Source organism: Hoeflea sp. AS60, from assembly GCF_038900115.1.
GTDB lineage: Bacteria > Pseudomonadota > Alphaproteobacteria > Rhizobiales > Rhizobiaceae > Hoeflea.
The window spans coordinates 670258-900943 of record NZ_JBBMQP010000001.1; the positions used below are offsets into that span (position 1 = coordinate 670258).

The 230686-nt window shown below is 58.6% G+C and carries 215 protein-coding genes and 1 tRNA gene (2 of these 216 running past the window's edge); 116 read left to right on the forward strand and 100 right to left on the reverse strand.

All coding sequences use genetic code 11. The features are described 5' to 3' along the window. From acnA to WNZ14_RS03170, 3 genes are all read left to right on the forward strand, one after another. Positions 1–293 carry the 3' end of an aconitate hydratase AcnA gene (gene acnA, locus WNZ14_RS03160; RefSeq protein ID WP_342867150.1) on the forward strand. It extends 2398 nt beyond the left edge of the window, so the window shows 293 of its 2691 coding nt (coding positions 2399–2691); the start codon falls outside the window, past its left edge; the stop codon is at positions 291–293. A 251-nt stretch (positions 294–544) separates the two neighbouring features. Beyond that, positions 545–1288 (forward strand): DUF1223 domain-containing protein, encoded by a 744-nt coding sequence (locus WNZ14_RS03165; protein WP_342867151.1) that lies wholly within the window; start codon positions 545–547, stop codon positions 1286–1288. A 502-nt stretch (positions 1289–1790) separates the two neighbouring features. Further along, on the forward strand, positions 1791–2165 hold the full coding sequence (locus WNZ14_RS03170) for a DUF2794 domain-containing protein (RefSeq protein WP_342868493.1): 375 nt from the start codon (positions 1791–1793) through the stop codon (positions 2163–2165). A 5-nt stretch (positions 2166–2170) separates the two neighbouring features. Here the strand turns inward: WNZ14_RS03170 and WNZ14_RS03175 are convergent, their stop codons facing one another. The 4 genes from WNZ14_RS03175 to WNZ14_RS03190 all read right to left on the reverse strand — a co-directional run bounded on the left by WNZ14_RS03175 (position 2171) and on the right by WNZ14_RS03190 (position 7084). Further along, the gene (locus WNZ14_RS03175; protein ID WP_342867152.1) at positions 2171–2722 is read right to left on the reverse strand and encodes an N-acetyltransferase family protein; all 552 of its coding nucleotides are present in this window, start codon (positions 2720–2722) and stop codon (positions 2171–2173) included. 111 nt (positions 2723–2833) lie between these two features. Then, entirely contained in the window at positions 2834–3610 is a 777-nt protein-coding gene (locus WNZ14_RS03180) for a Bax inhibitor-1/YccA family protein (protein WP_342867153.1), read from the reverse strand. A gap of 184 nt (positions 3611–3794) precedes the next feature. Continuing rightward, positions 3795–6365, reverse strand: a complete 2571-nt coding sequence (locus tag WNZ14_RS03185) for an ABC transporter permease (protein WP_342867154.1) — start codon at positions 6363–6365, stop codon at positions 3795–3797. Further along, positions 6365–7084, reverse strand: coding sequence for an ABC transporter ATP-binding protein (locus tag WNZ14_RS03190; protein ID WP_342867155.1), 720 nt, complete (start codon positions 7082–7084; stop codon positions 6365–6367). The genes WNZ14_RS03185 and WNZ14_RS03190 overlap by 1 nt, the downstream gene beginning before the upstream one ends. A gap of 74 nt (positions 7085–7158) precedes the next feature. On the opposite strand from WNZ14_RS03190, the gene WNZ14_RS03195 reads away from it, so the two are divergent. Together WNZ14_RS03195 and thpR are read left to right on the forward strand one after the other, a co-directional pair. Continuing rightward, positions 7159–7821, forward strand: coding sequence for an arylesterase (locus WNZ14_RS03195; RefSeq protein WP_342867156.1), 663 nt, complete (start codon positions 7159–7161; stop codon positions 7819–7821). Between the two features lie 94 nt (positions 7822–7915). Further along, a complete protein-coding gene (gene thpR / locus WNZ14_RS03200) occupies positions 7916–8506 on the forward strand; it encodes an RNA 2',3'-cyclic phosphodiesterase (RefSeq protein ID WP_342867157.1) in 591 nt (196 codons plus the stop codon). Here the strand turns inward: thpR and WNZ14_RS03205 are convergent. Then, the gene (locus WNZ14_RS03205; protein WP_342868494.1) at positions 8434–8892 is read right to left on the reverse strand and encodes a low molecular weight protein-tyrosine-phosphatase; all 459 of its coding nucleotides are present in this window, start codon (positions 8890–8892) and stop codon (positions 8434–8436) included. The two genes, thpR and WNZ14_RS03205, sit on opposite strands and share 73 nt — an antisense overlap. Positions 8893–8997: 105 nt before the next feature. On the opposite strand from WNZ14_RS03205, the gene WNZ14_RS03210 reads away from it, so the two are divergent. Together WNZ14_RS03210 and WNZ14_RS03215 are read left to right on the forward strand one after the other, a co-directional pair. Next, the gene (locus tag WNZ14_RS03210) at positions 8998–9315 is read left to right on the forward strand and encodes a 4a-hydroxytetrahydrobiopterin dehydratase (protein ID WP_342867158.1); all 318 of its coding nucleotides are present in this window, start codon (positions 8998–9000) and stop codon (positions 9313–9315) included. Between the two features lie 73 nt (positions 9316–9388). Next, complete coding sequence (locus WNZ14_RS03215) at positions 9389–9784, forward strand: YkvA family protein (protein ID WP_342867159.1); 396 nt, start codon at positions 9389–9391, stop codon at positions 9782–9784. Between the two features lie 30 nt (positions 9785–9814). Here the strand turns inward: WNZ14_RS03215 and WNZ14_RS03220 are convergent, their stop codons facing one another. Continuing rightward, the gene (locus WNZ14_RS03220) at positions 9815–10390 is read right to left on the reverse strand and encodes a sigma-70 family RNA polymerase sigma factor (protein ID WP_342867160.1); all 576 of its coding nucleotides are present in this window, start codon (positions 10388–10390) and stop codon (positions 9815–9817) included. 292 nt (positions 10391–10682) lie between these two features. Here WNZ14_RS03220 and WNZ14_RS03225 point away from each other — a divergent pair, with 292 nt between their 5' ends. Both WNZ14_RS03225 and WNZ14_RS03230 read left to right on the forward strand, forming a co-directional pair. Then, positions 10683–11186 (forward strand): invasion associated locus B family protein, encoded by a 504-nt coding sequence (locus WNZ14_RS03225; protein WP_342867161.1) that lies wholly within the window; start codon positions 10683–10685, stop codon positions 11184–11186. Positions 11187–11381: 195 nt separating this feature from the next. Then, positions 11382–11993, forward strand: a complete 612-nt coding sequence (locus tag WNZ14_RS03230; RefSeq protein ID WP_342867162.1) for a TetR/AcrR family transcriptional regulator — start codon at positions 11382–11384, stop codon at positions 11991–11993. Between the two features lies 1 nt (position 11994). Here the strand turns inward: WNZ14_RS03230 and WNZ14_RS03235 are convergent, their stop codons facing one another. Next, positions 11995–12699: a YafY family protein gene (locus WNZ14_RS03235; RefSeq protein WP_342867163.1), complete on the reverse strand. Its 705-nt coding sequence runs from the start codon at positions 12697–12699 to the stop codon at positions 11995–11997. 479 nt (positions 12700–13178) lie between these two features. On the opposite strand from WNZ14_RS03235, the gene rlmN reads away from it, so the two are divergent. Next, entirely contained in the window at positions 13179–14426 is a 1248-nt protein-coding gene (rlmN, locus tag WNZ14_RS03240) for a 23S rRNA (adenine(2503)-C(2))-methyltransferase RlmN (protein WP_342867164.1), read from the forward strand. A 9-nt stretch (positions 14427–14435) separates the two neighbouring features. Continuing rightward, the gene (locus WNZ14_RS03245) at positions 14436–14927 is read left to right on the forward strand and encodes a hypothetical protein (RefSeq protein ID WP_342867165.1); all 492 of its coding nucleotides are present in this window, start codon (positions 14436–14438) and stop codon (positions 14925–14927) included. 4 nt (positions 14928–14931) lie between these two features. On the opposite strand, the gene WNZ14_RS03250 is transcribed toward WNZ14_RS03245, so the two are convergent. Both WNZ14_RS03250 and WNZ14_RS03255 read right to left on the reverse strand, forming a co-directional pair. After that, positions 14932–15573 (reverse strand): LysE family translocator, encoded by a 642-nt coding sequence (locus WNZ14_RS03250; protein WP_342868495.1) that lies wholly within the window; start codon positions 15571–15573, stop codon positions 14932–14934. A 125-nt stretch (positions 15574–15698) separates the two neighbouring features. After that, entirely contained in the window at positions 15699–16553 is an 855-nt protein-coding gene (locus WNZ14_RS03255) for an SDR family NAD(P)-dependent oxidoreductase (protein WP_342867166.1), read from the reverse strand. 206 nt (positions 16554–16759) lie between these two features. Between WNZ14_RS03255 and WNZ14_RS03260 the strand changes: the two genes are divergently transcribed. Continuing rightward, on the forward strand, positions 16760–17989 hold the full coding sequence (locus tag WNZ14_RS03260) for an argininosuccinate synthase (RefSeq protein WP_342867167.1): 1230 nt from the start codon (positions 16760–16762) through the stop codon (positions 17987–17989). A gap of 146 nt (positions 17990–18135) precedes the next feature. Further along, positions 18136–20187 carry a M3 family metallopeptidase gene (locus WNZ14_RS03265; RefSeq protein ID WP_342867168.1) on the forward strand — a complete coding sequence of 684 codons (2052 nt, stop codon included), beginning with the start codon at positions 18136–18138 and terminating at the stop codon, positions 20185–20187. A gap of 33 nt (positions 20188–20220) precedes the next feature. On the opposite strand, the gene WNZ14_RS03270 is transcribed toward WNZ14_RS03265, so the two are convergent. After that, positions 20221–20802 (reverse strand): VOC family protein, encoded by a 582-nt coding sequence (locus WNZ14_RS03270; RefSeq protein WP_342867169.1) that lies wholly within the window; start codon positions 20800–20802, stop codon positions 20221–20223. A gap of 548 nt (positions 20803–21350) precedes the next feature. Here WNZ14_RS03270 and typA point away from each other — a divergent pair. From typA to ppa, 4 genes are all read left to right on the forward strand, one after another. Next, complete coding sequence (typA, locus tag WNZ14_RS03275; protein ID WP_342867170.1) at positions 21351–23177, forward strand: translational GTPase TypA; 1827 nt, start codon at positions 21351–21353, stop codon at positions 23175–23177. Between the two features lies 1 nt (position 23178). Beyond that, positions 23179–23826 carry a chloramphenicol acetyltransferase gene (locus tag WNZ14_RS03280; RefSeq protein ID WP_342867171.1) on the forward strand — a complete coding sequence of 216 codons (648 nt, stop codon included), beginning with the start codon at positions 23179–23181 and terminating at the stop codon, positions 23824–23826. Between the two features lie 152 nt (positions 23827–23978). Further along, entirely contained in the window at positions 23979–24485 is a 507-nt protein-coding gene (locus WNZ14_RS03285; protein WP_342867172.1) for a GNAT family N-acetyltransferase, read from the forward strand. 200 nt (positions 24486–24685) lie between these two features. Next, positions 24686–25219 (forward strand): inorganic diphosphatase, encoded by a 534-nt coding sequence (gene ppa, locus WNZ14_RS03290; protein ID WP_342867173.1) that lies wholly within the window; start codon positions 24686–24688, stop codon positions 25217–25219. A 68-nt stretch (positions 25220–25287) separates the two neighbouring features. Here the strand turns inward: ppa and WNZ14_RS03295 are convergent, their stop codons facing one another. Both WNZ14_RS03295 and WNZ14_RS03300 read right to left on the reverse strand, forming a co-directional pair. Beyond that, positions 25288–25599: a DUF167 family protein gene (locus WNZ14_RS03295; RefSeq protein WP_342868496.1), complete on the reverse strand. Its 312-nt coding sequence runs from the start codon at positions 25597–25599 to the stop codon at positions 25288–25290. After that, positions 25596–25886 carry a YggT family protein gene (locus tag WNZ14_RS03300; protein WP_342867174.1) on the reverse strand — a complete coding sequence of 97 codons (291 nt, stop codon included), beginning with the start codon at positions 25884–25886 and terminating at the stop codon, positions 25596–25598. The genes WNZ14_RS03295 and WNZ14_RS03300 overlap by 4 nt, the downstream gene beginning before the upstream one ends. A 174-nt stretch (positions 25887–26060) precedes the next feature. Between WNZ14_RS03300 and WNZ14_RS03305 the strand changes: the two genes are divergently transcribed. Next, positions 26061–27362 (forward strand): MFS transporter, encoded by a 1302-nt coding sequence (locus WNZ14_RS03305; RefSeq protein ID WP_342867175.1) that lies wholly within the window; start codon positions 26061–26063, stop codon positions 27360–27362. On the opposite strand, the gene WNZ14_RS03310 is transcribed toward WNZ14_RS03305, so the two are convergent. From WNZ14_RS03310 to hemC, 6 genes are all read right to left on the reverse strand, one after another. Then, positions 27313–28062: a glutamine amidotransferase gene (locus WNZ14_RS03310; protein ID WP_342867176.1), complete on the reverse strand. Its 750-nt coding sequence runs from the start codon at positions 28060–28062 to the stop codon at positions 27313–27315. The genes WNZ14_RS03305 and WNZ14_RS03310 overlap by 50 nt on opposite strands. After that, entirely contained in the window at positions 28031–28516 is a 486-nt protein-coding gene (locus WNZ14_RS03315; protein WP_342867177.1) for a TerB family tellurite resistance protein, read from the reverse strand. Before WNZ14_RS03315 ends, WNZ14_RS03310 begins: the two co-directional genes overlap by 32 nt. A 23-nt stretch (positions 28517–28539) precedes the next feature. Continuing rightward, positions 28540–30375, reverse strand: a complete 1836-nt coding sequence (locus WNZ14_RS03320; protein ID WP_342867178.1) for a heme biosynthesis HemY N-terminal domain-containing protein — start codon at positions 30373–30375, stop codon at positions 28540–28542. Positions 30376–30382: 7 nt separating this feature from the next. Then, a complete protein-coding gene (locus WNZ14_RS03325; protein ID WP_342867179.1) occupies positions 30383–31873 on the reverse strand; it encodes a mitofilin family membrane protein in 1491 nt (496 codons plus the stop codon). A gap of 87 nt (positions 31874–31960) precedes the next feature. Next, positions 31961–32725: a uroporphyrinogen-III synthase gene (locus WNZ14_RS03330; RefSeq protein ID WP_342867180.1), complete on the reverse strand. Its 765-nt coding sequence runs from the start codon at positions 32723–32725 to the stop codon at positions 31961–31963. A gap of 9 nt (positions 32726–32734) precedes the next feature. Next, positions 32735–33664, reverse strand: coding sequence for a hydroxymethylbilane synthase (hemC, locus tag WNZ14_RS03335; RefSeq protein ID WP_342867181.1), 930 nt, complete (start codon positions 33662–33664; stop codon positions 32735–32737). A gap of 104 nt (positions 33665–33768) precedes the next feature. Between hemC and tsaD the strand changes: the two genes are divergently transcribed. From tsaD to WNZ14_RS03365, 6 genes are all read left to right on the forward strand, one after another. Continuing rightward, positions 33769–34851, forward strand: coding sequence for a tRNA (adenosine(37)-N6)-threonylcarbamoyltransferase complex transferase subunit TsaD (tsaD, locus tag WNZ14_RS03340; RefSeq protein ID WP_342868497.1), 1083 nt, complete (start codon positions 33769–33771; stop codon positions 34849–34851). Between the two features lie 83 nt (positions 34852–34934). Then, positions 34935–35228, forward strand: a complete 294-nt coding sequence (locus WNZ14_RS03345; RefSeq protein ID WP_342867182.1) for a YciI family protein — start codon at positions 34935–34937, stop codon at positions 35226–35228. Between the two features lies 1 nt (position 35229). Further along, positions 35230–35667 carry an EVE domain-containing protein gene (locus WNZ14_RS03350; RefSeq protein WP_342867183.1) on the forward strand — a complete coding sequence of 146 codons (438 nt, stop codon included), beginning with the start codon at positions 35230–35232 and terminating at the stop codon, positions 35665–35667. A gap of 23 nt (positions 35668–35690) precedes the next feature. Next, positions 35691–36338 (forward strand): methyltransferase, encoded by a 648-nt coding sequence (locus tag WNZ14_RS03355; protein ID WP_342867184.1) that lies wholly within the window; start codon positions 35691–35693, stop codon positions 36336–36338. A gap of 160 nt (positions 36339–36498) precedes the next feature. Beyond that, on the forward strand, positions 36499–36771 hold the full coding sequence (locus WNZ14_RS03360; RefSeq protein ID WP_342867185.1) for a BrnT family toxin: 273 nt from the start codon (positions 36499–36501) through the stop codon (positions 36769–36771). Next, on the forward strand, positions 36737–37024 hold the full coding sequence (locus WNZ14_RS03365) for a BrnA antitoxin family protein (protein ID WP_342867186.1): 288 nt from the start codon (positions 36737–36739) through the stop codon (positions 37022–37024). Before WNZ14_RS03360 ends, WNZ14_RS03365 begins: the two co-directional genes overlap by 35 nt. 206 nt (positions 37025–37230) lie before the next feature. On the opposite strand, the gene WNZ14_RS03370 is transcribed toward WNZ14_RS03365, so the two are convergent. Further along, the gene (locus WNZ14_RS03370; RefSeq protein WP_342868498.1) at positions 37231–37779 is read right to left on the reverse strand and encodes a L,D-transpeptidase family protein; all 549 of its coding nucleotides are present in this window, start codon (positions 37777–37779) and stop codon (positions 37231–37233) included. A 158-nt stretch (positions 37780–37937) separates the two neighbouring features. Between WNZ14_RS03370 and WNZ14_RS03375 the strand changes: the two genes are divergently transcribed. Both WNZ14_RS03375 and WNZ14_RS03380 read left to right on the forward strand, forming a co-directional pair. Then, on the forward strand, positions 37938–38621 hold the full coding sequence (locus WNZ14_RS03375; protein ID WP_342868499.1) for a response regulator transcription factor: 684 nt from the start codon (positions 37938–37940) through the stop codon (positions 38619–38621). A 61-nt stretch (positions 38622–38682) separates the two neighbouring features. Further along, positions 38683–39141: a cyclic nucleotide-binding domain-containing protein gene (locus WNZ14_RS03380; RefSeq protein WP_342867187.1), complete on the forward strand. Its 459-nt coding sequence runs from the start codon at positions 38683–38685 to the stop codon at positions 39139–39141. Positions 39142–39154: 13 nt separating this feature from the next. Here the strand turns inward: WNZ14_RS03380 and WNZ14_RS03385 are convergent, their stop codons facing one another. The 8 genes from WNZ14_RS03385 to tesB all read right to left on the reverse strand — a co-directional run bounded on the left by WNZ14_RS03385 (position 39155) and on the right by tesB (position 48551). Beyond that, entirely contained in the window at positions 39155–39967 is an 813-nt protein-coding gene (locus tag WNZ14_RS03385) for an exodeoxyribonuclease III (RefSeq protein ID WP_342867188.1), read from the reverse strand. Positions 39968–40104: 137 nt separating this feature from the next. Then, complete coding sequence (locus WNZ14_RS03390; RefSeq protein WP_342867189.1) at positions 40105–40788, reverse strand: outer membrane lipoprotein carrier protein LolA; 684 nt, start codon at positions 40786–40788, stop codon at positions 40105–40107. An 82-nt stretch (positions 40789–40870) separates the two neighbouring features. Then, on the reverse strand, positions 40871–43501 hold the full coding sequence (locus WNZ14_RS03395) for a DNA translocase FtsK (RefSeq protein ID WP_342867190.1): 2631 nt from the start codon (positions 43499–43501) through the stop codon (positions 40871–40873). Positions 43502–43685: 184 nt separating this feature from the next. Next, positions 43686–45026: an ammonium transporter gene (locus WNZ14_RS03400; protein WP_342867191.1), complete on the reverse strand. Its 1341-nt coding sequence runs from the start codon at positions 45024–45026 to the stop codon at positions 43686–43688. A gap of 19 nt (positions 45027–45045) precedes the next feature. Further along, on the reverse strand, positions 45046–45396 hold the full coding sequence (locus WNZ14_RS03405; protein WP_342867192.1) for a P-II family nitrogen regulator: 351 nt from the start codon (positions 45394–45396) through the stop codon (positions 45046–45048). A gap of 342 nt (positions 45397–45738) precedes the next feature. Further along, entirely contained in the window at positions 45739–47085 is a 1347-nt protein-coding gene (locus WNZ14_RS03410) for an ammonium transporter (protein ID WP_342867193.1), read from the reverse strand. 19 nt (positions 47086–47104) lie between these two features. Beyond that, complete coding sequence (locus WNZ14_RS03415; RefSeq protein ID WP_342867192.1) at positions 47105–47455, reverse strand: P-II family nitrogen regulator; 351 nt, start codon at positions 47453–47455, stop codon at positions 47105–47107. A gap of 217 nt (positions 47456–47672) precedes the next feature. Then, positions 47673–48551, reverse strand: coding sequence for an acyl-CoA thioesterase II (tesB, locus tag WNZ14_RS03420; RefSeq protein WP_342867194.1), 879 nt, complete (start codon positions 48549–48551; stop codon positions 47673–47675). Positions 48552–48708: 157 nt separating this feature from the next. On the opposite strand from tesB, the gene WNZ14_RS03425 reads away from it, so the two are divergent. Beyond that, the gene (locus tag WNZ14_RS03425; RefSeq protein WP_342867195.1) at positions 48709–49935 is read left to right on the forward strand and encodes a ubiquinone biosynthesis hydroxylase; all 1227 of its coding nucleotides are present in this window, start codon (positions 48709–48711) and stop codon (positions 49933–49935) included. 17 nt (positions 49936–49952) lie between these two features. Here WNZ14_RS03425 and WNZ14_RS03430 read toward each other — a convergent pair whose 3' ends face one another. From WNZ14_RS03430 to WNZ14_RS03450, 5 genes are all read right to left on the reverse strand, one after another. Further along, on the reverse strand, positions 49953–50528 hold the full coding sequence (locus tag WNZ14_RS03430; protein WP_342867196.1) for a helix-turn-helix domain-containing protein: 576 nt from the start codon (positions 50526–50528) through the stop codon (positions 49953–49955). Between the two features lie 96 nt (positions 50529–50624). Next, entirely contained in the window at positions 50625–50846 is a 222-nt protein-coding gene (locus tag WNZ14_RS03435; protein ID WP_342867197.1) for a Trm112 family protein, read from the reverse strand. A 15-nt stretch (positions 50847–50861) separates the two neighbouring features. Then, on the reverse strand, positions 50862–51539 hold the full coding sequence (locus tag WNZ14_RS03440; protein ID WP_342867198.1) for an LON peptidase substrate-binding domain-containing protein: 678 nt from the start codon (positions 51537–51539) through the stop codon (positions 50862–50864). Positions 51540–51622: 83 nt separating this feature from the next. Beyond that, positions 51623–52612, reverse strand: coding sequence for a thioredoxin (gene trxA, locus WNZ14_RS03445; RefSeq protein ID WP_342867199.1), 990 nt, complete (start codon positions 52610–52612; stop codon positions 51623–51625). 49 nt (positions 52613–52661) lie between these two features. After that, a complete protein-coding gene (locus tag WNZ14_RS03450; RefSeq protein WP_342867200.1) occupies positions 52662–53159 on the reverse strand; it encodes a prolyl-tRNA synthetase associated domain-containing protein in 498 nt (165 codons plus the stop codon). Positions 53160–53485: 326 nt separating this feature from the next. Here WNZ14_RS03450 and WNZ14_RS03455 point away from each other — a divergent pair. The 5 genes from WNZ14_RS03455 to WNZ14_RS03475 all read left to right on the forward strand — a co-directional run bounded on the left by WNZ14_RS03455 (position 53486) and on the right by WNZ14_RS03475 (position 60276). Beyond that, positions 53486–53560 (forward strand) — tRNA-Gly (locus tag WNZ14_RS03455). Between the two features lie 270 nt (positions 53561–53830). Further along, positions 53831–54997: a DNA cytosine methyltransferase gene (locus WNZ14_RS03460; protein ID WP_342867201.1), complete on the forward strand. Its 1167-nt coding sequence runs from the start codon at positions 53831–53833 to the stop codon at positions 54995–54997. After that, on the forward strand, positions 54994–57975 hold the full coding sequence (locus WNZ14_RS03465) for a sensor histidine kinase (RefSeq protein ID WP_342867202.1): 2982 nt from the start codon (positions 54994–54996) through the stop codon (positions 57973–57975). The genes WNZ14_RS03460 and WNZ14_RS03465 overlap by 4 nt, the downstream gene beginning before the upstream one ends. Beyond that, the gene (locus tag WNZ14_RS03470) at positions 57965–59785 is read left to right on the forward strand and encodes a response regulator receiver domain (protein WP_342867203.1); all 1821 of its coding nucleotides are present in this window, start codon (positions 57965–57967) and stop codon (positions 59783–59785) included. The genes WNZ14_RS03465 and WNZ14_RS03470 overlap by 11 nt, the downstream gene beginning before the upstream one ends. 44 nt (positions 59786–59829) lie before the next feature. Beyond that, positions 59830–60276, forward strand: coding sequence for a very short patch repair endonuclease (locus WNZ14_RS03475; RefSeq protein WP_342867204.1), 447 nt, complete (start codon positions 59830–59832; stop codon positions 60274–60276). Between the two features lie 500 nt (positions 60277–60776). Here the strand turns inward: WNZ14_RS03475 and WNZ14_RS03480 are convergent, their stop codons facing one another. Further along, positions 60777–61064 carry a hypothetical protein gene (locus WNZ14_RS03480; protein WP_342867205.1) on the reverse strand — a complete coding sequence of 96 codons (288 nt, stop codon included), beginning with the start codon at positions 61062–61064 and terminating at the stop codon, positions 60777–60779. A 169-nt stretch (positions 61065–61233) separates the two neighbouring features. On the opposite strand from WNZ14_RS03480, the gene WNZ14_RS03485 reads away from it, so the two are divergent. Then, positions 61234–61428, forward strand: a complete 195-nt coding sequence (locus tag WNZ14_RS03485; RefSeq protein WP_342867206.1) for a helix-turn-helix transcriptional regulator — start codon at positions 61234–61236, stop codon at positions 61426–61428. A gap of 388 nt (positions 61429–61816) precedes the next feature. On the opposite strand, the gene WNZ14_RS03490 is transcribed toward WNZ14_RS03485, so the two are convergent. The 6 genes from WNZ14_RS03490 to WNZ14_RS03515 all read right to left on the reverse strand — a co-directional run bounded on the left by WNZ14_RS03490 (position 61817) and on the right by WNZ14_RS03515 (position 66800). Continuing rightward, entirely contained in the window at positions 61817–62116 is a 300-nt protein-coding gene (locus tag WNZ14_RS03490) for a hypothetical protein (RefSeq protein WP_342867207.1), read from the reverse strand. Between the two features lie 11 nt (positions 62117–62127). Further along, positions 62128–63525, reverse strand: a complete 1398-nt coding sequence (locus WNZ14_RS03495) for a phage/plasmid primase, P4 family (RefSeq protein ID WP_342867208.1) — start codon at positions 63523–63525, stop codon at positions 62128–62130. Then, a complete protein-coding gene (locus WNZ14_RS03500) occupies positions 63512–64657 on the reverse strand; it encodes a hypothetical protein (RefSeq protein ID WP_342867209.1) in 1146 nt (381 codons plus the stop codon). Before WNZ14_RS03500 ends, WNZ14_RS03495 begins: the two co-directional genes overlap by 14 nt. Positions 64658–64662: 5 nt before the next feature. Further along, a complete protein-coding gene (locus WNZ14_RS03505; RefSeq protein WP_342867210.1) occupies positions 64663–64866 on the reverse strand; it encodes an AlpA family phage regulatory protein in 204 nt (67 codons plus the stop codon). An 88-nt stretch (positions 64867–64954) separates the two neighbouring features. Next, positions 64955–65548, reverse strand: a complete 594-nt coding sequence (locus WNZ14_RS03510; protein ID WP_342867211.1) for a hypothetical protein — start codon at positions 65546–65548, stop codon at positions 64955–64957. Further along, entirely contained in the window at positions 65535–66800 is a 1266-nt protein-coding gene (locus WNZ14_RS03515) for a tyrosine-type recombinase/integrase (protein ID WP_342867212.1), read from the reverse strand. The genes WNZ14_RS03510 and WNZ14_RS03515 overlap by 14 nt, the downstream gene beginning before the upstream one ends. A gap of 397 nt (positions 66801–67197) precedes the next feature. Here WNZ14_RS03515 and WNZ14_RS03520 point away from each other — a divergent pair, with 397 nt between their 5' ends. Then, entirely contained in the window at positions 67198–67341 is a 144-nt protein-coding gene (locus WNZ14_RS03520) for an ion channel (RefSeq protein ID WP_342867213.1), read from the forward strand. A gap of 223 nt (positions 67342–67564) precedes the next feature. After that, positions 67565–67987, forward strand: a complete 423-nt coding sequence (locus WNZ14_RS03525; protein WP_342867214.1) for a metallopeptidase family protein — start codon at positions 67565–67567, stop codon at positions 67985–67987. Positions 67988–68068: 81 nt separating this feature from the next. Here WNZ14_RS03525 and WNZ14_RS03530 read toward each other — a convergent pair whose 3' ends face one another. From WNZ14_RS03530 to WNZ14_RS03540, 3 genes are read right to left on the reverse strand one after another with little or no spacing between them, the layout of a single operon-like run. Beyond that, complete coding sequence (locus WNZ14_RS03530; RefSeq protein ID WP_342867215.1) at positions 68069–69232, reverse strand: amidohydrolase; 1164 nt, start codon at positions 69230–69232, stop codon at positions 68069–68071. Beyond that, positions 69229–69435, reverse strand: a complete 207-nt coding sequence (locus WNZ14_RS03535; protein WP_342867216.1) for a DUF1737 domain-containing protein — start codon at positions 69433–69435, stop codon at positions 69229–69231. The genes WNZ14_RS03530 and WNZ14_RS03535 overlap by 4 nt, the downstream gene beginning before the upstream one ends. Then, positions 69432–70361: a CoA ester lyase gene (locus WNZ14_RS03540; RefSeq protein ID WP_342867217.1), complete on the reverse strand. Its 930-nt coding sequence runs from the start codon at positions 70359–70361 to the stop codon at positions 69432–69434. Before WNZ14_RS03540 ends, WNZ14_RS03535 begins: the two co-directional genes overlap by 4 nt. Positions 70362–70525: 164 nt before the next feature. Here WNZ14_RS03540 and WNZ14_RS03545 point away from each other — a divergent pair, with 164 nt between their 5' ends. The 4 genes from WNZ14_RS03545 (at position 70526) to WNZ14_RS03560 (ending at position 73034) form a co-directional block, all read left to right on the forward strand. Continuing rightward, positions 70526–70759: a hypothetical protein gene (locus tag WNZ14_RS03545; protein WP_342867218.1), complete on the forward strand. Its 234-nt coding sequence runs from the start codon at positions 70526–70528 to the stop codon at positions 70757–70759. Between the two features lie 116 nt (positions 70760–70875). Next, positions 70876–71481 carry a 3-isopropylmalate dehydratase small subunit gene (gene leuD / locus WNZ14_RS03550; RefSeq protein WP_342867219.1) on the forward strand — a complete coding sequence of 202 codons (606 nt, stop codon included), beginning with the start codon at positions 70876–70878 and terminating at the stop codon, positions 71479–71481. 84 nt (positions 71482–71565) lie between these two features. Further along, positions 71566–71820, forward strand: coding sequence for an acyl carrier protein (locus WNZ14_RS03555; protein ID WP_342867220.1), 255 nt, complete (start codon positions 71566–71568; stop codon positions 71818–71820). Positions 71821–71822: 2 nt separating this feature from the next. Next, positions 71823–73034, forward strand: coding sequence for a beta-ketoacyl-[acyl-carrier-protein] synthase family protein (locus WNZ14_RS03560; RefSeq protein WP_342867221.1), 1212 nt, complete (start codon positions 71823–71825; stop codon positions 73032–73034). A gap of 10 nt (positions 73035–73044) precedes the next feature. Here WNZ14_RS03560 and WNZ14_RS03565 read toward each other — a convergent pair whose 3' ends face one another. Beyond that, positions 73045–74046 carry a M23 family metallopeptidase gene (locus WNZ14_RS03565; RefSeq protein ID WP_342867222.1) on the reverse strand — a complete coding sequence of 334 codons (1002 nt, stop codon included), beginning with the start codon at positions 74044–74046 and terminating at the stop codon, positions 73045–73047. A gap of 90 nt (positions 74047–74136) precedes the next feature. Between WNZ14_RS03565 and leuB the strand changes: the two genes are divergently transcribed. Beyond that, entirely contained in the window at positions 74137–75240 is a 1104-nt protein-coding gene (gene leuB / locus WNZ14_RS03570; protein WP_342867223.1) for a 3-isopropylmalate dehydrogenase, read from the forward strand. 75 nt (positions 75241–75315) lie between these two features. Here the strand turns inward: leuB and WNZ14_RS03575 are convergent, their stop codons facing one another. Continuing rightward, positions 75316–75750, reverse strand: a complete 435-nt coding sequence (locus tag WNZ14_RS03575) for an Lrp/AsnC family transcriptional regulator (RefSeq protein ID WP_342867224.1) — start codon at positions 75748–75750, stop codon at positions 75316–75318. 130 nt (positions 75751–75880) lie between these two features. On the opposite strand from WNZ14_RS03575, the gene WNZ14_RS03580 reads away from it, so the two are divergent. Next, a complete protein-coding gene (locus WNZ14_RS03580) occupies positions 75881–76720 on the forward strand; it encodes a PhzF family phenazine biosynthesis protein (RefSeq protein WP_342867225.1) in 840 nt (279 codons plus the stop codon). A gap of 85 nt (positions 76721–76805) precedes the next feature. Here WNZ14_RS03580 and WNZ14_RS03585 read toward each other — a convergent pair whose 3' ends face one another. Then, on the reverse strand, positions 76806–78677 hold the full coding sequence (locus WNZ14_RS03585) for a monovalent cation:proton antiporter-2 (CPA2) family protein (RefSeq protein WP_342867226.1): 1872 nt from the start codon (positions 78675–78677) through the stop codon (positions 76806–76808). A 382-nt stretch (positions 78678–79059) separates the two neighbouring features. Between WNZ14_RS03585 and WNZ14_RS03590 the strand changes: the two genes are divergently transcribed. Together WNZ14_RS03590 and WNZ14_RS03595 are read left to right on the forward strand one after the other, a co-directional pair. Then, positions 79060–80091, forward strand: a complete 1032-nt coding sequence (locus tag WNZ14_RS03590) for an aspartate-semialdehyde dehydrogenase (RefSeq protein WP_342867227.1) — start codon at positions 79060–79062, stop codon at positions 80089–80091. Between the two features lie 139 nt (positions 80092–80230). Then, complete coding sequence (locus WNZ14_RS03595; RefSeq protein ID WP_342867228.1) at positions 80231–81049, forward strand: lytic murein transglycosylase; 819 nt, start codon at positions 80231–80233, stop codon at positions 81047–81049. A gap of 6 nt (positions 81050–81055) precedes the next feature. Here WNZ14_RS03595 and WNZ14_RS03600 read toward each other — a convergent pair whose 3' ends face one another. From WNZ14_RS03600 to WNZ14_RS03625, 6 genes are all read right to left on the reverse strand, one after another. Next, complete coding sequence (locus WNZ14_RS03600) at positions 81056–81478, reverse strand: nuclear transport factor 2 family protein (protein ID WP_342867229.1); 423 nt, start codon at positions 81476–81478, stop codon at positions 81056–81058. A gap of 71 nt (positions 81479–81549) precedes the next feature. Continuing rightward, positions 81550–82191 carry a carbonic anhydrase gene (locus tag WNZ14_RS03605; protein ID WP_342867230.1) on the reverse strand — a complete coding sequence of 214 codons (642 nt, stop codon included), beginning with the start codon at positions 82189–82191 and terminating at the stop codon, positions 81550–81552. A 94-nt stretch (positions 82192–82285) separates the two neighbouring features. Beyond that, the gene (locus WNZ14_RS03610) at positions 82286–83032 is read right to left on the reverse strand and encodes a DUF429 domain-containing protein (RefSeq protein ID WP_342867231.1); all 747 of its coding nucleotides are present in this window, start codon (positions 83030–83032) and stop codon (positions 82286–82288) included. Then, positions 83029–83922, reverse strand: coding sequence for a pyridoxal kinase PdxY (pdxY, locus tag WNZ14_RS03615; protein WP_342867232.1), 894 nt, complete (start codon positions 83920–83922; stop codon positions 83029–83031). Before pdxY ends, WNZ14_RS03610 begins: the two co-directional genes overlap by 4 nt. Then, positions 83919–84164 carry a hypothetical protein gene (locus tag WNZ14_RS03620; RefSeq protein WP_342867233.1) on the reverse strand — a complete coding sequence of 82 codons (246 nt, stop codon included), beginning with the start codon at positions 84162–84164 and terminating at the stop codon, positions 83919–83921. Before WNZ14_RS03620 ends, pdxY begins: the two co-directional genes overlap by 4 nt. A 101-nt stretch (positions 84165–84265) precedes the next feature. Beyond that, positions 84266–84841 carry a peroxidase-related enzyme gene (locus tag WNZ14_RS03625; RefSeq protein ID WP_342867234.1) on the reverse strand — a complete coding sequence of 192 codons (576 nt, stop codon included), beginning with the start codon at positions 84839–84841 and terminating at the stop codon, positions 84266–84268. Positions 84842–84941: 100 nt separating this feature from the next. Between WNZ14_RS03625 and WNZ14_RS03630 the strand changes: the two genes are divergently transcribed. Further along, positions 84942–89732, forward strand: coding sequence for an NAD-glutamate dehydrogenase (locus WNZ14_RS03630; protein WP_342867235.1), 4791 nt, complete (start codon positions 84942–84944; stop codon positions 89730–89732). 31 nt (positions 89733–89763) lie between these two features. After that, complete coding sequence (locus WNZ14_RS03635) at positions 89764–91164, forward strand: MFS transporter (RefSeq protein ID WP_342867236.1); 1401 nt, start codon at positions 89764–89766, stop codon at positions 91162–91164. 220 nt (positions 91165–91384) lie between these two features. Here WNZ14_RS03635 and purH read toward each other — a convergent pair whose 3' ends face one another. The 4 genes from purH to htpX all read right to left on the reverse strand — a co-directional run bounded on the left by purH (position 91385) and on the right by htpX (position 97392). Then, positions 91385–92998, reverse strand: a complete 1614-nt coding sequence (gene purH, locus WNZ14_RS03640; protein WP_342867237.1) for a bifunctional phosphoribosylaminoimidazolecarboxamide formyltransferase/IMP cyclohydrolase — start codon at positions 92996–92998, stop codon at positions 91385–91387. Between the two features lie 214 nt (positions 92999–93212). Beyond that, positions 93213–94832 (reverse strand): heparinase II/III family protein, encoded by a 1620-nt coding sequence (locus WNZ14_RS03645; RefSeq protein WP_342867238.1) that lies wholly within the window; start codon positions 94830–94832, stop codon positions 93213–93215. A 227-nt stretch (positions 94833–95059) separates the two neighbouring features. Continuing rightward, on the reverse strand, positions 95060–96415 hold the full coding sequence (locus WNZ14_RS03650; RefSeq protein WP_342867239.1) for an RsmB/NOP family class I SAM-dependent RNA methyltransferase: 1356 nt from the start codon (positions 96413–96415) through the stop codon (positions 95060–95062). 29 nt (positions 96416–96444) lie between these two features. After that, positions 96445–97392, reverse strand: a complete 948-nt coding sequence (gene htpX, locus WNZ14_RS03655) for a zinc metalloprotease HtpX (protein WP_342867240.1) — start codon at positions 97390–97392, stop codon at positions 96445–96447. A gap of 138 nt (positions 97393–97530) precedes the next feature. Between htpX and WNZ14_RS03660 the strand changes: the two genes are divergently transcribed. Then, a complete protein-coding gene (locus tag WNZ14_RS03660; RefSeq protein ID WP_342867241.1) occupies positions 97531–97791 on the forward strand; it encodes a DUF1674 domain-containing protein in 261 nt (86 codons plus the stop codon). A gap of 48 nt (positions 97792–97839) precedes the next feature. Then, positions 97840–98310 carry a thermonuclease family protein gene (locus WNZ14_RS03665; protein WP_342867242.1) on the forward strand — a complete coding sequence of 157 codons (471 nt, stop codon included), beginning with the start codon at positions 97840–97842 and terminating at the stop codon, positions 98308–98310. A gap of 415 nt (positions 98311–98725) precedes the next feature. Here WNZ14_RS03665 and acs read toward each other — a convergent pair whose 3' ends face one another. Beyond that, positions 98726–100678: an acetate--CoA ligase gene (gene acs, locus WNZ14_RS03670; protein WP_342867243.1), complete on the reverse strand. Its 1953-nt coding sequence runs from the start codon at positions 100676–100678 to the stop codon at positions 98726–98728. Between the two features lie 240 nt (positions 100679–100918). On the opposite strand from acs, the gene WNZ14_RS03675 reads away from it, so the two are divergent. Continuing rightward, a complete protein-coding gene (locus WNZ14_RS03675; RefSeq protein ID WP_342867244.1) occupies positions 100919–101614 on the forward strand; it encodes a DUF1013 domain-containing protein in 696 nt (231 codons plus the stop codon). A gap of 99 nt (positions 101615–101713) precedes the next feature. Here WNZ14_RS03675 and WNZ14_RS03680 read toward each other — a convergent pair whose 3' ends face one another. The 3 genes from WNZ14_RS03680 to WNZ14_RS03690 form a co-directional block, all read right to left on the reverse strand. After that, complete coding sequence (locus tag WNZ14_RS03680; RefSeq protein ID WP_342867245.1) at positions 101714–102499, reverse strand: SDR family oxidoreductase; 786 nt, start codon at positions 102497–102499, stop codon at positions 101714–101716. 155 nt (positions 102500–102654) lie between these two features. Further along, positions 102655–104565, reverse strand: a complete 1911-nt coding sequence (locus WNZ14_RS03685; RefSeq protein WP_342867246.1) for a propionyl-CoA synthetase — start codon at positions 104563–104565, stop codon at positions 102655–102657. A 137-nt stretch (positions 104566–104702) separates the two neighbouring features. Further along, positions 104703–105362, reverse strand: coding sequence for a YggS family pyridoxal phosphate-dependent enzyme (locus WNZ14_RS03690; RefSeq protein ID WP_342867247.1), 660 nt, complete (start codon positions 105360–105362; stop codon positions 104703–104705). Positions 105363–105581: 219 nt separating this feature from the next. Here WNZ14_RS03690 and leuS point away from each other — a divergent pair, with 219 nt between their 5' ends. Genes leuS through holA form a run of 3 tightly spaced genes read left to right on the forward strand, consistent with a single transcriptional unit; the run spans position 105582 to position 109754 of the window. After that, positions 105582–108209, forward strand: coding sequence for a leucine--tRNA ligase (leuS, locus tag WNZ14_RS03695; RefSeq protein WP_342867248.1), 2628 nt, complete (start codon positions 105582–105584; stop codon positions 108207–108209). After that, positions 108196–108699, forward strand: coding sequence for a hypothetical protein (locus WNZ14_RS03700; RefSeq protein WP_342867249.1), 504 nt, complete (start codon positions 108196–108198; stop codon positions 108697–108699). Before leuS ends, WNZ14_RS03700 begins: the two co-directional genes overlap by 14 nt. 26 nt (positions 108700–108725) lie before the next feature. Next, positions 108726–109754, forward strand: a complete 1029-nt coding sequence (gene holA, locus WNZ14_RS03705; protein WP_342867250.1) for a DNA polymerase III subunit delta — start codon at positions 108726–108728, stop codon at positions 109752–109754. 25 nt (positions 109755–109779) lie between these two features. Here the strand turns inward: holA and WNZ14_RS03710 are convergent, their stop codons facing one another. From WNZ14_RS03710 to hemE, 8 genes are all read right to left on the reverse strand, one after another. Beyond that, positions 109780–110673, reverse strand: a complete 894-nt coding sequence (locus tag WNZ14_RS03710; protein ID WP_342867251.1) for a ParB/RepB/Spo0J family partition protein — start codon at positions 110671–110673, stop codon at positions 109780–109782. Positions 110674–110710: 37 nt separating this feature from the next. Next, positions 110711–111505 carry a ParA family protein gene (locus tag WNZ14_RS03715; protein ID WP_342867252.1) on the reverse strand — a complete coding sequence of 265 codons (795 nt, stop codon included), beginning with the start codon at positions 111503–111505 and terminating at the stop codon, positions 110711–110713. A 17-nt stretch (positions 111506–111522) separates the two neighbouring features. Continuing rightward, complete coding sequence (rsmG, locus tag WNZ14_RS03720; protein WP_342867253.1) at positions 111523–112164, reverse strand: 16S rRNA (guanine(527)-N(7))-methyltransferase RsmG; 642 nt, start codon at positions 112162–112164, stop codon at positions 111523–111525. 2 nt (positions 112165–112166) lie between these two features. After that, the gene (gene mnmG / locus WNZ14_RS03725) at positions 112167–114041 is read right to left on the reverse strand and encodes a tRNA uridine-5-carboxymethylaminomethyl(34) synthesis enzyme MnmG (RefSeq protein ID WP_342867254.1); all 1875 of its coding nucleotides are present in this window, start codon (positions 114039–114041) and stop codon (positions 112167–112169) included. A gap of 164 nt (positions 114042–114205) precedes the next feature. Beyond that, on the reverse strand, positions 114206–115531 hold the full coding sequence (gene mnmE / locus WNZ14_RS03730) for a tRNA uridine-5-carboxymethylaminomethyl(34) synthesis GTPase MnmE (protein WP_342867255.1): 1326 nt from the start codon (positions 115529–115531) through the stop codon (positions 114206–114208). A gap of 43 nt (positions 115532–115574) precedes the next feature. Further along, entirely contained in the window at positions 115575–116840 is a 1266-nt protein-coding gene (gene rho / locus WNZ14_RS03735; protein ID WP_269387946.1) for a transcription termination factor Rho, read from the reverse strand. A gap of 199 nt (positions 116841–117039) precedes the next feature. Then, positions 117040–117537: a protoporphyrinogen oxidase HemJ gene (gene hemJ, locus WNZ14_RS03740; RefSeq protein ID WP_342868500.1), complete on the reverse strand. Its 498-nt coding sequence runs from the start codon at positions 117535–117537 to the stop codon at positions 117040–117042. Between the two features lie 44 nt (positions 117538–117581). After that, the gene (gene hemE / locus WNZ14_RS03745) at positions 117582–118622 is read right to left on the reverse strand and encodes a uroporphyrinogen decarboxylase (RefSeq protein ID WP_342867256.1); all 1041 of its coding nucleotides are present in this window, start codon (positions 118620–118622) and stop codon (positions 117582–117584) included. A gap of 375 nt (positions 118623–118997) precedes the next feature. Between hemE and WNZ14_RS03750 the strand changes: the two genes are divergently transcribed. The 5 genes from WNZ14_RS03750 to dnaQ are packed head-to-tail and all read left to right on the forward strand — an operon-like array spanning position 118998 to position 122602. Next, positions 118998–119819 (forward strand): pyruvate, water dikinase regulatory protein, encoded by an 822-nt coding sequence (locus tag WNZ14_RS03750; RefSeq protein WP_342867257.1) that lies wholly within the window; start codon positions 118998–119000, stop codon positions 119817–119819. A gap of 37 nt (positions 119820–119856) precedes the next feature. Beyond that, on the forward strand, positions 119857–120450 hold the full coding sequence (locus WNZ14_RS03755) for a Maf-like protein (protein WP_342867258.1): 594 nt from the start codon (positions 119857–119859) through the stop codon (positions 120448–120450). Further along, a complete protein-coding gene (locus tag WNZ14_RS03760) occupies positions 120443–121300 on the forward strand; it encodes a shikimate dehydrogenase (protein ID WP_342867259.1) in 858 nt (285 codons plus the stop codon). The genes WNZ14_RS03755 and WNZ14_RS03760 overlap by 8 nt, the downstream gene beginning before the upstream one ends. Beyond that, positions 121297–121896 carry a dephospho-CoA kinase gene (gene coaE / locus WNZ14_RS03765; RefSeq protein WP_342867260.1) on the forward strand — a complete coding sequence of 200 codons (600 nt, stop codon included), beginning with the start codon at positions 121297–121299 and terminating at the stop codon, positions 121894–121896. The genes WNZ14_RS03760 and coaE overlap by 4 nt, the downstream gene beginning before the upstream one ends. Before the next feature lies 1 nt (position 121897). Next, on the forward strand, positions 121898–122602 hold the full coding sequence (gene dnaQ / locus WNZ14_RS03770; RefSeq protein ID WP_342867261.1) for a DNA polymerase III subunit epsilon: 705 nt from the start codon (positions 121898–121900) through the stop codon (positions 122600–122602). Between the two features lie 81 nt (positions 122603–122683). Here dnaQ and secB read toward each other — a convergent pair whose 3' ends face one another. After that, positions 122684–123196, reverse strand: coding sequence for a protein-export chaperone SecB (secB, locus tag WNZ14_RS03775; RefSeq protein WP_342867262.1), 513 nt, complete (start codon positions 123194–123196; stop codon positions 122684–122686). An 81-nt stretch (positions 123197–123277) separates the two neighbouring features. Continuing rightward, positions 123278–123814, reverse strand: coding sequence for an FxsA family protein (locus WNZ14_RS03780; protein ID WP_342867263.1), 537 nt, complete (start codon positions 123812–123814; stop codon positions 123278–123280). 132 nt (positions 123815–123946) lie between these two features. On the opposite strand from WNZ14_RS03780, the gene WNZ14_RS03785 reads away from it, so the two are divergent. Genes WNZ14_RS03785 through WNZ14_RS03800 form a run of 4 tightly spaced genes read left to right on the forward strand, consistent with a single transcriptional unit; the run spans position 123947 to position 126738 of the window. After that, positions 123947–124648: a Tim44/TimA family putative adaptor protein gene (locus tag WNZ14_RS03785; protein ID WP_342867264.1), complete on the forward strand. Its 702-nt coding sequence runs from the start codon at positions 123947–123949 to the stop codon at positions 124646–124648. Further along, on the forward strand, positions 124648–125781 hold the full coding sequence (locus WNZ14_RS03790) for an MltA domain-containing protein (protein WP_342867265.1): 1134 nt from the start codon (positions 124648–124650) through the stop codon (positions 125779–125781). The genes WNZ14_RS03785 and WNZ14_RS03790 overlap by 1 nt, the downstream gene beginning before the upstream one ends. Then, a complete protein-coding gene (locus tag WNZ14_RS03795; protein WP_342867266.1) occupies positions 125771–126322 on the forward strand; it encodes a Smr/MutS family protein in 552 nt (183 codons plus the stop codon). Before WNZ14_RS03790 ends, WNZ14_RS03795 begins: the two co-directional genes overlap by 11 nt. Continuing rightward, entirely contained in the window at positions 126319–126738 is a 420-nt protein-coding gene (locus tag WNZ14_RS03800) for a helix-turn-helix transcriptional regulator (protein WP_342867267.1), read from the forward strand. The genes WNZ14_RS03795 and WNZ14_RS03800 overlap by 4 nt, the downstream gene beginning before the upstream one ends. Positions 126739–126765: 27 nt before the next feature. On the opposite strand, the gene WNZ14_RS03805 is transcribed toward WNZ14_RS03800, so the two are convergent. The 5 genes from WNZ14_RS03805 to hslV form a co-directional block, all read right to left on the reverse strand. Further along, a complete protein-coding gene (locus tag WNZ14_RS03805; RefSeq protein ID WP_342868501.1) occupies positions 126766–127698 on the reverse strand; it encodes a DUF1402 family protein in 933 nt (310 codons plus the stop codon). Positions 127699–127843: 145 nt separating this feature from the next. Continuing rightward, positions 127844–129151: an ATP-dependent protease ATPase subunit HslU gene (gene hslU / locus WNZ14_RS03810; protein WP_342867268.1), complete on the reverse strand. Its 1308-nt coding sequence runs from the start codon at positions 129149–129151 to the stop codon at positions 127844–127846. 7 nt (positions 129152–129158) lie between these two features. Next, on the reverse strand, positions 129159–130322 hold the full coding sequence (locus tag WNZ14_RS03815) for a hypothetical protein (protein ID WP_342867269.1): 1164 nt from the start codon (positions 130320–130322) through the stop codon (positions 129159–129161). Further along, a complete protein-coding gene (locus WNZ14_RS03820) occupies positions 130319–130888 on the reverse strand; it encodes a GNAT family N-acetyltransferase (RefSeq protein WP_342867270.1) in 570 nt (189 codons plus the stop codon). Before WNZ14_RS03820 ends, WNZ14_RS03815 begins: the two co-directional genes overlap by 4 nt. Next, the gene (gene hslV / locus WNZ14_RS03825; RefSeq protein WP_342867271.1) at positions 130875–131435 is read right to left on the reverse strand and encodes an ATP-dependent protease subunit HslV; all 561 of its coding nucleotides are present in this window, start codon (positions 131433–131435) and stop codon (positions 130875–130877) included. Before hslV ends, WNZ14_RS03820 begins: the two co-directional genes overlap by 14 nt. A 200-nt stretch (positions 131436–131635) precedes the next feature. On the opposite strand from hslV, the gene hisB reads away from it, so the two are divergent. From hisB to coaA, 7 genes are all read left to right on the forward strand, one after another. Then, on the forward strand, positions 131636–132244 hold the full coding sequence (hisB, locus tag WNZ14_RS03830) for an imidazoleglycerol-phosphate dehydratase HisB (RefSeq protein WP_342867272.1): 609 nt from the start codon (positions 131636–131638) through the stop codon (positions 132242–132244). 38 nt (positions 132245–132282) lie between these two features. After that, positions 132283–132765, forward strand: coding sequence for a DUF2628 domain-containing protein (locus WNZ14_RS03835; protein ID WP_342867273.1), 483 nt, complete (start codon positions 132283–132285; stop codon positions 132763–132765). A 5-nt stretch (positions 132766–132770) separates the two neighbouring features. After that, positions 132771–133421 (forward strand): imidazole glycerol phosphate synthase subunit HisH, encoded by a 651-nt coding sequence (gene hisH, locus WNZ14_RS03840; protein WP_342867274.1) that lies wholly within the window; start codon positions 132771–132773, stop codon positions 133419–133421. A 1-nt stretch (position 133422) separates the two neighbouring features. After that, positions 133423–134193: a 1-(5-phosphoribosyl)-5-[(5-phosphoribosylamino)methylideneamino]imidazole-4-carboxamide isomerase gene (gene hisA / locus WNZ14_RS03845; RefSeq protein ID WP_342867275.1), complete on the forward strand. Its 771-nt coding sequence runs from the start codon at positions 133423–133425 to the stop codon at positions 134191–134193. A gap of 103 nt (positions 134194–134296) precedes the next feature. After that, positions 134297–135076, forward strand: a complete 780-nt coding sequence (gene hisF, locus WNZ14_RS03850) for an imidazole glycerol phosphate synthase subunit HisF (protein ID WP_342867276.1) — start codon at positions 134297–134299, stop codon at positions 135074–135076. A gap of 44 nt (positions 135077–135120) precedes the next feature. Then, entirely contained in the window at positions 135121–135444 is a 324-nt protein-coding gene (locus WNZ14_RS03855; RefSeq protein ID WP_342867277.1) for a phosphoribosyl-ATP diphosphatase, read from the forward strand. Beyond that, positions 135441–136433, forward strand: a complete 993-nt coding sequence (coaA, locus tag WNZ14_RS03860) for a type I pantothenate kinase (protein WP_342867278.1) — start codon at positions 135441–135443, stop codon at positions 136431–136433. Before WNZ14_RS03855 ends, coaA begins: the two co-directional genes overlap by 4 nt. Positions 136434–136454: 21 nt before the next feature. On the opposite strand, the gene WNZ14_RS03865 is transcribed toward coaA, so the two are convergent. From WNZ14_RS03865 to WNZ14_RS03885, 5 genes are all read right to left on the reverse strand, one after another. Continuing rightward, the gene (locus tag WNZ14_RS03865; protein ID WP_342867279.1) at positions 136455–137063 is read right to left on the reverse strand and encodes an alpha-ketoglutarate-dependent dioxygenase AlkB; all 609 of its coding nucleotides are present in this window, start codon (positions 137061–137063) and stop codon (positions 136455–136457) included. A gap of 28 nt (positions 137064–137091) precedes the next feature. Then, complete coding sequence (gene lysM / locus WNZ14_RS03870) at positions 137092–137607, reverse strand: peptidoglycan-binding protein LysM (protein ID WP_342867280.1); 516 nt, start codon at positions 137605–137607, stop codon at positions 137092–137094. Positions 137608–137687: 80 nt separating this feature from the next. Further along, on the reverse strand, positions 137688–138122 hold the full coding sequence (gene arfB, locus WNZ14_RS03875) for an alternative ribosome rescue aminoacyl-tRNA hydrolase ArfB (protein ID WP_342867281.1): 435 nt from the start codon (positions 138120–138122) through the stop codon (positions 137688–137690). Continuing rightward, positions 138119–138796, reverse strand: a complete 678-nt coding sequence (locus tag WNZ14_RS03880) for a nitroreductase family protein (protein ID WP_342867282.1) — start codon at positions 138794–138796, stop codon at positions 138119–138121. The genes arfB and WNZ14_RS03880 overlap by 4 nt, the downstream gene beginning before the upstream one ends. A 101-nt stretch (positions 138797–138897) precedes the next feature. Next, positions 138898–140511: a phosphoenolpyruvate carboxykinase gene (locus tag WNZ14_RS03885; RefSeq protein ID WP_342867283.1), complete on the reverse strand. Its 1614-nt coding sequence runs from the start codon at positions 140509–140511 to the stop codon at positions 138898–138900. 344 nt (positions 140512–140855) lie between these two features. On the opposite strand from WNZ14_RS03885, the gene WNZ14_RS03890 reads away from it, so the two are divergent. The 12 genes from WNZ14_RS03890 to trxA (WNZ14_RS03945) all read left to right on the forward strand — a co-directional run bounded on the left by WNZ14_RS03890 (position 140856) and on the right by trxA (WNZ14_RS03945) (position 158438). Further along, complete coding sequence (locus WNZ14_RS03890; protein WP_342868502.1) at positions 140856–141575, forward strand: response regulator transcription factor; 720 nt, start codon at positions 140856–140858, stop codon at positions 141573–141575. A 47-nt stretch (positions 141576–141622) separates the two neighbouring features. Further along, entirely contained in the window at positions 141623–143407 is a 1785-nt protein-coding gene (locus WNZ14_RS03895) for a sensor histidine kinase (RefSeq protein ID WP_342867284.1), read from the forward strand. After that, positions 143404–143874, forward strand: a complete 471-nt coding sequence (locus WNZ14_RS03900) for an HPr kinase/phosphatase C-terminal domain-containing protein (protein WP_342867285.1) — start codon at positions 143404–143406, stop codon at positions 143872–143874. Before WNZ14_RS03895 ends, WNZ14_RS03900 begins: the two co-directional genes overlap by 4 nt. 155 nt (positions 143875–144029) lie before the next feature. Further along, positions 144030–144431 (forward strand): PTS sugar transporter subunit IIA, encoded by a 402-nt coding sequence (locus tag WNZ14_RS03905; RefSeq protein WP_342867286.1) that lies wholly within the window; start codon positions 144030–144032, stop codon positions 144429–144431. Next, complete coding sequence (locus WNZ14_RS03910; protein ID WP_342867287.1) at positions 144428–144715, forward strand: HPr family phosphocarrier protein; 288 nt, start codon at positions 144428–144430, stop codon at positions 144713–144715. The genes WNZ14_RS03905 and WNZ14_RS03910 overlap by 4 nt, the downstream gene beginning before the upstream one ends. Positions 144716–144831: 116 nt before the next feature. Next, positions 144832–146226 (forward strand): adenosylhomocysteinase, encoded by a 1395-nt coding sequence (gene ahcY, locus WNZ14_RS03915; RefSeq protein ID WP_342867288.1) that lies wholly within the window; start codon positions 144832–144834, stop codon positions 146224–146226. A gap of 206 nt (positions 146227–146432) precedes the next feature. After that, positions 146433–148976, forward strand: coding sequence for an ATP-binding protein (locus tag WNZ14_RS03920; RefSeq protein ID WP_342867289.1), 2544 nt, complete (start codon positions 146433–146435; stop codon positions 148974–148976). Between the two features lie 6 nt (positions 148977–148982). Beyond that, on the forward strand, positions 148983–150491 hold the full coding sequence (tsaE, locus tag WNZ14_RS03925; protein ID WP_342867290.1) for a tRNA (adenosine(37)-N6)-threonylcarbamoyltransferase complex ATPase subunit type 1 TsaE: 1509 nt from the start codon (positions 148983–148985) through the stop codon (positions 150489–150491). A gap of 18 nt (positions 150492–150509) precedes the next feature. Then, entirely contained in the window at positions 150510–151244 is a 735-nt protein-coding gene (locus tag WNZ14_RS03930) for a nucleotidyltransferase family protein (protein WP_342867291.1), read from the forward strand. Further along, complete coding sequence (gene addB, locus WNZ14_RS03935; RefSeq protein WP_342867292.1) at positions 151241–154447, forward strand: double-strand break repair protein AddB; 3207 nt, start codon at positions 151241–151243, stop codon at positions 154445–154447. The genes WNZ14_RS03930 and addB overlap by 4 nt, the downstream gene beginning before the upstream one ends. Beyond that, the gene (gene addA, locus WNZ14_RS03940; RefSeq protein WP_342867293.1) at positions 154440–158003 is read left to right on the forward strand and encodes a double-strand break repair helicase AddA; all 3564 of its coding nucleotides are present in this window, start codon (positions 154440–154442) and stop codon (positions 158001–158003) included. The genes addB and addA overlap by 8 nt, the downstream gene beginning before the upstream one ends. A 111-nt stretch (positions 158004–158114) precedes the next feature. Further along, a complete protein-coding gene (gene trxA / locus WNZ14_RS03945; protein WP_342867294.1) occupies positions 158115–158438 on the forward strand; it encodes a thioredoxin in 324 nt (107 codons plus the stop codon). Between the two features lie 86 nt (positions 158439–158524). Here the strand turns inward: trxA (WNZ14_RS03945) and WNZ14_RS03950 are convergent, their stop codons facing one another. From WNZ14_RS03950 to phaZ, 8 genes are all read right to left on the reverse strand, one after another. Beyond that, positions 158525–159850: a folylpolyglutamate synthase/dihydrofolate synthase family protein gene (locus WNZ14_RS03950; protein ID WP_342867295.1), complete on the reverse strand. Its 1326-nt coding sequence runs from the start codon at positions 159848–159850 to the stop codon at positions 158525–158527. Positions 159851–159889: 39 nt separating this feature from the next. After that, positions 159890–160804 carry an acetyl-CoA carboxylase, carboxyltransferase subunit beta gene (gene accD / locus WNZ14_RS03955; RefSeq protein ID WP_342867296.1) on the reverse strand — a complete coding sequence of 305 codons (915 nt, stop codon included), beginning with the start codon at positions 160802–160804 and terminating at the stop codon, positions 159890–159892. Between the two features lie 36 nt (positions 160805–160840). Continuing rightward, positions 160841–161680, reverse strand: a complete 840-nt coding sequence (gene trpA / locus WNZ14_RS03960) for a tryptophan synthase subunit alpha (protein ID WP_342867297.1) — start codon at positions 161678–161680, stop codon at positions 160841–160843. A gap of 2 nt (positions 161681–161682) precedes the next feature. Beyond that, a complete protein-coding gene (gene trpB, locus WNZ14_RS03965; RefSeq protein ID WP_342867298.1) occupies positions 161683–162903 on the reverse strand; it encodes a tryptophan synthase subunit beta in 1221 nt (406 codons plus the stop codon). Positions 162904–162908: 5 nt separating this feature from the next. After that, complete coding sequence (locus tag WNZ14_RS03970) at positions 162909–163589, reverse strand: phosphoribosylanthranilate isomerase (RefSeq protein ID WP_342867299.1); 681 nt, start codon at positions 163587–163589, stop codon at positions 162909–162911. Positions 163590–163673: 84 nt separating this feature from the next. Continuing rightward, positions 163674–164420, reverse strand: a complete 747-nt coding sequence (locus WNZ14_RS03975) for a M48 family metallopeptidase (RefSeq protein WP_342867300.1) — start codon at positions 164418–164420, stop codon at positions 163674–163676. Between the two features lie 133 nt (positions 164421–164553). After that, positions 164554–164991, reverse strand: coding sequence for a DUF2852 domain-containing protein (locus tag WNZ14_RS03980; protein ID WP_342867301.1), 438 nt, complete (start codon positions 164989–164991; stop codon positions 164554–164556). Positions 164992–165152: 161 nt separating this feature from the next. Further along, a complete protein-coding gene (gene phaZ / locus WNZ14_RS03985) occupies positions 165153–166436 on the reverse strand; it encodes a polyhydroxyalkanoate depolymerase (protein WP_342867302.1) in 1284 nt (427 codons plus the stop codon). 381 nt (positions 166437–166817) lie between these two features. On the opposite strand from phaZ, the gene WNZ14_RS03990 reads away from it, so the two are divergent. Continuing rightward, positions 166818–168026 (forward strand): aminotransferase class I/II-fold pyridoxal phosphate-dependent enzyme, encoded by a 1209-nt coding sequence (locus WNZ14_RS03990; protein ID WP_342867303.1) that lies wholly within the window; start codon positions 166818–166820, stop codon positions 168024–168026. A 14-nt stretch (positions 168027–168040) separates the two neighbouring features. Here the strand turns inward: WNZ14_RS03990 and WNZ14_RS03995 are convergent, their stop codons facing one another. After that, complete coding sequence (locus tag WNZ14_RS03995; RefSeq protein WP_342867304.1) at positions 168041–168802, reverse strand: IclR family transcriptional regulator; 762 nt, start codon at positions 168800–168802, stop codon at positions 168041–168043. Positions 168803–168927: 125 nt separating this feature from the next. Between WNZ14_RS03995 and WNZ14_RS04000 the strand changes: the two genes are divergently transcribed. The 6 genes from WNZ14_RS04000 to xsc all read left to right on the forward strand — a co-directional run bounded on the left by WNZ14_RS04000 (position 168928) and on the right by xsc (position 176378). Then, positions 168928–170526, forward strand: coding sequence for a GMC family oxidoreductase N-terminal domain-containing protein (locus WNZ14_RS04000; protein ID WP_342867305.1), 1599 nt, complete (start codon positions 168928–168930; stop codon positions 170524–170526). 37 nt (positions 170527–170563) lie between these two features. Then, on the forward strand, positions 170564–171208 hold the full coding sequence (locus WNZ14_RS04005) for a YjbE family putative metal transport protein (protein WP_342867306.1): 645 nt from the start codon (positions 170564–170566) through the stop codon (positions 171206–171208). A gap of 111 nt (positions 171209–171319) precedes the next feature. After that, positions 171320–172438, forward strand: coding sequence for a TRAP transporter substrate-binding protein (locus WNZ14_RS04010; protein WP_342867307.1), 1119 nt, complete (start codon positions 171320–171322; stop codon positions 172436–172438). A gap of 89 nt (positions 172439–172527) precedes the next feature. Continuing rightward, the gene (locus WNZ14_RS04015; protein WP_342867308.1) at positions 172528–173142 is read left to right on the forward strand and encodes a TRAP transporter small permease subunit; all 615 of its coding nucleotides are present in this window, start codon (positions 172528–172530) and stop codon (positions 173140–173142) included. Next, positions 173139–174476, forward strand: coding sequence for a TRAP transporter large permease subunit (locus tag WNZ14_RS04020; protein WP_342867309.1), 1338 nt, complete (start codon positions 173139–173141; stop codon positions 174474–174476). The genes WNZ14_RS04015 and WNZ14_RS04020 overlap by 4 nt, the downstream gene beginning before the upstream one ends. A 117-nt stretch (positions 174477–174593) precedes the next feature. Next, positions 174594–176378: a sulfoacetaldehyde acetyltransferase gene (xsc, locus tag WNZ14_RS04025; protein ID WP_342867310.1), complete on the forward strand. Its 1785-nt coding sequence runs from the start codon at positions 174594–174596 to the stop codon at positions 176376–176378. A 108-nt stretch (positions 176379–176486) separates the two neighbouring features. On the opposite strand, the gene WNZ14_RS04030 is transcribed toward xsc, so the two are convergent. After that, entirely contained in the window at positions 176487–177953 is a 1467-nt protein-coding gene (locus tag WNZ14_RS04030) for a PLP-dependent aminotransferase family protein (protein WP_342867311.1), read from the reverse strand. A 115-nt stretch (positions 177954–178068) separates the two neighbouring features. Continuing rightward, on the reverse strand, positions 178069–179451 hold the full coding sequence (locus WNZ14_RS04035; protein WP_342867312.1) for an aminotransferase class III-fold pyridoxal phosphate-dependent enzyme: 1383 nt from the start codon (positions 179449–179451) through the stop codon (positions 178069–178071). A 343-nt stretch (positions 179452–179794) separates the two neighbouring features. On the opposite strand from WNZ14_RS04035, the gene WNZ14_RS04040 reads away from it, so the two are divergent. The 3 genes from WNZ14_RS04040 to WNZ14_RS04050 all read left to right on the forward strand — a co-directional run bounded on the left by WNZ14_RS04040 (position 179795) and on the right by WNZ14_RS04050 (position 182944). After that, the gene (locus WNZ14_RS04040; protein ID WP_342867313.1) at positions 179795–180787 is read left to right on the forward strand and encodes an ABC transporter substrate-binding protein; all 993 of its coding nucleotides are present in this window, start codon (positions 179795–179797) and stop codon (positions 180785–180787) included. A gap of 85 nt (positions 180788–180872) precedes the next feature. Further along, entirely contained in the window at positions 180873–181679 is an 807-nt protein-coding gene (locus WNZ14_RS04045) for an ABC transporter ATP-binding protein (RefSeq protein ID WP_342867314.1), read from the forward strand. Beyond that, positions 181676–182944: an ABC transporter permease subunit gene (locus tag WNZ14_RS04050; protein WP_342867315.1), complete on the forward strand. Its 1269-nt coding sequence runs from the start codon at positions 181676–181678 to the stop codon at positions 182942–182944. The genes WNZ14_RS04045 and WNZ14_RS04050 overlap by 4 nt, the downstream gene beginning before the upstream one ends. Before the next feature lie 82 nt (positions 182945–183026). Here the strand turns inward: WNZ14_RS04050 and gyrB are convergent, their stop codons facing one another. Continuing rightward, positions 183027–185462: a DNA topoisomerase (ATP-hydrolyzing) subunit B gene (gyrB, locus tag WNZ14_RS04055; RefSeq protein WP_342867316.1), complete on the reverse strand. Its 2436-nt coding sequence runs from the start codon at positions 185460–185462 to the stop codon at positions 183027–183029. Between the two features lie 258 nt (positions 185463–185720). On the opposite strand from gyrB, the gene WNZ14_RS04060 reads away from it, so the two are divergent. The 3 genes from WNZ14_RS04060 to WNZ14_RS04070 all read left to right on the forward strand — a co-directional run bounded on the left by WNZ14_RS04060 (position 185721) and on the right by WNZ14_RS04070 (position 191545). Continuing rightward, positions 185721–187115 (forward strand): cytochrome P450, encoded by a 1395-nt coding sequence (locus WNZ14_RS04060; protein ID WP_342867317.1) that lies wholly within the window; start codon positions 185721–185723, stop codon positions 187113–187115. 148 nt (positions 187116–187263) lie between these two features. Further along, positions 187264–189267 (forward strand): hydantoinase/oxoprolinase family protein, encoded by a 2004-nt coding sequence (locus tag WNZ14_RS04065; protein ID WP_342867318.1) that lies wholly within the window; start codon positions 187264–187266, stop codon positions 189265–189267. Between the two features lie 121 nt (positions 189268–189388). Continuing rightward, a complete protein-coding gene (locus tag WNZ14_RS04070) occupies positions 189389–191545 on the forward strand; it encodes a malate synthase G (RefSeq protein WP_342867319.1) in 2157 nt (718 codons plus the stop codon). 89 nt (positions 191546–191634) lie between these two features. Here the strand turns inward: WNZ14_RS04070 and WNZ14_RS04075 are convergent, their stop codons facing one another. After that, positions 191635–192291 carry a L,D-transpeptidase gene (locus tag WNZ14_RS04075; protein ID WP_342867320.1) on the reverse strand — a complete coding sequence of 219 codons (657 nt, stop codon included), beginning with the start codon at positions 192289–192291 and terminating at the stop codon, positions 191635–191637. Between the two features lie 207 nt (positions 192292–192498). Between WNZ14_RS04075 and WNZ14_RS04080 the strand changes: the two genes are divergently transcribed. After that, positions 192499–192969 (forward strand): MmcB family DNA repair protein, encoded by a 471-nt coding sequence (locus WNZ14_RS04080; protein ID WP_342867321.1) that lies wholly within the window; start codon positions 192499–192501, stop codon positions 192967–192969. Between the two features lie 33 nt (positions 192970–193002). Here the strand turns inward: WNZ14_RS04080 and WNZ14_RS04085 are convergent, their stop codons facing one another. The 7 genes from WNZ14_RS04085 to polA all read right to left on the reverse strand — a co-directional run bounded on the left by WNZ14_RS04085 (position 193003) and on the right by polA (position 204206). Then, entirely contained in the window at positions 193003–193572 is a 570-nt protein-coding gene (locus tag WNZ14_RS04085) for an ActR/PrrA/RegA family redox response regulator transcription factor (protein WP_342867322.1), read from the reverse strand. An 83-nt stretch (positions 193573–193655) separates the two neighbouring features. After that, positions 193656–194978, reverse strand: a complete 1323-nt coding sequence (locus WNZ14_RS04090; RefSeq protein WP_342867323.1) for an ActS/PrrB/RegB family redox-sensitive histidine kinase — start codon at positions 194976–194978, stop codon at positions 193656–193658. A 56-nt stretch (positions 194979–195034) separates the two neighbouring features. Beyond that, the gene (hrpB, locus tag WNZ14_RS04095) at positions 195035–197470 is read right to left on the reverse strand and encodes an ATP-dependent helicase HrpB (protein WP_342868503.1); all 2436 of its coding nucleotides are present in this window, start codon (positions 197468–197470) and stop codon (positions 195035–195037) included. Positions 197471–197496: 26 nt separating this feature from the next. After that, on the reverse strand, positions 197497–198087 hold the full coding sequence (locus WNZ14_RS04100; protein WP_342868504.1) for an ATP-binding cassette domain-containing protein: 591 nt from the start codon (positions 198085–198087) through the stop codon (positions 197497–197499). Between the two features lie 68 nt (positions 198088–198155). After that, a complete protein-coding gene (locus WNZ14_RS04105; RefSeq protein WP_342867324.1) occupies positions 198156–199850 on the reverse strand; it encodes an ABC transporter permease in 1695 nt (564 codons plus the stop codon). A gap of 33 nt (positions 199851–199883) precedes the next feature. Next, on the reverse strand, positions 199884–201116 hold the full coding sequence (locus tag WNZ14_RS04110) for an ABC transporter substrate-binding protein (protein ID WP_342867325.1): 1233 nt from the start codon (positions 201114–201116) through the stop codon (positions 199884–199886). A 144-nt stretch (positions 201117–201260) separates the two neighbouring features. Further along, the gene (polA, locus tag WNZ14_RS04115; protein ID WP_342867326.1) at positions 201261–204206 is read right to left on the reverse strand and encodes a DNA polymerase I; all 2946 of its coding nucleotides are present in this window, start codon (positions 204204–204206) and stop codon (positions 201261–201263) included. Between the two features lie 199 nt (positions 204207–204405). Here polA and WNZ14_RS04120 point away from each other — a divergent pair, with 199 nt between their 5' ends. The 13 genes from WNZ14_RS04120 to WNZ14_RS04180 all read left to right on the forward strand — a co-directional run bounded on the left by WNZ14_RS04120 (position 204406) and on the right by WNZ14_RS04180 (position 218753). Then, a complete protein-coding gene (locus tag WNZ14_RS04120) occupies positions 204406–204870 on the forward strand; it encodes a DUF2231 domain-containing protein (RefSeq protein WP_342867327.1) in 465 nt (154 codons plus the stop codon). Between the two features lie 281 nt (positions 204871–205151). After that, a complete protein-coding gene (locus tag WNZ14_RS04125; RefSeq protein WP_342867328.1) occupies positions 205152–206543 on the forward strand; it encodes a M20/M25/M40 family metallo-hydrolase in 1392 nt (463 codons plus the stop codon). Positions 206544–206771: 228 nt separating this feature from the next. Next, the gene (locus tag WNZ14_RS04130) at positions 206772–208967 is read left to right on the forward strand and encodes a transglycosylase domain-containing protein (protein ID WP_342867329.1); all 2196 of its coding nucleotides are present in this window, start codon (positions 206772–206774) and stop codon (positions 208965–208967) included. A 254-nt stretch (positions 208968–209221) separates the two neighbouring features. Then, positions 209222–211132, forward strand: a complete 1911-nt coding sequence (gene dnaK / locus WNZ14_RS04135; RefSeq protein WP_342867330.1) for a molecular chaperone DnaK — start codon at positions 209222–209224, stop codon at positions 211130–211132. Between the two features lie 238 nt (positions 211133–211370). Continuing rightward, entirely contained in the window at positions 211371–212468 is a 1098-nt protein-coding gene (locus WNZ14_RS04140) for an acyltransferase (protein ID WP_342867331.1), read from the forward strand. A gap of 193 nt (positions 212469–212661) precedes the next feature. Next, positions 212662–213804, forward strand: a complete 1143-nt coding sequence (gene dnaJ, locus WNZ14_RS04145; protein ID WP_342868505.1) for a molecular chaperone DnaJ — start codon at positions 212662–212664, stop codon at positions 213802–213804. A gap of 116 nt (positions 213805–213920) precedes the next feature. After that, positions 213921–214520, forward strand: a complete 600-nt coding sequence (pmtA, locus tag WNZ14_RS04150; RefSeq protein ID WP_342867332.1) for a phospholipid N-methyltransferase PmtA — start codon at positions 213921–213923, stop codon at positions 214518–214520. 194 nt (positions 214521–214714) lie between these two features. Beyond that, positions 214715–215296, forward strand: coding sequence for an NAD(P)H-dependent oxidoreductase (locus WNZ14_RS04155; protein ID WP_342867333.1), 582 nt, complete (start codon positions 214715–214717; stop codon positions 215294–215296). A gap of 91 nt (positions 215297–215387) precedes the next feature. Then, on the forward strand, positions 215388–216116 hold the full coding sequence (gene pyrF, locus WNZ14_RS04160; RefSeq protein WP_342867334.1) for an orotidine-5'-phosphate decarboxylase: 729 nt from the start codon (positions 215388–215390) through the stop codon (positions 216114–216116). Positions 216117–216135: 19 nt separating this feature from the next. Further along, a complete protein-coding gene (locus tag WNZ14_RS04165; protein ID WP_342867335.1) occupies positions 216136–216429 on the forward strand; it encodes a DUF1330 domain-containing protein in 294 nt (97 codons plus the stop codon). 151 nt (positions 216430–216580) lie between these two features. Next, complete coding sequence (locus WNZ14_RS04170; RefSeq protein ID WP_342867336.1) at positions 216581–217561, forward strand: complex I NDUFA9 subunit family protein; 981 nt, start codon at positions 216581–216583, stop codon at positions 217559–217561. Positions 217562–217629: 68 nt separating this feature from the next. Beyond that, a complete protein-coding gene (locus WNZ14_RS04175; protein ID WP_342867337.1) occupies positions 217630–218328 on the forward strand; it encodes a sulfite exporter TauE/SafE family protein in 699 nt (232 codons plus the stop codon). A gap of 272 nt (positions 218329–218600) precedes the next feature. Then, positions 218601–218753, forward strand: coding sequence for a hypothetical protein (locus WNZ14_RS04180; protein WP_342867338.1), 153 nt, complete (start codon positions 218601–218603; stop codon positions 218751–218753). Positions 218754–218764: 11 nt separating this feature from the next. Here WNZ14_RS04180 and WNZ14_RS04185 read toward each other — a convergent pair whose 3' ends face one another. Further along, on the reverse strand, positions 218765–219568 hold the full coding sequence (locus WNZ14_RS04185; protein ID WP_342867339.1) for an undecaprenyl-diphosphate phosphatase: 804 nt from the start codon (positions 219566–219568) through the stop codon (positions 218765–218767). Between the two features lie 189 nt (positions 219569–219757). On the opposite strand from WNZ14_RS04185, the gene WNZ14_RS04190 reads away from it, so the two are divergent. The 10 genes from WNZ14_RS04190 to WNZ14_RS04235 all read left to right on the forward strand — a co-directional run. Further along, the gene (locus WNZ14_RS04190) at positions 219758–220450 is read left to right on the forward strand and encodes a glutathione S-transferase family protein (protein WP_342868506.1); all 693 of its coding nucleotides are present in this window, start codon (positions 219758–219760) and stop codon (positions 220448–220450) included. Between the two features lie 4 nt (positions 220451–220454). After that, positions 220455–221657 carry a tRNA epoxyqueuosine(34) reductase QueG gene (gene queG / locus WNZ14_RS04195; RefSeq protein ID WP_342867340.1) on the forward strand — a complete coding sequence of 401 codons (1203 nt, stop codon included), beginning with the start codon at positions 220455–220457 and terminating at the stop codon, positions 221655–221657. 10 nt (positions 221658–221667) lie between these two features. Beyond that, on the forward strand, positions 221668–222540 hold the full coding sequence (locus WNZ14_RS04200; protein WP_342867341.1) for an SDR family oxidoreductase: 873 nt from the start codon (positions 221668–221670) through the stop codon (positions 222538–222540). Between the two features lie 158 nt (positions 222541–222698). Continuing rightward, a complete protein-coding gene (locus WNZ14_RS04205; protein ID WP_342868507.1) occupies positions 222699–223028 on the forward strand; it encodes a septal ring lytic transglycosylase RlpA family protein in 330 nt (109 codons plus the stop codon). A gap of 117 nt (positions 223029–223145) precedes the next feature. Further along, positions 223146–224453: an acetylornithine deacetylase/succinyl-diaminopimelate desuccinylase family protein gene (locus tag WNZ14_RS04210; RefSeq protein WP_342867342.1), complete on the forward strand. Its 1308-nt coding sequence runs from the start codon at positions 223146–223148 to the stop codon at positions 224451–224453. Between the two features lie 36 nt (positions 224454–224489). Beyond that, positions 224490–225980, forward strand: coding sequence for an ABC transporter substrate-binding protein (locus WNZ14_RS04215; protein WP_342867343.1), 1491 nt, complete (start codon positions 224490–224492; stop codon positions 225978–225980). A gap of 85 nt (positions 225981–226065) precedes the next feature. After that, on the forward strand, positions 226066–227016 hold the full coding sequence (locus WNZ14_RS04220) for an ABC transporter permease (RefSeq protein WP_342867344.1): 951 nt from the start codon (positions 226066–226068) through the stop codon (positions 227014–227016). An 8-nt stretch (positions 227017–227024) separates the two neighbouring features. Then, positions 227025–227882 carry an ABC transporter permease gene (locus tag WNZ14_RS04225; protein ID WP_342867345.1) on the forward strand — a complete coding sequence of 286 codons (858 nt, stop codon included), beginning with the start codon at positions 227025–227027 and terminating at the stop codon, positions 227880–227882. After that, positions 227882–229498 (forward strand): ABC transporter ATP-binding protein, encoded by a 1617-nt coding sequence (locus tag WNZ14_RS04230; protein WP_342867346.1) that lies wholly within the window; start codon positions 227882–227884, stop codon positions 229496–229498. Before WNZ14_RS04225 ends, WNZ14_RS04230 begins: the two co-directional genes overlap by 1 nt. Positions 229499–229512: 14 nt before the next feature. Further along, a protein-coding gene (locus WNZ14_RS04235) for an aldehyde dehydrogenase family protein (protein WP_342867347.1) crosses the window boundary here: on the forward strand, positions 229513–230686 show its 5' portion. Its footprint extends 293 nt past the window's final position; the window shows 1174 of its 1467 coding nt (coding positions 1–1174); the start codon lies at positions 229513–229515; its stop codon lies off the right edge, out of view.

The following is a 230686-nucleotide window of genomic DNA, read 5'->3' on the forward strand; positions in this document are numbered from 1 at the left end:
CCCAGTCCTACGAGCGCATTCACCGCTCCAACCTGGTCGGCATGGGTGTGATCCCATTTGTCTTCGAGAATGGCGCTTCCTGGGAAAGCCTTGGTCTGAAGGGCGACGAGTCGATTTCAATCGAGGGCCTGGCCAATGTCCAGCCCGGCGAGAAGAAGATTGCCAGCGTCACCTTTGCCGATGGCACGGTCAAGGAGGTTCCCCTGATCTGCCGCGTCGATACGCTCGACGAACTCGGTTACCTCAAGAACGGCGGCATCCTGCAGACCGTTCTGCGCGATCTGGCTGCCTGATCAGCCTAATATATGAGACTGAAAACGCCGGGGCATTGCCCCGGCGTTTTTCGTTTGAACGGATTGATGGGCGCGCGGAACGGGGTGCACAGATACCCATGACAACGAAAACCGACAGGACCCCTTCAATTTTCGCGTGATGACATGTCATGATGCTCTCACCGCAACGTGATTTGGACGTGTGCGGGACTCCACGCTACAGAATTGCAAGAGCTTACGGAGTGTTACCCAGAACCAAATGGATTGATTTCATGATTGCGCCCACATTTGCCCTTGCCATCGCCCTTCCGGTCCTCGCCGCGACTTCTTCGGTCCTGGTCAATCCGGTTGCAGCGCAGGCGGGGGATCTCAAGGGTGTTGTGGAACTGTTTACCAGCCAGGGCTGCTCGTCCTGCCCGCCTGCAGACGCCGAACTGGCAAGACTGGCAGATGAGGATGACGTGCTGGCGCTAAGCTATCACGTAAACTACTGGAATTATCTTGGATGGTCCGACACGCTGTCGAGCACGGCAAGCACGGATCGCCAGTATGGCTATGCGCGCTCGCTCCGGCGCAAGAATGTCTACACCCCCCAGGCAGTCATCAACGGCGCGGACCACGTCAACGGCGCGGATGGCTCGGCCATCAGCAAAGTCCTGAAAAAGCTGTCTGCCATCGGCGCAGGAATGACCGTCGATGTGAAGGTGGATATGACAGCAGACGGGATCAACATCACTGTCGGACCGGGCGAAGGCAAGGCAGATATCGTGGCGATCTACTATGATGAAGCCAACGTCGTGGAGATCAAGCGCGGCGAGAATTCCGGCAAGACCATGACCTATCGCCACAGCGTCCGCGACATGGAGACGGTGGGAATGTGGGACGGCGAGACTGTCAACTTGAAGCTGCCCGCAACGGTCATTTCCGCACACCCCGGACGCAAATGCGCCATCCTGCTGCAAGTTGTCGGCCCGGACGGCTCGCCCGGACGCATCCTCGGCGCTGCCAGGATCTGAATCGGTCCCGGGACAAAAAAAGACCGGCGCGAAGCCGGTCCAATGCGGGATATTTGAATGCTGCCTCACGCCCTGGGTGGGGGAACGACCTGAGACGCTCTCAACCGCCGACCCTGAAACCGTTTCAGCTCCAGAGCACTGATTGGCTGTTGAGATGATCCGTCCCGGGGACTCCGAGGGGCTGGGGGGCTGTAAATACGAAGTCCCCGGTCCGAACCGTCTGAGGCAACAAGCTGACAATCACGCTCAATTCCGGCAGGGATTTGGCTGAAATGCGGCTCAAATGGGCCCGGAGCCGATTTCTATAACTCTGGAAGTAAACAACAGCGACCGGTTGAAGCCTTTCGTGATGCTGCATTGCGGCATTGCGTTTCTCCGAATTCGGCCCGAAAATGTCCATCTCCGCTTGAAATTACGCATGTGTCAGGCAAACTGAACCGATGAAAACTGATTTGCAGACCAGATAATGGCTGATGGAACGGATTACGCGGCACCCCGCGGCATGAGCCAGGACAGCCAGACGGACAAGACGGACAGGGCGACTGTTGATCTGGCAGAAATCCGCCGCCGCAACACGCCTGAGCCGGTCACGTTCAGGCGGCGTGAGCTGGATCGCATTCTGCAGGTCTACTCGAGGATGGTCGCCGAGGGACACTGGCGCGACTATGCCATTGATCATTTGCGCGACCGGGCGGTCTTTTCCGCCTTTCGCCGTACCAGCGAAGTTCCGCTCTACCGGATCGAAAAAGACCCTTCCAGAGCCCGCAAGCAGGGCGCTTTCGCCATCATTTCCGCTGCCGGACTGGTGCTTAAACGCGGCCACGAGCTTGAAACCGTGCTGAAATATTTCGACAAGCCACCACGCTTGGTGCGCTGACCGCCTTATCCCTTGAACAGCGTTCCAGGATAGGTGTCCGGGTCAGGATCGGTGTTCTTGCCATCACCCAGCGCCCGCTGCATGAAAACGGTATCAAGCCAGCGGCCATGCTTGTGACCGGATCCGGAAATCATGCCGGCACTGACAAAGCCTGCCTTCTGGTGCACCGCGATGGACGCCGGGTGGCCACCGCCGATCACCGCAACCATCTGCCGGAAACCGAGCGTCTCACACTTCGCAATCAGCATTTCGAGCAATGCCCGCCCAACGCCTTTGCCGCGCGCCTCCGGCGCCAGATAGATCGAATCCTCGATCAGCCAGCGATAGGCCGGTCGTGTGCGAAAGGCAGAGGCATAGGCGTAGCCAAGAACCGCACCTTCCTCGTCCATGGCGATGAGATAGGGATAGCCATTCTCCCTGATGGCCGACATTCGCTTTCCCATCTCGACCTGGTCCGGCGTCACAAGCTCGTAACTGGCCACACCATTGAGAACGCTGTCGGCATAAATACGGGTGATCTCGGTGAGATCGGCTGGCGTCGCATCGCGGATGATCATCGGGTGTCGGTCCGGTAGGTGGGTCAGGCTACCGGTGTATCGCCGCTCAGGCTTTCAGCCAATAAAAAAGGCGGCCCGAAGACCGCCTTTTCTTGATCAGTGTCGTGTCTGCTATTCGCGGTTGCCCAGGAACTGCAGCAGGAACATGAACAGGTTGATGAAGTCGAGATAGAGACGCAGCGCACCCATGATCGCCTTGCGACCGGCGGTGGCGTCAGTGTCGCCCTCGTAATACATCGACTTGATCTGCTGCGTGTCATAGGCGGTCAGGCCAGCAAAGATCAGAACGCCAATTCCCGAAATCGCGAACTGAAGCGCGCTCGACTGCAGGAAGATGTTGACCACCATCGCGATGATCAGGCCGAAGAGACCCATCATCAGGAACGAGCCCATTGCCGACAGGTCTTTCTTCGTCGTGTAGCCATAGAGCGACAGTGCGCCAAAGGAGGCTGCAGTGATGAAGAAAGTCTGCGTGATCGATGCGCCTGTATAGACCAGGAAGATCGATGACAGCGACACGCCCATCAGTCCGGCAAAGACCCAGAAGGTCGTCTGCGCGGCAGAAACGCTCATCTTCTCGATGCGGGCGCTCAGGAAGAATACCATCCCGAGGGGCGCCAGCATGACCACCCACTTGAGCGGCGAGCCATAGAGAGCTGCGCCGAGACCGGTCAGCATTTTTCCGTTGCCCAGCGTTGCCACTGCGGCGGCCGGATCATTGGTGGTTGCAAACATTGCGATTGCGTAGGCAGCGACACCGGTGATGCCGAGGCCCATTGCCATCAGATTGTAGACGCGCAGCATGTAGGCGCGGAGGCCTGCATCTATGTCGGTGCCTGCATAGGCACCGTTCGCTGTGCGAACATTGGTATTGCGGAAGTCAGCCATGTTTCCCTCTTTATAAGCCCCGGTAAGGTTTACGGTGTCGGGTTCAAGACCCAGGCGCCGCTGCGGGGCTCCAGCATGCCTGCTCATAATATGTGGATGAACTGTGGCCACGACAAGACCCCAAGTCATTCAAGATGACCGGAAACCTATGCGATTGCTTAACAAATGCGACAATTTGCCCGTGTCAAAGCTCCCGAAGCACCGGTGCCGCCTTCTGGCCGAGCACCCTCCAGGTCCCGAGCAAGCCGATTCCAACCGTCAGAACCAGCGCCCCGGCGAGCGTTAGCAGCGCGATATCGGGCATGAATTCGGACGGCAGCGTCATGATCCGGCTGACCACAAACCACGATGCCACGCCGCCAAAGGCAAGCGCAAAAACGGCCGTGGCCAGTCCAAGCAGGCCATATTCATAGACATAGGCGCGAATGAGCGTCGCACGCGTCGCACCCAGCGTCTTGAGCACTACCGCGTCATGAATCCGTGAGCGGTTACCCGCCGCCAGCGCACCGGCAAGCACCAGCACCGAGGCAACCAGAGCTACCAGCGCTGCGGCCCGGATGGCAATGCCGATCTGGCCGACAAGGCGGTTTGCGAGCTCGAGCGCATCCTTGACGCGCACGCTGGTGATCGTCGGATAGGTCTGGGTAACAGCGCGCAGCACCTCTCCCTCGACCGCAGCATCAGCGCCCGGATCGGACAATGTCGCCATCCATGAATGTGGCGCTCCGGCAAATGTGTTGGGCGAAAACACCATGACGAAGTTGATCGAAAGTGATTCCCACTCGACCTCGCGCAGATTGGCGATGCGTGCCGTTATCGAGCGGCCAAGAACGGAAACCGTGATCGTGTCGCCGACGCTCAGACCGATTTCGCCGGCTTCCTCGGCTGAAAACGACACCAGAGGCTCGCCTTCGTAGTCGGGAGCCCACCATTCACCCGCGGCCAGACGCGAGTTCTCCGGCTGGTTCTTTGCGTAGGTGACGCCGCGGTCGCCTCTGAGGACCCAACGGGCTTCTGACGGCACATTCTCGGCATTGACCTCTTCGCCCTTGAGCTGGGTGATCCGGCCGCGAAGCATCGGCACCTTGATGATCTTGCCCCCTGGCGCAATCTCGGAGACGATCTTGTCGAACCCGTCGATCTCGTTGGATTGAATGTCGACAAAGAAGAAGTTCGGCGCACGCTCGGGCAGATTGCCCGACAATTCACGCCTCAGGTTGGTATCGATCAGCGCAAGCGTAACCATGAGCGCCAGCCCAAGCCCGAGCGACAGCACCACCGACGGCGTCAGCGCACCGGGACGGTGAATGTTGCCGATGGCGAGACGCAGCGGCGTGGACCGGACCGCCGGCCATTTTTTTGCGATCAACTGCACCCCATAGCCGACAACCCGCAGCACCGCGAAAGCTACGATTACGGCTCCGACAAAGATCATGGCAATGCGCCGGTCATCGGCAAACCAGATAGCCGCCGCGCACAGCGCGCCAAGCGTAAGACCGGCAGTCAGCAGATAGGGCCAGTGCGGCAGCGTGCTCGCCTCAAAGCCCTGCTGGCGGAACAGCGCTGTTGCCGGAACTTCTCCCGCCCGCCCGAGCGGCAGTACCGCGAAGGCGAAGGCCGTCATCAGGCCGAAGCCTGCGGCAATAGCAAGCGAAGCCGGATAGAAAGAGGCGCTGACGGCGATGGGAATGATGCCGGACAGGGCTCCCGCCGCCAGAAATGGAGTTGCGGCGCCAAATGCTAGCCCCAGAACCACGCCAAAACCTGCAATCAGCATCACCTGCATCAGGTAAATCGCCACCACCAGCTTCGCCGGCGCGCCAACGCATTTGAGCGTCGCGATCACGCCGCGCTTGCCCTCAAGCCAGGCGCGCACCGAATTGGCGATGCCGACACCGCCAACAATCAGCGCCGTCAGCCCCACCAGGGTGAGAAACTGGGAAAACCGCTCGATATTGCGCGTGAGAGATGGTGCAGCATTCTGGCTGGTGCGGATCGACCAGCCGGCATCGGGGAAGCGGTTCGTGGCCTCGTCACGCAATTCAGCCAGATCATTGGCACTTGCTGCGCCATCAAGCCGCACCCGGTAGCTGAATTCCACCAGGCTACCCGGCCGGATCAACCCGGCCTTGTCGAGCGCTTCGCGCGACATCATCAGCCGCGGCGCAAAGCCAAACCCCTCCGACAGCGAATCCGGTTCAGCGGCAATGATGCCGCGAATTTCAAGTTCTGCCTGGCCAACGAGCACTGTGTCACCGACGCTCATTCCCAGCCGGTCGAGAAAGATCTGCGCCACGGCAGCGCCATAAACGCCGTTCTCTTCAGCAAAGAGCGCATCAATCGGCATCGGTGGAACTGTCTCGAAACCGCCATAGAGCGGATAGGCGCCATCCACTGCCCTCAGTTCAACAAGCGACTGGTCTGACCCGTCCGGCGTGCGTGCCATGGTCCGCATGTTGGCGCCAGCCGAAACTGCGCCAAGTCCGTCGATATAGGCGCGTTCGGCGTCACCGATATCACGGTTGTCGCTTTCAAACCGGATGTCGCCGCCAAGAATGGTCTTGCCCTCGGATGCAATCGAGCCGGTCATCATCTGCGAGACCGAGTTCACCCCGGCAATCGCGCCGGTGCCAAGCGCCACACAGGCCAGAAAGATGTAAAAACCGGACAGACCGCCTCGCAACTCGCGAAACGCCAACCGTGCCGCCAGTCCAAGCCGCAGGCCGTTTGCCTCGACAGTCTTTGCCGCCGCCATCAGGCCATGACCTTGGCGGCAGCTTGTGCTTCGCCGCCATCAACAACCCGGCCTGATCGCACCGCAATCTGCCGGTTGCACCGGTCGGCAAGCGTGACGTCATGGGTTACCAGCAGCAGCGTTGTTCCGCGTTCGGCCTGCTTGGCAAACAGCAGATCGGCAATCTGCCGTCCGGTTTCGCCATCAAGATTGCCGGTCGGCTCATCGGCAACGATCAGCACGGGATCCGGCGCCAGCGCCCGGGCAATCGCCACGCGCTGCTGCTCGCCACCCGACAATTGACCCGGATAATGCGTCAGACGCTCACCCAGACCGACCGCAATCAGCTCTTCACGCGCCCGCTCGAAAGCGTTTGCCTTGCCAGCCAGCTCAAGCGGCACAGCGACATTTTCGAGCGCTGTCATGTTGGGAATGAGGTGAAATGACTGGAAAACGATGCCGATCGACCGGCCGCGCACGGCTGCAACTGCGTCTTCGCTCAGCGCATGCAGCGCCTGTCCATCAACATGAACTTCGCCCGAATCAAGCCGTTCAAGCCCGGCAATGACCATCAGAAGCGTTGATTTGCCAGATCCGGAAGGTCCGACAATGCCGACCGACTCGCCCTGATTGATATCGATATCAATGCCTTTGAGCACATGCACGGAGGAAGCCCCGTTGCCGAGTGTCAGATTTGCCTGCCTTAGCGTGACAATGGGTTTGGCGTTGGATTGAGACACGGGCTGAACATCCTATATGGGAAAGGAACGGTCGGGCGGAAACCGGCTGATGTCGAGCACTTAGGAGCAGTCCCATGCGTTTTAAAGGTTTAGCCCATGCGTTTAAGGCCCTGATAGCAGCATTCTGTCTGACCCTTGGCGTCGCGGCGACACCGGTAAAGGCCTCAGCCGCTGACGAAATCAAGATCGTCGGCTTCGGCGACAGTCTGATGGCGGCTTACAATCTGCAGGCAAGCGAAGGATTTCCCGCAAAGCTTGAAGCGGCGCTGCGTGAGCGCGGCCATAACGTCAGCATCGTCGACGCCGGCGTGTCCGGTGACACCACATCGGGCGGACTTGCCCGGCTCGACTGGTCGATTCCCGATGGCGTCGACGGCGTCATTCTCGAACTTGGCGCCAATGACGCCTTGCGAGGTCTGCCGCCAGAGAAAACCCGTGAAAATATCGAAGCCATGATCGTCCGGCTCAAGGAGCGCGGCATCCCCGTCCTTCTGGCGGGCATGCTGGCGCCACCGAACATGGGTGAGGCTTACGAGACCGCTTTCAACACGATCTATCAAGACCTGGCCAGCAAATACGATCTGACGCTGTATCCTTTTTTTCTCGACGGGGTGACAGGCAACCAGGACCTGCTTCTCAGCGATGGCATGCATCCGAACGTCAATGGAATCAATACGATGGTCGAAAAGTTTGTCCCCGTGGCTCAGATCTTTCTATCCGACATCAAGGCTGATTGATCAGGCGTGACGACCTGAACCCGAAATCTAGGTGCTTGCCCTCGGCCCCGTGAAGTGATTCGTTTGGATGAAACGGTGATTCGGGGGACTTGTAATGCCCAGGCTTTTTACCGCACTCGAAATTCCGCGGGAGGCGGCCTTGTCCCTCTCCCTGTTGCGCGGCGGATTACCCGGCGCACGCTGGCTGAGCTTCGAGAACTGTCACATCACACTGAGATTTATAGGTGATATCGACTGCCCCACGGCCGACGAACTCATCAGCGCCTTCGACCGGATCAACCGGTCGTCCTTCTCGCTGTCACTGGAGGGATTGGGCGCGTTCGGGTCAAAGAAACCGCATTCAATCTGGGCCGGTGTTTCGCCGTCGGCGGAACTGAAGGCGCTGCAGGCCGAGATCGAGAGGATCTGCCAGCGGCATGGACTGCCGCCGGATCCGCGCCGCTTTTCTCCTCATGTCACGCTTGCGCGGTTGCGCAACGCGCGCGTCGGCGATGTCGTCAAATATCTCGGCGGGCGCGGTGATTTCCGCACCTTGCCCTTCGACGTCGGCCGCTTCGTGGTGATGTCCTCGCGCGATTCGGTCGGTGGTGGACCCTATATCGTTGAAGAGGCCTATCCGCTGGGTTGGCGCAACTCCCTGCCGAGCCTGGAGACAAGCTCGGTGCAGCCTTCGCGCAGCAACTGATAGACGCTATCAAAACCGTCGACACCGCCGTAATAGGGATCGGGCACATCGACACGACTGCCGAGCGTGTGGTCGAGAAACAGGAAAATCCTGTCACGCCGCGAGGAAGGCGCCCGCGCCCGCATTGTCGCCTCATTGGAGCGATCCATGGCGAAAATCAGGTCAAACCGGTCAAAATCTTCCGGCGTCAGCTGCCGCGCCCGTTGGCCCGAGATATCGATGCCATGTGAGGCTGCGGTTTCCACAGAGCGGGGATCGGGCGCATCGCCCTGATGCCAGTTGCCGGTCCCTGCCGAATCCACCATGACAAGATCGGTCAGCTGCGCTTCCACAAGGCCTTTCCGGAAGATACCTTCGGCCAGAGGTGAGCGGCAAATATTGCCCATACAGACAAACAAGACCGAAATTTGCGTCTTTTCTCGATTGTCCGCTACCCTAGATGTCATTGTGAAACCGCTCCACTCTCTCAGATCTCAATCACGGAGGACGCCATGTCGCGCCAGAAACTCGATAGCACAGCCATTTCCGAAAAGCTTGCCGCGGTTTCCTCGTGGGAAATCGATGCCGGCGAAACCGCGCTCAGCCGAACATTCAAATTTGCCGATTTCAGCGAAGCATTTGGCTTCATGGCGCGCGCTGCCCTTGTTGCCGACAAGCTCGATCATCACCCGGAATGGAAGAATGTCTACCGCACGGTCGACGTTCGGCTGACCACCCATGACGCCGGAGGACTGACCGACCTCGACTTCGATCTGGCGATCGCCATGGACCGGATCGCCAGCGGAACCGGCAGCAAACAGGGCGGCTGACATTGAAGCCGGGCGCTGGAACGACCATATTAAGGTCACAGCGTTTTGAAGAAAGAACAAGCGAGGCATCAACATGACCGGCCTTGACGGCGAAATCCTCGAACCGGACCACGTGACCGGCAACACGACCAAGGGTGCAGACGAGACCTCCGTCCGCGCAGGGTTCTGGCGCACCTTTGCCAAGGCAGCCAAACAGATCCCGTTCACTGAGGATCTCGTTGCCGCGTACTATTGCGCGCTTGATCCCCAAACCCCGGGAAAGGCCAAGGCCGTACTTTTTGGCGCGCTTGCCTACTTTGTCATGCCGATGGACGCGATTCCGGACTTTCTGGCCGTGGTCGGGTTCTCCGATGACATCGCGGTTCTGACGCTGGCAATCGCAACGGTTCGCGCCAATCTCACCGACGCGCACCGGTTTGCCGCACGCAAATCGCTCGACAATCTCGCAGCGGACAAGGAACCGGCCTGACAGCCTGAACGCTTGATGCGTCCGCTGGCTTCAATGCACGGTCATATCGCCGCCATCACCTTCCAGCGTGCGCCGCAGACGCGCGAATGCCAGGCGGATTCGTGACTTGACCGTTCCCAGCGGCAATCCGGTGTCTTCCGCGATCTGGCTGTGAGAACGCCCGAGGAAAAAGGCCTGCCGCAAGAGAACAAGCTGCTCCTCGGGAAGGTCAAGCATTGCCTTGCGGACGCGTTCGTCACGTTGCTCGGCTTCCACGAGATCATCCGCCGCGTCAGGCTGCGAAGGCTGCAGGGCCGGATCATCCGCATCAAGCAGCGCCGACCTGTCTCGCCGAAAAGCATCGATGCGGCGATTGCGCGCAATCCTGAACAACCAGGTGGACAGCGAAGACTTGGCTGGATCAAACAATTCCGCCTTGTGCCAAAGCACGATCATGACCTCCTGGGTCAATTCCTCGGCCTGTCCGGGCTCCAGGCCAAGACGCTGCAGATAGGATTTGATCCGGGGCGCGAAATAGTCGAACAATTCCGCAAAAGCTGTCTCATCCCGCCTTTCGGCAACCGCCTTGGCGAGCCGGACAAGCCGCTCTTTCGTTTCATCCGACATTAAATGTGCGCAACCCCGTATGCTCAAAGCGATCAGCCACCGCCTTGCAGTCGATATATCAACACGTACAACGGATTCGACAAAGGTCAAACTGTTGCCGGATTCGAGATGTTACAAAAGGTGAGCAAGGGACGCCCCACCCCTGAGCCGGACATGATTCCTGCCCCATTGCGGGATTTATTGACGGTTTGGTAACCAGGATTAAGTCAAAATGAATGTATCACCTCGCAACAAGCGGGAAATGTTGGCGCGTTCAGCGCGTGACACAGGACCACGAACCGGTAGGAAAGCCATGTTTGGGAAGACAATCGCAACCGCAGTGACGGCGCTCTTCGCATTGACCGCCGCCGCGGCGGCGCAATCGCCCACCAGGATCCAGCAGTTTGATGCCTGGGGAGCTTATTCGTACAATTCAGCAGGAGGCAAGGTCTGCTATGTTCTCTCGGTGCCGACCAGTTCGGCGCCGGCCAATGTCGATCATGGTGATGTGTTTTTCCTCATTTCGCAGCGCCCCGGCCAGAATGTCAGCTATGAGCCGCAGGCAATGATGGGATATCCACTGCAGGAATCATCGAAAATCCAGGTCAACATCGACGGTCGGGATTTCACGTTGTTTACCCGCGGCAACTCGGCCTGGGTGGAAAACGCAGCGCAGGAACCCCAGCTGGTTGCGGCCATGAAGGCGGGCACCTCGATGACGGTCAAGGCCTCATCGCGACGGGGGACAGCCACGTCCTACAGCTATTCGCTCAAGGGCGTGACCGCCGCACTCAACCAGATTGCAAGTTGCAACTGATTTCTCCACCCGTGAAGATCAGACAGAAGGCCGGTCATCCGGCCTTCTTTTTTATGCATGGCGCAATTCACCGAACCACAGGCCACCCCCGGCGTTCACTGGTTTCCCCGACATATTAACCTTTTGTTAGCCATATTGTGTGTAAGAAATCGCATCTATTGATTGAATGACGCAATGCATTGGGTATGAGGCGGCATGGCCACGAAGCAGACACTGACGCCTGAAGACTGGATCAAGGCCGCGTTCAGACTGTTGACCAGCTCGGGACCAAAGTCGATCCGGGTCGATTTTCTCTGCCTCGAACTTGGCGTCACCAAGGGCTCATTCTACTGGCATTTTGAAGACCTGGCCGCCCTTAGGGCGGCAATGGTCGAGCATTGGCGTCGCGTTGCAACGAGCGACGTGATCGCCTCCATGGTCTCGCCTGAAATGTCCCCACGCGATTTGTTCATACGCTTCATCGAGAACATTCTGCACGTTCCGACACGTGACTATGGCGGTCCAATGACCGAAGTCGCTATCCGTCACTGGGCAGCCGGCGATGAAGCGGTGGAGAAGGTTGTCCGTGACGCCGATACCGAGCGGCTGGCCTTTTTGACTCTCCAGATGCGTGGCGCCGGCCTGACAGGCCCCGAAGCCCGCTCACGGGCGACGCTGATCTATGCGACGCTGGTCGGCCTCAAGCAACTGACTGGCGAACCGGCACTGCCACGCATGGACATTCCCGGTTTCGTCGACGCCATGCTGCGGCCGGCCACACTTGCCAATCCGGCACGGGCACCGGAGGCGGAGCTGGAACTGCAATAGATCAGGTTGATTGGGCCATCTCCGGCAGGGCTGCGTCCCAGCGGTTCAGATCAGGCCAGATCGACCTGAGTGTATCGGCCTGGCCCGCGAAGGACTGATCTAGAACCCGGCAGCCATGGATGCGATCCGTTCGAAAATGACGGAACCCGGACCTGAGCTCGCACCAGCACGCCAGCATCACACATTCCAGATGATAGACCAGCGCCAGAGGCCTCACGGTCCTCACCGTTCGGCAATCCTGTTCGTCATGATAGACCACCTCCAGCTTTCGCTCGCTGCGGATCGCATCGCGCAACATCGAGACTGAGACGCAGCCCTTGGCCGGGTCATCCGGCGCGGCCCCCCAGGGCGCCACCTTGAGCCAGTCAGCCGGACCATGCAGGGCGTCGATTTTTTCATGGATCCGGCGGGCCGCCTTGAGCAGCGCGCTGTCACCGGCCCGCGACAGCAAGGCCAGGCCCACACGCAAGGCTTCGATTTCCTCAAGGTCGAAATTGAGCGGCGGCAGGTTGTAGCCCCTGCGCATAAGGTAACCGACCCCCGGTTCACCCTCGATGGGCGTGCTCATCATCTGCAAGGCGGCAATATCGCGATAGATCGTGCGGGTCGAAACTTCGAGCTGCCGCGCTAGGGTATCCGCCGTCATCGGCCGGTCTGTGGCACGCAGGATCTGGATGATCTCGAATAAACGGTTTGATCGGCGCATTGGCAAATTTCCCTGAAGCACTGCTGACACTCTATCACCAACCACTGACAACAGGGTGTCAGCAGTCTCGTGGCTTGATGGTCCTAACAAGGATCACAACCATGAACTATTACGATCACGCAACAATGATGGCCCACCGGCTGGGTCCGTGGGCTGATAATGCCGCAATCGAACATGCGGAGATGAAAACCTGTCGGGGCCTGTACGCGGGACAGGAGACAAGACCCTCTCTCGGCTCCAAGCTTCGGTTGGTTTGCGCAAGGATAGCGGCCCGGCACCTTATCGGACAGGAACTCGTAAAGAGCACGGATGGTGACGCGCCGAGGAAAACCTGATACAGGGCGGGGCCTACTGCATCGGCACGACCTCGAAAATCGCTTTTCGGCAAGCGCGATGCGTTGTTTTTCTAAATCTAGAGCGGCCTTTGTGCCTCCGGTTGGAGGCTATAGCACTCTAGCCAACAAGAGCTCCGGTTTCCGATGCCCGCCACTATCGATCTGACAGACCCTTCGACACGCCCCATCCGGCCTGCAGCTGCAGTCACCGCAAGCCAGGCGATGGACGGCAAGCCGACACTCATCGGCATGAGCCGCGAGGAAATGGTTGCCGCCATGGCCGAAGCCGGCGTGCCCGAGCGCCAGCGCAAGATGCGGGTCAACCAGCTCTGGCACTGGCTCTACATTCGCGGCGTCTCTGATTTTGCCGACATGCACACAATTTCGAGGGAACTGCGCGAAAGCCTCATTGAGCGCTACACCGTCGGCCGCCCAGAGATCGTCGAAGAACAGATCTCCAACGACGGCACCCGCAAGTGGCTGATGCGCTTTCCGCCGCGTGGCGCAGGCCGTCCTGTCGAGGTTGAAACTGTCTACATTCCCGAGGAAGGCCGCGGCACCCTGTGCATTTCAAGCCAGGTCGGCTGCACGCTGACCTGCACCTTCTGCCACACCGGAACCCAGAAGCTGGTGCGCAACCTCACCTCCGAGGAAGTGCTGTCGCAATTGCTCGTCGCTCGCGACCGGCTTGGCGATTTTCCGCACAAGGATACGCCGCAGGGCGCCATCGTGCCTGCGGAAGGCCGCAAGGTCACCAACATCGTCATGATGGGCATGGGCGAACCGCTCTACAATTTCGACAACGTCAAGAAAGCGCTGCTGATTGCCGCCGATGGCGACGGCCTGGCACTTTCGCGCCGCCGCATCACCCTGTCGACCTCCGGCGTGGTGCCGGGGATTGTGCGCACCGGCGAGGAAATCGGCGTCATGCTGGCGATCTCGCTACACGCCGTGCGCGATGAGCTGCGCGACGAGCTGGTGCCGATCAACAAGAAGTATCCGCTCAAGGAACTGCTTAACGCCTGCCGCAACTATCCCGGCCTGTCCAACGCGCGGCGCATCACATTCGAATATGTGATGCTCAAGGGCGTCAATGATAGTCTCTCAGACGCCAAGGAGCTGGTGCGGCTTCTCAAGGGCATTCCGGCCAAGATCAACCTCATCCCGTTCAACCCATGGCCTGGTTCGGCCTATGAATGCTCGGATTGGGAAACGATCGAGACCTTTGCCGACTTCATCAACGCAAACGGCTACGCCTCGCCGATCCGCACACCGCGCGGCCGCGACATCCTTGCCGCCTGCGGTCAGCTCAAGAGCGAATCCGAGCGCATGCGCAAGACCGAGCGGCTGGCGCTCGAAGCCATGATGATCGCCGGCCACGGCGCGGACTGACATCTCGGGATGGGCGATATTCTCCGTCTTCTCGTCCGGATGTTCGCGATTGCATTCGGCTTTTTTGCTGGATGTCTGGCAGCGGGCCTCGCCTATGCATTTCTTGCCCGGCTGGTGGTGCCGGAGGATTTCGGTCGTTTCAGCGAGCTAGAACTCACAGTGACACTGATCGTCGGAGTTTTTGGCGTCGCAAGCCTGTTTGCGCGCGCCGTGCTGCTGCCGACCTTCGTCCTTATCGCGATCTTTGAATTCTGGCGCCGGCGCGACTGGCTGAGCCATGCGCTGGCAGCTGGTGGCATCGCTCTTGTTGCCACCAGCTTGCCACTCGCAACAGCGGTGCACTCCTCAGCGGCAACGGCGATCGAACCGTCATGGCTGATTGCGGTCCACGTCGCCTGCGGCATCATCGGCGGCAGCATCTACTGGCTGTTTGTCGGCCGTAATGCCGGTCGCTGGTTGCCGAGCGAACGGCCAGCGCCCGTACCGACGGACCCGAACTGAGATTTCAGCGGCTCTGGGTCAGCAGAATCTTGACCGCGAACACCGAAAACACGCCAGCGAAGACATAATCCACGATCCGCATCACCTGTGGTTTGCGCTTGAGCCAATCGGCGAGCCCGTTTGCGCCAAGCACAACGATAATGGCGATGGGCAGCGCGATGACAATCGACAACAGACCCAGAAAAATCAGCTTGCCGGTCACGTGCGGATCGTCGACCCGTACGAATTGCGGCAGAAAGGTCATGAAGAAAATGATGACCTTCGGGTTGAGAAGATTGACCCAGAGCCCGTTGAGGAAAGCCTTGCCCAGCGATGCATCTGTCTTGCCGGCGGCTTTCACCGACAAGACCGATCGGTTGCGCAAAGCCTGAATGGCAAGCCAGAGCAGATAGGCCGCGCCACCGGTCTTGAGAACCAGAAAGGCAACCGGCGAGGCAACGACCAGCGCCGACACGCCGAACGCCACAAGCAATGTGTGAATGCCGATGCCGAGATTGGTGCCCAGCAGCGTCATGAAGCCGATGGCTCTGCCATCGCGGATGGTCCGGCTCATCCACAATGTCATGTCGGGTCCAGGTGTGATCGCCAGCAACACAGTGGCGAGCGAGAAAGCGGCAAGGACGGGCAGTCCGGGAATATAGTCCATCAACATTTGGGCGATCCGGATAAGAGATGTCACACTCTTATGCCGATTTCAGATCACAGCCAATCCATTCATTTGGACCTCTGGGCCCCACCAATCCCAGAACCACGGAAGCAATTCCGGCCACTCTATGTCTTGAGATAGTCCTTGAAGCTCTCTGCATAATCAGGATGCCAGCGCGACAATGGCGGCCGGTTTTCAATGATATCGCCGGCTGCCCAGGCAATGCGCTTTTCGTCCGTTGCACGATCGACGTCATTGTCCGGGCAGAGAATGTAGAAGTCGCCCTTTGCCAGGCCGTCCATCATGAAATCCACCGTCTGTTCAGGCGTCCAGGCCGCTTCCGGCTTCTCGGACCGGCCCCGCGATGTCAGCGGCGTATAGACAAACCCCGGAATCAGCAGATGGGCGCTGACCTGGCAATTGTCGGTGTTGCGAAACTCGTGCTGCAAAGCTTCCGTAAATGCCTTCACCCCGGCCTTTGCAACATTATAGGCAGGATCACCTGGCGGCGTGGTGATGCCCTGTTTCGAGCCGGTATTGATGATCATCGATGGCTCGCCATGGGCGATCATGTTGAGCCCAAAGACCCGGGTTCCGTTGATGACGCCCTTGAGATTGACGTTGAGAACCTTGTCCCAGTTGACCTGCGCGCCAAACATGCTGCTTCCGGGCTGTATGCCCGCATTGTTCATCAACAGGTGGACGCGGCCGAAGCGCTCCAGCACCGTCCGCTCCAGCGCACTGACAGCGTCGATGTCGCTGACATCGGTTTCAATCGAAACGATATCGGTGGCGGGATTTGCTGATTCGGAGGCCACTGCATCCTTGGCTTCCGCCAGTTTGTCCCTGTCGACATCGGCGAGAACCACGCACATGCCGCGTGCGGCAAACGACCTTGCTGCGGCAAGGCCGATGCCTGAGGCAGCGCCTGTCACAACGGCAACCTTGCCACTCTCCATCACGGATTGGAAATGGGTCATTCTCGTCTCCCTTTTATGTCGATAGTCTGTTTGCCGCTTAAACGTGGGGCACCAATGAAACAAACGCAATGCGAGCAGCGCTGGTTCCTCAAACGACGCTCTAACCCTTGCATGGCGCTATAAACCCGCTAAAAGTGCGGCAAAATTCAAGGCCCCCGGAATTCAGACCTTCAGGGGCAGAGCATCCAAAAAGAAAGACTACAAATATGGCATCGCACAAGGACGTCAAGAAAGTCGTTCTCGCCTATTCAGGCGGTCTCGACACCTCGATCATTCTGAAATGGCTGCAGACCGAACTCGGCGCCGAAGTTGTCACCTTCACAGCCGACCTCGGCCAGGGCGAGGAGCTGGAGCCGGCGCGCAAGAAGGCCGAGATGCTCGGTATCCCCGACAAGAACATCTTCATCGAGGATGTCCGCGAGGAATTCGTCAGCGATTTCGTCTTTCCGATGTTCCGCGCCAATGCCGTCTATGAAGGCGTCTATCTGCTTGGCACCTCGATTGCCCGCCCGCTGATCTCAAAGCGGCTGGTCGAGATCGCGCACGAGACCGGCGCAGATGCGATTGCCCATGGCGCCACCGGCAAGGGCAACGACCAGGTCCGTTTCGAGCTGTCGGCTTATGCGCTCAACCCGGACATCAAGATCATCGCGCCGTGGCGCGACTGGTCGTTCAAGAGCCGCACCGATCTGATCAAGTTTGCCGAAGAACACCAGATCCCCGTCTCCAAGGACAAGATGGGCGAGGCCCCGTTCTCCGTCGACGCCAACTTGCTGCACTCGTCGTCCGAGGGCAAGGTTCTGGAAGATCCGGCGGTGGAAGCACCCGAATATGTGCACATGCGCACGATTTCGCCGGAAGCTGCGCCCGACAAGGCCACCATCATCAAGATAGGCTTTGAAAAAGGCGATGCCGTCTCGATCAATGGCGTTCGCATGAGCCCGGCGACCATACTCGCCGAGTTGAACACTTATGGCCGAGACAATGGCATTGGCCGTCTTGATCTGGTCGAGAACCGCTTTGTCGGCATGAAATCGCGCGGCGTCTACGAGACCCCGGGCGGCACCATCCTGCTCACAGCCCACCGGGCCATGGAATCAATCACGCTCGACCGCGGTGCAGCCCACCTCAAGGATGAGCTGATGCCGCGTTATGCGGAGCTGATCTACTTCGGATTCTGGTTCTCGCCCGAACGCGAGATGCTGCAGGCAGCCATCGATCTGAGCCAGAAGAATGTCGAAGGCGAAGTCACCCTGAAGCTCTACAAGGGCAACGTGATGGTGACGGGGCGCGAAAGCGACAAGTCGCTCTATTCCGATGCACTGGTGACGTTCGAGGACGATCAGGGCGCCTATGACCAGAAGGACGCGGCGGGCTTCATCAAGCTCAATGCGCTCAGGCTCAGAACACTGGCTGCGCGCGACCGCAAGGGCTGATGCGCACATCTCCAATGCGTTTTGCGGGCGGGACCGACCACGGTCTCGCCCTTATTGTTTTCGCCTGCGCAAGGACAGACATTGCCCCCCCGCCTTGTTCACAGACGCCGCCCGGCCTACATGGGGGGCATGACAAGGAGCCTTCCATGACCTCACCCGCTTCCCCCATATTTGACTGGACTGGCCCGCTCGGTCTGCCGGAATTCTCAAAAATCACCGACGCCGACTTTGCCCCGGCCTTTGAAACCGCGCTTGCAGAGCACGACGCCGATATCGCGGCCATTGCCGACAATTCGGAAGCGCCGAGCTTCTCCAACACGCTCGAAACACTGGAGCTGGCAGGCGACAAGCTGTCGAAGGTCTCGGCCCTGTTCTGGAACCGGGCGGGCACCGACACCAATGACGTGATCCAGGCGCTGGAGCGCGATATCGCGCCGCGCATGTCCCGGCATTACTCGAAAATCGCCATGAACCGAGACCTTTTCGAGCGGGTCGACGCTTTGTACCGCAAACGCAACAGCCTCGGCCTGACGCCGGAGCAGGACCGCCTGCTCGAGCGGGTGTGGAAGTCCTTCATCAAGTCGGGCGCAGCACTTGATGAAGACGGACAGAAGCGGCTGGCAGTAGTCGGCGAAACGCTCGCGAGCCTAGGTGCCCAGTTCGGCCAGAATGTATTGGCGGACGAACGGGATTACCTTCTGCTGCTCGAGCACGAGGCTGATCTTGCGGGCCTTTCCGATGATCTGCGCGCGGCCATGGCAGCCGTTGCCGAAGATCTCGGCCACAAGGGCAAATATGCCGTCACCCTCTCGCGCTCGATCATCGAGCCTTTCCTGGCATCGAGCGAGCGCCGCGATTTGCGCGAAACCGCCTTCAAGGCCTGGACCGCTCGCGGCGCCAAGGGCGGCGTAACCGACAATGCAGCGCTGATCTCCGAGATCATTGCGCTTCGCACCGAGAAGGCAACGCTGTTGGGCTACGACAGCTATGCCGCCTACAAGCTCGACAACAGCATGGCCAAGACGCCTGAAGCGGTTGAAACGCTGCTCGGCGATGTCTGGACCCGCGCCGTCGAGCACGCCGATATCGATCGTGCCGAACTTGCCAAGCTGATCGCAGAGGAAGGCGGCAACCACGAGGTAGCGGCCTGGGACTGGCGCTATTACGCCGAAAAACTGAAAGCCCAGCGCTTTGATTTTTCCGAAGCCGAACTCAAGCCCTATTTCCCGCTCGGCAAGATGATTGACGCCTGTTTCGATGTGGCAAATCGGCTCTTCGGCGTCACCATGACCGAACGCAAGGACATTGCCGGCCCGCACAAGGATGCGCGCGTCTTCGAGGTTCGGGGACGTGATGGCGAGATGATCGCCACCTTCATCGCCGATTATTTCGCCCGTCCCTCGAAGCGCTCCGGCGCCTGGATGAGCGGCATGCGGAGCCAGCACAAGCTGAAGATGCCGGATGGGACGACAGGCGAGCAGCCGATCATCACGAATGTGATGAATTTCGCCAAACCGGCAGCCGGCAGCGAAGCGCTGCTGTCGCTCAATGACGCGCGCACGCTGTTTCATGAATTTGGCCATGCGCTGCATGGCATGCTCTCGGATGTAACCTACCCATCGCTGGCCGGCACTTCGGTCAGCCGCGATTTCGTCGAGCTTCCGTCACAGCTCTATGAACATTGGCTGACGGTGCCCGCAATCCTCGAAAAGCACGCCCGCCACTACAAGACAGGCGAGCCAATCCCGCGCGCGCTTCTCGACAAGGTACTTGCAGCGCAGACCTTCAATGCCGGTTTCGCCGCCGTCGAATTCACCGCGTCAGCGCTGGTCGATATGGCCTGGCACACCGCAGGCGACAAGGCAGATCCAGCGACCTTCGAGGCTGAAACACTGAAGAAGCTCGGCATGCCCGAGGCGATTGTCATGCGCCACGCCAGCCCGCATTTCCTGCATGTGTTCTCGGGCGAGGGCTATTCGGCTGGCTACTACTCCTACATGTGGTCGGAAGTGCTCGATGCGGATGCCTTTGCGGCATTTGAGGAGACCGGTGATCCGTTTGATGCCGACATGGCCGAGAAGCTGCGCGCAAACATCTATTCAGCCGGCGGCTCGCGCGATCCGGCCGAACTTTATGAGGCTTTCCGCGGCCGCATGCCCGATGCCACCGCGATGCTCGAAAAACGCGGTCTGGCCTGAGGCCCGACCGCACAACCGGCGCAGGAACAGGCCCTAATAGGCCTTTTTCGGCGTCCGGTCGTCCGACAGTGATTGTTGCGAACGTTCAATGATCGCCTCGATCGCGTCGGCCAGGTGGATTTCTGCAATGTTGTAGTCGCCTTTCGCGACCCTGAGCCGGTGCGCCTCCAGCAGCACCTCGGCATGGGACGATCCGGGCGGCGGCTCGAACCGGTAGGCGGCGAGTTCGACCAGAAAGCCCAGCGGATCTGTGAAATAGATCGAATCCATGAAGCCACGGTCCTTGACGCCACTGTGCTCGATCCCGCGTTCATCCAGCCGCTCGACAGCCTGAGAGAATGTGGCCTTCGACACATTGATGGCGAGATGGTGAACTGCGCCGGGTTCGGTTGATGTGCGGGACCGGTCGGGCTTGCGGTTTTCATTGGTAAAGATGGTGATCAACCGTCCGTCGCCCGGATCGAAATAGAGGTGGCTTTCAGACTCTCTGTCGAGATTGGGCTGCTCGAAAATGAACGGCATGCCGAGCACGCCTTCCCAGAAGTCTATCGAGGTCTGCCGGTCTGCCCCCACCAATGTGATGTGGTGGATGCCCTGGGCCTGCAATTTGCGCATATTGGTCTCCTGCTGCCTTTTATCACCTAGGTTGATACCCAATCCCGGCAAGAGCGGCAAAATTGGCGTTGCCATCAAACAAGCCGTGCCTGTCATACTTACTTTCGACGTGCACTGGTCCCCTCTCACCATGCGCCATGATCACATAGAAGAAGCAAAATATCGCTTTCCTGCCTAGGTTTCCACGTCTCTGCCAGTACCAACTCCCTGGTGAGAGCTTCCGACCTTGCCGCCCTCCATGGGCCGACAGGTCTACGACCTCGACAACCTCAACGGCGCCACCCAACAACGCACTGCGCGGTTGATGAATCACCACGATCAGGAACCCTGGACCCTGTTCTCAATGTTTGATTGTTTGTTTCGCTCCCGGTATAATATGATGAAATAAAGCGCTCTCTGGCCTTTTTTAAGCCCGTTAAGGCTGTGTTGCCTTGGCCTCTTTCGCAACCGCAAAAAACCCTGTATAAGCCGCGCAAAGTCCGGCGTTTGTCGGCCCGCGCCGGATCTTGGTCCGGCGTTTTTGTATTCTCCAGAATGAGACCTGATCTATGTCCCTGCGCAATATTGCGATTATCGCCCACGTTGACCATGGTAAAACCACGCTCGTTGACGAAATGCTGAAGCAATCCGGTGTCTACCGCGAAAACGAACGCGTTCAGGAACGCGCCATGGATTCGGGCGACATCGAGAAGGAGCGCGGCATCACCATTCTCGCCAAGGCCACTTCGGTGGATTGGAAGGGCAACCGCATCAACATCGTCGACACTCCTGGCCACGCCGATTTCGGTGGCGAAGTGGAGCGTATTCTCTCGATGGTCGACAGCGCCATCGTTCTGGTTGACGCCGCTGAAGGCCCGATGCCGCAGACCAAGTTCGTGGTCGGCAAGGCGCTGAAGGTCGGGCTTCGTCCGATCGTCGCCATCAACAAGATCGACCGTCCCGACGCCCGCGTCGACGAAGTCATCAACGAAGTCTTCGACCTCTTTGCAGCGCTCGACGCCACCGATGAGCAGCTCGACTTCCCGATCATGTATGGTTCAGGCCGCAATGGCTGGATGTCGATTGGACCGGATCGTCCGGAAGATGGCGGCACACTTGCCCCATTGTTCGACCTGGTTCTCGAGCATGTGCCGGAACCGACGGTCGAAGAAGGTCCTTTCCGGATGATCGGCACCATTCTGGAAGCAAATCCGTTCCTCGGCCGCATCATCACCGGCCGCATCTATTCCGGAACCGTCAAGGCCAACCAGCAGGTCAAGGTTCTGCATGGCGACGGATCTCTGGTCGAAACCGGACGCATTTCCAAGATCCTTTCTTTCCGCGGTCTTGAGCGCGTTGCGCTCGACGAGGCCCATGCTGGCGATATCGTCGCCATCGCCGGCCTGTCCAAGGGCACCGTTGCCGATACATTCTGTGACCCTTCGGTCACCGAGCCGCTTCACGCACAGCCGATCGATCCGCCGACGGTGACCATGAGCTTCATGGTCAATGATTCGCCGCTGGCCGGCACCGAAGGTACCAAGGTGACGAGCCGCGTTATCCGCGACCGCTTGCTGCGCGAAGCAGAAGGCAACGTGGCCTTGAAGATCGAGGAATCGAGCGCCAAGGATTCGTTCTTCGTTTCTGGCCGTGGCGAATTGCAGCTGGCCGTGCTGATCGAGACCATGCGTCGCGAAGGTTTCGAGCTGGCCGTGTCGCGTCCGCGCGTGGTCATGCACAATGACGAAAATGGCAAGCTGATGGAGCCGATCGAAGAGGTCGTCATCGACGTCGATGAGGAACATTCCGGCGTCGTCGTGCAGAAGATGTCCGAGCGCAAGGGTGAAATGACCGAGCTTCGCCCGTCGGGCGGCAATCGTGTGCGTCTTGTCTTCCATGCGCCGACCCGCGGCCTGATCGGCTACCAGTCGGAACTGCTGACCGATACGCGCGGCACAGCGGTGATGAACCGTCTGTTCCACGAATATCAGGCCTACAAGGGTGATATCGCCGGCCGCACCAATGGCGTGTTGTTGTCCAACATGGCAGGCGAGGCCGTCGCTTATGCGATGTTCAACCTGGAAAGCCGTGGCCCGATGATCATCGAGCCAGGCGACAAGGTCTATATGGGCATGATCATCGGCATTCATACCCGCGACAACGACCTTGAAGTCAACGTGCTCAAGGCCAAGCAGCTCAACAACATCCGCGCCGCCGGCAAGGATGAAGCGATCAAGCTGACTACACCGATCCGCATGACGCTGGACCGTTCGCTGTCCTGGATCCAGGATGATGAGCTGATGGAAGTGACACCGAAATCAATCCGCCTGCGCAAGCGTTACCTCGACGCAACTGACCGCAAGCGCTTCGGAAAATCAGGCGCCAGCGCCGCCTGATATGGCTGACGCGCGTGAAGTAGATCTTGCGACCTGGTCACGGGCCGGACAGTTCCACCTGTTCCGGACCTATGACCGGCCGCAGTTCGCCACCACCGCGCGCGTCGACATCACTGCCCTGATGACCCATGGCAAGCCTCAGGGCGTGTCGCCCTACCGGGCCTTTATTCATGCAATCGGCGCTGGTGTTCACGCCGTTGCGGCACTGAAGATGCGTTTCACCGGCGACCAGGTGCTGGAATACGACGAAATCGCGCTGTCAGCCACGGTCCCACGGCCCGGCGACACCTTTGGTTACGCCTACATCCCCTACATAGAGGACTGGGCCCGGTTCGATGAAAGCTGCAAGGCGATTATCGAGGAAACCGCCGCGGGCGCCGATCTGGGCGCCAACACCGGCCAGCGATCCGACCTCGCCTACTTGTCCTGCCTGCCCTGGATCGACTTTACCGCGCTCGACAATGCGCTGCCCGGCCCGGATGACTGCATCCCACGGTTTTCATGGGGCAAGTTCGTGCAAGGTCCTGATGGACGCTGGAGCTGTCCGGTCGCCGTTCAGGTCCACCATGCCCTTGTTGACGGCCTGCAGGTCGGCCAATTCTTTCAAGCGGCGCAGAAAACCCTCGACCGGTTCACGGCTTCTGACTGACCTTTAGCCCGGCAGAAGCGCCGCGCTCTTGCATATTTCCTTAACAAACGGTTAACTCACCTCACGCAGTCCACAGAACAATGCTGTGGGCAGATGCCGGGGCAGGCCCTATGCGGCTTCATCGGATATACCATGAACGGTAGAATGGGCGCATGAGCACGTTAACAATCGACATACGGCATGCCGAGCCGCAGGATGCGGAAGCAATTGCCGCAACCCATCGGGCGGCCTGGAGCCATGCCTATTCCGGTATACTGCCCTACAAGGCTCTCAGGCATATGCTGGAGCGCCGCAATGTAGGTTGGTGGAAGCGGGCCGTCCGCGGCTCGACGTCCATTCTGGTGCTCGATGTCGGCGGCACAGTGGCCGGCTACGCCACACTGGGCCTCAACCGTGCCCGTTCGCTGCCGCAGGAAGGCGAAATTTACGAGCTTTATCTGAAGCCGGAGTTTCAGGGTGTTGGATTGGGCAAGCGCCTGTTCAACGAGGCCCGGCATCTTCTGGAATCACTCGGCTGCAAGGGTGTGGTTGTCTGGTGTCTCGAGGAAAATCACGCGTCAGTGGAGTTCTACCGGTTCCAGGGCGGTCGCGACGTTGCCGAAGGCCATGAGACTTTTGACAGCAAGACACTCAAGAAATTGGCCTTTGTCTGGTCCTGAGACCTCATCTCAGGCCAATCGCGCCAAAAGTCCTGTTGCACCAAACCGCCTTTGGCTTTAATTCCGGAGCCGCCTGATACAACGCGCGTTCAATCGAACACGCGTCAATGTACCGAGGCGCTGAATTGACGCATGCACGCTGCCCTCAATCTCCTCCCGCTTGAGCACGTCATGCAACAGATATCCGAATTGGAGCGATCATGCGCATAGACGCCATCAGCATCGGCGAAAACCCGCCACACGACGTCAACGTGATCATCGAGGTGCCGGTCGGCGGCCAGCCGATCAAGTACGAAATGGACAAGGACGCCGGCATGCTGGTGGTCGACCGCTTCCTCTACACACCGATGACCTATCCAGGGAACTACGGCTTTGTGCCGCACACCCTGTCTGACGATGGCGACCCGATCGACGTTCTGGTCTGCAACACGCGGCCGCTGATTCCCGGTTGCCTGATCAATGTGCGTCCGATTGGCGTTCTGGTCATGGAAGACAATGCCGGACAGGACGAGAAGATCATCGCGGTGCCATCAGCGCACCTGACCCAGCGCTACGCTGGCGTTGATGACTACACCGACCTGCCGGAGATCACTCTGCAGCAGATCGAGCATTTCTTCGAGCACTACAAGGATCTGGAGCCCGGCAAATGGGTCAAGATCGGCGGCTGGCGCGATGCCGAAACCGCGCGCGGCCTGATCGTCGAGGCGATCGAGCGCGCCAAGACCAAGGGCTGAACCTGCTTCAGCAAGCAAAAGCATTCCATCACGCCACTCGATCAAGCGATCCCGTGGCGTGATCTGCTTTAACGTACCAGAACCTCAAGCTTCGGAACCAGATGGTCGGGATTACCGTCGATGCGGATGATTTTTGACCGGCTTGTTTCTCCGGAGATCACCCGGACTGAGGTCTTGCCGATCTTGAGCTGTTTGGCAATGAGCTTTTCAAGCGCGCGGTTGGCCTTGCTCTTCTCGGCGACGGCACGGACCCGCGCCTTCAGACGAAGCACACCGGCTGCGTCCTCGACCAGACCGTCAATGCCGTCGAGAGACGCGGCAGGCGTCAGCCGTACCGCAAGCTCGACACCGTCACTGGTGATTTTATACCAGCCGCTCAGAAGAACATCGGTGCGAGCGACGTGGCGATGAAGGTGCGCACGAAAAAGATCGCGATCAGCAAGATGATCGGCGAAATGTCGAGTCCACCCAGATCCGGCATGATCCGCCGTATTGGCCGCAGCGCCGGCTCGGTCGCCTTGAACAGGAACTCACCGACCATGCCCACAAAGCGGTTGTTCGAATTGATCACGTTGAAGGCATAAAGCCAGGAGAAAATGGCACTGCCGATAATGATCCAGGTGTAAAGACCCAAGACCATGTCGATGGTTGAAAAGACTGCAATCATAAGATTCTCCGGCTGTTCGTCGCGTGACAGACATGTAGACACTCGAGGCCCGGGCGGCAAGGGTGGGCGGCGGCCTATGCTGGGGCAGGGTTAAGGCAAGATCCGGAGCCACAAGACGGTGGCGCGGTTCGGCCGTTGGTGTATAGCTCGGCGAACATAAACCGGACAGACCCAATGCAAGCCTCAGCCACGGCGGAAGACCGCTTCGCAGCCTTTCGCCATCGTCCCTTCGCCTTCTATTTCTTGGCCCGTTTCCTGTCGACCTTTGCACTACAGATCATCAGCGTCTCGGTGGGTTGGCAGATTTACGATCTGACCCGCGACCCCTTCGACCTCGGCCTTGTCGGTCTGATCCAGTTTCTGCCGGCCCTGGTGCTGATCCTGTTTACCGGGGCTGCCGCAGATCGCTATGGCCGCCGCACCATCATGCTGATCTGTGAAATCATCATCGGTTTTTCGGCGGTAGCCCTGGTGTTTTTCGCCTGGCGCGGCCTGACCTCACCCCTGCCGATCTTCGGCGTGCTGCTTGTGATCGGCATCTCCCGCGCGTTTTTCGCTCCCGCTTCGCAATCTCTGGCCCCGAACCTGGTGCCGGCCCAGGATCTGCCCAATGCGATTGCCTGGAACTCGACCTCCTGGCAGACCGCGACCATCGTCGGTCCCGTCGCCGGCGGTCTGCTCTACGGCCTTGGCGCAACCGTGCCTTATCTCACCGCCTGTTTCTTCTTCGCCGCCGCGATCATTGCCATCGCCCTGGTGCCACCACCGCTGCAGAGAACGCGCGGGCAAAGCCAGAGCTGGAAGACACTGGTTGCCGGCTTCAGCTATGTCCGAAACCAGAAGATCGTCCTTGGTGCCATTTCGCTCGACATGTTTGCCGTGTTGCTGGGCGGGGCGATCGCGCTGATGCCGGTTTTTGCCCGCGACGTGCTCGAGCTCGGGCCATGGGGTCTGGGCTTCCTGCGCGCCAGCCCCGGCATCGGCGCGATCGGCATGGCGATATATCTCGCCTCACGTCCGATCCGCAGGCATGCCGGACGGGCGATGTTCATTGCGGTTGGGGTGTTCGGCGCGGCAACGGTGGTGTTTGGTCTGTCGAAATCCCTGCCGCTGACCATGGCGGCCCTGATTGTCATGGGCGCCTCGGACATGATCTCGGTCTATGTCCGTCAGAGCCTGGTGCAATTGTGGACGCCGGACGAGTTGCGCGGCCGTGTCAGCGCCGTCAACATGGTCTTCATCGGTGCCTCCAACGAGCTTGGCGAATTCCGCGCTGGCGTGATGGCCTCGCTGATCGGACCGGTAGCCGCAGTCGTGATCGGCGGCGCCGGAACCCTGGCCGTGGCTCTGGCCTGGAGTTTCGGGTTCCCGCAACTGCGCCAGATTCAATCGCTCGACAGGGACGCCGAGGAAAGCCGGGCAGCACTCAAGGCAGATGTGGATCGGCAGGAAAAACCCGGTTCAGGAACTGCTTGAGCCAACCAAGAAGCGCTGCATCGTGAACCAGTCGGCCGGCAATATGCTCCGCGCCCTGCTGGGCACCTGGTAGCACAAACCGTTGCGCGCCCCGCACGGCCCACCGGTGCATCATCGCCAGCGTCAATTCCGCATGGAACTGGATCGCCCACGCATTGTCGCCATAACGGAAAGCCTGGTTTGGATACAGATCCGCGGTCGCCAGCAGCTCTGCACCACGGGGGAGATCAAAACCTTCCCGATGGAACTGGTAGACCATCTGCGGCCATTCCATCATCTTCCTGCCGGCAGGCGTTGCTTCCAGCCCGTACCAGCCGATCTCGACCGCACCATCGTCGCGTCCGGCCACCCGGCCTCCGAGATGATTGACCAGGATTTGAGCGCCCAGACAGATCCCGAGATAGGGTTTGCCGGATTTCAGCACCACATCCATGAACCGGGTTTCGCGGGCGATTCCCTCGTCAGGATCATTGGCGCTCATCGGTCCGCCAAACACCACCACACCGGCATGTCCGTCCAGCGTATCCGGCAGCGGATCACCAAGCACCGGTCGGCGAATATCTGCGTCATAGCCCATAAGGGAAAGCAGTTGCCCGACGCGACCCGAGCTTGACGTCTCCTGATGCAAAATGATGAGAACGCGGCCTGATCTTGATCCAGGCCTGAAATCAGTCCCCGTCACCCGGAGCCTCCGCGTCATCGAGACCTGCAGCCGCCAGCGCACGTTGGCGCGCGAGCACCCGGTCCCGGCTCGACACGCCCATAAGGTCGGCAATACGCCAGACAACGTGATCTTCCAGTTCATGCCGGTATCCGTCGGCATAGGCCAGATTCCACAAAAGCTCGATGAAATGAACTTTCGCTTCGGCCTCCAGTGCACGGTTGAGGATGCTGGTGAACTGATAGAGATCGACGGCTTCGCGGTCAGCCTGCTCGCCTGCCTCGATCAGCTGACGCATCTCCGCGCCACTCCGGTCGTATTCCTGAGCAATCAGCTCCCGGAGTTTTGCAGACTCGACCGCATCCACCACGCCGTCAGCGCCAATGACATGGAAAAACAGCGCCACTGCAGCAACATCGGGATTGCTCGCATCTGGCATTTTCTGTTTGTCGTCGCGAAGCCCGCCCAGAAAAGCGCGTATTTGATCAAGCATTCCCTATCCTTTTCCAAACCAACTCAAAACAAGCGGAAACGACCCGGCTTCTCCGGCTCCGCATTGACATCAATACCCGGATCATCAGGACGATGGGTCAGGAACGCGGATTCCTTTGCGCGTGCCTCGGCTTCTGGATCCGCTTTCACAGGCTTCTTGTCCGCGCTTGCTGCGTCATCTTTTTCCTCAGGCGACTTATCTACTGCTGATTCACTCTCAGCTGCTTGCGGCTGTGGTGCCGTCACACCTGCTTTTTCCTTCGGCTGAGCCTCCGGTTCAACAGCAGACGGAGGTCCTGCTCCATTTCCCTTTGCGGGCTCCGGCGCAGGGTCTTTGACCTTTTCCATGTCAACGATCACTGCAGGCTTTGCCTTGGGCGCAGGTTGCGGCGGTTCTTCAGGCTTTTCTGACGGCACCACAGCTTCAACAAGAGGATCGGCAATCGGGACCCCGGCTGTGGATGTCTTATCGGCACCGGCACTTCCGTTCTCACGAATTGGGGGCAGGCTCGCCATCGCCCGTTCAAACACCTGCTCGGGCGGTTGATTGTCGATGCTCGGACCAGCCAATTGTTCGACAGGAACCTTCCATTCGAAGGCATCGAGCTTGCCGGTCACCGGCGACACCGGTTCCCAGGTCTCCGACACGTAACCATCAGCGGTCCAGGCCGGGTCACGCGGCGCACGAACAGCCTGGCTCAGCCAGTGGCGTACACGGCCCTGATCACCGGTTTCAGCTTCCTCGATATCGGCAAGCAGCAGAAATATACCTTCAGATGGCTGCAGCCGTGCCGAGGCTTTCGCTTTCTCGCGAGCCAGATCGAACTCGTGAGCGTCGAGTGCTGCACGTGCCACCACATCCAGAGATAGCGGATTGAGCGGTCTGAGTTTCTCAAGTCGTTCGGCCCGCTTGAGACGGTCAGCCGAGGTATCACCGACACGCGCCCTGACATAGGCCTCGGCGATTTCGGGATGTGGATTGGTTTTCCACGCCGTTTGAAGAATTTTGGCGGCCTTGCGCAAATTGTCCTGACGCAGAAGCGCCTTCGTTGCAATGACTGCCGCAGGCGCAAAAGCAGGCGCCAGCTTGAGTGCATTGAGCGCATCATCGCGGGCAGATGACGGGTCGTTGTCAACATTGTCGCGTGCACGGGCAGTCAGCAGTACCGCCTTGGTTCGGTCCGCGGCGGCAGCTTCCACCGTGCCGGCCTGGCGCTGACGGGCGAGCAGCTGAAGCGCCTCGTCCCACTTGCCCTCCCGGGTTCTGTAGGACAGCGCCGCTGCACCAGCCCATGGCAGATGCGGTGCCTGTTCGGCGGCGGTTTCCGCATAATGCTGCGCCGCCTCGTCCGCACCCTGACGCTGAGCCTCGAGGTAAAGCCCACGCAGGCCCAGAAGCTTCGTCTCCGGGTCCTCGGCCATCGCCTCAAACAGCTTGCGGGCTTCGTCGTGACGGCCTTCAATCAGCGCGGCCTGAACATCGAGAAGATGGATCAGCGGTTCCTGGTCTGCTTTCAGCAAACCCTTGGTCCGCTTGTTCATCTTGCGCGCCATCGCCGCATCGCCAGACCCTGCGGCCAGAAGCCCGGTCGACAGTGCCTGATAACCACGGTCGCGCTTGTTGGCGCGGAAATAGCGTGCCACCGTGCGCGGCGACATGAGAATGGTGCGGATCAGCCACCAGCTGATCATGATAGCCGCAATCAGCGAGACGATCGCCGTGACCGCCGTCATCAGCGACATTTCAATACGGCGATCCTGCCAGACGATGGAAAGATCACCGGGTCGGTCGGCAAGCCAGGCAAACCCAAAGCCAAGGGCCAAAATCAGCACAACAAAGAATAACAACCGGATCATCATGTTTCTCCTAGTTGGCCGGGGCTTCGGAAGGCGCTGAAGGCGCCATGGCTGCCGCAATCAGCTTCTCGGCGCTTGCACGCGCAGCAAGCGCGTCGCGATACTCGGCCGTGGCGGCAAGTGACGCTTCAGGCAGCGTGTTCCACTCGGTGAGAGCGGCCTCGATATCACCATTGAGCAGCCGGGCTTCGGCGCGCGCGACAATTGCCTCTGCGCTGTCACCCTGAACGTCGCCGACCTTGCGGACCTTGACCACAGACATGGCGCTCGACATCAACCTGTCGACCAGCCCGGCATCAGGATCACCGGGATCGGCAGCAGCAATCGCCTTGCTGGCGGCATCGGAGAATCCCGCGACCAGATCGGCCCTGCTGGGAATGCCACGTGCCGCCAGATCCCTGAGTTCGGGGACTGCTGGATCATCCGGAGCCACCGAGGCAAACGCCTCGAGTTCAGTTGTGAAAGAACCGCCCCGGTCAATTGCAGACTTGAGCCCCGCCGCACCGATCGCGCGCGCCAGATCGATCTGGCGTGACGGCGCATCCAACTGCTCCGCAAGCGCCTGCTGGCCTTGCTCAAGCTCTGCGATCTTGCCTGAGAGTTCCTCGGAGCTGGACCGAAGCTCGCTCATCGACGTCTGAAATCCACTCTGCGCGGCGCTGATTTCGTTCATCGTTGCGGCAAGTTCGGGATCTGCGGCAGCTGCCGTGCCGCCATTGCCAAGTTCCGCGATCTTGTTTTCAATACCGGCAACCCTCTCCTGAAGCTGGGCCATCGCTGCCGGATCGCCACCATCGCCACCGGCACTCGCCGTAGCATTGGCGAGCCCAGCCTCCAGAGTGTCGAGACGGGCCGGAATATCGGAACCAACCTGGGCGGTGGAACTATTGAGCTGTTGTGACAGTGTTTCCACCTGTGATGAAAGCGCATCAACCCTTGAGGCTGAAACCTGATCGCCGCCCGCGCTGGGCGCTGGCAGCACACCGCCTGCCTGAAGCGCATATCCGCCGCCAAGGGCGATCACCGCGCCGATCAGGCTGGACATCACCATGCCGATGCCGCCGCCACTCTTGCTCTCCGGCTTTGCAGGTTTGGAGTCTGAACGTTTGGCGCCAGCGGGGCCCGTCGTTGACTGCTTCGGCCCTGTCTGGCTGGCCGCCGGTTCTGCCTGCTTGGGGCCGGTCTGGGTCTGGTTTGCCTTTGTATCGGGCGTTTTGGTGTCTGCTGCAGTCGGGCCTGTCTTCGGGTCCACTTTCGGATCGGAAGAGGGTTTGGCCGCGCTGTCACTCTTGGTCTGGCTTCCCGCCGCCGCTGCGCTGGCTCCCGTCGTTCCGGCCTTGGCGTCTTCCGGCTTAACCGGGTCAGGTGTTCTCGCCACGGCAGGCCCCGTCGCGGACGACTTTGCTTTCGGCACTTCCTTCGGCGTCACATCAGTGGCGTCGAGATCAATGGTGACCGGCTTGGGCGATTTGGAGTGTCGCGGGGTGGGGCCCTTGCTCATGGCATCTCCTGTTTGATGGTTTGGCGAGGCTGATTGTGCACAGTGTATCGTGCAATACGCTCTAACCGAGGCCTTTGTTCCGGCAAATCATCCCAACGCAACAAGCGATGCAAGCAGGCTGTCCTCATCAGGACGTCCGGACACGATCGAACGCACCTGCCAATCGCTCGGCAATCGTGCCGCGATCTGATCCGACAGGCAGATAAAACGCGCCGAATCCAATGCTTTGCCGATATCCTCGGCACTGAGCAGGTTGGAAAAATGCTGCGCGGCATTGGCCGAAAAAAACAGGACTGCATCCGGCGCGAGAGAAAAAATATCTGATTTTAAAATGTCAGTTGAATAACTTATTTCAGACATTTTGTAGCATTCCATCACCGAGAAATCGATCTTCTCAGCCTCGAGTGCCGTCTCGATCACCGGTGTACGCGGCACACCCGCCAGATAGACCAGAGCGCCTGGCCGGACATCCGATCCGACAGGATTGCGACCTTCACGGGGTTTCATCCGGGCCGCCATGAGCGTTTGCGAAAGGGCACTTGCGGTTCCTCCACCCTCGCGAACATCGACAAACCCCGCGTCTCGCGCTGCCTGCGCCGTGGCCGGTCCCACCGCATGGATCGGCACATTGCGAAGCCCCGATTGGGTCACATCACCGCTCTTGAACAGGGCGAATGCACGGGCGCTGGTGGCGATCAGCCCGCTGACTTCATCAGCGGGCGGCAAATCATCAATCGTCGCGGTAACCATCGTCTCAAACAGCGGCATCAGCACCGGGTCATGACCCAGTGCCGCAAGCCGTTCAGCGGTTCGCTGTCCGCCCGGCTCCGGCCGCGTCACCAGAACCCGCATCGACCCGCCTCAGGTCCAGCTATCGAAAAAGCTGCTTCCTGCCCGCCCACGCACCTCTGCGCCGGCATCGGCACCCACCTGCGCCGCATCACTCACAGGACCATCGGCGCGGATGTCGTGCCAGACCGTTCCGTCCGGTGTCAGGATCATGCCGAAGAAGGAGAGTTGGCCCTCGGAAATCGTCGCAAGCCCCGCGATTGGTGTGCGGCAGGACCCGTCGAGCGCGCCCAGGAACGCGCGTTCGCAGGACAGCGCGGCTTGCGTGTCGGCATGATTGATCGGGGCCAGCAATTCGGCGATGCGCTCGTCATTCGTTCTGGCTTCAATGCAGATCGCGCCCTGCCCGGGTGCTGGCGGAAAGCTGTCCGGATCCAGCAGTTCGGTAATGACCCCCGTATTGCCAAGCCGCTTGAGCCCGGCATGGGCCAGAAGCGTGGCGTCGGCCACGCCCTCTTCGAGTTTGCGCAACCGGGTTTCAACCTGGCCTCTGAAAGTGATCACCTTCAGATCGGGCCGCAACCGACGGATCAGCGCCTGCCGCCTGAGCGACGAGGACCCGACCACGGCATTCTGCGGCAAGGTCTCAAGCCGCGGTGCAGCACGGCCGATAAAGGCATCGCGAACATCTTCACGCTCGAGAAAAGTCACCAGACCAAGACCATCCGGCAACGCCGTCGGCATGTCCTTGGAGGAATGCACCGCCAGATCGAGCCGCCCGTCGCTCAGCTGCTCCTCGAGTTCCTCGGTAAACAGTCCCTTGCCGCCAATTTCGGCCAGCGGCCGGTCGGTGATCCGGTCACCCTTGGTCGACAGCACCACAATTTCAAACGCATCCTCTGCAAGAGCATGCGCAGCCATCAGCCGCGAGCGTGTTTCGTGTGCCTGCGCCAGAGCAAGCGGACTGCCGCGGGTACCGATGCGGTAAGGTTTCATTTGCAAGACATCCGTTCCGTTGTTACCGACAGAGAGGTATCGGGATCATCTCCCGAGCGCAACATTCTGGGCTGAAGTCAGCATCAAAGACAAGCATGGGCATCCGCAGCATGGACATTCTGGGAATCGAGACAAGCTGCGATGAAACCGCGGCATCGGTGGTGCGCCGCCTCCCCGACGGTTCAGGCCAGATAATGTCCGACGTCGTGCTGAGCCAGCTTGATCTCCATTCCGCCTTTGGCGGCGTGGTGCCCGAGCTTGCCGCCCGCTCCCATGTTTCGACCCTCGACCGGCTGGTCAATCAGGCTCTCGAGGAAAGCGGCGTTGCGCTGGCTGACATCGACGCGGTCGCGGTCACCTCCGGGCCGGGCCTGATCGGCGGGCTGATGGTAGGGCTGATGACCGCCAAAGCCATCGCCATGGCTTCGGGCAAACCCTTTATCGGGATCAATCATCTTGAGGGCCATGCGCTGACCGCCCGTCTGACCGACAATGTGGCGTTTCCCTATCTGCTGCTGCTGGTGTCTGGCGGGCACACCCAGATCGTTCTGGTCAAGGGCGTCAATAATTATGAGCGCTGGGGCACCACCATCGACGACGCGCTTGGTGAGGCTTTCGACAAGACCGCGAAACTGCTCGGTCTCGGCTATCCCGGCGGCCCGGCGGTTGAACAGGCAGCACTTGAGGGCGAGCCCAAGCGCTTCCGGCTGCCGGTACCGATGCGAAAAGACCCACGGCTCGATTTTTCCTTCTCCGGCCTGAAGACCGCGGTGCGGCAGATGGCCGAAGAGCAGGCACCGCTATCACAGCAGACCATTGCCGATCTGTGCCTGGCTTTCCAGACATCGGTCACATCAAGCATTGATGACCGGATCTCGATGGCGCTGGAGCGCTTTTCCGAGCGTTTCGGAGCCGAATCGAAGCCCGCTCTTGTGGTGGCAGGCGGTGTTGCTGCCAACAAGGCGATCCGTGCCACCCTTGAGACCCGCGCCTCGAAAGCAGGGTTCCAGTTCATCGCGCCGCCGCTCAATCTGTGCACAGACAATGCCGTGATGATCGCCTGGGCAGGCGCCGAACGGCTGGCTGCCGGCCTTCCAACCGATGAGCTCGATCTCGCCCCCCGTTCGCGATGGCCGCTCGATCAGACCGCCAAGGCTGTGATTGGGCATGGCAAACGTGGCGCGAAGGCCTGACCCGGTATTGAAACCGCCAGCCGGGCAGGGCATAGAATGCTCTCAATTCCGGCCATGCCCGCCTCACCTCTGATGGAGATCCCATGCTTTACGCCCTGATGTGCAAAGACCACCCCAACTCCCTCGAAAAGCGGATGGCCACCCGCCCGACCCATGTCGAGTATCTCAAGAGCATCGAAGCCAGCGGCGTCTTGAAGATGGCAGGCCCTTTGCTGGGCGATGACGAGAAGCCGATCGGCAGCCTGCTGGTTATTGCAGCCAGCGACATGAAGGAAGCCGAGGCCATTGCAGCAGCTGATCCTTATGCGATCGCGGGCCTGTTTGCCTCGACAGAGATCCGCGCCTTCAACTGGACCTTCAAGAACCCGGAGGCTTGAGATGGCCTATTGGTTGTTCAAGTCAGAGCCGTTCAAATGGTCCTGGGAAATGCAGAAGGCCAAGGGCGACACCGGCGAACAGTGGGACGGTATCCGCAACTATCAGGCCCGCAACAACATGCGTGCCATGAAATTGGGCGACAAGGCGTTCTTCTACCATTCCAATGAAGGCCTCGAAGTCGTCGGCATAGCGGAAGTTTGCGCGCTGATCCATCCGGACACCACCATCGACGATCCGCGCTGGGAGTGCGTCGATATTCGTGCGGTGTGTGACATGCCGAAGCCGGTCACGCTCAAGGATGTCAAGGCAAACCCTAAGCTTTCGGATATGAGCCTGGTGACGTCGATGCGGCTGTCGGTCCAGCCGGTAACCGAGGCGGAGTATCTCGAGGTCTGCCGCATGGGCAATCTCGACAATCCGCCAAAATCACCCGAGTGATGCCAGAACCCCGGGCCATGGTGATGAAAACCGACCCGGAAAGCTTCATCCGTGCAAACACGGCGCTTGGCTCGCCACCGCATGTGCCCGAAATCCGCCTGCATCTGGCCGATGAAGCCCATGAATTGTGGCTCAAGACCGAAGAAGAGCTTGATGCACTGGGCTTGCCGCCGCCGTTCTGGGCCTTTGCCTGGGCCGGCGGACAGGGTCTGGCGCGTCACATCATCGACAATCCGGGATTGGTCGAAGGCAAATCGGTCCTGGATTTCGCCTCTGGTTCCGGGCTTGTTGCCATCGCCGCAAAATGCGCGGGCGCTGTAAGCGTAACCGCCGCCGATATCGATCCCTGGTCGGCAACCGCAGCCCGCCTCAACGCGCAAGCCAACGGCGTAGACTTCAGGATCAGCCAATCGGACCTTGTCGGAACGGATGCGGGCTGGGATGTGATCCTTGCGGGGGACGTATTTTACGACCAGTCCATGACTGCACTGATCCTTCCCTGGTTTTCAGATCTGGCAAGGCGCGACGCTCTGGTGCTCATCGGCGATCCCGGCCGCTCCTACTGTCCGCGCAACGGGATGGAGCTGCTGGCCACCTACATGGTGCCGGTCACCCGCGCTTTGGAAGACAGCGAAATCAAGCGGACCTCGGTATTTCGCTTCACTGCGTGAGGCTGTGATAATTCCATCTTGTCTTGTATACACAATTCGTATATACAATTTTTGTCGCAGCGTCGGTACGCCTTGCGAAGTGTTAGTGCCAATTGTGGCAGCCGCAGAAGGAATAAGCTCATGAATAATATTCAAATATTTGGTTATCGAGGACAAGAAAATGAAATTCGAATGGGACGAAACCAAGCGTACTGAAATTTACGAAAAGCACGGTGTCGACCTTCTAGAGGCGGCTCTCATTTTTGAAAATGACGTTTTGGAAAAGGAAGACACACGCAGGGATTACGGTGAAAAGCGAATGATTGCTTTGGGTATGGCCGACGGCGAGGTTTACATCGTTGTTTATACCAAGAGGGACGATGTTTATCGCCTCATAACAGCGTGGAAAGGAGGTCAGGATGACCGAGACGAATATGAAAAAAGGAGGTCTTAGCGACCTGCGCATGATGAAGGAAAGGGGCGAAACGCACCCTTCCGGCAATGCAGAAACCACGACAGATCTGCCAAAGGACTTTTGGGATGATGCTGAACTGGTCAATCATACCAAAACCAAAGAGGCCATCAGCTTGCGTGTCGATTCCGATATCCTTGAGTTTTTCAAGGCCCAAGGAAAAGGGCACCTCACACGGATGAATGCTGTTCTGCGTTCTTATGTCGAGGCACATCGGTCAAAAGCTCCTCGTTAAGACAGCTCGATCAATCGTTCGTCATGGAGTTGGTTCTGTCCTTCGTCGCTGAAGTGGTCATTTCCCCTCTCAGGCCAAGCCAGATTACGCTTCGGCACACAGCGGTTTCTGGCTATTTATCTGGTTCAGCTTCATCTTCACCACTATGCCGATCAACCACCGCTAAAAGCGCTTTGGTCAGGATCTGACGTCACCCCAACCGCTGGCTAGATAACGCGGAAAACGGTCCCGCGCCGCAGGAACGGCATGATTCTCAGCATGTCGCGGCGCTTGAGCGCAATGCAGCCTTGCGTCGGCGGGAAGCCCGGTTTGGCGACATGCAGAAAGATGGCGCTGCCCGCCCCGCGCCGTCGCGTGCGAATATTCCAGTCGAGCACAAAGCCGAAATCATAGAGCACATCATTGCGCAGAAGTGTTTCATGGCTGTCGGCAAATGGCAGCCGGACATGCCGGTTGTAGGCTGCGTGGCCCGGGGCATCGCACCAACCATCCTTTTTCCCGACTCGCTGCAAAGGCAGCCCCGAATGGTCCGGCGTCAACATGCCGCCGCGTCGGAACCCCGACAGAACGGCCATCGCCGCACGCGGCGTGCCGCCATCACCTTCCCGCTTGAACGAAGTAACGCCACCCCTTCCAAGAGCTGCCTGCAAAGTCAGCGGCCCGATCCTGACCAAGCCTCTCAACCGGTCGGTTGGCGAAGGTCGCACCACGACCTCGCGTGGCCTACAACGCTTGAGCGGCCGTTTTTGTAACATCAACCTCACGATCAAGTGCTCCTGCTGTGACTTGGCACACCTATTTAGCACTTTGCCCTTGCGTCGAAAGTGCCTAAACAGGAACACAATGCCATATGACACCATCTCTGGCGCCGGACCGTTCCGGCGTTGATGCCTGTACGAAGAAGGAAGCCGCAATGACCGCTCGCTCGATCCTGCTGGTAGATGATGACAATGACCTCAGAGAAACCCTTGTCGAGCAGCTTTCTCTGTATGAGGAATTTGCTATTTCCCAGGAATCATCCGCGACCAAGGGTGTGCAGGCGGCAAGAAATGAACATGTCGACCTTCTGATCATGGATGTCGGTCTGCCTGACATGGATGGGCGCGAAGCGGTGAAGCTGCTGCGCAAGGGTGGCTTCAAGTCGCCGATCATCATGCTCACCGGCCACGACACCGATTCCGACACCATCCTCGGGCTTGAGGCCGGCGCCAATGACTACGTCACAAAGCCGTTTCGATTCGCGGTTCTGCTGGCCCGCATTCGCGCCCAGCTGCGCCAGCATGAACAGAGCGAAGACGCGACATTCACCGTTGGTCCCTACACCTTCAAGCCGAGCCAGAAACTGCTGCTTGATGAAAAGGGCGCCAAGATCAGGCTGACCGAAAAGGAAGCGGCCATTATCCGCTATCTTTATCGGGCCGATCAGAAAGTGGTCACCCGTGACGTTCTGCTGGAAGAAGTCTGGGGCTACAATTCAGGTGTTACCACCCATACACTCGAAACCCACGTCTATCGCCTGCGCCAGAAGATCGAGGCGGATCCCTCGAACGCCGAGATTCTGGTGACCGAAAGCGGTGGCTACAAGATCATCCCATGATGTCAGCCAGGCTGGCCCTGAAACTCGCCTTCCCTGACACTGGCTTTCAAGGAGTGCATCCGTGGCTCTGAATGACGACATTGCCCTGCTTTCGATTGTGCCGCTGTTCCGCGATATCAGCGAGGACAAGCTGCGGCTGATAGCATTTGGTGCGGAACGGCGAAGGATGCAGGCCGGCCAGATGCTGTTTCGCGAGGGCACCCCCGCCGATTGCGCATTTGTGGTCGCGGATGGTCGTTTCGAGCTGTCACGGGCAGGCAAGGATGGTCACGCGGTCTCGCTCGGTTTCGCTGAACGCGGCACCCTGCTCGGTGAACTGGCGATGGTCACATCCGTCAACCGGTCGATGACCGCGATTGCGCCTGACAATGCCGAGGTTATCCGCATCAACCGGCCGCTGTTCCGCCGCATGCTGGAGGAATATCCTGACATCGCCACCATTGTGCGCCAACGCATCGACGAAAATCTGGCGGCGCTCAATGCCGACCTTGGCAAGGTTGCCGGGCGCTTCGCCAACTGAGCCTGCTTGAGGCCTATAACTCAAAATGTGCAGTTACCGGCACATGATCCGATGGCCGTTCCCAGCCGCGTGCCTCACGCAATACATCAATGCGTTTGAGCGCGGGCGCCAGGTCAGCCGAAGACCAGACGTGGTCCAGCCGTCGACCCCGGTCGGCGGTGTCCCAGTCCTTTGCCCGATAGCTCCACCAAGTGAAGATCTTCTCTTCCGGCGGGATATGGGTTCGGATCAGATCGACCCAGGCCCCGGCCTTCTGCATCGCCACGAAGTTCTCCGTCTCGATCGGTGTGTGGCTGACCACTTTCAGGAGCTGCTTGTGGGACCAGACGTCGGTTTCCAGCGGCGCAATATTGAGATCGCCAACCAGGATCGAAGACACCCCTTCGGCTTGTTCTGCCTCGGCATGAAGCAGCTTCATTTGCTCGACAAAATCGAGTTTGTGGGCAAATTTCGGATTGATCTCGCGGTCCGGCTCATCACCGCCCGCCGGCACATAGAAATTGTGGATCCGGATCCTCTTTGATCCCGGCACCTCGACAATCGCCGAGACATTTCGGGTATCATCGATCGCGCAATAGGTCTGGCGCCGGTCATCTTTCAGCGGCAACCGGGATATGATGGCGACGCCGTGGTATCCCTTCTGACCATGAATGGCGATATGCTCATACCCGAGCTTGCGGAACGCAGAGCTCGGGAAAGCGTCATTGGGACACTTGGTCTCCTGCAGGCACAACACGTCAGGCTGATAGGTTTCGAGAAAATGCTGCACCAGCGGAAGCCGCAGCCGGACGGAGTTGATATTCCAGGTCGAAACGGAAAACGCCAAATCAGATCGCCTTCTTGGATGTGAGCCTGCCTGTATGTGGCTGATTAGACAGCCAAGGGCAAGCCGATCCAGGCGATGAGACGCAAATCAGCCGTCATCCACAATTGAGTGAAGACTCGATCCCAAACAGCGCTGGCTCAGCCGTCACTTGGACGCTTTGTCGGCTGAATCTGCCCATAAGGCACTTCGAACACATCTGCCGCGAACTTGACGCCGGCCTGAACATTGAAAATCATCACTGACGTGTCCTTGCCTTGGGCATCGCGAATGGTCCACTGCTTCAGCTCAAAGGTTGTCGGATCGAACATCATGCTGATGGTCGAATCACCGAAAATCGACTTGTTGCCGAGAACAATCGTCGTCAGGTCCGGGTCTTCCTTGACCGAGCGCACTGTTTCGCCGGAGAGGTCGATCCGGTCGGAAAGCAGCAGTTTCAGCGGTGTCTTGCCGTAGGGGTAAAGATCCCATGTCCTCAGCTTTCGATTGCCGATCACCACGTTCCGCCCGTCAGAAATCACCCGGACAGCCGAGGGCTCCTCATAGTTGAAGCGGAGCTTGCCGGGACGCTCGATGAAGAACTTGCCACCCGTCTGCTCGCCATTGGGGCCGAATTGAATGAATTCGCCGGTCATGGTTTTCACGGATGCAAAGTGATCGGCAACCCTTTGCGCCGCATCGGCCGAGCGCGCGCTGCCCGGAAAGGCCATAAGACCAGCCGCAGCAGCCATCAGCGTCAGTCCCAGGCCCAAGCCTCCGCCCAGGAGGGCGCGGCGAGCCGGATCGTGCTGTTGAATCGTGGTGGAAGTGCTCTGCTTCGACATCTCTGTCTCCGTTTCGTTTCGACCTCTGTTTCGGCCAAGACTGCGGCGCCAGTGTGACGCTGAACTTCTCATTCGGATAACCCTAGCGCGGCTCGATATCGTCTTCCGTTGGCACAAGGATTTCCCGCTTGCCGGCATGATTGGCAGCACTGATCACACCTTCGTTTTCCATGCGTTCAATCAGCGAGGCGGCGCGGTTGTAGCCGATTCCAAGCCGCCGCTGGATATAGGAAGTCGAGGCCTTGCCGTCACGCAGGACAATAGCCACTGCCTGGTCATAGGGGTCGTCCGAGTCGGCGAGGTTCGAAGTTCCTGCCGGACCACCGCCGCCACCTTCGGCCTCGTCATCATCCTCGGTGATCGAATCAAGATATTCCGGCACACCTTGCGTCTTCAGGAACGAAACGATGTCCTCGACTTCCTTGTCCGAAACAAACGGCCCATGCACGCGCTGGATGCGGCCGCCGCCGGCCATGTAGAGCATGTCGCCCATGCCGAGCAGCTGTTCGGCGCCCTGCTCGCCCAGAATGGTGCGCGAATCGATCTTCGAGGTCACCTGGAAGGATATCCGGGTCGGGAAGTTGGCCTTGATCGTGCCGGTGATGACATCGACAGATGGACGCTGCGTCGCCATGATCACGTGGATGCCCGCAGCACGCGCCATCTGCGCCAGACGCTGCACCGCGCCTTCGATATCCTTGCCTGCGACCATCATCAGGTCGGCCATCTCGTCGATCAGAACGATGATATAGGGAAGCGGCGTGAGATCGAATTCTTCGGTCTCGTACACAGCCTCACCGGTGTGACGATCAAAACCGGTCTGGACTGTGCGGGTGATCGGCTCGCCTGAAGCCTTGGCCTGTTCAACGCGCGAATTGAAACCGTCGATATTTCGGACGCCGATCTTCGACATCTTCTTGTAGCGCTCTTCCATCTCGCGGACGGTCCACTTGAGCGCCACGACAGCCTTTTTCGGGTCTGTCACCACGGGAGTAAGCAGATGCGGAATACCATCATAAACCGACAGTTCGAGCATTTTCGGATCGATCATGATCAACCGGCACTTTGACGGATCCATCTTGTAGAGGATCGACAGGATCATCGTGTTGATGGCAACCGACTTGCCCGAGCCGGTGGTACCGGCAACCAGCACATGCGGCATCTTGGCAAGATCGGCGATCACCGGCTCGCCGCCGATGGTCTTGCCAAGCGCCAGACCAAGCTTGGCCTTGGAAGTCTCGAAATCACGACTGGCGATCAATTCGCGCAAGTAAACGGTTTCGCGTTTCTGGTTCGGCAATTCAATGCCGATAGCGTTGCGTCCAGGCACGACCGCAACACGCACGGCAATGGCGCTCATAGAGCGGGCGATGTCATCGGCGAGCCCGATGACCCGCGAGGACTTGATACCGGGGGCTGGTTCCAGTTCGTACAAGGTAACGACCGGACCCGGCCGGACATGAATGATCTCGCCCTTGACGCCGAAATCCTGCAGCACGCCTTCAAGCATGCGGGCGTTCTGCTCAAGCGCCTCGGGAGACAGGGTGGTATCCTTGACCACATTGCGCGCCTCGGTCAGCAAATGCACCGATGGCAGCGTGAAGCCGTGATCCTCAAGCATGGACCCTTGCGCATCGCGTTGAACCCGCCCGCCGGGCTTGGGCCGTTCGGCAGGCGCCGCAATGCGTGGAGACGGGGTGACCCGTGTCTGGGCAGGCGCAGTCTGGGGACGCCAGTCTGCTGCAGGGTCCTCGTCGTCACCCATGTCGTCAGACAGGACGCCATCGGGAAGCGGTTCATCGTCAATATCGAATGGCGGCGCATCATCAACCTGCACCGGTCGCGACCGCGTCAACGGGGCGAATCCAGGCTCGATCCTGTCACCGACCGGACGCGCGACCCCCTCATACAGCTCGCCTCCAGCGTCGGCATACTCGCTGTTAAGATCAAGCGGGGAATCCGGCATCACCCGCAGCTTTCTGAGGCTCGCGAGGCCAGTCATCCGCCGGATGCGACCGCGCGTGGTGAACCAGGCATGGTGGATCGCACCAAGAACGAGCGAACCGCTCGGCGCTTCATCCAAATCATCCACATCATCTTCCACGATCGGCGCGTCATTGCTTTGGGCATCCGTGCCGCGGCCAATTAGGCCGGCGCCAAAGAGCAACAGCCAACACGCCACCGGCGCAATCAGAACTCCCAGAATGACGGCGACAAGACCGGACGGAAAACCGCCGGTAAACACAGACGGGATCTTGAGCGCCATATCGCCGAGCACGCCGCCGAGCCCGTTTGGCAAAGGCCAGCTCTGTGAGCGCGGCAGCAGACCAAACAGCGCGGCTGTCAGCCATGCGCCGCCAAACCAGGCGGCTGCGCGGCGCGAAATTCGGTCGACGGGACGATTGCGCAACAGGCCAATGGCCCAGAACAGGGCCGGCAGCAGACCGATGACGCCCGCCAGCCCGAAAAACTGCATGACAAGATCGGCAAATGCGGCACCGCTGAATCCCAGAGCATTGCCTGCAACTGCGCCATTCGCGTTGGAAAAACTCGGATCCGTGACATTCCAGGTTGCAAGTGCCGCGATGGCAAGCGCCAGCCCGGCAAGAATGACCAGACCAATGACAAACCGGATCTGCCGTCGCACCAGTTCGCCCAGCAATGTGCTGTGCGAAGGAACGCCCGACGAGAGGGAAGAAGAGCCTGACTGCATGGTTACACAATGTCCGAATCGGGTTTTGGGCCCTTGCGAACCCATCTTCGGCAAATCTAACCACTCCCGGGTTAATGTGGCATTAACCATGCAGGCTGCTGAACCGGCAAAATGGAAGGCTGAATGTAAAAACGCGGCCCGAAAGTCCGGGCCGCGTCTTTTTTCAAGCCGTCTTCAGGCTTGATCAGCCGTGGTAGGCCGCTTCGCCATGCGAGGCCAGATCGAGGCCCTGGCGTTCGTCTTCCACGCTGACGCGCAGACCAATGGTCATATCGACGACCTTGTAGAGGATAAGCGAGACGATACCGCACCACAGGATGGTGACGCCGACTGCGGAGGCCTGGATGACAAACTGCGATCCAACGGCGTAATCTTCACCGCCAGCACCGCCGAGGCTTGGCATGTTGACGATCGCGGTACCAAGAGCGCCGACAATACCGCCGACGCCATGGATGCCGAACACGTCCGCCGTGTCGTCATAGCCAAACTTGTTCTTCACCACTGCGACAAAGTAGTAGCAGACCGCAGAAGCGACAGCGCCGAGCACGATGGCGCCAACCGGGCCGGCGAAGCCGGCCGCCGGTGTGACCGCAACCAGTCCTGCAATCATGCCTGAGACCGCACCGAGCAGCGAAGTCTTGCCGCGATGCATGGTTTCGATCACTGTCCAGGCAAGGATTGCACCAGCGGTTGCGGTGAAGGTGTTGATCATCGCAAGCGCGGCGCCACCATTGGCTTCGAGGTTTGAACCGGCGTTGAAGCCGAACCAGCCGAACCACAGCAGCGATGCGCCAACCATGGTCAGTGTCATCGAGTGCGGCGCCATCATGTCACGCCCGAACCCGGTGCGCTTGCCAATCAGGATTGCGCCGATCAGACCGGCAATGCCGGCGTTGATGTGAACGACCGTGCCGCCGGCAAAATCCAGCGCGCCCATCTTGAACAGCAGGCCGTTGGCATCCCAAACCATATGCGCAATCGGGAAGTAGACGAAGGTAACCCACAGCGCGACAAACAACATGAGCCCGGAAAACCGGATGCGTTCGGCAAAGGCGCCGACAATCAGCGCCGGTGTGATGCAGGCAAACGTCATCTGGAACGCGATGAAGATGTATTCCGGGATCATCACGCCATCCGAGAAGGTGGCGGCTTCGCTGGCGGCAGTTACGCCCGAAAGAAACAGCTTGGCGGTTCCGCCCCAGAAGGCGCTTTCAGATCCGCCGAAGGCGAACGAATAGCCATAGAAGATCCAGATTACCATCACCATGGCGGTGATCATCGTGCACTGGAGCAGGACCGAGAGCATGTTCTTGGCACGTACCAGGCCGCCATAGAACAGGGCCAGGCCCGGCAGGATCATCAAGAGAACCAGAATGGTCGAGACCAGCATGAAAGTGGTGTCGCCCTTGTCCATTGTGGTGGCAGCAGCGTCCTGCGCGAAGGCCGGAACGGCGAAGGCTGCAAGTGCGCCCGCTGCCATCAACCCGAGCCGAAGCGGGGATTTGTGTGACATCTGAAGTGTCATGGGTGTGTCTCCTGTTGCCTTACAACGCGTCGGCGTCGGTTTCGCCGGTGCGGATACGCATGGCCTGTTCAATCGAGTAAACGAAGATCTTGCCGTCGCCGATCTGGCCGGTCTTGGCAGACGTCGCGATGGCGTCCACAGCCTTGTCGACCGCATCCGTCGCAACCGCGATTTCAATCTTCAGTTTCGGCAGAAAGCTCACCGCGTATTCCGTCCCGCGATAAATCTCGGTATGCCCCTTCTGTCTGCCGTAGCCTTTGACTTCGCTGACGGTCAGGCCCTGAATGCCAATAGCCGTCAGTGCTTCGCGCACTTCGTCCAGCTTGAACGGCTTGATGATGGCCATCACAATTTTCATCTGGTTTCCCATCCTTTTTATACGCGGCTTTGCCGCCTCTCCTGACAGACATCCCAACACGCGTTGGAGCACCCGCGTGACAATTCCCTATCAAGTGCCGTGCCAATCGGCACTTGCGCGGAAACACAGCCGATACAGCGAGCAACCAGCCCTCACAGGCATCAATCTGCTGAATAATTGTGCAAACAAGCTCGAATTGTTGGCTTATTATTCATCAAAACTATTTTGTAAGCCGCGGTCTCTGGCTGGCTTGATCAGCAAAAAGGGCTGGCTAAAACAAAAAAAGGGGCCCGGAAAACCGGGCCCCGAGGTTGGGATGGAACTCCATCCCGACGGGATTCTTGGGAAGAACAATCAGCCCTTGGTGAATTCCGGGTAGGCTTCGACACCAACTTCGGCCATGTCGAGACCCATCATTTCGTCTTCTTCCGAGGCACGAATGCCGACGGTTGACTTGAGAATGAACCAGATCACGCCAGAGGCCACGAAGGTGAACACACCGATCGAGACGATACCGAGAATCTGGGTTCCGTAGGACATGTCCGGGTTGGAGAACGGCACGATGAAGGTACCCCATATACCGGCCAGAAGGTGAACCGGGATGGCGCCAACAACGTCATCGATCTTGAGCTTGTCGAGCATCGGTACGGCGAAGACCACGATGATGCCGCCGATAGCGCCGATAATGATCGCTGTCAGGGGAGAAGGCATCAGTGGCTCGGCAGTGATCGAGACCAGGCCGGCAAGCGCGCCGTTGAGCGCCATGGTGACGTCGACCTTCTTGTAGAGGATCTGGGTCAGGATCATCGCCGCAATCACGCCGCCACAGGCAGCAAGGTTGGTGTTGGCGAAGATGCGGCTGATGTCAGATGCATCGCCATTGGTGCCCATAGCCAGCTGCGAAGCGCCGTTGAAGCCGAACCAGCCGAGCCACAGGATGAAGGTGCCGAGCGTTGCCAGCGGCATCGACGAACCCGGCATCGGTGTAACCTTGCCGTCTGCGCTGTATTTGCCTTTGCGGGCGCCAAGCAGGATCGCACCGGCGAGAGCTGCCCAGCCACCGACCGAGTGAACCAGCGAAGAACCGGCGAAGTCGGAGAAGCCAGCTTCGCTGAGCCAGCCGCCGCCCCACTGCCAGGAGCCAGTGATCGGATAGAGAACGCCGGTCAGGATTACGGTGAAGATCAGGAAAGGCCAGAGCTTGATGCGCTCTGCAAGCGTACCCGAAACGATCGACGCCGTGGTGGCGCAGAACACCATCTGGAAGAACCAGTCGGATGCGACCGAATAATCGCCTTCGTTGGCGGTGCCGGCATCAGGCCAGCTGTAAGGCATTGGCGTGCCGAAATAGCCGCCATTGACGTCGGTGTACATCAGCGAGTAGCCGATGATCCAGAACATCACGCCTGCAATCGAATAGAGCGCGATGTTTTTCAGGCACTGCATCGAGACGTTCTTCGACCGGACAAGACCGGCTTCAAGCATGGCAAAGCCAGCCGCCATCCACATGACGAGAAAGCCGCCGATGAGGAACAGGAGTGTGTTGAAAATGAAGGCTGTTTCAGCAGCTGTTGCAAATTCGGGTGCTGCGGCAGCTGGGGTTGCATCCTGCGCGAAGGCTGGAAGGGCGAAGGCTGCGAGTGCGCCCGCTGCCATCAACCCGAGCCGAAGCGGGGATTTGTGTGACATCTGAAGTGTCATGGGTGTGTCTCCTGTTGCCTTACAACGCGTCGGCGTCGGTTTCGCCGGTGCGGATACGCATGGCCTGTTCAATCGAGTAAACGAAGATCTTGCCGTCGCCGATCTGGCCGGTCTTGGCAGACGTCGCGATGGCGTCCACAGCCTTGTCGACCGCATCCGTCGCAACCGCGATTTCAATCTTCAGTTTGGGCAGAAAGCTCACCGCGTATTCCGTCCCGCGATAAATCTCGGTATGCCCCTTCTGTCTGCCGTAGCCTTTGACTTCGCTGACGGTCAGGCCCTGAATGCCAATAGCCGTCAGTGCTTCGCGCACTTCGTCCAGCTTGAACGGCTTGATGATGGCCATCACAATTTTCATCTGGTTTCCCATCCTTTTTATACGCGGCTTTGCCGCCTCTCCTGACAGACATCCCAACACGCGTTGGAGCACCCGTCTGACCTAACGGAATCAAATGCCGTGCCAGTTCGGAAAAATCAGGTGAAGATGTTGATATAAAAGGACATTATTTGACAACTGGATTCAGTTGTGGGGCCCGCACAATTACAGCAGGTCAATTATTAGGCAAATATTAACTTATGCACAATAATTAGGCTTTTGCCCGATCTCGAATCAATCCTTCTTGCGCCACCGAGGCAATCAGCGTGCCGTCGCGCTGATAAAGGCTTCCACGGGTGAAGCCTCGAGAGCCATTCGTATTGGGCGAATCCATGCTGTAGAGCAGCCAGTCATCGAGTTTAGAAGGCCGGTGAAACCACATCGCATGGTCAAGGCTGGCAACCTGCAGATCGCGGTCAAACACTGAGCGGCCATGGGCGAACAGGGCCGTATCCAGAAGCGTCATGTCGGACAGGTAAGCCAGAATGGCCGCCTGAATGATGTGATCATCGGGCACCGGTCCTGTTGTCCGGACCCAGACTTTCTGCTGCGAATCCAGTTTCTGGTCGGAAATATAGTGTTCCAGCGAAAGCGGTCGCACCTCGATCGGCCGCTCACGCTCCCAGTAATTGCGGATGTGATCAGGCGCGCCGGTCAGAAATGCCTCGCGCATCTGTTCCCTGCCCGGCAGGTCCTGCGGCTGCGCCACGTCAGGAATCGGGTCCTGGTACTCAAGCCCTTCCTCCACTTTCTGGAAGGAAGCCGACAGCGAGAAAATTGCCTTGCCGTGCTGGATGGCGACAACCGAGCGGGTAGCAAAACTCAAGCCATCCCGAATCCGGTCAACCTCGTAGATAATGGGGGCGGCAGGATCACCTGGCCGCATGAAATACGCATGCAGCGAATGTACTGGCCGGTCAGCCCCGATCGTGCGTTGCGCCGCAACCAGCGCTTGCCCGATCACCTGGCCACCAAAGACACGCTGCCAGCCAACCTGCGGGCTGGTTCCGCGGAACAGGTCCTGCTCGAGCCGTTCAATATCGAGGCTGGAGAGCAGTTGTTCCATGGCGGTGGGAGCTGTGCGCGACATTTTGGTTTTCTCGCAGAGGTGGGCTGAAGGATGACAATGCGGTATACGGTGTCATGACGCCGCTGCAAAGACCGGAGCCGCCATATCTGGCGCGAAGGAACCATTGCCGGTGTCCCAGGTTGGAATGTTGGGCCTAGATATTGAGAAGGAAAATGCGATGACGACCCAGAGCCTTGATATTCTGGTGTGTGGCGGCGGATATGTCGGCCTTTCGGCCGCCGTTGCGCTTAAACTCGCAGCCCCTTCGCTGGATATCGCCGTGATTGACGCAGCACCGCCTGAAGTCTGGCGCAAGGATCAGCGCGCCTCGGCAATCGCGGCTGGCGCCAAGCGCCTGCTGACGACACTTGGCGTCTGGAGCGAGATCGAGCCCAATGCCCAGCCCATCAACGATATGGTCATCACTGATTCGCGCACATCAGATCCGGTTCGGCCGGTGTTCCTGACATTTGATGGCGCTATCGAGGACGGCGAACCCTTCGCCCACATGGCGCCAAATGTCGCCATGGTTTCAGCCCTGCGCGAAAAGGCTGCCGAAATCGGCATTACGATCCACCAGTCTGCCGCTGCTTCAGGTCTTGAAATCACCGAATGCGACGCCCGCGTTGAAACATCGGATGGCCGTATCTTCACTGCGAAGCTTGTGGTGGCTGCAGACGGGGTCAAATCCAGCTTGCGCGAAATGGTGGGCATCAAGACCCAGCGCTGGGAATATGGCCAATCGGGAATTGTAACCACGGTCGCCCATGAACGACCGCACAATGGCCGTGCCGAAGAACATTTTCTGCCATCTGGCCCCTTCGCCATCCTACCCCTGACAGGAAACCGGTCGTCTCTGGTCTGGACCGAACGGACAGAGGCTGCCAACCGGCTTGTCGCCGAAGACGATTTTGTCTTCGAGGCTGAGCTTGAACGCCGTTTCGGCCATCATCTCGGTGCGCTGACTGTCGAAGGCGGCCGCAGGGCTTTTCCGCTCGGATTGACGCTGGCGCGCGAATTTGTCCGGCCGCGCCTGGCACTGGCCGGTGATGCCGCTCACGGCATCCATCCCGTAGCCGGCCAGGGGCTCAATCTCGGCTTCCGCGATGTCGCGGCACTGGCTGAAACCGTTGTTGAGGCAAACCGCCTTGGCCTTGATATCGGGTCTTTGACGGTTCTCGAGCGCTATCAGACCTGGCGGCGGTTTGACACGGTTCGGATGGGTGTCACCAGCGACCTCCTCACCCGCATGTTCTCAAACGATATCACCCCGTTGCGGCTGATCCGGGATTTTGGCCTAGGCCTGGTCGACAGGATGCCTGCAATGAAGCGCTATTTCATCAACCAGGCTGCCGGCATCCCGGACGCGTCGGGCCCCCGGTTGTTGCGCGGCGAGACCATCTGACCTGATGGTCAATGCTCCTACTGCGGCGCGATCTGCAGGCTTTGTTCGGCTCGGCGAAGGCTTTCGGTCAGCACCGTCATGTCGTTGAATGCGTGAGCCAGAGCAATTCCGCCCTGCCACTCGATCACCACGGCACGCGCCCGGGCCATGGCAATTGAAGGTCTGGGTCCGGTTTTTTGCAGCTCGCGGGCGATGAAACTGACCAGCAATTCAAAACTCTGACCGGCGCGGGCCGACGCGTCCGGTGCCACGCGGCGAAAATCCCTGACTGCAGCACTGATCGGGCAGCCATTGTCGACCCGGCTGCGGTTGGATTGACTGAGCCGCTGCAGCAAGAACCTTACGCGCTCTCTCGGATCGCGGGACGCAGCTTCGGCTTCGACCGTCAGCGATTGGGTTTCATCGACAAACACATCCGCCACCGCCAGGGCCAGATCCGCCTTTGTACGGAAATAGTAGAACATGTTGCCCTGCGGTACATCCGCATCACGAGCGATGTCAGCAATGCTGGTTGCGGAAAATCCATGCACCCAGAACAGGCGCGCCGCAGCTGCGACGATCGCTTCGCGCCTTTGATCACCCTTTCTGGACACGAATCCGCCTTTCTGATTTGGTCGGCTGACTCATATCTGGGCGAAACGCTGTGGCCGGTCAAGCATCCTGCAAACGGAGATAAAGCCGGTTCGGGCCTATTCGTCTTCGGGAAGCTGGCGCGCTTCGGAGACCAGCATGATCGGGATGCCGTCACGGACCGGATAGGCCAGATTGGCCCGAACCGAGATCAGCTCCTCCTTCTCCGGGTCAAATTCCAGCGGACCATAGGTCAGCGGGCACACCAGAAGCTCCAGCATCTTTATATCGACTGCACCCCTTGAACGGAGGATTTTGGCTGGCTCGATCTCTTTTTTCATTCTCGCGGAATACGCCTATTGCAGAACCCGTGCATAGTCGTCCGAATCGCGCGCCAGGGCAATCTCCGTGATGGCGATCAGCGTTTCCGCTCGCACCCTCAGATTATCCGCTTCCAGCAACGCCTGTTTCTCCGCAGGACCGTAAGGTGACATCATCGACAGTGAATTGACCAGCGTTTGGGTGCTCGCCCGCTCGACCGAATTCCAGTCGGCCTCAAGATCATTGGCTTCCAGATAGGCCTTGAAACTGTCAAGCAGCGCTTTCCGGTCAACTTCAGCGCCGTCATCATCGGATTCGAGATCGCCAAGGAAAGGCGAAATCCGGCACACTCTGTAAGGCTTGCGCCCTTTTTCGAGTTCACCACCAACCCTGAACCTGCAAACCCCGCCCAAAGTGATGACATAGCGGCCATCGCCGGTTTCGGAAAAGGAGGTAATGCGCCCCAGACAGCCGACACTACAGAGATCTTGCACCGGCCCATTGCGGGCTTCTCCCTCGGTGAGGGCAGGCTGAATGACCCCGATCAGCCGGTTGGAACTCATGGCATCATCGAACATGGCAAGATATCGCGGCTCAAAAATGTTGAGCGGCAATTGGGCGCCCGGCAGCAAAAGCGCACCAGACAGCGGAAACACCGGAACGACTTCCGGTATATCCGCTTGAACTCGATAGGATTTGTTCCCGACTTGCATGCCTTTACGCCTCAATGTTCACCACACACCGAAATGTGGAGCAAGATCACGAATTCTCAAGTCCCTGCCTGAGAATCAGGCACTCAGGAAAACAGCAGGGATGACAGTTGCCGCCGCGCCGACAGGGTCGCGGGATCCATCGGACCCCAGGCCTCGAAAAACTCGAGCAGCACCTTGCGTGCTGCCTCGTCTTCCCAGGCCCGGTCCTTGCGCATGATCGTGAACAGCTCGTCGGCCGCTGATTCGCGATCACCTTGCGCGTTGAGGATCTTGGCAAATTTGAGCCTGGCTTCGTGATCCGCCGGATTGGAAGCCAGACGAGCCTCAAGCTCGACCGGATCGCCGAGTTCGGCAACTTCCCGTGCCATCTCCAGCCGCTTGAAGACCGAGGCAACTTCAAGATCCTTACGATCTTCAGGAGGAACGGCACTCAACAGCTTTTCAGCACGGTCAAGTTCGCCGGCGGCCAGCATGCAGCCGGCCATACCGGCAATCGCACCGACATGAGTCTGATCCATCTGCAGGATTGCGGCAAAGCCACGCGCTGCCGCCTCGACCTCACCGGCGGTGAACGCTTCACGCGATTGCGCCAGGATCTCTTCAATCTGGTCCTCGGCCGACGACTTTGGCGGAGGGCCGGCAACCTTGTCGATGAACTCACGGATCTGGCTTTCAGGAAGCGCGCCCATGAAGCCGTCAACCGGTTTGCCGCCGGCAAAGGCAACCACGGCAGGAATAGACTGAATCCCCATCTGCCCCGGAATTGCCGGATGATCATCAATATTGAGCTTGACCAGTTTGACCCGGCCATTGGATTCACGCACCACTTTCTCGATGATCGGGGTAAGCTGTTTGCAGGGTCCGCACCACGGCGCCCAGAAATCGACCAGCACTGTGACATCCTGGGACGCCTTGATCACGTCAGCCGTGAAATCGGCAGTCGTGGTGTCCGAGATCAACTCACCCGCAACGCCGCCAGCGCCTTGAGCCGGTTTTGGCTTGTCGCCAAAGGTCACCGTGCCGCTCATCTGGCCGCCTGAAGACGCAGCATAGGGATTGTCATAGTCACTCATGGGTCTGTTTCCGTGCCTGCTGTAAGATATCTTTGTTTAAAATCGTGTTTTAGACCGAAACTTTCAAGATCATCGGCTCATGACCGGTATGGGCGAGAAATCGCTTGAGATCCTCACGCCCTATCGATGTCGTCGCATCATTGCTCAACGGATGAGCATTTATAACCTCGTGCTCCAGAAGCGGCGCGTCAATGACGATTGTCACATCATGGTCTGGATCGTTGATAGCACAGAAAATGGTGACCGAGCCCGGCGTCACGCCAAGCTTTTCCATCAACGCTTCCGGCTTTCCGAAGGAAACCCGCCCGCTCGCCCCTATAAGGCCATGGATCGTCTTCAGGTTCACTTCCGCATTTTCTTCGAGCGTCACCAGAAAATAGGCCCCCTTCTTGTCCTTGAGGAACAGGTTCTTTGTATGCCCCCCCGCAATATCATCAGACAAGGACTGGGATTCAGCGACCGTGAACACAGGCGCATGATCAACAGTCGGATGCGCAATGCCCAGCGCGTCAAGGCAGTCGAAAAGTTCCTGGCGGGTCTTTGGCATGGGATCAACTCTTGCTGGAATGAACACGTCAATTCGGGTGACACTGAAGCGCGACCTCTAGCAGTCCGCCTGTCTTCAGCCTGATTTTCATCCTTGATAGGCAACCCGGCAATTCTGCGCAATGGCTGCGTCTTTCAAAGCGGAACCGCTGTGCCAACGCCAGCCTAACCCGCTGCAATGGCCCGGCGGAACGACCCCGATTGCGATATAGTGCAATCGACTGAAAATTCCCTGTTGCAATTGAAAGCAGGTTGCGCCATATAGCGCCGGTCCGGGCCGGAACGGCTTGGACAACCGGTCCGAGTTACCCACGGACATGGTGATGAGCGGGCGTAGCTCAGGGGTAGAGCACAACCTTGCCAAGGTTGGGGTCGGGCGTTCGAATCGCCTCGCCCGCTCCAAATCTTCTTTGATTTGAAATGCTTACAGGCTCGGGTAACCGGGCCTTTTTGCTGTATGGCCGCTGGGGAGCAGGTAGGGGAGTGCCGCGATTTATGCGCTGCAAATTTAAGCGTGCTCTTGTGATTAGGAACACCAAATCGGCAGGCGCGTAGGATCACCTTAACTGTTATTGCTGACCTATGTGGACCGGAGCACGATAGGATAAGACGACGCACTCGACATTTTCATGCTCTGCGATCAAAGTATGTGCAACTTGGAGGTCAGCATGAATGCGGTTTCGTCTTTTGGATGGTGGTTTACAGTTTTGCACAAAGCACCATAACATGTTGAATTGTATCGATTTATTTGCCGGAGCCGGAGGTTTTTCGCTTGCAGCAACGCAGGCGGGCTTCAATGTTCGTTTGGCCGTAGAGAATGACAAACATGCCGCAGAGACATACCGGCGCAATTTGTGCGATGCCTCCAGCTTATTCCCTGTGATGCTGGATGCCGACATCACGTCCCTGTCCCCCGAGGAAGAATTACGTGGGCGTTTTGAGATAGGCGAGGAATGCGATCTGTTGCTGGGTGGCCCACCCTGCCAAGGGTTTTCCGCACATCGTATTAATAACGCCGGCATCAACGACCCACGCAATAAGCTTATTCATACCTATTTCGATTTTGCTCGGACCTTCCGCCCCAAAGCATTCTTGATGGAAAATGTTCCGGGAATGCTCTGGCCGCGCCACCGGGATTATCTCAACAGGTTTATTGAAGAGGGCAGGGAAGCTCATTACAAAATATTCGAACCGGTCGTTTTGGATGCTCGGAATTACGGTGTGCTGCAAAGAAGAAAGCGCGTTTTCGTTCTCGGGCTGCGAGAAGATATAAATGCTGACGATTTTGTCTGGCCGCCTGAGCCGACACACGGAAGCGAGACAGCGTGCCGAGAAAATTCGAACTTGCGGCCGTGGAGTTCTTGCAGATCTGTGTTCGCGCCGGCTCCACAAGGCGATCCCAATGATGTTCACATGAATCACACTAGGGACTTGGTTGAGGTCTTCAATAATACACCTCTGAATGGTGGAAGCCGCAGAGACTCGGGCCGTGTTCTTGCCTGCCATAAAGATCATGATGGTCACAAAGACGTTTACGGTCGCATTGATCCTTCGGGCCCGGCACCGACTATGACGACTGCGTGCATCAATCCGTCAAAGGGAAGATTTGTCCACCCTACAGAACCGCATGGGATAACGGCACGGCAAGCCGCGCGAATTCAGACCTTCCCGGATACTTTTGTATTTGAGGGAGGATTGATGGCCGCCGGACGACAAATCGGAAATGCAGTGCCAGTCGAATTCGGGCGAGTTCTCATTGAACACATCAAACCTCTGCTGCAATCAGGAAACACGCTGACCAAGCCCGCTGAACTTGAAAAAGGGCTTGAGCCGGTATGATCAAAGGCATTTCGTTCCAGACAAAAGCAAGAACGGTCGATCATCTCGGTCGGGAGCAAATTGCAGATACGCCGACAGCTGTTTCTGAGCTTTGGAAAAATGCATATGATGCGTACGCGCGTCATGCCGAGTTGAATATTTACGACGGAGATCCGCCTATCGCGACTATCGTCGACGACGGACACGGAATGAACCGCGATGAGTTCATTAGTCGTTGGCTCGTTGTTGGCACAGCGTTCAAGGCAGCGATTGATAAAACACCTCTCAGGGATCGGAATGGTTTGCGCGCCCGGCCGCGTCAGGGACAGAAAGGCATAGGGCGGCTCTCTTGTGCAAATCTTGGTTCGATTCTTCTTTTCGTGTCGAAGAGAGAGAATGACGATTTTGTTGCTGCTCTTGTTGATTGGCGTCTTTTTGAAAACCCCTTTCTCAATCTTGCCGATATTGAGCTGCCTGTTACCGAGTTCTCCACTAAAGTCGAGCTACTTGCTCAGGTTCCGGGTCTTGTTGATGAGCTTCTCCAAAATGTCATTGGCGGCCCTGACCACGCACGCTCCACACGCATAAAGGAAGCATGGGCATCATTCGATGCGATGCACGTAGAGGAGGTTAGGGACGGGACCTCCAATAGGGACCAGTTACCTTCGGAAGAACTTCTAACCTCCATCAAGCGCCTCAATTTTCAAGAACGTCATTTAGAGCAATGGAGTGTCTGGACGGACGACAGCAGCCACGGCACGGCGCTCCTGATTGCCGAAATTAATCATGACTTGCGAGTGCAGCTTCAGAATGAAATTCTTGATACCTCTGACGAAAGGACAAAGAAGCGGTTTTTCGAAACCCTTTCAGGTTTTGTTGATCCTTTTCGGGATCCATCTAGCGTTGAGGTCAATGCTACCGACCCTCAGTTCTCAAACGCGGTTCGTGTTTGGCATAACGATAAATCCGTTCTGATCTTGGGAACAGAGAAACAATTTAGTCTTAAAGATTTGCAGCCCATGGAACACCAGATTTTCGGGTTCATGGATGAAAAGGGCATCTTTCGAGGCCGTGTGAAAGCGTTTGGTCAGTGGGTGCAAGAGGAATGCGTGATAGAGCCGCCCAGGAATCTAAATATTCCTGATCGTACTGACAGCAAAACTGGACCATTCGATATATATATTGGTGCGATAGAGTTTGATCAAAACAATACGACACATTCAAAAGAAGAATTTCAACATTTCCTTGACCTAGCTGAGCGCTATGCTGGCTTCATGGTCTATCGGGACGGTTTGCGTGTGTTGCCGTTTGGGCGTGAAGACAACGACTTCTTTGAGATTGAGAGCAGAAGGTCCCGAAGTGCTGGTCGAGAGTTTTGGAACAAAAGACAAATGTTCGGGCGCATTGCCATTAGCCGTGCTCGAAACCCAAACTTGAAGGACAAGGCTGGCCGAGAAGGTATAATAGATAATCGAGCGGCGAAAACCTTGAGAGAATTAGTCTCTCATGTGCTCATGCTCTCAGCCCGACGTTATTTTGGCTCGTCCTCTGAGTATCGAAAAACACTGCTACCGAACATTCGAAAGACTAACAACGCCCAGAGATTTGAAGAAGCGCAGCGCAAACAGCGCGAAAAAGAAAGACGGTCCTTTCGAATACGGTTAAATAAGCTAGCGAGTGAGATAGATCTATTCTTAAGAGAGATATCGATATTTTGTACAACACTGAAAATAGAAACAGAGGCCGATTTAGCGAATGCGCAATCTGCACTGGATAATTTCAAGATACGTGCTGTGCACTTCCGCCTTGAAAAGCCCGACGGATCTTTGGGGACGCTACAGGACAAGTTTGCAAGCTATCGTAACCAAACACGAACAATGCTGGCGACCATCGACTCCATTTCCGAGACGGTCAACCACGGTCTGGAGGCAATAAGGCCTGTTGATCCTGGAAAGTCGCTAGAGGAGAGATACAAAATGATTGCGCAACAAATGCGTGATCGACTCGGCAGCTGGAAGGAAAAGGTCAGGGAACTCCAGCGAAATGAATTTCAGCGCATCAATACCCTGTCGTCAGACAGGGACAAGCTGTTTTCTGACGAAGCGAAGCCACTAATTCATCGATTCAACACACAAGAGCTGAACTACGTTGAGGCCACCAAGCTATTGGAAGGCTTGAGGGATATGCTTGACGCCGAGAACGCAGATATGTTCGAGTCTTATATTGGGGCGCTTGAAAGTCTTTCGGAAAGTATCGACCTTGAGCATTTGGCCAGATTCGGTATGGAGCAGCTGAGTGAGCTCCGAAGCGAATTGGAGCGTCTGAATAGCTTGGCCCAGCTTGGCATAGCCGTTGAAATTGTCGGGCATGAGCTTCAATCCTACGATGAAATTATCGGCAGCGGTCTACGACGTCTTCCGGATGAGGTACGCGCCAGCAAGGCCGCAAAGGACATTGAGTTTGGCTATGAAGGTCTGACCGATCAATTGCGGTTCTTGTCTCCTCTACGTCTAGCCGGACAAAAAATTCAAAGATGGATTACCGGTGAGGAGATTTTTGGCTATATCAACGATTTCTTCAAAATTACGCTGGCCAACAACAATATAACGTTTGGCGCATCCAATACATTCAAGAATATTCGTGTATTTGATCAGCAATCTCGCCTCTATCCGGTTTTCATAAACTTGGTGAACAACGCCATTTATTGGCTGAGTGTCGGAGAAAACAAAAACCGGCGAATCCTATTCGACGTGCATGGTTCAGAGGTGGTCATTTCCGACAACGGTCCCGGCATAGAGGCCGAGGACTTGGATAGCCTTTTCACACTGTTCTTTACGAAGAAGGTCAGAGGTGGCCGTGGTGTCGGCCTTTATCTCTCGCGCGCAAATCTAACAGCAGGCGGGCACAAAATTAGGTATGAACCTGATACGACTGGGTTACCTCTGCCGGGAGCTAATTTTTTGATTGAGTTTAGGGGCGCAGAGTTCGATGGCGAGTGAGCATCAGCGAGATTTCATCAAAGAAGCATTTATCGATCCCATTCGTTCAGTGTTGATTGTCGATGACGACTATCCAACGTTTGAAGAGATGGCAGACCACCAGATTGCAAAAAATGAAAACAGGCGAGAGCCTTTAGGCAGGAAGAAATGGTTGGATGAACCAGCCCGATTTCGCCGCGTCATTGACAATTTCAGGAACGCGCACAGTCCATTGATGATCGACATTCATGACGGACAAAATGTGGAATTTGATGGCGAAACGGAAACCATAGGCTATCTAAATCAATCAGACTTGCTCGTCTTGGACTTTCATTTGGATCCAACCGATCAAACTGATGGATCGCGCGCTATTAAGATTGCCCGCAAGGTTCTTGGAAACCACCACTTCAACCTTATTGTGGTACATACAAGGACCGACGATATCAGCATCGCCTTCCGCCAGATGCTGAAGGGACTCTTGCCACCAGCTGAGACATTCCTCACTCCAGACCAGGAAACAGAGGCACTGACTCTCCTTCAGGCCGCGGAAGAAGACGATCGTGAAATTTTGCAGAAGCTGCAAGAGAGCATCAAGGATGAACAATATTTGTTCTTTCGAAAGTGCGGCTGTAAATATCCACCGGTCGCAACTACCCCATCCGACGGTCCGTTTGCTCCATCGTATGCAGATTTTGAAGCGCTATGTCAGGATCTAGGATGGCAAGCGGAAAGCATTTCGAGCGTTGCTCTTTTTGTGATGAGAGGCCACGAAAAGAAGATCGCAGCTGAATTGAACCCCGATACAAAATCTACCTTGTCCTGGTCCGGTGACGGAAAAACATGGATAAGATCGGACGCCGGGTTCATCGCATTTTCCAGAAAACAGGACAGTGACGATCTCCTCGATGAGCTGTTGAAGGCGCTGAGGGCTTGGCGCCCAAGACCTTCACGCCTTTTCTTGGCCAAGTTGCGAGCACAAATTGAGAAATTCGGCGTTACGGCTGAAAGCAACGCACTGGGTAACAATAACGTACTCGCACACTGGTACAAAAGGTTGCTTGATGAAGATGGTGAATCGAGGGATTTTTACATTGGCGAATCGCTAGCGCGTCATACGGAATTGTTGCTTGACTTTATAAAGCCTGAAGTCCAAGAATTTGCCGGTTCCCTTGTGGAGGCAGACGCAAATAATGGCCAAACTTCCAACGCTGTATGTGCGGAATACTTCAACGTAAATTTGGCAGACCCGACGACACAAGCACGAGCACGAAACGAACACAATGCCTTCGTTTGCAGCAAGAATGTTGAAGGGTTTCACCTTACAACAGGCCACGTTTTCAAAACGGAAGATGATTATTGGATCTGTCTTTCTCCTGCATGTGACCTCGTTCCGGGACAGAAGAAATCTCCGGAAACGGGCACCGACATGCCGTTTATGGCAGTTCGTCTCCAAACAGCCGAGGAGCCAGCGGAGAATGCCAAAGCAGATAGGTGGACCCGTTGGTATAAACAAATTCAATCAAATCGGTTCATCTTTTTGCGGATCAACGACGAGCACAAAGTCTTCTGCATAAACAGTCAGCACGAGGAAGGATCTTCGCCAAGAGTTTATCCGCTATACGCAAAGAGGGGTGGCAATTTTTCGAAGGGTACAAAGAATTTTGAATTTATGAAACCAGAGCGAGCTGCCAACCATCGGTTGGTAATGAAGCCATATCCTGCTGAGGTAATCGCACAATTACGCTATGAGTATGCACTTAATTTATTACAAAAGCTCGGTACCTCTATGACGAGAATTGGTCTGGACTTCATAGGCAAGTTCCCCGATTGAAAAATACAGAGATTTTTCTGCCTTCAAATCTCCGAAGCCGCAACATGGCCGCTGTGAAGGGCAAGAATACGCTGCCCGAAATTTTTCTTAGACAGCATCTTCATAAAGCCGGCTTTCGTTATAGGCTTCACGCAAAGGGCTTACCTGGAAAGCCTGATCTCGTCTTTCCAAAAAGAAAAGCCGTGCTGTTCATTCACGGGTGCTTTTGGCACGGGCACGGCTGTCATCGGTTTAGCTGGCCCAAAACTCGAGAGGAGTTTTGGCGTAAGAAAATCACGGGGAATATGGAGCGTGATTTACGCCAGCAAAACATGCTCAGATCTTTGGGGTGGAGGGTTGGGATCGTCTGGAGTTGCGCCCTACAGGGAAAAGCCAAACTCAGCCCAAAGGTGATTATTGATGAGTGCGCCAAATGGCTGAATGGCCCCGATGAGACCTTCGTTTTGCAAGGGCGGATTGATCGAAATAAGTCATCGGTCTCCAGGCCGTAGTTGACGTGCCGCTAAATTTTCATTCAGAACTACTTATTGCGACAAATCGATTGTTTTCAATAGACTATTGGTACAAAAGCAGGAACAACATAAAGCCTTCATTTGGAGAAGTGACTATAAAGTACCATCGATCCGCGCTTCCTTTTGCAAAAAACTATCTGATCCTTCCTCAAAGGCCCAAATGGCAGGTTAGGAATCTGATAATAAAGTTGCTTTGCGGAATGTCTCACCCATTCAGCTTGGCGGATGCCTTGAGCACGTCGTCCGTGGTCTGCTCGAGCACGTAGTCAAAGCGGCGCAGAAGGATAATTGGGGGCATGACAAGACTGCACTGCGGCGGGCGGTTGGACCACGAAGCCGGTTCGCTATCTCCCAGATGGGGAATTTCAACTGGTCATACTCCTGAATATTCACGAAATACTACCTTTTAATCCGAAGCGCTGTGTAGTGAACGGAACAAAACTCAAGGTAGAATGGATCAAGCCAAAGTGCTCAGGATCTCAGGTGTCGTCTTCAGCGCCTTTTTCGATCAACAGCATAGTGAGCTCTTGCTCAGGTACTGCCACCTGGCGGCGCAGACAAAGTCTGTTATCGGTCTCGCGGCTGACCGTGTAGAGAACTTCCCCATTGTTTTGCTGTGGATATTCTGAAATCCGATGGCGGGGCCGCATCAAACCAACGAGACAAAGCAAAAATGTTGGCGGAATGATTATCCATAGAGCCTTTATCCAGTCAGGTGACGATTGGTAGGTGTCGAGCAGATCTGCCCAGAAATTGTAATCCTCCACCACTAGCCTCCGTGAATGTGTCTCATCGCCTCGATAATAGAGACACACACATGATGACTATCGTCTACATTGTAAGCAAGAAAAATGTGACTCATAGTCCGTGGGCTGATGATCCACATTCGGACGTATTGCTCGGATGGAAGACATTCGGCAGATCTTGGCTACCAACATGCGCCTTGCGCGATCTGCAGCAGGGATATCGCAGGAGGAGCTTGCTCACAGGGCCGGTATCGACCGGACCTATGTGTCGGGCATTGAGCGCGGTCGACGCAACCCGACTGTGACTGTCGTGGCTCGCTTTGCCGAAGCATTAGACACCACATCTGCGAACTTGCTGACGCGTGGCGCATTCGCCCAAGAATAGTCAGTCAATAGGTCTCGCGCGCGCACGCGCGAAGGTGGTCCAGAAATCACAAAAGGCGGATTGTGCTCCACTTCGCCGCGATTGCGTACCCGGGTAGGCCGCGCAACGGGGGCGGGGAGTTTTTTATTCCCGGGGGGGGATGACCCACGGAGATAGCCGGGATATCAGCCGCCAGCACCACCATACTCTCGTTAAGGTAAGGGTGGAGGTCGAAAATGCTCACCAATTCAACGGCTAACCGTTTAGCGCCACCGCTCGGGGGAGCGTTCGGGGAGCAAACAGTGTCTTGGGTGACCTAATTGCCGGTGATAATCAAAGCCAGAGAATACTCTAAGAGCTCTATCGGCGGCAGTCAGATCCCTTGGGCATGGGCACATACCTAGGGGACTCAAAGGAAATAAGCGGGACATTCCTCGTTTTCACTCAGCGGCTTTCGCCGGATAAGGACAATGTCGGGCACGATACTATTTGGCACAATCGATACTTCCATTTCATAGATGTCATCGAATGAGTCGGGCGTTACCTCTGCTATCAGCTCGCAGTGATATTGGACGATCTCCGACATGGCGATGCAGATTGCCGCCACCCGTGAATAGCGACCGTCAGAGACCAACTGGTCGATTGCTTCGCTCAATGGCCGTCGCGTATGCGGCCATGCCGCTATAGTGATCATTTTTTCGTGGTACATTTTCGTCATCCTCAAAATGGCAATTTCAGTGACGGCAGCAACTGAATGCCGCGATATTCGGATTTCAAACTCTTCACGCCCCGTATTTCGGGAAACTCTTCCAGCAATCGACGCGTGAAATGTTGCAGCTGCATTCCCATGCTGAGCGGAACTCCATGCTCCGCCGCCCATTGCCGGAATTCGTGAAACAATTCGCTCTTGTCGCACCGGGCATCGGGGCTGAGATGACAACGTTCAGTGACGAACTGCTTCAACGGCGTTTCAGAGATAAGATCGCGGATGTCCGCGTCGTCTGATTGCGAGAATGAACCCGTTTCGCGAAGCCGTCGAAGTCCGGCTAGCGCCCAGTTCATAATTGCTGGCAATTCGGCCGAAAGCCTGCTGCCAAGCTCCCTGTTTTCACGACCGACAAAGGATTGCTGGAGGCGTATAATCAGATACCGCGCCTCCAGGGCCTTTGCGCCGTCGGGAACATCGGGCACTTCGTTCGACATCAGCGTAATGCGCGTACTGAGTTTGCCTTGCCATGCGGTCTTGTTCTTGCGGTCGATAGCCTGCGGATCCTCGCCCGTGATCGACAGCAAGTTCTCGGCAATCGCATACCGATCGTCTCGCGCGCTGGTTCGTGCCTCATAGACAATCGCCACCGACTTTCCGATTAATTGCTGCAGGCCAAAATTCTGGCCGAACTGCCGCAGTTTCGGCGCGACGGCATTCGCTGGACCAACAAGGCTCTGGAGAAGACGACCAATCGTGCCCTTCCCGGATCGACGAGGCCCTACCACAAGCAACAGCTTTTGGTGAGAAGTGTCTGTCCCAAGATTGTAGCCGAACCATTCCTGAAGCAGTCTACGTGCGCCTTCATCGTGAGCGAACACCTCATCCAGGAACGCTTCAAAGTGTGGCATTTCCGTTACCGATGGGTCGTAGGCGAACGGCAGCACGTTTGTACAGAACAAGGCTTCGGTCGGCGGGATCAGTGTGCCGGCATCAAGGTCGAAAATCCCGTTCTCGAATACGACGAGATCCGCAGTGCCGTTTTGGCGACCGTCAAGCCAGCATGGCAGCTCATGGTCGATACGCGACAACAAGCACGTTCCATTGATAATGGAAATCACGCCAGCAAGATTGGTCGGAGAAGCAGACCACGCCATCCGTTCCATGCCCTCGCCAACAACAACCGGATAGCCGTCATAGATAGCGACCAAATCGGCGTGGATCTGTCTTGGATCGAGAAGCTGATAGCCAGAGCCGCTCCAATCGTAATACTCATCGTTATAGTAGACTAAGTGAGGCCGGAAATGGGTCAAATAGTGCTTCGCCACGGCACCGTGGGTCTTAGCTGGCAATGGGTTCGTGGCACGTAGCTCGCGCGCTTTACCTGCGAAAATGTTTTCAAAAGTCCTCATAGCTGACCTCCATCTCCGCACATTCAAGGCCAAGAGCCAGAACCGCCTTTGTCACGGCGCGGAAGGCCACCCGCTTCGGGTTTGACCGGCCAGATCTTGGTTTCAGCCAATGCTCGTTAAGGATTTCGTTTCTTGGGTCGAGCAGCGCTCTCACGACGGCGGGAATAGGTTCGCCAACCCTGATAGCGGCCAAGGCAAACGACATTATGCGTGCCGACCGATCTTTATCGATCCTTCCGGCCCAATCCCGGCCCGAGACAGCCCGGTGCTGAAATTCTGACGACAAGGCGAGCTGCTGGTCATCCAGCAATCCTCCGATCTGGCGGAGTAGCTCAAGCTCTATATCATTGGGCTGTCGGCCGATTTCGCGAACCACCTCGGCCACATAAGGATTGAGGCCATCCGCGATTGCTACGCGCTGCCAATACCGTATGCGCGTTGGAGTAACATGTCGCAACATGCTCTCAGGGGTGACAATTACCGCGCTCGAACGTGGAGGAATGATCCATTTTGCCCGTAGGCCAGTCTTCTGATTTATCGTGCCGCAAAGGCGCGAAAAGCGATTGACGTTCGAGACGTCGTCCACCGTCACCAAAGCGGCGTCAGCTTCCTGCCGAAGCCAGGTATTAACCCGATCTGCAAGTTCCAGTGCGACCCGGAAATGATGTGGATCATCGCTGTATGCGGGGTCGGCCAATCTCAGCGCAGCTTGCACCCCACGCCCACTGAACATGCGATAATGCTGCGGCACGGGAAGACGGTCGAGAAGTTGATTGGCATGATTGAAGGCCGCGTCCGCATCTGTGCCAACAGGATCAAGATCGATCACCAGCCATTCCACGGCCTCGATATCTTCAATCAGAGGAGGATTGCCCCAACGTCCTGTGGCGTAGCGCTGTCCGTCTCGTCGGCGTCTATAGAGCAGCCCATGAATGCAGCGGTTTCTTACAACATACAGGTTCCGCTTGGCTTCCTCCGCATGCTCAACCCAAGATGTGGCATCGCCTACATTGTCGAACCGGACGGCGGTCGTGGTTCTATCCGTCTCAGAGTCGGGATTAGGGTTTCGAGCAACGAGGATAAACGGCGGAGGCTGAAGCCCGAGGTCAGTCAGGAAATCATCGTTGACCATCTCGCTCACTCCTCAGCCTTAGGAGCGTGGCGGCGCTCGTCTAAACGGTCAGTAAGCCATTGCTCAATCTCGGCTTCCGAGAAACCTATGCGGTGTACTCCGATGCGAACTGGTTGTGGAAATCGACGATCGCGGATGCGGCGATAAATCTCCGATTTGGAGAGCGGAATACGCTCCATCACCTGTTTGAGCGAAAGTAGTGCCGTCATGTCCATCTCCTTGCCGGTTTTCAAGGAGACTGACGGATGCCGACCCACCCCGGTATTGAGTGGAATCGCAAGAAACGGGAACTTTGACTCAGGTTGTTCGACGTGCCGCGAGTTTCGGCTTAATTTTCCGGATCAATGCTGAAAGGGTGGGAATAGATGGTCGAGGGCTGAGGGTGTGCTGGGTGACAGCATCTACGAATTTCAAGAATCGTCCGGTCGGCTCGGCAATCCGGTGCTCCCTTATGATAAGTGCGTCATGGCCAAACCGCGACTCCGGCCAGATTTCTGCAAGTTCAAGGATCAACCATTCAAGTGGGGCAATCTCGATTTCGTTATTATCAGAGGCCAGTCCGGGGTTGCCTCTGACTTCCTGATGAAGCTCTGCAAAGAGTTCAAAGTTCTCAACCGCTGAAGCGAGCGCTTTGTCTATCGCGTTTCCGTCTGGCTCTTCGACCTTTTGGCGCACTGTCTCCGGTAGTTCCTGCCACGCAGCCAATGTGGGCCGTAGACTATCAGCGAGTCGCTGGACGTCCTTTGCGTAAGAACTTCTGCGTCGCCAATTTTGCAGATCAACCCGGTCAGCCTCATAGGCCGGAATTGCCTGCTTCAACACTTGAATTAGTCTCTCAACATCGACATCAAATTCTTGGATGTCTTTTCTCAGCATTTCAACGTCCATCACGAACAATACCCATCAGATGTGCGCCGTACGCCTGTAACGCCTCGCGCTTCTCGCTCAAATAATCATGCTTGTTGTAGATCCTTTGCAAGCCCGGTCGCGCATGACCGAGCACCGCGTCGCGGATTTCCTGATTAAAGCCGAGATTGGCTAACCGTGTTTCGCAAGTCACGCGAAAATCGTGAATACGGTAGTGCTGGAGGGTTGCTGTTTTGTCGCCCACTTCATCACGGAGGTGGTTCTGGGCGCGCTCATCCAAGGCCGTCTTGCCCTGCGAGAAACCGGCGACGGGCACACGACCATGCTTCGACGAGAAGACGAAATAGTCGTTCCCGCCCGTCCACTGTGGCAGGCGGTCAAACATGGTCCAGACAGCGTCGGACATCGGCACGATGTGTTCACGCCGACTCTTGAACCGTTCCTTGCCCAAATCGAGCCAACGGTTCTCCGTGTCGATCTCTGAACGCTTGCAGAAAGCCCATTCAGCCCGCCTCTGGCCGGTCAGCATAAGCGTCTGATAGAGCGAGCCGAACGGATAGCGCAGGTCCTCAGCCGCCCTCCAGATGGAGCGCAGTTCGATGTCTGTAAGGGCGCGACCGGCCTCCGTGTTACGCGCAAGGTCAGTGCGCTTTATACCAGAGACCGGGTTACTCTCGATAATCTCGCGGTCCGCCGCCCAATTGAAGATGCGCGACATCTGCTTGCGCACTTCGCGCGCCGTCCCAATCCGGCCGCTGGCGACAAGATCGTCCATGATTTCATGAACCTCCGAGCGGCGAATGTCGGCAATCGGCCTGTCGCCAAGACGAGGGACTACATGTAGGCGAAGCACGCGCTCGACGTTTTGCCAGCTCGATATGGTCCGCATGGCGTCCTGTTTCACATGGCGGTCAAGCACTGCTGAGAAAGTGTTTGCCCTCCGCTCCTTAACTGCCTCAATGAGCTCGGCCCTTGGGTCGGCACCCTCGTTGGCCTTGGCGATGATCGCCCTCGCGCGGTCCCTGGCCGAGGCGAGACTGATTACCGGCCACCTGCCAAGCGTAATTCGGTGCTGCTTTCCGGCGAGCGGCCGACCGCTATCGGTCTCGCCACCTTCGCCCAGCACCCGGTAAATGACCGAAAACGATTTTGCACCTTGCTCCGTCACCCGCAATACAAGCCCAGGGCAGAGCTCGTCACCCATCTCCAGTCGCCCTGCTTTGGGTGGGCTCATCCGCTCCAAAGTTTGATTGGTAAACCGTTTTTTCGCCGTCATAGTCGTCTCTCCCCCCGCTGCTTGGGTTGGTTTGGTCCGATCTTCCGAGGGTTTCCATGGGGAGCCGATAGGCCCGGTTTTCAGTGGAACCCGACGGGACTGATCGTGTCCGCTCCCCGGAGCTACGACAATCAATATTCGGATGAATAGGTTACTCAATGGGACTGAAAGATAAGTCGAATCAATGGCTTGCCAAGGTTGGGGTCGGGCGTTCGAATCGCCTCGCCCGCTCCAGTTTCTCAACATTGCTACAATGCGGAAACTGGCTTTGAAGAGGCCTGAAGGCTTCTTTGTTCAGAAATCTCTCATATTATTTTGACGATTTGCGCTTCCGCGAAAGTTTTTTCTGCGGTTCGGCTTCACCGCCGATCTGCTCGAACGCCAGCTTGAATTGCTTATGGCCAACACCGTCTGCGTCTGGTTTTGGGCGATCCTGTTCCGCCTTCTCGGTGTTTTTCCGACATTGGAAGAAGCTGTCTATTTCTCGATGGTTTCCTTCACCACTGTCGGTTATGGCGATGTGGTGGTCGAACATGGCTGACGTATTCTGTCAGGTTTCGTCTCGGTCAACGGTCGTCTGGCCTTCGGGGTTTTCACCGCGGTGCTGATCGAGATCATCAGGGGCCTGCCGGATCGCAATATCTCGCGACGGTAATGTCTGCCCTGCAAAATCCGACCCTCGAAAAGGCGGGCCGTTTCTCTTATATGCTACATCATGGCCGAGCCGGGCCATCTGGGACGTTGAGGCAGACAAAGGGAATTTCATGGCGCGTAGTGATCAGACAGGAGATTGGCGGGACCGGCTCGCGCCGTCGCTTGCAGAGTTCGAATCCCTCGCCATAGATGCCTATGCCAAGCTGCCGGAGGGTTTCCGTTCCCAGACTGGCAACGTGGCGATCATTGTCGCCGATTTTCCTGAAGACGACATCTTCGAGGATATGGGCCTGGAAACGCCGTTTGATCTTCTCGGCCTGTTCGAGGGACGCGGTCTGACCGAGCGCTTCACCATCGAGACCGGCGAACTTGCCAACCGGGTCATCCTGTATCGGCGTCCGATTCTGGATTATTGGGCAGAAAACGACGAGACTCTGGGCGACATCATAAACCATGTCCTGATCCACGAAATCGGCCATCATTTCGGCCTGTCCGACGATGACATGGAGCTGGTCGAGGCTGCGATTGACTGATCGGCTGGCTTAAGGCCGGTCATCAGACGCAAATTGAGAATACGGCGACAAGCACAGACACTTACGTCGCGAGCCAGATGACTAATCCCCGCAGATATCCCGCGTTATATACTCGAACATGGCAATGCCTGGCCCGATCAGCTCGTCTGGAAAGTCGAAATCCGGATTGTGCAGCCGAGGATGATTTTCGCCGGATCCGAGCACGAAAAGACCGGTTTTCGCCACACTGCCGAAACGACCGAAATCTTCGGACCAGCGAAAAGGATCACCAACCTCGACACGGCCAGCCCCGAGCGCGCTTGCCGCGGCTTCAATTCTTGCCACCGCCTCCTCGTCATTGTGCCCGGCGGCGAAATTTTCATGACGGGTAAAATCGACGCCCAGACCGCCGGCTTCAGCCAGCCTTCGGGCCAGCTTCTCGGCTTCACCCATAAGATTTGCCTGCTGTCGGTCATCGATGGCGCGGATGGTCACCCAGATGTCTGCCTCGCCCGGTGCGATCCCGAAGGCGGCCTCACCCAACCGCGCATGTGAAAGCGTCACCAGCGAGTGGCCAGGCGTGTGGCCGAGCGTTTCAGGCAACTCCGGAAGCGCTTCCATCAGCCGCCCCATCACCGCCGCCGGGCTCAGCCCCGCCTCGGGCTGGGCAGCATGGGACGTGCGTCCCGACAGCCTGATCGCCAGACCCTCGGATGCAAAAGTGAACGGACCGGAGCGGACACCCACCGCACCGAGCGGCAGGCCGGGCAGATTATGAAGCGCAAAGGCGAAATCCGGACGAATCCGTTCAAACCGCGGATCTGCGATCACATCGGCTGCCCCGGCACCGGTTTCCTCTGCAGGCTGGAACAACAGGACCACCCGGCCTCGGGCAGGACCGGTCTCGGCCAATCGTGCCGCAAGACCACACAAGATCGCCATATGCCCGTCATGACCGCACAGGTGGCCCTTGCCCTCGATCTCGGAGCGCCACCCGAAGGTGGATATCTCGGTGATCGGCAAACCATCAAGTTCGCAACGGAACAGCACGGTAGGGCCCTCGACGCCACTGTCATAGATCGCGGCAACGCCATGGGTGCCAAGGCCTTTGAGGATCTCATCAGGACGGCAGCGTTCAAGCTCGGCTGCGATCCGGATCGCAGTTTCACCCTCTTCACCCGAAAGCTCGGGCCTGCGATGAAGCTCTTGCCGAAGGCTGACCAGTTCAGCCGAAGCGGTCCGTGTCAGGAAATCCGTCAAGATCACTGTTCTCCAAGTTTCATATCGGGATCATAATCCTTGCCATCGACCTCTTTGGTGACCGCCTGGCCACAATTCATCAGCCCGGTTGCTGTGTTGAAAGACAACGAAGGCGAACCATGCAACTGCCAGCCCTTGGACAGTGCGAGACTGACCCTGTGGCAAAAGGCACTGTCATCAGGTCCGGTGATAAAACGATAAAGCTTCATGTGATCTGGTCTCCGCCATGCCGCGCTTCAATCCGCGACGCTTTTTCAATCAGCCTTTCGGCCATTTCGAGATGCAATCGCTCGACCATCCGTCCGTCAAGACTGATCACACCGCGGCCTGCGTTGTCCGGCAGCGAGAATGCTTCCCAGATCGCCTTTGCCTCCGCAAGCCGCTCGGCCGAAATGCCAAACGCCTTGTTCGCAGGCGTAATTTGCGCTGGATGGATCAACGTCTTGCCGTCAAATCCCATCGCCTGACCATCATCACATTCACGGATCAGGCCCGCGTCGTCCTTGAAATCATTGTAAACCCCATCGAGCACGTCAAGCCCGTAGGCCCGCGCTGCAAGCACAATCTGCATGAGCCAGGATGCCAACCAGGGACGGCCCGGCAGGGCCGCAACGCCGGTTTCCTTGAGCAGGTCATTCGTTCCGGTTATGAAACAATCAAGTCGCGCACCATCGGTCCGCGCCATTCGCGCTATCTGGCACGCATTCATTACCCCCCGTGGCGTCTCGATCATCGCCCAAAGCCTCAGACCTGCCGGAGCATCGGTTTGGTCAAGTGCATCCTCCACCGCATGGATGTCCTCGGGCGCATCCACTTTCGGGATCAAGATTGCATCCGGCTTGCAGCCACGTGCCGCAAGCAGATCCTCACCACCCCACGGCGATGAGAGCGCATTGATCCGGATCACCGTTTCCATCCCGGCGGGCAGCGTTGCCGCACGGCCATCCGCAAAAAAGCGGCGCAGGTTTTCACGCGCCTCATCCTTGGCGCCGGGTGCGACCGAATCCTCGAGATCAAAAACAACGCTGTCACAGCCAAGGCCTGTCAGCTTCTCGAGAGCACGGGAATTGTTTGCCGGCAGATAAAGCACAGAGCGGCGCGGCCGGACCGGCCTGAATGATGATGTCTGGTTCATAGCGCTTTTATTGCCTCCGTCGGTGCAGGCTTGCAAGAGGCTCAGTAGCCGCCGCAATGGCTCGCCAGACTTGCACAAGCGGCGACGCAAGTCGAAACCGGGGGACTATTGAAGGCCGCGCCCGCGATCACCACATATGATGCATGAAACAAGGGAACCTCGTTATGAGAAACATTCTCGCAGTCGTCACCGGCCTGGGTCTGGTGTTTGCAGCTTTCGCAGGTCTGGCATTGGCGCTCGTTCTTGGCACCGTTGCTATCGGTACAATTGCTGTGGCCAGAATGACCGGACGCTTTCAGCCTGCCATGGCGAGAGCCTCCAACACAGCAAGCGGAAATCGATCACAGACCGAATACAGGGTCTGGAATGACGGTCGCGGCACCATAATCGACATGTGATTCCAGACTTTTGGTACTCTGAATCGCCTTCTTGAAGCGAAGTAGCAGCGAGCCTCTTCTTTTTCGGCACTTTGTTTGTTAAATGCTCCGGCACAGACAGACAGGATCCGCAAGTCATGGAAAAATTCTCCCGCCTTACCGGCGTTGCCGCACCCCTTCCGGTTGTCAACGTCGACACCGACATGATCATCCCGAAGGATTATCTCAAGACCATCAAGCGTACCGGTCTTGGAAAAGGCCTTTTCGCTGAAGCGCGCTACAATGAGGATGGATCCGAGAATCCGGAATTCGTGCTCAACCAGCCTGCATACCGCAATGCGTCGATCCTGATCGCTGGCGACAATTTTGGCTGCGGCTCCTCGCGCGAGCACGCGCCTTGGGCGCTTCTCGACTTCGGCATCCGCTGCGTGATTTCAACGAGCTTCGCTGACATTTTCTACAACAACTGCTTCAAGAACGGCATTCTGCCGATCGTGGTCAGCCAGGAAGATCTCGACAAACTGATGGACGATGCACGCCGCGGCGCCAATGCCACGGTATCAGTCGATCTGGAAGAGCAGGAAATCCGCGGCCCTGATGGCGGTGTCATCACGTTCGACATCGATGCTTTCAAGAAGCATTGCCTGCTCAATGGACTGGACGACATAGGATTGACTCTCGAGAAAGCCAGCGCCATCGATACATATGAAGCCAAGGCAACTGAAAACCACTCCTGGCTCTAGGTTCCCCTAGGTCCGGTTCACTCACAGTCAGCTGCCGGATCTTATAGTAAATTTTGCGTTCAAGCGCGTGTTGAAGGAATATCTATGTCAAAGGATATCGACGCATCGATCATCGCATTGATTGCATCATCCGGCGAAATCGAAGCCGACGAGATCACCCGCGACACTGAACTGGCGGAACTCGAGATCGATTCGCTGGTCCTGACCGAGATTGTGATGGATATCGAGGACAAGTACGACATCGAGATCGACCTCAATACTGCTGAAGCCTGGGAATCGCTCAAGACCGTCGGCGACATCATCGACATGGTCAAGAAACTCGTCGCGGATAAGACCTGATTATGAACCAACGGCGTGTCGTCATCACTGGAATGGGCGGCATTTGCGCATTGGGCGGCAATTCCGACGCAATCTGGGACAGCATGAAAGAGGGCCGCGATGGATGCCGGCCGCTGGAAATGGAAACCCGGGATCTGAAGGTCGGCGTCGGCTGCGGCATCATCGGCTATCCGGAAAACGACGACATCGACAAGCGCCAGAGCCTGACCATGAGCGGCATCAGCCGGATCTCGGTGATTGCGGCACGCCAGGCCATGCTGCAGGCGGGCCTTACACCAGGTGAATTCAATCCGCAGCGCGCAGGCGCGGTGGTTGGCGTCGGCATTTTCGGGACCGATGCGGTTGACCAGAGCTATGTCGACATCTTTCTGGAAAAGAAGAAACGCGCCCACATTTTCACCGTTCCGCGAGTAATGCCAAGCGGGCCATCCGGCCATGTTTCCATCGCCATGGGTCTGCAGGGCCCGGTATTTGGCGTGACTTCGGCCTGCGCATCTGGAAATCATGCCTTCATTTCGGCCATCGACCAGATCCGGCTTGGCCGCGCCGACGTGATGCTCGCCGGCGGTGCAGAACTGGCACTGGTCTATGGACCGCTCAAGGCCTGGGAATCACTTCGCGTTCTTGCGCGGTCGGTCTGCAGACCATTCTCCGCCGATCGTGACGGCCTGGTGCTGGGCGACGGCGCCGCAATCGCGGTTCTCGAATCCTATGAGCACGCCAAGGCGCGCGGCGCCAACATTCTCGCCGAGATCATCGGTGTGGGAATGTCGGGTGATGCCTCCGACATCGTCAATCCGACGGTCGAGGGACCTTCCGCGGCCATTCGCAATTGCCTCGCTGATGCCGGCATTTCCGCTGATCAGGTTGACTACATCAACGCCCACGGTACCGCCACACAGACCAATGACCAGACAGAAACCCGGGTCATTCGGGATGTATTCGGTTCCGCCGCCGACACGGTTTCCGTCTCCTCGACCAAATCCATGCACGGCCATTGTCTGGGTGCCTCCAGCGCAATCGAACTGATTGCCTGCGTCAATGCGGTTCGCGAGGGCGTGATCCCGCCGACAATCAATTACACGACCCCCGATCCGCTTTGCGATCTCGACGTCACGCCCAACGTCGCGCGCGAAAAGAAGGTCGATATTGCGATTTCCAATGCCTTTGCATTCGGCGGCACCAATGCCGTGATAGCGGTTCGGAAGATCTAGGGTCGGGTCGTTAGTTGAGATCCAGGACCTTGCTCTCGGCAGCAATTCTTTTCCCGTCCCTGACGATTGCGGCTTCCAACCGGTAGCGCCCTGCCGTCGGGGCGCCCTTCTTGCCGGAAAAGGCGACATAGACCGCCTTTGATCGATCGAGCGGATCGGTGGTTTGATCGGTGAAGACCTGCCCATCCTTCTCAATCCGGAGCGTGAACCTGTCTCCCTTCGACAGATTGATGGCCCAGATATAACCGACCAGAGCTTGCGAGCTCATGCCGGGCGGGTTTGGGATGCCCACGCTCGCCAGTTGCTTGTCACTGATTGGTCCATCCGCGAACCCGACCGAAAGGACCGTCGGCAGATCGGGCGCGACGAGAGCAGTCATCGCCTTGTCATCCAGCAAACCCTTCGGCGAGGCGCCCGCATCGTGGGTCGCGCAGGCCTGGCCTGCGGTCAGCCCGGTAAAGGGATCCGTCACCTCGCCGTCGCGGCGCAGCGTCACGTGAACATGCGGAAAGGCTGCAAGCCCGGACGCACCGACAAACCCGAGCACATCGCCCTTGCGCACCGTCGCGCCGGGTTTGAGCCGCAGTGACCCCTGCCGCATATGGCAATACTGGGTTTCAAACCCGTCGCCATGATCTAGGATCAGGCCGTTGCCGCATTCCCGTGAACTGACAGCCTCCCGGTCCTGATCCGTTGACACCAGCTGGTCAGCCATCCCGTCGCGCGCGGCTTTCACCACGCCATCGGCCATCGCGACGACTTCAACCCCGCGCGTCACGTCCCGCATCGACAGAATCCGGAAGTCCGTTCCCTTGTGACCGTCATAGGTCTTTGTTCCGCACCAGGGGTCGCGTGCGCCGGGACCCGGATCGAGATCAACAAATTGCTGGATCGGACAGATCGCGCCTTTTGGGCAGACAAGCGGAAGCCCGAACAGTGGTTCTGCCGCAACCGGCACAGCGGTCAAAAGCGTGATCAGAACAAGCTGAATCGTCCGGCTCGTCAGGGTCAAAAGGCGCGTTCGCAAGCCAGACAGTTGAAAACCCTCCGAAGGGTGTTTAAGGACGCTTCATCTTTTCGATTTTGGTCCGGGGACTTCAAAATGGCAACACGCACTCTCTTCCTTCTTCCAGGTGATGGCATTGGCCCGGAGGCCATGACCGAAGTCCGCAAGATTATCGGCTTCATGAATGAAAAGGAGGCCGCTGGCTTTGCGACCGAAGAAGGTCTTGTCGGCGGCTGCGCCTATGATGCTCATGGTCAGGCAATCTCGGATGCCGACATGGAAAAGGCCATGGCTGCAGACGCGGTTCTGTTCGGCGCGGTCGGTGGCCCGAAGTGGGACGCAGTCCCATATGAAGTGCGCCCGGAAGCCGGTCTGCTGCGCTTGCGCAAGGACATGGAGCTGTTCGCCAACCTGCGTCCGGCCATCTGCTATCCGGCGCTGGCAAACTCGTCGTCATTGAAGCAGGACGTGATCGAAGGCCTGGATATCCTGATCGTGCGCGAACTCACCGGCGGCGTCTATTTCGGCGAACCCAAGGAAATCATCGATCTCGGCAACGGCCAGAAGCGCGGCATCGACACGCAAGTGTATGACACCTACGAGATCGACCGCATCTCCGCAGTGGCATTCGAGCTGGCGCGCACGCGCAAGAATGAAGTCTGTTCGATGGAAAAGCGCAACGTCATGAAATCCGGCGTATTGTGGAACGAAGTGGTGACCGCCACCCACAAGGCGCGGTTCTCAGACGTTAAGTTGAGCCACATGCTGGCCGATGCCGGCGGCATGCAGCTGGTGCGTTGGCCCAAGCAGTTTGACGTCATCGTCACCGACAACCTGTTTGGTGACATGCTGTCAGATATCGCAGCCATGCTGACCGGTTCGCTCGGCATGTTGCCGTCCGCCTCGCTCGGCGCACCCGACGCCAAGACCGGCAAGCGCAAGGCGCTCTACGAGCCGGTACATGGTTCGGCACCCGACATTGCCGGCCAGGGCATTGCCAACCCGATCGCCATGATCGCGTCCTTTGCCATGTGCCTGCGTTATTCCTTCAACATGGTGGCGGAAGCCGATCGTCTTGAAGCTGCTATTGCCACCGTGCTCGACAAGGGCCTGCGCACCGGCGACATCATGTCGGACGGCTGTCAGAAGGTCACCACCGTCGAAATGGGTGACGCAATTCTGGCCGCCTACGCAGCCTGATATATCAGGCCGCAAGGTCCACGCTTTCTTCAACCCGGTCTGGCAACACGCAGGGCCGGGTTTTTCATGCACCGATCAAACCGGAATCCGGCCCCGGAAGGGCGACGACTTGATGATCGCTGTGTTGGTTTCGGCCTTCTCGTGGAATGGCAGCAGGATCGGATCGAGATCGGCAATCGAGCGCAGCGCCAGCCTGGTGACGAAACAGTCATCGCCCGTCACCTTGTCGCAATCGAGAAACCCCGGCTCGTTGAGGATCATGTCCTCGACAATGTGCATATTGCCCGGTCTTGGCTTGATCCGGACAATGGCTTGCAGGGGAAAGCCCAGCGCCGCAAGATCGAGCTCTACGGTGAAGCCGGATATGATCCCGTTGTTCTCAAGCCGCCGAATGCGCTCGCTGGTCGACGGACCCGATAGGCCAACCTTCTTGGCAAGTTCACTCACCGGCATCCGAGCATTTTCGCTCAACAGTCTGACAATCAAGCGGTCGGTCTCATCAATATTCATTTTCAAGCCTTTTGCCTCTATGGAGCTTCATATGCTCTGCAAATTGAGAACATAGCCTAATATAATTCAAAGCCAGAATCCCGGAAATTCTCTATGCTGCGGGCTACATTCGAATTGAAAGGGAACCATCATGACTGTTCAACGCATTGCCGCATTTTCAGATGCTGGCGGCGGCGGAAACCCCGCCGGTATCGTGATCGCCAAACATTTTCCGGACGAGGCTGAAATGCGCCGGATCGCCACGGAAGTCGGCTATTCCGAAACCGCCTTCGCAAGCCCCGATGGTGGACCGGACCGTTGGCGTGTTCGGTATTTCTCACCAGAATCCGAAGTGCCGTTCTGCGGCCACGCCACCATCGCGCTCGGCGCTGCACTTGCCCAACATGCCGGCGATGGAAAGTTTGCTTTGCAGCTCAACACTGCCGAAATCTCCGTCGAGGCAGCCGCCTCCGCCGAGGGTTATACTGCTGCGCTGCAGTCCCCGCCCACACGCAGTGCGGCTGCCCGCCCGAAACTGGTTGATCAGGCCCTCGCCCTGTTTGGCTATTCCGCAGACCAGCTCGACCCTGCACTACCACCGGCCGAAATGCACGCCGGTGCAGATCACCTGATGCTTGCACTCAGGGATCGCCGCGATCTGGCCTCAATGGCCTATGATCTTGACGCAGGCCGCGCCCTCATGCGCGAATACGGTCTCGTCACCATCATGCTGGTTCATCTCAAGAGCAGCACCGAATTTGACGTGCGCAATGCCTTTGCCTCAGGTGGAGTACTGGAAGATCCCGCAACCGGCGCCGCAGCTGCTGCCTTTGCCGGTTATCTGCGCGATCTCGGCTGGCCGCACCAAAACCGAATCCGGATCACCCAGGGCGAGGATATGGGGGCGAAATCCGCCATTGAAGCCCAATTCACGGCTGAGCCAGGCAGCTCTATCCGTGTATCCGGCGCCACCCGCGCGATCAGACAGTAGGAACCTATCCGATGATCGCAGGGCAAAAGGCGCGGTACTCAGCCTGAGGTTTTCGCAAGCTCTGTTTCGGCTATCCGTCGGCCTCTCACTCGGACCGACGGATGTCTTCCATTTCCTGCTTCAATGTCGCTTGCCAGGGTTCCATGACCGCCCGAACCTTGTCGATATAGGCCTGATTTTCCGCCAGCGGGATGTTCGGATCATAGGCCGTCGCCACCTCGACCAGCGTGGCACGATCTACGCGGTCGTAGGCACTGGCCATGGCCTGGGCATGTTCCTTCTTGATGCCCAGCGCCTCATAGGCTGAACGGCCCATCCGGATGGAGCTGTCATAGGTCTCGCGTATGATGTCACGACAGCCGGCAAGATAGAGATCATAGACATGGTCGCGGTCCACCGCCCGCGCCATCACATGCAGCTTGGGATAAGTCTGGATCAGATATTTGGTGAGCTGGGTGATCTGTTCGCGGTCATCAATGGCAATTATGAGAAGCTTGGCGTTGGCAATCCCTGCCGCATGAAGAAGATCGGGGCGCGTCGCGTCGCCATAATAGGTCTTGAGGCCAAAGCGCCCCATGATGTCGATCCGCCTTGAATTGAAATCGATCACCGTCGAGCTAAAGCCAGCCGCAGCCAACATACGTCGAACAAGACCTCCGATGCGGCCGTGGCCCGCAATGATGATATGATTGTCCTCCTCGAATGTGTCGGCTTCTCGGCCTTCCGTCTCAATGAATTTCGGTGCGATCACCCGGTCGTAGAGAATGAACAAGGCCGGGGTCAGCAACATCGACAGAGCCACAACCAGCAACAGCTGATCTGCAACCGCTGCCGGAATGACCGAATTGGCCACTGTGAAAGACAACAACACGAAGCCGAACTCACCTGCCTGAGCCAGTCCCAGGGCAAACAGCCAGCGATCAGCGCCGCGCAACTTGAACACAAGTGCCAGCACATAAAGCACCGCAGCCTTTACAATCATCAGACCCAGCGTCAAAGCAGCGATGACAGCCAGATTGTCTGCCAGAAGGCCGAAATTGATGCCGGCACCCACACTCATGAAGAACACGCCGAGCAGCAATCCCTTGAACGGGTCGATGTCGGATTCAAGCTCGTGGCGATACTCGCTGTTGGCCAGAACAACGCCGGCCAGAAACGTCCCGAGCGCCGGGGACAGACCGACGAGCGACATCAAAAGCGCAATGCCAACCACCATCAGAAGCGCCGTGGCGGTGAACAGTTCGCGCAATTGCGAGCTGGCAATGAAGCGGAACAACGGCCGCGTAAGGTAACTTCCGGCAGCAATGACAATCGCCACTGCAGCAACGGTCACAAGCGTTGTCTGCCAGCCATTGAGCCCTTCAACCAGGCTCAGTGTAAGGCCGTGACCTGCATCATCGGCACCATGGCTGGCTGCGACCGAGTGCTGGATTTCCATCAGCTCCGGCAAAGCCAGCAAGGGGATCAGCGCCAGCATCGGGATGACGGCGATGTCCTGGAACAGAAGCACCGAGAAACTCGACTGGCCGCCATCGCTTTTCATCAGCGCTTTCTCATTCAGCGTCTGCAGCACGATGGCGGTCGATGAAAGCGAAAGCACCAGACCAATCGCAAGGCTCACGGTCCAGGGCTGACCAAGCGCCATCGCCACAAGCATGAAAATAGCTGCCGTTCCTGCAACTTGAGCGCCGCCAAGACCCAGCAGCTTGGCGCGCATCTGCCACAACCGCTTGGGTTCCAGCTCCAGCCCGACCAGAAAAAGCATCATGACCACGCCGAACTCGGCGAAATGCTGGATCGACAGGACATCCACCTCCAACAACGCCAACACCGGCGAAATCAGGATTCCGGCAATGAGATAGCCAAGAACCGACCCAAGCCCCAGCCGCGTCGCAATTGGCACCGAAAACACGCCAGCAAAAAGAAACACAAATGCGAGCAGCAAAAAATCGGTCATCGGACACCCCGGTGGTTTGGCAGAAATTCCGCTGTACCACGGATCTGGCGGACAGAGAACGCAGCATCAGCCATCACATGCCGTGACCGCTGGTAATCCTTGCCGGGCATGGGCTGGCCACTCCGGTTTGGTCGCAATGCCAATCTATCAGATGCCTCAGAGCTACATCCATCGGGACATCTGATTGCCGCGCTTTCTACCGGCGCGAAAAACCGCTTGGACGGCGAATTGACTTTTCTTCGGACTTCCATCAAAACACCGCCACCATGCGCACCACGATCAAAACCAAAACCACGATCTGACCCGTTCCGCCCCTCACTCTCCCCGGGGCGGGAAGAGTGGCGCTTGACCGCTAACAAGGGGAGAGAGGAGCACGGGAACCATGGGTTTCAAAATCGCAATCGTCGGGGCGACGGGCAATGTCGGCCGCGAAATGCTCAACATCCTTGCAGAGCGCGCCTTCCCAGTGAGCGAAGTCGTAGCCCTTGCCTCTAGCCGTTCGGTCGGCACCGAGGTCTCGTTCGGCGACAAGACCCTGAAGGTCAAGAATCTCGAGACCTATGATTTTTCCGACACCGATCTCTGCCTGATGTCGGCTGGCGGCACCGTCAGCAAGAAATGGTCACCAAAGATCGGCGCGCAGGGCTGCATCGTTATCGATAACTCCTCGGCTTGGCGTTACGACGCCGACGTGCCGCTGATCGTGCCGGAAGTGAACCCGGACGCGATTTCCGGCTACACCAAGCGCAACATCATCGCCAATCCGAATTGCTCGACCGCCCAGCTAGTGGTGGCGCTCAAGCCCCTGCACGATCATGCCAAGATCAAGCGTCTTGTGGTTTCGACCTACCAGTCCGTCTCCGGCGCAGGCAAGGACGGCATGGACGAGCTTTTCAACCAGACCCGCGCGGTGTTTGTCGCTGACCCGATATCAAACAAGAAGTTCACCAAGCGTATAGCTTTCAACGTTATTCCGCACATCGACGACTTCATGGAAGACGGCTACACCAAGGAAGAATGGAAGGTATTGGCAGAAACCAAGAAGATGCTTGATCCGAAGATCAAGGTCACCTGCACTGCGGTACGAGTGCCGGTCTTCATCGGTCATTCCGAATCGGTCAACATCGAGTTTGAAAACGAGATTACCGCTGATGAGGCCCGCGACATCCTGCGAGATGCGCCCGGATGTCAGGTCATCGACAAGCATGAGGATGGTGGCTACATCACGCCTTATGAATCTGCCGGCGAAGACGCAACCTTCATTTCGCGTATCCGCGAGGACGCAACCGTGGAGAACGGCCTCAATATCTGGATCGTTTCTGACAATCTGCGCAAGGGCGCGGCACTCAACACCATTCAGATCGCCGAGTTGCTGGTCAATCGTCGCCTGATCAAGCCGCGCGCAGAAGCATGATCTTGAATGCTTGAAACCCGAACCCCGCCATTGAAGCCCAATGGCGGGGTTCGCTTTTTTGGTCATATCGTGACTTTTTCCCGAATCGCTGGCAAAGTCCGGAAATGAACCGATTTCACAAGGGCAGGGGATTGACCGCATGAACAACAGGGCTCGAAAACTGGCAGCATTGAGTATTGCGGCCGTGATTAGTACCGGCTTGAGCGGGCACGCACAGGCTGCGAAATGCGGCAACAATTCAGGCGGTTTCCCGACGTGGATTGGTCAGTTCAAACAAGAGGCCGCCTCAGCCGGCATCTCCCAGAAGACCCTGGACCGGGCCTTCAAGAACGTCAGATACGCGACGAAGACGATATCGCTCGACCGCAACCAGCGCAGCTTCAAATTGTCATTTGAGCAATTTCTTCAAAAGCGCGGCGCATCCACGATCATTTCAAAAGGCAAGCGGCTGAAGAAACAGTATGCAGGACTGTTTTCTTCAATCGAGAAGAAATACGGCGTCCCACCAGGTCCATTGATTGCGATCTGGGGCATGGAGTCGGGCTTTGGCGCCTTCACCGGCAATCAGCACACCATGTCGGCGGTGGCCACACTCGCCTATGATTGCCGACGCTCCGCTTTTTTCACAGAACAGCTCTACGCCCAGCTTCAACTGATCCAGAAAGGCTGGATTTCACCGGATTTCAAGGGCGCGGCCCATGGTGAAATCGGCCAGACGCAGTTTCTGCCCGCCAATGTGATCCGCTACGGCGTCAATGGCGACAACAGTGGCGGCATCAATCTCGGATCGGCAGCAGATGCGCTTGCCTCAACCGCGAACTTCCTGCGTGGCCATGGATGGAGGCGAGGCGGCGGATATCAGCCGGGTCAGACCAACTTCAGCGCCATTCAGGGATGGAACGCGGCCGGGGTCTACCAGAAGGCCATCGCAAAGATCGGCGCTGACATAGACGGTTGATAGAGCCTAGAAATTCTCGCAGCTGTCTCCGACAGTTGTCTGGACATTGCTGATGATCTTGGTGTCACGAAACCCGAACACCTCCCGGATCATCATCTCGTTCTCCGGGAACTGGTAGCATACCAGAACCGAGGCACTGGTCGCATTTGCCTCGGTCCCGGCTTCGAGCTGCCAGGCCAGATTTGCGTTTTTCACCGCCTCCTCCCATTCATCGAGTGCATCGATGAATTCGGCCTTGGTCTGGGTCACACCCAGATCCTCAAGATTGATAACCGCATCATCGGCAAGTAGATCGGCAATCGCGAGGCGATTGACGTCAAAAAGCGCCGTATACCATCGATCAAGCAGTGAATTTTGCGCTAGAGCCGAAGAAACCGGCAGCATAAGCCCGAGAATGAGGACCAAAACAAAAGGCCGGATTGCAATCATCACAGGCTCCCAAAGTCATTGTGCACTTTTCAGCGCTCAAAACTCATGGAACCGGAGTGCGGCACCTGATGTCAAGCTTCAGGTCTGTAAAAATCGCCGGTCTTGGGATCCATCGCCCACAGCTCGCCGGTTGAAATGTCGAACCAGGCGCCACTGATCACCATCTTGCCGCGGTCTTCAAGGATCTTGACGCATGGGAACGTCCTCAGGTTGGCAATCGAATTGCGGATCGAGATCCGCTCGAGCGCGACCTGACGTTCGCCACTGGTCAGCAACTGGCTGTCCTGGATCTGCTGTGCGGCGGGTTTGAGCAATCCCATCCATTGTCCGATGAAATCACCGGGCGACAGCGGCGCAGCATTTGGGTCCAGCGCCGCCTTGATGCCACCACAACGGCCATGGCCCATGACCACGATCTGCCGGATCTTGAGCGACTGCACGGCAAACTCAAGCGCAGCGGAAGTCGCATGATAATTGCTGTCCGGCGCATAGGGAGGGACCAGGTTTGCAACATTGCGCACCACGAACAGCTCCCCCGGACCACAATCGAATATGGTCTCGGGCGCAGCACGGGAATCGCAGCACGCGATAACCAGCGTATGCGGCTCCTGGCCGGTCTCGGCCAGATCCCTGTAACGCTGCCGCTCGGCCGTATAACGGCCGCTCATGAAATTCTGGTAGCCTTCAAGCAGGCGGGTCGGAAGTGTCGACATGACTTCGCACATAGCCGGGCGCGCGTCGAAGATCAATCAACCATTTGTGTCACCGGCAACCCGCATCAGACAAAACTGCAGATGTCAGTCAGTTCTAGCCATGAATGGCGATCAGGATTCCATGCCGGTCGCGCGCTGGGCTGGAGGGGAAAGGTACGGTCAAGCCCTTCGCATGACGCCCGGCCATGACCAGATTGACGCTCGCGTCAACGAGATCATCCATCGCAGCCCCACGCGGCGGCCCATCGGCAAAAATGTCCCGATCAATGCCAAGAGACGCAAGCAGGTCTACCCTTTCGACAACGCCATCGGGATTGACCGCGCCGCGGATCTTTTTGGGCGTCGCCATCGGTATCATGCCGTTAAGCCGACAGAAGGCGAACTCTGGATGGCACTCGATAACGCGATTCCGCAACCCGATATCGGCCCGCAGCAGATCATCTATCTCCCGGATCTTGGCGAACAGAAAGAACGCCTGCTTGGACACCATTTTGGCAGGATCAGAATACGCCCGCGCCAGATCACAGGCTTGCCGGTAGGTTTCCGCCTCGACAGCCGCCCGCGCCGGGATCGAGAATACGCTCGACCGCCGCTGCCCGAGATAAGGCCGGATCGCCTGTTCCGGTCCACGTCCGGATCCGGCGATTCTGTCAGGCAATCCGATCGGCATATCCACCGCAATCGTTGCAGCCGGGCCATATTCGGCGATCAGATCGGCGAAGCGCTCGAAAACACGGACCTGTGGGCGTTTGTCAGCCGGCCGCAATGCCATCGAGATCCAGCCGGCCCGGCAACCGTCAACGCCGACAAGAACCTGCTCGGAATGCTGCCATTCGCTCACGGCTTCTTGCGATTCGCCATCGACATCACCCGGCGCATGTTGACCATCGCCATCGGCGTGCGCAGGCTTTGCGCATCCGTCTCAAGCGTCAGCTCATCGGCGCCGCGCCGCGCCGTCCGGGCGAGAATTTCGAACACCGCGCCGGTTGCCATCTGCAGGGCTTTTTCTTCAGGCGCCCCTTCCAGCAGCCGAGCCAGAAATGTCGCCGACATCAGATCACCAAGGCCGTTGGGGGCGTTCGGGATCAGACGGTGCTCGGCCATGACCGATTGTCTGCCGCTGACAAGCAGATTGCCCGTGCTGCCTGCCATCATGGCAATCGCAGATGTCACCAGAACCCGCGCCGGCCCCAGCGTTTCCGCAGCCGCCGTCATTGATGCGGAATCAGTCATCGGTGCGCCCGCCAGCCAGGCAAGCTCATGCACATTCGGCGTGGCAATGTCGGCGATCGGGATCAACTCGGACGCAATGGCCGTGGCGACAGCTTCCGGCACATAAAGACCGCCGGTGTCACCAATGACGGGATCACACATGTAAAGCGCGTCGGGGTTCGCCCGACGTACGGCGTTCACCAGCCGCGCAACATCCGCCGCCTGGCCAGCATCACCCAGATATCCGCTGAGCACACCACCAACTTCGGCCAGCCAGGGAGACCCGCAAAGATCATCGATCAGCGCCGAGAAGTCCTCGCGCGGCGGCACGATTCTGGTCGCACGCGAATGACCCGGATGCCATGGAAGAACAACCGTCGGAACTGCCCAGACCGGAAAGCCCAGCGTCTCGAGCGCGAACACCGCCGCGCGATTGCCGACTGATCCACGGACCACATGGCTTGAAATCACGATGACTGACGACCGGATGTCGGGATTGCGCTGCTTTTCCGCAGTCATAGTGAAACCTGCCCGACCATCCACAAGACCAGCCCGACAAACGCCACAACGGCCAGGCCGCGAGCGATCCGCGTCCCCCACACTTCGATAGTGTCTGTCTTGTCCGCATCCTTGGCCGTGAAGTGATCACGCACGCTGTTGGCGGCTGACTTCATCACCGGCGTCGCAGACAGGCCGCCCTCCTCGCCAAGCCGGTCAAGCGTGCGCTTTGCCTGGCGGACGGTTTCATCATCATCTTTCATCGCGAGGCCTCCCGGCCCGATTGATTTTCATCGCAGCAACCCGTCTTCTTGTCCGCTGAGCGGCGCGCTTCAGGCCCCGGAAGATCCAATACCCGTCCAGCTCAGCGGGCAAGCCCGTGATACTCAGGATTTGGCTGCATATCGGTTGCCGACGCCAAGCGGTTGGTCATGTTGAAAAACGCCGCCACCGAAGAGATATCCCAAATGTCACGATCCGTAAAACCAGCATCGCGAAGCTTTTGCCTGTCGGCCTCCACGATGCGAGCCGGATCCTCAGTCACAAGAATGGCAAAATCCAGCATCGCGCGTTGCCGCGGTTCAAGATCGGCAACACGGTAATTCATCACCATCTGTTCCCCAAGCACAGGATCGCCAGACAATTGCCGGACCGCGGCACCATGCGCGGTCAGACAATAAAAGCACTTGTTGACGGAAGACACCGCAACCGCGATCAGCTCACGCTCGAGCTTGCTCAGATTGGACCCGGCCAGCATCAGATCGTTGTAGAAGCCGACGAAGGCCTCCAGTTTTTCATTGTTGAATGCATAGGCCTTGAGCACATTGGGAACCATTCCCAGCTTGTCCTGACATTTGGCGAAATACGCGGTCATCGCAGCACTCAACGGCGTTTCCTGCTCCAGCTCCAAAGCAGTCACGGCTTCTTGCGGGGTTTTCATCCTGATTCCTCCGATATTTGTATTCGTTTACGAAATCGTGTCGCTTTGACACATACTTCTGCTAGGATTCGGTCAAAGATCAAGCCTTGGAGGAAATGGAATGGGGGTCAGGAACACCCGCAAGTCGGAAACGCTTCTTGCGGAAACAGCGGCGATTGCTTCCAAAAGCAAAAAGCCGCATATCAATCCCGACGTGCTCTTTTCCAGCGTCAGTGCAGATGATTTGGACGTTTTTCCGGCAAAAAGCCTCGCATCGGCGGCTGTTTTGGCCGAATCCGAGGTCCGTGCATGGGATGGAAAATCCTCCCGTCTGAGCCTCGTGAATGTCGATCAGGCCACGACAGATGGTCGCGATATCTCGATAATCGCAATCACCACGCTCAACAAACCCTTCCTTTATGATTCGGTCATGGGCGAGGTCACCACGGATGTGCGCGACATCCTCATGGCGCTGCATCCCATTCTGGTGCTTTCGGGCAAGACACCGGCCAAGCTTTTCTCTCATGGCGACGGCAGCGAACCTGCGCAAAGGGTCAGCCACATCCAGATCCACATGCCAAGGCTCAGCGAAACAGCCGCCAAGGATCTGACCGACCGTGTTCGCCATGTGCTTGATCAGGTCCAGGCCGCGGTCAGCGACTGGAAATCGATGCTGGCAATGATCGATCACAGCGCAGCCGATCTGGTGGCGCTGGATGTCGACAAGGCAGTCGAGCCGGCACGCCAGGAGGCACTGGCCTTCATCGCCTGGTTGAGGGACAACAATTTCACCTTCCTGGGCATGCGCGAATATGTCTACACCGGCGACGGCAAATCGGCCGAATTAAGCCGAGCCTCGACCGGAGGCCTTGGCATCCTGTCAGACCCGGACGTGCTTGTTCTGAGGCTCGGCAAGGACCAGGTCACCACGACACCCGAAATCCTGGATTTCCTGCAGGGACCGGATTTTCTGATCATCACCAAGGCCAATGTGCGCTCGGTGATCCACCGCCGCACCTATATGGACTACATCGGCATCAAGCGGTTCGACTCCAAAGGCAAGGTTGTCGGCGAACTGCGTATTGTCGGGCTCTTCACCTCCACCGCCTACACGCGGTCGGTGACCAAGATCCCGCTGCTGCGCTCGAAGGTGCAGCATGTCATTTCCGAGTTTGGCTTCGATCCTGAAAGCCATTCCGGCAAGCTGCTGCTCAACACGCTGGAATCCTATCCGCGTGACGATCTGTTCCAGATAGATGCAGGCCTGCTTGCTCGCTTCTGCATGCAGATCAACGAGCTCTCCGACCGCCCGCGCGTGCGCGTGCTGCCGCGGATCGACCGCTTCGACCGGTTTGTCTCGCTGATCGTCTATGTTCCGCGCGATCAGTATGATTCGATCGCCCGCGAGCGCATCGGCAACTATTTCAAGACCGTCTACAACGGTCGTGTGTCGGCTTTCTATCCAGCCTTCCCCGAAGGCGGCGTGGCCCGGGTGCATTTCATCATTGGCCGCTCCGAAGGCAAGACGCCCGACATCCCGCAGGAACAGCTTGAACGTGACGTGCGCTCCATCGTCACCCGCTGGGAAGACCAGTTCCGCACGCTTGGCGGCAGCCTGTCCGAGCGGATGAGTGTCAGCCAGTCCTACAAGGAGCGTTTCAAGCCCGAAGAAGCGCTTGCTGATCTCGACAACATCATTGCCTGCAAGGACACGGGTGGCATTCAGATCACGCTTTACCGTGGCCAGGGCATGTCGGATGATCATCTGGCGCTGAAGATTTTCCACGCCGGAGAACCGGTTGCGCTGTCGCGACGGGTCCCACTGCTCGAAAACCTTGGGTTCAAGGTCATCAGCGAGCAAACACACGAGATATTCCTCGACGAAAAAGCCGGCGTTTCGAGCACCGTGGTGCTCCACGACATGGAAATCGCCCATGAGGACAAGCGTGCCATTGATCTGGCTCTGGATGGCCACAGGCTTGAAGAGGCCTTCCTCTCCGTCTGGCGCGGCGACACCGACAATGACAGCTACAACCATCTCGTGACCAATGCAGGGCTGTCGGTGCGCGAAGCAACCGTGCTGCGCGCCTATGCCCGCTACCTGCGACAGGCGGGAATTGCCTATTCCCAGGAATACATCGCCAGAAGTCTCAACTCCAATTCCGGCATTACCGCCAAATTGTTCGAATTGTTCCGGGTCCGGTTTGATCTCGATCTCAAAGCTGCCAAGCGTGCCGAACTGAATGCCAGCCTGATCGAAGAAATAGAAGCTGCCTTGGCGGAAGTCCCGAGCCTTGACGATGACCGCATCCTGAGGCGCTACGTCAATGCAATCGAATCCTCGCTCAGGACCAACTATTTCCAGACCGGTGCGGATGGCGGACACCGCCCAGCCCTGGCCATCAAGCTTGATCCGAAAAAGCTCGAAGGGCTGCCCGAACCTCGGCCATTCCGCGAGATTTTCGTCTACGGCTCGGAAGTCGAAGGTGTACATTTGCGCTTTGGCCCGGTTGCTCGCGGCGGGCTCCGCTGGTCGGACCGGGCGCAGGATTACCGCACCGAGGTGCTCGGACTGGTCAAGGCGCAGCAGGTCAAGAATGCCGTGATCGTGCCGGTTGGCGCGAAGGGCGGCTTCTATCCGAAGAAATTGCCCACCGATGGCGGCCGTGATGTCATCTTCGAAGCTGGCCGCGACGCTTACAAGCTGTTCATTCGCACCTTGCTGTCGGTAACCGACAACATTGTCGGCGACGCGATCGTTCCGCCTGCGAAAACAGTTCGCCACGACGCGGACGACCCCTATTTCGTGGTTGCGGCAGACAAGGGCACAGCCACGTTCTCCGACACCGCAAACGCGCTCAGCCAGGAGCAGGATTTCTGGCTCGATGACGCCTTCGCATCAGGCGGTTCGGCCGGTTACGACCACAAGAAGATGGGCATCACCGCGCGCGGTGCATGGGAAGCGGTCAAACGTCATTTCCGCGAAATGAACATCGACATCCAGACCACGCCCTTCACCGCGGCAGGTGTGGGTGACATGTCTGGCGACGTGTTCGGCAACGGCATGCTTCTGTCCAAACACATCAAGCTGCTGGCAGCCTTCGATCATCGTGACATCTTCATTGATCCCGAACCCGATTGTGCCTCCAGTTTTGCGGAGCGAAGCCGGCTATTCGATCAGGGCCGGTCAAGCTGGCAGGACTACGACAAGTCGAAACTGTCAAAGGGCGGCATGATCATCCCGCGCTCGCTGAAATCCGTCGAACTGACGGACGAGGCAGCCGCGGTGATCGGATTGAAATCCGGCAAGGCCACGCCCCAGGACATCATGACGGCAATCCTGTCGATGGAAACCGATCTTCTGTGGTTTGGCGGCATCGGAACCTACGTCAAGGACGCCGGCGAGAATGATGCGGATGTGGGCGACCGCGCCAACGATGCAATCCGCATCCACGGCCGCCAGGTTCGCGCCAAGGTGATCGGCGAGGGCGCAAACCTTGGCGTCACCCAGAAAGGTCGTATCGCTTACGCTCTGAACGGCGGACGCTGCAACTCCGACGCCATCGACAACTCCGCCGGGGTCAACTCCTCCGACGTCGAGGTCAACATCAAGATCGCACTGGCAAACGCCATGCGCGAAGACAGGCTCACCCGGCCCAAGCGCAACACTCTGCTTGCCTCGATGACCGATGAGGTGGCCGAGCTGGTGCTGCGCAACAACTATCTGCAGACATTGGCCATCTCGATAGCCGAGGCGGAGGGAAGATCTGGCGTCGGCGAACTCAACCGCGTCATGGGCAATCTCGAAAGCCGGGGCCTGCTCAACCGTAAGGTCGAGTATCTGCCTGACGACCTGGCCGTTGCAGAGCGGCTCGCAGCTGGCCATGCCCTGACACGACCGGAGATCGGGGTTCTGCTGTCCTACGCCAAGCTGGTGCTGTTCGATGAAATCGTCGCCAGTTCCCTGCCGGATGATCCCTATTTCGACAATGCGCTGAGATCCTACTTCCCGAAGAAGATGCAGAAACCGCATTCCAGCGATATTGCCAGCCACAGGCTGCGGCGCGAGATCATCTCGACGCTGCTCGGCAATGACGCCATCAATCGTGGTGGTCCTGCCTTTGTCATCGGCATGGGCGACAAGTCCGGCGCAACGGCGGCCGACATCGTCAAGGCATTCGTTCTTGCCCGAGACGGACTTTCGCTCAATCACCTCTATGAGCAGGTTGACGATCTCGACAGCAAGGTTTCGGGCGCTGTTCAGAACAAGCTCTATGCCAGCATCGGCCACACTCTCAAGGATGTCACCGGCTGGGCGCTCAAGACCGGCGCGGCGCAGGGGGATCTGGGATCAGCGGTCAAGTCGATGCAGGAAAGCCTGGCGAAGCTCGACGGCAAGATTGTCGCCGCAATGCCCGATTTCATGCTTCAGGAAGCGGAAGAGATCCGCAACGAGCTTGTTGCACAGGCCGTACCTGCAGATCTCGCCACTCAGATCGCCGGATTGCCCGGCCTGACGATGGCGCCCGACATCTGCCACGTCGCAGCCCACTCGAAAACGGATCTCGGACGAACGACAGAGGCATTCTTTGCTGTCACCGAAGCCTTCCGGCTCGGCAGGATAGTCGCTGCGGTGGACCGGATACCGGTCACAGACCATTTCGAAGGTCTTGCGCTGGCACGCAACCTTGATGAGATCTTCTCAGCCCGGCGGATCATTGCCAGCACCGCGCTTGACAGCAATCCAAAAGCCAAGGATCCGGCCGAGGAATGGCTCAAGGCCAACAAGGATCGCATCGCCCATGTTCGTGGCCAGATCCTGACGCTGACCGACAGTGGCGAGTTGTCCGTGGCAAAACTCACCGTCGCCGCGGGCATGTTGAGCGATCTGGCACGATCCCTGCGCGCATGATGTGATACAGGGCTGATAAAGGGCAGCAGAGATGACCGATGTAACCGGATCGCCGTCAGCGCCTGTTGTTCAGCGCCGGGGGGTATTGGGCTGGATGTTGTTCGATTGGGCGGCACAACCGTTCTTTACGGTCGTGACCACCTTTATCTTCGGCCCCTATTTCATCAGCCGGATGGCCAGCGACCCGGTGACTGGTCAGGCAGCCTGGGGCTACGGCATCGCCGCAGGCGGCTTTCTGATTGCCGTCTTTTCACCCTTGCTCGGATCGATTGCTGATCAGACCGGGCCACGCAAGCCTTGGATCGCCGTCTTTGCGATCATGAAGGTCCTGGCCCTGTGCGGATTGTGGTTCGCGGCGCCGGGATCCAGTGTCGTGGCAGTGGTTGCTGTATTCACGCTCGCTTCGGTGGCGGCCGAGTTTTCCATTGTGTTTAATGACTCGATGCTGTTGCGGCTGGTGCCCAAGGCCCAAATAGGCCGCGTCTCCAATCTCGCCTGGGGTCTGGGCTATCTTGGCGGCATGATTGTCCTGATCTTCATCATCCTCTTCCTTTCGGCATCTCCCGAAACAGGAAAGACGCTTCTCGGTATGGATCCGCTGTTCGGCCTTGATCCGTCCCAGGGAGAAGACGCACGGGCATCCGGACCGATCTCGGCGCTCTGGTACGCTGTTTTCATCCTGCCGATGTTTCTGTTCACTCCCGACGCGGGAGGGCGCAGGGCCGTCAAAGGCGCGGTGCGCGAGGGTCTGGCGGAATTGAGGTCGACATTTGGCGAGGTGCGTCAGCGTGCAGGCATTTTCCGTTTTCTGATTGCACGCATGATCTACCAAGATGGCGTCAACGCGCTGCTGGCGCTGGGCGGAGGCTTTGCGGCTGCCATGTTTGGCTGGTCGATTACTGAAATAGGTATTTATGGCATCATGCTCAATGTGGTTGCGATTTTCTCGTGCCTCTATGCCAGCCGTCTCGACACCCAACTGGGGTCCAAGCTGGTTGTGCTGATCTCGATCCTGCTCTTGTTGATCGCCACGGTCGGCATCGTTTCCACTGGTCCGGGCTTTACCCTGTTTGGCGCACTGAACCTCGGCGACGAAGATAACGGCGGACTGTTCGGCACCGCCGCGGAGAAGGCCTACATCACTTTCGGACTTCTGATCGGTATCGCCTTTGGCCCGGTACAGGCATCATCTCGCGCCTATATGGCCCGTAGCGTGACCGAGGATGAAGCCGGGCGCTATTTCGGCATCTATGCGCTGGCAGGCCGCGCGACGAGCTTCACCGCGCCCTTCATGGTCGCCACTGTCACGGCCCTATCAGGATCTGCGCGGTTGGGAATGGCGACCATCACCATCTTTTTTGCACTGGGCTTGATCCTGCTGTGGACGACGCCCTACCCGGCAGACCAGCCCGCCCGCGAACAGGAAAATTGATGAGCTGATAGCGCACGGCGCGACGAGTCCATACTTGAAGTATGGATCAGTACTCGGAGTACGGAATCGCTTCCGCAGCCAGATTTGAACTCGGCAAGGCGTTGAAACATCTATTGAATACGCTTGTCACGCTCTACACCGCCAAACAATGGCGATGCGTTAACACGCACAGCAAACCGGCTGTGCGACGCGCAAATCAGAAAACATGCCTAACAGATCATTAATGCCGGAAATGCCGCATCCCGGTGAACACCATCGCGACGCCAGCCTCATCAGCCGCATCAATGACATCCTGATCCCGCATTGATCCGCCCGGCTGGATGACCGCGGTGGCGCCCGCCTCGATGGCCGACAGCAATCCGTCCGCAAACGGGAAGAACGCGTCAGACGCAACAACGCTGCCTTTGGTCAGCGGTTCCGCCAGACCCAGCACTTCAGCCGCATCAACCGCCTTGCGCGCCGCGATCCGGGCTGAATCCACCCGGCTCATCTGACCAGCACCAATACCGACCGTTGCACCGTTGAGCGCATAGACAATGGCGTTGGATTTGACGTGCTTGGCAACGCGGAAAGCAAAGGCCAGATCAGAGAGCTCACACGCATCCGGTGCACGCTTGGTCACGACCTTGAAGTCTTCCGGAAGCACGATCCCGTTGTCACGTCCCTGCACCAGCAACCCGCCTGCAACTGTCTTGACCGTGATGCCGGGCTGGCGCGGATCCGCGAGTTCTCCCGTCACCATCAGCCGCAGGTTCTTCTTGGCCGACAGGATCTCGCGAGCTTCTTCGCTCGCATCCGGAGCGATGATCACTTCCGTGAACAGCTTGACGATCTCGGAAGCCGTCTCGGCATCGAGTGTGCGGTTGAGCGCGATGATGCCACCAAACGCCGAGGTCTGGTCGCATTCAAGCGCCCGGTGATAGGCTTCCACCAGGCTTTCACCGACGGCGACGCCACAGGGGTTTGCGTGCTTGATGATGGCACAGGCGGCGCGTTGCTGATCGAACTCGCTGACAAGCTCGAATGCCGCATCTGTGTCGTTGATATTGTTGTAGGAGAGCTGCTTGCCCTGCAACAATGTCGCTGTCGCCACACCGGGGCGCTTTTCACCGTTGGAATAGAATGCCGCCGCCTGATGCGGGTTCTCCCCATAACGCATGACATCAAGCAACTGGCCGCCAAAGGCGCGGTGGCGCGGCGCTTCAAGCGCCAGCTCCTTTGCAAACCATCCCGACACAGCCGAGTCGTAGGCCGCGGTCCGGGCAAAAGCCAATGCTGCGAGCTCGCGGCGAAGCGTCAACGGAACGGAGCCGCCATGGCTCTGAAGCGCTTCAAGAACGCGGGTGTAATCTTCTGGGTCGGTAATTGCAGTCACATAGGCATGGTTCTTGGCGGACGCACGGATCATCGCCGGTCCGCCAATATCGATGTTCTCGACAATCGTCGCGGCGTCGGCTCCACCTGCCACCGTCTGTTCGAACGGGTAGAGATTGACCACAGCCAGATCGATCTCGGCAATATCATGCGCCTGCATCGCCGAACGGTGCTCCGCGTCGTCACGGATGGAGAGCAGGCCACCATGTACACCAGGATGCAATGTCTTGACCCGGCCATCCATGATTTCAGGAAATCCTGTCAGGTCAGACACATCCTTGACCTTGAGGCCTGCCGCTTCGAGTGCCGCACGGGTGCCGCCGGTCGAAACCAGCTCCACTCCAAGCTCAGCTAGGCCACGCGCAAAATCCACCAGGCCGGTCTTGTCTGAAACCGACAACAATGCGCGGCGAATTTTTACCAGGTCCGGTACAGGATGGTTCTTGGATACGACAGCCATAGGGAAATCCTTCGAAAACAGCCGCATCAGCCGGGCGGCGAGGATGCGTTAACACAGGCCGATGTCTGATAAAACACGCAAATGGGCTTATCTGTGGACCATTGCCTGATCAGTCAGCCGCATCGCTGGACCTGACACAAACATGGTTCCTCCCCGACAGATCCATATCAAAGGCGGAGATCAGAAGTTCAGGCGGGCAACTGACTTGCCGGTCCTATGCCCTCGGCAGATTGGTGCGGATCAGCTTCCAGTCAACCTGGGGCTGCTCGCCCACTTTGAATTCCAGCGTGATCTGCTTGCTGGTCCGGGCCCCTGCGAGGTCGGCGAAGTAGACGTCTTCCTCAATTTGCGGCTGCAGATCCCGCGCGACAAAGGCCCAGGATTCACCATCACCGGCAGTCAGGTGAACCACGCCATCCTCATCCTGTGACACCGTTATGGTCGGGTGGATGTGAAACCGCGCGACGGCTACCGTCTTGTCATCGGCTTTTGGCTGACTTTCATCGGGTGCGAGAATCTGATCCCGGCCCTGCACCTCGTGTCCGGACGTCAGCATTCTGATCTTGCGACGATGCAGAAGTCTGAGGTTACTGGCATATCCATCATGGGTCGCACTGAACCCCTGGTGCTTGCCCTCCTCATCGAGTGATTCCACCGTTACGTGGCGCACGCCACCGGTGACAATCGGACCCAAAAACGAAGACTGCGAGAATTTCAGCGATGACCGGTCGCCCAGCGTCACTGTGCTGTGGGCGGCAGTCATCCTGGCAAAATCAGCATAGGATGTGTGGGAAACCACAGGGGTGCCCGCATTGACGATGAAACAGTTCGCACCTGAAGACAGCTCGAACGAAAGGCACCCGGCATGCGCCTGGGCGGACAGGATCCCGTTGGGCGGCGCGCCCGTATCGGCAACCAGCAGTGCATTTCCAGCTGATAACCTCTGATAATGCGAATGCGGCATTTCCCGAAACGCGGCGCCGGAGGTCTCATCATACCGCAATACACCCAGAAGCCGGTCCGCAGACACCGCTGAAGACCCATTGAACAGAACCAGCTCGCCGTTCGAATGACGGAAGAAGCGCAGGGCCGAAAACATCCGGTCCATCCCGGCAGCCATATTGCGCGGCGGCTTCTGGCCCAGGTTTATGTAGGTTTGCTTCAGCGGCAGCAGGTTTGTCAGCAGGTCGATCAAAACCATCGGATTGCGCGAAACATGCCCGCCATCAGGCAGAATCTGGCCATTGATCTCGCTGTCGAGATTGCGCGACGCAGCCCGCACCGCGCCGGTGCTCGACGGCATGCACAAACTGGCCATCGCCAGCGCTATCCGCGCCTTGAAGCGCGTTGCATCGCCAGGCATTGCCCTGGACACATGCTTGAGATACCGCGTTTGCAAGGCAATGCTCTTGAGAAACCGCCTGTAAAACCCGTGATCGGCCCCACGCAACACAATCGGCGAATGGGAAAACCAGGCAATCAACCGGTTGGCCAAGACATCAGGCTCATAGGCAAGCCCGCCCAGCTCGCGCCCCTCGACAACGATCCAGTCATCAACCAGCGCGCGGGCGTTGGCAAAAGCCAGATCATGATCAGCCGCACGCATGTGCCTGAGCCAGCCAAAGCCATGCAGACTGCGTTCGAAGGATTCGCTTGAACCCTCAACCTGAAACGGGCTCCCGCCATCGGTGTCGATCATGCTTCCACCCATGGCGAAGCGTCCGGAATAGATTTCTTCCGCAATGTGCGGATCAGCAATCCGCAGATCAATCGGCGCGACCACAAGCCGGTCCGGAGTTCCACCGGTAAACCGCAGGGCGCTGATTCGGCCCAACGCTATCCGGCGCGCAAAACGCCGCCAGATCTCCGTCCCGTACAATTGCCCTGAACGTTGCGAGTCTAAAATTGAAAATGCCAATCGGGAATTCCTGAAACCGGGTCCCGGCCCTCCACCGGACGAGAATCGTAGCACAGTGGCTTGATTGTTCAACTGTTGCTAATTTGACCTTCTGAATGAGTAGACGACGCCTACACTCTGCAAGTCGGTCCTGCAGGCTGCCCTTATGACCGGATCAACACCACCGCGTAGAAGCCGTCAAGCCCGGCGAGCCGCGGATCGTCGTTTGCAAGCATGGCCGGATGGGTCCTGACTTCACCCTTGGCGGTAATTGCCGCTTCAAGCCCCGGCCACCGCGCCGGATCAACCGGCCTTATCTTCCAGCCCGGATGGTCGGCAAGAAAACCCGCCACCATCTCTTCGCCCTCTTCAGGATCGAGCGAGCAGTTGGAAAACACCAGTTCACCATCCGGACGCACCAGACCCGCCGCATGATCGAGCAGATCACGCTGCACACGGGCCAGACGCATGATGTCTTCCGGCCCTTTGGTATAGGGGATGTCTGGATGACGGCGAACAGTTCCGGTCGAGGAGCAGGGCGCATCAAGCAGCACCCCGTCAAACCCCTCTGGGGCAACCAGATCCTGGGCCCGGGTCAATTGGGTGGCGACGTCAAGACCGAGGCGCTCCAGATTTCCGCGCAGCCGGTCAAGCCGTGTCGCGGACTGGTCGCAGGCCGTCACGCGTGCACCGGCCAGAGCAAGTTGCGCGGTCTTGCCACCCGGAGCAGCACAGAGATCGACGATTTCCAGCCCTTCGAGTTTCGAGAACAACTGCGCCGGCAGACTGGCGGCCGCGTCCTGAACCCACCAACCGCCGTCATCATAGCCTTCAAGGCCCGAAACCGGACCTTCGGGCCGGCCGATCCGGACTGACCCGGTTGGCAACACCACGCCGCCGAGCCGTTCGGCCCAGCCTTCAGCATCTCGCTTTACAGTCAGGTCGATGGCAGGCGGCTCAGACAGGATTTCAAGGATCGCCTTGGCATCCGCGACATAAGATGTGTGAAGCCGGCTTTCAAACCACTCCGGAAAGTCAGGCGTTTCTGCCGCGATCTCAGGCAAAAGCGTATCTTTCTCACGCCCCATCCGGCGCAACAGGGCATTGACCAGGCCTGCAAACCGACGATTTCGCGGATCAGAATCGGCCTGAGTAACTGCCAGATCAACGGCCGCCCGATCGGGCACATCGAGATAGAGGATCTGGGCGGCGCCGACGCGCAACACCTGCCGCAACGCTTTCGCACCTTCCGGCAATGGATTGTCGACAAGCCGGTCGATGAAGGCATCAATGACCTGAAGATGTCGGAGCGCTGACAGAAGAATGGCACGCACCAGAAGCCTGTCCTGGTCTCCAAGCCCTGTAAACGCCGGATTGCCACCTGCTGGATCCAGAAGCCCGTCCAGCGATGCCCGGCTTTCCGTCACTGCTGACAAGAGCCGTGCCGCTGCCTGGCGGGCGGCCAGTCCTGGCTTCAGATCGCTCTGATCAAACCCGGCATGTGTTTTTCCGTGTCGCATCCGCTCTCGGCGGCCAGGCCGCATTGCGGTCAAGACCAAGGCCCCTTGCGCGTCGAGCCATCACGTCCCCAGGGCCCGGCTTGCGGAACCGATGTTTTCGCTGGCCGTGCCGACTGGCGAGAAGGCGCAGCAGCAAACTCTCCAGCCATCGCCTCGAGCGCTGCGATGCGGTTTTCCGTTGCCGGGTGAGTTGAAAACAGACTGTCCATGCGTTGACCATTCAGAGGATTGATAATGAACATATGCGCCGTCGCCGGATTGCGTTCGGCATCTTCGTTGACCACACGTCCGGCCCCCATGGCAATCTTCTTCAGCGCCGAAGCCAGCCAAAGCGGATTACCACAGATTTCCGCACCACGCCTGTCGGCAGCATATTCGCGGGTCCGGCTGATCATCATTTGCACCAGCATGGCTGCGAAGGGTGCAACCAGCATGGCAACCAACACTCCGATGAAGCCAAACGGATTGTTGTTATTACGATTGCCGCCGAAAAACAGCGCGAAATTGCCGAGCATTGAAATTGCGCCGGCAAGCGTCGCGGTAATGGTCATGATAAGCGTGTCACGGTGCTGCACATGTGCAAGCTCATGCGCCATGACGGCTGCCACTTCCTCGTCAGTCAAGCTGTTGAGAAGACCGACAGATGCCGCTACGGCTGCATTCTCGGGATTGCGGCCGGTCGCAAAAGCATTCGGCTGCTGATTGTGGATCACATAGACCTTCGGCATCGGCAGGCCAGCATTCTGTGCCAGATCAGCGACAATCTGATAAAATTCCGGCGCGGTCTTGGCGTCCACTTCCACTGCGTGGTGCATACGGAGCACCATCTTGTCGGAATTCCAGTAGGAGAACAGGTTAATCCCTGCGGCGACAACGAAAGCTATCATCATCCCGCCGGTGCCACCAATGAGATAGCCAACGCCCATGAAAAGAGCTGTCATCAGGGCAATCAGCATGGCTGAGCGAACAAGGTTCATGTGCGTCATCCTTTCCGGCGACCTGGCACCTTTTTGCCTGATCTGGCGCAAGGGTTTGGAATTTGTCGCTTGTGACGCTAGATATGGGTTGTTTCAAGATAATCTTCAATGTGAATGCCAGACTGGTAGACCCCTCCCATGAGCAAAGACGAAAATCCCACCGAAACGCTGAAATACGCAACTGAATCGAGCGGTTTGGGTCAGAGCGAAGCGCTGGAAACCGTGGAAAAGCCGCCACTGAGCCCTGCCGCTGAACGTGCGCTGGCGGAAGCGGAAGCCAGGCGGCAGGCCCGCGACATGGAATTGCGTGCGGCTGAGAAGGAAGTCGGCGGACGGGGCGGTGCCGATCCGGCTCGCTTTGGCGACTGGGAAATCAACGGCCGCGCCATCGATTTCTAGCCAACCCGCTGTTGATCCCCACGGAATATAGGAATATATTCCGTTCCCATGAGCAATGATTCGCGCGCAGCTTCCATATTCATTCTTTCGCTTGGCCTTTCATGCGCCCCGGTGAAGACCACCACTGCTGCGGACAATCAATGGCGCAGTATCGCCGGACCGGTGACAGCTCAGATCATACGGATCATCGATGGGGACACGATTGAGGTCGACGCACACCCCTGGCCAGGCCATGCGGTGCGCGTATCGGTCCGTTTGCGTGGCATCGATACGCCCGAGAAAAGGTCCCGGTGCCCGAACGAGCGCGCAGCCGCCCTACTGGCGCGCACCGAGCTCGAGCGGCTGGTGACAGGCTTCTCGACAGTCCAATTGATCAATGTATCTGGCGGAAAATATTACGGCCGCGTGCTGGCCGACATGACGGCTGGAACACGCGACATTGCCTCCGCCATGCTGGCAAGTGGCCTCGCCCGGCCCTATGCGGGCGGCAAGCGCGAGAAGGCGGAATGCGCGGGATAGGGTTTGGAGAGCCGACTTACAGGAAGCCTGACATCAAAAAGGCCACCCGCAAGGGGTGGCCTTCGTGAATTCCAGCGCCGGTTGCACGCCTGCCCGATCACATCAAAGATGGATCAGGACTTGCCAGCATTACCGGCTCTTCAGAGGCTGCTCCGAAGTCCGGTAATCCGTTTCGTACGAACCGGCTTATGGGAATCACTCGACATCGGATCACCTCCTTTCAATGGTTAAAGACAGGGGTAGTCTGTACCCGTCTTGGACTGATTGCAAGAGGCAAAAAGCGCCTGATTATAAGCCATTCGTCAAAAAGCCCGCCCCAATCAAAGGGTGGGCCTGGAACGCAATTCAAGGCTCAATCCATGCCCGGGCAGGGCATATCGCCCTCAATGGCGAAAGCCGGATTGCCGGAGCCTGATCAGCCCTTCTTGTTCTGCCGGTTGGCAATCAGATCATCAACAACGCCAGGATCGGAAAGCGTCGAAGTGTCGCCAAGTGCGCTGAACTCGTCCTCAGCAATCTTGCGCAGGATCCGGCGCATGATCTTGCCAGAACGGGTCTTTGGCAGGCCCGGCGAGAACTGGATCTTGTCAGGCGAGGCGATTGGACCGATCTCGTGGCGAACATGATTGACCAGCGCCTTGCGCAGCGCATCATCACCCTCTTGGCCTTCCATCAGCGTGATGTAGCAGTAAATGCCCTGACCCTTGACGTCGTGTGGATAGCCCACGACCGCAGCTTCAGACACCGAATCGTGCGAAACAAGCGCGCTTTCAACTTCGGCTGTGCCCATACGGTGGCCCGACACGTTGATCACGTCATCAACGCGGCCTGTAATCCAGTAATAGCCATCCGCATCACGACGGCAGCCGTCACCGGTGAAGTACTTACCCTTGTAGGTGGAGAAATAGGTCTGGATGAAGCGCTCATGATCGCCGTAGACCGTACGCATCTGCCCTGGCCAGGAATCGGTGATGCACAAATTGCCTTCTGCAGTGCCTTCCAGCACATCGCCGTCGCCATCGACCAGCTGTGGCTGAACGCCAAAGAACGGTCGCGTTGCCGATCCAGGCTTCAGAGGCGTTGCCCCGGGCAGAGGACTGATCAGAATCCCGCCGGTCTCGGTCTGCCACCAGGTATCAACGATCGGACAGCGCTTGTCGCCGACGACATTGTAATACCAGACCCAGGCTTCGGGATTGATCGGCTCGCCCACAGATCCAAGCGTGCGCAGCGATTTGCGCGAGGATTTCTTGACGTGATCGTCACCCGCACCCATCAGGGCGCGAATGGCGGTCGGCGCCGTGTAGAAGATGTTGACCTGGTGCTTGTCGACCACATCCCAGAACCGGCTCGGCGATGGGTAGTTCGGCACGCCCTCGAACATCAGCGTGGTCGCGCCATTGGCGAGCGGCCCGTAGACAATATAGGAGTGCCCGGTGACCCAGCCGACATCGGCGGTGCACCAGTAGATGTCCCCTTCATGATAGTCGAAGACATATTCATGGGTCATCGAGGCATAGACCAGGTAGCCGCCGGTGGTGTGCAGCACGCCCTTGGGCTTTCCGGTCGAACCTGAGGTGTAGAGGATGAACAGCGGATCTTCCGCCTTCATCTTGGCAGGCGGGCAATCCGGTTTCGCGGCAGCCACGGCCTCGTGATACCAGATATCACGATCATCATACCATTCGATCTTCCCGGCTGTGCGCTGGACAACCAGCACATTCTTGACGGTAACGCCTGCGCGTTGGGCAATCTCGATGGCGAGATCGGTGTTGTGCTTGAGCGGAATTTTCTTGCCGCCGCGCAGGCCTTCATCGGCCGTAATCACGAAGGTTGATTCGCAGTCACTGATTCGCCCGGCCAGCGCATCCGGCGAAAAACCGCCGAAAACGATCGAATGGATTGCACCGATGCGGGTGCAGGCAAGCATCGCATAAGCGGCTTCCGGAATCATCGGCATGTAGATGGTGACCCGGTCACCCCTCTTCACACCCTTCGATTTCATCACATTGGAAAGACGACAAACCTGATCATATAGCTCGCGGTACGTGATCTTCTTGTCATCGTACGGGTTGTCTCCCTCCCAGATGATCGCCACCTGATCGCCGCGCTTTTCGAGATGCCGGTCGATGCAATTGTAGGAGACATTTGTCAGGCCATCCTCAAACCACTTGATCGCTACCTTGCCTGTAAAGCTGGTGTTCTTGACCTTTGTGTAGGGTTTGAACCAGTCAATTCGCTTGCCGTGCTTGCCCCAGAACTTTTCAGGATCCTTGATGCTCTGCTTGTACCATTTCTGGTATGTCTCATCATCAATCAACGCTCTGGATTTCGCGTCTTTCAGGACTTTGTAGGTTTTCTGCGGCATTGGACCCTCCTCACTTACAGCATGCGCCCAGCATAAACTTAAGCGCAACCCGACTTCCATGACGACCATTAATACCAGCGCAAATCATTGGTGCAATTAGACAATGGGTCGGTTTGCGAAACCATGCGGCAACAATTGCAATTAACCGGACTAGCGGTTATAAGAACGCCGATTTCCCGGAAATGGTGGTTTCATCCACGGCCCGCGCCCCCGGAGCGGACGGACAGGAGGATTGTATTCATGGCACAGCAGCTTCTCATGCCTAAGGCGACCGCCGTCTGGCTTGTTGACAACACCGCATTGAGCTTCGACCAGATCGCGCAGTTTTGCAAACTTCACCCGCTTGAGGTGAAGGCAATCGCCGACGGCGAAGCCTCGCAAGGCATCAAGGGTCTCGACCCGATCGGCACCGGACAGCTGTCTCGGGAAGAAATCTCGGCGGCTGAAGCCAACCCCGAGATCAAGCTGAAGCTCTCCGAACCAAAGGTTCGCGTACCGGAATCCAAGCGCAAGGGTCCACGATACACCCCGGTGTCCAAGCGTCAGGATCGGCCCAACGCCATCCTCTGGCTGGTGCGCAACCATCCCGAACTCAAGGATGCCCAGGTTTCGCGCCTGGTCGGCACCACCAAATCGACCATCGAACAGATCCGCGGCCGCACCCACTGGAATGCGGCAAACCTGACGCCGATGGATCCAGTCACCCTCGGGCTGTGCACACAGATCGATCTCGACCTTGAAGTCGAGCGCGCCTCCAAGAACCGCGGCCCACACGCTGGTGCGGAGCATGACAGCGTGCTGGTTTCCGCGCGTGAGACCGAAGCGGCCACTCCGGTGGACGAAGACGGCGAGAAGGAAATCGATGCAGATGCAGTTTTTGCAAAACTGTCCTCGATGAAGCGCACCGAGCCGGAAGAAGACGAAGACAACAACTGAAAACTCATGCCCTCATGACATGCAAAAGGCCCGGCAATGCCGGGCCTTTTTGTTTCTTGCGGCAGCTTTGGCATCATCGAACGGACTGTTTCCCGTGAATCAATCCTTGACCGGAACCGTGTAATTCAGCGGCATGCGACCACCGTCGGCATAAATTGTCTGACCTGTGACATAGCTTGCATCTTGCGAGAGCAGGAATGCGGTCACGGCTGCGATTTCGGACGGATCACCGATACGGCCAAGCGGCGTGCGCGACAGGATCCTGGTTCTGGCTTCCGGATTGTCGACCACTGTTGCCAGCAGGTCGGTCATGATCGAGCCGGGACCAACCGCGTTGACCCGGATACCATGCGGCGCCAGCGACAAAGCCATCACCTTGGTCAACTGGCTCAAACCACCCTTCGACACCGAATAGGGCACCTGGTTGGCTATGGCGAAGGTATCGTTGATCGAGGACATGTTGACGATGGAGCCCGGCTCTTCACCGTTCGAGATCTGCTCTACCATATGCCGTGCTACGGCCTGCCCGCACAGAAACGCGCTCTTGAGGTTGACGCCCAGAACGCGATCGAAATCGGCCTCCTCGATATCAAGAAAATCGGCGGTGTGAACGATCCCTGCATTGTTGACCAGCGCATTGATCGAGCCGAAGGCATCAATCGTTTTGGCGACCAGGTTGTGAACATCAAGCCGCTCAGACACGTCGGCAACGGTAAACCGGACCTCGCCGTCATTTGAAGCTGTTTTCACCGCAGCAGCGCCGGCGGCCTCGTCAATATCGGCGATCATCACCTTGGCGCCCTCGGCGGCCAGGCGGCGCACAATCGCCAGCCCGATACCCTTGGCGCCGCCGGTGACAATGGCTGTTCGTCCATCCAGTTTCATAGTCTTATCCCTTTCATAGAGCGCGGCGCCTTATCTAGAATGCGCGATGATCGCTCTAACCTGTCGATTGCAGCCACGGTCCGAAAAATCCAATTTGAAATCCGGTCTGGCGCTGCAGCGAAGCGGCGGGACATTGACGTGGACGACACGCAAGGTCAATCGCTCTTCCTGGCCATCCCGCGCTTTGCCAGCACCTCGGCAATTTCGTCGAGAACTGCAGGATCATCAATGGTAGCTGGCATTTTCCATGCCTCGCCATCGGCGATTTTCTGCATGGTCGCACGCAGGATCTTGCCAGAACGGGTTTTTGGAAGCCGCTTGACCACCATCACTGTCTTGAATGCAGCCACCGGCCCGATCTGATCGCGCACCAGTTTCACCACTTCCTTCTCGACTTCGTCATCGGTCCGGCCATGGCCGTTGTTGATGACGATGAAACCCGCCGGAATCTGGCCCTTCATGGCGTCGGCGATGCCGATAACCGCACATTCCACCACATCCGGATGGCCGGAAACCGCCTCTTCCATCCCGCCCGTCGACAGACGGTGGCCCGCCACGTTGATGATGTCATCCGTGCGCGCCATGATGAACAGATATCCGTCATCATCAATGAAGCCGGCGTCAGCGGTTTTGTAGTAGCCCGGGAATTCCGCCAGATAGGAATCCCGAAACCGGTTATCGGCATTCCACAGCGTCGGCAGACAGCCAGGCGGCAGCGGCATTTTGACCACGACATTGCCAAGAGTTCCGGCCGCTACCGGATGGCCGGCATCATCGAGAACCTGAACGTCATAACCAGGCATCGCAACAGCGGGCGAGCCGTATTTGACCGGCAGCAGGCCCAACCCCATCGGGTTGCCGGCTATGGTCCAGCCAGTCTCGGTCTGCCACCAGTGATCGATCACGGGGACATTGAGCACCTTTTCCGCCCAATGAATGGTATCAGGGTCTGCGCGTTCACCGGCCAGAAACAAGGCCCGGTAAGCGGACATATCGTAGTTACCGATCAGGCTGCCTTGCGGGTCTTCCTTGCGGATGGCGCGAAATGCGGTTGGCGCGGTAAACAGCACTGCGACCTTGTGCTCGGAAATCACGCGCCAGAACGTGCCCGCGTCTGGTGTCCCCACCGGCTTGCCTTCAAACACGATTGTTGTGTTGCCATGCAACAGCGGCGCATAGACGATATAGGAGTGGCCCACGACCCAGCCGATATCGGATGCCGCCCAGAACACCTCACCCGGTTTCACGCCATAGATCGCATGCATGGACCAGTAGAGCGCAGCCATGTGGCCGCCATTGTCGCGCACCACGCCCTTCGGCTGCCCGGTGGTACCGGATGTGTAGAGAACATAGAGCGGATCGGTCGCCTGAACCGGAGTGCAATCAACCTTCCGTCCGGCATTTGCTTCGATCAGTGAGGCATAATCGAAATCGCGTCCCTCGATCAGGTCACAGCGATGTTGCTCCCGCTGCAGCACGATCGTTGCATCGGGATTGTGATGCGAGTGCTCGATCGCCGCGTCAAGCAACGGCTTGTAGGCAACGATCCGTCCCGGCTCGATACCGCAGGACGCGCTGACAATCAGCTTCGCCTTGCAGTCTTCTATACGGGTGGCAAGCTCAGAGGCCGCGAACCCGCCGAAAACCACTGAATGAACGGCGCCCAGACGCGCACACGCCAGCATCGCCACAATCGCTTCAGGCACCATCGGCATGTAGATGACGACCCGGTCGCCCTTGCCAACGCCTTTGTCGGCCAAGGCTCCGGCAAATGCCTCGACTTCCGCAAGCATCGCAGCATAGCTGATCGAACGTTTGGTCCCCGTGATCGGGCTGTCATAGATCAGCGCCGCCTGTTCGCCCCGGCCTCCAGCGACATGGCGATCCAGGCAGTTGTAGCAGGTGTTGGTGATCCCATCCGGATACCAGCCTCCATAGACGCCCAAGTCAGGATCGAACGCAGTCTCAGGCTTTGTGAACCAGTCGATCGCGGCGGCCTGCTCCATCCAGAACCCTTCAGGATTCTGGCGCCAGTTTTCATAGACCTCACCATAACTGCTCACCACGACCATCTCCTCCAAAATATTTTGGCGCAGCACACATGTGTCACGCCAATCCCCCGATAACCCGATTTCGCGGCACCCTATGCCTATCGAGAGACAGCGAAAACTAGACGAACGGCTAGATCATCGCCTCAAATCGATTAGCGCGCACCAAAAATTGCCGAGCCCACCCTGACTTCGGTCGCACCAAAGGCAATTGCCGTCTCGAAATCATCTGACATGCCCATGGAAAGCGTCTCGATATGGTTTTCGCGGGCAATCTTGGCCAGCAAGGCAAAATGCGGCCCCGGATTTTCTTCCACCGGCGGTATACACATCAGGCCAGAAATCTTGAGGCCCAGTTCCACGCGGCACATCGCAATGAATGCATCCGCCTCATCGGGCTCAATTCCTGCCTTTTGCGGCTCCGACCCGGTGTTCACCTGAACATAGAGAATGGGGTGTTTGTCCTGCTTCTTGGTTTCACGCGCGATTTCCCTGGCGATCTTTTCCCGGTCAACGGTTTGAATGACGTCAAACAGCGCCACCGCTTCAGCTGTCTTGTTGGATTGAAGTGGCCCGATCAGATGCAGTTCGATCCCGGTCGTTTCGCCTTTCAGGCCAGGCCACTTGGATTGGGCCTCCTGAACACGGTTTTCGCCAAATACGCGCTGACCCGCTTCGATGACTGGACTGATCTCCTCCGGAGGTTTCGTCTTGGAGACCGCCACCAGTCGCACGGAGCCGCTTTTTCTGTCCGTTTCGGTTTCTGCTGCGGCAATTGCTGCTCGCACTTTCTCTAGGTTTTCCCGTGCGCTCACGCTCTGCTCCATTCACTTGCTTTCAATTCAGCCATAGGGTGTTAGCCCAGCCAGTTCTCCTTGCCAATCGACCCCCGCCCCGGTTTCCTGTAGCAGGTATCCATCAGGGTGCTTCCGAAGCGCCTGAACTTGGCCTCCAAAGCCGCTCAATGGTTGACGCTTGACGGGTTTCATGGTGAAGGTCGCGACAAAATCTGACAGGTTTTCTGGTGATCCTTTATGGCAATTGAACGATACAATCCCAAACAGGCGGAAACCCGCTGGCAGCGCATGTGGGAAGAGGCGAAAATTTTCGAGACGGACAACGACAGTCCGGACCCGAAATACTACGTACTCGAGATGTTTCCCTATCCGTCCGGCCGGATCCACATGGGGCATGTCCGCAACTATGCCATGGGCGATGTCGTGGCGCGCTACAAACGCGCCCGCGGCTTCAATGTGCTTCACCCGATGGGCTGGGATGCCTTCGGCATGCCGGCTGAGAACGCCGCGATCCAGAACAAGGTTCATCCACGCGACTGGACCTATGCCAACATCGACGCCATGCGCAAGCAGCTCAAATCCATGGGTCTGTCACTCGACTGGAGCCGGGAATTTGCCACATGCGACGTCGAATATTACACGCAGCAGCAGGCGCTGTTTCTCGATTTTCTCGCCGCCGGACTGATTTACCGTCGCAATTCCAAGGTCAACTGGGATCCGGTCGACATGACCGTGCTCGCCAACGAGCAGGTCATCGACGGCCGCGGCTGGCGCTCCGGCGCGCTTGTCGAGCAGCGTGAACTGACGCAATGGTTCTTCCGCATTTCCGATTTCGCCGACGATCTGCTGGTCTCGCTCGATGAGCTAGACCAATGGCCGGAAAAGGTCCGGCTGATGCAGAAAAACTGGATCGGCAAGTCGGAAGGCCTGTCCTTGCGCTGGGAAATTGCCGATCCGGCACAGGCCGGCGGTGCGTCAGACATCGAAGTTTATACCACGCGGCCGGATACACTGTTCGGTGCGTCGTTCCTGGCGATTGCAGCCGATCATCCTCTGGCCAAGGAACTGGCCGCAAAGGTTCCGGCAGTCGCTGAATTCTGCGACCAGTGCCGCCGTGCCGGAACTTCACTGGCAGCGCTCGAAACCGCTGAGAAGATCGGTTTCAAGACCGCAATCAACGTTGTTCACCCGCTTGATCCGGAATGGACTGTTCCAGTCTACATCGCCAATTTCGTTTTGATGGATTATGGCACGGGCGCCATTTTCGGCTGCCCGTCCGGCGACCAGCGCGACCTTGATTTTGCACGGAAATACAATTTGCCGGTCACGCCTGTGGTGATGCCGGCTGATGCCGATGCGGCGAGCTTCGTGATCACCGACACCGCCTATGTCGGTGATGGTGTCATGATCAATTCCCGCAATCTTGACGGCATGACGCCAGACAGCGCTTTCGACGCAGTAGCAAGCCTGCTCGAAGCCAAGACGCTTTGCGGTCAACCGCAAGCCGCCCGCAAGACCAATTTCCGCCTTCGAGACTGGGGTCTTTCACGCCAGCGCTATTGGGGTGCGCCCATTCCAGTGATCCATTGCGATGACTGCGGGGTGGTTCCTGTGCCGGCTAAGGATCTGCCGGTCAAGCTTCCCGATGATGTTACGCTCGACAAGCCGGGCAATCCTCTCGATCATCACGCGACGTGGAAACATGTCAATTGCCCGGCCTGCGGCAAGGCTGCACGACGCGAAACCGATACGATGGACACATTTGTCGATTCATCCTGGTATTTCGCCCGGTTCACTGCGCCACGGCACGAGACCCCGACTGATCCTGCGGTCGCAAGCGCTTGGCTGCCGGTTGATCAGTATATCGGCGGCATCGAACACGCGATCCTGCACCTCCTTTATTCTCGCTTCTTTACCCGGGCCATGCAGCAGACCGGCCATGTCGATCTCAAGGAGCCATTCCGCGGATTGTTTACACAGGGCATGGTTGTTCACGAGACCTACCGCACCAGTGTTGGCAAGGGTGAATGGGTCCCGCCGGCTGATGTACTGATCGAAGAGAAGGACAGCGTAAGGACGGCCAAGCACGCCAAGACAGGCGAAGCGCTGGTCATCGGTTCTATTGAGAAGATGTCGAAGTCGAAGAAGAACGTGGTCGATCCCGACGACATCATCGATAGCTATGGTGCTGATACTGCTCGCTTTTTTATGCTTTCAGACTCCCCGCCCGATCGCGATGTGATCTGGACCGAGGCTGGCGTCGAAGGCGCCCATCGTTATGTTCAGCGTGTATGGCGCCTGCTTGGCGAAGCGGCCGGGGAACTGAGCAAGACCGAAGCCAGGACCGGAGCAGCTGGTCAGGCGCTGGATGTCTCGCGTAGCGCCCACAAGACGGTCAAGGCGATCGGTGAGGACCTTGAGAAGCTGGCCTTCAACAAGGCAGTGGCGCGGCTCTACGAGCTCGTCAACACCCTGGCAGCACCGCTGACGGATGTTGCTGCAGGCAAGGCTGATGCAGATCTCAAGGCAGCCTGCAAGCAGGCAGCCAACATGGTGGTGCAGCTGATTGCCCCGATGATGCCGCATCTGGCGGAAGAGTGCTGGAAACTGATCGGCAATGACGGCATGGTGGCAACAACAGCCTGGCCGGACTACGATTCCGGTCTGGTGACGGATGAACAGGTGACACTGCCGGTGCAGATCAACGGCAAGAAGCGCGGCGATTTGACAATTGACCGCAATGCCGACCAATCTGCTATCGAGAAGGCTGTTCTGGCTCTTGATTTCGTGCAAACCGCGACCGGAGGCAATCCGCCGCGCAAACTCATCATCGTACCCCAGAGGATCGTCAATGTTGTCGTTTGAAGTTCCCGGATCGGGATGGAAATCGCGGGTCCTGGCTGCCACGCTCGGCCTTGGACTGCTGGCCGGATGCCAGGCACAACCTCTCTATGGATCGATGGCTGGCCAGAACCACTCAGTCACGATTACGCCTGCAGATTCGAGAGTTGAACAGGTTGTCCGTAACGAATTGGTACTGGGTTTTGGCGGAGAACAGCAAGATGGCGCCTACAGTCTGAATTTGAGCGTGTCATCAAGCCTTTCCGGCTTGTTGCCCGGCGGTCTCGACAATGAATTTTCCGCCGCACGCACCACGGTCACGGCTACCTACGTTCTCAAATCCGCGAGCACCGGCGAAACGGTCAAATCCGGGTCACGCTATGCTGATGCACAGCTGGATCTTCCATCGCAGAATTTTGCCCAGGAGAGAGCCAAGCTGGAAGCTGAAGACCGCGCCGCGAGGCAGGTCGCTGCCTTCGTCAGGGCAGATATTGCGGCAGCCCTTGCACGATAGATCTCGAATCTGCTGGAACGGGCATCATGGCACAGCTTAAAACCCATGAATTTGCCGGTTTTGTGCGCCGTGAAGGCACCCCCTACCGTATCATACTTGTCTACGGTCCAGATCGCGGTCTGGTCTCCGAACGTGCAGCTGAAATCGCTGCCAAGACCGGTGTGGATCTCAAGGATGATTTCGCGGTTCTCCGCCTAGAATCATCTGATCTCAACGGTGACCCGGGACGGCTGGCAGACGAATTTGGTGCTATCAGCCTGTTTGGCGGTGACCGTCTGGTCTGGGTCAAGAATGCTGGCAACGACAAGGGTTTGGTTAGCTCGCTCAATGCTCTGACGGAGGCTGACGCGGGTTCGTCACACCTTCTCATCGAGGCAGGCGACCTGAAAAAGGGCAGCGCGCTTCGAAAGTTGATCGAGAACGCTCGCACCGCACTTGCAATACCCTGTTACGCCGACGACGCCAGAGGTATCCAGACGCTCATTGACGAGGAACTCGGCGGCGCCAAGCTCAACATACAGGCGGACGCTCGCCAGCGCCTCACCCAGCTGCTGGGCGGGGATCGGCTGGCAAGCCGTAACGAGTTGAAGAAACTGGCACTTTACTGTCATGAATCGGGAACGGTTACCGATGAAGATGTGATCGAGGCCATTGGCGATGTTGCCGCACTTTCGGTAGACGACGCCGTAGATGCGGTTTTTTCCGGTGATACGGTGCGTCTCGAGACTTCGCTGGAACGCATACTCGCATCCAAGACTTCTGTATTTCTGGTGTTGCGCAGCTGTATCATGCAGTTCGAACAGCTCGACGCCATGCGGTCACTGATCGAAAATCACGGCCGCCAGCCGGCCCAGGCCATGACGGAAAAGGGGCGGGGCATCCATTTCAAGCGCAAACCCGTTGTCGAACGCGCATTGCGTCATTGGCGGCTGGACGCCATCAATCGTGAAATGAGACGGCTGTCCGACGCGGTCCTGGAAACGCGCCGGAGACCGCATCTCGAAGCATCTATCGCCAGGCAGGCCCTTTTACGAGCCTGCCTGCTTAGCCGATGATCATCATCTCGTTGTAATAAATAGTTTATTTGTCACCAAGTAGCCGACACAATTCATCGAGTTGCTCAAGCGACTTGTAATCGATCCGCAACTGGCCACCTTGCCCTTTGTGCGCCAGCTGAACCTTGAGACCAAGCACATCAGACAAGCTTCGTTCAAGCGCGATCGTATCGGCATCTTTCTCATCGGCGCGACCGGCAGATTTGGTTTCCATGCCGCCCGGATTGGCGAGCTGCTCTGCATCTTTCTGAGCCAGTTTCTCGGCGTCGCGAACAGAGAGCCCTTCATCTGCAATTTTACGTGCCAGCCGAACAGGATCGGAGGTCGACACGATCGCCCGGGCATGGCCGGCGGATAGCGCGCCATCAGCAAGCATCTGCCGAACTTCGTCAGGCAACTTCAGCAAACGCAGCGAATTGGCGACATGGCTTCGGCTTTTACCGATGACCTCACCAAGATCGTTTTGCGTATAGCCATATTGCGCGATCAGCTGCTCATAACCTTGCGCCTCTTCAAGCGCATTGAGATCCGCACGCTGCACATTCTCGACAATGGCTATCTCGAGTGCGGTCCGGTCATCAACATCCCGCACGATAACCGGAATATCAACCAATCCTGCCATTTGCGCGGCCCGCCAGCGGCGTTCACCTGCAATGATCTCGTAGCGGTCGTCGCCTGCTCGGCGGACCATCACGGGCTGCACAATCCCGTGCTGGCGGATCGATTTCGACAGATCTTCGAGATCGGCCGGGTCAAAACTCCGCCGCGGATTGCGTGGATTGCGGCTGACATGTTCTATCGGAACGGTGCGATCCGCCGACACCGTCGGCTTCGATTGTGACTGGATAGGTTGATCGATCTCGCCGATCAGAGCCGCCAGTCCCCGCCCGAGGCGCTTTTTTGATACATCGTCTGACATCGTCATATCCACTCTCACTGCCCACATCCCCGCAGGGTCAGGCAGCCTTACGATTGCGTTCGCGCTGAATAACCTCAGATGCCAGCTGCAGATAGGCCTGGCTGCCGGCGCATTTCAGATCATACAGGATCGCAGGCTTGCCGTAGGATGGCGCCTCAGAAACCCGAACATTGCGCGGGATAAGGGTCCTGTAGACCTTTTCGCCCAGATGCGAGCGAACATCTTCGACAACCTGCAAGGCCAAATTGTTGCGCGCATCATACATTGTCATCACGATACCCTGGATATCCAGAGTAGGATTGAGCGTATCGCGTACCTGGCCAACAGTCTCGAGAAGCTGGCTCAAACCCTCAAGCGCAAAGAACTCGCACTGCAGCGGCACCAGAATCGAATGTGCGGCCGCCATTGCATTCATGGTCAGAAGATTGAGGGAGGGAGGGCAGTCGATGAGAACGTAATCATAGTGCTTCGCGTCGTCCGCTTGCAGCGCCTTCTTCAGCTTGAACACGCGGTCAGGCATGCCGGCAATCTCCATCTCGACACCCAGAAGGTCCATGGTGGAGGGAATGATGCTCAGATGCGGCACCGCGGTCTGCATGACGGTTTCGCTGACCGACGCATTCTGCGTCAGCAGATCATAGGCCGACACGCCCCGATCCTTGCGATCAATGCCCAGCCCAGTGCTGGCATTGCCCTGCGGGTCAATGTCGACGATCAACACTTCCTCGCCAATCGCTGCCAGTGCAGTGGCCAGATTGATAGCGGTGGTTGTCTTGCCAACGCCGCCTTTCTGGTTGGCGATGGTGATGATCCGGTTCTTCGAAGGTTGCATCGAAAAGGGTCCGCGGCTTAGGTGTGCTGGGATAAATTGCTGATCTGCAGGATTGCCGATCCATCCTGCGCCAGACTTTGATGTTCTACCAGATCAAAGCACCAAAGGTCACGCGCTGATCTGACTTCTCCAAGGTAATCCAGCCCTTTGTGCAGCCACATTTCAATTGAGGGGTTGTCTTGCGCATATGGCGCTGCGTAGGAGAGCAAATCAGACAGCGAAGCAAGGGCACGAGCAGAAACTGCGTCAATCTTCCCCAGTTTGGTTCGCGCATCTTCAACCCGAATCGGATGTACGCTGGCTCTGGCGCCGGTTTCGAGGATCACCTGGCGAAGAAATGCCGCCTTCTTGTTGTTACTTTCCACGAGATTGACCCAGCCGTGCCCCTTCTCAGCCAGACAGATCGCAGTCACCAAGCCTGGAAAACCGGCCCCACTGCCCATATCAAGCCAATTGAGCGGCTCAGGCCTCAGCCGAAACAGCTGCAGGCTGTCTAGAACATGTCTTTCCCACACATCTGGCAAGGTTTTCGGAGAGATCAGATTGATGCGCGCTTGCCACTTTCGCACAAGGTCCGCGTATACGACCAGTTTTCCCGATGTTTCACGTGAAACAAATCCGGAATCCGGAAAAAAGCCTTTCGGTATATTCTGAACCATTATTAGCCCGCTAACCCAACAGAATCGCTGTTCGAACCTTTGCGCAGGTGGGCCAGAAGTAAAGCAACAGCCGCAGGGGTCATGCCTTCAATGCGCTCCGCATGACCAACAGACGGCGGGCGTATCCGTTCAAGTTTTGTTTTCAATTCCTGCGACAGCCCCGACAAGTTCTCGTAGCGAAAGTCGTCCGGGATCCGTCGGCTCTCTTCGCGCCGGCGCTGCTCAATATCCTGTGTCTGTCGTTCGAGGTAAACCGCGTAGGCTGCGTCAACCGCAGCAGCATTCAAAACCTTGGCACCATGAACCTGAAGCTCAGGCCAGATTTCAAGAATACGCTCTACATCGATATTCGGATAGGACAACAATTGAAATGCTGTCCGTCGAATACCGTCCTTGTTGAGCGACAGCCCATGCTTTTCTGCTTCAGTGGGAGACAGGGTGAGAGATCTCAATTCCTGCAAACATTTCGTAAGCGAATCGAAATAGTCTTTGAACTTCGCCTCACGCTCAACCGAAATACAGCCGAGTTCAATCGCCTTGGGAGACAGACGCAATTCCGCATTATCGGCCCGAAGCGACAGTCTGTATTCCGCGCGAGATGTAAACATACGGTACGGCTCGCTGATTCCCTTGGTGGTGAGATCATCAACCATCACACCGATATAGGAATCAGTCCTGCTGAACAGAGACTCGGCTCTCCCTTGAACCTTCAGTGCCGCATTAAGACCAGCAACAAGACCCTGCGCAGCCGCCTCCTCATATCCGGTCGTTCCATTGATCTGCCCGGCAAGGAACAGACCCTGGATACGGTTTGTTTCCAATGTCTCTTTCAATTCGCGTGGATCAACATGATCATATTCAATGGCATAGCCTGGCTGAACGATCTTGACATTCTCCAAGCCGGGAATGGTGCGAATGAACGCTTCTTGAACGTCTTCCGGAAGCGATGTCGATATCCCGTTGGGATAGACAGTTGAATCATCCAGCCCTTCAGGCTCAAGAAATATCTGATGTCCATCGCGCTCGCCAAAGCGTACGATCTTGTCTTCGATGGATGGGCAATACCGCGGACCAACACCTTCGATCTGCCCGGAATACATTGCAGACCGGTGAATATTGTCCTGAATGATACGGTGCGTCGCTTCAGTTGTTCGTGTAATCCCGCAACGGACCTGCGGTACCTCGATCTTCTCTGTCAGAAACGAGAACGGAATCGGCTCCGCGTCAGACTCTTGCCATTCAACCCGCTCCCAATCGATCGTATCTCCATCCAGGCGGGCCGGGGTTCCGGTCTTGAGTCTACCCAATTGAAAACCAGCTCGCTCCAAAGTAGCGGATAGCCCGAGCGAAGGCTCTTCATTAATCCGCCCAGCAGGGATCTTGCGATCGCCGATATGGATAAGACCACGAAGGAATGTACCTGTCGTCAAGACTACTGCGGCGGAGTCAAACAGACGACCGTCCTTCAGGATAACGCCAGCAGCACCACTGTCATCAATCTGAAGGTCATCAACTTCACCCTCAACAATGTCGAGGTTTGGAGTGGCCTGCAGCAGTGCCTGGATTGCCATCTTGTAGAGTTTCCGGTCTGCCTGCGTCCTGGGCCCCCAGACCGCCGGGCCCTTGCGACGGTTAAGCATCCGAAACTGGATCCCGGAACGATCTGCCGCCACACCCATCAGGCCATCCATGGCATCAATCTCACGGACAAGGTGCCCTTTACCAAGGCCGCCAATGGCCGGGTTACAAGACATAGTACCGATGGTATCAAACTTGTGCGTGATCAACGCGGTGCTGGCGCCTAGACGTGCGGATGCGGCGGCAGCTTCACTGCCTGCGTGTCCGCCGCCAATTACGATTACGTCGTACTTCATCATTCGTCTCCGGATGACAGACTTCTTGGTTACGTGCGATAAGGAGTCAAGGTCAAATGTTTCACGTGAAACGAATTGCGGGTTGATTTCTTGAACTCATGCCTGGGCAAATATGTTTCACGTGAGTCACGGGTGGTCTCGGTAGAGCCCGGATTGTTTCACGTGAATCATTTACCAACGCAAAATTCAGAAAAGATGACACCCAAAAGATCTTCGACATCCACCGTTCCAGTAATCCGGCCAAGTGCGATAGCCGCACTCCGCAGAAACTCCGACCGGACCTCGATCGCCAAATCCTTACCGATTGCCGCGACTTCCAACTCTCGTAGGCAAACATTCAAATAATGGGTATGCCTCTCACGCGTTGGCAGCACTTCACCAGATCCAATGGTATAATCCGAAACCCGACTTTTGATCGCGGACAACAGAATATCGACACCTTCGCCCGTTTTGGCAGAAAGAAAGATGTCACCAGGACTAGAGGTAGACATGCTTCCTTCAAGCATATCAACCTTCGAGCGCACCATAAGATATTTGTTATCCTGCGAAGTCGGCTTTTCTGAGATATCAGGCAGTTCTCGGCAATCTCGGAGTTCCAGAACCAAATCCGCGGTCTCCGCAGCAGCCAGGCTCCGACGAATGCCCTCGAGCTCTATCTTGTCGTTGGATTCACGTAATCCAGCAGTATCCTGCAGCAGCACGAGATTACCATCAATATCCAGCCGCACCTCAACCACATCTCTCGTCGTGCCCGCGATGTCGGAAACAATAGCGACATCACGCTTGGCCAAAAAGTTGAGCAATGAAGATTTGCCGGCGTTAGGCGGCCCTATGAGCGCGATCCGAAAACCGTCCCGGACAATTTCAGCAGCCTTCGCTTTCGAAAGATGGGCCGATATCTCAGCCACAAGATCGACCATCTCAGGCCAGATCTGATCCGTAACGGAACCTGGAATATCCTCTTCGTCGGAGAAATCGAGTTCTGCCTCAACCATTGCCCGGGCGTGGGTGATCTGCTTTGCCCAACCCTCATAGAGGTCTCTGAGAACACCGTCAGCCTGTCCTAATGCCTGCCGGCGTTGGGCTTCGGTTTCCGCGCGTATCAGATCAGAAAGACCTTCAACGGCAGTGAGGTCCATTCGCCCGTTCTCAAATGCCCGTTTGGTATACTCGCCGGGCTCTGCACTTCGAAATCCAGGCAGCGCAGCCAAGAACGAGAGGATCGCAGATACCGACGCTCGGCCACCATGTATCTGCAGCTCAGCGACATCCTCACCAGTAAACGAATTGGGTGCCGGAAAGAACAGAACCAGCCCCTGATCGAGGACAAGGCCTGCATCACCCCGAATATGACACAGATGGGCGACGCGGGGCTGAGGTACTGAGCGTACTAACGTTTCGAGGCCGAATCGAACACCCGGACCCGAGATGCGGATAACAGCCACACCGGCGGGTGGTAAACCCGATGACAGGGCGAATATTGTTTCCCGCATAATTGTACCGGTTTCGAATCGAATCGGGTGTTTGTGCGAAAACTCAGGTATTCATCGAATCGAAGAAGTCGCTGTTGGTTTTCGTTTGCTTCAACTTGTCGATAAGGAATTCGATAGCGTCCGTGGTACCCATAGGAGCAAGGATCCGGCGCAGGACGAAGATCTTCTGCAAATCCTGCTTCGGAACCAGGAGATCTTCCTTACGCGTACCCGACTTGAGTATATCCATTGACGGGAATATTCTCTTGTCTGCAACCTTACGGTCAAGGACGATTTCCGAGTTACCGGTTCCCTTGAATTCTTCAAAGATCACTTCGTCCATCCGTGAACCGGTATCGATCAGCGCGGTCGCGATAATGGTCAGCGATCCGCCTTCCTCGATATTACGCGCAGCGCCAAAGAAGCGCTTCGGGCGCTGCAACGCGTTGGCGTCAACACCACCGGTCAACACCTTGCCCGATGACGGCACAACCGTGTTGTAAGCGCGGCCAAGACGCGTGATCGAATCGAGAAGAATGACAACATCGCGGCCGTGTTCCACAAGGCGCTTGGCCTTTTCGATCACCATCTCGGCGACCTGGACGTGCCGAACAGCTGGTTCGTCGAAGGTCGATGCCACGACCTCGCCCTTGACCGAGCGTTGCATGTCAGTGACTTCCTCGGGTCGCTCATCGATCAACAGAACGATCAGGTAGCAATCAGGATGATTCGCGGTGATGGAATGGGCTATGTTCTGCAGCAGAACGGTCTTACCGGTGCGTGGCGGCGCCACAATCAACCCACGCTGGCCCTTGCCGATCGGGGCCACCAGGTCGATGACGCGTGCTGAAATATCCTTGGTGGTCGGATTGTCGATTTCCATCTTGAACCGCTCATCCGGATAAAGCGGCGTGAGGTTATCGAAATGGACCTTGTGGCGGATCTTTTCAGGATCCTCGAAATTGATCGTGTTGACCTTTAGCAGCGCAAAGTAGCGCTCGCCTTCCTTGGGTCCACGAATCGGGCCTTCAACCGTGTCACCTGTCTTCAGCGAGAAACGGCGGATCTGCGAAGGAGAAATATAGATATCGTCCGGACCAGGCAGATAATTGGCATTGGCCGAGCGCATGAAGCCAAAACCATCCTGCAAGACCTCAACGACACCCTCACCGATAATTTCGACTTCTTGCGCGGCGAGCTGCTTGAGGATCGCAAACATCAGTTCCTGCTTGCGCATGACACCAGCGTTTTCGACCTCAACTGATTCGGCAAACGCCAGCAAATCGGTAGGGGTTTTGTTCTTGAGCTCTTGAAGCTTCATTTCCTGCATGGGAAATCCAAATTCTGTATTTATAGATATGGGAATTGGAGGGCATATACGACCCGGCATAGTGATGCCGGCCAGACTGGTACTGGCGCCCGCCATAGAAGACGTTGCTTGCTAGATAGCGATTCACGTGAAACGTCGCAAGCCCCGTTGCGATAGATTCTCTGACCACGAGGATCGAAAGACCTACCAACCAGCGAGATCAGGCGAACGGCTTGATGATCACCATGATCACCACAAGGATCATCAGGACGGTGGGGATCTCGTTTGCCATGCGCCATTGACGTGCCGTCATGGTGTTTTTTCCGGCAGCAAACTTCCGCGCCGAACGGCTGAGAAAGACGTGAAACGCCGTAAGCCCGACCACCGCCGCGATCTTGACCCAGAGCCAGACCCCGGAAAAGGCAAAACCATCCCAGGCGAGCCAGAGCCCCACCACCCATGACACCATCATCGCTGGGTTCATGATCACCTTGACCAGCCGCTGCTCCATCACCACGAAGGTGGCAGACGGCTCACCGCCTGCTGCCGCATCCGCGTGATAAACGAACAGCCGCGGCAGATAGAACAGGCCGACCATCCACGAGATCACCGCCACAACGTGCAGCACCTTGAGCCAGCCGTAAAGCCAGGCAGGATCGAACCACCAGGCTGCCACGGCCATCAGGACCACCACAGCTATGCTGCCATAGGCCTTCATCCGCGCCTTGCTGCCCTCATTGCTGCTCGTCGCGCTATCGATTGTCACCGGTTTGCTGCGCCCCTGACCCGCTCCATCAGCCGGGCCACATTCTCCGGATCAGCCTGGGGTGTGATGCCGTGTCCAAGATTGAAGATCAGCGGACCTTTGCCGAGTGTCTCCAGCACCTCATCAACACCTTCATCAAGCGCCCTACCACCCGCGACCATCCGCAATGGATCAAGATTGCCCTGTACCGCACCGTCAGCCTGGATCTGCTGAGCAAGCTTGGATGGAACAGTCCAGTCAAGGCCAACACAATCAATACCCGTTGCCGCCCGGTAGGTTTCCAGCAATGCGCCTGCCCCCTTGGCGAAACCGATCACCGGCACGCCTGGTCTTTCCTTGCGAATCCGGTCGACCATGTGTTTCACCGGCGCGATAGAGAATTTTGCAAAATCCCGTTCAGAGAGAACTCCAGCCCAGGAATCAAAGATCTGCACAGCATCAGCGCCTGCATCAATCTGCGCGATCAGATAGTCAGCCGAGATATCCGCCAGAAGGGTCAGCAGCGTCAGAAACGCCTCTGGGTGCTGCATGGCAAACAAGCGGGCAGGTGCCTGGTCAGGCGTTCCGTGACCGGCAATCATGTAGGTCGCAACCGTCCACGGTGCGCCACAGAACCCCAGGAGGGTGGTTTCGGTCGGCAATTCCGCGCGCAGCCGTCGCACAGTCTCGTAAACTGGCGCCAGATGTGTGTGCATGTTCGAAGCATCCAGCGATCCAATTGCTTCCGCAGAAATCGGATCCATCAGGGGCCCGGTGCCTTCGACAAATCGCACATTCCGGTCAAGCACATCCGGGATCACCAGAATGTCGGAAAACAGGATTGCTGCATCAAAGCCAAATCGCCTGATTGGCTGCAGCGTTACCTCCACTGCCAGATCCGGCGTGTAACACAGATCCAGAAACCCTTTGGCCTTCGATCGTGTTGCTCGATACTCGGGCAGATACCTCCCTGCCTGACGCATCAGCCATACGGGTGGCGGGAAGACGGTCTCACCGGCCAATACCTTCATCACCTTGCGATCACTGGCTTTCGACATCCACCACTTCCTTAAATAAATCCTTATTGAAAAGGATTCTGATTCTTAGACTCTGTGTTTTACGGGGATTGGTTTTTATCCACACCTTCTCCACAGCTTGTTCATATAGACGGGAACGAGCCGAAGGCCAATCTGATTTGATGGCTCGGGAGCCTGGATGTAAAATTACGACGCGATTCCAATGGTCTATCGCTAAAGCAAAATTCTTGTTCTGGGGGTGGCCATGATTTTCAACCGTCTATCCCAAAACCAGGTCCAAAGACTTTCCCCAAGATCGCCTTTGTGGAAAAACCGGTGGGTTATCCCTTGCAATCGGCAGCGGCTGGCACCTACTTCGATCTTGTCCCGCTTTATCAACAGCCCTCGGAGAATCCTGTGGAGCAGACCAAAAACTATTTCCATCTGCATTTGATCTCCGATTCGACCGGTGAAACCCTGATGGCGGCAGGGCGGGCGGCTGCGGCCCAGTTTCAGGGTGCCCAGGCACTGGAACATGTCTATCCGTTGATCCGCACCCGCAAGCAGCTATTCGCGGTCCTTGATGCCATCGATGGTGCGCCGGGAATCGTGCTCTACACCATCGTCGATTCCGAACTCGCATCCATTATCGAGCTCAAATGTCGCGATATGGGTCTGCCCAGCGTCTCCGTGCTGGAACCCGTCATCAATGTGTTTCAGTCCTACCTTGGAGCACCGTCCCGCCGAAGGGTCGGTGCCCAGCACGCAATGGGCGAGGAGTATTTCAAACGCATCGATGCTCTGAATTTCACCCTCGATCATGATGACGGGCAGTTGCCGATTGATTTTGATGACCCTGACCTGATCATCCTTGGCATCAGCCGCACTTCCAAGACGCCGACAAGCATCTATCTAGCCAATCGCGGTATCAAGACCGCAAACATTCCGATTGTATATGGTGTGCCATTGCCTGAGGGCTTGATCACGGCAAAAAAGCCGGTTGTCGTCGGTCTTATTGCATCCGTCGACCGAATAGCCCAGGTCAGGCAAAACCGGGTGCTGGGCTCCACGACCGGATATCAGGGCGAGCATTACACCGATCGCTCCCTGATCAGCGAGGAACTCAAATACGCCAGGTCCTTGTGTGAACGCCATGGATGGCCTGTGATTGATGTTACCCGCCGTTCAATCGAGGAGACCGCCGCGGCCATCCTTGCGTTGCGTCCGAAGTGGCGCTAACCCCTGATCTCGACCGACCTTTATACAGGAGACGTCCATGGCACACCGCATCGTGCTTGCTTCGGCAAGTCCTTTCAGAAAAGCCCTTCTTGAAAATGCTGGCCTGGCCTTTGATGTCGAACCGGCCCAGATCGATGAACGTGTGGTCGAGGAACAACTTGACGGCCTGACACCCGAAGATGTCGCCTCCGTTCTGGCCGAAGCCAAGGCTCAGGATGTGTCCAGCCGCAATCCGGGCGCTTTGGTTATCGGTTCCGATCAGACATTGTCGCTTGCGGGGGATATCTATCACAAGGCGGCGACCATGGATGAAGCGCGGCGCAGGCTTCTAAAGCTTTCCGGCAGGACCCATGAACTCAACTCCGCTATTGTTCTGGCAAAGGATGGTGAAACCATCTGGCGGCATATGTCGGTTGCCCGGATGACCATGCGGGATCTTGAGCCGGCATTTATCGGCCGTCATCTCTCAAATGTCGGAGACCGGGTGCTGTCATCTGTTGGCGCCTATCAGTTTGAAGGCGAGGGCATTCAGCTTTTTGAGCGAATAGAAGGTGATTATTTCACCATCATTGGTCTGCCCCTGTTGCCTCTGTTGCAGCAACTCCGTGAACTGGGAGCTATTGATGGCTGATCTGGACGATCATCAGGCGCATGCCTTTGTCATTGGTGATCCGATAGGTCATTCCCGGTCGCCATTGATCCATGGCTACTGGCTCAAGCAGGCCGATCTCAAAGGCAGCTATGACGCTGTTCGAATCATGTCTGCGGATTTGCCGGCTTTCGTCGCAGCCATCAAGGATGGTTCATCTGGTCTTGCCGGTGGAAACGTCACAATTCCGCACAAGGAGGTTATTCTTGGGCTGGTCGACGATGTTGATGAGATTGCCCGACAGATCGGCGCTGCCAATACGCTATGGATTGAAGATGGCCGCTTGATGGCAACCAACACCGATTCCCATGGGTTTGCCGCCAATCTTGATGAGAATGCACCGGGTTGGGATCAGGGGAAGACCGCCGTCGTCTTCGGCGCTGGCGGTGCCAGCCGTGCAGTCATCCACGCATTGCTGTCTCGGGATTTCCAGTCGGTTCTGATCGTCAATCGCACCATAGAACGGGCGAGGGCCTTGGCTCAGGATTTCGGATCACGAGTCACTGCCCATGGTACCGAGCACCTTCCGGACCTCATGAGAGGCGCTGATCTGTTCGTAAACACCACCTCTCTCGGCATGGGAGGGAGTGAAGTTCCCGATATTGATTTCACCGTCATGGCGGAAAATGCTCTGGTCACCGATATTGTCTACATTCCACTCGAAACACCGATATTGGCAATGGCAAAGCGCCAGGGCCTGAGAACTGTTGACGGGCTTGGAATGCTGCTGCACCAGGCTGTGCCGGGGTTTGCAAAATGGTTTGGGGCACGCCCCGAGGTTACACTGGAACTGCGGCAATTGATCATTGCCGATATGGAGGCGCATGCATGATCATCATCGGTCTGACGGGCTTGATCGGAATGGGAAAATCGACGACTTCCGACATGTTCAAATCCTTGGGCGTTCCCGTTATCAGCGCCGACCAGATCGTTCATGATCTCTACAGCGCCGAGGCGGCTCCGTTGATCGAGGCTGCTTTCCCGGGGTCGGCCCCAGATGGTGTGGTCAACCGGCAGGTCCTGTCCGAAAAACTGATGGCCGCGCCTGAAGAATTCCAGCGCCTCGAAGCGATCATTCATCCGCTCGTACGGGCTCGCGAGCAGAGCTTTGTTGATGCGGCCGCCGCCCGCAATGAACCAATGGTGCTCTTGGATATTCCTTTGCTCTTTGAAACCGGCACCACAGACCGGGTCGATGTCATAGTCGTCGTCAGCTGTGCCGCCGATATCCAGCACGAGCGTGTTATGGCCCGGCCCGGCATGACGGCTGAGAAATTCGAGGCTATACTGGCAAGGCAGACACCGGACGCTGAAAAACGCGCTCGCGCGGATTATGTGATAGACACCGGCGAGGGGCTGGAAGCGGCTCGACTGCAGGTCGCCGAGATTGTCGCGGCACTTTCCAAACCCACCAGGCAGGGCGAATAGAATGCGCGAGATTGTTTTCGATACGGAAACCACCGGCCTCGACAATAAGGCTGACCGGATCATTGAAATCGGCTGCATAGAACTCGAGAATCAGTTTCCGACCGGGCGATCGCTCCATCTCTATATAAATCCCGATGGCCGCAAGGTGCATCCTGACGCCCTCGCTGTGCATGGTATTACCGACGCCTCTTTGGCGGACAAGCCTGTGTTTGCCGAGGTTGCCCAGGAAATAGCCGCATTTTTTGAAGGCGCTCATTATGTTGCCCATAACGCCACCTTTGATATGGGTTTTCTCAACAACGAGTATCAAAGGGTGGGTGTCCCGACCGTTGCCCCGGATCTGGTGATAGATACGCTTTCGCTGGCACGGCGCCGCCACCCTATGGGACCCAACAGCCTGGATGCCTTGTGCCGTCGCTATGGCATCGACAATTCCCACCGGACCAGGCACGGCGCCCTTCTTGATGCTGAGCTGTTGACCGACGTCTATATCGAGATGCTCGGCGGCCGGCAGGCGGCGCTGGGATTGTCGGCGAAGGACAATGCCTCCGTCGAGCGGACAGCGAGTGAAGAGGTCGTCGTTATCGGGGAAAGGCCACGGCCGCTTCCAAACCGTCTCAGCGAAGCCGATCTTTTGCCTCACTCCGCATTGATAGATCGCATTGGCCCAAACGCCATATGGCGCAAAGTGCCCGGTGAAGGCTGACCGGGTTCAGCAAGTCTGAAATGCAAAAGCCGCCCGAAGGCGGCTATCACATTGTAAGACAAGCGTCTGGAAACCGAGGTCTCAGTTGACGTTGTTGGCGACCTGAGCCTTGGCGTTTTCTTCTGCCATGCGCTGCTGGAACATCTGTGCAAAGTCGATCGGGTCGATCAGAAGTGGCGGGAAGCCGCCATTGCGCGTTGCGTCGGCAACAATCTGACGTGCAAACGGAAACAGCATCCGCGGGCATTCGATGAACAGCAGCGGAAGCATATGTTCCTGCGGGAAGTTTGCAACGCGGAAAACGCCGCCGTAAGTCAGCTCGACATTGAACACAACGGTATCGCCGCTCTTGGCTTCTGCATTCATCGAAAGGACAACATCGAATTCTGTTTCGCTCAACGGATTGGCGTTGACGTTGACGTTGATGTTGATCTCGGGCGCCTTTTCGCGAGGACCCAGTGACTTGGGAGCACCCGGGTTTTCGAAGGACAGATCCTTGATGTACTGAGCGAGAATGTTCAGGACCGGTGGCTGACCGTTCCCTTCAGCTTCCTTTGCTGCTGCTCCGCCTTTGCCGGTAGTATCTTTTGCCATTTGGCTCTTCCCTGTTTTTCATCCGCGAACGCGGTCGTACGGTAATTTGATCGGGATTGGGCTAGCATTTCAGCATCGGGCTTACAACCCGTTTGAGCCATTGCCGTCTTGCTTGCCGGGCTTGGAGAGGCGTTCACCGTTGTCTGACCATGGAGATGACGAATTGGTGTTGCGCTGGAATTCGTCTTCATCCAGATCGACGACCCCATCATCGGAGCCACGGTTCCTTGGAGCCGCTCCGAAGTCGCTCGACATGGTCTGTACCACGACCCGGTCCTTGACCGAGCGCCAGACGAGATCACGAATTGCGGGAACAAACAGCAGGAATCCGAGAGAATCAGTCACGAAGCCAGGCGTCAGCAACAAGATCCCTGCGACGAGAATCATGACACCGTGAACCAGTTCGCGGCCCGGAACGCGATTGGCCCGCACTTCCGTGTTAATCCGGTTGAACAGACCAACGCCCTGCCACCGGAGCAGAAAACTGCCGACGATGGCCGTGAGCAGAACCATTCCGAGCGTTGCCCAGACCCCGATCTGGCCGCCAATGACGACAAAAGCAGCGATTTCGGCCAGTGGCACGACGAGCAGTAAAAACGGGATCAGGGAGAAACGCATGATGGGGTATCCGAAGTCCGGAACGGCCTGTTTGTGCAGCCGATGACAAATAGAATGGCTCGACCCTTTGATTGATGGGCCCTAGGGGATTATATGCACACTTATTGATGATGTAACCGAAAGAAGGCGGGAATGGGTTCCTTTGATTTTGTGACGTTCTTCTTTTTTGTGGCGGCTGTGATCATATTCATCCAGCTTCGGTCAGTGCTTGGCAAGCGGACTGGCCATGAACGCCCGCCGCAGGAGATGACCCGGCTTGACCAGACACAGGCGCAAGAGGGCCTGGATGATCCCAAGGTGGTGACACTGCCGCGGCGCGGCCGGGAAAATGCTGAACCGGAAACGTTTGCCGCAGTCGACGCCTATGCAGCCCCATCGACCGAACTGAACAAGGGCCTGCGTGAGGTGGTCACGGCCGATCCTTCGTTTGCGCCCAAGGATTTCGTCGGAGGGGCTACTTCTGCCTACGAGATGATCGTGTCCGCCTATGCCGAAGGTGATCGCAAGACCTTGAAGGGTCTGTTGTCCCGGGAGGTCTATGACGGTTTTGTGGCCGCCATCGAAGAGCGTGAGAAGAAGGGCGAGACTGTCAGGTCCAATTTTGTCGGCATCGAGAAAGCCGCAATCATCCAGGCTGAGCTGAAAGGCACCGAAGCCAACATCACGCTTCGGATCATCAGCCAGCTGATTTCGGCGACGCTGGACAAGGATGGGGAAGTCATCGATGGCGATCTTGTCGAGGTGACCGATGTAAACGACGTCTGGACGTTTGCCCGCGACACGCGCTCACGCGATCCCAACTGGCGTTTGATTGCGACGGAAGCCGATCAGTAATGGGGCTGTCGCTTCGGCGGGAAGACTATTCAAAGCTTCCCGGTTGGGCGGAAGACAGACTGGCTGCGGCATTCGCAGCCTTTCGGCGCTCAGCTCATTACGCGACACAACCCAAGTCCTATCGCACCGGGTCGATCGGTCTCAGCCATGCTGATTTTGAGCCGGCCTATTTAGCCGCACTGGCTGAACCGGTATCTGAATCCGGCTATCCATCGGAAGCCGAGGCGCGCTCGTTCTTCGAGACCTGGTTCAGGCCGGTGGAGATAAGTCCGGATAGTGGAGAAGGATTCGTCACCGGCTACTATGAGCCTGAGGTAGAGGTAAGTCCCCGTCCTGAATCCGGCTATCGATTTCCATTCCTGCGAAAGCCCGAAAATCTTGCCAAGGTGCCGGACCCTGATAATCCGCCAGCGGGAATCCCGTCCGGCTATGCATTCATGATCGATGATGATGGCAGTTTGAATTGCTGCCCGGACAGGCAAGCCATTGAAACAGGCGCGCTTGACGATCAGGACCTGGAGATCGCCTGGGCAAAATCCCGTGCCGATGTGTTCTTTGCCCATGTGCAGGGCTGTGCCCGGCTCCGTTTCGCTGACGGACGAACAGAGCGGATCACCTATGCAGCAAAAAGCGGCCATCCCTTTACCGGGATCGGCGGATTGCTGGTCAAACGCGAAGAAATCTCCGCAGAAGCCGTGTCGATGGCGACCATCCGCCAATGGCTTGCGACCCATCCACAGCAGGCCGAACAGCTTATGTGGGAAAACCGGTCTTTCATTTTCTTTGAGAAGGCTGCGGTTGAAAGCGACTATCTTGGCCCGGTTGCCGCTGCCAAGGTTCCGCTGGAGCCTGGTCGGTCCCTCGCAGTCGATCGCCATATTCATACATTCGGCACACCCATATTTGTGTCTGCGCCGAAGCTCAAAGACTTTGACGAGCCCCGCCCATTCGCGCGCTTGATGATTGCCCAGGACACGGGCACTGCGATTGTCGGAGCGGCACGCGGCGATTTGTTTGCCGGATGTGGATCTGAAGCCGGCGAAAAGGCCGGCTCGATCAAGGCTACAGCCCGGTTTGTCATTCTTGCTCCGGTTGGATCGGATCTTTTGCGGCGGGCCGGTCATGAGCAATGACAAGTCCAAACTCAGCCACGAAGACCGTATCATCTGGGCTCGCATAGCCAGGACTATCGAGGCTTTTCCGGGCAAGGAAGTTCCGGAAGATGACTGGTATGCAGTTGAGACACCCACTTCCACATCGCCGGCGCCGCCTGAAAAGCCGGTCAAACCACCACAATCCATACTTTCGACAAACACGCCATCACGTCAGCAACCGCATCCGATTGAGAAACCGGTCATCCGGAAGCTCGCACGTGGTCGGCTGCCTATCGATGGCCGCATCGATCTCCACGGATTGACCCAGAGCGAAGCCCACAATCTGTTGTTCGGGTTTCTGGCGCGCGCTCATGAGCGTGGGCTCCGGCACGTTCTTGTCATCACCGGCAAAGGAGCATCGCGCGGAAGTGAGGGAGCGCTCAAGCGAGCGGTGCCTGTCTGGCTGGCAAAGCCCGAGTTCCGCTTTCTGATTTCCGGATATGAGGATGCCGCCCGCGGACATGGCGGCGAGGGTGCGCTTTACATCAGGTTGCGCCGGGAGAAGGCGAATCCCCGATGACCCCTTTTGGCGAGGCCATCCGGCGACTTCGGGCCGAGCGTGGTATCACCCAGCGCCAGATGGCCGCGGCCATCGGCGTCTCTCCAGCCTATTTGTCGGCGCTTGAGCACGGAAACCGGTCCGAGCCGAGCTGGGAATTCGTCCAGCGGGTGATCGGCTATTTCAATATCATCTGGGATGAAGCCGAAGAGTTGCAGATGCTCGCAGGCCTGTCCCGCCCTAAAGTCACCATCAACACGTCAGGGCTGAGCCCGAAAGCCACCGAAGTCGCCAACAAGCTGGCTGCGGTCATTGATCGGCTGGATGGGCCAACTCTGGAGCGGATCGAAGCGCTTATAGATCGCGATGGACCTGCGAGCGACGCTCACAAAGGTGCAAATCAACCGCACAAGCCAAAAGACAAACGCTCACAATAGTTCGGTAGATGCACAATCTGGCGGGAATCAGCGCTCGATAATGTTGCGCAACTCGTCTTCGTGCTCGTTGACCAGCCAGCCATAGTAGTTTTCGCTCGGAGGCTTTGGCCTCAAGCCGCGGGACTTTCGCTTCGCGTTTTCAGCGGCCAATGCCCTGGCCCTTCGCGTAGAATTGCCGACATTGTACAATGTGGCAGTGATCCCGGGATTTCCGGAAATATCGAATCCGGCTAACTTTCGGTAGGCTTCGATGGAGGACGCGATTTCCGCAGCCATATAGGCCAGCGTGGAATCCGGGTCCATGATTGCCTTGTAGACCTGTGACGCGTCACCCGCGTCGAGCTTTCTCAATCCGGAAACCTTGTTGACCCGGTCTGTGTGCATGAGCGCGGTCAGTGGATTGAGCTGTCCCAACCCAAAGGTTTGCCCGGCATAGAATGGCTGGAAAAACACGGCCCCAAACCTGTCATTGGGATAGGATTTCCCGGATACCTTCTTTCCACGATAGGCTTTTTCCCAGACTTCTTCGCGACAGGTCCAAAGTTGGGCCGAATCGGCTTTCTTGTCACAGCTATCGAATTCCGGTCGTTTGACGAAATCGACAACGCTCTCGCCATCATACTCGAAGCGGAACCGCTCGCCGGCGTAGGAAATCGCCTTGATGTAATAGGTCTGAAGCCTGTCATAGGCATCCACATTGTAGGTATGTTCGCCGACCAACGCTCCGACAATATGAATCGGGTCGATCCTGTAAGCCTTCGACACGGCCACGATCTTTCGACGCAGTTTGCTGTCGTCGGCGATCAGATCGCGAATCTTCTCGTATTTCTCGTCAAATGTCGATTTGGTCGCCTTTGTACGGCGCTTGGAGGCGCCGGGGACGTCGGGCTGACGGACATTGCGATTTCCCTTGGCTACCGTATCTGCGGAATATGCTTGTGGCGCCCAGGCCAGGCTCATGCTGAATGCGATCGTTATCGCTATCACCGCATTGAGCTTATAGCTGGGCACAATCATATTCCTCTCCAGGATTTAAAACAGATCGCAGGCCTTACACCGGTCCAGGCTCACATCTTGCACACCTCAATCCACATAGGATTGTGGCTCAAAGAATAAAGCGCGACAGATCTGTATTCTGCGCAAGGTCGCCAACGTGTTCCCGGACATAGTCCGAATCTATCGTGATTGTCGAGCCCGGCTGATCTGGCGCAGTAAAAGAAATCTCGTCAAGAACCCGTTCCATGACTGTTTGCAGGCGTCGTGCGCCGATGTTCTCGATGCTCGAATTCAGATGCACAGCAACCTCGGCCAAGGCGTCGATTGCATCGTCTGTGAAGTTGAGCGTCAGGTCCTCGGTCGCCATTAAGGCTACATACTGCTTGATCAAACTGGCTTCGGTCTCCGTCAGGATTCGGCGGAAATCGTCCTTGCCGAGCGCTCTGAGTTCGACCCGGATCGGCAGACGGCCTTGCAGTTCCGGCAGCAGGTCCGATGGTTTGGAGACATGAAAAGCACCTGATGCGATAAACAAAATGTGATCGGTCTTCACCGGCCCGTATTTTGTCGCCACCGTAGTGCCCTCGACCAGAGGCAGCAAATCGCGCTGGACACCCTCGCGGGAAACACCAGCACCCGTTCCGCCTTCTCGCGTGGCGATCTTGTCGATCTCGTCGATAAAGACAATTCCATCATCCTGCGCCGATTTCAGCGCTTCCTGTTGGATCTGTTCCATGTCGAGCAGTTTGTCGGATTCGTCATTGAGCAGCGAATTGTGCGATTCACGCACCGTCGTCTTGACCTTTCGCGTGCGTCCGCCCATCGCTTTGCCAAACAGGTCACCCAGGTTCAGGACGCCAACATTGCCGCCCTGCATGCCGGGAAGCTCGAATTGGGGCATGCCGGATCCGCTGTCTGCGAGCTCGATTTCGATTTCCTTGTCGTCAAGCTGGCCGTCGCGCAGTTTCTTGCGGAACGAATCCCGGGTGCCCGGGGAGGCGGTGTTTCCGACCAATGCATCAAGCACCCGTTCTTCAGCGTTCAGTTTTGCCTTTGCCTCAACCTCGCCGCGCTTGCGATCGCGCACCAGCGTGATGCCGACTTCGACCAGATCGCGAATGATCTGCTCGACATCGCGGCCGACATAACCGACCTCGGTGAACTTGGTCGCTTCCACCTTGACGAAAGGCGCCCCCGCCAGCTTGGCCAGACGGCGGGAGATCTCGGTTTTTCCGACACCCGTCGGTCCGATCATGAGGATGTTCTTCGGCATCACCTCTTCACGCAGCAGCCCATCGAGCTTCTGACGACGCCAGCGGTTTCTCAGCGCAATGGCAACAGCACGCTTGGCGTCGTTCTGGCCAATGATGAACCGGTCGAGTTCTGTGACGGTTTCACGGGGGGAGAAATTGCTCATGTCGGGATCATGCCTTTATCGGGGGGAGTCTGTTGAGAAGCGATGTGGGAAGCAGCGGACGGATTATCAAGCGTCTGATCCGTTGCCAGCCAGCGCCAAACAGGATGACGATTGCGCCGATGGTCACCAGAATAAGCGCGAACGGCGGAATTCCGGTTGAGTTGGCGGCGCCATTGACGAGGTAGTAGATGCCAACGGATCCGAAATAGGCCAGCGTCGGTGCGAGCAGGGACCTGCGGTCGATGGCGAGCGCCACCAGCACGAACACGGCAATCATCACGCCAAGCAGGATACTGGCGCCCATCCCCGGTTCGATGCGCCCCGCCAGCACGTCCTGGCCGGTTGCCAGAATGAACAACGGATGCACCAGCAGCGGGGCTGAAACCACGTGTAGCCAGAAGGCGCAGTCCGACCAGACCGTCTGCCTTTCGCGGTCGTGCATATCGAGAAAGACAGCTACCGCGAAGATCACCGCACCGCATAGCAGCGGCACAATCAGGGCGCTGGACAAGACCTCGGCAAGTTGATCCGGAGCCGGGGCAGCGATGCTGCCGCTGACCATCTGGTCATAAAGCACCAGCATTGCGGCAAGAAAAGCCAGGCCGGTGGACGCAATCGCAACAATGGCGGCGAGCACAGGAACCTTGAAACGGACAAAATAAAGTGTGGCTGCGGCGATGACGCCGCCACCGAGCGTCAGCCCGATAGGGATCGCATCACCCCGCAACGCCAGCAGCGAGAAAGCGTTGATCGTATCTGGCAGACTGAATCTGGTGCCGATGAAATCGGATAGCAAGGCAAGGGCCGAAGCGATAAACGCCAGCGCCAGGAGCGTGCTCGAAAGCCGCATCCGCTTCTGGCGGGTCACAATCTCGGCAACACCCCAGCTGGCCGCGGCCAGCAAACCCGCGAGCATCATGCTGTTGGATGGAAGTACTGCCTGCAATGCAAAGAGTGCGCCGGAGAACAACAGCACAATGCCGACGGTGACAAAGATATCGTTGCCGCCACCGACGAGCCGCATCTGGTCGTCGACCGACATGGTGGCGGTATCATCTGACCGGGACGCCGGATCGGTGTTTTGAGAGGCGAGAGCCATCAGAGCCTCCCGCTGACCGGCATTGAGGATGCCGGCGGTGACCGCGCGATCAAGCGTCGCTTCGTCAATCATGGGGTAAACTCGCTGTTGGTTTGGCTGTCTTCCGACACCAGTCGCATGATCAGAACAGCCGTGTCTTCGTCTTCCGATGATTCACGTGAAACAATGAGAGGCCTGAAACCGACTTTCTCATAAGCGCGGATGGCGCGTGCATTGGAAGTGTCCGGATCGATGAGGATGTTGTCATAGCCCTCGGAACGGAGACGGGCAGTAAAAGCCTTCAGGACAGCAGAGCCCAAACCCTTCGACAAAAGGGCCGCATCACCAATCGCCATATCGACGCCAATGCTGTCAGTCGGCACCTGCGTTACCCAAGGGGCTTTGCTGAGCCACGGCTCGTCCAAGTGATCGGCGATGTACCAGTACTGGATGTAACCGACCGGCGCATTATCCAGCAGGAACAGGAAAGGGCGCGTCGTATCCCGGCCCTCGAGCATGTCACGGATATAGCCAAGCTCGGTTTCGGGATCGCCCCACCATTCACGCATATGCGGAGTGTTCAGCCAGCTATCCAGAAGCGGATAATCATCCGAGGTTACCGGCCTAAAGCTGATGCGGATATCATCAATCGAGCTCAAGAGTTTCGATCACGATATTGGCATTGGTGTAGACGCAGATATCGCCGGCAATCTCCATAGCCCGGCGGGCAATCTCTTCCGCGGTCTTGTCGGTGTCCATCAGTGCGCGGGCAGCCGCATAGGCATAGTTGCCACCAGAACCGATCGCCATCGTGCCATGTTCCGGTTCCAGCACATCGCCATTGCCGGTGATGGCAAGCGTCACGGTCTTGTCCGCCACCAGCATCATCGCTTCGAGTTTTCTCAGATAGCGGTCGGTGCGCCAGTCCTTTGCAAGCTCGACGGCGGCGCGGGTCAACTGATCGGGATATTGCTCGAGCTTGGCTTCAAGCCGTTCCAGCAGTGTGAAGGCATCAGCCGTGGCGCCGGCAAAGCCGGCTATCACATTGTTGTCCTTGCCGATGCGGCGAACCTTGCGCGCATTGCCTTTCATCACGGTTTGGCCAAGGCTGACCTGGCCGTCACCGGCCATGACCACTTGCGCGCCCTTGCGCACGGTGATGATCGTTGTTGCGTGCATCTGGCCAAAGGGGTTGTGCTCGCCCATGGGGCATCCTTTCCTGCAAGCGGCGCGAAAGGCCGCAGTCTGATGAGGTCAGACCTATGTAAGTGCCCGCGGGGCGATTGCAAACCAGCCTCGCGGAACGGAACGCCAGCTCCCGGACAGTCTGAACCATCAAAGCCGTTCTGGATATTTGGATTGCAGACTGATATTGAGCGCACCAATACACTTTTCGGAGACGACTGATGGCCACCACCGAAACAGCGCGCACCGCCACCGTTGCCCGCAAAACCAACGAAACCGATGTTTCCGTATCCCTGTCTGTTGATGGCAACGGAACCGGATCCATTTCGACTGGCGTTGGTTTTTTCGATCACATGCTGGATCAGCTGTCGCGCCATTCGCTGATTGACATGGATGTCAAAGCCAAGGGCGATTTGCACATCGACGATCACCACACCGTCGAAGACACCGGTATCGCTATCGGCCAGGCACTGTCCAAGGCCCTGGGCGACCGCAAGGGCATCAACCGCTATGCCTCGCTCGATCTCGCCATGGACGAGACCCTGACCCGTGCGGCGATCGACATTTCGGGCAGGCCGTTTCTGGTCTGGGATGTGACCTTCACGTCACCGAAGATCGGAACTTTTGATACCGAGCTGGTGCGCGAGTTTTTCCAGGCACTGGCGCAGCACGGTGGCATCACCCTGCATGTCAGCAATATCTACGGCGCTAACAACCATCATATTGCCGAGACCTGCTTCAAGGCAGTCGCGCGCGTGCTGCGCGTGGCGTGCGAAGTTGACCCGCGCCAGAAAGATCGCATCCCCTCCACCAAGGGCTCGCTGGCCTGAACCCTTCCAAAGGGTCGGCCTGATCGGAGAACATCGTTATGACCGCCTATCTTGTCCTGGCCAGCCCTGGCGCGCAGATACCCGACGAGCGTTCGGTGGTGATCGCCGATCGTTTTGCCCCATGGGCCTTCTTTGCGCCGGTCATCTGGCTCCTGTTCAACCGGCTCTGGCTGGAAGCCTTTGCGGCTTTCCTCGTCATGGCCGCGGCGACCGGCCTTGCCAGCACTGCCGGTCAGCCGGTTCTTGGTATCGCACTCGATCTGGCGCTCTCGGTGCTCACGGCCCTGGAAGGCCGCAACTGGCGTGCGGCAGCGCTTCAACGTCGTGGCTGGCGCTTCGTCGATGTGATTGAAACAGATGATTCCGACTTGGCGTTCGAAATTCATGCGTCGCAAGCCAGGGCAAATGGCAATGTGCAGCGACCCGCAAGCGTTAAGCCAACTCTCGCGCCATTGAGATTGGGTCGCCAATCCGGCAGAGAGACCGGCTCCATCGGCCTTGTGTCGGTTGAAAGGAACTGAACCTGATGCAGGTTGTCATAGTTGATTACGGGTCCGGCAATTTGCGCTCGGCGCTCAAGGCGTTTGAGCGTGCCGCACGTGAAGCGGGCGTTTCCGCCAACATCATGCTCAGTGCCGATGCCGATCACGTCGCCAACGCTGACCGTGTCGTGCTTCCAGGCGTCGGCGCCTATGCTGATTGCCGCGCTGGCCTCGATGCGATCGACGGCATGAACGCGGCACTGCGCCATGCGGTCGAGGACAAGGCCCGGCCTTTCCTGGGCATCTGTGTCGGCATGCAGTTGATGTCGACCCGCGGACTTGAGAAGTCTGTTACCCAGGGCTTCGGCTGGATCCCGGGCGATGTGGTCGAGATAGAGCCATCGAATCCGGCTTTGAAAATTCCACAGATCGGCTGGAACACGCTGGATCTGAAAACCGCGCACCCCCTGTTCGATGGCATTCCGACCGGACCTGATGGGCTGCACGCCTATTTCGTGCACTCCTATCATTTGGCGGCTAACAACAGCGATGACGTCATTGCCATGACCGATTACGGCGGCCCGGTGACCGCTGCGGTGGCGCGCGGCAACAAGGCCGGAACCCAGTTTCACCCTGAAAAAAGCCAGACGCTTGGTCTGGCGCTGATCGCCAATTTCCTCAAGTGGAAGCCCTGACATGATCCTGTTCCCCGCCATCGATCTGAAAGACGGCCAATGCGTGCGGCTGAAGCTGGGCGAGATGGATTCCGCAACGGTCTACAATGAAGATCCCGCAGCCCAGGCCCGTGCTTTCGAGGAGCAGGGGTTCGAATGGCTGCATGTTGTCGATCTCAACGGTGCGTTCGAAGGCCAGTCGGTCAATGGCGCCGCGGTTGAAGCCATCCTCAAGGCAACGAAAAATCCGGTGCAGCTGGGCGGCGGTATCCGCACGCTGGCCCATATCGAAGCCTGGCTCGACAAGGGCCTTGCCCGCGTCATTCTGGGCACCATCGCGGTTCGTGATCCTGATCTGGTGCGGGAAGCCTGCAAGCTGTTTCCCGGCCGCGTTGCCGTTGGTATCGACGCCAAGGGCGGCAAGGTGGCCGTCGAGGGCTGGGCCGAGGCTTCCGAGCTCGGCGTCATCGAACTGGCGCAGCGTTTCGAAGGCGTGGGCGTTGCCGCCATCATCTACACCGACATCGATCGCGATGGTGTTCTGACCGGCATCAACTGGGAATCGACCATCGAACTCGCCGACGCCGTCTCGATCCCGGTCATCGCGTCCGGTGGCCTGGCCTCGCTTGCCGACATCGTGCGAATGAAAATGCCCGATGCCGCAAGGCTCGAAGGCGCGATCTCAGGCCGTGCGCTCTATGACGGCCGTATCGATCCGGCTGAGGCGCTGGGGGTTTTAAACGGCACGCTCAAGGTCGAAGCCGCGAAATTCGAGGAGGCCGACCGCTCGTGACCCTGAAATCCCGCGTTGTTCCGTGTTTGGACGTTAAAGATGGCCCGCGCGCCCCGCAGCGGCTTTGCCGCGAGGACGCGCAAACAGAAAAGGCGGCCATCCGATGCTGAAATCCCGTGTCATTCCCTGTTTGGACGTCAAGGACGGCCGCGTCGTCAAAGGCGTCAATTTTGTTGATCTGATCGATGCCGGCGATCCGGTTGAGGCGGCCAAGGCCTATGACGCGGCGGGGGCGGATGAACTCTGCTTTCTCGACATCACCGCGTCATCGGACAATCGCGACACCATTTTCGATGTCGTGGCTGAAACTGCCGAGCATTGCTTCATGCCGCTGACGGTCGGTGGCGGTGTCCGAACGGTGGCCGATATCCGAAAGTTGCTGCTCTCTGGCGCCGACAAGGTTTCCATCAACTCGGCTGCGGTGAAGAATCCTGATTTCGTTGCCGAAGCCGCCGACAAGTTCGGCAACCAGTGCATCGTCGTCTCGATCGATTCGAAAAAGGTCTCCGCCCCGGGTGAAGCCGACCGCTGGGAGATCTTCACCCATGGAGGCCGGGAGCCGACAGGGATCGATGCCATCGCCTTCGCGGAGCAGATGGTGGAGCGCGGCGCCGGAGAATTGTTACTGACGTCGATGGACCGCGATGGAACCAAGGGCGGCTACGACATCGCGCTGACCCGGGCCATCGCCGATGCTGTCAGGGTTCCGGTGATCGCATCTGGTGGCGTTGGCAATCTTGATCATCTGGTTGAGGGAATTCGTGACGGTCACGCCACCGCTGTGCTGGCAGCCTCGATTTTCCATTTTGGAACCTATACGATCAGCGAAGCCAAACAGTACATGGCCGATGCCGGGCTCGACATGCGCCTGACATGCGCCTGAATTGAACGGCGCCGTCGGGAAAAGCCCCAGGAGACATATCCGCAATGACCAGTTTCACCCTTGCCGATCTTGAACGGATAGTTTCCGAGCGGTCTTTGGCAGATCCGGCGCATTCATGGACGGCAAAGCTTGTCGCCGCCGGCATGCCGAAAGCGGCCAAGAAGCTTGGCGAGGAGGCGATCGAAACAGTGATCGCCGCAACCTCGCAGACCCGTGGCGAGCTCGTCGGCGAAACCGCTGATCTTCTGTATCACCTCATGGTCGTGCTAAGGATTGCAGATGTGCCTCTTTCCGAGGTGCTGGAAGAGTTGGAAGGCCGGACCGCACAATCCGGCCTTACCGAAAAGGCGAGCCGCACGGCGGAATGAGCATGGACCAGACCAATATCCAACCGCCTGCCCTTGATCATTTCAAGGGGGATGAGTTTTCACCCTACCGCTTCTTCACAGCGGACAAATGGGCCGAATTTCGTGCCGATACGCCGCTGACACTGACCGAAGACGAGGTCCGCCGTTTGCGGTCTCTTAACGACCCGGTGGATCTCGACGAGGTGCGGCGGATCTACCTGTCTTTGTCGCGTCTGCTGTCGGCGCATGTGGAGTCTTCGCAATTGCTGTTTGAGCAGCGCAAGCGCTTCCTCAATCTCTCCAATGTTGCCAAGACCCCGTTCATCATCGGCATAGCCGGCTCGGTGGCGGTGGGCAAATCCACCACCGCCCGCGTTCTGGCAGAGCTTATGGCGCGATGGCCTTCGAGCCCCAAGGTCGATCTGGTGACCACCGACGGTTTTCTCTATCCCAACGAGGTGCTTCGGCGGGAAAACCTGATGGACCGCAAGGGCTTTCCGGAAAGCTATGATGTCGGCGCCGTGCTGCGCTTTCTCTCCGAGATCAAGGCCGGGCAGAACAGTGTCCGCGCGCCCTGCTATTCGCATATGACCTACGATGTGCTGCCGGGCGAATACACCACGATCGACCGGCCTGACATCCTGATCTTCGAAGGCATCAATGTGCTTCAGGTGCGCGATTTGCCCGAGGACGGCAAGATCGTGCCGTTCGTGTCGGATTTCTTTGATTTCTCGATCTATATCGATGGTGAGGAAGCTGACATTCACAGATGGTATGTCGACCGCTTCATGAACTTGCGGCAAACCTCGTTCCGCAATCCGGAATCCTTCTTCCACCGCTATGCCGCGATCAAGGAAGATGCCGCCCGCGCCATCGCCGAGAGCCTCTGGGAAAACATCAACCTGAAGAACTTGCGCCAGAACATCCTGCCGACGCGCCCGCGCGCTGATCTGATCCTGCGCAAGAGCTCAAACCACCTGATCGAACAGGTCGCCCTGCGCAAACTCTAGCTTACCAGATATGTCTGAAACTCAGGCCGTGACCCGCCTCAGCGTCAGGTTGATGCGCCCGCCATCCTTCAGCAGCGTCGATGTGGTTGGGTAAATCCGGTCGACACCATGAAAAGCCAGTCGGCTTTCGCCACCCAGAATGACAATGTCACCGCTTTCCAGCCGGAAAGATCGGGTGGGTTGCCCCCGTTCGGTGCCGCCGATCCGGAACAGGCACGCGTCACCGAGCGAGACAGACAGGACAGGTGCTGCCAAATCGGTCTCATCTCGGTCCTGGTGCAGGCCCATACGGGCGCTGGTGTTGTAGAAATTGACCAGACAGGCCTGCGGTGGAGCAGTATATCCGGTCAGCTCTTCCCAGAGGTTGATCAGTCTGTCGGGCATTGAAGGCCAGGGTGACCCGGTGACCGGATGGCGGTCCTGGTAGCGGTATCCGGTCTTGTCGGCGACCCAGCCGAGATCACCGCAATTGGTCATCCGGACGCTCAACGGCTTGCCGCTTCGTGGCATTTCCGGGCGATAGAGCGGTGCTTCGCGCACCACCGCCCGGATGTCTTCGACAAGGGCCTGCTGTTCAGGTCGATCAAGATGGCCGGGGATATGGCGCACCCCTTTGGGTAGAACGAGCATCACCGGCTTTCTTGGTACCTTTGCCGTCTCAGGCGGTTTCGATATCTGGGATACGCAAGACCTGACCTGGATAGATCTTGTCGGGGTCCGACAGCATCGGCTTGTTTGCCTCGAAGATCACCGTGTACTTGGCACCCTTGCCTTTGCCATAGGCTGCCTCGGCGACTTTCCAGAGGTTGTCACCCTTCTTCACCGTGTGGAACTTCGGATCCTTCGCAGATGTAGACGCCTTGACCAGCTCGGTCATGTCGGCTGTGCCGAGCGACAGACCGGAATCCGGTACCACCACCTTGAGCTCCGACGCCTCGACCTTGGAAATGCCGAGCGTATTGCCCACGGCGATGATGGCCTTCTCGAAGATTGACTGGTCTTCGACCACGCCTGACAGCACGATCTTGTCACCGTCGACCTTGACGTCGACCTTGTCGGTGCCGAGTTTGTAGGAATCGAGTTCCTTCTTGACGGCATCAGCCTCCGGCGCATCATCATCGCCGCCAATGCCCAATTTCTTGCCAGCCGATTTGATAAAATCAAAAATGCCCATAAGTCATCGTCTCCCTGAGTGTCTGTTGCTCATCATAAGCATGCCAACCCTGGGTCTGCCAACAAAAAGCTTCTGCTAATCTAATCCTCTGAGACTTTGCCACGCGCCTTCTTGATCACGCCCAGTCCTGTCTTGGCTGCCAGGCGGCGTTCTACCGATCCTCTTGTGGGCCTCGTTTTGCGCCGTGGCGGCGGTGGTGGCTCGGAGGCCTCGTCAATCAATTCAAGCAAGCGTGCGCGTGCATCGGCACGATTGCGCTCCTGGGTCCGGAACCGGTTGGCCTCGATAATGATCACACCGTCCTTGGAAACCCGGCTGCCACCGAGTTTCAGGGCGTTCTTCTTGACCCGTTCGGGAAGCGACGGTGAGTTGCGGATATCGAACCTGAGTTGGACAGCAGTCGCCACCTTGTTGACATTCTGACCGCCCGGCCCTGAGGCGCGAATGAAACTTTCGCTCATCTCCCAGCCGGCGATGACGATTCCGCGTGCTGCATGAAGGGGATCTGCACTCATGGCGCGGTTTTCCAGAAAAGCACTTCAGCTTCATCCTTGCGGCTGATGGCAGGGACCCGAGTGTTTTCGGCAGGGTGGCCGACAACCAGCAGCACCAGCGGCTTCTCATTGTCGGGCCGACCGCAGATCTGATTGAGAAAGCCCATCGGCGACGGCGTATGGGTCAGCGTTGCCAATCCCGCCGAATGCAGGCTGGCAATCAGCAAACCGATGGCGATGGAGACGGATTCGGGCACATAATAGTGCTTGATCTTGCGACCTTCACTATCCGTGCCCCAGCGCTGTGCGAAGATCGCAATCAGCCAGGGTGCTGTTTCCAGAAACGGTTTGTCCGAATCCGTACCCAGATGCGCCAGTGCGCCGAGCCATTCCTCGCCCGCACGACCTTTGTAAAAGCCCCGCTCTTCTTCCTCCGCAGCCAATCTGATTGCGCGTTTGGTCTCCGGGTCTCCAATCGCGACGAAGGCCCAGGGTTGCTGGTTGGCGCCCGAGGGTGCCGTCGCTGCAGCCCGAACCGCAAGCCGAATGATCTCCGGATCGACCGGATCGGCTGAAAAATCCCGAACCGTCCGGCGCGACTGCATCAGTTCATAGAACTGTTCAGCCTCCGCCATCATCTGGGCATCCGTCTTCCGGGCAATCGAATGCGCAACGGTTTCGACGGCTTTGGCCATGATGGGGCGCTCCTGTTCCGGAATTGGACCATCGGAAAATGCGCGACAGGCCCCGTTGGGTCAACGGGGCCTGTCAAAGATCGTCTGGAAGGCAGTGATGTTTATTCTGCGGCGGCCTTGAAACCAGGTGCTGCATCAAGAACCGATCCATCGACATGCGCTTCGAACTTGGCGAAGTTTTCGATGAACATGCTTACCAGGCGGTTGGCTGCGGCGTCATAAGCCGCCTGATCGGCCCAGGTCGAGCGCGGATCAAGGATTGAACCATCCACGCCTTCAACAGCAACAGGCACAGTAAAGCCGAAATTGCTGTCGGTACGGAACTCGGCAGTGTCGAGCGAGCCGTCCAGCGCAGCTGTCAGCAGTGCACGGGTCGCCTTGATCGGCATACGCTGGCCTTCGCCATAAGCGCCGCCGGTCCAGCCGGTGTTGACCAGCCAGCAATTGACCTTGTGGTCATTAATCAGCTGGCGCAGCAGGTCGCCATATTCAGACGGATGACGCGGCATGAACGGTGCGCCAAAGCAGGTCGAAAACGTTGCTTCCGGCTCGGTAACGCCCTTTTCGGTGCCTGCCACCTTTGCGGTGTAGCCCGACAGGAAGTGGTACATCGCCTGTTCCGGCGTGAGTTTGGCAATCGGAGGCATCACGCCAAAGGCGTCGGCCGTCAGCATGATGATGTTCTGCGGGTGACCTGATCGTCCGGTGTCGCTGGCATTCGGGATGAAGTGCAGCGGATAGGCGCAACGGGTATTCTCAGTCAGCGAACCATCATCGAAATCGGGAATGCGGTCTTCGTTGAGCACCACATTTTCCAGAACCGTGCCGAAACGTTCGGTGGTGCCAAAGATTTCCGGCTCTGCTTCGCGCGATAGGCGGATGGTCTTGGCGTAGCAGCCGCCCTCGAAATTGAACACGCCGTGCTCGCCCCAGCCATGCTCATCATCGCCGATAAGTGTGCGTTTCGGATCGGCGGAAAGAGTGGTCTTGCCCGTTCCCGAAAGACCGAAGAACACTGCCGTGTCACCGTCGGGGCCGACATTGGCCGAGCAATGCATTGGCATCACGCCCTTGGCGGGCAGCAGATAGTTGAGCGCCGTGAAGACCGACTTCTTCATTTCGCCGGCATAGGACGTGCCGCCGATCAGAACCAGCCCGCGCATCAGGTCAACCGCGATGACGGTCTCCGAGCGGCAGCCGTGACGCTCCGGATCGGCCCGGAAGGATGGAAGATTGATGATGGTCAGCTTAGGCACGAAATCTGCGAGATCCGCGCGGTCAGGACGGATCAGCAGATTGCGGATGAACAGCGCGTGCCAGGCATATTCGGTAACGACACGGGAGTTGAGCGCGTTGTCCTCGTCTGCACCACCGACAAGATCCTGAACGAAAAGATCCCTGTCCTTGGCGTGAGCAACCATATCGGCATGGAGAATGTCGAAAGCCTCCGGCGTCATGGGCTTGTTGTTGTCCCACCAGATCTGGCTGTCGGTCGTCGCATCGCGGACCACGAACTTGTCTTTGGCCGACCGGCCTGTGTGCTGGCCGGTCAGTGCCCGAAGCGCGCCGTGCGCAGTCAGCTTGGCTTCGTCCCGTGCCACCGCGAGTTCAACCAGTTCGGCTTCTCTCGTGTTGTATCGCACCACACCAGATGTGGTCAGACCGCAAAGGTCGATTCCGGCAGACGGATTACGCACTCCCAAATCCTTATTCATTTCGGATTCCTTTTCGTTCTGGCGCAGGACAGGTTCAACTTTGCCGGGACCATAGGGAGAGGAATTTTAAAAAACAACAAGTGATTCTAAGATTAATTAATGAAATCAGAGTATTAATCGATTTAAAAAAAGTGGAACTTATTTAAATCGGTTCAATTGATCCATGCTGGCTTGCGACGTGCGCAATGAGGGAATGACACCAGTTTGGAACTGTGCCACATTTTGTTCTCACTTTATCCTCATGGACGTGACGGCGGGATCTGGAATTGACGCATAAATGCGGCTGATCCGGAAAGCGGGGGCACTTCCCGGAGGTGTGCAAGACCATGATGGAGACGACAGACATGCAGACAATCGCGCTCGTCGACGACGACCGCAACATCCTTACCTCTGTTTCGATAGCACTCGAAACTGAAGGGTATCGTGTTGAAACCTACACCGATGGCGCCTCCGCACTGGATGGTTTGATTGCCCGCCCTCCGCAGCTTGCTATTTTCGATATCAAGATGCCGCGTATGGACGGCATGGAGCTTTTGCGCAGGTTGCGTCAGAAGTCGGATACTCCGGTCATCTTTCTCACTTCCAAGGATGAGGAGATCGATGAGTTGTTCGGTCTCAAGATGGGCGCCGACGATTTCATCACAAAGCCGTTTTCCCAGCGACTGCTGGTCGAGCGGGTCAAGGCCGTGCTTCGTCGTGCCGCCAACCGCGAGGCAGCTGCTGCGGCAACTCCTGGGCGTGCTGATGCTGCGCCGACCAAATCCCTGGAGCGTGGCAACTTGATCATGGATCAGGAGCGGCACACCTGCACCTGGAAAAATGAACCCGTGACCCTGACGGTCACCGAATTTCTGATCCTGCAATCGCTGGCTCAGCGTCCGGGCGTGGTAAAGAGCCGCGATGCCCTGATGGATGCAGCCTATGACGAACAGGTCTATGTTGATGACCGCACCATTGACAGCCACATCAAACGTCTGCGCAAGAAGTTCAAAATGGTCGATGATGACTTCGACATGATCGAAACCCTTTATGGGGTTGGCTACCGCTTCAGGGAAGCGGCATGACGACCACCTGTTCCTTCACGAGCTGCGGGATGTAGCATAAAGCGCAAATGGCAATTGAAACCGAGGACAATGCGGACGGAAAGGCCACGGGTCCTTCCGATGTCCGGTCGCTGACAAGCTGGGCTCATCCGGTCAAGCTGGTCCGCCGCATGTTCGGAAATCTGATTTTTTCGAGCCTGACGCGCCGCATACTGTTTCTCAATCTGGCAGCGCTGGTCGTTCTGGTGTCGGGGATCCTCTATCTCAACCAGTTCCGCGAAGGCCTGATTGATGCCCGGGTCGAAAGCCTGCTTACCCAGGGCGAGATCATTGCCGGCGCTGTCGCCGCGTCAGCATCGGTGGACACCAACTCGATCACCATTGATCCGGAGAAGCTTCTTGAATTGCAGGCCGGACAGAGCATATCGCCTACGAATTCCAACGAGAATCTGGATTTTCCGATCAATCCGGAACGTGTCGCGCCGGTGCTGCGCCGGTTGATCTCGCCAACCCGGACCCGCGCCCGCATCTATGATGGTGATGCAAGCCTGATTCTCGATTCTCGCTATCTTTACACAAGCGGCCAGGTCCTTCGCTATGATTTGCCGCCGGCTGAAACCGGGTCTCCGGGTTTGACCGAAATTGTGACGACCTGGTTCAATCGCTTCTTTCAGCGCCGTGATCTGCCGCTCTACCGCGAACCGCCCGGCGCAGACGGGTCGATCTACCCCGAAGTCATGAATGCGCTCACTGGCGGGCGCGGCGCCGTGGTGCGAGTGACCGAGAAAGGCGAACTGATCGTCTCGGTTGCCGTGCCGGTTCAGCGTTTCCGCGCGGTTCTCGGGGTTTTGCTGCTCTCGACGCAGGCCGGCGACATCGACAAGATCGTCCATGCCGAGCGGATGGCCATCTTCAGGGTGTTCGGCGTCGCCGCCATGGTCAACATCGTTCTGTCACTGCTGCTCGCAAGCACCATCGCCACGCCGCTCAGACGGTTGTCGGCTGCTGCGGTCCGCGTCCGCCGCGGCGCCAGGGTGCGCGAGGAAATTCCGGATTTCTCCGACCGTCAGGACGAGATCGGTAACCTCTCGGTGGCGCTGCGTGGCATGACCAACGCGCTCTACGACCGGATTGCCGCCATCGAAAGTTTCGCTGCCGATGTCAGCCACGAGCTCAAGAACCCGCTAACCTCGCTGCGCAGCGCGGTCGAGACCTTGCCGCTTGCGCGCAACGAGCATTCCCGCAAGCGGCTGATGGATGTCATCCAGCACGATGTCCGTCGTATGGACCGCCTGATCAGCGATATTTCCGACGCATCGCGGCTGGATGCCGAACTTGCGCGCCAGGACGGGGTTACGGTTGACATGCAACAGCTGTTGACCGACCTCGTCGATATTGCACGGCAAACCCGCGCCGGAGGCAAGGAAGTTGCAATCGAGTTGAAGATCGACAAGCGCAGCGCCGGCAAGTCTGCGTTCAAAGTGCTTGGCCATGATCTCAGGCTGGGTCAGGTTGTTACCAATCTGATCGAAAATGCCCGTTCGTTCGTGCCCGAAACCGGTGGCCGTATCACCATTCATCTTGGCCGCCGCCGCGGCATGGTTCAGGTCCTTATCGAGGACAATGGTCCGGGCATCCGCGCCGAAGTCATCGAGCGGGTGTTCGAGCGGTTTTATACGGATCGGCCTGACGGCGAGGATTTCGGCCAGAATTCTGGCCTTGGCCTGTCGATCAGCCGTCAGATCATTGAAGCACATGGCGGCAACCTCACGGCAGAGAACATTCCGGGTGACGAGCCCGACAAGTGGCGTGGGGCGCGGTTCATCATTGAACTGCCTGCCGAAACCAGATGACCGGCTTTTCTGTGGCGGCCGGCGAACCGGTGCATGCAACGGCAATAGTCGTTGGCCAGACCGGGATGTTGTTTCTGGGTCTTTCAGGCTCGGGAAAAAGCAGTACGGCCTTTGCCTGCCTTTCGGAGGCGGCGGCGCTCGGCTGGAACGCGGCCCTGATCGCCGATGACCGGACAATCCTGACGGTTCATGCGGACCGCTGCATCGCCTCCTGTCCGGACCCGATCCGGGGCCTTCTGGAACTGCGCGGCACCGGTATCATCCCGTTCCGACAGCTTGACCGGGCGGTGATGCACTGCGCGGTGGCTCTCACTGAGCCATCGGCAGCAACCCGGTATCCTGCCGAAACCGAAACCTTTTCGTGTGGTGGCGCATCACTACCCCTTATGCGTCTGTGGCACGATGGCGCAGCGCGACCGCTGTCACGCCTCCGCGCCGCACGACCAGAGCTGTTTTTAGGCTCTTGAGCGCATCGTCTGGGCAAATTGCCTCTTTCGTGACGTTTTTTGGCTTGAACTTCGCCTGCTTCTGTCCAAGATGAAAATTCATACTGTTCGCGGCTGCGAAGCAATTGGCATGGCTTGGTGAAAAATAGCGCTGGCCGCATGCTGCTGGAGGCAAAATGATCGGATTGGTGCTTGTCACCCATGGCAAGCTCGCGGAAGAGTTCAGGCATGCGCTGGAGCATGTTGTCGGACCGCAAACCGCTCTTGAAACCGTCAGCATCGGGCCGGAAGACGATATGGACCAGCGGCGGATGGATATTGTCGGTGCGGTTTCGCGTGTTGAAAACGGGAATGGCGTCATCATTCTGACCGACATGTTTGGCGGAACCCCCTCAAATCTTTCGATCTCGGTTATGGATTCTGGGCGCATTGAGGTCATTGCCGGCGTCAATCTGCCGATGCTGATCAAGTTGGCCGGCGTCCGCGGTTCCAATGACATGCAGAAAGCTCTTGCTGACGCACAGGACGCCGGACGCAAATACATCAATGTTGCAAGCCGCCTGCTGACCGGGAAATGACGTCTGCCTCCCCTGTTCCATCAAGATCATTGAAGATCGTCAACAAGCGCGGTCTGCATGCCCGCGCGTCGGCCCGGTTTGTTCAGACCGTTGAGGGTTTTGATGCTGTCGTGCGGGTAACGCGCGAAGGCTCAACGGTCGGCGGTACGTCGATTATGGGACTGATGATGCTGGCGGCAAGTACCGGATGCTCCATCGAAGTGGAAGCGGAAGGCGCTCAGGCGGTTGAAGTGCTGGACGCGCTTGAAGCGCTGATTGCCGCTCGGTTCGGCGAAGAAGCCTGATCTTTCGCACATAAAGACATCTTTATATCGTATTGCCAGCTAGCGTGTTTCCTGCTATGGCACCGCGCATGCAATTCAGCCTGTCCCGGCTGGATCACGAACTTTTGGAAAATCATATGACCGCTAACCAGGATTATGTCGTCGCCAACATCGAGTTGGCTGATTTCGGCCGCAAGGAACTTGATATTGCCGAAACCGAAATGCCAGGCCTGATGTCGCTCCGCGAAGAGTATGGATCAGAGAAGCCGCTGAAGGGCGCCCGCATTGTCGGTTCGCTGCACATGACCATCCAGACGGCGGTGTTGATCGAAACTCTGACCGCATTGGGCGCCGACGTGCGCTGGGCGTCGTGCAACATCTACTCGACCCAGGACCATGCCGCTGCAGCGATCGCCAAGAGCGGCGTTCCCGTGTTCGCAGTCAAGGGCCAGAGCCTGGAAGAGCACTGGGACTATCTCGACAAATCGTTCCAGTTTGCTGACGGCCCGAACCTGATCCTCGACGATGGTGGCGATGCCACCCTTTACGTCTTGCTTGGCGCCCGCGCCGAAGCCGGTGAAGACATCATTCCGGTTCCCGCTTCAGATGAGGAAGCCGTGATCAAGGTGCAGATCAAGAAGCGCCTGGAAGCGTCGCCCGGTTGGTTCACCAAGGTGCGCGATCAGATTGTCGGCGTATCGGAAGAAACCACGACCGGCGTTCACCGTCTTTATGAACTGCAGAAGAAGGGCCTGCTTCCCTTCCCGGCAATCAACGTCAACGATTCCGTCACCAAGTCGAAGTTCGACAACAAGTACGGCTGCAAGGAAAGCCTTGTTGACGGCATTCGCCGTGCCACCGATACCATGATGGCCGGCAAGGTCGCAGTCGTCTGCGGTTACGGCGATGTGGGCAAGGGCTCGGCAGCATCGCTGCGCGGCGCTGGCGCTCGCGTGAAAGTGACTGAAATCGATCCGATCTGCGCGCTGCAGGCCGCAATGGACGGTTTCGAAGTAGTCCTGCTCGAAGATGTGGTCAAGACCGCTGACATCTTCGTCACCACCACCGGCAACAAGGACGTGATCCGTCTCGAGCATATGCGCGAGATGAAGGACATGGCCATCGTTGGCAACATCGGCCATTTCGACAATGAAATTCAGGTCGCAGCGCTGAAAAACCACAAGTGGACCAACATCAAGGACCAGGTGGACATGATCGAAATGCCCTCGGGCAGCCGCATGATCCTTCTGAGCCAGGGCCGCTTGCTCAACCTCGGCAACGCCACAGGTCACCCGAGCTTCGTTATGTCGGCCTCCTTCACCAACCAGGTGCTGGCGCAGATGGAGCTTTGGACCAAGGGCGACAAGTACCAGAATGAAGTCTATGTCCTGCCCAAACACCTCGACGAAAAGGTCGCGCGCCTGCATTTGGACAAGATCGGCGCCAAACTGACCGAGCTCAAGACCGAACAGGCTGATTACATCGGCGTGACAGTTGAAGGCCCGTTCAAGCCGGAACACTACCGGTACTAATTTTCTAAGCGATACCCACAACATATTGAAATCGCGTCCTTGACAACAAGGGCGCGATTTCTTTTTGCGCCGTTTCCCCTTCACCGTGATTCGCGAACCAGCTATGTTTTTGGCCAATGATTCGTTTTGCGTTGTGGCGGCGCGATAAACGAATTGGCCAATCGATTGGCGATGTCTTGTCAGACAGACGACGAGGGGACGGAGACATGCCGGTGAAGACGGATTCACGTGGGCGCAAGGGGCTTCTTGGACTCAGGCAAACGGTGATCAGCGACCTTGGCCGGTTCAGGCTCAAGGTGCTGACAGGAACGGCGCTGCTGAGTGGCGGCTTCCTGGCATCCGCACTTCCGGTTCTGGCCCAGGCATCGGGTGATCATGCCGCTGGCAACGCCTCGGTATCCTCATTGGAAGTGGTCAATTTTGCCATGGTCATCGGCGCCATCTCGGCGGCCATGATCTCGGCTATCTGGCTTATCCGCGAGCGCGGCAAGATCGACCTCGAGAATGTCGGTTTGCGCGCGTCCCTTGCAGACGCGAATGCCAAAATTTCGCGCCACGAGGCTCTTATCGTCGATCGTGACCGCCAGATCGTTGTCTGGGACGGCGTGGGACTTCCCGCCGAAGTGCTTGGACAGCTGTCCGCAGAGACGGGTGCGCCCCAGAAGCCGGGCGATTTCCTGGCCTTTGGCCGCTGGCTAGAACCAAGGTCGGCCGGCGCTCTCGACGAATCGATTGACAGGCTTCGCGCTCATGCGGAGCGTTTTGACATGATCATTGAGACGGTCCGGGGCCATGTCATCGAAGCCCAGGGCAGGGTTTCCGGTGGTCGCGCCTTTGTCCGTTTTGTCACCCTGTCGAATGTTCGCGCCGAACTCGCCGAACTCAAGACCGAACGCGATCGCCTGCTCACCTCTCTGGATACGTTTCAGGCGTTGCTGGATGTTATCGATATGCCTGTGTGGCTGCGCGGACCGGACTCGAAACTTGTCTGGGTCAACGATGCCTATGTGCAGGCTGTTGAAGGCGCTGACCGGCAGGATGCTTTGCAGCGTGGGCTGGAACTGCTCGGAACCGCTGCGCGTGAACGGGTCCGCGCGACGGCAACGCCCGAGCGGCCGTTTCTGGACAAGGTTTCGACAGTTATTCAGGGCCATCGCCGCTTTCTGGAAGTCGCAGACGCCAAGACACCTGCCGGAAGTGCAGGCCTTGCACTGGATGTGTCGATCGAGGAGGACCTGCGCCAGGAACTCAAGCGTACGATCCAGAGCCATGCCGAGACGCTTGATCATCTCGCCACTCCGGTGGCAATTTTTGACCGCGACCAGCGGCTGCAGTTTCACAATCAGGCGTTTCAGCGTCTTTGGGAGCTCGATACGCCATTTCTGTCCCGCCGGCCTGACAATGGCGAGTTTCTCGAGCGGCTCCGTGCCGACGGCAAACTGCCTGAACCGCATGCCTGGCGCGACTGGAAGGAACAGATGCTGTCGGTCTACCGTTCGGTCGAGACGACGCCACATCTCTGGCATCTTCCCGATGGCCAGACCCTCAATGTCTTCGCCAACGCCCATCCGCAGGGTGGCGTCACCTGGGTGTTCGAGAACCTGACCGAGAAGGTCGATCTTGAAACCCGCTACAACACGCTTCTCCAGGCCCAGGGCGAAACCATCGATCACCTGGCCGAGGGCGTTGGTGTTTTCGGACCGGATGGCAAGATCCGTCTGTCCAATCCGTCGTTTCGCGCGCTCTGGGGCCTGACCGAGCAGCAGGTCAAGCCCGGCACCCATATCCGCCACATCGCCGAAGCCTGCGAGCCGTCATACCGCGAGGCCGATGGCTGGAAGCTGTTTGCCGGCGCAATAACCGGCTTTGAAGACGAGCGCCGCACCCGTGAAGGCCGCATCGAGCTGATCACCGGCCTTATTCTTGACTATGCCATCGTGCCGCTGCCCAACGGCCAGACCATGATTGCTTTCGTCAATGTTACCGACAGTGTCGGCGCCGAACGCATGCTGACCGAGAAAAACGAGGCATTGCGCAAGGCCGATGCCCTGAAGAACGATTTCGTGCAGCATGTTTCCTATGAGTTGCGCTCACCCCTGACCAACATCATCGGCTTTACCGAACTGCTCCAGACCCCTGGCATTGGCGACCTCAACGAGCGGCAATCCGAATATCTCGACCACATCTCGACCTCGTCTTCGGTGCTGCTGACCATCGTCAACGACATTCTGGATCTCGCCACCGTCGATGCCGGCATCATGCGGCTCGACGCCGGTGTGGTCAGCATCCCGGCTCTCTTTGCCGAGGCCGGCGAGCAGATTGCAGATCGTCTGAAGGAAAACGATCTGGCGCTTGAAATCGACACTGCCTCAGCACCGCCAGAGATGATCGGCGATCACCAGCGGCTCAAGCAGATCCTTTTCAAGCTTCTGATGAATGCTGCGAACTTTGCCCCGGTCGGATCGGTGGTGCGCCTGAGCTGCCGCCAGGACGATGGTGCGATCTGCTTCTCGGTTACCGATTCGGGCCCTGGAATTCCTGAGGACGTGCGCAAGGATGTCTTTGCCCGTTTTGAAACCAACGGGCAATCAGGCCGGCGTCGAGGTGCCGGATTGGGACTGTCCATCGTCCAGAGCTTTGTCGGCCTGCACAATGGAACCGTCTCCATTGAAAGCGGTGAAGAAGGCGGAGCAACGATTGTTTGCCGGTTTCCGACCACCCGCCCGCTTGCCCGCGATGCGGCCGAGTGAGCCTTGATGGCAACTGCGCCCCTCCGCGTGGAACTGGCGAACCCGGAAGCAACAGCTCTCTTTGCTGAAGATGTTTCGCTGGCTCTCAAACAGGGTGACTGCCTGTGCCTGTCGGGGGATCTTGGCGCTGGAAAATCCACCTTTGCCCGGGCGTTGATCCGCGCGATTGCCGACGATCCGGACCTCGAGGCCCCAAGCCCGACCTTCACGCTGGTGCAGAGTTACCAGCTTCGGCTCGCCATCGCCCACATCGATCTCTATCGCATCGGATCGCCTGAAGAGCTCGATGAATTGGGTCTCGATGACGCTCTTGCCGAAGGCGCCGCCCTGATCGAATGGCCGGAAAAAGCGCTCGAACTGCTGCCTGATGGCAGGATCATGATGCGGTTTGACGGCATCGGGGACAGCCGCACGGTGACGATTTCGGCGCCGGAACCGTTCCTCGAAAGGCTTGAACGGTCTTTCGCCGCCCGCGCATTTCTTGAGAAGCAGTATTCCGGCCCTGTCGCTCGGCGGCATCTGCAAGGTGACGCCTCCTCCCGCACCTACGAGACAATTCGGTCTCAAGACCGCGAGCCAGACATTTTGATGAACGCACCACGGCGACCGGATGGCCCGCCGGTGCGTGATGGCTTGCCTTATTCCCAGATCGCTCATCTGGCCGAAGATGTGGTTCCGTTCGTTGCGATCGCCCGCTGGCTTCGGACGCAGGGCTTCTCAGCCCCCGAGATTATCAGTGAGGATCTCGATCAGGGGTTCCTGCTGGTCGAGAATCTCGGCACCGAAGGCATCCTGGACCAGGACGGCAAACCTGATCCGGAACGCTATGGAGTGGCAATCGATTGTCTTGCCTTGCTGCACGGGAAGGATCTTCCTGGCCCAATCTCAGTCGGCGACCGGGTGCATCATGTGCCGGCTTACGATGCCCGCGCAATGCAGATCGAAGTGGAACTTCTGACCGATTGGTACCTGCCTTGGCGTCGCAGTGCCGCAGTGCCGGATGAAGAGCGCCAAGAGTATCTTGATCTGTGGCGGGCGCTGTTTCAGCGACTGGAAAGCGCTGAACAGTCACTGGTCTTGCGTGACTATCACTCGCCCAATCTTATCTGGCGCGATGAAAGGGTCGGGATTGACCGGCTTGGTATCATCGATTTTCAGGACGCGATGATCGGCCCGTCGGCCTATGACGTTGCATCCTTGTGTCAGGACGCGCGGGTGACCGTCGATCAGGATCTTGCTGATCAGCTTCTGGACCGTTACGTCCGGGCCCGCCGCGCCGTGGATCTGGATTTTGATGAGGCCGGCTTCCGCGAAGCCTACGGGATCATGGCCGCCCAGCGCGCCGCGAAAATCCTCGGCATCTTCGTTCGTCTCAAGCAGCGCGATGGAAAATCCGGATATTTGCGGCATTTGCCGCGGATGGAGGCCTATATTGCGGCTTCTCTTGCTCATCCGGCCCTGCAACCCTTGCGTATCTGGTTCGCAAAGGCTGGTATCGGCGAAACCGAATCATAAACCGGAACTGCCGAACCGATGACAATCAAATCCGCCATGATTCTGGCCGCAGGGCTTGGCACCCGTATGCGTCCTATCACCGAAACGCTGCCGAAGCCCCTGGTCGAAGTGGCAGGAAAGCCGTTGATCGCCTATGGGCTGGAAGCCCTCGTCCGGGCGGGCGTCAGCCATATGGTGGTCAACGTGCATTACCTCGCGCCGCTCCTGGTCGACTGGCTCTCGACATGGTCTGGCGCGGATATCCAGATATCGGATGAAACCGCAGAACTCCTCGATTCGGGCGGCGGTATCGTCAAGGCCCTGCCGATGCTCGGAAATGAGCCGTTTCTGGTTCTCAACGCCGATACGTTCTGGCTGGAGCAACCGGGCAGCGCGACGGACAATCTCACAAAAATGGCAGATTGTTTCGACCCCGAATCGATGGATATCCTGCTGATGACCGCCCGCCTTGATCAGGCAACAGGCCACACCGGCGCCGGTGATTTCGTCATGGGTGATGATGGCCGATTGGAGCGCTACAAGGGCACCGGCGATCCGGTCATCTATGCCGGCGCAATCATTCTGCATCCTCGCATTTTTGACGGCATCACCGAGAAACGTTTCTCTCTCAATCGCTGTTTCGATGCGGCCGCAAGCCAGGGCAGTCTGTTTGGTATGGCCATGCAGGGTCATTGGCTCACGGTTGGCACGCCCGAAGCAATCGGCGAGGCTGAAGCCGCCCGTTCCGCCTATCTCGGCGAACCGGCCCAGTGACGCGATCATCACCCAGAATAGTCACGATCCCGCCAGGCGTGGATTTCCTCGCCACGCTTGCCGGGCAGATTATCGAAGGCGGCCTGGTTCCGGGCCTCGCCTACAGCGCTGACAACCCTTTGTCTCTGGTAGGTGCCACGGTGTTCGTGCCCACGCGCCGCGCCGCCCGCGTCCTGCGATCCGAACTCACAGATCTCATCGGCAAGGGATCTGCTATCCTGCCGGTCATCCGCCCCTTGGGGGAAACCGATGACGATGCCGGGTTCTTCGATTCCGCCGATCCGGAAACGCTCGCCCTTGATCCGCCAATCCCGCAGATAGCCTCCACCTTGCGGCTCGCCGATCTGGTTCTAGCCTGGAAACAGGCCTTGCCACAGACGGTCAAGGATCACCTTGGCGGCGTGCCGCTGGTGGCGCCGGCCAACCCGGCCGATGCAATCTGGCTTGGCCGCGCCCTGTCCGACCTGATCCAGGCAGTTGAAACCGAAGAAGGTGATTTTGCCGGCCTTGAAAGTGTCGCCTCCGCTGATCTGCAGCAATGGTGGCAGCTGACATCCGAGTTTCTCAAGATCGCGCGCGAGTTCTGGCCGGCGCTCTTGAGTGAAATCCACCGCTCCAGCCCCGCCAAACACCACAATGCGATGCTCGACGTGTTCACCCGCGGCCTTGCGGCATCCCCGGCAGATCGACCGGTCATCGTAGCCGGATCGACCGGCACAAGGCCATCGACCGCCCGGCTGATTGCTACCGTCGCGCAACTGCCCCAAGGCGCGGTGGTGCTGCCAGGACTCGATCACGCCATGCGGCCCGCGCATTGGCAGGCATTGACGGAAGCCGCACTCAACAGACAATCGCCTGATGGCCGCATTCTGGTTGACGTCGCTATCCGCAGCCACCCGCAATATGGCCTTCTGACCCTGCTTCAAAGCTGCGGAGTTGATACTGACCGCATTGACGACATCCCCGAAATCGGCCGGCTTGCGCCGGAGCTCGCGGTACGCAGGACGCTTGTGTCACACGCTTTGCTGCCCGCGATTGCCACCGAAGCCTGGGGAGAGCCCGACTTCCTGCCTGAACCAGCGACGATCACGCCGGGATTTGAGCATGTCAGCCTTATCGAGGCCGCAAACGAGCGCGAGGAAGCATCGGCTCTGGCTGCCGCCATGCGCCGCGCTCTGGAACCACGCCCGGGCATCCCGGAACCAACCGCGGCCCTTATCACCCCCGACCGCAATCTCGCGCGCCGGGTCGTTACCGAGCTTGCCCGCTATGGCATCGAAGCCAATGATTCGGGCGGTTCGCCGTTGACATCGAGCCCTCAAGGCGGCCTGGCGCGGCTGGCTGTGCATGTTGCCTTCGCGCCGGGCGATCCGGTGGCGATTGCCGCATTGATCAAGCATCCGTTGGCCCGTTTCGGTCTTACAAAGAGCGAAGCAAGTGAGCGTGCCGGTTTTGTCGAACGGATAGCCTTGCGCGGCGGCAGCGGCGCTGCCGATATTGATGAGCTCGAAACACTGGTCCGCGAGCGCGAGCCCGGGCGGGATGAACGCCATGCGCCAAAATGGCTCAAGCGGATCAGCGACGAGGAGGCAGAACAGGCGCGCGATTTCGCCGCCCGTGCTGCCAATGCGCTCAAGCCTCTGACATCTGTTCTGGTCGAGCGCTCCGGGCCGGGCGTGACCAACGAGATCCCGATCGGCAGGCTGGCCGCCTTGACCGCCGACGTTCTGGAGCGGATCTGCGTCGACGAAAGCGGCGCGCTAGATAGCCTGTGGGGTGACGAGGCAGGAGCCGATCTCGCCACTGTTTTGCTTGAAACCCGCGACAGCGGCTCGTTGCTGACCATGACCGGGCATGAATGGTTGGGCTCGCTGGATGCGCTGATCTCGGGCAGAATGGTAAAGCCCCGGGCTGGTGGTCATCCCAGAGCCTTCATCTGGGGTGCGCTTGAGGCCCGGTTGCAGCATGTCGACACCCTGCTGATGGCAGGCCTCAACGAGGGCGTCTGGCCGCAGGACGGTCAGGAAGACCCGTTCCTGTCCCGGTCAATGAAGGCCGCAATCGGTCTCGAGCCGCCGGAGCGTCGCATCGGCCAAGCCGCCCACGATTTTCAGATGGCCATGGGTGCGCCCGAAGTCGTGCTGTCCCGCTCATTCCGCTCCGGTAAGGCACCGACAGTCGCCTCTCGGTGGCTTCAGCGGCTTCTGGCAGTCATCGGCCTGGAACCGGCCGCCCTGCTTCGCTCCCGTGGCGAAGCCTTGCTTGCCCATGCCCGAACCCTTGATCAGGGTCCTTCCACCGCTGCCTCTCCCCGTCCGGAGCCGCGGCCGCCTGAAGACCTGCAACCTAAATCCTACTCCTTTTCGGAAGTCGGAAAGCTGCGGCGTGACCCTTACGCGATTTATGCGCGGCGCATCCTGGGTCTCGATCCGCTGGAGGATTTTCTCACCGATCCCGGACCGCGCGAGCGTGGTACACTCTACCATGAGATCCTTGAGGCGTTCATTTCAGGTGACGGCCCGAACCCCCGGTCGCTCGAAACGCTGCGGCGCATAGCGTCCGAGCATTTTTCCAAAGCCGGCTTGCCTGACGCCACCGCTTTGGTCTGGCGCATGCGCTTTGACAAGGCAGCCAATGCCATTGTCGATTGGGAAGGCGAGAACGCTGCCGGATTGGTGCGTTCGCTGGTCGAGACCCGGGCCAGCCTGGAATTGCCGCTTGCAGGGCTGAAACTCACCGGCATGGCCGACAGGCTCGACCTGCGCAAGAACGGAACCGTCTGGATCATCGACTACAAGACCGGTGGCACGCCATCGCGCAAGGAAGCCCGGATCCTGCTCGACCCGCAGTTGGCGCTCGAAGCCTATGCGCTGATCAATGGCGGCTTTGCGGATGTTGGCAAAATGCCCGTGTCCGGCCTTCTCTATCTTCGCCTGACAGGAAGGGACCCCTTTGCCGAACGCATTGACACCGATCCGGACAGGCCGGGCCGGGACGAGTTTGTGAGCCCGCAGGATCTTGCCAGCAGGGCGGTGGATGAATTCGTCCGATTGGTCAGCCTGCTCAGATCCGGCAAGCGCGGGTATCTTTCGCGTGCCATCCCAAGAAGCGCACGGGATTTCGGCGGCGAATATGATCACTTGGCAAGGGTCGCTGAATGGCAGACCGCCGTTGATGCCGATGGAGGCGATGGCGATGAGTGACGATAGCGGAATGAGCGTCATATCCGACACCACGATGCGCCAGAACAAGGCGGCAACGCCGACCCTGTCAGCCTGGGTCTCGGCCAATGCCGGCTCAGGCAAGACCCACGTTCTGGCCCGCCGGGTGATCCGACTGCTGCTTCGCGGTGCGCGTCCATCGGCCATTCTCTGCCTGACCTACACCAAGGCCGCCTCGGCGGAGATGTCCAACCGCATTTTCAAGACGCTTGGTGAGTGGGTGCGGCTCGATGATGCGACGCTTGCCGAAAGGATTACGGAACTTGAAGGCCGGAAAGCTGAACCACATCAGCTGGTGCGGGCGCGAAGACTGTTCGCCACAGCGCTGGAAACGCCCGGCGGCCTCAAGATCCAGACCATTCACGCCTTCTGCGAAGCGGTGTTGCACCGGTTTCCGCTCGAAGCCAATATCCCCGGCCATTTCAACGTTCTCGATGACCAGAAGGCGGCCGAACTGCTGGCCGAGGCGCGCCGGCATCTGATGTCGGCCCAGTCCTTCGAAAATGACCCGGATCTGGCAGCCGCCGTTGTCGGGGCACTCGATATTGGTGGCGAGGCCGGTTTCGACAAATTGCTCTCGGGTCTCTACACGCGCCGCCGCGAATATCTTGCCTTTGATGAACGAGCCCGGACATCGGGTGGCGCCGAGGCACTGATCAGGAAGGCTCTGGGATTATCGCAGGAGGAAAACGCGGCATCCATTGTCGAGAATGTCTGGCCGCTAGATGCGTTGCCGGTCGATTATGTCCGGGCTGTCTTCGAATTTTCCGAATCAGCCAAATCGGCAACGAAAGCCTACAATCTCGCCTATGGATTGCTCGCTGTCGGATCTCAGCCCGGACCTGCTGAACGTCTCGATCTGCTCAGGGAGGTGTTCTTCACCAAATCCGGTTCGCCGGCCAAACTCGGCAGTGTGGCCTCAAAAACGGTCCAGGAGAGATTTCCCGATCTCGCTGAACGCGTGGCCGAGGCGCAGGCGCAAATCGTTGCAATCTTCGACAGGCTGGCGCGGCTCAAGATGCTGTCGGCCTCGTTGACGGCCTTCCGCCTGGCTCGCCGCTATCTCGGCGAGTTCGAGAGACTGAAATCCCGCCAGGCTCTGCTCGATTATGACGACCTGATCGGCGCGACCGAGGCCTTGTTGTCAAAGAGTGGCGCCAGCGCCTGGGTCCACTACAAGCTCGATCAGGGCATCGATCATGTGCTCGTCGATGAGGCGCAGGACACCGCACCTTTGCAGTGGAATGTCATAGGGGCTCTGTCCGACGAGTTCTTTGCCGGCGAAGGAGCCCGGCCTGCCACCAGGACACTTTTTGCTGTTGGCGACGAAAAACAGTCGATCTACTCGTTCCAGGGCGCCCGGCCCGAGCGTTTCGCCGAGGAGCGCAGCAGGATTGCCAGGCTTGCGGGCGCTGCGGATGCAGACTTCGAGCAGGTCTCGTTGCGGGTGTCCTTCAGGTCTTCCACCGAGGTGCTCAAATTCGTAGATCATGTGTTTGCCGATCCGGATGCCCTGCGCGGGATGGGCTCGGCAGATGAGCCGGTCATTCATGAAACAGCCCGATTGCAAGCGCCGGGCCTGGTTGAATTATGGCCGATGATCGCCAAGGAAGCGACCGACGACGAGGACGACTGGACTGCCGCCTTCGACGAGGTACCAGAAACAGCGCCGTCCGCCCAACTGGCGCGCCGCATCGCCGATGTGCTTGGCAAGTGGGTTGGCCACGAAGTGATCGAGGACCAGAAGTCGAGAAAGATGCGGCCCGTCGCGCCCGGTGACATTCTGGTTCTGGTGCGCAAGCGTGATGGTTTTGTGCCGACGCTTCTGCGTACGCTCAAGGCAACGACGGATATTCCGGTCGCAGGCGCCGACCGGCTGCGCCTGACCGACCATATTGCGGTTCAGGACCTGATGGCGCTTGGCCGCTTTGTGCTGCTAGGCGATGACGATCTCTCGCTCGCCTCCTTGTTCAAGAGCCCATTATTGGATCTGAGCGAGGAGGACTTGTTCCGCCTGACCGCTTCAAGGCCGGAGGGCATGTCGGTCTGGCAGCATTTGCTTGAACTGGCTCAAACCGATCAGCGCTTCGAGCTCACGGTGGCCAGGCTCAAGCGCTGGATCGCGCGCGCCGCTCATCAGCAGCCCCATGATTTCTATGCAGCTCTGCTTGGGCCGGACGGTGGCCGCCGGGCCTATCTCGCGCGTCTCGGTCATGAGGTTGGCGATGTCCTTGACGAATTTCTGGGGCTGACGCTCGATCACGAACAGGCGGGCCTGCCTGGCCTGCAGTCATTTCTCGCCATGCTTGAAACGGATACGCCGGAGATCAAGCGTGAGATGGAAGGCCAGTCCGGTGCGGTGCGGATCATGACCGTGCACGCGGCCAAGGGACTGGAAGCGCCGATCGTTTTTCTGGTGGATTCGGGCGGTGAGGCCTTCCAGCATAGCCATCAGCCAAGGCTCCTGCTGCTCCCTTCAGTGCCTGAGGCCGCCGATGCGCCGTCCATCCCGGTCTGGTTGCCGGACAAGACCCATGAAAACGATGCGATCATGCCGGTCCGCGAGAAGATGCGCGAGCAGGCCGAGGAAGAGTATCGACGGCTGCTCTATGTTGGCCTGACGCGTGCGGCCGACCGGCTGGTGGTCTGCGGCTATCGTGGCGTGAGGGAAGTCAAAACCCCGACCTGGCATTCCTTGGCTTCGGTCGGAATTGAACGCGCTGCCGCTGAAAGCGGCTATGTCGTATCGGATGCCGTTCATGAGGCCGCTGCGGCGCCTTTCGAGGTGCGGCGGTTCTGTCGCATCCGCACGGATCGTTCCGGGGTCACGGAGCCCGGTCAGGGAGTGGCGAAAGCCGCGCCATCGGTGGCTGGCAGTGGCATCGCCATCCCCACTGACCCCTTGCCGGCGCCTCAGCGTCTGCCCCGGCCCTTGACACCATCGGGCGTGAGCGCCGTGCTGGAGGACAGCGCAGATCTCGCCTCGCGCTCGCCCTTCGCAGAGAGCCAGACCGGCTCCGCGGCTGCACTCGAGCGCGGAAGCATGATTCACCGCCTGCTTCAGGTGCTGCCGGCTATTCCTCCGGCAGAGCGTCAGATCGTGCTCGCCCGCTATCTGGCGCGCGCTCTGCCGCAAGAGCAGGCTGCCACAGCCAATACAATCGAGACCCAGGTGCTCTCGGTTTTGCAGGACCCGCGCTTCGCGCCGATTTTTGATGCACCCGGCGAGGCGGAGGTCTCGGTGATGGGCACATTGCAGATCAAGGGAGAGCCGCGCGCCGTCTCCGGCCGTATCGACCGCATAGCTCTGGACGGTGACCGTGTGCTGATCGTTGACTACAAGACAGGACTTGCCCCCGGTCCCGAAGAAGAGGCACCCGCAGGCCATGTTTCCCAGCTTGCCATCTATCGTGCCCTGTTGGCCCCGCTGTATCCGGGTCGACGGATTGACGCTGCGCTTGTCTATGTTTCGGGGCCTTTTCTCATTGAAATACCGGGTCCGGTGCTTGATCAGGCCATGGCCCGCCTTGAGCGATAATCCCCCGAAAGCCATCACGGCTGGGTGAAGCTGATCGAAATACCTTGAATACTCACGGGCGAATCATCACATTGGTCTCATCTGAGTGATTCACCAAAGGAGTGCCACATCATGGCAACCGTAAAAGTAGACAGCGCCAATTTTCAGAGCGAAGTGCTCGACTCCACCGTACCGGTTGTCGTTGATTTCTGGGCCGAATGGTGCGGACCATGCAAGATGATCGCTCCGAGCCTCGAGGAAATTTCCAACGAGATGGAAGGCAGCGTCAAGGTCGTCAAGCTCAACATCGATGAGAACCCGGAACTTGCTTCGCAGTTCGGCGTTCGCTCGATCCCGACCCTGGCCATGTTCAAGGGCGGTGCAGTGGCCGACATCAAGGTTGGCGCTTCGCCCAAAACAGCGCTTTCAAGCTGGATTTCGGGCGCCATCGCCTGAATTTAGTGCTTGAGACCAATGAAAAACCCGTCCGGGAAACCGGGCGGGTTTTTTCGTTGGTCAAGCAGAATGGAACCCGACGCGGATCAGACTGGCGGCGTGCCGTTGGTTTTCAGCACGGTCCCGAGGAGATAGAGCGACCCGCCGATCAGAATTCGCGGAGGCCGCTCGAGCCCCTTCCAGTTCTTGCAGATGGCAGCGATCGCTGTCTCGACATCTTCGGCCGATTCAGCGCTCAATCCGGCTTCGTCGGCAACGTCTGCAAGATATTCGGGATCCAGACCGGCATCGGAATCGGGCACCGGAACGGTGAACACATGCCGGGCCATGCCCTCAAAGGCTTCGAAATAGCCCACGGGATCCTTGGTATTGATCATGCCTGTGATCAGAAACAACGGCCGTGATTGGCGGTCGTTGAGATTTGCCATCGCCTCGGCGATAACCTGGCCCGCGCCGGGATTATGCCCGCCATCAATCCACAATTCGACACCGTCCATGGCGTTGTCGACGAGGCGGCCATGCAGCAGCCTTTCGAGCCGGCCCGGCCAGTAAACATTGAGCAGACCTTCTGAAATCGCCGCCTCGCTGAGCTTGAAGCCCGCCGCCTTCAGCGCCCTGATGGCGGCCGCAGCATTTGCCTGCTGGTGCCGCCCCGCGAGTTTAGGCAACGGCAGGTCGATCAGTTCGTCTTCGTCCTGGTAAGCCAGCCGCCCGTTCTCCTGAACGGCAAAAAAATCCTGGCCGTAGACGCTGAGCGGACATTTCAGCCGTTCAGCGATATCTGTCAGCACATCGCGGGCCGCATTTTCGGTCTGGGCGCCAATGACGACAGGCGAACCAGATTTGATGATGCCCGCCTTCTCGGCCGCGATCAGTTCCACGCGATCGCCGAGATAGGCCTGGTGATCAAGCGAGATCGACATGATCACCGCAACGGCCGGGTGGGCGATCACATTGGTCGCGTCAAACCGCCCGCCGAGCCCCACTTCGATCAGCGCTGCGTCGGCAGGATGTTCGGAAAACAGCAAAAACATCACTGCGGTCAGGATTTCAAAGACGGTGATCATCTCACCCTGGTTGGCATCTGCCACCCGCCGCACCGCATCGGCGAGCACTTCGTCAGCGACAAGCTGTCCGCCGCCATCCGCTCCAAGGCGAAAACGCTCATGCCAGTTGACCAGATGTGGCGAAGTGTGGACGTGCACCTTAAGGCCCTGCGCTTCCAGAATCGCCCGGCAGAATGCGCTTGTTGAGCCCTTGCCGTTTGTCCCGGCGATATGGATCACCGGCGGCAGCTTATCATGCGGATTTCCCAGCCGCTCGAGCAGCCGGGTGATCCGTGCGAGCGACAGGTCGAAACCCTTCGGATGCAGCGCCAGAAGCGCGTTGATTTCTCGTTCAGCAGCCGACACGACCGCTCCTCTCGCCGTTTCCGGCTTCTTGCTGGAAGCTTACTCGGCGGCTTCGGCAGGTACCGGCTCAACAGCCGGCGCGGGAAGCGCCACTGGTGCCGGGGCATCCATCTTGAGAAAGATCCTCAGCAACCGGGCGACGGTCGCAGGAATTTCATGGCGATGTACCACCATGTCGATCATGCCGTGGTCGAGCAGGTATTCCGACGTCTGGAACCCTTCCGGAAGCTTTTCACGGATCGTCTGTTCGATCACCCGTTTGCCGGCAAAGCAGATTTCCGCGCCCGGTTCGGCAAGATGCACGTCGCCAAGCATCGCATAGGATGCCGAGACGCCACCGGTGGTGGGGTTTGTCAGCACAACGATATAAGGCAGGCCGGCTTCCTTGAGCATTTCGACTGCGACGGTGGTGCGCGGCAATTGCATCAGAGAAAGGATGCCTTCCTGCATGCGTGCTCCACCGGAAGCCGGAAACATGACCAGCGGACAATTGCGCTCAATGGCCGCTTCAAAAGCCTGGATGATGGCTTCGCCTGCGGCGATGCCGAGCGATCCGCCCATGAAGGAAAAATCATGCACGCAAGCGACAATATTGACGCCCTGGACAGCACCGTGCGCGGCGACGATGGAGTCTTCGAGGCCGGTCTTGGTCCGGCTGTCGCGAAGCCGGTCGCTATACTTCTTGGAATCGCGGAATTTGAGCGGATCATGGGGCACTTTTGGTGATGGCAGCAGCTCGTACTTGCCCTCATCAAACATGTGCTTGAGCCGGGCTTCGGCCGTCATCTTCATGTGGTAGCCCGAAGCCGGAATCACGAAATGGTTTTCTTCCAGATCGTTGTGGAACACCATTTCCCCGGTTTCCGGGCATTTGATCCATAGATTCTCCGGCACCTCGCGGCGGCCGAGCATCGAATTGATCTTTGGCCTGACGTAGTTGGTAATCCAGTTCAACGCGTTATCTCCGGTTCGTCACCCAATGTGGGGGTGCTATTGCGTCGGTGCAAGGCGTGCGGCGCGAACGCCGGTGGCAAGACCACGTACCATGGTGGCAACGCTCTCGACGGTGTCCGATGTTGCCGCACCCTTGGCATCAAGCGTGTTTGCGATCTGGTTGACGATCGCGGTACCAACCACGACACCATCCGCCGACTGGCCGATGGCGCGTGCCTGTTCGGCGGTTTTCACCCCGAAGCCGACGCAGACCGGCAGGTTGGTATGGCTCTTGATCCGGTCGACAGCCTCATTGACCTTTGATGTGTCGGCAATGGCGGAGCCGGTGATGCCGTTCATCGACACATAATAGACAAAGCCGGATGTGTTGCTCAGAACCCGCGGCAGCCGCTTGTCATCCGTGGTCGGCGTTGCCAGCCGGATGAAGTTGATGCCGGCTTTCAAGGCCGGAAGGCACAATTCCTCGTCCATTTCAGGCGGCAGATCGACGACGATCAGCCCGTCGATCCCGGCTTCGATGGCATCCACCAGGAAACGGTCGACCCCATAGATATAGATCGGATTGTAATAGCCCATAAGCACGATCGGCGTCTCGTTGTCGGTCTTGCGGAAATCGCGCGCCAGATCGAGTGTCCTGACCAGCGTCTGGCCGCCTTTCAGCGCCCGCTGCCCGGCCATCTGGATTGCCGGACCGTCTGCCATCGGATCGGAAAACGGCATGCCGAGTTCGATCACGTCGGAGCCTGCGCCCGGCAGCGCCTGCATGATTTTCAGCGAAGTGTCGTAATCAGGGTCGCCGCCCATGAAATAGGTCACCAGCGCTGGCCGGCCCTCGGCTTTGAGTTTTTCAAAACGCGTGTCGATGCGAGTGGTCATGATCAGAGCTCCACGCCGAGTATCTTGCCGACAGTGAAGATGTCCTTGTCGCCGCGGCCGCACAGGTTCATCACGATGATCTGGTCCTTGCCCATTTTCGGCGCCCGCTTGATCACTTCGGCCAGCGCATGGCTGGGTTCCAGCGCCGGGATGATGCCTTCGAGACGTGTCAGCAGCTGGAAGGCTTCCAGTGCTTCAGTATCCATGATCGGCACATATTCGACCCGGTTGGATTCCTTGAGCCAGGAATGCTCAGGCCCGATGCCGGGGTAATCGAGGCCCGCCGAGATCGAATGGCCTTCCTTGATCTGGCCGTCGCTATCCTGCAGCAGGTAGGTGCGGTTGCCGTGCAGAACGCCTGGTGAACCGGCAGTCAGCGAGGCGCAATGCTCTTCGCCTTCCAGACCCTTGCCGCCGGCTTCAACGCCGACAATCTGCACATCCTTGTCGTCCAGGAAGGGATGGAAAAGGCCGATTGCGTTGGAGCCGCCGCCGACAGCTGCAATCAGCATGTCCGGCAAACGGCCTTCCATGGCCATGATCTGCTCGCGCGATTCCTGTCCGATCACCGACTGGAAGGTGCGGACCATTTCCGGATAAGGATGCGGGCCCGCAGCGGTGCCGATCAGGTAATAGGTGTCGTCGACATTGGTCACCCAGTCGCGCAGCGCCTCGTTCATCGCGTCTTTCAGCGTTCCGTGGCCGGATGTGACCGGGTGCACCTCGGCGCCCAGGAGCTTCATCCGGAACACATTCGGCGCTTGGCGCTGAACGTCGGTGGCGCCCATGTAGACTTCGCAGGGATAGCCGAACCGGGCAGCTACGGTTGCTGACGCCACGCCATGTTGTCCCGCGCCGGTTTCGGCGATGATCCGGGTCTTGCCCATGCGCTTGGCGAGCAGGATCTGGCCGACGCAATTGTTGATCTTGTGCGATCCGGTGTGGTTGAGCTCGTCACGCTTGAAGTAGATCTTCGCGCCGCCCAGGTGCTCGGTCAGCCGCTCGGCGAAGTACATCGGCGATGGCCGTCCGGTATAGTGCTTGTTGAGATGCTCAAGCTCGGCCTGGAAGGCAGGGTCTTTCTTGGCCCTTGTCCATTCTTCTTCCAGCTCCAGGATGAGCGGCATCAGCGTTTCGGCAACAAATCGACCGCCGAAAATACCGAACATGCCCTGCTCGTCAGGGCCGGTACGGAATGAATTTGGGGTACTTGTCTGGTTCAAATCATCTACTCCTGGGACCGTCCCTTGTCCGTTCTGGCGTTGTCCGCATCGTGTACCGCCTGGACAAAGTCATTCATCATGCCGAGGTGCTTGATACCGGGCGCGCTTTCAACGCCGGATGACACATCGACGCCGGGCGCCCGGCTGATATCAAGCGCCTCGCCGATATTGTCTTTCGTCAACCCACCGGAAAGCATGTAATTGGGAGCCCCGTCAAGCACGGCAAGGTACCGCCAGTCAAAACTGACGCCGTTGCCGCCTGGCAGATCTGAGCCCTTCGGTGGCTTGGCGTCAAACAGGAACCGGTCGGCAATGCCATTGTAGGGACCAATCCGCTCAAGATCAGAGGCCTCGCGAATGGCAAAGGCCTTCATGACTGGCAGTCCGAACCGCGCCTTGAGGTCCGCGGCGCGCCCCGGGCTTTCGCCGCCGTGCAATTGCAGCCAATCAGGTTTGACCCTGGCGACAATGTCTTCGAGACCTGCATCATCCATGTCAACGGTGACTGCGACGGTCACAAGTCCACGCGTCCGTGCCCGCTCGGCCAGAGTGGCAGCGGTCTCGATTGCGACGTGGCGGGGGCTCTTTGGAAAAAAGATGAACCCAGCCATATCGGCGTTGAGATCGGCCGCGCGATCCACCGCTTCAGGTGTGCTCAGGCCGCATATCTTGATCTGTGTCGTCATGGCGGCTGAAGTCGCACAAATCCGCTGAAGAGTCGAGATATGGATGCTTCGACAATCACGGCAGATCGGCTCGGATGGGAAGTTCTAGAACTTCACTGCGAACAATCGTGACCCGTTCTGCTTGAGCCAACGCTTGGCTTCAGTGGTGCGTGGACATAGCGCCTTGCAGGTGGCCCAGAAGTTGGGCCCGTGGTTCATTTCCTTCAGATGCGCCACTTCGTGGGCAGCGAGGTAGTCGATCACGAAATCGGGCGCCATGGCTATCCGCCAGGAGAATGACAGGTTTCCGTCTGATGTGCATGAGCCCCAGCGGCTTTTCGTGTCCTTGTAGGCGATCGCTCGCACCGGCTTGCCCAGAGTTGCCGCGTGCGTGCGCACCAGCTGCTCAAGCTGGCTCTTGGCCACCCGCTTGAGATGGTCGGAAACGCGACGGCCGACATGTTCGGGCAGTCCCGAAACCAGCAAGGTGCGCACGCCGCCAATTTCCGTCTCCTCGGCAATGCCACGAAGCTTGCCGGTCATCGCGATCCGGTGGTCGACGCCGCGAATGGTGATCTTGCCCTGATCGGATAGCGGTCCGGCGTCTTCCACCCGCGCCAGCCGGGTCATCAGCCAGCCATGGTGCCGGGTGAGAAATTCATCGATCTCGTGTTCAGGCAGTCCCCTGGGGATGGTCAGCTTCAGCGCCTGGCCGCCTGGTTCGATACGCAGCGTCATCCGGGTTGCCCGTGCGTTTTCGCGGATCGCCAGCGGCAGCTCGCGGCCATTGACCGTGACCGCGCTGGGTCGCGGTACGCTTTTTCTGCGGGAAGGACGGCCGATTCCAAACATGTTGATCATTTATCCGATTCGGCGGTCACACAAGTATTCAAAAATGTCTCCAAACGAAGCCGGCGATCAGACAGGGCAACAAAAAGGGCGGCGCTGAAAACGCCGCCCTTCCGGGAGATCACTTATGGTTCGGTTAGCCGTCGATTTCAGGTACCGAGCCGGATGGCCGGGCCTTGTTCTGGCTCGCCTGACGTGCGGCCATGAAACGGTCGAACTCTTCGCGGTCGCGTGCCATGCGCAGATCGCGCATATGCTGGTCGAATTCGCGGCGCATCTCGTCAAGCTTCTTGCGTTCTTCATCGAGCCGCGAGAGCTCGGTGTCGCGCCAGTCGTCAAAAGCAGCATTGCCGCTGCTGTGGTTGCTGCGCATCGAGTTACGGTTCTTGCGGAACGAGCCTGCGAAGTTGTCGGTGGCGCGGTTGACGTCAGCCTTGAAGCCGTCGAGCCGCTCGCCCCAGATAATGTAGGCAAGCATGGCAAGGCCCAGAGGCCAGAATACCATGAAGCCAAGGACCATCAGGGCGATGGTTGCAGGCGTCCAAGCGGGACGGATCAATGCGGTCTGTGTCATAGGTCAAAACCTCATCTGGTGAAGGGAAGCGGGGATCGTTCCCTTGTGAATTTGATGTGGTATGGACCGCGACCCTATTCAAGAAAATGGTCGTAGGAATCCGATATTTCCCTGTTTTAAAAGAGAAATTTCGAATGCCTAAAAAGCGATTGAAAGCGCGCTCAGTCGCTCCGGCCGCCCTTGATGACCTTTGGCTGGACCTTCTTGGCGGTGTTGCCACGAGCATGGGTGCGCATGAAATCCAGAATCCGCGGTGCGATCTCCGCGCGGAAACGTGACCCGTTGAAGACCCCGTAATGGCCGACTTTCGGCTGCACGTAATGATGTCGCATGTCATCGGGAATGTTGGGGCAGATGGTTTGCGCCGCTTCGGTCTGGCCGAGACCCGAGATATCGTCATTCTCGCCTTCAACCGTCAGCAGGGCGACATTGCGGATGGCCTTGGTGTTGACCTTGCGATCGCGATGCATCATTTCGCCCTTCGGCAGCGAATGCTTGATGAACCCGGTTTCAACTGTCTGCAGATAGAACTCGGAGGTCATGTCCATGACGGCGAGATATTCATCATAGAACTCGCGGTGGCGCTCGGCCGAATCACCGTCATCCTTGACCAGGTTTACGAAGAAATCCTTCTGCGCGATCATGTGACGGTCAAGGTTCATGGTCATGAAACCGGACAATTGCAGAAATCCCGGATACACAGAGCGGGTGAAGCCCGGCAGCGGAAACGGCACCTGCATGATGACGTTGTCTTCGAACCATTCGATCGGCTTGTTCTGCGCCAGTTCGTTGACCGCGGTCGGATTGATGCGGGTGTCGATCGGACCGCCCATCAGCGTCATCGAGGACGGCGCTAATGTGTCACCATTCTCTTCCATCACCGCGACGGCAGCGAGGACCGGCACCGACGGCTGACAAACGGCGAGTACATGCGTGTCGGGGCCAAGCGCGTGCAGCATCGAAATGACGTAGTCGATATAATCATCAAGGTCGAAACGACCCTCGCTGACCGGCACCATGCGCGCATCGGTCCAGTCTGTGATGTAGACCTCGGCCTTGGGCAGCAGCGTCTCGACGGTGCCGCGCAGCAAGGTCGCGTAGTGCCCGGACATCGGCGCAACAATCAGGATTTTCGGGTCCGGACGATGATTGGCCGGAAGGGTACGCTCGAAATGGATCAGATCACAGAAGGGTCGCGACCAGACAATCTTCTCATGCACGGACACCCGTCCAGTGTTCAGGGATGTCTCGGCAAGACCGAAGGCCGGCTTTCCGTAGCGGCGCGTGGTGCGCTCGAACAGCTCAAAGCCGGCTGCGACCGAGCGGCCAAGCTGTGTGTGAGAAAGTGGATTAACGGGGTTCCGGAAGGAAAGACGCATTGCATCCGCATAGGCGCGCATTGGTGCCATGGCAGCGTGGTTAAGTTCATACATCTGGTAGAACATTGATCAATTGCCTCTTGTTGCGGCAGTCACCCTGCCCTGTTTCCGCCATAATGCATGTCATTCCTTTACGGACCCTGACTTATTTTGCAGTGCGCAAACAGCACCCGAGATTATCACGGTTCTGTTGCATTGCAACAACAGCCCCCGGATTACAGGGGTTTCATCGGCTTTCGGGCAAGGTCGAGCACCGATTCAGGGGCTGCCAGATCGCCAGTGATGCTTGATCAATCCCGGGATTTGGCATTTCTGCCCGTGGTTTAGGCAGGGAGCTGCGGTAAACGGCAAGCTTGTCCATATGCATGTTGGAAAAGTGGTCGTAGAGTCCGGCGATGATCCGTTTTACGACCGGGATGCCATGCAACCGGCTGAGGAGGTAGGTCTTTGAAACCTTTCACGGGCAATTTCACCCAGCAGGAAGCGCTGGATGACACGGTGATTGCAGCTGCCACGGAGATCCTGAGGTCAGGCCGCCTGCATCGCTACAACAGCGGGCCGGGCGAACTCTCCAAAGCCTCCGAGCTGGAACAGGCCTATGCCGCCTATCAGGGCGCGCGATTTTGTCTGGCCTGTGCCTCTGGTGGATATGCCATGGCGATAGCCCTGCGCGCGGCAGGCCTCAGCCAGGGAGAACCGGTTCTCACCAATGGCTTCACGCTTGCCCCGGTTCCTGGCGCGGTTGCTGCAGCGGGCGGAAAACCGGTGCTCGTGGAAATCACCGACAACCTGGTGATCGATCTCGACGACCTCGAGCGCAAGGCGAAGACATCGGGCGCCCGTTTCCTGCTGTTGTCCAATATGCGCGGTCATCTGGCTGACATGGAGAGCCTTGTTGATATCGTCCGGCATCACAACCTCATCCTGATAGAGGACTGTGCGCACACGATGGGCGCGGCCTGGAACGGTGTGAAAAGCGGCAACTTCGGCTTGGCAGGATGTTTTTCAACCCAGACCTACAAGCATCTCAATTCCGGTGAAGGCGGTTTGCTGACCTCGAACGATCCGGAATTCATGGCCCGTGCCATCATTCTTTCAGGCTCCTACATGCTTTATGAGCGGCATGGAGCTGCCCCATCGGCGGATGTTTTCGAACGGATCCGGCTTGAAACGCCCAACATGTCGGGCCGCATGGATAATCTCCGCGCGTCAATCCTGCTGCCGCAGCTTGCGCGGCTCGAAGACAGCATCGAACGCTGGAATGAGCGCTATCGGGCCGTCGAGGAGGCGCTTGGCGGTGTAGTTGGTGTCGTGCTGCCGCAGCGTCCCGATGAAGAGCGCTATGTCGGCAGCTCCATCCAGTTCCGTCTGCCGGGAATTTCACCGGAGAAAGCAGAAGCCTTCGTGGCGGCCAACAAGGCTATGGGCGTTGAGCTCAAATGGTTCGGCGCTGCGGATCCGGTTGCATTCACCTCCAACCATCACAGCTGGCACTATGTCGACCCGCAGCCCCTAGTCGAGACAGACAGCATTCTCTCAGGCCTGTTCGACATGCGCTTGCCACTGACATTTTCCGTCGAGGACTGCCGCCACATCGGTTTGATCATCGCCCATTGTGCCGCGGATCTGGCTGCCGACGCTCGCGGCGAAGCCTGAGGCGGTCAGAGTATTTAAGTCAGAACGCTGCGCATTTTCTCGACGGCGACGTTGAATTCGGTCAGGAAACCGCGAAGTGTGTCGAGTGACAGCCGCACATTCGGCCCATGACATGCAATGGCTGCGAGAAACCGTCCGGCCTCGTCCATGACCGGGACGGCTATCGCCACCATACCCTCCATGAATTCCTCGTTATCGATGGCAAAACCGTCTCTGGAAACGCCCGCAAGTTCCTTCAGCAGGGCGTCCGGATCGGTGATTGTTCTGGGTGTTTTCCGCTCAAGTGCCAGACCATGTGTAAAGGTCCTGCGCTTTCGTGTGTCGAGACTGGCAAGGAATGTCTTGCCGCTGGCTGTGCAATGGAACGGCACGTTGGAACCGATCGGCAGCTGCACCCGGAACGCCCAACCGGTTTCAACCCGGTCGAGGTAGCTCATGCCGCTGTCCTCGGGAACCACGTAGTTGATCGTTTCGCCAGTCTTGAGCGCGAGGTCGACCAGTATCTGCCGGCGCAGGATATGATCGCGGGACGAATGCAGCAGTCCTGCACCAAGGACCCGTGCCCGCCGCGCTGCGCGCAGCCGTTTGCCGTTCGGCTCGTAAACCAGAAACCCCTCTTCTACCAATGTCGCGCAGAGCCGGTGGATGGTCTGCTTGGGAAGCCCGATGGACTGATTGATCTCGGTCGGCGTCATCGGTTGGTCAGCCGTGCCGATGACCTCAAGGATCAGCAAGGTACGCAAATTTGTGGCGATGCGGTCTTCCGAATTTGGCATGCTCAAACCAGTTTTGAATAATCAGTAATGCCAGTTGTGCCCACTCTTGCACCCAAGCCCGAGAAGTGAATACGATGAATAACGAGAAGTAAAGTCTCATTTTTTGTATATTGAGGTATTTTTAGTTGGAATTTGACTTTGTCATCGTCGGGGCAGGATCAGCAGGTTGCGTATTGGCCAACCGGCTTTCGGCTGATCCATCGGTCTCGGTGGCATTGATCGAGGCCGGCGGACGCGATGCGTCGCCATGGATTCATGTGCCGGTCGGTTACTTCAAGACCATCAAGGACCCGTCGCTCAACTGGATGTACCGGACCGAGGCCGACAAGGGCCTCAACGGAAGGCAGCTCAACTGGCCGCGCGGCAAGACACTTGGCGGTTCAAGCTCGATCAACGGCCTGCTTTATGTCCGTGGCCAGCCGCAGGATTATGATCGCTGGCGGCAGATGGGCAATGTGGGCTGGGGTTGGGATGACCTGCTGCCCCTGTTCAGGCGCAGCGAAACCTGGGAAGGCGATTCTGACGACCTGAGGGGAGGCAAGGGCGAATTGTCGGTCTCGCGGTCGCGGCAATCCTGGCAGGTTGTCGATGCCTGGGTCAAAGCAGCTCAATCGGCCGGGTTTGCCTTCAACCCCGATTACAATGGCGAGAGCCAGGAAGGCGTCGGCTATTTCCAGCTGACGGCCCGCAACGGTTTGCGCTGCAGTTCGGCCAAAGCCTTCCTCAAGCCCGCCCGGTCCAGGCCGAACCTCAAGGTTTTCACCCATGTTCTGGTCGAGACGATCGAACTTGATGGCAACAGGGCGGTTGCCGTCCGCGGCACCCGCCTCGGATCATCACTGCGGATTGCCGCACGGTCCGAAGTCATTCTCTCCGCCGGGGCAATCGGTTCGCCGCAGATCCTGCTGCTGTCAGGCATCGGCGAACCTTGTCATCTGGCCGATCATGGCATTTCGCTGAGACATGCGCTTCCGGGCGTTGGCCAGAACCTGCAGGACCATCTTCAGGCGCGCCCCGTCTTTCGCTGCAATGCGCCCACCATCAACACCCGCACCCGCGGTCTCTTCAACCAGGCCAGGATCGGGCTCGAATACATGGTCAGCAGATCCGGACCGTTGACGCTGGCAGCCAGCCTCGGAGCCGGTTTTCTGAAAACCCGGCCGGATCTCGATACGCCCGACATCCAGTTTCATATCCAGCCATTCAGCGCCAACAATCCGACCACCGATACCGATGATTTTGATGCGTTCACCGCGTCTGTGCTGCAGCTCAGGCCCGAAAGCACCGGCCAAATCAGGTTGCGCTCGGCCCGCCCCGAGGATCATCCGCTGATCCATCCCAATTACCTCGCAACGCCACTGGACCAGCAAACCATTGTTGAGGGCATCCGCATGGCGCGCCGCATCTGCCGGCATAAGCCGTTGGCTGACCTGATCACCGAAGAGCATGCACCGGGGAGATCGGTTCCCGACGAGGATTTTGATGGTTTGCTCAACTGGGCCCGAAACACCGCGACCACGATCTACCACCCGACCGGAACCTGCAAGATGGGCTCCGATCCGATGGCAGTCGTTGATGAACGGTTGCGCGTGCGCGGCATCGACGGCCTCAGGGTCGCAGACGCCTCGATTATGCCGGTCATTGTCTCGGGCAACACCAACGCCCCGGCGATCATGATCGGCGAAAAGGCCTCGGACATGATCCGGGAGGACATGCGCCCATGAGCACGATTGTCCGATCAAGCCCGAAGGAAGCGCGCTGATGCTGCAGCACCTCTTCGATTTCGGCGCAATTGTCCTGGCCGATCTGGTCCTGTCTGGCGACAACGCGCTGATCATCGGCATGGCGGCGGCCTCCTTGTCGCCAGAACAGCGCAAGCGCGCCATTCTGTTCGGCATCATCGTGGCTGCCGTGCTTCGCATCCTTTTCGCGCTGGTCGCCACCAAGATGCTCGGCGTGCCGGGGCTGCTCTTTCTTGGGGCGCTGCTGCTGTTTTGGGTCTGCTGGCGCCTGTACGGCGAAATCCGCGACAATATCGACCGAGAAGCGGCCAGCGCGCTTGATACAGCCGATCATGGCAACGAAGGCTACACCGGACCACCCCGGAAGACACTCTTCCAGGCCTTGATATCGATCACGGTCGCCGATCTGTCGATGTCGATCGACAATGTGCTGGCCGTTGCCGCAATCGCCGATGGCAACACCGAGATGCTGGTGTTCGGTCTGGGTCTTGCCATCCTGCTGATGGCCTTCGCGGCAACGCTGATCATGAAACTGCTGACCCGGGTCCCCGCCATTTCCTGGCTCGGGCTCGCGGTGCTGATCTATGTCGCAGGCGACATGTTCTATCGGGGAATTGTAGATCCCGAGACCGGGCTCATGGCCATTATCGGGAGTAGTTTCTGACGAGCGGGCTCATCCGCTCACGCATTTTCACATGCTGTTCGGGAAGCCTTCGCCGAACACGTCCGTCTGGCGTTTAACGGAAGGCAAGACATGAAACGGGAGGAGAACCCCATGTCGAGACTAACCAAGCTTACCAAGGGAGTTGCAGCTGTCGCACTGTTGGCGGCAACGTCGGTGTTCGGCGTGTCAGCCGATGCAGCGACGAAAATCCGTGTCCAGTCGGTCATCCCCAATACGGCTGACGAAGTGGTCATGCTTCAGGATTTCGCCGAGGACGTTAAAGCGCTGACCGATGGCCAGGTCGAGTTCGAAATCCTGCCTGCCGGCGCAGTTGTCGGCGTTCAGGAAATTCTCGATGCGGTCGATGCCGGCCTGATTGATGGCGGCTTCGCCTGGACCCACTACTGGTCGGGCAAGCACCCCGCCGCGATGCTGTTCGGATCGCCCGTTGCCGGCGCCGGTATCGGCATCGACAACATCGCCTTCATGTCCTGGTACCTCAATGCCGGCGGCAAGGAACTCTATGACGAGCTCTGGGTCGAGATGGGCGTCAATGTGAAGGGCTTCATGCTGCAGCCGGTCGGTCCGGAAGCACTCGGCTGGTTCAAGGAGCCGATCGAGACCATGGCCGACTTCCGGAAGTACCGCTTCCGCACGCCTCCGGGCATTCCGGGCCAGACCTACAAGGACATCGGCGTGGCCTCGGTTGCCATGGGTGGCGGCGACATCCTGCCGGCGCTGGAAAAGGGCACCATCGACGCGGCCGAATGGTGCTGTCCAAAGCCTGACTCTGTGTTCGGCTTCCAGAAGGTGCTCAAGCACTACTATCTGCAGGGCCTGCACCAGGTGGTCGTCAACGCCGACCTCTATATCAATGGCGATGTCTACAAGTCGCTGACCCCGCTGCAGCAGAAGGCCATCGAAGTGGCCGCCAATGCCTCTCTGATGAAGGCCATGGCCTACCGCATCAATGAAAACGGCAAGGCGCTCGACAAGCTGATCAACGAGGATGGCGTCATCCTGCATGATACGCCTGCCGAGTATTTCACCGAATACATGGCCGCCGCCAACGCTGCGCTAGAGAAGAATGCGTCTGAAAATGCCTTCTTCAAGAAAGTCTGGGACAGCCAGAAGGCCTTTGCCAAGACCGCGGTTCCCTATTGGGCTCAGGCCCAGCGCACCAACGCCAATCTCGGCGAGGCCTACGCCGAGACCCTCAAAAAACAATAACCATCAGGAGCTGACGATCCGTCCCGTTTTACACGGGGCGGATCAATGGATCCCTTCGGGGGGGACGGAAATTTCGCGAGGAGGGCGTCATGGCCGGGACTGAAAAAGACGATATGATTCCGATCGGCGATGAGCTTCTCGCCGAACGCCGTGGCGGGCCGGGCACGCGGATGCCCGATGACATGCACCTGGCGGCGCGCAGCCTCATCCACGGCATCGACACGATGTCCGAGTGGGTCGGGCGTACTGTGGCGCTTCTGGTGGTGCCGATCATATTCGCCATGGTTTATGAGGTGATCGCGCGAAAATTCTTCGTCGCGCCAACGCTATGGGCCTTCGATATCTCACGCATGCTCTACGGCATCTCGTTCATGCTCGGCGCGGCCTATGCACTGATGCACGGCCTGCATATCCGGGCTGATTTTCTCTATCGGAATTTCGCGGTCAAAACCCAGGGCCGTATTGACCTCATTCTCTATATTGTCCTGTTCATGCCGGCGATGATCTTCCTGCTCAAGGCAGGCTACGATTTCGCCCTGAAATCGGTCATTCAGGGGGAACGCGCCGGTGACAGCACCTGGGCGCCGGTGGTCTGGCCGGTCAAGGTCTCGCTTGCGGTCGGCGTGGCGCTGCTTCTGATCCAGGGTATCTCCGAAATCCTCAAATCCTGGTACGCGGCGACCCGTGGAAGGTGGCCGTCATGAGCTTTTTCGAGATTGCGCCCGAGATTATCGGGTTCTTCATGATCGGGGCGATGCTGTTCGCCATTTTCATCGGGTTTCCAATTTCCTTCACGCTGATCTTTCTGGGCATCGTCTTTGGTGCCTGGGGGTTTGGCCTGAAGCTCACAATTTTCCTCATGACCCTGCAATTCTATGGCTCGATGATGGAGCAGACGCTGGCTGCCGTGCCGCTGTTTGTCTTCATGGGCTTCATGATGGAGCAGGCAGGCCTGATGGAGCGTTTGTTCAAGGCGGTGCAATTGATGCTTGCCCGGATGACCGGCTCGCTGTTTGTCGCGGTGTTGTTTGTCTCGGTCATTTTCGGTGCTGCCACTGGTATTGTCGGGGCATCGGTGACGATCCTCGGCATCATGGCAGCCAAGACCATGAGCGAATCCGGCTATGACGTGCGGCTGGCCGCCGGAACCATCACTGCCGGCGGGACGCTCGGCATTCTCATTCCCCCGTCGATCATGCTTGTGGTCATGGGTCCGGTGCTCGAAGTTCCGGTCACCGATCTCTTTGCCGCTGCGATCCTGCCCGGCGTGATGATGGCGGTTCTGTATCTGGTCTATGCGTTGGGCCGCTGCTGGCTCAATCCCAATCTCGGGCCCCGGTTGCGCGAGGATCAGATTCCCGCAGACCGCAGCGACGTCTGGCGCGAGTTCATTCTCGGGCTGGTTCCGCCGACCATTCTGATTGCCTTTGCCATGGGCTCCATCCTGTTTGGATGGGCCACACCCACGGAGGGAGCTGGCATGGGCGCGCTCGGCTCGGTGTTGCTGACCATCGGATATCGCAAGTTCACCTGGAAGCGCACCTACGACGCGCTGCTCAAGACACTCGAGATCTCGGTTCTGATCCTGTTCCTGGTGGCCGCCTCGAACTTCTTCGGCGCTGTCTTCTCCAGGCTTGGAACGCCGGCACTGATCACCGACTGGCTGCTGGCGCTCGACCTGTCGCCAAACCTGATTATCCTGATGATCCTGGCGATGGTGTTTGTTCTGGGGTGGCCTCTCGAATGGGTGCCGATCGTTCTGATCATCCTGCCGATCATGCAGCCGGTTCTGGTCGAAATGAACGTCAACATGACCTGGTTCGCCATTCTTGTCGCAGTCTGTCTGCAAACGGCCTGGCTCAGTCCGCCGGTGGCGTTGTCGGCCTACTTCCTCAAGGGAGTGGCTCCGGACTGGGATCTCAAAGACATCTATTACGGGATGATGCAGTTCATGACCGTGCAGATATTCGGTCTTGCTCTGGTGTTCCTCTTCCCCTGGTTGGCTCTGTGGTTGCCGGTCTATCTTTATGGCAATTGACCTGCCGCCACCGGACAGATGCGACCAAACTGATCTGGCGTTGTGAAGCCGTCAAACTGGCACTAGAGCCGTTCGGGCCAGTTGTGGTTTCTAACCCTTAACAAGGAGAATTTTGCCATGCCTAAAATGACCACCGAAGAAGCCTTCGTCAAAGTGCTTCAGATGCATGGAATCGAGCATGCTTTCGGCATCATCGGTTCGGCCATGATGCCGGTGTCGGATCTTTTTCCGAAAGCCGGGATCACCTTCTGGGACTGCGCCCATGAAACCAACGCCGGCCTGATGTGCGACGGCTATATCCGCACAACCGGCAAGATGGCGATGGCCATCGCTCAGAACGGACCTGGCGTCACCGGCTTCGTCACGCCGGTCAAGACAGCCTACTGGAACCACACTCCGATGCTGCTGATCACGCCGCAGGCGGCCAACAAAACCATCGGTCAGGGTGGTTTTCAGGAAATGGAGCAGATGCGGCTTTTCGCTGATTGCGTCTGCTACCAGGAGGAAGTGCGTGACGCGTCACGCATTCCCGAAGTGCTCAATCGCGTGATCATGAAGGCCTGGCGCGGCTCGGCCCCGGCGCAGATGAACATTCCGCGCGACATGTGGACCCAGGTTATCGACGTCGAACTGCCACAAATGGTTCGCTTTGAGCGCCCAACCGGCGGCGAGGAAGCCATCGCCAAGGCTGCCGACCTGCTCTCGAAGGCTAGCTTCCCCGTCATTCTGTCGGGTGCAGGCGTGGTCCTGTCCGGCGCCATTCCGGACCTGGCCAAGCTTGCCGAGCGCCTCGATGCGCCGGTCTGCTCCAATTACCAGCACAATGACAGCTTCCCCGGATCGCATCCCCTGGCCGTTGGCCCGCTCGGTTACAACGGCTCAAAGGCGGCGATGGAACTGATTGCCAAGGCCGACGTCGTGTTGGCTCTCGGCACCCGCCTCAACCCGTTCTCGACTCTGCCCGGCTACGGCATCGATTACTGGCCGAAGGACGCCGATGTCATTCAGGTCGACATCAACGCAGACCGCATCGGCCTGACCAAGAAGGTCACGGTCGGCATCGAGGGTGACGCAACCAAGGTGGCCCGCGCCATCCTGGCGCAGCTCGCAGACACCGCCGGCGACGCTGGCCGCGAGGACCGCCGCAATCTGGTCTCGCTGACCAAATCCCGCTGGGCGCAGGAACTCTCCTCGCTTGATCATGAAGACGACGATCCGGGCACGGTCTGGAACGAGGAATCGCGCAAGCGCGATGCCGATCTGATGTCGCCGCGCCAGGCTTGGCGCGCCATCCAGTCAGCCCTGCCCAAGGATGCGATTATCTCGTCCGACATCGGCAACAACTGCGCCATCGGCAACGCCTACCCGACGTTCGAGCAGGGCCGCAAATATCTCGCACCCGGCCTGTTTGGCCCCTGCGGATACGGGTTCCCGTCGATTCTTGGCGCCAAAATCGGCCAGCCGGACGTTCCGGTGGTTGGTTTTGCCGGTGATGGCGCCTTCGGTATTTCGATGAACGAAATGACCGCCTGCGGCCGTGAGCACTGGCCGGCGATCACCATGGTGATCTTCCGCAACTACCAGTGGGGTGCTGAAAAGCGCAACACAACGCTCTGGTACGACGACAACTTCGTCGGCACCGAGCTCGACCGCGATACCTCCTATGCCAAGATCGCAGAAGCCTGTGGCGCAAGGGGTGTGGTGGTCAAGGACCAGCAGGGTCTCACCGAAGCTCTTGCCGATGCCGTCGAGCGGCAGATGAAGAACGGCGAGACCACCTTCATCGAGGTGCTGCTCAACCAGGAACTGGGCGAGCCATTCCGTCGCGATGCGATGAAAAAGCCCGTTGTTGTTGCCGGGATCAGCCGCGAAGACATGCGCCCGCAGCAGGGCGCTGCCTGACCGAACTTACCTGAACAGATTGAAAACGAAGCCTCGCATTTTGCGGGGCTTTTTCATGTCTGTCTGTATGTCGGGATAGACCGCAGATACCAAGACCCGCGCTAGCGCTTAGCCGTAGTTCCGCAGCGTTTCGGCAATGATGTCGATTCCGGCTGAAATCTTGGCGCTTTCGATCGATGAATAGGCGATCCGGTAATTCCGAAGGCCATCCTCCGGCCTTTCGAAAAACACATGGCCTGGCTCGATGAGAACCCCGCGCCCTTTGAGTTCCCGGGCAAGGTCGCGCGCATCGATGCCTTCGGGGGTCATCATCCAGAAGCTCGATCCGCCCGAGACATTCAGCCCTACGGAATGCAGGCCGCACCGTGCTATGGCTTCCTGCATGATATCGCGCCGCTTGCGGAAGACCTGCCCCATGCGGCCCACCAGCGCATCATAATGCCCAAGCGAGAGAAAGTTCGCCGCTGTTCGCTGCAGATGCCCGGGCGGATGGCGCAGGATTGCCGCGCGCAGCGCTCTTGCTTCCCGGATGAAGACTTCGGAGCCGACGACATAGCCAAGCCGCAGGCCCGGGAACAGGGATTTGGAGAACGAGCCGATATAAATCACGCGGCCTTCCTCATCCAGCGACTTGAGCGCTGGTTCAGGCGGGTTGTGAAACGAGATCTCGAACTCGTAATCGTCTTCGACAATCAGAAAATCATGTTTCGAAGCCATCTCCAGCAGCTTGTGTCGTCTCTCGAGCGGCATCGTCACATTGGTCGGGCAATGATGGCTGGGGGTGGTGAACACCACGTCGGTATCAGTTGGCAATGCATCAAGCTGCATGCCGTTGTCATCCACCGGGATAGAGGCCACGGTGCAGCGCGCCAGATTGAGCGCCACGCGAAGGCCCGGATAACCGGGGTTTTCCATCGCGGCAGTTCGGCGCTGGTTGAGCAGCACCTGGGCGCAGAGCCACAGCGCGTTCTGGGCGCCCATGGTGATCAGGATCTGCTCTGGCTTGGCGTGGATGCCCCGCCGCGGCAACGTGTTGAGCGCGATGTACTTGACCAGTTCCGGGTCATCGCGCTCATAGCTGTCGGCGGTGACGGTCGAGAATTCCCGCTTGCCCAGCGCCTGCAGCGCGCATTGGCGCCAGTTGCTGTGATCGAAGATCTTGTCGTCAGCCTGCCCGTAAATGAACGGATAGGGATAGCTTCTCCAGTCGACAGGCTTCTCCGGCATCACCTGACCGGAAAAGCGTTGCCCGATGGCCCTGTTCCAGTCGACCGAATCGGTAACAACGCCGCGCGGCGCGTCGAACCGCGTACGCTGTGGCGCAGTCGGCGAGACGTAGTAGCCGGAGCGCCCCTTGGCGATGAGATAGTCGTCTGACACCAGTTCGCTGTAGGCAAGTGTCACGGTGATCCGGCTGATCCCGAGATGGGTCGCCAGTTTGCGACTGGAGGGAAGTTTTGCGCCCGGGATGAAGCGTCCGGACAACACGCCCTCGCTGATCATCCTCTGGATCTTTTGTTGCAGAGTTCCCTCGAATTTCGGATCGAGAAAAAACGTGTCTATCGGAATCGACATACGATCGCCCAGCCGGTTTTTGCCAGCATATCGACAGACTTAGCCTAGCGGAAGGGGCGGGAGAGTGTTTGTACCGCCCCTTCATATGTATGACCGGTTTGCCCGGTTGACCGCGCTATGCGAACACCCGCGTCAGCGCCTGATCGACGCTGTCGGTGATGTGGTCAATATCATCGGCTGTTGCGATCAATGCCGGGCTGAAACAAAGCGTATTGTTGAACCCCGGCAGCGAACGATTGGTTGCGCCGATGATCACGCCTTGCGCCATGCAATCGGCCACCACCGCCTGGACCCGTTTTTCATCCATCGGCTCGCGTGAGGTCCGGTCGCTGACCAGTTCTGCGCCGAGGAAAAGCCCCTTGCCGCGCACATCGCCGATCACGGCATGTTTTTCCTGCAGCGCCAGAAGGTTGTTCGTCATCCGCTCACCCATCACTTGCGTGTTCTCGATGAGGTTTTCATCCTCAACGATCCGCATGTTCTCAAGCGCTGCCGCAGGACCTGCCGCACAGCCACCGAAGGTCGAGATGTCGCGGAAATAGGACATCGGATCGGAAGCATCGTCCTTGAACTGCTCGAACACGGCTTCCGTCGTCACCGTGCAGGAAATCGCCGCGTAGCCTGAGGCAACGCCCTTGGCCATGGTCACGAAGTCAGGCTTGACGCCATAATGCTGATAGCCGAACCAGGCCCCTGTCCGGCCAACGCCGCAGACCACTTCGTCGATATGCAGCAGAATGTTGTATTTGGCGCAGATTTCCTGAACCCGCTCCCAATAACCTGCCGGCGGAGTAATCACGCCGCCGCCTGCGGTGATCGGCTCAAGGCAAAGCCCGCCGACTGTATCGGGACCCTCGCGCAGGATCACCTCCTCGATCGCATTCGCCGCAGCGATCCCGTAGCTTTCGGCATCCGGATACTGGCTGCGGTATTCGAGGCAGTGCGGAACTATCACGAAGCCTGGAGCCATCGGACCATATTGCTCAGCCCGTTGCGGCTGTCCGCCGGCAGACAGCGTGGCCAGCGTCGTGCCGTGGTAGTCTCGGTCCCGGTACAGGATCTTGTACTTCCTGCCGCCATGATGCCGGTGCGAAATCTGCCGGATCATCTTGAACGCCTTCTCATTGGCTTCAGATCCGGAGTTCGAATAGTAGACCCGGCTCATGCCGGGCATCTTCTCGATCAGCCGCTTGGCAAACAGCGCGCCCGGGATCGAGCCTGCGCTGTTGGCAAAATAGTTCATCTTGACCAGCTGGTCGCGGACCGCATTGGCAATGCTCTCGCGGCCATAGCCGACATTGACCGTCCAGACGCCGCCTGAAACCCCGTCGAGATGCTCTTTGCCGGTCGCGTCCCAAACCCGCATGCCGCGCCCTTCAACCATGATCCGCGGATCGATGGTTTCAAACGGTTTGTGCTGGATCAGGTGATGCCAGACGTGAGCGCGATCGGCCTCGATAACCGCCTGGATATCGTTGGTCTGAATGGGCAGGTTCATGAGCGGTCCCTCCCGGGAATTTGGTGATGGCCGGTCCTTCGGCATTAAAACCATCGCCGAAGTCCTTGGCCAGAGAATAGGGCCAGAGGCCCTCCAGCCATATGGCCAGAAAAAACTCAAGAAAACCAATGAATTACGACGAACAATACAAACTGGTACAATGTCGTCGCACAAATTGGCGCTATGGGTTTGACTGTCGACTTGATCGACTTGCGTTTCTTGGCGCAAGATACACTCAAAAAGAACGCCAAAACACGGGAACAGTAGCGTCGATCCAGGAAATTCCGGCGACGAATTGCAATCGAACGGCTGGCATTGCGCTGGCCCGGACAGGGAGCATCATATGAAAACTGTAACAAGAATTTCCGCATTGCTGGCTGGCGTCGCCATGGTTGCCACCGCATCGGTCGCCGAGGCCGAAGAAATCACGGTTGCCTACTTCCTTGAATGGCCGATGCCATTCGAGTTCGCCAAAGTCAAAGGCCTCTACGACGAAGCCTTGGGCATGAAGGTCAATTGGAAATCATTCGATGCCGGCACCGCCATGTCGGCGGCAATGGCATCCGGCGATATCCAGATTTCGGTAAGCCAAGGCGTTCCGCCTTTCGTCGTCGCCACATCTGCCGGACAGGACCTGCAGGTAGCCGACATCGCAGTGGTCTACAACGACAACGACAACTGCGTGGTCAAAACCGAGCTGGAAATCACCAAGGACAGCGCCAAGGAACTTGAAGGCAAGAAGGTCGGCGTGCCGATCGGCACCGCCGCCCATTATGGCTTTCTCAAGCAGATGGAACATTTCGGCGTCGACGTCTCGACCATGGAAGTGGTCGACATGGCTCCGCCGGACGGTGCTGCAGCATTTGCCCAGGGCAGCCTCGACATGGTCTGCGGTTGGGGCGGTTCACTCCGTCGCATGAAGGAGCACGGCAACGTGTTGCTGACCGGCGCGGAAAAGGATGAAATCGGCATTTCGGTCTATGACGTCACATCGGTTTCGGCCTCCTTTGCAGCCGAGCATGCTGATGTTCTCGCCAAGTTCCTCAAGGTGACCGCCGACATGAACGCCAAATGGCTGACCGATTCCGCGGAAATGCTTCCGGTTATTGCCAAGGATGCCGGCATGAGCGAAGCCGATGCTGCCGATACTCTCAAGGGCTTCCAGTTCCCTACAGTCGAGGCACAGCTTTCGGACAAGTGGCTCGGCAAGGCCACGCCTGAGTTCCTCAAGGGTGTGGGTGACTTCTTCAAGGCGCAGGGCAACATCCCGGCCTCACGCGAGACCTATGACGGCGCCGTTAACACCGGCCCGCTCGCAGCTGCGGCCAAGATGTAATCCAGATTGGCTCAGCGAACGGCCGGATGAAAACCCGCCCGGCCGTTCGCTCCCGGCACAACTGTTCTCTATGATTGGAGTAACCATGGGTAACCTGGTTATTGACAACCTCTCCATGCGGTTTGATCTGCCAAATGGGGGGTCGGTGCAGGCGCTCAAGAACGTGTCGCTGGAACTGGCAAAGGGCGAGCTTCTGGCGGTTCTGGGCCCATCGGGCTGCGGCAAGACCACCCTTCTCAATATCGTTGCCGGCTTTCTCGCGCCCACCGACGGCAAGGTCACGCTTAATGACAAGACAGTCACCGGCCCCGGTCCCGAGCGCGGCATGGTGTTTCAGCAAGGCGCGCTGTTTGAATGGATGGACGTGCGCCGCAATATTTCCTTCGGACCGGATATGGCCGGCAAACCGGCATCACAAACCAAACCGATCGTCGACAATCTGCTCAGGACCGTGGGCCTGCAGGATTTCGGCGAGAAAATGATTTACGAACTGTCCGGCGGCATGCAGCAGCGGGTGGCGCTTGCCCGCTGCCTGGCAAATGATCCCGATGTCATCCTGATGGATGAGCCGCTCGGTGCGCTTGACGCGCTGACACGCGAGAAGATGCAGGGGCTGGTGCTCAAGCTCTGGAAGGAAACCGGCAAGACCATCATCCTCATCACCCACTCGGTTGAGGAAGCCCTGCTCCTTGGCGAGCGGCTGCTGGTAATGGCGCCGCGACCCGGCCGGATCCACAAGGAGTACCGTCTGCCGTTTGCCGAAATGGGCGTCGGCCGCGATCTCCGTCTGGTCAAGAAGGAGCCTGAGTTCGCACAGCGCCGGGAAGAGATCCTCAGCATGATCTGGGACATGGAAGAAGAGATCATGGGCCGACAGGAGGAAACGGCATGATTGTCTTTCTTCTTTACCTGGTCATTTTCGCGCTCGCCTATTTTGCCTACCGGTTCTGGGAGCGCTCGCGCCACCATGTCCACGACTTCGCCAGTCTGAAGACTGTCACATTCGGCGACGAAAGCGCCGTGTCACCAAACCGGTTTGCTTCCGTCATCTCCATCGTCGCCCTGTTCGCGATCTGGGGTGCTTTCACCGGCTCGGTGATCACGCCGCTGCATGTGCCGGGTCCCTTCGTAGGTGACACCAGCTTTACTTACACCGCCCGCAACGCCGCCGGTGAAACCGATGAGGCGGTGGCGCATTTGCGGGTGTACCGTCTGGGCGAAGAGGTGCCGCTCCCCGAAACATCAGAAAAGCCGCACAAATTCGCGGTTGATGATGCAGTCAAGATCGGTGCATGGAGATCCGCTCTCAGCCGGCTTAACGAGAATGATATTGGCGGAAACGATCCGGCTTATAGCCTGATCGCCATTGACGGCCAGCCGATTGCGCCTGGTGAGACACTGCGTTTTTCTGATGGCGAAATCACCATGACGTCAAAGGGCAGCCTTTCGATCAAGCCTGACAAGGGCTGGCAGATGGAGCCGATCTGGCTGCCTGCGCCGGAAGCCGTTCTCAGCCGCCTGGGTGAAATCGCCAGCGAAGGCTACAAGAATGTCTCGCTTTGGGGACATCTGGGCTCTTCGCTCGGTCGCGTGATCGCAGGCTTCGTGCTCGGCAGCATCATCGGCATTCCGCTGGGCTACGCGATGGGCCTGTCCAACTGGTTCCGCGGCTGGTTTGATCCGATTGTCGAGTTCATGCGTCCGGTACCACCTCTGGCGCTGATCCCGCTGATCATCATCTGGTTCGGCATCGGCGAGGAGGGCAAGGTCATCTTGCTGTTCCTGGCGGCCTTGTGGATCATGACCATCGCGGCCCGCGCCGGGGTCTCCGGCGTCCGCATCTCCAAGGTGCATGCGGCCTATTCGCTCGGCGCCTCCAAATGGCAGATCCTCAGGCACGTGATAGTGCCCAACTCCCTGCCGGAGATCTTCACCGGCGCGCGCGTCGCCATGGGAGTCTGCTGGGGCACGGTGGTTGCAGCCGAACTTGTTGCCGCCGATCGCGGCGCCGGCATGATGATCGTCAACGCATCCAAGTTCCAGCTGACCGATATCGTGATTCTGGGCATCATTCTGATCGGCATCATCGGCTACGGCATCGATATCCTGATGCGCATGGCCGAGAAATGGCTGGTTCCCTGGAAGGGACGCGGCTGATCTGAAACTGATGGTTCAAAACAGAAACGCCGCCGCTCCAGATCGGAGCGGCGGCGTTTTCTATCTTTGAGAAGATGTCCGGTCAGGCGTCGAGGTTGGCGACCGAAAGCGCATTTTCCTGGATGAATTCGCGCCGTGGCTCCACCTCGTCGCCCATCAGGCGCGAGAACAGGCTGTCGGCGTCGACCGCATCATTGACCCTGACCTGCAGCAGCGAGCGGGCATGCGGATCAAGCGTTGTTTCCCACAATTGCTCGGCGTTCATTTCGCCCAGACCTTTGTAGCGCTGCAGCGTCAGACCCTTGCGGCCAACCGCGAAAACTGCCTGAAGCAGAGCACGGGGACCTGAGATCTGTGTTCCGCCTTCCTTGCGCCGCAAGATCGGCGGTTCCGTGTAGACATCACGCAGCTTGGCGTTCATCTGGTCGATCATCCGCGCATCCTGGCTGCCGATCAGACCGGCATCGATATGCACCGATTCCTTCACACCGCGCACGACGCGTTCAAACCGCAATCCGCCGTTCTCGGTGATGGCACCGGTCCATCCGCGCTCGGATTCCTCAGAAATCATGTCGAGCCTGCGCGCCACTTCCGCAGCCATGGCTTCCGAGGTGGCGTCATCATTGATGCGCTCGGGATCAAGCGCACCGGCAATAGCCGCCTGCTCGATGACCGAGTGGTCATAGCGCGAATGCAGACCTTCCAGCAGTGCACGCATTCTCAGTGCATCGGTAATGGTGTCTCTGAGATCGGCGCCGATGCGGACTTCACCAGTTGAGAGCTCCAGGGCTGCTTCATCAAGCCCGCTCGCCACAAGATAGTCCTCCATGGCCTTCTCGTCCTTGAGGTACTGGCCGGACTTGCCGCGCGACACCTTGTAGAGCGGCGGCTGGGCAATATAGAGATGCCCGCGCTCGATCAGTTCCGGCATCTGCCGGAAGAAGAAGGTCAAGAGCAGGGTACGAATGTGGGCACCGTCGACATCAGCATCCGTCATGATGATGATCTTGTGATAGCGCAGCTTGTCGGCGTTGAACTCGTCCTTGCCGATGCCGGTTCCGAGCGCTGTGATCAGCGTGCCGATTTCTTGGCTCGAAAGCATCTTGTCAAACCGTGCCCGCTCGACATTGAGGATCTTGCCTCGAAGCGGCAGGATCGCCTGGTTTTCACGCGAACGGCCCTGTTTCGCCGATCCGCCAGCGGAATCACCCTCCACCAGGAACAGTTCTGACTTGGCCGGGTCTTTTTCCGAGCAATCGGCGAGCTTGCCGGGCAGCGAGGAGATATCAAGAGCGCCCTTGCGCCGGGTCAGTTCGCGCGCCTTACGGGCGGCTTCGCGGGCTGCTGCGGCTTCGATAACCTTGCCCACCAGAACCTTGGATTCAGCGGGGTGTTCTTCAAGCCAGGCGCTGAGCGTGGAGTTGACCAGGTTTTCGACCACCGGGCGAACTTCCGAGGACACCAGTTTGTCCTTGGTCTGCGACGAGAACTTCGGGTCAGGCACTTTCACCGACAGGACCGCAGTCAGGCCTTCGCGGCAGTCATCGCCGGTGAGCGTCACCTTTTCCTTCTTTGTCATGCCCGAGGTGTCCGCATAGGACACCATCTGCCGTGTCAGCGCGGCGCGGAAGCCGGCCATATGGGTGCCGCCGTCGCGCTGCGGAATGTTGTTGGTGAAGCACAGCACATTCTCGTGGTAGCTGTCGTTCCACCACATGGCGAGTTCGACGGTGATTCCGTCCTTTTCGCCCAGCAGTGTCACCGGATCGACCACGAGGGGCTTCTTGGAGCGGTCGAGGTAGCGCACAAACGCTTCCAGCCCGCCATCATAATACAATTCCAGCTCTTTGACGTCGGAATGGCGCCGGTCGGCCAGCAGGATGCGGACGCCGGAGTTCAGAAACGCCAGTTCGCGCAGGCGATGCTCGAGCGTTCCGAAGTCGAAATCGATCATCGTGAAGGTTTCGGTGCTCGGCATGAAGGTCACTTCGGTGCCGGTCTCGTCGCCGCAATCGCCAAGAACCTTGAGCGGCGCATCGGCGACGCCGTGCGTGAACCGGATCTCGTGGATCTTGCCCTTGCGCCGGACAACCAGTTTCAGCCAGACCGAAAGCGCGTTGACCACAGACACACCCACGCCGTGCAGACCGCCGGACACCTTGTAGGAGTTCTGGTCGAATTTGCCGCCGGCATGCAGCTGCGTCATGATCACTTCAGCCGCCGAGATGCCTTCGCCGCTGTGAATATCAGTTGGAATACCGCGGCCGTTGTCTGTCACGGTCACCGATCCGTCAGGATTGAGCGACACGGTGACCCGGTCGGCATGACCGGCAAGCGCTTCGTCAATGGCGTTGTCGACAACTTCGTAGACCATGTGATGCAGGCCGGAGCCGTCATCGGTGTCGCCGATATACATGCCTGGCCGTTTGCGGACGGCGTCCAGGCCCTTGAGAACCTTGATCGATTCGGCGCCGTACTCGGCCTCCACGGTCGGGTTTGTCTCAGGCGTATCGTTCATTATGCAGGTCTTTCAGTCCAGAGCGGCGATGCCGGGCGGAAAAAGTGGTGAAAGCGGCAACGAATCACCGCGTATACGAACTTTCAGTATAGGCGGGCGGCTGTTGAAAACCAAATCTGAGATGCCATGGAATTGTGGGTTTCGGAATGCATATATGGGGATGATCGTGCCTGACCCCAAGAACCCCAAGCGCGCAGCCAAGGCCCGGTAGCTTGTGACTGGCATTTGTCGCCGGTCCCGGACTTCAAAGGAAGCAGAATGACAGACCTTTATGCCCCGTTTGTGCCGCCCGCGCCGGTTCCAAGGACAACACCCCCCTCACGCTTCGAGATCATTCGAACAGTCATGCGCAACCCGCTTGAACTGTGGGGCGAGCCGTCCTTCCGACTGGAGTGGATCAAGACCAAGTTCTTCAATGAGCGGACGCTGATAGTCAACCATCCGGGTCTGGTGCGTCATGTGCTGGTCGACAATGTGCAGAACTACCGGATGGCAGCCATTCGTCAGTTGGTGTTGCGTCCGATCCTGCGCGATGGATTGCTGACTGCTGAAGGCGAAACCTGGAAGCGGTCACGCAAGGCGATGGCACCGGTATTCACGCCGCGCCACGCCCGCGGATTTGCCGAACAGATGCTTGAACAATCCCGAGCCTTTGCCGAACGCTACACCGGAGCAGCGGCCAATGGCGAAGTGCGCGATATCGCTGTCGACATGACCGAGATGACCTTTGATATCCTCTCGGCCACGCTGTTTTCGGGCAAGGTGGCCGGAACTGAAGCCGAGTTTGCCGGTGACATTGACCGGCTTCTGTCGACCATGGGCCGGGTCGATCCGATGGACCTGCTGAAGGCGCCGTCCTGGGTGCCGCGGGTCCGTCGCATGTTTGGTCGACGTGTCCTCGCCAAGTTCCGCGGCATTGTCGAAGAAACCATGTCCAGACGGCAGCAATTGATGCGCTCGGACCCGGATTCGGTGCCGGAGGATTTTCTGACGTTGTTGATCAGGCTGAATGGTCCCGAAGGTCTGTCCATCGACGAGATCGAAGACAACATCATCACCTTCATTGGCGCCGGTCATGAAACCACGGCGCGGGCGCTTGGCTGGACTCTCTATTGCCTCGCGAACTCGCCATCGGACCGCGAGAAGGTGGAAGCAGAGATCGACGAAGTGCTGGCGCGGGAGCCTGATCCGGTCAAATGGCTGGATGCGATGCCGTGGACTCGCGCCGCATTCGAGGAGGCGATGCGGCTTTATCCGCCTGCACCCTCGATCAACCGCGCCGCGATTGCCGATGACACATGGGACAATGGCAAGGGAGAGACCGTCACGATAGAGGCCGGCACCACGATTCTCGTCATGCCCTGGACTCTGCACCGCCACACCAAGCTGTGGGATCAGCCCGGAGCCTACATTCCATCGCGTTTTCTCCCCGAGAACCGTGGCAAGATTGATCGCTACCAGTATCTGCCATTTGGCGTTGGCCCGCGCATCTGTATCGGTGCGACCTTCGCGTTGCAGGAGGCGGTGATCGCACTTGGGGTCTTGTTGTCGCGCTACCGCTTTGACTGCACCAGCGAGACCAAGCCATGGCCGATGCAGAAACTGACCACGCAGCCGGAGGGCGGGCTGCCGATGCGGGTCAGCCTGCGTTAGCAGCGTTCAGCGCGCGCCCGACACGACAGTTCGCGACCTGTGTTGGCGTGGGAAGTGGTGGCGTCGGTATCAAAACCGTCTTATGTGGATTGCCAGCTCCCGCCAGACCCGGGATGCGTGAATGGAGCGTTTGAATGGACTTCAAGTTATGACAACTCCTCTCTTTCTTGGCATCGACACAGGTGGCACTTACACCGACGCCGTTCTCTACAGCGAGACAGAGGGCGTGCTGGCCTCCGCCAAGTCGCTGACCACCCGTCATGATCTCGCCATAGGCGTTTCCGGTGCCGTCGAGACTGTGTTGTCGGAAATCGGCGGCGCCGTTTCTCGGATCCGGCTGGTGTCACTCTCGACCACACTTGCCACCAACGCTCTCGTTGAAGGCCAGGGCGGTCGAGCCGGTCTGGTGATGATTGGCTTCGGTCCGCAGGATCTTGCGCGCGACGGGCTGGCGGAAGCCTTGGGCAGCGATCCGGTTATCTATCTTTCCGGTGGACACAATGTGCATGGCAATGAAACGCCGCTCGATCTTGCTCCGCTTGAGGAGCAGCTTGACGGTTTGAGCGGGCAGGTCTCTGCGGTGGCGATTGCCGGCTATTTCGCAGTCCGCAATCCTGCCCATGAAATCGCAGTGCGCGATCTGGTTAGAAGTCGAACTTCTTTGCCGGTGACCTGCAGCCATGACCTGTCATCTCGTCTTGGCGGACCGCGGCGCGCGTTGACGACACTGCTGAATGCGCGGCTGATCTCGATGGTGGCGCGGCTGATTGATGCGACCAGCGGCTATCTCACAAGCCGCGGCATCGAAGCTCCGCTGATGGTGGTGCGTGGCGACGGAGCGCTGATTTCAGCCGCCGAAGCGCTGATGCGTCCGATCGAGACCATCCTGTCCGGCCCGGCGGCAAGTCTCGTCGGAGCCCGGCATCTGACCGGACTCGACAATGCCGTCGTCTCCGACATTGGCGGTACCACCACCGACGTAGCAGTGCTTGATGGCGGCATGCCGCGCATTGACACCGAGGGCGCCACGGTTGGCCGATACCGGACCATGGTCGAAGCCGTGGCCATGCACACGTTCGGACTTGGCGGGGATTCCGAGCTGCGGCTTGAGGAGGGCGGCTTTGAAGCGGGCCTTACCCTTGGCCCGCGCCGCCTGATGCCGTTGAGCCTCGCCGCCCATCTCTGGCCGAAACCGGTTCTCACCAGTCTCGAACGGCAGATGCAGGCAGCCTTCCCCGGCCGCTATGATGGGCGTTTTGCGTTGCGCACCGGACTTCCCGATGCTCTGGCTGCCGGGCTCACCGCACAGGAAGCGGCGCTGTATGCCAAGATTACGCTCGAGCCGCAGTCGCTTGACGCCGTGCTCGCGGGAACCTCACAGCGTGCCACGCTCGATCGGCTGGTGGCGCGTGGCCTGGTGCTGATCGCGGGCTTCACCCCGTCGGACGCGATGCATGTCCTGGGTCGGCAAGACCAGTGGAACGCCGAAGCCGCCCGCCTCGGCGCCGAGGTCTTTGCCCGCCGCAAGGCCGGTTCAGGCCGCGCGGTGGCGCAATCGCCGACCGAGCTCTCCGAGATGGTGTCCGCGCGTCTCACCCGTCAGAGTGCGGAAGCCGTGTTGACCGCGCTCATGGCCGATGACGGAACCACCGGAATTGACGTTGCAAAATCGGCCCTCATTGATCGCGCGCTCAGTCGCACGCCTGGTCTGGTCCGCTTCAGCATAAAGCCCGACCGGCCGCTGGTCGCACTTGGGGCCTCGGCACCGGTGCATTATCCTGCGATTGCTCAGATGCTCGATAGTGAATGTTTCGTGCCGGTTCATGCCGGCGTCGCCAATGCAGTGGGTGCGGTGGTAGGCCAGGTGCGCGAAACTGTGACAGTGTTTGTCACCGAGCCCGACGAGGGGCGTTACGCGGTCAATGGCGCGGGCGTGCACCAGATCTTCAAGGATCGCGCAGATGCCTTCGGCCGGGCGCGGGAACTGGCTGGCACCGAAGCGCGCCTGGCGTCAATCCGCAGCGGCGCGGATCACCCCGTGGTTGAGCACAGTGAACACATCGACATGCCGCTGATCGAAGGTCTCGAAAAGCTCGTTGAAGCCCGCTTCGTTGCCATAGCCTCCGGTCGACCGCGCATCGCTGCCAAATGATTTGTTCCAATTTGGAATAAATCATTTGCACCTTCGATGAATTGACAGGCAATGCGCCGCCCTGCAGGGTCGGTCCAGAGTCAGGATGCGTGGGATTGCGTCCGCAAAACGGAGAGTCAAAGTGACAAGAATCGAAAAGAATGGCCTGAAAATCAGCGCCGACCTGCACGATTTCATCATCAATGAAGCAATGCCGGGCACCGGTGTAGAGGCAGACGGGTTTTTTGAGGCGTTTGGCGAGGCCGTTTCCGATCTTGCGCCGAAGAACCGCGCGATGCTCGCCAAGCGCGATGCATTGCAGGAGAAAATCGACGCCTGGTACCGCGAAAACGGCGCGCCGGTCGATATGGACGTCTACAAGGATTTCCTGACCTCAATCGGTTATCTGCTGCCTGAAGGTGGCCCGGTGCAGGTCTCGACAGAAAATGTCGACCCCGAAATCGCCCTGATCGCAGGCCCGCAGCTCGTCGTTCCGGTGATGAACGCGCGCTTCGCGCTCAATGCCGCCAACGCACGCTGGGGTTCGCTCTATGACGCCCTCTACGGCACAGACGCGCTCGGTGATCTGCCGGAAGCCGGTGGCTATGACGCTGAACGCGGCGCGCGCGTAATCGCCTGGGCCAAGTCGTTCCTTGACGACAGCGTGCCTTTGACGAGCGCCAAATGGGCCGATGTCACCGGGTTCGATTTCGAAAACGGCGAGTTGAAGATCGAAACCAGCAATGGCGAGACGACACTCGCTGACGAGGGGCAGTACACTGGTTTCAAGCGCGATAGCGATCACGCCTACAGGCTCTACTTCCAGAAGAACGGCCTGCATGCTGTGGTTTCCGTCGATCCGGACAGCGTCATTGGCAAGACCGACAAGGCCAGCATCGCCGATGTAGCACTCGAATCTGCAGTCACCGCCATCATGGACTGCGAAGATTCCATCGCTGCCGTCGACGCCGAAGACAAGACCCTGGTCTACCGCAACTGGCTTGGCCTGATGCGCGGCGATCTGACCGAGAAAGTGTTCAAGGGCGGCAAGAGCTTCATCCGCAAGCTCAGCGGCGACATCGAGTTCACTACGCCGGGCGGCGAGGGTGCAACGCTCAAGGGTCGCTCGCTGATGCTGATCCGCAATGTCGGCCACCTGATGACCAATCCGGCCATCCTTGACCATGATGGCAACGAGATCCCCGAAGGCATCATGGATGCGTTCCTGACCGGTCTCATCGCCCTGCACGACATCGGCCCGAAGGGCCGCCGCGCCAACTCGGCCGCTGGCTCCATGTATGTGGTCAAGCCAAAGATGCACGGCCCGGAAGAAGTGGCCTTCGCCGTCGAGATCTTCGGCCGCGTCGAAGCCGCCCTCGGCATGGCACCCAACACCATCAAGATGGGCATCATGGACGAGGAGCGTCGGACCACGATCAACCTCAAGGAATGCATCCGCGCTGCCAGCCAGCGTGTGGTGTTCATCAACACCGGCTTCCTCGATCGCACCGGCGACGAGATCCACACTTCGATGGAAGCCGGACCGATGATCCGCAAGGGCGACATGAAGCAGGCCGCCTGGATTGCAGCCTATGAGAACTGGAATGTCGACATCGGGCTTGAATGCGGTCTTGCCGGTCACGCTCAGATCGGCAAGGGCATGTGGGCCATGCCGGATCTTATGGCGGCGATGCTGGAGCAGAAGATCGGTCACCCGAAGGCTGGGGCCAATTGCGCCTGGGTGCCATCACCAACCGCTGCGACCCTGCACGCCACCCATTACCACAAGGTCAATGTCGCTGATGTTCAGGCCGGCCTGCGCTCGCGCACCCGCGCCAAGCTGGACGATATCCTGTCCATTCCGGTGGCGAAGAACCCCAACTGGACGCCCGAGGAAATCCAGCGCGAAATCGACAACAACGCGCAAGGTATCCTTGGCTATGTGGTCCGTTGGGTTGATCAGGGCGTTGGTTGTTCCAAGGTTCCCGACATCAATGATGTCGGCCTGATGGAAGACCGCGCAACACTCAGGATTTCTGCCCAGCACATGGCCAACTGGCTGCACCACGGTGTCATCACCCGCGATCAGGTCATCGAGACCATGAAGCGTATGGCAGTCGTTGTTGATGGCCAGAACGCCGGTGATTCCGCCTACCAGCCGATGGCGCCCGGTTATGACACGTCGGTGGCGTTTCAGGCGGCAGTCGAGTTGGTGCTTGAAGGCCGATCCCAGCCCAACGGCTACACCGAGCCGGTGTTGCATCGCCGCCGTCTCGAACTCAAGGCCGCCGCTGCCTGAGGCATTCAACTGGCAAGCAGCTGCTACGCATTAAAAAAGCCCGCTCGGGATAACCGGGCGGGCCTTTCAATTTAGGGGTGGCGCAAGATCTACTGCTTGACGATGACGCGAGCGCTCTTGCCCGGGCGGACCCGGCTGTAGAGATCAATGATGTCCTGGTTCATCAGGCGGATGCAGCCCGAGGAAGCGGCAGTGCCGATCGACTTCCATTCCGGCGTGCCATGCAGACGGAACAGGGTGTCTTCACCCTTTTCATTGAAGAGGTAAAGCGCGCGGGCGCCGAGCGGGTTCTTAAGACCAGGCTTCATGCCGTCGTCGCCGTACTTTGCGAGCTCTGGCTTGCGGTCGATCATTTCGCGGGGAGGAGTCCATGTCGGCCATTCCTGCTTCCAGGCGATATAGGCCTCGCCTTCCCAGGCAAATCCGGCCTTGCCGACGCCGATGCCGTAGCGGACAGCTTTCTTGCCGGGCAGCACCAGATAGAGATAGCGATTGGGTGTATCGACGATAATCGTTCCAGCCTTTTCCCGGGTGCTGTAGGAAACGATCTGGCGATGGAACTTCTTGTCGATCTTGCTGATCGGAACCGCAGGAATCGCATAGCCGGAATCGGTGACCGAGCCATATTCCGAGGTGAAGATCTGCGAGGTGGCGCCGGATACACCGCCCTCGGTGCTCGAGGAGCAACCGGCGAGCGCAAGCGCCGCAGCGAGTCCGGCGATGGTAAGCGAAGAACGAAGGGACATTTTGAAAACTTCCGAAAGCAGGGCGTGAACGTCGGTGATGAACCGCGGTCAACGTGATGCTGTTTATTTTAATAAAGACTTAACTATGCAACCGCTTTGGATGAAAAATCGATGCATGTTTCACGCTTTGTTAGGTCTCATTGTTTTTCTGCAACATCAGCGCCACCTGACGTTGCGACAGACCAAAAGCCGTGGCAGATATAGTTCATGCCGATCATCTCCATACATTCAGACAATCCGCTTGTCGATGGCCGTCAGTCTGATCGTGCACTGATTGTACGCCGCGGCGTGCAACGGCTTTTCTCGGACCTGCGCCTGTCGATGGTGCCTGAATTGTCGCTTGCTTCCGGCCGTCGTGCAGATCTGGTGGCGTTGAATGGGACCGGCGAAATCTGGATCGTCGAGATCAAGTCCTCGATTGAGGATTTCCGAGTGGACAACAAATGGCCTGATTATCGCCAGCACTGCGATCGGCTCTTCTTCGCCACCCATACTGGCGTGCCGGCGGAGATTTTCCCTCACGAATGCGGCCTGATCATCGCCGATGAATGGTCAGGGCATTTTTTGCGCGAAGCACCTGAGCATCGCCTCTCGGCGGCTACGCGCAAGGCGATGTTGCTGCGGTTTGCCCGGGCCGCTGCGGATCGTCTCCTGCTTGCGGAACTGGCAGCAGGCTGAGCCTAAGCCGTTTTAACCTGACAACACCAAGGATCAGCGCGGCGCGCGTTTGGCAAGAATCCGCTGCAGGGTCCGCCTGTGCATGTTGAGTCGTCGCGCGGTCTCCGAGACATTGCGTTCGCACATCTCATAGACCCGCTGAATGTGTTCCCAGCGCACCCGGTCAGCTGACATCGGGTTTTCGGGAACCTCGGCCCGCTCACCCGGCTTGCGGGTAAGCGCGGCAAATACCTCATCGGCGTCGGCCGGTTTGGCCAGATAATCAATCGCGCCAAGTTTCACGGCCGTCACCGCTGTGGCGATGTTGCCATAGCCGGTCAGCACGATGATACGCGTATCGTCGCGACGCGCGCGGATGGCCTCGATGACGTCCAGTCCGTTGCCGTCCTGAAGCCGCATATCCACCACGGCATATTTTGGTGTCTTGGCGCGCGCCTTTGCGAGGCCTTCAGCCACGCTTTCGGCGATCTCCACCTCAAAGCCACGCGTCTCCATGGCGCGGGCGAGCCTGCGCAGAAAGGGGCCGTCATCGTCGACAAGCAGAAGCGATGCGTCAGGTCCGATGGACTCGGCTTCAATGGGTTCTGCGATTTCGGCGGTCATGGTTCACCTCACCGGTGCTTGCAATGCGGGTTCATAGAACGGATCTAATACGTTTTTGCAATTTATCCAGCTCCGGCGCTGACTCAAAGTAACTTATCAGTGCCAAAAAGGTCCATTTTGTCCCTGGGCCAGCTCACTTTTACCTGAGCACCGGTCGCCGGCAGCAACCTGTTGGAGAAAGTCAGCGATGCGCCAGACCGCTCGAGCAAGGTTTTGGCGATAAACAGCCCCAGTCCCAGACCGCCGCCCTTGTCCCGGTCGAGCCGGTTGCGCCGGTTCAGGAACGGTACCCCGATCTGGGTCAGCACATCGGGGGCAAATCCGGGACCATCATCAATGATGCTGATTTCCACCCGGTTCCGGTCGTTGGTGACGGTTACCGTGACCTGGCTATTTGCAAAATCGACCGCATTTTCGATCAGGTTGCCAAGCCCGAAGAGAATGGCTGGATTGCGCCGCCCGATCGCTTCCCGCATCTCGTATTGGCTATGGATCACGTCGATAGCGATGCCGAACTCCCGGTGCGGCGCGATGACCTCCTCGATCAGCGACCCCAGCGGCAGCCGCAGCATGTGGGCTTCGTCTTCCGCAGAAAGCGTGGTCAAGCGCCTCAGGATATCGCGGCACCGCTCGGTCTGGCTGCGCAGCAACATCAGATCATCGGTAAACCGGGGATCGTCGACCAGCATTTTTTCCATTTCCCGCGCCACCACCTGAATGGTCGCGAGCGGTGTGCCGAGTTCATGCGCAGCCGCTGCCGCCAGACCGTCGAGTGCGGAAATATGGTGCTCGCGCTGCAGCACAAGCTCGGTTGCAGCCAGCGCATCGGCCAGCAGATTGGCCTCCGCAGACACCTGAAAGGAGTAGAACGCGGCAAAAGCTGTTGTCGATACGATCGCAATCCATGCGCCCAGGATGAACAGGAACGGCACCTCGAAATCGTTGCCGGGATACCAGGGAAGCGGCAGCGAATAAAACGCCAGAACCGTGACCGATGCCACCGACAGGGCACCAAGGCTCAACGTGTGCCGCACCGGCTGGGAGGTGGATGAAATGATCACCGGAACGCACAAAAGGACTGAAAACGGATTGGCCAGCCCGCCGGTCATGAACAGCAAACCCGAAAGCTGCAAGACATCAAACGAGAGGACACCGGTCGCGCCCAGTGGTGGCAGCCGATGGGCGGCGGGGAAGCGAACCGATAGAAACACGTTCAGCCAGGCCGAACAGGCAATCAACGCGAAACAGAAAAGCTCCGGCATCGCAAATTCATAGCCATGGGCAATGATCAGAACCGTAACGCTTTGACCGACCACTGCCAGCCACCTGAGCCGCGTCAGTGTCTGCAGCCGCAACCGGTGCCTGATCGAGTGGTCATCAATGAAGGGCGGAAAAAAAACGTTCATGTGACCTGATCTAGCCTATCGCACCGGGGATTCACACTGCGTTTTGCCGTCGCATATCAAGTCCCGCGCGGCTTGGCGCGATGCGTGGGAGCAGCCTCTGCCGGGTTTTCAGGCCACGGATGGCGCGGATAGCGTCCGCGCATGTCGGCCCGCACATCGGCCCATGAGCCATGCCAGAACCCCGGCAGGTCCCGCGTTGTCTGGATCGGCCGATGCGCCGGCGACAAAAGCTCCAAAGTCAGCGGCAACCGCCCGCCGGCAATCGACGGATGGCGGGCTTCGCCAAACAGCTCCTGGACCCGGACCGCAACGATCGGGTTGCCTTCCTCGTAGCGAATCGGCAATCGCGATCCGGTCGGCGCTTCGTAATGGGTGGGCGCCAGCCGTCCAATGTCACTTCTGGCGCCGGGACCGCACAAAGACAGCAGGCCCTCGTTCAGGCCGTCCCGGTCGATTGCCTTGAGTGATATGACGCCTGGCTGATAGGGCGCGAACCAGATCTCGAGCTCATTGAGCAATGCCTGATCGGATACATCCGGCCACGGCGCGCCGAGAGTTGTGTTGAGGAAACCGATCCGGTCGCGCAATTGCTGCCCGGCAGCAGAAAACGGCAGCGCCTTGAAGCCGATCTTGCGGATCGCCGCGCACAACACGGCCATCGCAGCCGCATCATCGGGTTTGGGCAGCGGCGTTTCGGCAAGCGTGATGGCGCCAAGGCGGCTGATGCGTCTGGCCCTGACAGCGCCCGATTGCGGGTCGAAGACGCATTCCTCGCTTTGAACCGTCCGGCTTTCCAGCACCTCTTCCAGTGCTTCTCCGGACAACTCTGCAGCAGCGAGGATCCGCGCCGCCTGTGCCTTGCCGCTCATATCGGCGATCACCAGGAAGTCCGATCCGGCCAACCGGTCCGTCTCGTCAATCATCGCGCCGCGGCCATTGGCCAGAACGAATTTCCCCCTCGCGCCTCGTTGGCGGGCGATCCGGTCCGGAAAGGCATGCACCAGCAGCGCCGCTGCCGGGATTGCACCCGCAGAAGCCGGGGATGTCTTTCCTCCGGCCAGTCTTGCTGCAAGGGCGCGGGATGCCGTGCCTCGGGGTGTGCGATCGGAGCGAAAGCGCGACAATCGGGTTTCGAGATCCGCATCCTGTCCACCGAGCCCTTGCTCGGTGAGCAAGACAGCCAGTTCGGCGGCGGCAAGACCGTGCCCGTCTTCCTGCCCAGAAACCACCATCGAGGCCAGCCGTGGCGGCAGCGCCATGTCGCGCATGCGTTTGCCCCGGCCGGTCAATCCGCCATCGGCGTCGATTGCGCCAAGACCTTGAAGCAAGACGCGCGCTTCAGTGATTGCGGCATCTGGCGGCGCATCGATGAAGCGCAAGTCCCTCGGATCGTTGACGCCCCAGGCCAGACAATCGAGCACCATCGCAGAGAGATCACTCGCCAGCACTTGCGGGGTGGAAAAGGCGGGCAGTGCCTTGGTCTGCTCGGCGCGCCAGAGCCGGACGGCAATGCCCGGCGCTGTTCGTCCCGCACGCCCGGCGCGCTGGTCTGCAGAAGCCTGCGAGGCGCGGATGGTTTCGAGCCGGGTGATGCCGGTCGATGGTTCATAGACCGGCTGCCGCACAAGTCCGCTGTCGATGACGATGCGGACACCGTCGATGGTAATCGAGCTTTCGGCCACCGGGGTGGCGAGCACCACCTTGCGCCTGCCTTCAGGGGTCGGCTTGATCGCCGCATCCTGCTCCTGCGAACTGAGACCGCCAAATAGCGGTTGAATGTCGGTCATCGGGCCCAGACGGCCCTCAAGTCTGGATGCGATCTGCCTGATCTCGCCCTGACCCGGCAGGAACGCCAGGATGGAACCCGTCTCGGTGCGATGAAGCATCTCGATGGCGCTGGTCACCGATGCTTCGATCCGCTCGCCCGGCGATCTGTCAATGTGCCTTATGTCGACGGGATGGCTGCGGCCAAGGCTCTCGATCACCGGACAATCATCCATCAGCGCCGCCACACGCGACGTATCAAGCGTCGCCGACATCACCAGAATGCGTAGATCCTCGCGCAGGCCTGTCTGGATATCGACCGCCAGCGCCAGACCGAAATCAGCCTCCAGCGCACGTTCGTGAAACTCGTCGAAGATGACGCAATCAATGCCCTCGAGATCGGGCGATGACAGTGCCATGCGGGTGAAAACGCCTTCGGTCACCACCTCGATGCGGGTCTTGGCCGAAACCTTGGTGTCGAGCCGCATGCGATAGCCGACGGTCGCGCCAACCTCTTCGCCGAGCATTGATGCCATCCGCCGCGCCGCGGCGCGCGCCGCCAGCCGGCGTGGCTCAATCAGGATGATCTTGCCCGAGAGCCAGGGCTCGTCCACCAGCACCAGCGGAACCAGCGTTGTCTTGCCCGCACCCGGTGGGGCTGCGAGAACGGCATTGGGGCCGTCGGCAAGGGCTGCGCGCAAGGGAGCCAATGCATCGGAAACCGGCAGATCGGCATATCGGGCGGCTATGTCGCTCACGCCAGGTCGACCTTGTGGACTTGGCCAGCTGCGGCGCGGGCATCATCCTCGTCATGGGTCACCAGCACCACCGGCAAACCGGCTCGACGCGCGAGGTCAAACACCAATTGCCGTGTCTGGTCGCGCAAATTGGCATCTAGCTTGGAAAAAGGCTCGTCAAGCAGCAGCAATCGCGGGCGCGACATCAGCACCCGTTGCAACGCGACGCGGGCCTTTTGCCCGCCGGACAGCGTATCGGGATCCCGGTCGCCGAATTCCGCCAGTCCTGCATCTTCAAGTGCAGCTTCGGCCATCATTCTGCGCTGTTTGCGCCCCTTGACGTCTTCGGGAATGGCAATGGCGATGTTGTCGGCGACACTGAGATGGGGAAACAATAGCGGATCCTGAAACAGGATTCCGGCACGGCGTTTTTCCGCCGCGAGCGCAGTCAGCTCGACACCGGCCACGGACACCTGTCCGTTGGCGCTGAAGACCGGATCTAGAAATCCGCCGAGATAGGCCAGTAACGTGGATTTTCCGGAGCCTGACGGACCCATGACGGTCAGTGTCTCACCCCGTTTGACGCGGGCATCGAGCGCCACCAGCATGCGCTCGCCGAGGCAGATGCGCACGCCGTTGAGGGTCAGTCCCTGATTGTCGGTCACGCTGTCCACTGTCACACCCGCAAGCCTCGCCGATTGCGGAATAGCAGGCCGGGCAAACCCGTTGCAATGCTGAAAGCCAGAAACGGCAAAACCGTCTGCATGAAGGCGTAGACACCGATGACGCGGCGATTGCCGCCCGCAGCCAGCGCTACGGCTTCCGTGGTCACCGTGGTGAGCCGCCCTGCGCCGATCAGCACCGTCGGCAGATACTGCCCGACAGAGACGGAAAATCCGACAGCCGCAGCCGTCAGGATGGCGCGGGTCAGCATCGGCAACCGGATCCTGACAAGTGTGCGGGTCCGGCTCATGCCGAGGCCTGCGGCAATCAGGTCGTGGCGTCGGTCGTGCGCGCGCCAAGGATCGCTCAGCGACAGAAAGACATAGGGCAACACGAACACCAGATGCGCCAGAACCAGTGCCGAAAAGCTGGCGTCGACCCCGAGCCAAATCGACAGAACCTGCAGCCCGAACATGAAGGAGATCTGCGGCACGATCAGCGGCAGGTAGATCAGCAGCAACGCCCCGCCACCACGGCCTCTTCCGGTCTCGTATTCGCGTTCGAGGCACAGGATGGTCAGCACCAGCGCGATCAGCGTCGACAGTCCGGCGACAGAAAGGGTGGTCGCCAGCGGCCCACTCATCCGCGGCAGCGCCTGCATCCAGCTTCTCAGGCTGAAATTGGCTGGCAGCGCATCGGGGAACTGCCAGAGGCCTGAAACCGACCACAGAGCCAGCACCGCAATCCCGCCGAAAACGATGCCTGCCGAGGCAATCATCACCGTCCGTGCCGCGGCGCGCAGCGCCATGTCGCGCTGCCAGCGATGGCCCCGTTGACGGCTGCTGCAGATCAGCAGTGCGCCAAGACGCTCAATCCCCACCCAGGCAATCAGCGCGGTCAAGGTCACGCCGAGCTGCAAAACAGCACCGGCTGAGGCCAGGAACCTGGTTTCAAGATCAGGATCATTCATCCAGTCGATCAGGCGCACAGGGAGCGTTGGCGGAAGATGCGGCCCGAGGATCAGCGCCACATCGACCACCGAACTGGCATAGGCGACCACGGCAAACACCGCTAGGCGAACCTGCCGGTAAAGCGGTGGCCACAACAGGAAGGTGAAGCTGGCGATACGACCATAGCCGAGGGAACGTCCGAGCCTCATGGTCTCGACATGACGGGTCTGCGGCAGTGCGGCCAGCGTCACCAGAAACAGAAACGGGATTTCCTTGACGATCAGCCCGGCAATCATTGACAGGGCCATAGGATCATTGAGGATCAGCAGGTCTGGTGGCTGGTCGAGACCGGTCAGCCAGGGCGAGACCAGCCGCATCAGCATACCTGATGGGGCAATCAGGAAGGCGAGCCCGAAAGCTGCCGCCGCATGCGGCACAGACAGAAGCGGCGATATCATCCGCCGCATCCTGGCAAAGCCTGAGGTGCCGAGATCGCTGGCGACAAACGCCGCCACCGCGCCAAGCGCAACAAGCGTGGTCACCAGTCCGATCAGGATCGACAGCACGGAAGAGCGAAAAATTCCGGGAACTGAGGCAAGCGCCGAGAAATGCGCGGTGGTGAAAGTCTCGCCACCCAGCTCCGGCAGATAACCCAAGGCCGGAAGCATGGTTCCGGCCAGTCCGAAAGCCAATGGGCCGAGCAGGATCGCAAGTGTCAGGGGCGGCGCCAGCCGCGCCAGGCGCACGCCGCCCGTCATCTTACCGGGTCCTGCCGGGTGCCGTCACACCGGTCAGTTGGCAGCACCATAGCGCTTGAGCCATTCGCCCTCGATCCGCTCCATCCAGTCCGGATGCGGTTCATCCAGCGCGGGGCCGAGTTCATCAGGTTTCAGCGTGGCAACGCCGAGATCCAGCGCATCGAACGCGGCGCGGTCGTCAGCCGAAATCTTCTCCATCGACAGCACTGTCGGATCGCCCCAGATTGAGGGATCCTGCTTGCGCGCCTGGGCTTCCGGCGAGATCAGGAAATTTGCCAGCACCAATGCTCCGGCCTTGGCTGCGGCGTTGTAGGGGATCGCGACGAAATGGGTATTTCCCAGCGTGCCTTCTGTGTAGGTGAAGGAACGCACGGTGTCGGGCAATTCGCCAGCCGCGATGCCTGCGGAGGCTTCCGACGGATTGAAGGCGAAAATGATGTCGAGTTCACCGTCGGCAAGTTTCTGCTTCATATCCGGATAGTTCTGCGGATAGGCCTTGCCGCTGCGCCACAGTTTCGGATGCAGCTTGTCGAGATAGGCAAACAGCGGCGCCACATCGTCGTTGAAAGTCGCGTCAACCACCGGCTGGCCCAGTTTGGATTTGTCGGCGATGGTTTCTATCAGGACCTGCTTGAGAAACGACGAGCCGATGAAATCCGGCGGCTGCGGGTAGGAGAACCGTCCCGGATTTCGCTGCGTCCATTCCAGCAGTTCCGCCGAAGAATGCGGCACGCTATTGGCCGGTGTGCGGGCGCTATCATGGAAAAACACCATCTTGGCACCGCCCCAGGGGCTTTCGAGCCCGTCGGTGGGGATGGTAAAGTCGGTCAGGATCGTCGGCTTGTTCTCGTGGTCGACATAGGCCCAGTTGGGCAGGCCCGTGGTCCAGTCTGGCGACATCAGCAATTGCTGACGCTTCATCGAGGCGAAGTTCTCGCCATTGATCCAGATGAGATCGACCGAGCCGCCCTCGTTCTTGCCGGCGGCTTTCTCGGCCAGAACCTTGGCCACGGCGTTGGCGGTGTCATCAAGTTTCACGTGAACCACTTCGACCCCGAAGCGCTCTTTCAGCATCTCGCCGGCCCAGTCGATATAGCTGTTGATGTTTTCAGATCCGCCCCAGGCGTTGAAATACACCGTCTGCCCCTTGGCTTCGCTAAGCACGGCGTCCCAGTCACGCGGATTGGGGTCGGCGGCCTGGGCCGTTTGCGACAGGGCAAGCGCTGCGGTCAGCGCGCTGGCAAACACGGTCAGGGATTTCAACATGGCATTCCTCCTCGGGCGGCATTGTTCAGTCCACACACCACAGGGCCATGATGGCGTCAACAAACGCTATGTGCCGGACCGTCACAATTTGGTGACCCGCATGTTTACAGGCAGGGCTCAAAACACGTCAGGGTACGCGTGAAGCTAGTGCGCCTCGTCCCAGTTAAGGGCTGCGCGGGCGTCGACCTTGAGCGGTACCGACATGTTGACGGCTGGCATGGCGGCATTTTCCATCACATCGACGATAACCGGAATGATCTTCTCGGTGTCGCTCTCAGTGGCTTCAAAGATCAGTTCGTCATGCACCTGCAACAGCATCCGCGCTTTCAGGCCTGTCTGTTCGAGCGCCGGCTCCATGCGCACCATGGCGCGGCGGATGACATCGGCAGCGGATCCCTGAATCGGCGCATTGATGGCGGCGCGTTCGTTGAAGGCTCGGACCTGGGGGTTGGACGACTTGATCTCCGGATAGTGCGCGCGGCGGCCGAAGATGGTCTTTACATAGCCGTACTCCTTGGCCTCAGCCTTGGTCGCCTCCATGTAGTCCTTGATGCCGGGAAACCGCTCGAAATATTTGCGGATGTATTCACCGGCTTCGGATCGTTCGATGCTGAGCTGATTGGCGAGACCAAAGGCCGAAATGCCGTAGATGATGCCGAAATTGATCGCCTTGGCCCGGCGGCGCACTTCCGATGGCATGCCCTCAACCGGTACGCCGAACATCTCCGACGCCGTCATGGCGTGAATGTCGACGCCGTCGGCGAAAGCCTGTGTCAGCTGCGGAATGTTGGCCACATGAGCCAGCACCCGGAGCTCGATCTGGCTGTAATCGGCCGAGATCAGCACATTGCCCGGTTCCGCTATGAAGGCGGTGCGGATCTTGCGGCCTTCGGCTGTGCGCACCGGAATGTTCTGGATGTTCGGATCGGACGAGGAAAGACGGCCGGTTGTGGTCGCCGCCATCGCAAACGACGTATGCACCCGCTTGGTCTCCGGATTGATAAAACCGGGCAGCGCATCGGTATAGGTGGATTTGAGCTTCGTCAGCTGCCGCCAGTCGACGATCTTGCGGGGCAATTCGTGCCCGGCGGCGGCCAGATCCTCAAGCGCCTGGGCCGTGGTCGACCATTGCCCGGTCTTTGTCTTGGTTCCGCCCGGCAGGCTCATCTTGTCAAACAGGATCTCGCCCAACTGCTTGGGCGAGCCGACATTGAAGTTTTCGCCCGCCAGCTCCTGGATTTCCGCTTCCAGCGCCGCCGCACCCTGGGCCAGTTCGCCCGACAGCCGCGACAGGATCTGCCGGTCGATACGGATTCCGTGCTTTTCCATCCGCATCAGCACCGGCGCCAACGGCCTTTCGAGCCGCTCGTAGACGGACGCCAGTCCGTCGGCCACGAGCCGTGGTTTCAGCACATGCCACAGCCTCAAAGTGACCTCCGCGTCTTCTGCCGCATAGGCCGTGGCCTTGTCGATCGCCACTTCGGCAAACGGGATCGCGTTCTTGCCGGTGCCGGTGACATTCTTGTAGCTGATGGTTGTGTGGCCAAGCCAGCGCTCGGAAAGTGAATCCATCCCGTGTCCGCCGCCGCCGGCTTCAAGCACATAGGACAACAGCATGGTGTCGTCGAAACTCTCGATGGAGATATTGTGCTGCGCCATCACCAGCATGTCGTATTTCAGGTTTTGCCCGATCTTGAGAACCGCCGGGTCCTCAAGCAGCGCCTTGAGTTCGTCCAGCGCTTCCCGAATCGGCATCTGTCCGGGTTGATTGCCACCGCCGCCAAGCAGATCGCCGGCGCCATTGGAATGGGCCAGCGGTGCGTAACAGGCCCTGACTTTCAGATCGCCGGTGTCGGGCGCGGTTTCCGGGATTGCCAGCGAAAAACCGACCAGTTCGGCCTGCATCGCATCAAGCGAAGTTGTTTCGGTGTCGAAGGCGACAAGGCCGCGTTCGCGGGCCATCGCGCACCAGGCCTTGAGTTGATCGATCTCGCGCAGTGTCTCGTAGGCCGTGGTGTCGATCTTGGCTGAAGCTGCAGCTTCAGCGCGCCGCTTGGCGAGACCCTGCGGCGTGTCATCGCCCTTGGCGCCATTAGCTGAGGTCCCGGTCTTTGCCGCATCGCCCGGATTGAGATCCGGTCCGCGCATCTCGGCGGCCGCATCAACGGCCACTTCCGCCGCATCGACCGCACTGGCGTCGGTATCTGTGGCATCTGCCACCCGCCGTGTCAGCGAGGTGAATTCCATGCCCTTGAGGAACGCCACCAGCTTCGGCCCGTCGAGCGGGTTGAGCACCAGCTCTTCAAGCTTTTCTGCAACCTCGACATCGTCCCTCAATCGCACCAGCTCTCGCGAGATCCGGGCCTTGTCGGCAAATTCGATGATGTTCTCGCGGCGCTTGTTCTGCTTGATCTCGCCGGCGCGCTCCAGCAGTGTATCCAGATCACCGAATTCCTCGATCAGCTGTGCCGCGGTCTTGGGCCCGATGCCTGGGATGCCCGGCACATTGTCGACCGAATCACCGGTCAGCGCCTGCAGGTCGATCATCTTCTCGGGCGGAACGCCCCATTTCTCGATAACTTCGGCCACCCCGATCTGCTTGTCTTTCATGCTGTCGTACATCGACACCTGCGGTCCGACCAGCTGCATCAGGTCCTTGTCGGACGAGATCACCGTGACGTCAGCTCCGGCTTCACGCGCCAGCCGCGCATAGGTGGCGATCAGATCGTCGGCCTCAAACCCTTCCATCTCGATGCAGGGCAGATCAAAGGCGCGCGTCGCTTCGCGGATAACGGCGAATTGTGGCACCAGATCTTCCGGCGGCGCCGAACGGTTGGCCTTGTATTCGGGGTACATCTCATTGCGGAAGGTTTTCGAGGAATAGTCGAAAATCACCGCGAAATGAGTCGGTGTGACACCAACGGAGGTGTCGCGCGCCTCCGAAACCAGCTTCCACAGCATGTTGCAGAAACCCGAAACCGCCCCGACGGGCAAGCCGTCGGATTTGCGGGTCAGTGGCGGCAGCGCGTGATAGGCCCGGAAAATATAGCCGGAGCCGTCGACGAGGAAGAGATGATCACCTTTTTTCATGGAGCAAGGATTAGCGCGCGGTCGGGCTCAGGTCCATGCGGTACACGCCGGATATGCAGTGAAAATGTGATTGCCTGTGTTTGTCCTGACCTGCTTTCCGTCTGAAAGATCGCGCTGTCAGCGATTTGTCATCTGCAATGGTCTAGGCGGATGGAGCAATGGCCGGACCCTCTGGTCACTTCCAAAAGGATTTCCTCCCATGCTTGCTGCTCAGCACATTCACCCGGTTCTCGTTCACTTTCCCATCGTCTTCATGATCACGCTCGCGGTCTTTGATCTGATCGCCGGATTGAGGGGTGCGGAGATCACGGGCAGGACCGCGTCGGGAAATGCCTCCGCCGGCCTGGCGCTGCTTGCCGGTCTTTCAGCGATTGTGACCTTCTATTTCGGAGGCATTGCGCTCGATATCGCTGAGGCTGGCGGGTTTCACAGTGACATTGCCGAAATGCATGAAGGCCTTGGCGAATTCGCGGCGATGGCATTTGCAATCTGGGCCGCCATACGCATATTCCTCTGGTTCCGTGATATTCGGTTATCGAGCCCGATGGTTCTGGTAGTGCCGGTCATCGAGATAGCCGGCGCAGGTCTGGTCATCGCGACCGCTTATTTTGGCGGCCAGCTGGTCTATGATCTGGGCGTCAATGTTGCCCATATGGCCGGCTAAGGGACATCACGGATACGTTACAAAACCGTAATGTTCGTGTCCTTGAAAAGCCACATTCCGGGGGCCAAATAACAATTACCGGCGAACGAATAAAGCCGATGTCTGGAATTCCGGCTCGTCCCCCGCCGCCTCCAGACCATGGACAAGGGCCGCCCCGCCCCCCTTATAGGCCCTTGTCCTGACAATACGCCGCCATGGCCCTCCCCTCCGGCCATGGCGGCTTTTCTTTTGCCCTTTCCCGGCGCTACTCTGCCTGCTTCTGATTCCCTCCGGAGTATCCCATGACAGACCTGACCGCCGCCCTTTCCGCTGCAGACGCCAGTTTTGATGACAGCCTAGAGCGTCTGTTCGGGCTTCTGCGCATCCAGTCGATCTCGACCGATCCCGCTTACGCGCCCGAGTGCCGCCGCGCTGGTCAATGGCTGGTCGATGAGCTGACCTCACTTGGCTTTGAAGCCAGTCTGCGCGACACCACCGGTCATCCCATGGTCGTCGCCCACCATGATGGTGCCACGCCGGATGCGCCACATTATCTCTTTTACGGTCATTACGACGTTCAGCCGGTTGATCCGCTCAATCTCTGGGTCGATCCGCCGTTCGAGCCTGCGATCAAGGAGATTGCACCGGGCCGCAAGGCCATCACCGGCCGCGGATCGTCTGATGACAAGGGACAGCTGATGACCTTCGTCGAGGCCTGCCGGGCCTGGAAGGCGGCATCCGGTTCAATGCCTTGCCGCATCACCATCCTGTTTGAAGGCGAGGAGGAATCCGGCTCGCCATCGCTCAAGCCATTTCTCGAGGCCAATGCCGATGAACTCAAGGCCGAGTGCGCCCTGGTTTGCGACACCGGCATGTGGGACACCGAGACACCGGCAATCGCCGTCGCACTCCGCGGTCTGGTCGGCGAAGAAGTGACGATCCACGCAGCCGACCGTGATCTGCATTCCGGCCTGTTCGGTGGTGCTGCCGCCAACCCGCTGCATATCCTGTCAAAGATCCTTGCTGATCTGCATGATGAGACCGGCCGAGTGACGCTTGAAGGGTTTTATGACGGCGTCGAGGAAACTCCGGCACAGGTGCTTGCCAGCTGGGAAAGCCTTGGCCGGACGTCTGAAGCGTTTCTGGGTGAAATCGGCCTTTCGGTTCCCTCAGGTGAACAGGGCCGCTCCGTGCTGGAGCTCACCTGGGCGCGGCCCACGGCGGAAGTCAACGGCATGTGGGGCGGCTACACCGGCGAAGGCTTCAAGACCGTGATAGCGGCGCAAGCCTCGGCCAAGGTGTCCTTCCGGCTTGTCGGAAAGCAGGATCCCGAACAGGTCAGCAAGGCCTTCCGCGCCCATGTTGAAGCCCGCCTGCCGGCCGATTGCACAGCCAGCTTTGCACCGCATGGCGGCTCACCTGCAATTCAGCTGCCATTTGATTCGCCCGTGGTCACCAAGACGCGTACCGCGCTCACCGATGAGTGGCCAAAGCCTGCAGTGATGATCGGCATGGGCGGCTCCATCCCGATCGTCGGCGACTTCCAGAACATTCTTGGCCTGCAATCGGTTCTGTGCGGTTTTGGCCTCACTGATGACCGGATTCATTCGCCCAATGAGAAATACGACCTGACATCCTTCGCCAAGGGAATCCGGTCCTGGGTCCGCATTCTGGGTGCCTTGTCGGTGCGGTGAGACTGGGAGTCGACGACCGCTTGCTGGTTGCTGAGACTGTGAAAGGGGTGGTTTCCTTAACCACCCCTTAAATCGTCGCATTTAGGGTGTTTTCAGATCGCCGGGCAGTTTCGGAATGGGACATTGACTGTTTCCGTAACGGAATTGCTGTGAAACCAAACCCTGGATCGTTCTCGCAACCCAATCGTTTGCGCGGCCTGCCGGGACACAACAGCATCCGGATCCTTGATGGCGCGAAAGAAAACAACCCGAAGCCGAATCGAGCCTTCTTTTGAAGGCTCGCGATCACAGGGAAGTTCGCGAACCATTGCCGATGATCGCGTCGCCGGCAAAACCACGCCCAAATCCACAACTGCCAAGCGCCGGAAAAAGCCCCAGTCTAAAGCCCGCAAGCCCCGGGGCCGGACGTCGCGCGGCCGGATCACCGGTGCCTTGCGTTCAATGGTCTACTGGTGCTGTGTGCTGGGCATATGGGGTGGTATCGCCATTGCAGGTGTGGTTATTTTCTACGGCGCGCGCATGCCGAGCGCTGCGACATGGTCGATCCCCGACCGACCGCCGAATGTCAAGATTGTCTCGGTCAAGGGGGAGACCATGGCCAATCGCGGCGCGACAGGCGGAGAAGCCCTGCTGCTGGGTGATATGTCGCCTTACATTCCAGAAGCCGTCATCGCCATTGAGGACCGCAGGTTCTATTCGCATTTCGGCGTTGACCCGATCGGGCTGGCCCGGGCGATGGTCTCAAACCTGACAGCCGGCGGTATGGTTCAGGGCGGGTCAACCCTGACCCAGCAATTGGCCAAGAACCTGTTTCTTTCCCCGGAACGTACGGTGGAGCGCAAGGTTCAGGAAGTGTTGCTGGCATTCTGGCTCGAGCACCGCTTCACCAAGGACCAGATTCTGGAGATGTATCTCAACCGCGTGTATTTCGGCTCCGGTGCCTATGGCGTCGAGGCTGCATCGCGGCGTTATTTCCGCAAGCCCGCTCGCGATGTGTCGCTTGCCGAGGCCGCCCTTCTGGCAGGTCTGCTCAAGGCACCGTCGCGGCTGTCGCCCGCGCGCGATCCGAAGGCTGCCGAAGCCCGCAGCCAGGTGGTCTTGGCCGCGATGCGCGAGCAGGGGGTCGTATCAGACACCGAAATTGCCACCGCGCTGACCAGCCCGCAGGTCCGCGCCAAGAGTTACTGGACCGGCTCGGAAAACTATGTCGCCGATCTGGTGATGCAGCGACTGCCTGATCTTGTCGGCAAGATCACGGAGGATCTTGTGGTCGACACGACTATCGATTTTCAGCTGCAGCACGAGGCCGAAAAGGCGTTGCGGGCAACGCTCGAGAACAATGGCGCCAAGCTCAACGTCAGCCAGGGCGCGCTTGTCTCCATCGATGGAACCGGCGCTGTCAGGGCGCTGATCGGCGGACGTGAATACGCCACCAGCCAGTTTGACCGGGCCACCGACGCGTTGCGCCAGCCTGGATCTGCCTTCAAGCCATTTGTCTATGCGGCAGCCTTGGAGCAGGGACGCACGCCCCTGTCGGTGCGCAATGATGCGCCGGTGAAAATCGGCAAATGGACGCCTGAGAATTATGATGGAAAATATCGCGGCAAGGTCACTTTGTCAGATGCCTTGACCCACTCGCTCAACACGGTCGCAGCCCAGCTTGTCATGGAAGTTGGCCCGAAGACGGTGGTGCAGACTGCCCGGCGCCTCGGCATCGAAGCGCCGATGAAGGCCAATGCCTCTATTGCGCTGGGAACGTCCGAAGTCACGCTTCTGGAGCTGACTGGAGCCTATGCGCCCTTCATGAACGGCGGCTACAAAGCCACGCCGCATGTCATCCGTCGGGTCTCGACCCATGATGGCAAGGTGCTTTACGAGAACACCTATGACAATCCGCCCCGCGTGATTGATCCAGCCGTTGCTGCGATGATGAATCAGATGCTGGTACGCGTGGTCGAGGAAGGAACCGGTCGCAAGGCGCGCCTTGACGGTTGGCCTGCGGCTGGCAAGACCGGAACAACCCAGTCCTACCGCGATGCGCTGTTCGTCGGTTACACCGCCAATCTCGCAACCGGGGTCTGGTTCGGCAATGACAATGGCAAGCCGATGAAGAACGTCACCGGCGGCGGCCTTCCCGCCGAGACTTGGAAGCAGTTCATGCAGGCCGCCCACGAAGGTCTGCCTCCTGCGAGATTGCCGATGGGAGGCCCGATGCCGCCCGTCGCGATTGATGGCCCGAGCGGGGCGGACGGTGACGCCGTGGCCGGTCTGGTCCGTGATTTGGCGCCGGTTCCTGTTTCGCGTGACGCGACCGGTGCTACAGATAACAATTTCCTGACGCCGCCGGCTGACATAGGCTCTGCGCCTGCACAGCCGGACGGAAACAAGCGAACCACCCTTCTCGACATCCTGATGGGTAATTGATATCCAATCGGGGCATTAAACCCGCAAAAACAGACAACATCTTGCGACCTGCATTTCCCATGACGCTTGCAGTCTGGAAATGACATTCTTATATACGGCTCAACGCTTCCGGCGAGTCTCGCGCAAGTGAGGTCTGGGCTATGGCGGCGGAAACGGGTGACCCCGGTCATCCTGTTTTCAGTAGTGTCCCGTTAGGGGCTGTCGTATGGAACGCCTGACCGGGTCCCGGCAGCTCGCTTCAAGGAGAATTGAATATGGCTAAAGTTATCGGTATCGACCTCGGAACCACCAACTCCTGCGTCGCAGTGATGGATGGCAAAGACGCCCGGGTGATCGAAAACGCGGAAGGTGCCCGCACCACCCCGTCCATGGTCGCCTTCAGTGACGACGGTGAACGTCTGGTTGGCCAGCCGGCCAAGCGGCAGGCGGTCACCAACCCTGAAAATACTCTTTTTGCGGTCAAGCGTCTGATTGGCCGCCGTTTTGAAGACAAGGCTGTCGGCAAGGACCAGGAACTTGTTCCTTTCAAAATCGTCCGTGGCGACAATGGCGATGCATGGGTTGAAGCCAATGGCGACAAATATTCGCCGGCCCAGATCTCGGCAATGATCCTTCAGAAGATGAAGGAAACCGCTGAATCCTATCTTGGCGAAAAGGTCGAGAAGGCCGTCATCACTGTCCCGGCCTACTTCAACGACGCCCAGCGTCAGGCCACCAAGGACGCCGGCAAGATCGCCGGTCTTGAAGTTCTGCGCATCATCAACGAGCCGACAGCAGCGGCGCTGGCCTATGGTCTGGACAAGACCGAAGGCAAGACCATCGCGGTTTACGACCTTGGCGGCGGCACCTTCGACGTCTCGATCCTCGAGATCGGCGACGGCGTCTTCGAAGTGAAGTCGACCAATGGCGACACCTTCTTGGGCGGTGAAGACTTCGACATGCGTCTGGTCGGCTATCTTGCCGACGAGTTCAAGAATGAGCAGGGGATTGACCTGAAGAAGGACAAGCTCGCGCTGCAGCGTCTCAAGGAAGCTGCCGAAAAGGCCAAGATCGAGCTGTCATCCGCTTCGCAGACCGAAATCAACCTGCCGTTCATTACCGCCGATGCGTCGGGTCCCAAGCACCTGACCATGAAGCTGAGCCGCTCCAAGTTCGAAAGCCTGGTCGATGACTTTGTCCAGCGCACCATTGCGCCGTGCAAGGCAGCTCTCAAGGATGCTGGCCTCCAGTCGGCCGAAATCGACGAAGTGGTTCTGGTCGGCGGCATGACCCGCATGCCCAAGATCCAGGAAGTTGTGAAGAAGTTCTTCGGTAAGGAGCCTCACAAGGGCGTCAACCCGGACGAAGTTGTTGCCATGGGCGCAGCCATTCAGGCTGGCGTTCTGCAGGGCGACGTCAAGGATGTTCTGCTGCTCGACGTGACACCCCTGTCTCTCGGCATCGAAACCCTTGGTGGTGTGTTCACCCGTCTGATCGATCGCAACACCACGATCCCGACCAAGAAGAGCCAGGTTTTCTCCACCGCTGAAGACAATCAGAACGCGGTGACGATCCGGGTATTCCAGGGCGAGCGCGAAATGGCTGCCGACAACAAGATCCTCGGCCAGTTCGATCTCGTTGGAATTCCGCCGGCACCGCGCGGCGTGCCGCAGATTGAAGTGACCTTCGATATCGACGCCAACGGCATCGTCAACGTCTCGGCCAAGGACAAGGGCACCGGCAAGGAGCACCAGATCCGCATCCAGGCATCCGGTGGTCTCTCCGACGCCGACATCGACGCGATGATCAAGGAAGCCGAATCCAACGCCGAGGGCGACAAGAAGCGTCGTGCCGTCGTCGAGGCCAAGAACCAGGGCGAAAGCCTGATCCACTCCTCGGAGCAGTCGCTCAAGGACTACGGCGACAAGGTCAACGAAGAGGACCGCACCGCCATCGCCGATGCGATCGCGGCCCTCAAGACCGCTGTTGAAGCTGAAGAGCCTGACGCCGAGGACATCCAGGCCAAGAGCCAGACCCTCATGGAAGTTTCCATGAAGCTTGGTCAGGCCATGTATGAACAGACCCAGGCTGACGAGGATGCTGGCGGAAACGACGGCGAAGAAAAGATCGTTGATGCGGACTTCGAGGAAGTCAACGACGACGACGATGAGAAAAAGTCAGCCTGATAGTCGATCTGACATCACGCGAGAATGACGGAGGGCCCCTAGCGGGGCCCTTTTCGCGTTTACGATGATCTGAACTTACGGTTGTGCGCAATGGTAGAAAGCCCTAATTTATAGAACCAGATTGTGCCTTTCACCAATTTTGAAGCGGTGTTCTGTTAAGAGAACCGGACAACGGATACAGGGGCGGAGGGTTGTTCCGATACACGGAGCAGGCTCGTGTGGATGATTGGAGAGCTTGGTGCGGCAGAACTACAGGTTGTTCGGAGTTTGGAGACTCCTGGCCGCGATGCTGGTGATGGCCTACCACTTCTCACATTATGCGCCGAACCCGGAGCCCATTGTCGAATGGTTCGAGCACATGCTGCCCCTGCTTGACATGTTTTTCATAATGTCCGGTTTTCTCATCTTCGAGCACTATGGCAGGATGGAAAATACAAGCGAAAACTACGTCTTGTTCCTGATCAAGCGGCTCTCGCGGCTCTATCCGCTTCACCTGATCACGCTCATGTTTTTCGTCGCGTTCGGTGTGCTTGTGCATCTCGGACTGCTGCATTCCCAGGGTGCTGACACGCGCTATGACTTTTCGGCCTTGCCTGCCAATCTGTTGCTGATCCAGGCTTGGGGCGTCGATTCCGAATTGACCTTCAATTACGTGTCATGGTCGCTATCGGGGGAATGGTTTGCCTACCTGATCTTTCCGATCGTGCTTTTTGCCTCTGCCCGGGGCCGGGCCATGGGGTTGGCGCTGTTGGTGGCAGTTATTATCGTGGCGCTGGAAATCGCGGACAATGGCGCAACCGAACAATATGATTTCTGGTTCGATACGAAATTGTGGGCGGCCTATCGCGTGGCTGCAGATTTCAGCTTTGGAGCATTTCTTTGTGAGGTCACGCGGCAATTGAAGGTTCCACCGCGCTGCCAATGGCTCGCGTGGAGCATGCTCGGCGGCGTGTTTGCCGCCATGTTTTCCAACGCGAATATCTATCTCACGCTCGCCATGTTCGGCGTAGCCATTGTTCTGGCTGCGCTGGCTGACCGGACCGAAAAGGATGAAACGGCGTGGCTTGAGCCGATCATGCCCGTGGCTGCGGTCTCGTTTGGAGTCTACCTCTGGCATCCTGTGATCGAGCTTTTCGCCTACTCGCTGTTCTGGAAACGCATAGTCGGCGTTGATGATCCCGTGTTGTTCTGGATCTACATGCCGCTTCCAGTGATGCTTACCGTTTGTGTGGCTGTGGCATCGGCGCGCCGGTTCGAGCGGCCAGTGGGAAAGTGGATTGAAACAACGCTTACCAGGCTTGCCAGACGTCGCATATTGTCCCGCCAACAGGCCTGAACCGGATTGGCTGCAGACTATCCGGTTCATTGGGGGCTAGAATTTTTCTCGATGAGTGACTACATGACGAAAGAGCGCGTTCAGGCGCGGGTCCCGCTTACGCATTTTTAGGTGGACCATGTGTGAGATCTTGTGCGTCCATCTAGCTGCGGCATCGTAGCGGACGCTCCCGGAAGAGAGATTGACGGATACTATGGCCAAGCCAGACTATTACGAAACGCTTGGTGTGGCGCGTGGTGCGGATGAGAAAGAGCTGAAAAGCGCTTTCCGCAAGCTTGCCATGAAATACCACCCGGACAAAAACCCTGACAGTTCCGACGCCGAGCACAAGTTCAAGGAAATCAACGAGGCCTACGAGACCTTGAAGGATCCGAACAAGCGCGCGGCCTACGACCGGTTCGGTCACGCTGCCTTTGAACAGGGTGGCCCTGGCGGAATGGGCGGCGGCTTTGGTGGCGGCGGCGGTGGCGGCTTCTCCGACATCTTCGAGGATATCTTCGGCGAAATGATGGGTGGTCGCGGTGGTCGACGTTCATCCGGCGGTCGCGAGCGCGGTGCCGATCTTCGCTACAACATGGAAATCACGCTCGAGGAAGCCTACACCGGCAAGACCGCGCAGATCCGCGTTCCCACCTCGATCACCTGTGACGTCTGCTCCGGCTCGGGCGCAAAGCCCGGCACACAGCCAAGCACGTGTGCCACGTGCGGCGGCGCAGGCCGTGTTCGTGCGGCACAGGGCTTTTTCTCGGTTGAGCGCACCTGCCCGACGTGCCACGGGCGTGGCCAGACCATCACCGACCCCTGCACCAAATGTGCGGGTCAGGGCCGTGTTACCGAAGAGCGGTCGCTGTCTGTCAACATTCCCTCAGGCATCGAGGATGGCACCCGGATCAGATTGTCGGGCGAAGGCGAAGCCGGTATGCGCGGCGGCCCCTCGGGCGACCTCTATATCTTCCTCTCGGTCCGCCCGCATACCGTTTTCCAGCGCGAAGGCGCCGATCTTTACTGCTCCGTGCCGATTTCCATGACCTCGGCAGCGCTGGGTGGCAAGTTTGATATCACCACGATGGATGGAGCCCGCTCGCGGGTGACTGTGCCCGAAGGCACTCAGCCCGGCAAGGAACTGCGACTTCGCGGCAAGGGCATGCCCGTGCTGCGCTCGGCGCAGTTTGGCGATCTCTATGTCCGCATCACCATTGAGACACCCCAGAAGCTGTCCAAGCGGCAGCGTGAATTGTTGATGGAATTTCAGGAGCTGTCTTCCAAGGAGACAAGCCCCGAATCAACCGGCTTCTTTTCGAAGATGAAGGGCTTTTTCGACACCATGTCGGATTAATCCCTCGGGCAAGCAGGCGTCGCCCAAGAGAAACCATGTTTTGTGTCCAGCTGGTGCTGTGTAAGTAAGCTGTCTGCTGGACAGGGTGCCGCTGCTGGAGGGTGCAGACCGTGATCATGAGTGTTCCTGGACGCATCGCCAGGCGATTTGACGACGAAATCCGCTTTTTCAAAGGGTGGATGGACGGCCCGAAAGCCGTTGGCGCCATCATGCCCACCTCATCCGTGACCGCCCGCTCCATGGCGTCGGTGATCAATCCTGTATCCGGATTGCCTGTCCTTGAACTCGGCCCAGGAACCGGTGTCATTACGCGGGCCATTCTGGCGCGTGGCATAGCCCCTGAAAATCTGGTGTCGGTAGAATATTCTGTTGATTTCCACACCCGTCTGCAGCTCGATTTTCCAGGTGTGCGGTTCATTCGCGGCGATGCCTTTGATCTTGATGAAACGCTTGGGGAAATGAACGCCAGCCAGTTCGACAGCGTGATATCTGGTATACCGCTGCTCAATTTTCCCATGGCCAGCCGGGTTGCGCTGATTGAGGATCTGCTCGACCGCGTGCCGCTGGGAAGGCCTGTGGTCCAGTTCTCCTACGGTCCTGCATCCCCCGTCGTGTCCCGCGGGACGAGTTTCCAGGTCCTCCACCATGATTTCGTGTTGCGCAATGTGCCGCCTGCGCGGCTGTGGATTTATCGCCGCGGCGTCTCGGTTGTCTGAAGGAACGCCGTAAGGCGAGCAATCGAAGTGATGTGATTGAGCAGCGCTAAGCGAGATCATCAGCCAAATGGCGCTGACGGGCTTACAATTTCCAATAATGGGCGCCCCAGTGCTTCCCTCGATTTTTCGCTGCCATATATTGTTGATCAGGAATCAGCATCCCGTGGAGGGATTGTCACGCAGCGGAGCAAACCATGACCCCCAGAATACTCGTTCTTCCCGGCTCAAACCGCAACGGTTCGTTCAATGCCTCGCTGGCTGCCGTCGCTTCGCTCGAGTTGGCCAACCAGGGAGCTGATGTCACCCGTATCTCGTTGGTAGATTATCCGCTGCCGATTGTTGACGAGAACTTGAAAAATGAGAGCGGCATTCCGGACAATGCCATGAAACTGGGTCGCCTGATCGCCGCCCATCAGGGGGTTTTCCTGTGTTGCCCGGAATACAATTCATCGATCCCGCCTCTGCTCAAGAACATGATTGACTGGCTCAGCCTCATCTCGAAGGACGGCGATCAGCCCCTCAAGCCATGGTCAGGGCGCTATGTTGCGCTCGGATCGGCCTCGAATGGAAAGCTGGGTGGTATACGCGGCCTCTATCATGTCCGCTCGGTGATGGTGAACGTAGGAACACAGGTCATCAGCGAGCAGTGCGCGGTCAGTGGTGCTGCGGATGCCTTCGAGGCAGACGGACGGCTCAAGGACGAGCGGACCAACGCGATGCTGGTCAACACCTGCAAGTCCCTGATCAGGCATTGCGTGATGATGACATCCGGCTAGGCGCGGCTGTTTTTTGGTCCTTGCCGTTTGGCGTGGTCTTGCGATTACGGTGTCTTCATGCGAGGACCGGCTGAGACAGAGGGAACGCGAAATGCCACATGCAGCGCATGATCTGGGTGCACGAGCCCCTGAAAATGTTGATCCGCGCCTGATAGTCGCGCTTGATGTGCCGACCGTTGCCGAGGCCGAGGCCCTGGTGGAACGGATCGGTGACAACGCAATGTTCTACAAAATCGGCTACCAGCTTGCCTTTGCTGGCGGCTTCACGCTTGCCCGCGACCTCAAGGCATCGGGCCGCAAGGTCTTCCTCGACATGAAGCTGCTCGACATTGACAACACCATCGCCAAAGGCGTCGAGAATGTTGTTCGAATGGGCGTCGACATGTTGACCATCCATGCCTATCCAAAAGCGATGCGCGCTGCGGTTCAGGCTGCCAGGGGCAGCGACCTCTGCCTGCTCGGTGTGACGGTGCTGACCTCGATGGATGCCGACGATGTTGCTGAAGCCGGCTATGCCTTGTCTCCTGAAGATCTGGTTCTGCGCCGTGCACACCAAGCGCTTGACGCGGGTATGGGCGGCATCGTCTGCTCGGCAGCCGAAGCCCGTGCGGTCCGCGAGATTGTCGGGCCCGACATGGCGATCGTGACACCGGGCATTCGCCCCTCGGGAGCGGATCTCGGCGATCAGAAAAGGGTGATGTCACCTGCCGATGCGCTCGAAGCCGGCGCAACACATCTTGTGGTCGGGCGCCCAATTTCCGCAGCATCCGATCCGGCGGCGGCAGCCCGCGCGATCAGCGCTGAAATGAACAAGAGCTGAAACGCGAAAGGACCGGATAATGGTAAAGGGATACTGGATTGGGCGCATCGATGTGCATGATCCCGAAGCTTACAAGGCTTATGTAGAGACTGCGACGCCGGCTTACAGGGAATTCGGGGCGAATTTTCTGGTCCGCGGCGGCGAGTTCGATCCGGTCGAAGGCCAGGCCCGGTCACGCAATGTCGTGATCGAGTTTCCAAGTTATGAGGCTGCGCTTGCCTGCTACAACTCCGAAACCTATCAGAAAGCGCGCGCGATCCGTCAGAAATTCTCCGATGGCGAGCTGGTAGTCATCAAGGGCCACGACGCCTGAAACCAACGAAGCTGCGATAAATGCCCGCGCATCGCGGACCAGCCCTTCACCTTGCGCCGGTTATTGACTATGAGCTTTGGTGGACTGTGGCTGATTCCGGTTGCAGATGCGAATACTACCGGCCTTAGAGATCCTGTCAGGGAGTGCACAGATGACATCGCTGAATCAACCCAAGCTCGTCACGGTCTTTGGCGGGTCCGGCTTTGTTGGCCGCCATGTTGTGCGGGCGCTCGCCCGGCGCGGATACCGCATTCGCGTGGCCGTGCGCCGGCCCGACCTTGCTGGTCATCTGCAGCCTCTGGGCGGTGTGGGCCAGATTATGGCGGTTCAGGCCAACCTGCGGAACCGGGATTCTGTCGACAGAGCCGTCAAGGGCGCTGACTACGTCGTCAACTGCGTCGGCATTCTCTTTGAATCCGGGCGCAATACGTTTGGTTCGGTTCAGGATTTCGGCGCCCGTGCTGTTGCTGAAGCTGCCCGTGCTGCCGGTGCCGGCCTCACCCATATTTCGGCCATAGGGGCCAATCTCGACTCCGAGTCGGATTACGCCCGATCCAAGGGCCTGGCCGAAGCCTCGGTCCTCAAGGTCTTGCCCGACGCAGTGATCCTGCGTCCGTCGATCGTGTTTGGACCGGAAGATAGTTTCTTCAACAAATTCGCCGAAATGGCCCGCTTCGCGCCGGCCTTGCCGCTCATCGGCGGCGGTGAAACCAGGTTCCAGCCGGTCTATGTCGGTGATGTCGCTGAAGCAGTCGCCCGCAGCGTCGACGGAAACCTGACCGGCGGGACCATTTATGAGCTCGGCGGGCCGCGGGTTATGACCTTCAAGAACGTTCTCGAAGAGATCCTCGAGATCACCCACCGCAAGCGCGCCTTGCTTCCGCTGCCGTGGGGCCTCGCCTCTCTGATAGGCAAGGTTGCCACCCTCATCCCGTTCATCGACCCGCCGTTGACAGACGATCAGGTCACTTTGCTCAAGACCGACAATGTTGTTTCAGCAGACGCTACCAGTCAGAGCCGCACCCTTGCTGGCATGGATATCGCTCCGACCACTGTGGAAGCCATTCTGCCAAGCTATCTCACCCGTTACCGGCCACACGGCCAGTACAGCGGCACCGGTAGCGAAGCCTGAGCGCTGACTTCGCGTCCCTGACGTCAGTCCTGCTGCCTTCCGGATTGGAAATATGGGCCGCCGCGATCTTGATTGCGGCGAGCTTTTTCACGTCAGCCTTGACCGTTGCCGCGGGCATCGGCGGCGGCGTCGCCATGCTTGCGCTGATGGGATATCTTGTTCCTGTTGCAGCCATCATACCGGTGCACGGAATAGTGCAATTGGGCTCCAATGTCGGTCGGGCAGCGATTTTGCGCAATCATGTCGCCTGGACTTGTCTTGCCGCCTTTCTTATCGGCGCAATTCCCGGAGCTTGGGCAGGCAGCGCCGCAGTAGGGGCCTTGGCAGAGCCTTTGCTCAAGGCGGCCCTTGGCGGCTTCATCCTGCTGATCACCTGGATGCGGCTTCCGCGCCTTGCCGCGATCAGGCTTCCCGGCTTCGCCCTGACCGGCGCAATCACCACTTTCCTGACAATGATCTTTGGAGCCACCGGTCCGTTCAACGCCGTGGTCCTGTCCAAGACCTTTCCTGAACGCTTGCAGTTTCAGGCGACCACTGCCGCGGTGATGAGCCTGCAGCATCTGGTCAAGACCATTGCATTTGCCCTCGCCGGCTTTGCATTCGGGCCGTGGCTGCCGCTGATTGCTGCGATGATTCTCACCGGGCTCGCGGGAACATGGGTGGGAACCCACATCCTGCGCAAAACCCCGGAAAACCGCTTTCAACTGATTTTCAAGATATGTCTGACCGTGCTTGCGCTCGATTTGATCCGGCGCAGTGTTGCCTGAATGGCGCATGGTTAGCAATGATTTAAGAAACCGTCGGCTTTATTGGCAGCGTTATGTGAATCAGACTTGAATCAATTTGCGGAGCCGCGTAAATCGCCCCAGCTTCTCCGGGGGTAGCTATACTCGGCCTTCAAATCGTCAGGGCCGAGTTTTGCGAAAACGCCCATCCTGCGCATTGGATGGGTTGCCGTAAGAGTTCAGGTGTGCACAACGCGTTTTGCCAATTGGCCGAATGCAGCAATCAGTATCAGTCAAGATCAGGACATGAGTTCATGGGCAAAACAGTCGTATCCGCGTTCGCATTCGCAATTGTGGTGATCTTGTCCGCATCCGCCTTTGCGCCGCGCAGCGTCGCCCATTCGTCCAAAGGCTGCTCGCCAGCCTATGGCGTTGATCCCTGTGCGGTTCAGGCAATCGCTGAGTAAAAGCGGTTCACTCAGCCAAGCAGCCACAAGCCGACAAGCCCCAGCCCGCCGACCAGTATGCGCCACCAGGCAAACAAGGCGAAGCCGTGCTGTGAGACGAAATCCAGCAGTCCGCGCACGACGATCACACCAGCTATAAAGGCCATGACAAAGCCGACCGCGATGGTGACGATGTCATCATGGGCGAGTTGGCCGTAATTCTTGTAGAGATCGAGCGCGAAGGCGCCGGCCATTGTCGGCATGGCCAGGAAGAATGAAAACTCCGCTGCCGAGCGCTTGTCTGCCCCCATCAGAAGGGCGCCGACGATGGTGGCGCCCGACCGCGACGTGCCCGGGATCATGGCCAGGCATTGGCAAAGCCCGATCTTGAAGGCCAGAGACAGCGGATAATCCATCACATCGGTGTATTTCGGCGTGAGTTTCATCCGGTCAATAACCAGCAGAATAATGCCGCCGCCAATTAGCACCCAACAGATGAGCGCTGTCGATTCAAACAGAACCGACTTTATGAAGTCATGTGCCAGCGCGCCGATCACCGCTGCAGGCAGGAAAGCCAGCAGGATGGCGCCGACAAAATGCCGGGCCTTGGGGCTGGAAGGAAGTGCGATGGCGAGCGCCCAAAGCCGGGCAAAATAGACGGACAGGATCGCCAGAATGGCGCCGAGCTGCACCAGCACCTCGAAAGTGTTGCCAGGTGACTTGAAGCCCAGGAAATGCCCTGCAAGTAGCAGATGCGCGGTCGAGGACACCGGAACAAATTCGGTGAGGCCTTCTATGAGGCCGAGGAAGGCCCCCACAATTGTCGTATCATTCATGCTGCAGCGTCCCTGATTTGCACGATTATCGTCATTGGGCCATTGGTTCGCCCATTTTGGTGGCGAGGAATCACTGACACCTGATCAGTGATTCGCTTGTCTTGCGGTGGGCCAGTCCCTATAGCTCTATTTTCCGGAAACTGACCAGTCCCGCGCACCGGCGCCAACGCAAACATGCTCAGCTTCACGATGCCAGTTCTTTATCATCACACCATATCCGCAGCGTCCCGATTTGTTCGGGTCTGTTTCAACGAGGTCGATTTTGCCGCGGAGCTGGTGGAGGAATTGCCTTGGGAGAAGCGTCCTGATTTTTTGAAAATCAATCCGGCTGGAACCCTGCCTGTCTGTGTCACCGACAATGGCCATGCCCTTTGCGGACCGCATATCATTGCCGAGTGGATTGATGAGTCGTTCGGTGTGTTCAAGCGCGATCGCCGCCTTCTCGCCGAAGATCCGTTCCGTCGCGCTGAAATCCGGCGCTTGATAGAATGGTTTCTGATCAAGTTTGAGCAGGATGTGGTGCGTCCGCTGGTGCGCGAGAGGATCATCAAATTGCAGCTGCCGACGAGCAAGGGCGGCGGTGCGCCGGATCCCAAGATGCTCCGTACTGGCCGCGCCAATATCCGCCAGCATATGAAATACCTGTCCTGGCTCGCCGGATCGCGCGCATGGCTGGCTGGCGACCGGCTGAGTTATGCCGATCTCGCCGCCGCCGCCGCTTTGTCGGTGATGGACTATCTCGGCGAGATAGAGTGGAACGAGTATCCGCAGGCCAAGGAATGGTACCAGCGCGTCAAGTCCCGTCCGTCGTTCCGGCCCTTGCTCGCCGACCGGATCCGCAACCTGCCGCCCGTCGCCCATTACGCAGATCTTGATTTCTAGGCTGATGGCGGGCGCAAGCCATACCGGGCCCCATCCGCCTGACGATGTGGATCTATCCAAGGCCAGACACCAAGCGGAACGCCTCAAGGCCTTTGTGAAGGTAGAAGCTGAGCGACTGGGCTTTTGCGCATTTGCCGTGACCTCTGCGGCTTCAGAACCCGCCTTGCATGATCGCTTGACCGAGTTCGTGGCACTCGGTCGTCACGGCTCGATGCAATGGCTCGAAGAAACGCTGGACCGTCGCGCCGATCCGCAGGTGCTGTGGCCTGAGGCGCGATCGGTCATCGTGCTGGCGATGAATTACGGGCCGGATTGTGATCCGCTCGAAAACCTTGACCAAACCCAGAATGCCACGGTTTCGGTCTATGCCCGCAACCGCGACTATCACGACGTCATCAAGGGCAAGCTGAAGGAACTGGCGGGCAAATTTGCCTCCCGCGCCGGTGGCGACGTCAAGGTTTTCGTCGATACCGCGCCGGTTATGGAAAAGCCGCTGGCCCAGTCCGCCGGGCTCGGCTGGATTGGAAAGCACACCAATCTGGTCAGTCGCAGCCATGGCTCCTGGATCTTCCTGAGCTCGATCTTCACCACGGTCGACCTGATGGCCGATGCGCCCGAAATCGATCATTGCGGCTCCTGCCGCGCCTGTCTCGATGCCTGTCCGACCAATGCCTTCCCTGCGCCCTACCAGCTCGATGCGCGGCGTTGCATTTCCTACCTCACCATCGAGAACAAGGGCCCGATCCCGCACGAGTTCCGCGCGGCGATGGGCAACCGTGTCTATGGCTGTGACGATTGCCTGGCAGCCTGCCCGTGGAACAAATACGCGCAAGTCGCAAATGAGGCGAAACTGATCGCCCGCGATGATCTGCGCTCGCCGTCCCTGTCAGGGTTTCTGACCATGGACGATGCCGCGTTTAGGGCCTTTTTCTCTGGCTCTCCGGTCAAGCGCATCGGCCGGGACCGGTTTATGCGCAATGTGCTGGTTGCGGCGGGAAACAGCAGCGAACCCGGCCTGGTCCCGGCCTGCGAAGCGCTTCTGACCGATGCTTCGCCGCTGGTGCGTGGCGCTGCAATCTGGGCAGTGTCACAGTTGACGGCGCCGGACCACATGCATCAATTGGCGGCTGAAGCCGGTGAAGAGCCTGACCCTGAGGTTCGGCAAGAGTGGCAACTGGCGCTCGGCGCCGGGAAAGACGTGGAATGAGGTTGAGCTTATGAGAATGATGATCTTCGGCGCCGGGTTTTCCGGCCTTGCGATTGGCCGGGCGCTTTCTGGCGACTGCGATTTTGCCGGTGGCACCACCCGCAGCCCGGAGAGGTTTCCGGCGCTGCAAGGTGCTGGACTGACCCCTTTCATCTATCAGGGAGACGTCCCAGGAGAAGATCTGAGCGCCGCCCTGAGCGAGGTTACCCATCTGGTCATGTCGATTGCGCCGGATACAGACGGCGATCCGCTTCTGGAGGCATTTTCCGGCGGACTGCGCCCATCGATGCCCAAACTCGAGTGGATCGGCTATCTCTCCACTGTCGGCGTCTATGGCGACCATGACGGTGAATGGGTTGATGAAGAAACCCAGTGCCGGCCCGTCTCCAAACGGTCGGTGGCCCGTCTGGCAGCCGAGGACGGCTGGACAAGGCTGGCTGCGGAAGCTGGTGTGCCACTCGCCATCATCAGGCTATCGGGTATCTATGGTCCCGGACGCAATGCGCTCAAGACAGTTCATGAAGGCAAGGCGCGGCGGTTGATCAAGCCCGGGCAGGTGTTCAACCGCATCCACGTTGCCGACATTGGCGGCGCCACTGCGCTGCTCGCCAGGGAACGGCTTGGCGGGATCTACAATGTCACCGATGATCTGCCGGCTCCGCCGCAGGATGTCGTCAGCCTGGCTGTGGAACTGATGGGGGCGAAGTTGCCGCCGGAAATCGATTTCGAAACCGCCGATCTGTCGCCGATGGCGCGGTCTTTCTACGGTGAAAACAAGCGGGTTTCCAATGCCAGGATCAAGGCAAGTGGCTACACATTTCTCTATCCCGATTATTCTTCGGGACTGAATGGATTGTATGTCGACGGGTCGTGGCAGCAGTAGAGATGCTGCCCTGCAACAAAGCGCAACAACAAGTGATTTTGGCGATCTTTTTTTAGCCTGATTGAATGCTCAATACCCACGGCATCACAACGAGGGATTTGAGATTGACTTCAACTAGCATCAACGCACGTGTCGCCGGATTGTTCCTTGCAGGTCTTATGACCGCTGCAGCCACCCTTACGCCTGTCGTGCCCGCATCTGCTGCCGAGCCGTCCTGTGGGCGCGCGTCATGGTATGCACTGACGTCGCGCACCGCGTCGGGCGAGCGCATGGACCCTTCCAAGCTCACTGCTGCCCACCCGCGTCTGCGCTTCGGCACCAAGGTCGAGGTGGTCAATCCACGCAATGGCAAGAGCGTCGTGGTGCGCATCAATGACCGGGGTCCCTTCGTCAAGGGCCGCATCATCGACGTGTCCAAGGCAGCCGCCAGCCATTTGGGCATGATCAAGTCTGGCGTCGCAAAAGTTTGCTATCACGTGGTTTCCTGAGTCAACCGTCTTGCCAGCCCCGATTGTCTCGCTATTGTGGCGTGACGTGTATTGTTTCAAGGGGTTACAGCGCTGTTGCGCGTTCACGTGAACGCGCGGCGCTTTTGGGGGCGGTGAATGACGGACAGCGTGGAAACTCTGGGGCGGCAGGAAGCCCTGACCAGGGAAATAGCCTCCAGGCGGGATGATCTGGTGGCGCTGACCCAGGATCTGATTCGCTTCCCGACACTCAACCCGCCTGGCGATTTCTATCGCGACATCTGCGAATATCTCGCCCGTCGTCTCGAAAAATCAGGCTTCGACGTCAAGCTGCTGCGCGCCGAAGGCACGCCCGGTGACAGCGAGCGGCATCCACGCTGGAATGTGATCTGTCGTCGCGAAGGCGGCCGCTCCGGACCCTGCGTGCATTTCAATTCCCATATCGACGTGGTCTCGACCGGTGCAGGCTGGACCTTCGACCCCTTCGCTGGAACGGTATCCGACGGCAAGGTCTATGGTCGTGGCGCCTGTGACATGAAGGGCGGGCTCGCGGCCTCGATCGTCGCTGCGGAAGCCTTTGTTGCGCTGTGGCCAGAATATCCCGGCGCCATCGAGATTTCCGGAACGGCTGACGAGGAAACCGGCGGCTATGGCGGCGTCGCCTGGCTCGCCGAACAGGGCTATTTCTCGCCCGAACGCGTCCAGCACGTGATCATTCCCGAACCGCTCAACAAGGACCGGATCTGCCTTGGCCATCGCGGCGTCATGTGGGCCCAGATCCGTACCCACGGCCGCATTGCCCACGGTTCGATGCCGTTTCTGGGCGATTGCGCAGTCCGTCACATGGGCGCCGTCATCACCGAGATGGAAAAAAACCTGTTTCCGGCTCTGGCAAAAAAACACACTGCCATGCCCGTGGTTCCCGACGGTGCCCGGCAATCCACCATGAACATCAACTCGCTTCATGGTGGCCAGGCCGAGCCAGATCCCGATTTCACCGGTTTCCCGTCGGCCTGCGTGCCTGACGAAGCACGTATGGTCATCGACCGGCGTTACCTGATCGAGGAAAAGGCCGAAGAGGTGCGCGAAGAGATTGTCTCGCTGCTGGAACGGGTCAAGGCTGAGCGGACAGGGTTCCGTTATGATTTTGAGGAACTCTGGCAGGTGAGCCCAACCATGACATCGGTTGATTCCCAGGTCGTCAAGGCAGTTGAGCGCGGTATCCGCTCTGCCCTGTCATGCGAGCCGGTCCATGTCGTCTCGCCCGGCACCTACGATCAGAAACATATTGACCGCATTGGTCGCTTGAAAGACTGTATCGCCTATGGCCCCGGCATCCTCGATCTGGCGCATCAGCCGGACGAATATGTCGGGATCGACGACATGGTGGACTCGGCAAAGGTCATGGCCTTTGCATTGGACGATCTTCTGCACGGACGCGCGTAAGACGCATCCGGATTAACGGGAACAAAGGAAGCTGACATGACAAAAAATTCGATCACGGCTGCTGCCGTTTCGTTGCTGGCGCTGGGACTGGCTCTCGGCGTCAACCCGGCCATGGCCGCCAAGATGGATGCCAGCATCGGCATGCAGCTCGAGCCACCGAACCTTGATCCGACCGGCGGCGCAGCTGCTGCGATCGATGAAGTGGTCTACGCCAACGTGTTTGAGGGTCTCACCCGCTTTGGCTCCGACGGCGCCATCCTGCCGGCGCTGGCTTCAAGCTGGGAGATTTCCGAGGACGGCCTGACCTACACTTTCAAGCTTCAGGAAGGCGTGAAGTTCCATGACGGTTCGGACTTCAACGCTGACGACGTCAAGTTCTCGCTTGATCGCGCCCGTGGCGCCGATTCCACCAATGCCCAAAAGGCGCTGTTTGCCGACATCGCTTCGGTTGACGTGGTCGATCCGGCCACCGTCAAGGTGACGCTTTCCAAGCCGAACGGTTCGTTCCTGTTCAACATGGCCTGGGGCGATGCGGTTATCGTTGCGCCTGAGACCGCGGCCGACAACGCCGCCAAGCCGGTCGGCACAGGTCCGTTCAGCTTCACCGAATGGGTCAAGGGCGACCGCGTCGAACTGGGTCGTTTTGCCGGCTACTGGGGCACACCGGTCAAGCTCGACAAGGTGACCTTCAAGTTCATTTCCGATCCGACCGCGGCCTTTGCCGCCATGATGGCCGGTGATATCGATGCCTATCCGACCTTCCCCGCGCCTGAGAACCTGGTTCAGTTCGAGAGTGATCCGCGCTTCTCGGTGATCATCGGTTCGTCCGAGGGCGAAACCATTCTCGGCATGAACAACAAGAAACCGCCTCTCGACAACATCAAGGTTCGTCAGGCGATCGCCCATGCGATTGATCGTCAGGCAATCATCGATGGCGCCATGTTCGGCTACGGAACCCCGATCGGCACGCACTTTGCGCCGCACAACCCGGCCTATGTCGATCTGACCGCCCAGTCGGCCTATGATCCCGAGCAGTCCAAGGCTCTGCTGGCGGAAGCCGGTGTCAGCGATCTGACCCTGTCATTGAAGCTGCCCCCGCCAAGCTATGCCCGCCGCGGCGGCGAAATCATTGCGGCCGAGCTGCGCGAAGTCGGCATCAATGTCGACATCACCAATGTCGAATGGGCGCAGTGGCTGGATGATGTGTTCAAGGCGAAGAATTTCGACCTGACCATCGTTTCGCACACCGAACCGATGGACATCGGCATTTACGCTCGCGACGATTACTACTTCCAGTACGGTGATCCCGCTTTCAAGGCGATCATGGCTGACCTGGATAAGGCCACCGACCCAGCCAAGCGCACCGAGCTGATGCAGGCGGCCCAGAAGAAGATCGCCGACGACTACGTCAACGCCTATCTGTTCCAGCTGGCCCGCACCGGCGTTACCAGTGCCAAGCTCAAGGGCATCTGGCCGAACTCGCCGACCCAGGCCAACGACATGACCGGTGTCTACTGGGAAGGTTGAGACCTGAGACGCCAATGATGGCCGGGTTTGCGCCCGGCCATAACTTTACCATGCCCCTGGATCATGCCCCCCTGGATCGTGCCCAATGACCGCCTACCTTCTGCGGCGCCTCCTCTCCCTGTCGCTCAGCCTTGTTGCCGCAAGTCTCGTCATCTTCCTGGTGATGGAAGTGGTGCCCGGCGATCCGGCATCGTTCATGATGGGGATAAACGCCGATCCCCAGGCAGTGGCTGCCTTGCGCAGCCAGCTCGGCCTCGATGAGCCCTTGGCATTGCGCTACATTGGCTGGGTCGCAGGATTGCTGCAGGGTGATTTTGGGATTTCCTATACCTACCGGGTTCCTGTCTCCGAACTGATTGCCGAGCGGGTGGTGATATCGCTGCCGCTGACACTCTATGCGCTGGCGCTTTCGACCCTGATTGCCTTTCCGGCCGGTATTCTCGCCGCTGCCCGCCGCAACTCGGCAGCCGATCTTTCCGTCATGGGCGCAACCCAGCTCGGCGTGGCCATCCCCAATTTCTGGTTTGCGATGATCCTGGTGCTGGTCTTTGCGGTCAATCTGCGCTGGTTCTCGGCCGGCGGGTTTCCGGGATGGGATGCCGGCTTCTGGCCCGCGATGAAGGCGCTGACACTGCCGGCGATCGCCCTGGCGCTTCCGCAGGCATCTATCCTGGCTCGCGTGATGCGATCCTCGCTGATCGACACGCTCGATGAGGATTTCATGCGCACCGCTCGCGCCAAGGGGCTGAGCCGCGGTCAGGCTCTGTGGCGCCATGCGCTGCGCAATGCGCTGATACCGGTGCTGACCATCATCGGCCTGCAGTTTTCCTTCCTGCTGGCCGGTGGCATCATCATTGAAAACGTCTTCTATCTGCCTGGCCTTGGCCGTCTGGCATTTCAGGCAATCACCCAGCGTGATCTGATTGTCGTCCGCTCGGTCGTCATCCTGCTGGTCTTCGCCGTCATCGTCGTCACCTTCCTGGTTGATCTCGCCTATGCGGCGGCGGATCCGCGATTGCGCAGGCGCCGGACATGAGTACTGACATGAGTGCGAATCCGGCTAACCGTTCCCTGCTGCGCGCTGCATTCGGCCATCCGGCCTTCGTCATCGGCACGCTTCTTTCGGCCTTGTTTGTCATGCTGGCGCTTGTCTCGTTTATCTGGACGCCGTTCGATCCGACCAAGCTCGATATCGCTGGAAAGCTCAAGGGACCGTCGCTCGCGCATTGGTTCGGCACGGATCATTTCGGACGCGACATATTTTCGATGATCATGGTCGGCGCCCGGGTTTCGATTGCCGTGGCCTTTGTCGCGGTCGGCATCGGCATGATTCTCGGCGTGCCGCTGGGTCTCTATGCCGCCGCGCGCAGGGGAAGCCTCATCGACGAGATTATCATGCGTGGCAATGATTTGGTGTTTGCCTTTCCGTCGCTGTTGCTCGCCATCATGATCACCGCCGTCTTTGGTCCCGGCGCCGTCAATGCGATCATCGCCATCGGCATTTTCAATGTGCCGGTGTTTGCCCGGCTGGCGCGCGGAGCCGCGCTGTCGCTCTGGACCCGCGATTTCGTGCTCGCCGCACGAGTGGCAGGCAAGAGCCAGAGCCGTATCTCGGCCGAACACATCCTGCCCAACATCACCAATCTGCTGATCGTTCAGGGCACCATACAATTCTCTCTCGCGATCCTCGCCGAAGCAGCCCTTGCCTATGTCGGGCTCGGGGCGCAGCCGCCATTGCCCAGTTGGGGCCGGATGCTGGCCGATGCGCAGACGCTGATCTCGCTTGCGCCGCACATGGCCTTGTTTCCCGGCTTTGCAATTATCACCACGGTGCTCGGCCTCAATCTGATGGGTGACGGCCTGCGCGATCTGTTCGACCCCAAACTGAGACGGGGGCGCTGATGTCGGTGCTCTCCATCTCCGATCTGAAGGTCGACATTCACGGCAAGACCGTGTTGCACGATATCGACCTGACCCTGGAGCCCGGCCGTATCCTTGGCATTGTCGGCGAATCCGGATCCGGCAAATCGATGACGGCGCTGTCGGTGATGCAATTGCTGCCGCATGGCAGCCAATGGAGCGGGTCAATTAAAGTTGCCGGCGCCGATCTCTCCACCATGGATGAACTGGCGCTTTGCAAGATGCGCGGCCGCGATGTCGGCATGATCTTCCAGGAGCCGATGACGGCTCTCAATCCGGTGCGCACGATTGGCGATCAGGTCGCCGAAACGGTGCGCATCCACACCGGCGCCAGCCGCCGGGAGGCGTTTTCGATCGCCCGCGAGATGCTCAACCGGGTCGGCCTTTCCGAAGACCGGTTCCCGCTCGATCGCTTTCCGCATGATCTCTCCGGCGGACAGCGTCAACGCGTTGTCATCGCCCAAGCCATTGCGCTCCGGCCCAAACTGCTGATCGCCGATGAACCGACCACGGCGCTGGATGTAACGACCCAGGCCCAGATCCTCGATCTGCTCAAGCAGCTGGTGCGGGAAGAGAACATGGGGTTGATGCTGATCACCCATGATCTTGCCGTGGTGGCGGGGCTCGCTGATTCGATTGCCATCATGAAGGATGGCTTGGTCGTCGAGGCGGGTCCGACCCGCGAGATCTTTCATGCCATGCGCCATCCCTACACGCGGGCACTGTTCTCTGCCTCCGCCCATGTGCCGGAACGAAACCGGAAGCCTCAACCAGGCGCAACGCCGGTTCTGGCCGTCGAGAAGGTCGTCCGCGACTATCAGCAACCCCGCCGCAACATCTTCGTCAAGCCGCCCGCGTTCCGAGCCGTTGACCACGTCAGCTTCGAGATATCCCAGGGCGAGAATGTGGGCCTGGTCGGTGAATCCGGCTGTGGAAAGTCGACCCTGGCCCGCTCGATTCTGGCGCTCGACGGCTTGCAAGGCGGAGATATCCGACTCAACGGTCATCTCTTTTCCAGTGCCGGTGATGGTCCTCATCCCGAACTCAGGGCCGGGATGCAGGTGGTGTTTCAGGATCCCTATGGATCATTCAACCCGCGCCACCGGGTGCGAAGGCTCGTTACGGAACCGTTCCATCTCGTCAAGGACCCGCCGCGCGGCGCCGAGCTCGAGCGGCGGATCGACCGTGCTCTGACCGAAGTCGGCCTCACATCCAGTGACGCCGACAAATACATCCATGAGTTTTCCGGCGGCCAGCGCCAGCGCATCGCCATTGCCCGGGCATTGATCATTGAGCCGGCGCTGATTGTGCTCGATGAAGCGGTTTCGGCGCTCGATGTGTCCATCCGCGCCCAGATACTTGATCTGCTGGCGGGCTTGTCGGACCGGCTGGACCTGTCCTATCTGTTCATCTCGCATGATCTTTCTGTTGTTCGTGCCATCACCGACCGGGTGCTGGTGATGAAGGACGGCAAGATCGTCGAGCACGGCGAGACAGAAAGCGTGTTTCGCAATCCGCAGCATCCCTATACGAGAGAGCTGGTGGCGGCGACGCCATCGCTGGAAGCAGCCCTTGCTGCGCCAGCCAGCTCAGCATGAAGGAAGGACCACCCGTGACCAAGACCCTGGACGCCGGATTCGATACCAGTCAGTGCCTGATTGGCGGCCGATGGATTGGCGCCAGTGGTGGCAAGACTTTGCCGGTCGAAGATCCCTCGACCGGTCTGGAAATCGGCCGCATTGCCCGCGGCGGCAAAACCGAGATCGAGGCTGCGGTCGATGCGGCTCAAAACGCGCTGTCGGGCGAATGGGGCCAGATGCCTGCAGCCGAACGCGGTCGTCTGCTCGCCAAGATTGGCCGTGCTGTGGAAGATCACGTCGAGTGGCTAGCCAATCTCGAAGCTCATGATGTCGGAAAGCCGCTAAGCCAGGCCCGCGCCGATGCCCGTGCCCTGGCGCGCTATCTGGAGTTCTATGGCGGCGCCGCCGACAAGATCCATGGCGAGACCATTCCCTACCTCAATGACTACACGGTGTTCACCCTGCGCGAGCCGCATGGCGTGACCGGGCACATCATCCCGTGGAACTACCCGATGCAGATCCTCGGCCGTTCGGTTGGTGCTGCACTGACCATGGGCAATGCGGCGGTTCTGAAGCCGGCTGAGGAAGCATCGCTCACGGCTCTGGCGTTTGCGCGGATCGCTACCGATTGCGGTCTGCCTGCCGGCGCGCTCAATGTGGTGCCGGGTCTTGGCGAGGAAGCGGGCGCCGCGCTTTGCGAGCATCCGGGCGTCAATCATCTCTCCTTCACCGGTTCGCTCGAAACCGGCCGCAAGGTGCAGCAGGCGGCTGCACAGAACGTGGTGCCGGTGACGCTGGAACTTGGCGGAAAATCACCGCAGATCGTTTTTGCCGATGCCGATCTGGAACGGGCGCTGCCATTTCTGGTCAATGCCGGCATTCAGAATGCCGGTCAGACCTGCTCGGCATCATCGCGCATTCTGGTCGAGGCCTCGCTGCACAAGGATGTCGTCCGGCTGATGAGCGAGCGCTACAAGGCGCTGACCGTCGGTGCTGCGATTGAGGATCAGTCGGTCGGTCCGCTGATTTCCGCCCGGCAGAAGAACATCGTTCAGGGTTTTCTGGCCGAGGCGGACGAGGACGGGCTTGCCCCGGTTGCCGAAGGCCAGATGCCCAAATCGGCGCCGATGGGTGGCCACTATGTTCGCCCGACGCTCTATGGCGACGTTGACCCCGGCCATGCGCTGGCCCGCGACGAGATCTTTG

Excerpts from the sequence above, each read along its gene's own strand:
- WNZ14_RS03795 (WP_342867266.1), top strand. The coding sequence starts at position 125,771 with ATGAGCAATGACAAGTCCAAACTCAGCCACGAAGACCGTATCATCTGG.
- WNZ14_RS03395 (WP_342867190.1), bottom strand. The coding sequence starts at position 43,501 with ATGCAGTCAGGCTCTTCTTCCCTCTCGTCGGGCGTTCCTTCGCACAGC.
- acs (WP_342867243.1), bottom strand. The coding sequence starts at position 100,678 with ATGCCGCAGAAAACCTACAAAGTCCTGAAAGACGCGAAATCCAGAGCG.
- WNZ14_RS03185 (WP_342867154.1), bottom strand. The coding sequence starts at position 6,365 with ATGGCGGCGGCAAAGACTGTCGAGGCAAACGGCCTGCGGCTTGGACTG.
- WNZ14_RS03485 (WP_342867206.1), top strand. The coding sequence starts at position 61,234 with ATGCGCCTTGCGCGATCTGCAGCAGGGATATCGCAGGAGGAGCTTGCT.
- rsmG (WP_342867253.1), bottom strand. The coding sequence starts at position 112,164 with ATGGTTCAGAATATACCGAAAGGCTTTTTTCCGGATTCCGGATTTGTT.
- WNZ14_RS03400 (WP_342867191.1), bottom strand. The coding sequence starts at position 45,026 with ATGACACTTCAGATGTCACACAAATCCCCGCTTCGGCTCGGGTTGATG.
- hisB (WP_342867272.1), top strand. The coding sequence starts at position 131,636 with ATGGCCACCACCGAAACAGCGCGCACCGCCACCGTTGCCCGCAAAACC.
- hisF (WP_342867276.1), top strand. The coding sequence starts at position 134,297 with ATGCTGAAATCCCGTGTCATTCCCTGTTTGGACGTCAAGGACGGCCGC.
- WNZ14_RS03920 (WP_342867289.1), top strand. The coding sequence starts at position 146,433 with ATGCCGGTGAAGACGGATTCACGTGGGCGCAAGGGGCTTCTTGGACTC.
- WNZ14_RS03930 (WP_342867291.1), top strand. The coding sequence starts at position 150,510 with ATGACAATCAAATCCGCCATGATTCTGGCCGCAGGGCTTGGCACCCGT.
- WNZ14_RS04080 (WP_342867321.1), top strand. The coding sequence starts at position 192,499 with ATGCCGATCATCTCCATACATTCAGACAATCCGCTTGTCGATGGCCGT.
- htpX (WP_342867240.1), bottom strand. The coding sequence starts at position 97,392 with ATGAACCTTGTTCGCTCAGCCATGCTGATTGCCCTGATGACAGCTCTT.
- WNZ14_RS03260 (WP_342867167.1), top strand. The coding sequence starts at position 16,760 with ATGGCATCGCACAAGGACGTCAAGAAAGTCGTTCTCGCCTATTCAGGC.
- pdxY (WP_342867232.1), bottom strand. The coding sequence starts at position 83,922 with ATGACTGCGGAAAAGCAGCGCAATCCCGACATCCGGTCGTCAGTCATC.
- WNZ14_RS03855 (WP_342867277.1), top strand. The coding sequence starts at position 135,121 with ATGACCAGTTTCACCCTTGCCGATCTTGAACGGATAGTTTCCGAGCGG.
- xsc (WP_342867310.1), top strand. The coding sequence starts at position 174,594 with ATGCCTAAAATGACCACCGAAGAAGCCTTCGTCAAAGTGCTTCAGATG.
- purH (WP_342867237.1), bottom strand. The coding sequence starts at position 92,998 with ATGGCTGTCGTATCCAAGAACCATCCTGTACCGGACCTGGTAAAAATT.
- ahcY (WP_342867288.1), top strand. The coding sequence starts at position 144,832 with ATGACCGCTAACCAGGATTATGTCGTCGCCAACATCGAGTTGGCTGAT.
- WNZ14_RS03310 (WP_342867176.1), bottom strand. The coding sequence starts at position 28,062 with ATGACGCGGAGGCTCCGGGTGACGGGGACTGATTTCAGGCCTGGATCA.
- WNZ14_RS03635 (WP_342867236.1), top strand. The coding sequence starts at position 89,764 with ATGACCGATGTAACCGGATCGCCGTCAGCGCCTGTTGTTCAGCGCCGG.
- WNZ14_RS04120 (WP_342867327.1), top strand. The coding sequence starts at position 204,406 with ATGCTTGCTGCTCAGCACATTCACCCGGTTCTCGTTCACTTTCCCATC.
- WNZ14_RS03975 (WP_342867300.1), bottom strand. The coding sequence starts at position 164,420 with ATGTTTGGAATCGGCCGTCCTTCCCGCAGAAAAAGCGTACCGCGACCC.
- holA (WP_342867250.1), top strand. The coding sequence starts at position 108,726 with ATGGCACAGCTTAAAACCCATGAATTTGCCGGTTTTGTGCGCCGTGAA.
- WNZ14_RS03560 (WP_342867221.1), top strand. The coding sequence starts at position 71,823 with ATGAACCAACGGCGTGTCGTCATCACTGGAATGGGCGGCATTTGCGCA.
- WNZ14_RS04045 (WP_342867314.1), top strand. The coding sequence starts at position 180,873 with ATGGGTAACCTGGTTATTGACAACCTCTCCATGCGGTTTGATCTGCCA.
- WNZ14_RS03815 (WP_342867269.1), bottom strand. The coding sequence starts at position 130,322 with ATGATTGACGAAGCGACGCTTGATCGCGCGGTCACCGCCGGCATCCTC.
- hemJ (WP_342868500.1), bottom strand. The coding sequence starts at position 117,537 with ATGAAGGCCTATGGCAGCATAGCTGTGGTGGTCCTGATGGCCGTGGCA.
- dnaK (WP_342867330.1), top strand. The coding sequence starts at position 209,222 with ATGGCTAAAGTTATCGGTATCGACCTCGGAACCACCAACTCCTGCGTC.
- queG (WP_342867340.1), top strand. The coding sequence starts at position 220,455 with ATGGCGGGCGCAAGCCATACCGGGCCCCATCCGCCTGACGATGTGGAT.
- WNZ14_RS03220 (WP_342867160.1), bottom strand. The coding sequence starts at position 10,390 with ATGTCGGATGAAACGAAAGAGCGGCTTGTCCGGCTCGCCAAGGCGGTT.
- trxA (WP_342867294.1), top strand. The coding sequence starts at position 158,115 with ATGGCAACCGTAAAAGTAGACAGCGCCAATTTTCAGAGCGAAGTGCTC.
- mnmE (WP_342867255.1), bottom strand. The coding sequence starts at position 115,531 with ATGCGGGAAACAATATTCGCCCTGTCATCGGGTTTACCACCCGCCGGT.
- WNZ14_RS03535 (WP_342867216.1), bottom strand. The coding sequence starts at position 69,435 with ATGAAGCTTTATCGTTTTATCACCGGACCTGATGACAGTGCCTTTTGC.
- WNZ14_RS04130 (WP_342867329.1), top strand. The coding sequence starts at position 206,772 with ATGGCGCGAAAGAAAACAACCCGAAGCCGAATCGAGCCTTCTTTTGAA.
- secB (WP_342867262.1), bottom strand. The coding sequence starts at position 123,196 with ATGGCAAAAGATACTACCGGCAAAGGCGGAGCAGCAGCAAAGGAAGCT.
- WNZ14_RS03425 (WP_342867195.1), top strand. The coding sequence starts at position 48,709 with ATGACGACCCAGAGCCTTGATATTCTGGTGTGTGGCGGCGGATATGTC.
- WNZ14_RS03515 (WP_342867212.1), bottom strand. The coding sequence starts at position 66,800 with ATGACGGCGAAAAAACGGTTTACCAATCAAACTTTGGAGCGGATGAGC.
- typA (WP_342867170.1), top strand. The coding sequence starts at position 21,351 with ATGTCCCTGCGCAATATTGCGATTATCGCCCACGTTGACCATGGTAAA.
- WNZ14_RS03470 (WP_342867203.1), top strand. The coding sequence starts at position 57,965 with ATGGCGAGTGAGCATCAGCGAGATTTCATCAAAGAAGCATTTATCGAT.
- WNZ14_RS03760 (WP_342867259.1), top strand. The coding sequence starts at position 120,443 with ATGGCTGATCTGGACGATCATCAGGCGCATGCCTTTGTCATTGGTGAT.
- WNZ14_RS04035 (WP_342867312.1), bottom strand. The coding sequence starts at position 179,451 with ATGAACCTGCCCATTCAGACCAACGATATCCAGGCGGTTATCGAGGCC.
- WNZ14_RS03465 (WP_342867202.1), top strand. The coding sequence starts at position 54,994 with ATGATCAAAGGCATTTCGTTCCAGACAAAAGCAAGAACGGTCGATCAT.
- WNZ14_RS03650 (WP_342867239.1), bottom strand. The coding sequence starts at position 96,415 with ATGCGACACGGAAAAACACATGCCGGGTTTGATCAGAGCGATCTGAAG.
- WNZ14_RS03800 (WP_342867267.1), top strand. The coding sequence starts at position 126,319 with ATGACCCCTTTTGGCGAGGCCATCCGGCGACTTCGGGCCGAGCGTGGT.
- pyrF (WP_342867334.1), top strand. The coding sequence starts at position 215,388 with ATGCCACATGCAGCGCATGATCTGGGTGCACGAGCCCCTGAAAATGTT.
- rlmN (WP_342867164.1), top strand. The coding sequence starts at position 13,179 with ATGCCCGCCACTATCGATCTGACAGACCCTTCGACACGCCCCATCCGG.
- WNZ14_RS03390 (WP_342867189.1), bottom strand. The coding sequence starts at position 40,788 with ATGTCGAAGCAGAGCACTTCCACCACGATTCAACAGCACGATCCGGCT.
- WNZ14_RS04190 (WP_342868506.1), top strand. The coding sequence starts at position 219,758 with ATGCCAGTTCTTTATCATCACACCATATCCGCAGCGTCCCGATTTGTT.
- WNZ14_RS03555 (WP_342867220.1), top strand. The coding sequence starts at position 71,566 with ATGTCAAAGGATATCGACGCATCGATCATCGCATTGATTGCATCATCC.
- WNZ14_RS03585 (WP_342867226.1), bottom strand. The coding sequence starts at position 78,677 with ATGACCGATTTTTTGCTGCTCGCATTTGTGTTTCTTTTTGCTGGCGTG.
- coaE (WP_342867260.1), top strand. The coding sequence starts at position 121,297 with ATGATCATCATCGGTCTGACGGGCTTGATCGGAATGGGAAAATCGACG.
- WNZ14_RS03995 (WP_342867304.1), bottom strand. The coding sequence starts at position 168,802 with ATGCCAAATTCGGAAGACCGCATCGCCACAAATTTGCGTACCTTGCTG.
- WNZ14_RS04205 (WP_342868507.1), top strand. The coding sequence starts at position 222,699 with ATGACCGCTGCAGCCACCCTTACGCCTGTCGTGCCCGCATCTGCTGCC.
- WNZ14_RS03715 (WP_342867252.1), bottom strand. The coding sequence starts at position 111,505 with ATGCAACCTTCGAAGAACCGGATCATCACCATCGCCAACCAGAAAGGC.
- hemE (WP_342867256.1), bottom strand. The coding sequence starts at position 118,622 with ATGTCGAAAGCCAGTGATCGCAAGGTGATGAAGGTATTGGCCGGTGAG.
- lysM (WP_342867280.1), bottom strand. The coding sequence starts at position 137,607 with ATGGGCATTTTTGATTTTATCAAATCGGCTGGCAAGAAATTGGGCATT.
- WNZ14_RS04090 (WP_342867323.1), bottom strand. The coding sequence starts at position 194,978 with ATGAACGTTTTTTTTCCGCCCTTCATTGATGACCACTCGATCAGGCAC.
- WNZ14_RS03285 (WP_342867172.1), top strand. The coding sequence starts at position 23,979 with ATGAGCACGTTAACAATCGACATACGGCATGCCGAGCCGCAGGATGCG.
- WNZ14_RS03605 (WP_342867230.1), bottom strand. The coding sequence starts at position 82,191 with ATGTCGACACTTCCGACCCGCCTGCTTGAAGGCTACCAGAATTTCATG.
- WNZ14_RS03630 (WP_342867235.1), top strand. The coding sequence starts at position 84,942 with ATGGGGGTCAGGAACACCCGCAAGTCGGAAACGCTTCTTGCGGAAACA.
- phaZ (WP_342867302.1), bottom strand. The coding sequence starts at position 166,436 with ATGTTCTACCAGATGTATGAACTTAACCACGCTGCCATGGCACCAATG.
- WNZ14_RS03525 (WP_342867214.1), top strand. The coding sequence starts at position 67,565 with ATGGCGCGTAGTGATCAGACAGGAGATTGGCGGGACCGGCTCGCGCCG.
- WNZ14_RS03490 (WP_342867207.1), bottom strand. The coding sequence starts at position 62,116 with ATGTACCACGAAAAAATGATCACTATAGCGGCATGGCCGCATACGCGA.
- WNZ14_RS03195 (WP_342867156.1), top strand. The coding sequence starts at position 7,159 with ATGCGTTTTAAAGGTTTAGCCCATGCGTTTAAGGCCCTGATAGCAGCA.
- tsaD (WP_342868497.1), top strand. The coding sequence starts at position 33,769 with ATGGACATTCTGGGAATCGAGACAAGCTGCGATGAAACCGCGGCATCG.
- pmtA (WP_342867332.1), top strand. The coding sequence starts at position 213,921 with ATGAGTGTTCCTGGACGCATCGCCAGGCGATTTGACGACGAAATCCGC.
- WNZ14_RS03300 (WP_342867174.1), bottom strand. The coding sequence starts at position 25,886 with ATGATTGCAGTCTTTTCAACCATCGACATGGTCTTGGGTCTTTACACC.
- WNZ14_RS03595 (WP_342867228.1), top strand. The coding sequence starts at position 80,231 with ATGAACAACAGGGCTCGAAAACTGGCAGCATTGAGTATTGCGGCCGTG.
- hslV (WP_342867271.1), bottom strand. The coding sequence starts at position 131,435 with ATGGGCGAGCACAACCCCTTTGGCCAGATGCACGCAACAACGATCATC.
- WNZ14_RS03700 (WP_342867249.1), top strand. The coding sequence starts at position 108,196 with ATGTTGTCGTTTGAAGTTCCCGGATCGGGATGGAAATCGCGGGTCCTG.
- dnaQ (WP_342867261.1), top strand. The coding sequence starts at position 121,898 with ATGCGCGAGATTGTTTTCGATACGGAAACCACCGGCCTCGACAATAAG.
- gyrB (WP_342867316.1), bottom strand. The coding sequence starts at position 185,462 with ATGAACGATACGCCTGAGACAAACCCGACCGTGGAGGCCGAGTACGGC.
- WNZ14_RS03405 (WP_342867192.1), bottom strand. The coding sequence starts at position 45,396 with ATGGGAAACCAGATGAAAATTGTGATGGCCATCATCAAGCCGTTCAAG.
- WNZ14_RS03415 (WP_342867192.1), bottom strand. The coding sequence starts at position 47,455 with ATGGGAAACCAGATGAAAATTGTGATGGCCATCATCAAGCCGTTCAAG.
- WNZ14_RS03210 (WP_342867158.1), top strand. The coding sequence starts at position 8,998 with ATGTCGCGCCAGAAACTCGATAGCACAGCCATTTCCGAAAAGCTTGCC.
- WNZ14_RS04155 (WP_342867333.1), top strand. The coding sequence starts at position 214,715 with ATGACCCCCAGAATACTCGTTCTTCCCGGCTCAAACCGCAACGGTTCG.
- WNZ14_RS04220 (WP_342867344.1), top strand. The coding sequence starts at position 226,066 with ATGACCGCCTACCTTCTGCGGCGCCTCCTCTCCCTGTCGCTCAGCCTT.
- WNZ14_RS03435 (WP_342867197.1), bottom strand. The coding sequence starts at position 50,846 with ATGAAAAAAGAGATCGAGCCAGCCAAAATCCTCCGTTCAAGGGGTGCA.
- thpR (WP_342867157.1), top strand. The coding sequence starts at position 7,916 with ATGCCCAGGCTTTTTACCGCACTCGAAATTCCGCGGGAGGCGGCCTTG.
- addA (WP_342867293.1), top strand. The coding sequence starts at position 154,440 with ATGAGTGACGATAGCGGAATGAGCGTCATATCCGACACCACGATGCGC.
- hisH (WP_342867274.1), top strand. The coding sequence starts at position 132,771 with ATGCAGGTTGTCATAGTTGATTACGGGTCCGGCAATTTGCGCTCGGCG.
- WNZ14_RS03660 (WP_342867241.1), top strand. The coding sequence starts at position 97,531 with ATGAGCAAAGACGAAAATCCCACCGAAACGCTGAAATACGCAACTGAA.
- WNZ14_RS03475 (WP_342867204.1), top strand. The coding sequence starts at position 59,830 with ATGGCCGCTGTGAAGGGCAAGAATACGCTGCCCGAAATTTTTCTTAGA.
- WNZ14_RS03495 (WP_342867208.1), bottom strand. The coding sequence starts at position 63,525 with ATGAGGACTTTTGAAAACATTTTCGCAGGTAAAGCGCGCGAGCTACGT.
- WNZ14_RS04165 (WP_342867335.1), top strand. The coding sequence starts at position 216,136 with ATGGTAAAGGGATACTGGATTGGGCGCATCGATGTGCATGATCCCGAA.
- WNZ14_RS03175 (WP_342867152.1), bottom strand. The coding sequence starts at position 2,722 with ATGATCATCCGCGATGCGACGCCAGCCGATCTCACCGAGATCACCCGT.
- WNZ14_RS04225 (WP_342867345.1), top strand. The coding sequence starts at position 227,025 with ATGAGTGCGAATCCGGCTAACCGTTCCCTGCTGCGCGCTGCATTCGGC.
- WNZ14_RS03970 (WP_342867299.1), bottom strand. The coding sequence starts at position 163,589 with ATGACGACACAGATCAAGATATGCGGCCTGAGCACACCTGAAGCGGTG.
- WNZ14_RS04030 (WP_342867311.1), bottom strand. The coding sequence starts at position 177,953 with ATGTCGATTCCGATAGACACGTTTTTTCTCGATCCGAAATTCGAGGGA.
- WNZ14_RS03620 (WP_342867233.1), bottom strand. The coding sequence starts at position 84,164 with ATGAAAGATGATGATGAAACCGTCCGCCAGGCAAAGCGCACGCTTGAC.
- WNZ14_RS04105 (WP_342867324.1), bottom strand. The coding sequence starts at position 199,850 with ATGACGGGCGGCGTGCGCCTGGCGCGGCTGGCGCCGCCCCTGACACTT.
- WNZ14_RS03410 (WP_342867193.1), bottom strand. The coding sequence starts at position 47,085 with ATGACACTTCAGATGTCACACAAATCCCCGCTTCGGCTCGGGTTGATG.
- WNZ14_RS03460 (WP_342867201.1), top strand. The coding sequence starts at position 53,831 with ATGCGGTTTCGTCTTTTGGATGGTGGTTTACAGTTTTGCACAAAGCAC.
- WNZ14_RS03330 (WP_342867180.1), bottom strand. The coding sequence starts at position 32,725 with ATGCGGGTTCTGGTGACGCGGCCGGAGCCGGGCGGACAGCGAACCGCT.
- WNZ14_RS04005 (WP_342867306.1), top strand. The coding sequence starts at position 170,564 with ATGCTGCAGCACCTCTTCGATTTCGGCGCAATTGTCCTGGCCGATCTG.
- WNZ14_RS04010 (WP_342867307.1), top strand. The coding sequence starts at position 171,320 with ATGTCGAGACTAACCAAGCTTACCAAGGGAGTTGCAGCTGTCGCACTG.
- leuB (WP_342867223.1), top strand. The coding sequence starts at position 74,137 with ATGGCAACACGCACTCTCTTCCTTCTTCCAGGTGATGGCATTGGCCCG.
- WNZ14_RS04180 (WP_342867338.1), top strand. The coding sequence starts at position 218,601 with ATGGGCAAAACAGTCGTATCCGCGTTCGCATTCGCAATTGTGGTGATC.
- WNZ14_RS03205 (WP_342868494.1), bottom strand. The coding sequence starts at position 8,892 with ATGGGCAATATTTGCCGCTCACCTCTGGCCGAAGGTATCTTCCGGAAA.
- WNZ14_RS03245 (WP_342867165.1), top strand. The coding sequence starts at position 14,436 with ATGGGCGATATTCTCCGTCTTCTCGTCCGGATGTTCGCGATTGCATTC.
- hisA (WP_342867275.1), top strand. The coding sequence starts at position 133,423 with ATGATCCTGTTCCCCGCCATCGATCTGAAAGACGGCCAATGCGTGCGG.
- WNZ14_RS03305 (WP_342867175.1), top strand. The coding sequence starts at position 26,061 with ATGCAAGCCTCAGCCACGGCGGAAGACCGCTTCGCAGCCTTTCGCCAT.
- WNZ14_RS04015 (WP_342867308.1), top strand. The coding sequence starts at position 172,528 with ATGGCCGGGACTGAAAAAGACGATATGATTCCGATCGGCGATGAGCTT.
- WNZ14_RS03265 (WP_342867168.1), top strand. The coding sequence starts at position 18,136 with ATGACCTCACCCGCTTCCCCCATATTTGACTGGACTGGCCCGCTCGGT.
- WNZ14_RS03520 (WP_342867213.1), top strand. The coding sequence starts at position 67,198 with ATGGCCAACACCGTCTGCGTCTGGTTTTGGGCGATCCTGTTCCGCCTT.
- WNZ14_RS03500 (WP_342867209.1), bottom strand. The coding sequence starts at position 64,657 with ATGGTCAACGATGATTTCCTGACTGACCTCGGGCTTCAGCCTCCGCCG.
- WNZ14_RS03580 (WP_342867225.1), top strand. The coding sequence starts at position 75,881 with ATGACTGTTCAACGCATTGCCGCATTTTCAGATGCTGGCGGCGGCGGA.
- WNZ14_RS03235 (WP_342867163.1), bottom strand. The coding sequence starts at position 12,699 with ATGCGCCGATCAAACCGTTTATTCGAGATCATCCAGATCCTGCGTGCC.
- tesB (WP_342867194.1), bottom strand. The coding sequence starts at position 48,551 with ATGTCGCGCACAGCTCCCACCGCCATGGAACAACTGCTCTCCAGCCTC.
- WNZ14_RS03625 (WP_342867234.1), bottom strand. The coding sequence starts at position 84,841 with ATGAAAACCCCGCAAGAAGCCGTGACTGCTTTGGAGCTGGAGCAGGAA.
- dnaJ (WP_342868505.1), top strand. The coding sequence starts at position 212,662 with ATGGCCAAGCCAGACTATTACGAAACGCTTGGTGTGGCGCGTGGTGCG.
- WNZ14_RS03255 (WP_342867166.1), bottom strand. The coding sequence starts at position 16,553 with ATGACCCATTTCCAATCCGTGATGGAGAGTGGCAAGGTTGCCGTTGTG.
- WNZ14_RS03170 (WP_342868493.1), top strand. The coding sequence starts at position 1,791 with ATGAGCCAGGACAGCCAGACGGACAAGACGGACAGGGCGACTGTTGAT.
- WNZ14_RS03980 (WP_342867301.1), bottom strand. The coding sequence starts at position 164,991 with ATGACACAGACCGCATTGATCCGTCCCGCTTGGACGCCTGCAACCATC.
- WNZ14_RS03785 (WP_342867264.1), top strand. The coding sequence starts at position 123,947 with ATGGGTTCCTTTGATTTTGTGACGTTCTTCTTTTTTGTGGCGGCTGTG.
- arfB (WP_342867281.1), bottom strand. The coding sequence starts at position 138,122 with ATGAGTGCAGATCCCCTTCATGCAGCACGCGGAATCGTCATCGCCGGC.
- trxA (WP_342867199.1), bottom strand. The coding sequence starts at position 52,612 with ATGAGTGACTATGACAATCCCTATGCTGCGTCTTCAGGCGGCCAGATG.
- WNZ14_RS03540 (WP_342867217.1), bottom strand. The coding sequence starts at position 70,361 with ATGAACCAGACATCATCATTCAGGCCGGTCCGGCCGCGCCGCTCTGTG.
- WNZ14_RS03230 (WP_342867162.1), top strand. The coding sequence starts at position 11,382 with ATGGCCACGAAGCAGACACTGACGCCTGAAGACTGGATCAAGGCCGCG.
- WNZ14_RS03545 (WP_342867218.1), top strand. The coding sequence starts at position 70,526 with ATGAGAAACATTCTCGCAGTCGTCACCGGCCTGGGTCTGGTGTTTGCA.
- WNZ14_RS03315 (WP_342867177.1), bottom strand. The coding sequence starts at position 28,516 with ATGCTTGATCAAATACGCGCTTTTCTGGGCGGGCTTCGCGACGACAAA.
- WNZ14_RS04125 (WP_342867328.1), top strand. The coding sequence starts at position 205,152 with ATGACAGACCTGACCGCCGCCCTTTCCGCTGCAGACGCCAGTTTTGAT.
- trpA (WP_342867297.1), bottom strand. The coding sequence starts at position 161,680 with ATGACCACTCGCATCGACACGCGTTTTGAAAAACTCAAAGCCGAGGGC.
- WNZ14_RS03355 (WP_342867184.1), top strand. The coding sequence starts at position 35,691 with ATGAAAACCGACCCGGAAAGCTTCATCCGTGCAAACACGGCGCTTGGC.
- WNZ14_RS03505 (WP_342867210.1), bottom strand. The coding sequence starts at position 64,866 with ATGACGGCACTACTTTCGCTCAAACAGGTGATGGAGCGTATTCCGCTC.
- WNZ14_RS03675 (WP_342867244.1), top strand. The coding sequence starts at position 100,919 with ATGGCACAGCAGCTTCTCATGCCTAAGGCGACCGCCGTCTGGCTTGTT.
- WNZ14_RS03450 (WP_342867200.1), bottom strand. The coding sequence starts at position 53,159 with ATGCCAAAGACCCGCCAGGAACTTTTCGACTGCCTTGACGCGCTGGGC.
- WNZ14_RS04110 (WP_342867325.1), bottom strand. The coding sequence starts at position 201,116 with ATGTTGAAATCCCTGACCGTGTTTGCCAGCGCGCTGACCGCAGCGCTT.
- coaA (WP_342867278.1), top strand. The coding sequence starts at position 135,441 with ATGAGCATGGACCAGACCAATATCCAACCGCCTGCCCTTGATCATTTC.
- WNZ14_RS03755 (WP_342867258.1), top strand. The coding sequence starts at position 119,857 with ATGGCACACCGCATCGTGCTTGCTTCGGCAAGTCCTTTCAGAAAAGCC.
- ppa (WP_342867173.1), top strand. The coding sequence starts at position 24,686 with ATGCGCATAGACGCCATCAGCATCGGCGAAAACCCGCCACACGACGTC.
- WNZ14_RS04170 (WP_342867336.1), top strand. The coding sequence starts at position 216,581 with ATGACATCGCTGAATCAACCCAAGCTCGTCACGGTCTTTGGCGGGTCC.
- WNZ14_RS03575 (WP_342867224.1), bottom strand. The coding sequence starts at position 75,750 with ATGAATATTGATGAGACCGACCGCTTGATTGTCAGACTGTTGAGCGAA.
- WNZ14_RS03370 (WP_342868498.1), bottom strand. The coding sequence starts at position 37,779 with ATGTTACAAAAACGGCCGCTCAAGCGTTGTAGGCCACGCGAGGTCGTG.
- WNZ14_RS03375 (WP_342868499.1), top strand. The coding sequence starts at position 37,938 with ATGACCGCTCGCTCGATCCTGCTGGTAGATGATGACAATGACCTCAGA.
- WNZ14_RS04040 (WP_342867313.1), top strand. The coding sequence starts at position 179,795 with ATGAAAACTGTAACAAGAATTTCCGCATTGCTGGCTGGCGTCGCCATG.
- WNZ14_RS03710 (WP_342867251.1), bottom strand. The coding sequence starts at position 110,673 with ATGTCAGACGATGTATCAAAAAAGCGCCTCGGGCGGGGACTGGCGGCT.
- leuD (WP_342867219.1), top strand. The coding sequence starts at position 70,876 with ATGGAAAAATTCTCCCGCCTTACCGGCGTTGCCGCACCCCTTCCGGTT.
- WNZ14_RS03270 (WP_342867169.1), bottom strand. The coding sequence starts at position 20,802 with ATGCGCAAATTGCAGGCCCAGGGCATCCACCACATCACATTGGTGGGG.
- WNZ14_RS04065 (WP_342867318.1), top strand. The coding sequence starts at position 187,264 with ATGACAACTCCTCTCTTTCTTGGCATCGACACAGGTGGCACTTACACC.
- WNZ14_RS03910 (WP_342867287.1), top strand. The coding sequence starts at position 144,428 with ATGACGTCTGCCTCCCCTGTTCCATCAAGATCATTGAAGATCGTCAAC.
- WNZ14_RS03320 (WP_342867178.1), bottom strand. The coding sequence starts at position 30,375 with ATGATGATCCGGTTGTTATTCTTTGTTGTGCTGATTTTGGCCCTTGGC.
- WNZ14_RS04200 (WP_342867341.1), top strand. The coding sequence starts at position 221,668 with ATGAGAATGATGATCTTCGGCGCCGGGTTTTCCGGCCTTGCGATTGGC.
- WNZ14_RS03790 (WP_342867265.1), top strand. The coding sequence starts at position 124,648 with ATGGGGCTGTCGCTTCGGCGGGAAGACTATTCAAAGCTTCCCGGTTGG.
- WNZ14_RS04050 (WP_342867315.1), top strand. The coding sequence starts at position 181,676 with ATGATTGTCTTTCTTCTTTACCTGGTCATTTTCGCGCTCGCCTATTTT.
- WNZ14_RS03905 (WP_342867286.1), top strand. The coding sequence starts at position 144,030 with ATGATCGGATTGGTGCTTGTCACCCATGGCAAGCTCGCGGAAGAGTTC.
- WNZ14_RS03600 (WP_342867229.1), bottom strand. The coding sequence starts at position 81,478 with ATGATTGCAATCCGGCCTTTTGTTTTGGTCCTCATTCTCGGGCTTATG.
- WNZ14_RS04085 (WP_342867322.1), bottom strand. The coding sequence starts at position 193,572 with ATGACCGCCGAAATCGCAGAACCCATTGAAGCCGAGTCCATCGGACCT.
- WNZ14_RS03280 (WP_342867171.1), top strand. The coding sequence starts at position 23,179 with ATGGCTGACGCGCGTGAAGTAGATCTTGCGACCTGGTCACGGGCCGGA.
- WNZ14_RS03680 (WP_342867245.1), bottom strand. The coding sequence starts at position 102,499 with ATGAAACTGGATGGACGAACAGCCATTGTCACCGGCGGCGCCAAGGGT.
- WNZ14_RS03215 (WP_342867159.1), top strand. The coding sequence starts at position 9,389 with ATGACCGGCCTTGACGGCGAAATCCTCGAACCGGACCACGTGACCGGC.
- WNZ14_RS03250 (WP_342868495.1), bottom strand. The coding sequence starts at position 15,573 with ATGGACTATATTCCCGGACTGCCCGTCCTTGCCGCTTTCTCGCTCGCC.
- WNZ14_RS03165 (WP_342867151.1), top strand. The coding sequence starts at position 545 with ATGATTGCGCCCACATTTGCCCTTGCCATCGCCCTTCCGGTCCTCGCC.
- WNZ14_RS03360 (WP_342867185.1), top strand. The coding sequence starts at position 36,499 with ATGAAATTCGAATGGGACGAAACCAAGCGTACTGAAATTTACGAAAAG.
- mnmG (WP_342867254.1), bottom strand. The coding sequence starts at position 114,041 with ATGATGAAGTACGACGTAATCGTAATTGGCGGCGGACACGCAGGCAGT.
- WNZ14_RS04185 (WP_342867339.1), bottom strand. The coding sequence starts at position 219,568 with ATGAATGATACGACAATTGTGGGGGCCTTCCTCGGCCTCATAGAAGGC.
- WNZ14_RS03590 (WP_342867227.1), top strand. The coding sequence starts at position 79,060 with ATGGGTTTCAAAATCGCAATCGTCGGGGCGACGGGCAATGTCGGCCGC.
- WNZ14_RS03440 (WP_342867198.1), bottom strand. The coding sequence starts at position 51,539 with ATGCAAGTCGGGAACAAATCCTATCGAGTTCAAGCGGATATACCGGAA.
- WNZ14_RS03180 (WP_342867153.1), bottom strand. The coding sequence starts at position 3,610 with ATGGCTGACTTCCGCAATACCAATGTTCGCACAGCGAACGGTGCCTAT.
- WNZ14_RS04020 (WP_342867309.1), top strand. The coding sequence starts at position 173,139 with ATGAGCTTTTTCGAGATTGCGCCCGAGATTATCGGGTTCTTCATGATC.
- rho (WP_269387946.1), bottom strand. The coding sequence starts at position 116,840 with ATGCAGGAAATGAAGCTTCAAGAGCTCAAGAACAAAACCCCTACCGAT.
- WNZ14_RS03225 (WP_342867161.1), top strand. The coding sequence starts at position 10,683 with ATGTTTGGGAAGACAATCGCAACCGCAGTGACGGCGCTCTTCGCATTG.
- tsaE (WP_342867290.1), top strand. The coding sequence starts at position 148,983 with ATGGCAACTGCGCCCCTCCGCGTGGAACTGGCGAACCCGGAAGCAACA.
- WNZ14_RS03880 (WP_342867282.1), bottom strand. The coding sequence starts at position 138,796 with ATGGCCAAAGCCGTCGAAACCGTTGCGCATTCGATTGCCCGGAAGACG.
- WNZ14_RS03345 (WP_342867182.1), top strand. The coding sequence starts at position 34,935 with ATGCTTTACGCCCTGATGTGCAAAGACCACCCCAACTCCCTCGAAAAG.
- WNZ14_RS03350 (WP_342867183.1), top strand. The coding sequence starts at position 35,230 with ATGGCCTATTGGTTGTTCAAGTCAGAGCCGTTCAAATGGTCCTGGGAA.
- hslU (WP_342867268.1), bottom strand. The coding sequence starts at position 129,151 with ATGAGCAATTTCTCCCCCCGTGAAACCGTCACAGAACTCGACCGGTTC.
- WNZ14_RS03900 (WP_342867285.1), top strand. The coding sequence starts at position 143,404 with ATGACCGGCTTTTCTGTGGCGGCCGGCGAACCGGTGCATGCAACGGCA.
- WNZ14_RS03325 (WP_342867179.1), bottom strand. The coding sequence starts at position 31,873 with ATGAGCAAGGGCCCCACCCCGCGACACTCCAAATCGCCCAAGCCGGTC.
- WNZ14_RS04230 (WP_342867346.1), top strand. The coding sequence starts at position 227,882 with ATGTCGGTGCTCTCCATCTCCGATCTGAAGGTCGACATTCACGGCAAG.
- WNZ14_RS04100 (WP_342868504.1), bottom strand. The coding sequence starts at position 198,087 with ATGCTGGTGGCGCTCGATGCCCGCGTCAAACGGGGTGAGACACTGACC.
- WNZ14_RS03865 (WP_342867279.1), bottom strand. The coding sequence starts at position 137,063 with ATGCTCGTTCTACCCAAAGGGGTGCGCCATATCCCCGGCCATCTTGAT.
- WNZ14_RS04210 (WP_342867342.1), top strand. The coding sequence starts at position 223,146 with ATGACGGACAGCGTGGAAACTCTGGGGCGGCAGGAAGCCCTGACCAGG.
- WNZ14_RS03665 (WP_342867242.1), top strand. The coding sequence starts at position 97,840 with ATGAGCAATGATTCGCGCGCAGCTTCCATATTCATTCTTTCGCTTGGC.
- WNZ14_RS03780 (WP_342867263.1), bottom strand. The coding sequence starts at position 123,814 with ATGCGTTTCTCCCTGATCCCGTTTTTACTGCTCGTCGTGCCACTGGCC.
- leuS (WP_342867248.1), top strand. The coding sequence starts at position 105,582 with ATGGCAATTGAACGATACAATCCCAAACAGGCGGAAACCCGCTGGCAG.
- WNZ14_RS03885 (WP_342867283.1), bottom strand. The coding sequence starts at position 140,511 with ATGAATAAGGATTTGGGAGTGCGTAATCCGTCTGCCGGAATCGACCTT.
- WNZ14_RS04215 (WP_342867343.1), top strand. The coding sequence starts at position 224,490 with ATGACAAAAAATTCGATCACGGCTGCTGCCGTTTCGTTGCTGGCGCTG.
- WNZ14_RS04060 (WP_342867317.1), top strand. The coding sequence starts at position 185,721 with ATGACAGACCTTTATGCCCCGTTTGTGCCGCCCGCGCCGGTTCCAAGG.
- WNZ14_RS03365 (WP_342867186.1), top strand. The coding sequence starts at position 36,737 with ATGACCGAGACGAATATGAAAAAAGGAGGTCTTAGCGACCTGCGCATG.
- polA (WP_342867326.1), bottom strand. The coding sequence starts at position 204,206 with ATGAAAAAAGGTGATCATCTCTTCCTCGTCGACGGCTCCGGCTATATT.
- WNZ14_RS03895 (WP_342867284.1), top strand. The coding sequence starts at position 141,623 with ATGGCAATTGAAACCGAGGACAATGCGGACGGAAAGGCCACGGGTCCT.
- WNZ14_RS03805 (WP_342868501.1), bottom strand. The coding sequence starts at position 127,698 with ATGAGCCTGGCCTGGGCGCCACAAGCATATTCCGCAGATACGGTAGCC.
- WNZ14_RS03890 (WP_342868502.1), top strand. The coding sequence starts at position 140,856 with ATGCAGACAATCGCGCTCGTCGACGACGACCGCAACATCCTTACCTCT.
- WNZ14_RS04075 (WP_342867320.1), bottom strand. The coding sequence starts at position 192,291 with ATGTCCCTTCGTTCTTCGCTTACCATCGCCGGACTCGCTGCGGCGCTT.
- WNZ14_RS03835 (WP_342867273.1), top strand. The coding sequence starts at position 132,283 with ATGACCGCCTATCTTGTCCTGGCCAGCCCTGGCGCGCAGATACCCGAC.